The sequence below is a fragment of the Bacteroides sp. MSK.20.82 genome, from assembly GCF_019052485.1.
In the GTDB taxonomy this organism is placed as follows: Bacteria; Bacteroidota; Bacteroidia; order Bacteroidales; family Bacteroidaceae; genus Bacteroides; species Bacteroides thetaiotaomicron.
In genome coordinates this window covers 53579-284264 of the sequence record NZ_JAHQUN010000004.1, presented here as the reverse complement: position 1 = coordinate 284264, position 230686 = coordinate 53579, and the positions used below count along the sequence as shown (strand labels likewise).

212 protein-coding genes, 3 tRNA genes and 5 pseudogenes (2 of these 220 cut by a window edge) are annotated in these 230686 nt (G+C 39.8%); 97 read left to right on the top strand and 123 right to left on the bottom strand.

Annotation, left to right across the window (positions count from 1 at the left end):
* Positions 1–1106 carry the 5' portion of a DUF3987 domain-containing protein gene (locus KTR07_RS07015; protein WP_117859913.1) on the bottom strand. 1270 nt of this gene lie to the left of the window's left edge, so the window shows 1106 of its 2376 coding nt (coding positions 1–1106); it begins with the start codon at positions 1104–1106; the stop codon falls past the left edge of the window.
* A gap of 99 nt (positions 1107–1205) precedes the next feature.
* Entirely contained in the window at positions 1206–1571 is a 366-nt protein-coding gene (locus KTR07_RS07010; RefSeq protein WP_008761387.1) for a hypothetical protein, read from the bottom strand.
* Between the two features lie 667 nt (positions 1572–2238).
* Between KTR07_RS07010 and atpD the strand changes: the two genes are divergently transcribed.
* The 11 genes from atpD to KTR07_RS06955 all read left to right on the top strand — a co-directional run bounded on the left by atpD (position 2239) and on the right by KTR07_RS06955 (position 14479).
* Positions 2239–3756, top strand: coding sequence for a F0F1 ATP synthase subunit beta (gene atpD, locus KTR07_RS07005; RefSeq protein WP_008761388.1), 1518 nt, complete (start codon positions 2239–2241; stop codon positions 3754–3756).
* Positions 3757–3774: 18 nt separating this feature from the next.
* Positions 3775–4020: an ATP synthase F1 subunit epsilon gene (gene atpC, locus KTR07_RS07000; RefSeq protein WP_011107410.1), complete on the top strand. Its 246-nt coding sequence runs from the start codon at positions 3775–3777 to the stop codon at positions 4018–4020.
* Between the two features lie 42 nt (positions 4021–4062).
* The gene (locus KTR07_RS06995) at positions 4063–4497 is read left to right on the top strand and encodes a hypothetical protein (protein WP_008765589.1); all 435 of its coding nucleotides are present in this window, start codon (positions 4063–4065) and stop codon (positions 4495–4497) included.
* Positions 4481–5587, top strand: a complete 1107-nt coding sequence (gene atpB, locus KTR07_RS06990) for a F0F1 ATP synthase subunit A (protein WP_011107411.1) — start codon at positions 4481–4483, stop codon at positions 5585–5587. The genes KTR07_RS06995 and atpB overlap by 17 nt, the downstream gene beginning before the upstream one ends.
* Before the next feature lie 58 nt (positions 5588–5645).
* Complete coding sequence (atpE, locus tag KTR07_RS06985; RefSeq protein ID WP_004295758.1) at positions 5646–5903, top strand: ATP synthase F0 subunit C; 258 nt, start codon at positions 5646–5648, stop codon at positions 5901–5903.
* A 12-nt stretch (positions 5904–5915) separates the two neighbouring features.
* Positions 5916–6419: a F0F1 ATP synthase subunit B gene (atpF, locus tag KTR07_RS06980; protein ID WP_008761391.1), complete on the top strand. Its 504-nt coding sequence runs from the start codon at positions 5916–5918 to the stop codon at positions 6417–6419.
* Between the two features lie 5 nt (positions 6420–6424).
* The gene (locus KTR07_RS06975) at positions 6425–6985 is read left to right on the top strand and encodes a F0F1 ATP synthase subunit delta (RefSeq protein WP_008761392.1); all 561 of its coding nucleotides are present in this window, start codon (positions 6425–6427) and stop codon (positions 6983–6985) included.
* Positions 6985–8568 (top strand): F0F1 ATP synthase subunit alpha, encoded by a 1584-nt coding sequence (atpA, locus tag KTR07_RS06970; protein ID WP_008761393.1) that lies wholly within the window; start codon positions 6985–6987, stop codon positions 8566–8568. The genes KTR07_RS06975 and atpA overlap by 1 nt, the downstream gene beginning before the upstream one ends.
* An 89-nt stretch (positions 8569–8657) precedes the next feature.
* Positions 8658–9554: a F0F1 ATP synthase subunit gamma gene (locus KTR07_RS06965; protein ID WP_062695034.1), complete on the top strand. Its 897-nt coding sequence runs from the start codon at positions 8658–8660 to the stop codon at positions 9552–9554.
* 165 nt (positions 9555–9719) lie between these two features.
* Complete coding sequence (locus KTR07_RS06960) at positions 9720–11687, top strand: LruC domain-containing protein (RefSeq protein ID WP_062695036.1); 1968 nt, start codon at positions 9720–9722, stop codon at positions 11685–11687.
* A 233-nt stretch (positions 11688–11920) separates the two neighbouring features.
* Positions 11921–14479 (top strand): helix-turn-helix domain-containing protein, encoded by a 2559-nt coding sequence (locus tag KTR07_RS06955; protein ID WP_062695038.1) that lies wholly within the window; start codon positions 11921–11923, stop codon positions 14477–14479.
* A 98-nt stretch (positions 14480–14577) separates the two neighbouring features.
* Here KTR07_RS06955 and KTR07_RS06950 read toward each other — a convergent pair whose 3' ends face one another.
* From KTR07_RS06950 to KTR07_RS06940, 3 genes are all read right to left on the bottom strand, one after another.
* Complete coding sequence (locus KTR07_RS06950) at positions 14578–15198, bottom strand: lysine exporter LysO family protein (protein ID WP_008761396.1); 621 nt, start codon at positions 15196–15198, stop codon at positions 14578–14580.
* Positions 15195–15473, bottom strand: coding sequence for a LysO family transporter (locus KTR07_RS06945; protein WP_008765593.1), 279 nt, complete (start codon positions 15471–15473; stop codon positions 15195–15197). Before KTR07_RS06945 ends, KTR07_RS06950 begins: the two co-directional genes overlap by 4 nt.
* A gap of 529 nt (positions 15474–16002) precedes the next feature.
* Positions 16003–16911, bottom strand: a complete 909-nt coding sequence (locus KTR07_RS06940) for an NAD(P)-dependent oxidoreductase (protein WP_217315295.1) — start codon at positions 16909–16911, stop codon at positions 16003–16005.
* Between the two features lie 204 nt (positions 16912–17115).
* Between KTR07_RS06940 and KTR07_RS06935 the strand changes: the two are divergent.
* Positions 17116–17232 (top strand): annotated as a pseudogene (locus KTR07_RS06935) (RtcB family protein); the annotation flags it as partial.
* Between the two features lie 225 nt (positions 17233–17457).
* Here the strand turns inward: KTR07_RS06935 and KTR07_RS06930 are convergent.
* The 3 genes from KTR07_RS06930 to KTR07_RS06920 form a co-directional block, all read right to left on the bottom strand.
* Complete coding sequence (locus KTR07_RS06930) at positions 17458–18639, bottom strand: clostripain-related cysteine peptidase (protein ID WP_011107416.1); 1182 nt, start codon at positions 18637–18639, stop codon at positions 17458–17460.
* A gap of 349 nt (positions 18640–18988) precedes the next feature.
* On the bottom strand, positions 18989–19888 hold the full coding sequence (locus tag KTR07_RS06925; RefSeq protein WP_008761400.1) for an AraC family transcriptional regulator: 900 nt from the start codon (positions 19886–19888) through the stop codon (positions 18989–18991).
* A 34-nt stretch (positions 19889–19922) separates the two neighbouring features.
* Positions 19923–20825 (bottom strand): AraC family transcriptional regulator, encoded by a 903-nt coding sequence (locus tag KTR07_RS06920; protein WP_048695516.1) that lies wholly within the window; start codon positions 20823–20825, stop codon positions 19923–19925.
* A 248-nt stretch (positions 20826–21073) separates the two neighbouring features.
* On the opposite strand from KTR07_RS06920, the gene KTR07_RS06915 reads away from it, so the two are divergent.
* A complete protein-coding gene (locus KTR07_RS06915) occupies positions 21074–22090 on the top strand; it encodes an SDR family oxidoreductase (RefSeq protein WP_113748480.1) in 1017 nt (338 codons plus the stop codon).
* Positions 22091–22239: 149 nt separating this feature from the next.
* Here the strand turns inward: KTR07_RS06915 and KTR07_RS06910 are convergent, their stop codons facing one another.
* From KTR07_RS06910 to KTR07_RS06900, 3 genes are all read right to left on the bottom strand, one after another.
* On the bottom strand, positions 22240–22776 hold the full coding sequence (locus KTR07_RS06910; protein ID WP_008761403.1) for a hypothetical protein: 537 nt from the start codon (positions 22774–22776) through the stop codon (positions 22240–22242).
* A gap of 202 nt (positions 22777–22978) precedes the next feature.
* On the bottom strand, positions 22979–23674 hold the full coding sequence (locus tag KTR07_RS06905; protein WP_016267442.1) for a response regulator transcription factor: 696 nt from the start codon (positions 23672–23674) through the stop codon (positions 22979–22981).
* Between the two features lie 12 nt (positions 23675–23686).
* Complete coding sequence (locus KTR07_RS06900) at positions 23687–25201, bottom strand: sensor histidine kinase KdpD (protein WP_048695512.1); 1515 nt, start codon at positions 25199–25201, stop codon at positions 23687–23689.
* A 133-nt stretch (positions 25202–25334) separates the two neighbouring features.
* Here KTR07_RS06900 and KTR07_RS06895 point away from each other — a divergent pair, with 133 nt between their 5' ends.
* Positions 25335–27443 (top strand): outer membrane beta-barrel family protein, encoded by a 2109-nt coding sequence (locus tag KTR07_RS06895; protein WP_113748481.1) that lies wholly within the window; start codon positions 25335–25337, stop codon positions 27441–27443.
* Between the two features lie 6 nt (positions 27444–27449).
* On the opposite strand, the gene aspD is transcribed toward KTR07_RS06895, so the two are convergent.
* Positions 27450–29078 (bottom strand): aspartate 4-decarboxylase, encoded by a 1629-nt coding sequence (gene aspD / locus KTR07_RS06890; protein ID WP_008765606.1) that lies wholly within the window; start codon positions 29076–29078, stop codon positions 27450–27452.
* A gap of 60 nt (positions 29079–29138) precedes the next feature.
* Positions 29139–30833, bottom strand: coding sequence for an aspartate-alanine antiporter (aspT, locus tag KTR07_RS06885; protein ID WP_011107422.1), 1695 nt, complete (start codon positions 30831–30833; stop codon positions 29139–29141).
* Between the two features lie 206 nt (positions 30834–31039).
* On the opposite strand from aspT, the gene KTR07_RS06880 reads away from it, so the two are divergent.
* Entirely contained in the window at positions 31040–32707 is a 1668-nt protein-coding gene (locus tag KTR07_RS06880) for a formate--tetrahydrofolate ligase (protein ID WP_008761411.1), read from the top strand.
* Between the two features lie 386 nt (positions 32708–33093).
* On the opposite strand, the gene glyA is transcribed toward KTR07_RS06880, so the two are convergent.
* The 5 genes from glyA to pyrB all read right to left on the bottom strand — a co-directional run bounded on the left by glyA (position 33094) and on the right by pyrB (position 37349).
* Entirely contained in the window at positions 33094–34374 is a 1281-nt protein-coding gene (gene glyA / locus KTR07_RS06875; protein WP_008761412.1) for a serine hydroxymethyltransferase, read from the bottom strand.
* Between the two features lie 220 nt (positions 34375–34594).
* Complete coding sequence (locus tag KTR07_RS06870) at positions 34595–35332, bottom strand: porin family protein (protein WP_008761413.1); 738 nt, start codon at positions 35330–35332, stop codon at positions 34595–34597.
* Between the two features lie 16 nt (positions 35333–35348).
* Entirely contained in the window at positions 35349–35915 is a 567-nt protein-coding gene (locus KTR07_RS06865) for a flavin reductase family protein (RefSeq protein ID WP_032840898.1), read from the bottom strand.
* A gap of 34 nt (positions 35916–35949) precedes the next feature.
* Positions 35950–36411: an aspartate carbamoyltransferase regulatory subunit gene (pyrI, locus tag KTR07_RS06860; RefSeq protein ID WP_008761415.1), complete on the bottom strand. Its 462-nt coding sequence runs from the start codon at positions 36409–36411 to the stop codon at positions 35950–35952.
* Positions 36408–37349: an aspartate carbamoyltransferase gene (gene pyrB / locus KTR07_RS06855; protein ID WP_008761416.1), complete on the bottom strand. Its 942-nt coding sequence runs from the start codon at positions 37347–37349 to the stop codon at positions 36408–36410. Before pyrB ends, pyrI begins: the two co-directional genes overlap by 4 nt.
* A gap of 205 nt (positions 37350–37554) precedes the next feature.
* On the opposite strand from pyrB, the gene KTR07_RS06850 reads away from it, so the two are divergent.
* From KTR07_RS06850 to KTR07_RS06830, 5 genes are all read left to right on the top strand, one after another.
* Positions 37555–39894, top strand: coding sequence for a transglycosylase domain-containing protein (locus KTR07_RS06850; RefSeq protein ID WP_008765610.1), 2340 nt, complete (start codon positions 37555–37557; stop codon positions 39892–39894).
* Between the two features lie 10 nt (positions 39895–39904).
* The gene (locus KTR07_RS06845) at positions 39905–40285 is read left to right on the top strand and encodes a 2-amino-4-hydroxy-6-hydroxymethyldihydropteridine diphosphokinase (RefSeq protein WP_008761418.1); all 381 of its coding nucleotides are present in this window, start codon (positions 39905–39907) and stop codon (positions 40283–40285) included.
* On the top strand, positions 40282–41034 hold the full coding sequence (gene kdsB / locus KTR07_RS06840) for a 3-deoxy-manno-octulosonate cytidylyltransferase (protein WP_008761419.1): 753 nt from the start codon (positions 40282–40284) through the stop codon (positions 41032–41034). The genes KTR07_RS06845 and kdsB overlap by 4 nt, the downstream gene beginning before the upstream one ends.
* Before the next feature lie 3 nt (positions 41035–41037).
* Complete coding sequence (locus KTR07_RS06835) at positions 41038–42321, top strand: pitrilysin family protein (protein ID WP_008765611.1); 1284 nt, start codon at positions 41038–41040, stop codon at positions 42319–42321.
* 83 nt (positions 42322–42404) lie between these two features.
* Positions 42405–43574, top strand: a complete 1170-nt coding sequence (locus tag KTR07_RS06830; protein WP_008765612.1) for a phosphatidylinositol-4-phosphate 5-kinase — start codon at positions 42405–42407, stop codon at positions 43572–43574.
* Positions 43575–43662: 88 nt separating this feature from the next.
* Here the strand turns inward: KTR07_RS06830 and KTR07_RS06825 are convergent, their stop codons facing one another.
* A complete protein-coding gene (locus KTR07_RS06825) occupies positions 43663–44601 on the bottom strand; it encodes a ribose-phosphate pyrophosphokinase (RefSeq protein ID WP_008761422.1) in 939 nt (312 codons plus the stop codon).
* A gap of 306 nt (positions 44602–44907) precedes the next feature.
* Here KTR07_RS06825 and KTR07_RS06820 point away from each other — a divergent pair, with 306 nt between their 5' ends.
* From KTR07_RS06820 to KTR07_RS06775, 10 genes are all read left to right on the top strand, one after another.
* Positions 44908–49155 carry a DUF5113 domain-containing protein gene (locus KTR07_RS06820; RefSeq protein WP_055229713.1) on the top strand — a complete coding sequence of 1416 codons (4248 nt, stop codon included), beginning with the start codon at positions 44908–44910 and terminating at the stop codon, positions 49153–49155.
* A gap of 35 nt (positions 49156–49190) precedes the next feature.
* Positions 49191–49919, top strand: coding sequence for a DUF5932 domain-containing protein (locus KTR07_RS06815; protein WP_008761423.1), 729 nt, complete (start codon positions 49191–49193; stop codon positions 49917–49919).
* Positions 49909–51363 (top strand): AbgT family transporter, encoded by a 1455-nt coding sequence (locus tag KTR07_RS06810; RefSeq protein WP_008765615.1) that lies wholly within the window; start codon positions 49909–49911, stop codon positions 51361–51363. The genes KTR07_RS06815 and KTR07_RS06810 overlap by 11 nt, the downstream gene beginning before the upstream one ends.
* A 93-nt stretch (positions 51364–51456) precedes the next feature.
* On the top strand, positions 51457–52044 hold the full coding sequence (locus tag KTR07_RS06805; RefSeq protein WP_008761425.1) for an RNA polymerase sigma-70 factor: 588 nt from the start codon (positions 51457–51459) through the stop codon (positions 52042–52044).
* A 77-nt stretch (positions 52045–52121) separates the two neighbouring features.
* Positions 52122–53147: a FecR domain-containing protein gene (locus tag KTR07_RS06800; RefSeq protein ID WP_008761426.1), complete on the top strand. Its 1026-nt coding sequence runs from the start codon at positions 52122–52124 to the stop codon at positions 53145–53147.
* Between the two features lie 125 nt (positions 53148–53272).
* Entirely contained in the window at positions 53273–56659 is a 3387-nt protein-coding gene (locus tag KTR07_RS06795; protein ID WP_055229710.1) for a TonB-dependent receptor, read from the top strand.
* Between the two features lie 29 nt (positions 56660–56688).
* On the top strand, positions 56689–58494 hold the full coding sequence (locus tag KTR07_RS06790; protein ID WP_008765618.1) for a RagB/SusD family nutrient uptake outer membrane protein: 1806 nt from the start codon (positions 56689–56691) through the stop codon (positions 58492–58494).
* A gap of 73 nt (positions 58495–58567) precedes the next feature.
* Positions 58568–60016: a sulfatase gene (locus KTR07_RS06785; RefSeq protein ID WP_008765619.1), complete on the top strand. Its 1449-nt coding sequence runs from the start codon at positions 58568–58570 to the stop codon at positions 60014–60016.
* A 16-nt stretch (positions 60017–60032) separates the two neighbouring features.
* The gene (locus KTR07_RS06780; RefSeq protein WP_371317754.1) at positions 60033–62066 is read left to right on the top strand and encodes a glycoside hydrolase family 2 TIM barrel-domain containing protein; all 2034 of its coding nucleotides are present in this window, start codon (positions 60033–60035) and stop codon (positions 62064–62066) included.
* A 223-nt stretch (positions 62067–62289) separates the two neighbouring features.
* Complete coding sequence (locus tag KTR07_RS06775; protein WP_008765622.1) at positions 62290–62862, top strand: GNAT family N-acetyltransferase; 573 nt, start codon at positions 62290–62292, stop codon at positions 62860–62862.
* A gap of 131 nt (positions 62863–62993) precedes the next feature.
* Here the strand turns inward: KTR07_RS06775 and KTR07_RS06770 are convergent.
* Positions 62994–63209 (bottom strand): annotated as a pseudogene (locus tag KTR07_RS06770) (hypothetical protein); the annotation flags it as partial.
* Between the two features lie 48 nt (positions 63210–63257).
* Here KTR07_RS06770 and KTR07_RS28725 point away from each other — a divergent pair.
* Together KTR07_RS28725 and KTR07_RS28390 are read left to right on the top strand one after the other, a co-directional pair.
* Positions 63258–63356, top strand: a pseudogene (locus tag KTR07_RS28725) (AAA family ATPase); the annotation flags it as partial.
* A 64-nt stretch (positions 63357–63420) separates the two neighbouring features.
* Positions 63421–63633: pseudogene (locus KTR07_RS28390) on the top strand (AAA family ATPase); the annotation flags it as partial.
* A gap of 115 nt (positions 63634–63748) precedes the next feature.
* Here the strand turns inward: KTR07_RS28390 and KTR07_RS06760 are convergent.
* The gene (locus tag KTR07_RS06760; protein ID WP_217315300.1) at positions 63749–65434 is read right to left on the bottom strand and encodes a response regulator; all 1686 of its coding nucleotides are present in this window, start codon (positions 65432–65434) and stop codon (positions 63749–63751) included.
* Positions 65435–66403: 969 nt separating this feature from the next.
* On the opposite strand from KTR07_RS06760, the gene KTR07_RS06755 reads away from it, so the two are divergent.
* Positions 66404–68452 (top strand): DUF3352 domain-containing protein, encoded by a 2049-nt coding sequence (locus KTR07_RS06755; RefSeq protein WP_117981353.1) that lies wholly within the window; start codon positions 66404–66406, stop codon positions 68450–68452.
* 353 nt (positions 68453–68805) lie between these two features.
* A tRNA-Arg gene (locus tag KTR07_RS06750) sits at positions 68806–68879 on the top strand.
* Positions 68880–69323: 444 nt separating this feature from the next.
* On the opposite strand, the gene KTR07_RS06745 is transcribed toward KTR07_RS06750, so the two are convergent.
* The 7 genes from KTR07_RS06745 to KTR07_RS06715 form a co-directional block, all read right to left on the bottom strand.
* On the bottom strand, positions 69324–69614 hold the full coding sequence (locus KTR07_RS06745; RefSeq protein ID WP_217315292.1) for a DUF3853 family protein: 291 nt from the start codon (positions 69612–69614) through the stop codon (positions 69324–69326).
* A gap of 169 nt (positions 69615–69783) precedes the next feature.
* Positions 69784–70071, bottom strand: coding sequence for a hypothetical protein (locus KTR07_RS06740; RefSeq protein WP_217315290.1), 288 nt, complete (start codon positions 70069–70071; stop codon positions 69784–69786).
* 12 nt (positions 70072–70083) lie between these two features.
* A complete protein-coding gene (dcd, locus tag KTR07_RS06735; protein ID WP_217315289.1) occupies positions 70084–70695 on the bottom strand; it encodes a dCTP deaminase in 612 nt (203 codons plus the stop codon).
* A 4-nt stretch (positions 70696–70699) separates the two neighbouring features.
* Positions 70700–71848, bottom strand: coding sequence for a hypothetical protein (locus tag KTR07_RS06730; RefSeq protein ID WP_217315287.1), 1149 nt, complete (start codon positions 71846–71848; stop codon positions 70700–70702).
* Positions 71848–72135 carry a hypothetical protein gene (locus KTR07_RS06725; protein WP_217315285.1) on the bottom strand — a complete coding sequence of 96 codons (288 nt, stop codon included), beginning with the start codon at positions 72133–72135 and terminating at the stop codon, positions 71848–71850. Before KTR07_RS06725 ends, KTR07_RS06730 begins: the two co-directional genes overlap by 1 nt.
* Before the next feature lie 750 nt (positions 72136–72885).
* A complete protein-coding gene (locus KTR07_RS06720; protein WP_217315283.1) occupies positions 72886–73080 on the bottom strand; it encodes a 2-C-methyl-D-erythritol 4-phosphate cytidylyltransferase in 195 nt (64 codons plus the stop codon).
* A gap of 115 nt (positions 73081–73195) precedes the next feature.
* On the bottom strand, positions 73196–73588 hold the full coding sequence (locus KTR07_RS06715; protein ID WP_217315281.1) for a hypothetical protein: 393 nt from the start codon (positions 73586–73588) through the stop codon (positions 73196–73198).
* A 178-nt stretch (positions 73589–73766) separates the two neighbouring features.
* On the opposite strand from KTR07_RS06715, the gene KTR07_RS06710 reads away from it, so the two are divergent.
* From KTR07_RS06710 to KTR07_RS06695, 4 genes and pseudogenes are all read left to right on the top strand, one after another.
* Positions 73767–74063: a helix-turn-helix transcriptional regulator gene (locus KTR07_RS06710; protein ID WP_217315279.1), complete on the top strand. Its 297-nt coding sequence runs from the start codon at positions 73767–73769 to the stop codon at positions 74061–74063.
* A 316-nt stretch (positions 74064–74379) separates the two neighbouring features.
* Positions 74380–75321: a hypothetical protein gene (locus KTR07_RS06705; RefSeq protein WP_217315277.1), complete on the top strand. Its 942-nt coding sequence runs from the start codon at positions 74380–74382 to the stop codon at positions 75319–75321.
* Between the two features lie 2 nt (positions 75322–75323).
* Entirely contained in the window at positions 75324–75875 is a 552-nt protein-coding gene (gene fic, locus KTR07_RS06700) for a protein adenylyltransferase Fic (RefSeq protein ID WP_217315276.1), read from the top strand.
* Positions 75876–75912: 37 nt separating this feature from the next.
* Positions 75913–76011: pseudogene (locus KTR07_RS06695) on the top strand (ORF6N domain-containing protein); the annotation flags it as partial.
* Positions 76012–76292: 281 nt separating this feature from the next.
* Here the strand turns inward: KTR07_RS06695 and KTR07_RS06690 are convergent.
* The 14 genes from KTR07_RS06690 to KTR07_RS06625 form a co-directional block, all read right to left on the bottom strand.
* Positions 76293–76526: a hypothetical protein gene (locus KTR07_RS06690; RefSeq protein ID WP_217315275.1), complete on the bottom strand. Its 234-nt coding sequence runs from the start codon at positions 76524–76526 to the stop codon at positions 76293–76295.
* A 33-nt stretch (positions 76527–76559) separates the two neighbouring features.
* Positions 76560–79274 (bottom strand): hypothetical protein, encoded by a 2715-nt coding sequence (locus tag KTR07_RS06685; RefSeq protein ID WP_217315274.1) that lies wholly within the window; start codon positions 79272–79274, stop codon positions 76560–76562.
* Positions 79271–79612 (bottom strand): hypothetical protein, encoded by a 342-nt coding sequence (locus KTR07_RS06680; RefSeq protein WP_217315273.1) that lies wholly within the window; start codon positions 79610–79612, stop codon positions 79271–79273. The genes KTR07_RS06685 and KTR07_RS06680 overlap by 4 nt, the downstream gene beginning before the upstream one ends.
* A gap of 25 nt (positions 79613–79637) precedes the next feature.
* Positions 79638–79799 (bottom strand): hypothetical protein, encoded by a 162-nt coding sequence (locus KTR07_RS06675; protein ID WP_217315272.1) that lies wholly within the window; start codon positions 79797–79799, stop codon positions 79638–79640.
* Position 79800: 1 nt separating this feature from the next.
* Entirely contained in the window at positions 79801–81636 is a 1836-nt protein-coding gene (locus KTR07_RS06670; RefSeq protein ID WP_217315271.1) for a hypothetical protein, read from the bottom strand.
* 56 nt (positions 81637–81692) lie between these two features.
* A complete protein-coding gene (locus KTR07_RS06665) occupies positions 81693–82112 on the bottom strand; it encodes a hypothetical protein (protein WP_217315270.1) in 420 nt (139 codons plus the stop codon).
* 30 nt (positions 82113–82142) lie between these two features.
* Entirely contained in the window at positions 82143–82445 is a 303-nt protein-coding gene (locus tag KTR07_RS06660) for a hypothetical protein (RefSeq protein WP_217315269.1), read from the bottom strand.
* 76 nt (positions 82446–82521) lie between these two features.
* Positions 82522–82920, bottom strand: a complete 399-nt coding sequence (locus tag KTR07_RS06655) for a RusA family crossover junction endodeoxyribonuclease (RefSeq protein ID WP_217315267.1) — start codon at positions 82918–82920, stop codon at positions 82522–82524.
* Positions 82921–82922: 2 nt separating this feature from the next.
* Entirely contained in the window at positions 82923–83972 is a 1050-nt protein-coding gene (locus tag KTR07_RS06650) for a DUF6371 domain-containing protein (RefSeq protein WP_217315265.1), read from the bottom strand.
* 145 nt (positions 83973–84117) lie between these two features.
* Positions 84118–85158 (bottom strand): AAA family ATPase, encoded by a 1041-nt coding sequence (locus tag KTR07_RS06645; RefSeq protein ID WP_234168491.1) that lies wholly within the window; start codon positions 85156–85158, stop codon positions 84118–84120.
* Positions 85145–85450: an AbrB family transcriptional regulator gene (locus KTR07_RS06640; RefSeq protein ID WP_217315263.1), complete on the bottom strand. Its 306-nt coding sequence runs from the start codon at positions 85448–85450 to the stop codon at positions 85145–85147. The genes KTR07_RS06645 and KTR07_RS06640 overlap by 14 nt, the downstream gene beginning before the upstream one ends.
* 14 nt (positions 85451–85464) lie before the next feature.
* Positions 85465–85758, bottom strand: a complete 294-nt coding sequence (locus KTR07_RS06635) for a helix-turn-helix domain-containing protein (RefSeq protein WP_149944230.1) — start codon at positions 85756–85758, stop codon at positions 85465–85467.
* A 172-nt stretch (positions 85759–85930) separates the two neighbouring features.
* Positions 85931–86974: a hypothetical protein gene (locus KTR07_RS06630; RefSeq protein WP_217315261.1), complete on the bottom strand. Its 1044-nt coding sequence runs from the start codon at positions 86972–86974 to the stop codon at positions 85931–85933.
* Between the two features lie 43 nt (positions 86975–87017).
* Positions 87018–88385 carry an integrase gene (locus KTR07_RS06625; protein ID WP_217315259.1) on the bottom strand — a complete coding sequence of 456 codons (1368 nt, stop codon included), beginning with the start codon at positions 88383–88385 and terminating at the stop codon, positions 87018–87020.
* Between the two features lie 463 nt (positions 88386–88848).
* Between KTR07_RS06625 and KTR07_RS06620 the strand changes: the two genes are divergently transcribed.
* The 9 genes from KTR07_RS06620 (at position 88849) to KTR07_RS06580 (ending at position 99141) form a co-directional block, all read left to right on the top strand.
* Complete coding sequence (locus KTR07_RS06620; protein WP_008765628.1) at positions 88849–90534, top strand: tetratricopeptide repeat protein; 1686 nt, start codon at positions 88849–88851, stop codon at positions 90532–90534.
* Positions 90535–90583: 49 nt separating this feature from the next.
* A complete protein-coding gene (locus tag KTR07_RS06615) occupies positions 90584–91918 on the top strand; it encodes a hypothetical protein (RefSeq protein ID WP_008765629.1) in 1335 nt (444 codons plus the stop codon).
* Between the two features lie 11 nt (positions 91919–91929).
* On the top strand, positions 91930–93012 hold the full coding sequence (locus KTR07_RS06610) for a trypsin-like peptidase domain-containing protein (protein WP_117578608.1): 1083 nt from the start codon (positions 91930–91932) through the stop codon (positions 93010–93012).
* A 220-nt stretch (positions 93013–93232) separates the two neighbouring features.
* Positions 93233–93967: a tetratricopeptide repeat protein gene (locus KTR07_RS06605; RefSeq protein WP_008761468.1), complete on the top strand. Its 735-nt coding sequence runs from the start codon at positions 93233–93235 to the stop codon at positions 93965–93967.
* A gap of 119 nt (positions 93968–94086) precedes the next feature.
* Positions 94087–95079, top strand: coding sequence for an aminodeoxychorismate synthase component I (locus KTR07_RS06600; protein ID WP_008765632.1), 993 nt, complete (start codon positions 94087–94089; stop codon positions 95077–95079).
* Positions 95063–95659, top strand: coding sequence for an aminotransferase class IV family protein (locus tag KTR07_RS06595; RefSeq protein WP_118214396.1), 597 nt, complete (start codon positions 95063–95065; stop codon positions 95657–95659). The genes KTR07_RS06600 and KTR07_RS06595 overlap by 17 nt, the downstream gene beginning before the upstream one ends.
* 277 nt (positions 95660–95936) lie before the next feature.
* Positions 95937–96611: a DUF2461 domain-containing protein gene (locus KTR07_RS06590; RefSeq protein ID WP_172681571.1), complete on the top strand. Its 675-nt coding sequence runs from the start codon at positions 95937–95939 to the stop codon at positions 96609–96611.
* A gap of 52 nt (positions 96612–96663) precedes the next feature.
* A complete protein-coding gene (locus tag KTR07_RS06585; RefSeq protein WP_008761472.1) occupies positions 96664–97110 on the top strand; it encodes a YhcH/YjgK/YiaL family protein in 447 nt (148 codons plus the stop codon).
* An 18-nt stretch (positions 97111–97128) separates the two neighbouring features.
* Positions 97129–99141, top strand: coding sequence for an alpha amylase C-terminal domain-containing protein (locus KTR07_RS06580; RefSeq protein WP_008765635.1), 2013 nt, complete (start codon positions 97129–97131; stop codon positions 99139–99141).
* Between the two features lie 61 nt (positions 99142–99202).
* On the opposite strand, the gene KTR07_RS06575 is transcribed toward KTR07_RS06580, so the two are convergent.
* From KTR07_RS06575 to KTR07_RS06545, 7 genes are all read right to left on the bottom strand, one after another.
* Positions 99203–99679 (bottom strand): PepSY-like domain-containing protein, encoded by a 477-nt coding sequence (locus KTR07_RS06575; RefSeq protein ID WP_008761473.1) that lies wholly within the window; start codon positions 99677–99679, stop codon positions 99203–99205.
* Between the two features lie 195 nt (positions 99680–99874).
* Complete coding sequence (locus KTR07_RS06570; protein ID WP_008765636.1) at positions 99875–101572, bottom strand: alpha-amylase family protein; 1698 nt, start codon at positions 101570–101572, stop codon at positions 99875–99877.
* Between the two features lie 51 nt (positions 101573–101623).
* A complete protein-coding gene (locus KTR07_RS06565) occupies positions 101624–102430 on the bottom strand; it encodes a patatin-like phospholipase family protein (RefSeq protein ID WP_008761475.1) in 807 nt (268 codons plus the stop codon).
* Positions 102431–102558: 128 nt separating this feature from the next.
* Positions 102559–104124: a 4Fe-4S binding protein gene (locus KTR07_RS06560; protein WP_008765637.1), complete on the bottom strand. Its 1566-nt coding sequence runs from the start codon at positions 104122–104124 to the stop codon at positions 102559–102561.
* 6 nt (positions 104125–104130) lie between these two features.
* Positions 104131–105066 carry a DUF362 domain-containing protein gene (locus KTR07_RS06555; protein WP_008765638.1) on the bottom strand — a complete coding sequence of 312 codons (936 nt, stop codon included), beginning with the start codon at positions 105064–105066 and terminating at the stop codon, positions 104131–104133.
* Positions 105067–105080: 14 nt separating this feature from the next.
* Positions 105081–105590 (bottom strand): hypothetical protein, encoded by a 510-nt coding sequence (locus KTR07_RS06550; RefSeq protein ID WP_008761477.1) that lies wholly within the window; start codon positions 105588–105590, stop codon positions 105081–105083.
* A gap of 675 nt (positions 105591–106265) precedes the next feature.
* Positions 106266–107153: a polyphosphate kinase 2 family protein gene (locus KTR07_RS06545; RefSeq protein ID WP_008765640.1), complete on the bottom strand. Its 888-nt coding sequence runs from the start codon at positions 107151–107153 to the stop codon at positions 106266–106268.
* 272 nt (positions 107154–107425) lie between these two features.
* Between KTR07_RS06545 and KTR07_RS06540 the strand changes: the two genes are divergently transcribed.
* Positions 107426–107749, top strand: a complete 324-nt coding sequence (locus KTR07_RS06540; RefSeq protein WP_008765641.1) for a hypothetical protein — start codon at positions 107426–107428, stop codon at positions 107747–107749.
* Between the two features lie 125 nt (positions 107750–107874).
* Here KTR07_RS06540 and KTR07_RS06535 read toward each other — a convergent pair whose 3' ends face one another.
* Both KTR07_RS06535 and KTR07_RS06530 read right to left on the bottom strand, forming a co-directional pair.
* The gene (locus KTR07_RS06535) at positions 107875–108381 is read right to left on the bottom strand and encodes a GNAT family N-acetyltransferase (RefSeq protein ID WP_011107442.1); all 507 of its coding nucleotides are present in this window, start codon (positions 108379–108381) and stop codon (positions 107875–107877) included.
* A 4-nt stretch (positions 108382–108385) separates the two neighbouring features.
* Positions 108386–109108, bottom strand: a complete 723-nt coding sequence (locus KTR07_RS06530) for a DUF169 domain-containing protein (RefSeq protein WP_011107443.1) — start codon at positions 109106–109108, stop codon at positions 108386–108388.
* Positions 109109–109175: 67 nt separating this feature from the next.
* Here KTR07_RS06530 and KTR07_RS06525 point away from each other — a divergent pair, with 67 nt between their 5' ends.
* The 3 genes from KTR07_RS06525 to KTR07_RS06515 all read left to right on the top strand — a co-directional run bounded on the left by KTR07_RS06525 (position 109176) and on the right by KTR07_RS06515 (position 111784).
* On the top strand, positions 109176–109439 hold the full coding sequence (locus KTR07_RS06525; RefSeq protein WP_224200682.1) for a DUF6268 family outer membrane beta-barrel protein: 264 nt from the start codon (positions 109176–109178) through the stop codon (positions 109437–109439).
* A gap of 415 nt (positions 109440–109854) precedes the next feature.
* Positions 109855–110100 carry an RNA-binding protein gene (locus KTR07_RS06520; protein WP_008765643.1) on the top strand — a complete coding sequence of 82 codons (246 nt, stop codon included), beginning with the start codon at positions 109855–109857 and terminating at the stop codon, positions 110098–110100.
* Between the two features lie 181 nt (positions 110101–110281).
* Entirely contained in the window at positions 110282–111784 is a 1503-nt protein-coding gene (locus tag KTR07_RS06515) for a glutamine synthetase family protein (protein WP_008765644.1), read from the top strand.
* A gap of 78 nt (positions 111785–111862) precedes the next feature.
* Here the strand turns inward: KTR07_RS06515 and KTR07_RS06510 are convergent, their stop codons facing one another.
* Positions 111863–112036, bottom strand: a complete 174-nt coding sequence (locus tag KTR07_RS06510; RefSeq protein ID WP_008761485.1) for a hypothetical protein — start codon at positions 112034–112036, stop codon at positions 111863–111865.
* A gap of 138 nt (positions 112037–112174) precedes the next feature.
* Here KTR07_RS06510 and KTR07_RS06505 point away from each other — a divergent pair, with 138 nt between their 5' ends.
* A complete protein-coding gene (locus KTR07_RS06505) occupies positions 112175–112897 on the top strand; it encodes a DUF4396 domain-containing protein (protein ID WP_008765645.1) in 723 nt (240 codons plus the stop codon).
* 102 nt (positions 112898–112999) lie between these two features.
* On the opposite strand, the gene sucD is transcribed toward KTR07_RS06505, so the two are convergent.
* The 4 genes from sucD to thiD form a co-directional block, all read right to left on the bottom strand.
* Positions 113000–113860 carry a succinate--CoA ligase subunit alpha gene (gene sucD, locus KTR07_RS06500; protein ID WP_008765646.1) on the bottom strand — a complete coding sequence of 287 codons (861 nt, stop codon included), beginning with the start codon at positions 113858–113860 and terminating at the stop codon, positions 113000–113002.
* Between the two features lie 29 nt (positions 113861–113889).
* On the bottom strand, positions 113890–115020 hold the full coding sequence (gene sucC, locus KTR07_RS06495) for an ADP-forming succinate--CoA ligase subunit beta (protein WP_008765647.1): 1131 nt from the start codon (positions 115018–115020) through the stop codon (positions 113890–113892).
* A 199-nt stretch (positions 115021–115219) separates the two neighbouring features.
* Positions 115220–116107 (bottom strand): ACP S-malonyltransferase, encoded by an 888-nt coding sequence (fabD, locus tag KTR07_RS06490; protein WP_008765648.1) that lies wholly within the window; start codon positions 116105–116107, stop codon positions 115220–115222.
* 50 nt (positions 116108–116157) lie between these two features.
* Positions 116158–116994, bottom strand: coding sequence for a bifunctional hydroxymethylpyrimidine kinase/phosphomethylpyrimidine kinase (thiD, locus tag KTR07_RS06485; RefSeq protein ID WP_008765649.1), 837 nt, complete (start codon positions 116992–116994; stop codon positions 116158–116160).
* Positions 116995–117334: 340 nt separating this feature from the next.
* On the opposite strand from thiD, the gene KTR07_RS06480 reads away from it, so the two are divergent.
* From KTR07_RS06480 to xylE, 4 genes are all read left to right on the top strand, one after another.
* Positions 117335–118066: an NUDIX domain-containing protein gene (locus KTR07_RS06480; protein WP_011107446.1), complete on the top strand. Its 732-nt coding sequence runs from the start codon at positions 117335–117337 to the stop codon at positions 118064–118066.
* A 67-nt stretch (positions 118067–118133) separates the two neighbouring features.
* Positions 118134–119627 (top strand): xylulokinase, encoded by a 1494-nt coding sequence (locus KTR07_RS06475; protein WP_217315257.1) that lies wholly within the window; start codon positions 118134–118136, stop codon positions 119625–119627.
* 12 nt (positions 119628–119639) lie between these two features.
* Positions 119640–120956 carry a xylose isomerase gene (gene xylA, locus KTR07_RS06470; protein ID WP_011107447.1) on the top strand — a complete coding sequence of 439 codons (1317 nt, stop codon included), beginning with the start codon at positions 119640–119642 and terminating at the stop codon, positions 120954–120956.
* 102 nt (positions 120957–121058) lie between these two features.
* Entirely contained in the window at positions 121059–122513 is a 1455-nt protein-coding gene (xylE, locus tag KTR07_RS06465; RefSeq protein WP_055217964.1) for a D-xylose transporter XylE, read from the top strand.
* Positions 122514–122640: 127 nt separating this feature from the next.
* Here the strand turns inward: xylE and KTR07_RS06460 are convergent, their stop codons facing one another.
* Positions 122641–123261 carry an HU family DNA-binding protein gene (locus tag KTR07_RS06460; protein ID WP_217315255.1) on the bottom strand — a complete coding sequence of 207 codons (621 nt, stop codon included), beginning with the start codon at positions 123259–123261 and terminating at the stop codon, positions 122641–122643.
* Between the two features lie 339 nt (positions 123262–123600).
* Here KTR07_RS06460 and KTR07_RS06455 point away from each other — a divergent pair, with 339 nt between their 5' ends.
* From KTR07_RS06455 to KTR07_RS06415, 9 genes are all read left to right on the top strand, one after another.
* On the top strand, positions 123601–124935 hold the full coding sequence (locus KTR07_RS06455) for a DUF3874 domain-containing protein (protein WP_217315253.1): 1335 nt from the start codon (positions 123601–123603) through the stop codon (positions 124933–124935).
* A 146-nt stretch (positions 124936–125081) separates the two neighbouring features.
* Positions 125082–125408: a helix-turn-helix transcriptional regulator gene (locus KTR07_RS06450; RefSeq protein ID WP_016267521.1), complete on the top strand. Its 327-nt coding sequence runs from the start codon at positions 125082–125084 to the stop codon at positions 125406–125408.
* Between the two features lie 77 nt (positions 125409–125485).
* Complete coding sequence (locus KTR07_RS06445) at positions 125486–125719, top strand: thioredoxin family protein (RefSeq protein ID WP_217315251.1); 234 nt, start codon at positions 125486–125488, stop codon at positions 125717–125719.
* Between the two features lie 10 nt (positions 125720–125729).
* Positions 125730–126173 carry a nitrophenyl compound nitroreductase subunit ArsF family protein gene (locus KTR07_RS06440; protein ID WP_217315249.1) on the top strand — a complete coding sequence of 148 codons (444 nt, stop codon included), beginning with the start codon at positions 125730–125732 and terminating at the stop codon, positions 126171–126173.
* Position 126174: 1 nt separating this feature from the next.
* On the top strand, positions 126175–126882 hold the full coding sequence (locus tag KTR07_RS06435; protein ID WP_217315247.1) for an aromatic aminobenezylarsenical efflux permease ArsG family transporter: 708 nt from the start codon (positions 126175–126177) through the stop codon (positions 126880–126882).
* A 31-nt stretch (positions 126883–126913) separates the two neighbouring features.
* On the top strand, positions 126914–127240 hold the full coding sequence (gene arsD, locus KTR07_RS06430) for an arsenite efflux transporter metallochaperone ArsD (protein WP_117859926.1): 327 nt from the start codon (positions 126914–126916) through the stop codon (positions 127238–127240).
* Positions 127241–127269: 29 nt separating this feature from the next.
* Positions 127270–128982, top strand: a complete 1713-nt coding sequence (arsA, locus tag KTR07_RS06425; protein WP_117859927.1) for an arsenical pump-driving ATPase — start codon at positions 127270–127272, stop codon at positions 128980–128982.
* Positions 128967–130025 (top strand): ACR3 family arsenite efflux transporter, encoded by a 1059-nt coding sequence (gene arsB, locus KTR07_RS06420; RefSeq protein WP_011107455.1) that lies wholly within the window; start codon positions 128967–128969, stop codon positions 130023–130025. The genes arsA and arsB overlap by 16 nt, the downstream gene beginning before the upstream one ends.
* 142 nt (positions 130026–130167) lie before the next feature.
* Positions 130168–131706: a carbon-nitrogen hydrolase family protein gene (locus KTR07_RS06415; protein WP_011107456.1), complete on the top strand. Its 1539-nt coding sequence runs from the start codon at positions 130168–130170 to the stop codon at positions 131704–131706.
* A gap of 156 nt (positions 131707–131862) precedes the next feature.
* On the opposite strand, the gene KTR07_RS06410 is transcribed toward KTR07_RS06415, so the two are convergent.
* Positions 131863–132912 (bottom strand): DUF2776 domain-containing protein, encoded by a 1050-nt coding sequence (locus KTR07_RS06410; protein ID WP_061473536.1) that lies wholly within the window; start codon positions 132910–132912, stop codon positions 131863–131865.
* A gap of 204 nt (positions 132913–133116) precedes the next feature.
* On the opposite strand from KTR07_RS06410, the gene ileS reads away from it, so the two are divergent.
* The 5 genes from ileS to KTR07_RS06385 all read left to right on the top strand — a co-directional run bounded on the left by ileS (position 133117) and on the right by KTR07_RS06385 (position 139230).
* Positions 133117–136605 (top strand): isoleucine--tRNA ligase, encoded by a 3489-nt coding sequence (ileS, locus tag KTR07_RS06405; RefSeq protein WP_117981732.1) that lies wholly within the window; start codon positions 133117–133119, stop codon positions 136603–136605.
* Between the two features lie 36 nt (positions 136606–136641).
* A complete protein-coding gene (locus tag KTR07_RS06400; protein WP_005931903.1) occupies positions 136642–137022 on the top strand; it encodes a TraR/DksA C4-type zinc finger protein in 381 nt (126 codons plus the stop codon).
* A 97-nt stretch (positions 137023–137119) separates the two neighbouring features.
* Positions 137120–137776, top strand: coding sequence for a lipoprotein signal peptidase (locus tag KTR07_RS06395; protein WP_008761496.1), 657 nt, complete (start codon positions 137120–137122; stop codon positions 137774–137776).
* Entirely contained in the window at positions 137766–138848 is a 1083-nt protein-coding gene (locus tag KTR07_RS06390) for a DUF4296 domain-containing protein (protein WP_117981731.1), read from the top strand. The genes KTR07_RS06395 and KTR07_RS06390 overlap by 11 nt, the downstream gene beginning before the upstream one ends.
* A 4-nt stretch (positions 138849–138852) precedes the next feature.
* Positions 138853–139230 carry a hypothetical protein gene (locus KTR07_RS06385; RefSeq protein WP_008765669.1) on the top strand — a complete coding sequence of 126 codons (378 nt, stop codon included), beginning with the start codon at positions 138853–138855 and terminating at the stop codon, positions 139228–139230.
* Here the strand turns inward: KTR07_RS06385 and KTR07_RS06380 are convergent.
* Positions 139181–139939: an RNA methyltransferase gene (locus KTR07_RS06380; protein ID WP_070750599.1), complete on the bottom strand. Its 759-nt coding sequence runs from the start codon at positions 139937–139939 to the stop codon at positions 139181–139183. The two genes, KTR07_RS06385 and KTR07_RS06380, sit on opposite strands and share 50 nt — an antisense overlap.
* Before the next feature lie 191 nt (positions 139940–140130).
* Here KTR07_RS06380 and KTR07_RS06375 point away from each other — a divergent pair, with 191 nt between their 5' ends.
* The 3 genes from KTR07_RS06375 to KTR07_RS06365 all read left to right on the top strand — a co-directional run bounded on the left by KTR07_RS06375 (position 140131) and on the right by KTR07_RS06365 (position 144365).
* The gene (locus KTR07_RS06375) at positions 140131–140493 is read left to right on the top strand and encodes a BlaI/MecI/CopY family transcriptional regulator (protein ID WP_008761500.1); all 363 of its coding nucleotides are present in this window, start codon (positions 140131–140133) and stop codon (positions 140491–140493) included.
* 12 nt (positions 140494–140505) lie between these two features.
* Positions 140506–141828 (top strand): TonB family protein, encoded by a 1323-nt coding sequence (locus tag KTR07_RS06370; RefSeq protein ID WP_117981730.1) that lies wholly within the window; start codon positions 140506–140508, stop codon positions 141826–141828.
* 218 nt (positions 141829–142046) lie between these two features.
* A complete protein-coding gene (locus KTR07_RS06365; RefSeq protein WP_062695073.1) occupies positions 142047–144365 on the top strand; it encodes a BamA/TamA family outer membrane protein in 2319 nt (772 codons plus the stop codon).
* Positions 144366–144441: 76 nt separating this feature from the next.
* Here KTR07_RS06365 and KTR07_RS06360 read toward each other — a convergent pair whose 3' ends face one another.
* The 4 genes from KTR07_RS06360 to KTR07_RS06345 form a co-directional block, all read right to left on the bottom strand.
* Positions 144442–144993, bottom strand: a complete 552-nt coding sequence (locus KTR07_RS06360; protein ID WP_008765673.1) for a DUF3332 domain-containing protein — start codon at positions 144991–144993, stop codon at positions 144442–144444.
* A gap of 105 nt (positions 144994–145098) precedes the next feature.
* Positions 145099–145536, bottom strand: a complete 438-nt coding sequence (locus KTR07_RS06355) for a DoxX family protein (protein ID WP_062695074.1) — start codon at positions 145534–145536, stop codon at positions 145099–145101.
* Positions 145537–145703: 167 nt separating this feature from the next.
* Positions 145704–146138 carry a copper resistance protein NlpE gene (locus tag KTR07_RS06350; protein ID WP_062695935.1) on the bottom strand — a complete coding sequence of 145 codons (435 nt, stop codon included), beginning with the start codon at positions 146136–146138 and terminating at the stop codon, positions 145704–145706.
* Between the two features lie 173 nt (positions 146139–146311).
* Positions 146312–149038 carry a response regulator gene (locus tag KTR07_RS06345; protein WP_113748913.1) on the bottom strand — a complete coding sequence of 909 codons (2727 nt, stop codon included), beginning with the start codon at positions 149036–149038 and terminating at the stop codon, positions 146312–146314.
* Between the two features lie 301 nt (positions 149039–149339).
* On the opposite strand from KTR07_RS06345, the gene KTR07_RS06340 reads away from it, so the two are divergent.
* Positions 149340–149588: a hypothetical protein gene (locus tag KTR07_RS06340; protein WP_011107467.1), complete on the top strand. Its 249-nt coding sequence runs from the start codon at positions 149340–149342 to the stop codon at positions 149586–149588.
* A gap of 111 nt (positions 149589–149699) precedes the next feature.
* Here the strand turns inward: KTR07_RS06340 and KTR07_RS06335 are convergent, their stop codons facing one another.
* Entirely contained in the window at positions 149700–150119 is a 420-nt protein-coding gene (locus tag KTR07_RS06335; protein WP_008761508.1) for a BT0820 family HAD-type phosphatase, read from the bottom strand.
* Between the two features lie 105 nt (positions 150120–150224).
* On the opposite strand from KTR07_RS06335, the gene KTR07_RS06330 reads away from it, so the two are divergent.
* The 6 genes from KTR07_RS06330 to KTR07_RS28720 all read left to right on the top strand — a co-directional run bounded on the left by KTR07_RS06330 (position 150225) and on the right by KTR07_RS28720 (position 154351).
* Positions 150225–151613: a peptide MFS transporter gene (locus tag KTR07_RS06330; protein WP_011107468.1), complete on the top strand. Its 1389-nt coding sequence runs from the start codon at positions 150225–150227 to the stop codon at positions 151611–151613.
* Between the two features lie 83 nt (positions 151614–151696).
* Positions 151697–152500, top strand: a complete 804-nt coding sequence (locus KTR07_RS06325; protein WP_008761509.1) for an MBL fold metallo-hydrolase — start codon at positions 151697–151699, stop codon at positions 152498–152500.
* A gap of 89 nt (positions 152501–152589) precedes the next feature.
* A tRNA-Lys gene (locus tag KTR07_RS06320) sits at positions 152590–152662 on the top strand.
* Positions 152663–152693: 31 nt separating this feature from the next.
* Positions 152694–152766, top strand: a tRNA-Lys gene (locus KTR07_RS06315).
* A 278-nt stretch (positions 152767–153044) separates the two neighbouring features.
* The gene (locus KTR07_RS06310; RefSeq protein WP_109115689.1) at positions 153045–154184 is read left to right on the top strand and encodes a site-specific integrase; all 1140 of its coding nucleotides are present in this window, start codon (positions 153045–153047) and stop codon (positions 154182–154184) included.
* Positions 154181–154351 carry a helix-turn-helix domain-containing protein gene (locus KTR07_RS28720; protein ID WP_083790858.1) on the top strand — a complete coding sequence of 57 codons (171 nt, stop codon included), beginning with the start codon at positions 154181–154183 and terminating at the stop codon, positions 154349–154351. Before KTR07_RS06310 ends, KTR07_RS28720 begins: the two co-directional genes overlap by 4 nt.
* Positions 154352–154487: 136 nt before the next feature.
* Here the strand turns inward: KTR07_RS28720 and KTR07_RS06300 are convergent, their stop codons facing one another.
* The 16 genes from KTR07_RS06300 to KTR07_RS06225 all read right to left on the bottom strand — a co-directional run bounded on the left by KTR07_RS06300 (position 154488) and on the right by KTR07_RS06225 (position 166308).
* Positions 154488–155090 (bottom strand): GNAT family N-acetyltransferase, encoded by a 603-nt coding sequence (locus KTR07_RS06300; RefSeq protein ID WP_109115690.1) that lies wholly within the window; start codon positions 155088–155090, stop codon positions 154488–154490.
* Positions 155090–155257 carry a hypothetical protein gene (locus KTR07_RS06295; protein WP_171033286.1) on the bottom strand — a complete coding sequence of 56 codons (168 nt, stop codon included), beginning with the start codon at positions 155255–155257 and terminating at the stop codon, positions 155090–155092. The genes KTR07_RS06300 and KTR07_RS06295 overlap by 1 nt, the downstream gene beginning before the upstream one ends.
* Positions 155258–155438: 181 nt before the next feature.
* Entirely contained in the window at positions 155439–155648 is a 210-nt protein-coding gene (locus KTR07_RS06290; RefSeq protein WP_138335676.1) for a hypothetical protein, read from the bottom strand.
* 110 nt (positions 155649–155758) lie between these two features.
* A complete protein-coding gene (locus KTR07_RS06285; protein ID WP_008768543.1) occupies positions 155759–156775 on the bottom strand; it encodes a hypothetical protein in 1017 nt (338 codons plus the stop codon).
* A gap of 2 nt (positions 156776–156777) precedes the next feature.
* Complete coding sequence (locus KTR07_RS06280) at positions 156778–158355, bottom strand: phage terminase large subunit (protein WP_008647899.1); 1578 nt, start codon at positions 158353–158355, stop codon at positions 156778–156780.
* Between the two features lie 92 nt (positions 158356–158447).
* A complete protein-coding gene (locus KTR07_RS06275; protein ID WP_008768544.1) occupies positions 158448–158774 on the bottom strand; it encodes a hypothetical protein in 327 nt (108 codons plus the stop codon).
* Between the two features lie 49 nt (positions 158775–158823).
* Complete coding sequence (locus KTR07_RS06270) at positions 158824–159339, bottom strand: histidine kinase (RefSeq protein ID WP_109115693.1); 516 nt, start codon at positions 159337–159339, stop codon at positions 158824–158826.
* Positions 159336–159764, bottom strand: a complete 429-nt coding sequence (locus tag KTR07_RS06265; protein WP_109115694.1) for a DUF5675 family protein — start codon at positions 159762–159764, stop codon at positions 159336–159338. Before KTR07_RS06265 ends, KTR07_RS06270 begins: the two co-directional genes overlap by 4 nt.
* 4 nt (positions 159765–159768) lie before the next feature.
* Positions 159769–160449, bottom strand: coding sequence for a hypothetical protein (locus tag KTR07_RS06260; RefSeq protein ID WP_008768547.1), 681 nt, complete (start codon positions 160447–160449; stop codon positions 159769–159771).
* 1 nt (position 160450) lies between these two features.
* Positions 160451–160654 carry a hypothetical protein gene (locus KTR07_RS06255; RefSeq protein WP_109115695.1) on the bottom strand — a complete coding sequence of 68 codons (204 nt, stop codon included), beginning with the start codon at positions 160652–160654 and terminating at the stop codon, positions 160451–160453.
* A gap of 8 nt (positions 160655–160662) precedes the next feature.
* Complete coding sequence (locus tag KTR07_RS06250; protein ID WP_008647884.1) at positions 160663–161148, bottom strand: hypothetical protein; 486 nt, start codon at positions 161146–161148, stop codon at positions 160663–160665.
* A 72-nt stretch (positions 161149–161220) separates the two neighbouring features.
* A complete protein-coding gene (locus tag KTR07_RS06245; RefSeq protein ID WP_008647883.1) occupies positions 161221–161502 on the bottom strand; it encodes a hypothetical protein in 282 nt (93 codons plus the stop codon).
* Positions 161503–161505: 3 nt separating this feature from the next.
* Positions 161506–162279, bottom strand: a complete 774-nt coding sequence (locus KTR07_RS06240; protein ID WP_008647882.1) for a PolC-type DNA polymerase III — start codon at positions 162277–162279, stop codon at positions 161506–161508.
* 1 nt (position 162280) lies between these two features.
* On the bottom strand, positions 162281–162808 hold the full coding sequence (locus KTR07_RS06235; RefSeq protein ID WP_138335678.1) for an ATP-binding cassette domain-containing protein: 528 nt from the start codon (positions 162806–162808) through the stop codon (positions 162281–162283).
* Positions 162805–165000, bottom strand: a complete 2196-nt coding sequence (locus KTR07_RS06230) for a DNA polymerase III subunit alpha (RefSeq protein WP_118451566.1) — start codon at positions 164998–165000, stop codon at positions 162805–162807. Before KTR07_RS06230 ends, KTR07_RS06235 begins: the two co-directional genes overlap by 4 nt.
* 6 nt (positions 165001–165006) lie before the next feature.
* Positions 165007–166308, bottom strand: a complete 1302-nt coding sequence (locus KTR07_RS06225; RefSeq protein WP_138335680.1) for an ATP-dependent RecD-like DNA helicase — start codon at positions 166306–166308, stop codon at positions 165007–165009.
* A gap of 36 nt (positions 166309–166344) precedes the next feature.
* On the opposite strand from KTR07_RS06225, the gene KTR07_RS28620 reads away from it, so the two are divergent.
* Entirely contained in the window at positions 166345–166479 is a 135-nt protein-coding gene (locus tag KTR07_RS28620; RefSeq protein ID WP_256449899.1) for a hypothetical protein, read from the top strand.
* A 35-nt stretch (positions 166480–166514) separates the two neighbouring features.
* On the opposite strand, the gene KTR07_RS06220 is transcribed toward KTR07_RS28620, so the two are convergent.
* From KTR07_RS06220 to KTR07_RS06015, 42 genes are all read right to left on the bottom strand, one after another.
* Complete coding sequence (locus KTR07_RS06220; RefSeq protein WP_138335683.1) at positions 166515–168224, bottom strand: PHP domain-containing protein; 1710 nt, start codon at positions 168222–168224, stop codon at positions 166515–166517.
* 2 nt (positions 168225–168226) lie between these two features.
* The gene (locus tag KTR07_RS06215; RefSeq protein WP_032846293.1) at positions 168227–169264 is read right to left on the bottom strand and encodes a toprim domain-containing protein; all 1038 of its coding nucleotides are present in this window, start codon (positions 169262–169264) and stop codon (positions 168227–168229) included.
* 1 nt (position 169265) lies between these two features.
* Positions 169266–170621: a DnaB-like helicase C-terminal domain-containing protein gene (locus KTR07_RS06210; protein ID WP_109115697.1), complete on the bottom strand. Its 1356-nt coding sequence runs from the start codon at positions 170619–170621 to the stop codon at positions 169266–169268.
* The gene (locus KTR07_RS06205) at positions 170605–171210 is read right to left on the bottom strand and encodes a hypothetical protein (RefSeq protein WP_225684202.1); all 606 of its coding nucleotides are present in this window, start codon (positions 171208–171210) and stop codon (positions 170605–170607) included. Before KTR07_RS06205 ends, KTR07_RS06210 begins: the two co-directional genes overlap by 17 nt.
* Positions 171176–171820: an RNA polymerase sigma factor gene (locus tag KTR07_RS06200; protein ID WP_055268775.1), complete on the bottom strand. Its 645-nt coding sequence runs from the start codon at positions 171818–171820 to the stop codon at positions 171176–171178. The genes KTR07_RS06205 and KTR07_RS06200 overlap by 35 nt, the downstream gene beginning before the upstream one ends.
* A 240-nt stretch (positions 171821–172060) precedes the next feature.
* Positions 172061–172561, bottom strand: a complete 501-nt coding sequence (locus tag KTR07_RS06195; protein ID WP_136013760.1) for a crossover junction endodeoxyribonuclease RuvC — start codon at positions 172559–172561, stop codon at positions 172061–172063.
* Positions 172558–174876, bottom strand: a complete 2319-nt coding sequence (locus tag KTR07_RS06190) for a hypothetical protein (RefSeq protein WP_109115698.1) — start codon at positions 174874–174876, stop codon at positions 172558–172560. The genes KTR07_RS06195 and KTR07_RS06190 overlap by 4 nt, the downstream gene beginning before the upstream one ends.
* 1 nt (position 174877) lies before the next feature.
* Complete coding sequence (locus tag KTR07_RS06185) at positions 174878–175924, bottom strand: phosphoesterase (RefSeq protein ID WP_109115699.1); 1047 nt, start codon at positions 175922–175924, stop codon at positions 174878–174880.
* A gap of 72 nt (positions 175925–175996) precedes the next feature.
* Positions 175997–177361 carry a hypothetical protein gene (locus KTR07_RS06180; protein WP_109115700.1) on the bottom strand — a complete coding sequence of 455 codons (1365 nt, stop codon included), beginning with the start codon at positions 177359–177361 and terminating at the stop codon, positions 175997–175999.
* A 10-nt stretch (positions 177362–177371) separates the two neighbouring features.
* Positions 177372–177848 (bottom strand): hypothetical protein, encoded by a 477-nt coding sequence (locus KTR07_RS06175; RefSeq protein ID WP_008768557.1) that lies wholly within the window; start codon positions 177846–177848, stop codon positions 177372–177374.
* 120 nt (positions 177849–177968) lie between these two features.
* Entirely contained in the window at positions 177969–178451 is a 483-nt protein-coding gene (locus KTR07_RS06170; RefSeq protein WP_008768558.1) for a 4Fe-4S cluster-binding domain-containing protein, read from the bottom strand.
* Complete coding sequence (gene nrdD, locus KTR07_RS06165; RefSeq protein ID WP_109115701.1) at positions 178448–180649, bottom strand: anaerobic ribonucleoside-triphosphate reductase; 2202 nt, start codon at positions 180647–180649, stop codon at positions 178448–178450. Before nrdD ends, KTR07_RS06170 begins: the two co-directional genes overlap by 4 nt.
* A 2-nt stretch (positions 180650–180651) precedes the next feature.
* The gene (locus KTR07_RS06160) at positions 180652–181215 is read right to left on the bottom strand and encodes an FAD-dependent thymidylate synthase (RefSeq protein WP_008768560.1); all 564 of its coding nucleotides are present in this window, start codon (positions 181213–181215) and stop codon (positions 180652–180654) included.
* A gap of 8 nt (positions 181216–181223) precedes the next feature.
* Positions 181224–181580: a GIY-YIG nuclease family protein gene (locus tag KTR07_RS28715; RefSeq protein ID WP_008647857.1), complete on the bottom strand. Its 357-nt coding sequence runs from the start codon at positions 181578–181580 to the stop codon at positions 181224–181226.
* 127 nt (positions 181581–181707) lie between these two features.
* Complete coding sequence (locus KTR07_RS06150) at positions 181708–182073, bottom strand: hypothetical protein (protein WP_032555565.1); 366 nt, start codon at positions 182071–182073, stop codon at positions 181708–181710.
* 85 nt (positions 182074–182158) lie between these two features.
* On the bottom strand, positions 182159–183658 hold the full coding sequence (locus tag KTR07_RS06145) for a hypothetical protein (RefSeq protein ID WP_008768562.1): 1500 nt from the start codon (positions 183656–183658) through the stop codon (positions 182159–182161).
* Positions 183659–184195: a hypothetical protein gene (locus KTR07_RS06140; RefSeq protein WP_109115703.1), complete on the bottom strand. Its 537-nt coding sequence runs from the start codon at positions 184193–184195 to the stop codon at positions 183659–183661. It lies immediately after the preceding gene.
* On the bottom strand, positions 184192–185079 hold the full coding sequence (locus KTR07_RS06135) for a hypothetical protein (protein WP_109115704.1): 888 nt from the start codon (positions 185077–185079) through the stop codon (positions 184192–184194). Before KTR07_RS06135 ends, KTR07_RS06140 begins: the two co-directional genes overlap by 4 nt.
* Positions 185076–186014 (bottom strand): hypothetical protein, encoded by a 939-nt coding sequence (locus KTR07_RS06130; RefSeq protein ID WP_109115705.1) that lies wholly within the window; start codon positions 186012–186014, stop codon positions 185076–185078. The genes KTR07_RS06135 and KTR07_RS06130 overlap by 4 nt, the downstream gene beginning before the upstream one ends.
* Positions 186001–186681 carry a hypothetical protein gene (locus tag KTR07_RS06125; protein WP_109115706.1) on the bottom strand — a complete coding sequence of 227 codons (681 nt, stop codon included), beginning with the start codon at positions 186679–186681 and terminating at the stop codon, positions 186001–186003. Before KTR07_RS06125 ends, KTR07_RS06130 begins: the two co-directional genes overlap by 14 nt.
* A 21-nt stretch (positions 186682–186702) precedes the next feature.
* Entirely contained in the window at positions 186703–188532 is a 1830-nt protein-coding gene (locus KTR07_RS06120; protein ID WP_109115707.1) for a hypothetical protein, read from the bottom strand.
* Between the two features lie 62 nt (positions 188533–188594).
* Positions 188595–188948: a hypothetical protein gene (locus KTR07_RS06115; protein WP_008647841.1), complete on the bottom strand. Its 354-nt coding sequence runs from the start codon at positions 188946–188948 to the stop codon at positions 188595–188597.
* A complete protein-coding gene (locus KTR07_RS06110; RefSeq protein WP_032845142.1) occupies positions 188939–190360 on the bottom strand; it encodes a reverse transcriptase domain-containing protein in 1422 nt (473 codons plus the stop codon). The genes KTR07_RS06115 and KTR07_RS06110 overlap by 10 nt, the downstream gene beginning before the upstream one ends.
* A 12-nt stretch (positions 190361–190372) precedes the next feature.
* Positions 190373–190774: a hypothetical protein gene (locus KTR07_RS06105; RefSeq protein WP_008647838.1), complete on the bottom strand. Its 402-nt coding sequence runs from the start codon at positions 190772–190774 to the stop codon at positions 190373–190375.
* A 129-nt stretch (positions 190775–190903) separates the two neighbouring features.
* The gene (locus KTR07_RS06100) at positions 190904–196933 is read right to left on the bottom strand and encodes a DUF1566 domain-containing protein (protein ID WP_217315244.1); all 6030 of its coding nucleotides are present in this window, start codon (positions 196931–196933) and stop codon (positions 190904–190906) included.
* 206 nt (positions 196934–197139) lie between these two features.
* Positions 197140–197400: a hypothetical protein gene (locus KTR07_RS06095; RefSeq protein WP_032845139.1), complete on the bottom strand. Its 261-nt coding sequence runs from the start codon at positions 197398–197400 to the stop codon at positions 197140–197142.
* 2 nt (positions 197401–197402) lie between these two features.
* Positions 197403–199817, bottom strand: coding sequence for a hypothetical protein (locus tag KTR07_RS06090; protein ID WP_109115709.1), 2415 nt, complete (start codon positions 199815–199817; stop codon positions 197403–197405).
* Positions 199817–201496: a hypothetical protein gene (locus KTR07_RS06085; RefSeq protein WP_008768570.1), complete on the bottom strand. Its 1680-nt coding sequence runs from the start codon at positions 201494–201496 to the stop codon at positions 199817–199819. Before KTR07_RS06085 ends, KTR07_RS06090 begins: the two co-directional genes overlap by 1 nt.
* A complete protein-coding gene (locus tag KTR07_RS06080; protein ID WP_217315242.1) occupies positions 201496–202410 on the bottom strand; it encodes a hypothetical protein in 915 nt (304 codons plus the stop codon). The genes KTR07_RS06085 and KTR07_RS06080 overlap by 1 nt, the downstream gene beginning before the upstream one ends.
* Positions 202400–203875, bottom strand: a complete 1476-nt coding sequence (locus KTR07_RS06075; RefSeq protein ID WP_008768572.1) for a hypothetical protein — start codon at positions 203873–203875, stop codon at positions 202400–202402. The genes KTR07_RS06080 and KTR07_RS06075 overlap by 11 nt, the downstream gene beginning before the upstream one ends.
* 2 nt (positions 203876–203877) lie before the next feature.
* Entirely contained in the window at positions 203878–204918 is a 1041-nt protein-coding gene (locus KTR07_RS06070) for a DUF6046 domain-containing protein (protein ID WP_225472620.1), read from the bottom strand.
* A gap of 1 nt (position 204919) precedes the next feature.
* The gene (locus tag KTR07_RS06065; RefSeq protein ID WP_109115710.1) at positions 204920–208657 is read right to left on the bottom strand and encodes a phage tail tape measure protein; all 3738 of its coding nucleotides are present in this window, start codon (positions 208655–208657) and stop codon (positions 204920–204922) included.
* Between the two features lie 288 nt (positions 208658–208945).
* Positions 208946–209332, bottom strand: coding sequence for a hypothetical protein (locus tag KTR07_RS06060; RefSeq protein ID WP_008647827.1), 387 nt, complete (start codon positions 209330–209332; stop codon positions 208946–208948).
* Between the two features lie 289 nt (positions 209333–209621).
* Complete coding sequence (locus KTR07_RS06055) at positions 209622–210083, bottom strand: hypothetical protein (RefSeq protein WP_008647825.1); 462 nt, start codon at positions 210081–210083, stop codon at positions 209622–209624.
* 8 nt (positions 210084–210091) lie between these two features.
* Positions 210092–211405: a DUF2586 family protein gene (locus KTR07_RS06050; RefSeq protein ID WP_008647822.1), complete on the bottom strand. Its 1314-nt coding sequence runs from the start codon at positions 211403–211405 to the stop codon at positions 210092–210094.
* Positions 211406–211416: 11 nt separating this feature from the next.
* Complete coding sequence (locus KTR07_RS06045; RefSeq protein ID WP_008647821.1) at positions 211417–211770, bottom strand: hypothetical protein; 354 nt, start codon at positions 211768–211770, stop codon at positions 211417–211419.
* Between the two features lie 73 nt (positions 211771–211843).
* Positions 211844–212926, bottom strand: coding sequence for a hypothetical protein (locus tag KTR07_RS06040; RefSeq protein ID WP_070612599.1), 1083 nt, complete (start codon positions 212924–212926; stop codon positions 211844–211846).
* 20 nt (positions 212927–212946) lie between these two features.
* A complete protein-coding gene (locus KTR07_RS06035) occupies positions 212947–214218 on the bottom strand; it encodes an ATP-dependent Clp protease proteolytic subunit (RefSeq protein WP_109115711.1) in 1272 nt (423 codons plus the stop codon).
* Positions 214219–214270: 52 nt separating this feature from the next.
* Positions 214271–215044: a hypothetical protein gene (locus KTR07_RS06030; protein ID WP_070612595.1), complete on the bottom strand. Its 774-nt coding sequence runs from the start codon at positions 215042–215044 to the stop codon at positions 214271–214273.
* A complete protein-coding gene (locus tag KTR07_RS06025; protein WP_109115712.1) occupies positions 215041–215535 on the bottom strand; it encodes a hypothetical protein in 495 nt (164 codons plus the stop codon). The genes KTR07_RS06030 and KTR07_RS06025 overlap by 4 nt, the downstream gene beginning before the upstream one ends.
* Positions 215520–216233 (bottom strand): hypothetical protein, encoded by a 714-nt coding sequence (locus tag KTR07_RS06020; RefSeq protein ID WP_109115713.1) that lies wholly within the window; start codon positions 216231–216233, stop codon positions 215520–215522. Before KTR07_RS06020 ends, KTR07_RS06025 begins: the two co-directional genes overlap by 16 nt.
* Positions 216234–216379: 146 nt before the next feature.
* Positions 216380–217717 carry a DUF935 family protein gene (locus tag KTR07_RS06015; protein WP_217315240.1) on the bottom strand — a complete coding sequence of 446 codons (1338 nt, stop codon included), beginning with the start codon at positions 217715–217717 and terminating at the stop codon, positions 216380–216382.
* 222 nt (positions 217718–217939) lie between these two features.
* On the opposite strand from KTR07_RS06015, the gene KTR07_RS06010 reads away from it, so the two are divergent.
* From KTR07_RS06010 to KTR07_RS05960, 11 genes are all read left to right on the top strand, one after another.
* The gene (locus KTR07_RS06010; RefSeq protein WP_109115715.1) at positions 217940–218473 is read left to right on the top strand and encodes a DUF4494 family protein; all 534 of its coding nucleotides are present in this window, start codon (positions 217940–217942) and stop codon (positions 218471–218473) included.
* Entirely contained in the window at positions 218473–218937 is a 465-nt protein-coding gene (locus KTR07_RS06005; RefSeq protein WP_109115716.1) for a hypothetical protein, read from the top strand. The genes KTR07_RS06010 and KTR07_RS06005 overlap by 1 nt, the downstream gene beginning before the upstream one ends.
* Positions 218915–219262 carry a hypothetical protein gene (locus tag KTR07_RS06000; protein ID WP_008647806.1) on the top strand — a complete coding sequence of 116 codons (348 nt, stop codon included), beginning with the start codon at positions 218915–218917 and terminating at the stop codon, positions 219260–219262. The genes KTR07_RS06005 and KTR07_RS06000 overlap by 23 nt, the downstream gene beginning before the upstream one ends.
* Positions 219243–219686, top strand: a complete 444-nt coding sequence (gene dut / locus KTR07_RS05995) for a dUTP diphosphatase (protein ID WP_109115717.1) — start codon at positions 219243–219245, stop codon at positions 219684–219686. Before KTR07_RS06000 ends, dut begins: the two co-directional genes overlap by 20 nt.
* Positions 219687–219742: 56 nt before the next feature.
* Complete coding sequence (locus KTR07_RS05990) at positions 219743–221701, top strand: BRCT domain-containing protein (RefSeq protein WP_109115718.1); 1959 nt, start codon at positions 219743–219745, stop codon at positions 221699–221701.
* A 121-nt stretch (positions 221702–221822) separates the two neighbouring features.
* On the top strand, positions 221823–222410 hold the full coding sequence (locus KTR07_RS05985; RefSeq protein ID WP_008647802.1) for a tyrosine-type recombinase/integrase: 588 nt from the start codon (positions 221823–221825) through the stop codon (positions 222408–222410).
* Between the two features lie 240 nt (positions 222411–222650).
* On the top strand, positions 222651–223073 hold the full coding sequence (locus KTR07_RS05980) for a hypothetical protein (RefSeq protein ID WP_225720544.1): 423 nt from the start codon (positions 222651–222653) through the stop codon (positions 223071–223073).
* A complete protein-coding gene (locus tag KTR07_RS05975) occupies positions 223070–223402 on the top strand; it encodes a hypothetical protein (RefSeq protein WP_055268794.1) in 333 nt (110 codons plus the stop codon). Before KTR07_RS05980 ends, KTR07_RS05975 begins: the two co-directional genes overlap by 4 nt.
* Positions 223380–224114: a TIGR02757 family protein gene (locus KTR07_RS05970; protein ID WP_008768586.1), complete on the top strand. Its 735-nt coding sequence runs from the start codon at positions 223380–223382 to the stop codon at positions 224112–224114. The genes KTR07_RS05975 and KTR07_RS05970 overlap by 23 nt, the downstream gene beginning before the upstream one ends.
* Before the next feature lie 219 nt (positions 224115–224333).
* Entirely contained in the window at positions 224334–224522 is a 189-nt protein-coding gene (locus KTR07_RS05965; RefSeq protein WP_008768588.1) for a hypothetical protein, read from the top strand.
* A gap of 50 nt (positions 224523–224572) precedes the next feature.
* Positions 224573–226036, top strand: coding sequence for a hypothetical protein (locus KTR07_RS05960; RefSeq protein WP_227034623.1), 1464 nt, complete (start codon positions 224573–224575; stop codon positions 226034–226036).
* Between the two features lie 45 nt (positions 226037–226081).
* Here KTR07_RS05960 and KTR07_RS05955 read toward each other — a convergent pair whose 3' ends face one another.
* Positions 226082–226996 (bottom strand): hypothetical protein, encoded by a 915-nt coding sequence (locus KTR07_RS05955; RefSeq protein WP_008768590.1) that lies wholly within the window; start codon positions 226994–226996, stop codon positions 226082–226084.
* A 1756-nt stretch (positions 226997–228752) separates the two neighbouring features.
* On the opposite strand from KTR07_RS05955, the gene KTR07_RS05950 reads away from it, so the two are divergent.
* The 5 genes from KTR07_RS05950 to KTR07_RS05930 form a co-directional block, all read left to right on the top strand.
* Positions 228753–229445, top strand: coding sequence for a J domain-containing protein (locus tag KTR07_RS05950; protein WP_109115720.1), 693 nt, complete (start codon positions 228753–228755; stop codon positions 229443–229445).
* 333 nt (positions 229446–229778) lie between these two features.
* Positions 229779–230105, top strand: coding sequence for a hypothetical protein (locus KTR07_RS05945; RefSeq protein ID WP_225472617.1), 327 nt, complete (start codon positions 229779–229781; stop codon positions 230103–230105).
* A complete protein-coding gene (locus KTR07_RS05940; protein ID WP_055268798.1) occupies positions 230089–230343 on the top strand; it encodes a hypothetical protein in 255 nt (84 codons plus the stop codon). The genes KTR07_RS05945 and KTR07_RS05940 overlap by 17 nt, the downstream gene beginning before the upstream one ends.
* On the top strand, positions 230340–230615 hold the full coding sequence (locus KTR07_RS05935; protein WP_008768594.1) for a hypothetical protein: 276 nt from the start codon (positions 230340–230342) through the stop codon (positions 230613–230615). Before KTR07_RS05940 ends, KTR07_RS05935 begins: the two co-directional genes overlap by 4 nt.
* Before the next feature lie 13 nt (positions 230616–230628).
* On the top strand, positions 230629–230686 hold the 5' portion of the coding sequence (locus tag KTR07_RS05930) for a hypothetical protein (RefSeq protein WP_032555573.1). Its footprint extends 206 nt past the window's final position; the window shows 58 of its 264 coding nt (coding positions 1–58); its start codon is at positions 230629–230631; its stop codon lies off the right edge, out of view.

The window sequence follows — 230686 nt, the reverse complement described above, 5'->3', positions numbered from 1 at the left end:
CTTGCGATGGAGACGCACTCCTTGAAGATGGCGGGAATGAGATCGTAAATTTCGTCAGGAAAGGTCGGAGTCTGCTCTCTGAGCTCTTCTCCGATGATTTCATCCTCCTTTTCTGCCGGATTTTCGTTTTCTGAAAATCCTATAACGGACTTTTGGACTTTACTGGAATTTGAAGGAGGATTTTCAAAGCTTTCCGTCTCTGCCGCAGTCATTACATTCTGGTAAGCTGATTTTACAGTACGTGCGATTTCGGGCTCACGGAAGTTGTCTTCTTCCAAGGTGCGAACCAATTCGGTGGTCAGTTCGTTACGGTCGATGCCGCGTTTGCAGGCAGCGCAGCTGAGCCGGAAAACGGTTCCGTTCCGGTCGCCCGTTGCGGCAGGGTAGAGGGTGAGGTAGGACTGTACGAAGGGAGCGGCGGAAATCCGGTTACCCGGCATCGCAGGCGGATGTCCGTTGGAGAAAGAGGTGGGAGTGCAGGTGGTGCGGGGAGCGGAAGTGACGGGAGCGTAGGTGACGCGCGGAGTGAGTGCACCGTTCGGCAGAAAGTCGTTGACGGCCTTTGCGTCACCGTTGTAGTATGCGTCCGGGTCGTATGATCCGAAGCAGGGATGGGTGATATCCTTGCATTTCTCGTCGTTCTCTACGCCGAGAACGGTGGAAACGAGCTTTGCAGTCGCTTCATAAATGGCAGGATAATCGTTTACTCCATCGATATCTATACGAATGAACAACTTAACACCACGTCCGGAGATGCTGATAAACGCTCCCAGGACGTATTCGAGCAGGCAGGCACGTACGAAAATATCCTTTGTCTGTTCGTCCGTATGGTCGATGTCGATGCAGAGTGCGAGTGACAGGGAGGTAAGGTTGTTTTTTGCGTGTCCATTCTTGCATATGCCTGCGGGGATGACACATGCCATGCTGTCTTTGATGGTTTGCGCGTCGTGTTTGCGGTCTTTTGCCAGACAGCTGCGGTGGCCTTCCGTAGGCACTTTCCAATGTCCGTTGCGTACCATTGCGAAAAAATCTTCAAAAGTTATAGTCGTGGGAGTTTTACTCCAAGTGTTGATAAATAGTGACACTTGGTACATGTGCTTTCTCATTTGAAATATAATATATAAGTTGCCGGAAGCGGGTGGTGTAGTTATCACGGGCTTCCGGCTGCGAAGGTAGGAACTTCTCTTTTTTTACCAAATCGATTATTAGGACTGATTTCTGTTCCAATCGTCCCATTGGTCTTTCACCATCTCCTCCAGTTTTCCCAGACAGCTTTTATAGGCTATGGCATGCTTCGGAGAGCGTTCGTCGCGGATTTCGATGCAATGGAACAGCCCTTTCAGTACATCCGGACAGCGTGGCATCAGCGGTATCTGCTTGATGATCCGTTCTTCTTTGTTGCACTCTTTGATGTCTTTATCCTGTACGGATTTCCAAAGAAACTGTTGCTTGAAAATCTCTTTTGCAAGGATTTCAAGTAATTCATTTTGAGTGAATAAGATGGGGAATCCGGGTAGGTGACATTGAGATATATCATCTACTGTCAACGGATTGCCTGCTTTGTCTACCATTGTTACGTTTAACGTAAAGTTGCCGATTTTTTCGGCAAAAGCCAAAAGGTTTTTTTTACCATAATTTTTAGGATTAATAATGCAGCAAATTTCTTCTTTTTTTATCAGAAGAGTGTTTTTTGCTTCTTATTTTTTCTGCTGACATTTAACAAAGTGGCAAAATTAAGGAATTTATAATTTTCTTGCCGAAAACTTTTCCGCTTCAGGCAAATGGGGAGTGTTTAATAGGATGTACGTGCCCGGATATAAAACTAGTTGCATATGCTACTATTTTATCACTCGTTTAAGTGTTTGAATATTACCGTTGAATGGGAAAACTTGATATTAAGTCATAGTTTTAATGATATTTTATAACTAACAGGCTTATTTTACTATACAATCGTAATTGGAATGTTCCGATATTGGTCTGTTTGTAGTCTTTGTTGGCCTAACAAGTGTTATTGAACGACAAATAATGAAAAAGGAAGAACAACGATGCTAATTTGTTTCTACATTTGCGCGGTTGTTTATTTAACTATTTTGTTAAAAAGAAATCGGGCATGATTGAACAAAAGCTAAATTTAACTGTTTACTATAGTAGATTAAAGTAGATAAAACGCGAAACGTTCCTTGTCATGCTACTAAAATTCGATAGGTAAAGAAAGAATAATATAAATAAAGATTGCTTATGTCACAGATTATCGGACATATCTCACAGGTGATCGGCCCTGTGGTCGACGTGTACTTTGAAGGTACGGACGCAGAGTTAATGCTGCCAAGCATTCACGACGCACTGGAGATAAAGAGGCCAAACGGCAAAATACTGGTTGTAGAAGTTCAGCAACACATCGGCGAGAATACGGTTCGTACCGTGGCTATGGACAGCACTGACGGACTTCAGCGAGGCATGAAGGTGTATCCCACCGGAGGCCCGATCACAATGCCGATAGGCGAACAGATTAAAGGACGACTGATGAACGTAGTGGGCGACTCTATCGACGGTATGAAGAGTCTCGACCGTACAGGCGCATATTCCATCCACCGTGATCCCCCAAAGTTTGAAGATTTGACAACTGTGCAGGAGGTACTCTTCACGGGTATCAAAGTAATCGACCTGCTGGAGCCGTATGCCAAAGGTGGCAAGATCGGACTCTTTGGCGGTGCCGGTGTAGGAAAGACCGTACTTATTCAGGAACTGATCAATAATATTGCCAAGAAACATAACGGATTCTCCGTATTTGCCGGAGTCGGCGAGCGTACCCGTGAAGGTAACGACTTGCTGCGTGAAATGATCGAGTCGGGCGTTATCCGCTACGGCGAGGCTTTCAAGGAAAGTATGGAGAAGGGCGACTGGGACCTTTCGAAAGTAGACTATAATGAACTGGAAAAGTCGCAGGTATCCTTGATTTTCGGACAGATGAACGAGCCTCCGGGCGCACGTGCCTCTGTGGCATTGTCCGGACTGACGGTAGCGGAATCTTTCCGTGATGCCGGCAAGGAAGGTGAGAAACGCGATATCCTGTTTTTTATCGATAACATTTTCCGTTTCACGCAGGCGGGTTCGGAAGTCTCGGCTCTGCTGGGACGTATGCCTTCTGCCGTTGGTTATCAGCCGACACTTGCCACGGAAATGGGTGCGATGCAGGAACGTATCACTTCCACCCGGAAAGGTTCTATCACCTCCGTACAGGCAGTATATGTGCCTGCGGATGACTTGACGGACCCTGCTCCGGCAACAACCTTCAGCCATCTGGATGCAACGACCGTGCTCGACCGTAAGATTACGGAATTGGGTATCTATCCGGCTGTCGATCCACTGGCTTCTACGTCCCGTATCCTTGACCCGCACATCGTGGGACAGGAACATTATGACGTAGCACAGCGCGTGAAACAGATTTTGCAGCGCAACAAGGAATTGCAGGACATCATCTCCATCCTTGGTATGGAGGAACTTTCGGAAGAAGATAAACTGGTCGTGAACCGTGCGCGCCGTGTGCAGCGTTTCCTTTCGCAGCCGTTTGCCGTTGCCGAACAGTTTACAGGCGTTCCGGGCGTGATGGTAGGCATCGAGGATACAATCAAAGGGTTCAGAATGATTCTCGACGGTGAGGTAGACAACCTCCCCGAACAGGCTTTCCTGAACGTGGGCACGATTGAAGAAGCGATAGAGAAAGGCAAGAAATTGCTGGAACAAGCGAAAAAGTAATCGAAACAACATTCCATGATGAAAGAATTGCATTTAAGTATCGTATCGCCCGAAAAGAGCGTATTCGACGGAGAAGTGAAGATTGTCACACTGCCGGGAACGGTAGGATCGTTTTCTATCCTGCCGGGACACGCGCCGATCGTCTCGTCATTGAAAGCGGGAACGTTGGGTTATACCACGATGGACGGTGAGGAGCATACATTGGATATTCAGGGTGGTTTTGTTGAAATGAGTGACGGGACAGCTTCGGTGTGTGTCTCGTAAGGAAGACGAGATGGATAATATACAGCAGAAAAACACAACGACATGGTGAACATTAGTAAGACTAAACGGAATTTTATCGCACTGAATACGCTGTTTGCTATACTAAGCGGAGCAGCGGGAGCAGTGATTTTACACATAGCCTTGCCGGGGCATTATTTCGGAGGATATCCGTTTATACCGGTATATTTCTATATCTTCGGTTTGTTTAGTATTTATATGTTCGATGCGTGTCGGCGGCATGCTCCGCAGAAGTTGTCGCTGCTGTATCTGGCAATGAAGATGATAAAAATGATTCTCTCGCTGATTCTGCTGCTGATTTATTGTCTGGCAGTACGCGAAGAAGCCAAGGCTTTCTTGCTGACGTTTATCTCGTTCTATCTGTTGTATCTGATATATGAAACGTGGTTCTTCTTCTCCTTTGAAGTGAACCTGAAACGGAAAAAGAAAAATAAGAATAAAAATGAAACAGTTGCGTAACATAGTAGCTCCGATATTTCTGCTCTGCCTGATGTTGGTAGCCGGTCTGCCGGTCTTCGCGCAGACACAGGAAGATGTGACTCCGCAGGAGCAGAAAGAGAATACGGTCGATGTGAAGGAGATCGTGTTCGGGCATATCGGCGACTCATACGAATGGCATATTACGACGTGGGGTAAAACGCACATTACTATACCATTACCTATCATTGTTTATAGTTCTACTACAGGTTGGCATACGTTCCTTTCTTCCCGTCTCGCTGAGAATGGAGGCACTTATGAAGGGCTCTCCGTCGCCCCCGAAGGAAGTAAGTACGAAGGCAAACTGGTGGAGTATAATGCAGCCGGAGAGCAGGTTCGTCCGTGGGATATTTCCATTACGAAGGTGACATTCGCTTTGTTGTTCAACAGTGTGCTGCTGCTGGTTATCGTGCTGAGTGTGGCGCAATGGTACAGGAAGCGTCCGCAGGGAGCATTGGCACCGGGTGGTTTTATCGGATTCATGGAAATGTTTATCATGATGGTGAACGATGATATCATCAAGAGTTGTGTCGGACCCAACTACCGGAAGTTTGCACCGTATCTGCTGACTGCGTTTTTCTTCATTTTCATTAATAACATCATGGGGCTGATTCCGTTCTTCCCCGGTGGTGCGAATGTGACGGGAAACATTGCCATCACTATGGTGCTTGCAATCTGTACGTTCCTTGCAGTCAACATCTTTGGAACGAAACATTACTGGAAAGATATCTTTTGGCCGGATGTGCCCTGGTGGCTGAAAGTGCCTGTACCGATGATGCCTTTCATCGAGTTCTTCGGAATCTTTACGAAACCGTTTGCCTTGATGATCCGTCTTTTCGCCAATATGCTGGCGGGACACATGGCGATGCTGGTACTGACTTGCCTGATCTTTATCTCGGCAAGCATGGGACCTGCGCTCAACGGTACACTGACGGTAGCTTCCGTACTGTTCAACATTTTTATGAATGCGCTTGAACTGTTGGTAGCTTTCATCCAGGCATATGTATTCACCATGCTTTCGGCCGTATTTATCGGACTGGCGCAGGAAGGTGCAAAAGTAAAAGCAGAATAAACGCGAAGAGAGAGCAAATAAATAAACGAGAAAATAAACCATTTTAAAACTGAAAATTATGTTACTATCAGTATTGTTACAAGCCACTGCAGCAGCAGTAGGAGTAAGTAAATTAGGTGCAGCTATCGGTGCAGGTCTTGCAGTAATCGGAGCTGGTTTGGGTATTGGTAAGATTGGTGGTTCGGCTATGGAAGCTATTGCACGCCAGCCGGAAGCCTCGGGTGACATCCGTATGAATATGATTATCGCCGCCGCCTTGATCGAAGGTGTGGCTCTGTTGGCGGTAGTAGTATGTCTGCTGGTATTCTTCCTGTAATATTAAATAGATATGTCATTACTATTACCTGATAGTGGCCTGTTGTTCTGGATGTTTGTCGCATTCGGGGTTGTGTTCGTGATATTAGCGAAATACGGTTTCCCCATCATCATCAAGATGGTGGAAGGCCGTAAAACCTATATCGACCAGTCCTTGGAGGTGGCAAGAGAAGCCAACGCCCAGTTAGCTCATTTGAAGGAAGAGGGCGAGGCGCTTGTGGCTGCTGCCAACAAGGAACAAGGACGAATCTTGAAGGAGGCAATGGAAGAACGTGACAAGATTGTTCACGAGGCCCGTAAGCAAGCAGAGATAGCCGCACAGAAAGAACTGGATGCGGTGAAACAACAAATCCAGATAGAGAAGGATGAAGCGATCCGCGACATCCGTCGCCAGGTAGCTGTGCTTTCTGTCGATATCGCCGAGAAGGTGCTCCGCAAGAACCTTCAGGACAAAGAATCCCAGATGGGAATGATCGACCGTATGCTGGATGAAGTATTAACCCCTAATAAGAACTAAGGAAGATGGAAGTCGGAGTACTCTCAATGCGATATGCCAAAGCGATGATCGAATACGCTCAGGAGAAAGGTGTGGAGGATAGACTCTACAACGAATTCTTCACATTGTCTCACAGTTTTCGTGTCCAGCCGGGACTGCGCGAAGTGCTTGATAATCCTGTGGTGTCGGTAAAGGACAAGTTGGCGCTGATATGTACGGCTGCCGATGGTAACGGTGAATCCAGCAGAGAGTTTGTCCGTTTCATCACGCTGGTTCTGCGAAACAGGCGCGAAGGCTATTTGCAGTTCATCAGCCTGATGTATCTCGATCTTTACCGGAAACTGAAACACATCGGAGTAGGCAAACTGATTACGGCAGTCCCGGTGGACAAGGAGACAGAAAACCGGATCCGTTCCGCAGCAGCACATATTCTGCATGCCCAAATGGAACTGGATACTGTGATTGATCCCTCGATAGAGGGGGGCTTCATCTTCGATATCAATGATTATCGGCTCGATGCAAGCATTGCCACGCAGTTGAAACGAGTGAAACAACAGTTTATTGATAAGAATAGGAGAATTGTATAATGTCTGAAAATATAAGAGTAAGCGAAGTATCCGATATATTGCGCAAGCAGCTCGAAGGTATCAATACCAACGTGCAGCTCGACGAGATCGGTACGGTGCTCCAGGTAAGCGACGGAGTGGTACGTATCTACGGATTGCGGAACGCCGAAGCCAACGAATTGCTGGAGTTTGACAACGGCATCAAAGCCATTGTGATGAACCTCGAAGAGGACAACGTAGGTGCCGTTCTGCTGGGACCTACCGACAGAATCAAGGAAGGCTTTATAGTGAAACGTACCAAGCGTATCGCCTCAATCCGTGTAGGTGAAAGCATGCTGGGACGTGTCATCGACCCGCTGGGCGAACCGCTCGACGGAAAAGGGCTGATCGGCGGAGAACTGTATGAAATGCCGTTGGAACGCAAAGCGCCGGGAGTTATCTACCGCCAGCCGGTAAACCAACCGTTACAGACGGGCTTGAAAGCTGTAGACGCTATGATTCCTATCGGACGCGGACAGCGTGAGCTGATTATCGGCGACCGTCAGACAGGAAAAACTTCCATTGCGATTGATACGATTATCAATCAGCGCAATAACTTTCTGGCAGGTGACCCGGTGTACTGTATTTATGTAGCTATCGGTCAGAAAGGTTCTACCGTGGCTTCTATCGTAAATACGCTCCGTGAGTATGGAGCGATGGATTACACGATTGTCGTTGCCGCTACGGCAGGTGATCCGGCAGCGTTGCAGTATTATGCACCGTTTGCAGGAGCTGCCATCGGTGAATATTTCCGTGATACCGGCCGTCATGCGCTGGTGGTTTATGATGACCTTTCCAAGCAGGCAGTTGCTTATCGGGAAGTATCATTGATTCTTCGTCGTCCGTCCGGACGTGAGGCGTATCCGGGTGATATCTTTTACCTGCACTCACGTCTGTTGGAACGTGCGGCAAAGATCATCAAGGAAGAAGAAGTGGCACGCGAAATGAACGACCTTCCGGAGAGCCTGAAAGGTATCGTGAAAGGTGGTGGTTCACTCACGGCTTTGCCTATCATTGAGACGCAGGCAGGAGACGTTTCGGCATATATCCCGACGAACGTGATTTCTATTACCGACGGACAGATATTCCTCGAAACGGACTTGTTTAATCAAGGTGTCCGTCCGGCTATCAATGTCGGTATTTCTGTATCCCGTGTAGGTGGTAACGCTCAGATTAAGGCGATGAAGAAAGTGGCCGGAACCTTGAAGATGGACCAGGCACAGTATCGTGAACTGGAAGCCTTCTCCAAGTTTAGCAGTGATATGGACCCCATTACGGCGATGACTATCGACAAGGGACGTAAGAATGCACAATTGCTGATTCAGCCTCAGTATAGTCCGATGCCGGTAGAACAACAGATTGCTATTCTGTATTGCGGCACGCACGGTCTGCTCCACGATGTTCCCTTGGAAAACGTACAGGATTTTGAACGCAGTTTCATCGAATCTCTACAACTCAATCATCAGGAAGATGTGCTGGACGTTCTGAGAACCGGTGTGATAGACGATAACGTGACCAAGGCTATCGAAGAGACTGCCGCTATGGTTGCCAAACAATATTTATAAAATGAAGACGCTGTGTCAAAAGTCAATAGTAACTGAACTGGGACTGACTTTTGACACACACTCATTCTTAATTCTTAATTTAAATAGTTATGGCTTCACTGAAAGAAGTAAAAACCAGAATAAATTCGGTAAAGAGTACCCGAAAAATCACTTCAGCAATGAAGATGGTGGCTTCTGCCAAGTTACACAAGGCACAAGGAGCCATTGAAAATATGCTGCCTTATGAAAGGAAGCTCAACAAGATTCTGACCAACTTCCTGAGTGCCGACCTTCCTGTTGAATCTCCTTACATCAAGGCGAGGGAAGTGAAGCGTGTGGCAATCGTTGCCTTTTCTTCGAATACGTCGCTCTGTGGTGCTTTTAATGCAAATGTGATTAAGATGCTGCTGCAAACAGTCGGCGAGTTTCGTACACTGGGACAGGATAATATCCTGATATTCCCGGTAGGGAAGAAGGTGGATGAAGCAGTGAAACGCCTGGGATTCCAACCGCAGGAGACTTCACCGACGCTTTCCGACAAACCATCGTATCAGGAGGCTTCCGAACTGGCACATCGCCTGATGGAAATGTACGTATCCGGAGAAATAGACCGGGTAGAACTGATCTATCATCATTTTAAATCAATGGGCGTGCAGATTCTGCTTCGCGAAACTTATCTGCCTATTGACCTGACACGGGTCGTGGATGAGGAAGAGAAGCAAAAGGAAGAAGAAGTACAAGGAGGTGAAATAGCGAATGATTACATTATCGAACCTTCTGCAGAGGAACTGATCACCAATCTGATCCCAACGGTATTGAGCCAGAAGCTTTTTACGGCTGCCGTGGATTCGAACGCTTCGGAACATGCGGCACGCACATTGGCGATGCAGGTGGCTACGGACAATGCGAACGAATTGATCCAGGATTTGACGAAGCAATATAATAAGAGTCGCCAGCAGGCTATTACCAACGAATTATTGGATATCGTGGGTGGTTCTATGCAGTAAATAAAGATTGCACGATAACACTATTTTGTGAATCGGTATTCCGTTTTTAAGCTTTGTCCGGCTGGTAATTAAATAATCTATATATTTGAAAATTATTTGAGAGGTGAGATTGTTTTGATGGGAACAAAACAAGCCTTGATAACTAACAAAACAAATATATAGATTATGACACAAAAGCGATTATTCGGCATTTCTGGTGCTATTGCTACGGCAGCATTGATTGGTGGGCTGTTGGCTGGATGTATGGAAAAAGATCTGTACGATCCTAATTATGGAAAAGAACCTCTTCCGGACCCTAGCGAGTATTTCGGATTTGAAACACGTGGCGACGTGAAACTCTCAGTAAACTATGATGTCCCCGGACTTGTGGCTCTACTTGAAGTGTATGATGAAGACCCGATGGAAGTAGTGGACAATGTTCCGGTAAAGAAAGAAGGGGTTGAAGCTTTATTCAAAATTTTCACGGATGGAAATGGAAAATATGAAGGGAAAATGAATATTCCGACTTCTGTAGAGACTGTTTACTTGTATACATCAAGCTGGGGAGTGCCCCGATGCGTAAAACTAGATATCAAAGATGGGATGGCTAGTTTTGATATGAGTAAAAAGGATTCTTCTACTGCCAATACTAAAGCGGTAACGCGTTCTTATGACTTTTCGAAAGGTAACGTGCCGTATCTTATCAATTCCGGTGCTAATTTGTATTCATTGTGTAAGTGGGGAGAAGGAGGAAATCTCACCTATATTTATAATAGTCAAACAGGAAAGCCAGACCCTATTAATAATGGATATGTAACACCTCAAAAACAAGTGGGTAATGAATTGATTGGAAATCTTGTAGAACGTTTAAACTCTTTTTTCAAGCCATCCGGAGGTTCTGTTGACAACGCTTATTTGTATAAGGGATCTGAAATCACTAATATTAATGTAACACAAGAGGGAACTACGTTAGATTTGGTCTTTCTTGACAGGGACGCTTCATTTAATAATTCATTTGGATATTATTATTATAAAACAAGTGATGGAGTTAGTAACTCTAATATGAGGAAGTATATCGTATTTCCAAATGTTGCTTTTTCCGTATATAATGGAGCTTTATCTATTTTGAAGTGTGGAGATAAAGTACGTCTGCTCTTTTGGGGTGAGGATGGTAAACCAAGTGAGAAATTTCCGAAAGGATATACAGTAGGATGGTTTATATATGCAGATGGGTATCATCAAAATGAGAATGAAATTGACATTACAAAGCCATTAATAACTTCTAATGGGTATTCTAATGGTGGTTTCGTATCTGTAAAAGATGAAAAGAGTGGAAAAACCATTATTGGTGTGGAAGATGGAGCAAACAGAAGTTTTTGTGATCTACTATTTTATGTAGATGCTTCTCCGGAAAGTTCTATTGATAATCCGAACAGACCCAATATCCCGAGTGATGATAAACCAATAGAAAAGCCGGATGCACAGGAGAACTTAAAGGGGACTTTAGCCTTTGAAGATATTTGGCCTGACGGGGGAGATTATGACATGAACGACGTGGTCGTAGAATATAATCGTGCCATATATTTCAACACAGAAAACATGATAAATAAGATTGTGGATACATTTACGCCCACACACGACGGAGCGATGTATGATAATGCATTTGCTTATCAGATAGATGGAGGACAGTTTGGTAAAGTGACTTCAGATAAGGATATAAAAGTGGAGAGCGAAACGTCTTCTATTATTGTATTCCCAAGTGTAAAACAAGCTGTTAAGGGGAAAGTGGGTACATGTACGATAACCAGAACCTTTGAAAAGGCCACTTTTAATAAGGAGAATCTGAAGATATATAATCCGTACATTATAGTAAAATATGCGGCAGGGCAACAGAACCGGACGGAAGTACATCTGCCTAAATATTCACCGACATCTTATGCTGACAAATCGCTGATAGGTTCTAGTAAGGATGTCTATTACATTGATCGTGACGGAGCTTATCCGTTTGCCATCGATATTCCGATGTTGAATTTCATTCCGGTGACGGAGACGCATAACATTGATACGGAATATCCTTATTTCAAGAATTGGGCTGATTCTTGGGGATCAAAATCTACAGATTGGTACAAGAGATATCAGTCTTCCAAGAATTAAGAAACAAAAACAATTTCGATATATAACTGTGACACGACTTTGTGTTCTGATTTGATCCGGTCCCGGTGTACTTCAAGCGAGAAGAAACCGGGACCTTTTTTGTTTATTTGTATACAAATATTTCGGGAGTAAAGAAATGATGATGAAAATACCGGCTTGATTATTGCTTTTCCTTACATTCAATTTCGGTGGTTGGAATCTATTCAGTACCTTTACCGAAAATTAGAGGAAACATGGAAAATAATCCTGAACTACAACTAGCTTGGCAGTTCATTGAAAATACAGGCACGCATCTGTTTCTTACCGGAAAAGCCGGAACCGGAAAAACTACATTTCTAAAACGATTGAGAGAACATACCCCCAAGCGCATGGTCGTATTGGCTCCAACAGGAATCGCAGCTATCAACGCCGGAGGGGTGACGATTCATTCATTCTTTCAGTTGTCTTTTGCTCCGTTTGTGCCGGAAACGACTTTCAATTCTGCCAAGATGCACTACCGTTTCAGCAAAGAGAAACGGAATATTATCCGCAGCATGGATCTGCTTGTTATCGACGAAATCAGTATGGTACGTGCAGATTTGCTGGACGCTGTGGACGCGGCTTTACGTCGTTATCGTGACCGTGAAAAACCTTTCGGAGGTGTGCAGTTGCTGATGATCGGCGACTTGCAACAGTTGGCTCCTGTGGTAAAAGACAATGAATGGGAGCTACTGAAGAATCATTACGAGACTCCATATTTTTTTGCCAGCCGTGCACTGAAGGAAACGGTGTATATGACCATTGAACTAAAGAAAGTCTACCGTCAGAGTGATACTTTCTTTCTTTCTCTTCTGAACAAGATACGCGAAAATAAAGCAGATGATGAAGTGTTGAACGAATTGAATCGTCGTTATCAGCCCGGTTTTCGTCCACGGAAAGAAGAAGGGTATATCCGACTGACAACGCATAACTATCAGGCCCAGCAGGTGAACGACCGTGAACTGGCATCACTGTCCGGACGGGCTTATAGTTTTCGGGCGGAGATAGAGGGAAATTTTCCTGAGTACTCGTACCCTGCGGATGAAGTGCTTACAGTCAAAGAAGGAGCACAGATCATGTTCCTTAAGAATGACGTTTCATCAGAAAAACGTTACTATAACGGCATGATAGGCGAAGTGATGAGTGTTGACGAAAAAGGAATGTCCGTACGTGGAAAAGACAGTAGTGATGTCTTTCAGTTGTTGCCCGAAGAATGGGGGAATTATAAGTATGTGCTGAACGAAGAAACGAAGGAGATCACGGAAGAAATAGAAGGTGTGTTCCGGCAATATCCCATCCGTCTGGCGTGGGCTATCACGATTCATAAGAGTCAGGGTCTGACGTTTGAGCGGGCGATTATCGATGCTCGTAACTCTTTTGCTCATGGGCAGACGTATGTAGCATTGAGCCGTTGCAAGACTCTGGAAGGAATGGTGTTGGAGACTCCTTTGCGTAGGGAGGCGATAATCAGCGATAGCATTGTAGATAATTTCACAAAAGATGTGGAACAGAATAAACCGGGGAGCAAGCAGTTGAACGACATGCAAAAGGCTTATTTCTATGATCTGTTGAATGATTTATTTAATTTCTATTCGCTTGAGCAGGCTTATAAGCGGTTGCTCCGGATGATGGATGAAGAGTTTTATAAACTTTATCCAAAGTTGCTTGCCGAGTATAAAGAACTGGCTCCGCATCTCAAAGAGAAGGTGGTGGAAGTTTCCAATCGCTTTCGTAATCAATATACGCGTCTGATTAACGAGAATGAAAATTATGCCGGAAATGAGGAGCTACAGCAAAGGATTCATTCCGGTGCTGCTTATTTCTGTGAAGCATTGCTTCCTGTTCGGGTGCTGTTTGACAAGACCAGTATGCCTCTTGATAATAAAGAGTTGCGGAAACAACTGAATGAACGTTTGCAGGCATTGGATGATGCTTTATGGATTAAAGAGTCTTTGTTGGATGCGATGCGGACGGAGAAATTTACGGTAACGGATTATCTGAAACGGAAAGCGAAAGTGATGTTGAGTCTCGAAGGCGAAACTGCTTCTTCCGGTTCTTCCACCAAGGCTCCGAAGGAGAAAAAAGAACGGAAAGAACGCACTCGCAGCAATTCAGGAAAGGTGAAAATAGAAGTTCCGACGGATATTCTGCATCCGGAACTTTATCGTGCTCTGTCGGAATGGAGAACGGCAAAGACGCGCGAAGTGAATATGCCGGCTTATGTGATCATGCAGCAAAAGGCATTGATGGGTATTGTGAATCTGTTGCCGGATACACCAGTAGCTTTGGAAGCGATACCTTATTTCGGTGCGAAAGGAGTGGAGAAGTACGGACTTGAAATTTTGGGCATTGTGCGCAAATATATGAAGGAGAACAAACTGGAACGACCGGAGATCTTTACTTCTGTTTCGGGCGGAGAGGATGTACGTGAACAAAAGCTGGACGCGCAGCATCATGAGGATAAGAAGAAGCAGAAAGAGAAGAAGAAAGATTCAAAGCTGGTGAGTTATGAAATGTTCTGCCAAGGGATGACTATAGAGGAGATAGCCAAAACCCGTGATTTGGTGACAGGAACGATTGCTGCTCATCTGGAACATTATCTCCGCGAAGATAAAATAAAATTGGAACAGGTAGTGACAGCGGACAAGATTAAGAAGGTCCGGACTTATCTGGAAACCCATGAGTTTATGGGAGTGGTGGCTATTAAAGCTGCATTGGGAGATGAAGTTTCTTACGCTGATATTCGCTTTGTATTGGCGACGGCGGGGCATTAAAAAACTCATTTTAATAAAAAAATAATGTCCGAAAAGCTACTGACAGAATGATAGGTCAGATATGCTTTTCGGACATTATGGTATGATGGGGTACAGAGTTATAAGTTACAGAAGAAAGAAACGAATACAGGCACGCTGATATCGATCAGAATACCATGCAAAATAGCGATAGGAATCATTTCTTTTCCCGAATATCTGCTGATGGAAGGTAATAATACATCCATTGAGTTGACTCCTGCCGCTGAAATGGGAGCAAGTTTCCCGAAATACTTCTTGATAAGCGGTGTACCCAAAAGTGCCATCATTTCGCGAAAGATATTAGTCAGCAGGGCAATGGTACCCAGCTCTGTAGCCAACTGTATTCCGATGGTCGGTTCCTTGAACTGAGTGATCAGGATGGAAGACAGCGAATAATAGGCGAATCCGCTTCCTACTGCCATACAGTCGAATACACTCCATTGACTTAGCAAAATGCTTGCCAAGGCAGAAAACAACAATGTGCCGGTAATGGTACCCAATGGAATCAGCAGCATTTTCGGGTGCAAATGTGAGATGATCGCTTTCAGGTTCTTATTGGAACCGATGCTGATTCCTACTTGCAGCATCAACGCATATAGTATATACATGGAAACAGTATGTGTGTCGAACTGGAATTTATTAAAAACTCCCATGATACAGCCTACACAGAAAAATACGATAACGATGAGACTTCCTTTCATTGTTTACCTCCTTTCTTGAAAAATAGTTGTAACACAAGCCGGGCAGCCAACAAGCTCCCTAATACGCCGGATACGGCAAGAATGATCGCCTGCCATCCAAACTTACCGAGATTATTCACAATCAGGCTATTAGAGCCAATGGATACTCCAAGGATAAAGAGTAACAGGAATATTGTAAGAGAAATTGTCTTTTCAGTCTTTTGTAAGATACTCCAGTTACGTAATCCGTATCCGATACCGATTCCCAAAAACATGGTAGATATAATAGAGAACATATTGTAATATATTTTAGTTGGTTAGGTTAAACAATTCATAAATAGCATAGATAATCCCCAAAAAGACATACATCTTATTGACAATCAGATGGAAATACTGTCTGTGAGTAACGAAATAAGTCAACAGGCAGTTAGGGGTAAGAATGAGTAAGGGGAATTTAGATGAATCCGCTGAACCAATGTACATGCACGCAACATGACGTGCAGAAATTGGGAATTTCCGCATGAAATATAAGGGCGTTATGTAATTGTAATGTTTGATTCATCTTCTGGTTCTTTAATTCGGGTGCAAAGATAAGAACTTATTGCATATTTTCAAAATAAATATGCAATAATTAGAATGGGAAAGGTAGCTGAAACTAGGAATAGAATGTAGTAAAAACTTGGTTATGTAGACCTTAACCTTTATATATTATGTGTTTATATCATTTTTATTTAGTTGCCAGTTCGATGCCTGAGTCAAATTTCTATGTTGTGTAGAGCACATACTTTTATTTGTGCAAACAATCTGATTAATAGGATTTGTCGGTTAATGTTTCCACTCCATGAGGATGTCTTTCAGCTTTCGTGGCTGGTAACCAAGTATAGTCCGGGCTTTTGCTATACTCATCCCACTGAAACGGGGACGGGGAGTAGCTTCTTGCATTTCTTCTGTTGTGGCAGGGTGAACGAGCGAACGGTCCAGCTTCATGTAGTCTGCTACCTGAAAAGCAATTTCTGCGATGGTCAGGCATTCCTCGCCACAGATATGAAAAATTCCGTTTGCGGCATTTTCTACCAGGTGTTGTACTCCGGCTGATACGTCACCTACATAGGTGGGCGTGCGCCATTGATCTGATACGACACGGATTTCTTGTCCTGCATTCAAACGATTCATCACCAGTTGCACGATGTTTCCATGTTGTCCCGGCAATGCTTTTCCGTAGACAATCTCTACGCGGGCAATAGCATAGTTACTACAGATTTCAGTCACTTTCTCTTCTCCTTTCCATTTGGTGAAACCGTAATAGTTGACGGGAGCAGGGAGACTTTTTTCTGTATAAAGCTGTCCGGACTTCTCGTCTATCTTTCCGTCAAAGACGAAGTCTGTAGATAAATGAATGAACCGGCTTTTGTAACTTTCGCAAAGATGTGCCAATTGTTCTACTGCCGTAACATTTATTAGCCAGGCTTCTTCGTGATGCGTTTCGCAATAATCGGGGACGGATAAGGCGGAACAGTTGATGACTACATCGGGTTGTACGTCTTTAAAAAGTTGCTTTACGACTGCTTCATCCCGTATATCTGTGGTGATGAAATGATAGTTGCCTCCATTCTTCGGAAGGATATCCGGATGCAGGGAACATCCTGTTACCTTATATTGTGCCTTGCTCGACAGGTCATTCAGTATTTGGCGTCCGGTGAATCCATTGGCACCGATAATTATTATATTCTTCATGGGCTGTTTTATAGTCGTTCGTTTCAGTCATATGAGTTTTTCTCAGTCACATGAGTGAGTTTCGGTTCAGAAATGGCTTTTCTATATTTATTTTCACAAAAGTAGAAAATAATTTTAGTTACGCAAATAGATTTCGTAGTTCCCTTTTTCTTTTGCTCTTTTGCGAATTTAAGCATATCATTATCAGGTCCGATGCGCATGCCGGATGGATTGGATGAAGTACCGGGAGCTTACAAAGATATTGCGCAGGTAATTGCTAATGAGCGGGATTTAGTGAAACCTTTGGTGGAATTGGCGCCTATGGCGGTGATCAAAGGATAAAATTAGCTGACGAGATGAGGTATGGACATAAAAAAAGGAGCAACGCCTTGCTCCAACCTTTGTTAACCTTAAATCTAATACTATGAAAAACACATTGCAAAGATACGGACTTCTGCGAACTTTGCAAATTATCCAAGAATAATAGTATGTTTTATAACATTGATTAAGAATTTGAATTCTCAATTCTATTTTTATTAAGAGATTTCCTGATCTTATCTTTTGTTCTTAATGAGTAGCTGCATACCATGCTGTTTCTTCTTTTTTTGAGGCCAGCGAGTGCGTACTTGGATCGGAGATTGTAATACCGGAGAAGGTATTGATTTTCACTTCTCCTCTGCTCATCGAATAGAAATATTCTGTATTTCTTTTGAATGGCACCGTACGATTGAGCTGTTCGTTGAATCGTGCCACTAGAGTTTCATCAGGGCATAATTTTGAAACATAGTCACCATAGTCAAAGAAGATAACCGGATAATATCCGTCCAGTCTCTGTAAAGAACTGGTTAGTGAAGGATCAAAAGTATATCGATGATTAATTTCTTTCATAATAGTTGCCAGGTTATCAAGTTCTGAGCAATCAGTGACAGCGATTGTTCCGCAGGGTGTGCTATAAGTGGAATAAAAAGAGTAAAAACCGTCACAGATACCGGCATAATCTACTTTCCCAATTAGATACTGACCTATCTCGGCGTATGGCATACCATACGCCATCACTTCACTTGTAGATCCTATCAGATAATCAGTCACATCTTTGAGAGCGTAGGCTACTTCAATGCTTGACATATAGCAGTCGTCAAAGAGTATATATTCCATTTTAAGTCCGGCATTGGATATTCCTTTGGCAAGTGTGGTTATATCAGTCTGATATTGGGCATTTAATCCTCCGAAGTAGCGTGTCATTGGTACATTTTCGTATTCCCAGTGCATTTTGGTACGAAGACCGCTACGTGATTTAGAATTTGATACGGGTATCCATCCCATGCCATGACAGCCGATAACCATCGAATAGCGTTTGGTGGGAGAGTAGCGTTGCACATCATTTAGGATGGATGTGATACCTTCTGCTGTGGTATATGCAGGATCTGTATAGTTCTTTAGAGTTTTATGCACACTCTTGCCATTCTCATAAGCGAGTTCAAAAAGAGTGGCTTTCGTTGCTGTGGTACACATGAAAATGATTATCCGTTCATCCTTCAAGATATTCTTTTCAACTACACTTTCAAGGTCGCTGATGTTCTGATAGAAATTGGATGTGAGATTATCAGACCAGGGGAGATACATGAATACCGTTTGTTCTGTAGGTACCGGAACTGGCTCTTCCTTTTCGCACGAAGTCATGCCAAAAGAAAGGAATAGTACGATGATAACTGATTTAATCAAATGGTGATATTTCCGCTCTGTCTTCATTGTTTTGTCAGGATTAAAGTTACTTCTTGATATATAACGTAAAAAGAGCACTTTTTGATTTATATATTCAGAATATAATCTGAATGTATCCTTTTCAAGTGTTACTGCAAATCTACTGAAAAATAATGTAATTCTACTATATACGAAAGTCCAATAGCTCACGTATGGACATAAAAAAAGGAGCAACGCCTTGCTCCAACCTTTGTTAACCTTAAATCTAATACTATGAAAAACACATTGCAAAGATACGGACTTCTGTGAACTTTGCAAATTATCCAAGAAAAATAGTATGTTTTATAACATTGATTAAGAATTTGAATTCTTAATTCTATTTTTATTAAGAGAAAAGTCAGTTAGGCATCTTGAAATCATTCGGCAAACAACCGGTGATCTTCTTAAACAGGCGGCTGAAATATTGCGGATTCCGGAAACCGAGTTCCTGCGCTATCTGGCTGAGTGTTTTATCTGTATTTATCAACCACTCTTTAGCTATCTCGAAACGCTTGAACTGAAGATATTCTTTGTACGATTTCCCCGTTTCATATTCCAGCAAATCATTGAAATATGCGGGAGAAAGACGAAGTACTCTGACGCACTCCTCAATAGTGGGAAGATCGGAGGACTGACTTTGTATAGTATTGAAATGATCATCCAAAAGACGGTCAAACCGTTCGATAATCTTTTTGTTAGCCTCATTGCGTGTGATGAACTGGCGTTCGTAGAAGCGTTCGCAATAATCAAGCAGTAGTTCGATGTATTTGGAAATGATCTTCTGACTATAGCAGTCGATACAGCGTTGCAATTCTTCATTTATTTTATCCAGAAGTTCCAGTATGACCTGCTTTTCACGTAATGAAACATGCAGTGCTTCTTCGGGACGATAAGAGAAGAAAGTATAGTCACGAATGTTCGCTCCAAGCACAGTGCCGCAGATCAAGTCGGGATGAAACGCCAGTATCCATCCTTTGGAAGGACGTGTGTTGTCACTATCCTTCATACTGATTGACTCGCCGGGAGTCAGACAGAGAAGTGTCCCGTCCGAGAAGTCGTAGTACTGATGTCCGTATCTGTAGGCTTCACATTTGCATTCGCTCAACAGAATCGTGTAAAATCCGAATTTGAAATCCGTATGGGAGGATAAATCGGCTTTTGAAAGGTCGATGACACTGACCAGAGGGTGCAGCGTCTTACTCCCCATGCAGCAATTACATTGATGCACACTTCCTATCTTAAGTACTTTATCTCCCATGACGTAACTAATATCCTGATTAGTGGAGCTGTTTTTAGTTCTGTTGCTTATATTCGTTTGGCGTACATCCGACATTCTTTTTGAACAACCGGCTGAAATGCTGCGGATACTGGAACCCCAGTTCATACGCAATCTGGCTGACCGTCTGGCTGCCTTCTAATATCCGTTCCTTGGCAAGTTCTATGATCCGGTGCTGGATATATTCCTGTGCCGTTTTTCCTGTTTCTTTCTTGATCAGGTCTCCGAAGTAATTGGAAGAAAGGCAGACCTTGTCCGCAAAGTATTTTACAGAAGGAAGTCCTTCGGTAAGTGCAGTCTGATTCTGAAAATACTCGTCCAATAACTGTTCGAACTTCACGATGATATCTTTATTAGCCTGATTACGGGTGATGAATTGCCGTTCGTAGAAGCGCATGCAATAGTCGAGCAATAGTTCTATATTGCGGACAATGAGCTGCTTGCTGTGTTTGTCGATGGCATGTTCCAGTTCGATTTGTATTTTGTGGATACAGTCGGTCACGATTTCCCTTTCCTGTTCGGAGAGATGCAGTGCTTCATTCACTTCGTAAGAGAAGAAATTATAGTGTTTGATGTTCTGCCCTAAAGAAGTTCCCCGGATTAAATCGGGATGAAATAAAAGGCCGATAGATTTTGTACGAATTGGTGTCTGCTTGCGGTTATCTATCCCGATAACCTGTCCCGGAGCCATGCAGACAACGGTTCCTTCCTGATAGTCATAATACTTCCGTCCATATCTGAGATCGCCACATTTTGCGTCTTTCAGAAACAGAGAGTAGAATCCGATATTCATACGATAGTAGTCTACCGTCTTTGTCGCTTTCGAAAAGTCGATCACGTTTACCAGCGGGTGCAAGGTCTCTAGTCCGAACAGTTGGTCATACTGGTCAATGCTTTCAATTTTTGTTATTTCTTCCATACGGCTTACAGTTTTGATCTGTCACAAAGATAAAGCTTTTAAATGTATCTTTCTCATTCCGGATTTGCAAAACAGTAATTTGGGTATAAGATTCAGTAATTTGTATACAATGCCGGCGGGCAGTGGGATGCAAACTCACTTTTTCCAGCTAAATATCAGCGTGTCGGAAACAAAAAAACGGGATAATCACGGGATGTGAATAGTAGAATTAATATATTTGTTCCTGCGAATTTAAAAAGACTTGTTTTATGAAAGCATTATTCATTGGAGGAACCGGTACGATCAGTACCGATGTAGTAGAATTGGCTCAACAGAGAGGGTGGGAGATAACACTGCTTAACCGGGGCTCAAAAAAACTGCCGGAAGGTGTGGGCAGTATCATTGCCGACATTCACGATGAGGAAGCTGTGGCGAAAGCTATTGCAGATGAAAGTTATGATGTCGTAGCTCAGTTCATCGCTTACACGGCAGAAGATGTAGAACGTGATATCCGTCTGTTCCGTAATAAGACGAAACAATATATTTTTATCAGCAGTGCATCCGCCTACCAAAAACCGTTGGCTGATTACCGTATTACGGAAAGTACCCCTTTAGTGAATCCTTACTGGCAATATTCACGGCATAAGATTGCCGCCGAAGAAGTGTTGATGACAGCATACCGTACCACCGGTTTCCCGATTACGATTGTCCGTCCCAGCCATACGTATAATGGAACGAAACCTCCTGTAAGCCTGCATGGAAATAAGGGGAACTGGCAGATACTTAAACGTATCCTTGACGGGAAACCGGTTATTATCCCCGGTGACGGAAGTTCCTTGTGGACACTGACACATTCCAAAGATTTTGCCAAAGGATACGTAGGACTGATGGCGAACCCTCATGCCATCGGGAATGCCTTCCATATCACCACAGATGAGAGTATGACTTGGAATCAGATTTATCAAACCATTGCCGATGCGCTGGGGAGACCTTTGAACGCACTCCATGTGGCTTCCGATTTTCTTGCGAGACATGGCGGGAACTATGACTTTCGGGGCGAACTGTTGGGGGACAAAGCCGCAACGGTAGTCTTTGATAATTCGAAAATAAAACGCCTTGTGCCGGACTTTATCTGTACAACTTCGATGGCGGACGGTTTAAAGCAGTCAGTACAATACATGCTTTTGCACCCCGAAACACAGACTCCTGATCCGGAGTTCGATTCATGGTGCGACCGTGTAGCCGACGCGATGGCTGCGGCAGACAGAGCTTTTGAAGCAGAATAAACGTTAGTTGAGTAAATAACCATCTTGTTATTGATGATTGAAATATCCTATTAGCATATTCTGATTAGCTATTAGCTAATCGGATTATGCTAATAGCTAATCAGAATATGCTAATAGCCGAAACAAGTCGATCATAATGAGTAGCGTAGTTAATAAAGACCGTTCCGCCCCTGCTGAACCTCTATCCGGATACCGAAATTACCATTGGAGGACTTCAGTTCGAATGCTCCCCGGAAATTATTCTTCTCCCAAGGCATGGCACTACGGTTGGGCACTTTCCATCCGTCTTTGTCATAGTCTCCGTATGTATTGATTTTCCATCCGTTTTTCAGTTTGAAGGTACCCATCTGCATGAACTGCGGTGAAGACGACAATCCCCAGCCATACCCATATCCGAAACCGGAGAAAGGGGAAGAAAATGCGTCGGTGAATCCCTGCGTATAGGTCGCGTCTGTATTCAGACGGAATATCTGATTATAGTCTTTACTTACATCCGGTACATCGAGACTGAATTTCGGAAGTTTGGGAGGGGCCACATTCATTAATCCCATATCGAGCAGGAAGCCACCGAATTCCTTTATATTGCTCGACGGAGCACGACGAATACTATCGGAAGGAACTTCCGACTGTGCGGATGCAAAACCGACCGATAATATCAGCGAAAGAAATAGAATCAGTTTTCTCATCTTCGTAAAGGTTGATTGATGACAAAGATAGAGATTTTTAGTCTGACTGCCTGCTTCCGTTATGTTTTCTTAGAGAAAAATCCTTTAAAAAGGAGTGTGCCACTGTCTCGTCGGGATGGTGTCACTATCCCACTAAGATAGTGTAAGTATCCTGTGGGGATAGTGACACTATACCAGTAGGATAGTGACACTATTTTAGAGCTTAGTTTGCAATGAGTTTATAGCCGATTCCCCGCACATTGACGATACGTATTTGCTCATCCTGCGACAACTTATGCCGCAGTTTCGTGATGAACACATGCAGACTCCGGGAATTGAAGAAACTGTCATCTCCCCAAAGTTCCAGCAGAACGTCCTGCGTATTGACCACCTGATTCCGGTTCTCACAAAGCCGTTTCAGTATTTCCGACTCGCGGTGGGAGAGTTCCTGTCTCACTCCGGCATGCAGCAATGTCTGCGCGACCGGATCGAACAGATAACTTCCTATCTCAAAACGGCTGGATACCTTTGTCTCCGTGAAGCTGAACGCTTTTCCCATCAGCGCCTTGATACGTATGATCAGTTCCTGCATGCCGAAAGGCTTTTTCAGATAATCGTTTGCTCCGAGTTCGAATCCTTCTACTACATCGTTGATGGCCGAACGGGCAGTCAGAAACAGTACAGGTGTCTGCTTGTCCGTCTGCCGGATGCGGCGTACCATTTCGAAGCCGTCCATTTTGGGCATCATCACATCGGCCACCAGCACGTCCGGCCGAAGTTCAAAGAAAAGATGCAATCCTTCTTCGCCGTCGGAGGCGGTATGGATGGTAAAACCGTTTTCCTCGAGCGTATCTTTGATAATCATGGCGAGTGTCAGTTCGTCTTCCACCAACAATACTGTAATGTCGTTTTTGCTCATGGTTTTGATGTTTTAGATAGTAATGGTAAATGTACTTCCTTTGCCGGATTCACTTTTGACGGTGATGGTGCCTCCATGTTTTTCGACCATGCTTTTGACATAGAAAAGTCCTAAGCCGTATCCTTTCACGTTATGAAGATTTCCGGTCGGAACACGATAGAATTTGTCGAATATATGTTTCTGCTTATCCAGGGGAATACCTATTCCATGATCGGAGACGGTGATAGTCACTGTTTCCCCCGTTTGGCGGCACTGAATCATAATCTCTGCTTCTTGTTTCGAATATTTCACGGCATTGTCTATCAGGTTACTGATGATATTGCTGAAATGAGTGCGGTCGGCTACTATCGTCAGTGCTTCCGGTTCTGTTTCCAGTGTTATGTGTACGGGGATATCCGCTTTTAGCTGGTGCTGCTCTATTAAAGAAGTAATCAGTTCTTTCAGACAAATCTCTTCGGGGTGCAGTCTGAACGTCTTGCGGCTTTCCATGCTCATGGAAAGAATCTGTTCGACGAGTCCGCTCAAGCGCTGTAGCTGTTCTTGGCTGATGCGCAGATATTGGTCACGTTTGCTCTTTTCTTCCGCCTGGTTGAAATTCAGCAGTGCATCGTTGGCGGCATACGCCACGGCAATCGGGGTCTTTAACTCATGCGTGATGTTGTTCGTAAAGTTGCTCTTCATTTCTTCCAGCGTCTTTTGTTTCAGCAGTGTGCGGATGAGGAACCAGAAGGAAAATCCGAGGATGAGGAAGATGACAAATGAAGTGACCAGGATGCCGGTCATTTGTTTCCATACCAGTGAGGTGATGGGTTCCATTATCAGTTGGTAGCGTTGACTGTGATGCCTGTTGAATTCGTAATCGTAGCGGATGGCTTTCGGGCTGGGGATATAGGTGCTGTCTCCTGCGATGCCCAGTGTATCTATGAATGTCTGGGATGAATCCTGAGTGGCTCCGCTGTATATATATAAGGTGTGGTGAGGTACATCTATGTTGTGTGCTTTCAGTACATCGGTCAGTAGACTGTCATATTTTTGCAGGTTGATGTCGATGTAGGTGTCCACGCCGGAGTGCATACCCTGTTGGACGCTGAGTATGAGTTCTTTCATCGAGTCCTGTCTCTTTAATAATACATCGAGTCCGCTTTCGCTGGAGGCAACGGCGCTGGCATCCGGATCATTGTCATTGACGGCCAGGGTATCTACTGCTGTTTCCGTGCGTGTATGCAGGGTGTCTTTGTAGGTACTGTCTGTATAAGAGACAGTCTGGCTTGTCACCAGCGACTTGCCGTCTGCACCATATCCGGCGGAAACGGTGACCGAACCATGTTCCACATTATCCTTTTGCAGTTCGTTGACGCGAAGCACGATTTCATTAAAGTCGCTCGTACGCATGGCGTCTTTGATATTATTGTTCATTTCCTGCTTCATCGTGCGGTAAAGCCCTGTCAGCCAATATGTCTGGTAAACAAAGATGCCTGTCAGCGAGCAGATGACAAGGATAATGATATGTTTCAACGGTAGTTTCATACGGACAAAGATAGTATGAAACTGTTATTTTTCTTCTCTTTGATAAGACTAAATAACACTAGATAAGCCGGCGATAACGTAAAGTTTCGTTTTTTCTCCCGTATTTTGCAGCATACTCAAAAATAAATGCGATATGAAACGAACTTATTTACTGCTTTTGTTACTTTTCATGTATTGGATGTACGCTTCTGCACAGCAGGTACAGACAGCGCAGGAACCTGCCGACAGCGTAAAAAACGTAGCCTATATAGACAGCCTGTATCGGGAACTTCCCGAAGTCATGATCACCGGCGAACGTCCGGTAGTAAAAGCCGAACAGGGGAAACTGGTATACGACGTTCCGAGACTGGTCAGCAGCCTGCCGGTAGACAATGCCTATGATGCGGTAAAGAACCTGCCGGGAGTTGTCTCCATGAATGATGCCCTGACGTTGGGAGGGCAACCGGTCACTGTGGTTATCAACGGAAAAGTGACCACCCTCTCTGTAGAGCAATTAAGCACCCTGCTGAAATCAATGCCCGTCAGTCGGATTGAAAAGGCGGAAGTGATGTATTCCGCTCCGGCACGTTATCAAGTGCGCGGACCGATGATCAATCTGATACTGACTTCGGGCATGGGAAAAGAACCTTCTCTTCAGGGAGAACTATATACTGCCTACAGCCAATTACACTACGAATCTCTGGCAGAGCGTGCGAGCCTTCTATACTCCGGACGCAAATTTTCTGCTGATCTTCTCTACTCTTACTCTTACAGCCGCGAACGGAGGGAGACAGACAAGGAAGCGCTTCACACGCTCGCCGACGGTTCGGTGCATCCGATGAATATGTATGATATCACTACTTCCCGCCACAACAATCACCAGATACGCCTTGGGATGGACTATGCCTTTACCGACAAGCATTTGCTGAGCTTGGTTTATACCACTGCTTTCACCGATGTCAAACCTTACGCCACAGTCACCGGTGCGCAGAACTCGGTCACCGATTCGCACTCGGAAGGACAGCTTCATAATGCCAAACTCGACTATCAGACTCCTTTCGGACTGAAAGCCGGAGCGGAATTTACCTATTATCATGCTCCCGGCAGTCAGCTGCTTTACAGCACACTGGGAGAAGAAACACTGAACTTCCTGAGCAAAGATAACCAACGGATCAACCAATGGCGTTTCTATGCCGGACAAGAACATACTTTGGGCGCAGACTGGGGATTGAATTATGGTATTGCTTATACGACCGCATTGGACAATAGTTATCAAATGTATTTCGATCCCGAAACGGAAACTTTACTGCCGGACAACAACATGCAATCCCGTCGTCGCGAGCAGACGCTGAACTTTTATGCCGGACTCAGCAAGAGCTTCGGTGAGAAACTTTCAGCGGATGTCTCTCTGGCTGCCGAGCAATATCATACGGATATGTGGAACGAATGGAGCCTGTATCCGGTTGCCAACCTGACTTATTTGCCTGCTCCGGGACATATCCTGCAATTTTCATTGAGCAGCGACAAGGAATATCCGGAATACTGGAGTATGCAGAACTCCACTTCCTACATGGGCGCTTATTCCGAGATTCAGGGAAATCCCTTCCTCAAACCGGCAACCAACTACGAAGCTAACATTAGCTATATATTAAAAGGTAAATATGTGCTGACCGCCTATTACAGCCGCACGAAAAACAAGGAAATGCAGACGCTTTACCAGTCTCCGGAACGTCTGGTCGAGATCTATAAATGCTTTAACTTCGACTTCTCGGAACAGGCGGGCTTGGTAATGGTAGTTCCCTTTAAAGTGAAGAAATGGCTGGACTCCCGCATCACGGCAATCGGCTTCCGTTACCGTCAGAAAGACAGTGATTTCTGGGATATCCCGTTCGACCGCAAACTATATACGTTTGTATTGACCATGAACAATACCTTCACTCTCTCCACCAAACCTGATTTGAAGTTTACCCTAAGCGGATTTTATCAGAACAAAGCGATACAAGGCATTTTCGACCTTCCCCGTTCGGGAAATCTGGATGCGGCCCTGCGCTATACTTTCGCAAAGGGAAAAGCACAACTGACCTTGAAATGCGACGACATATTTAATACTTCCACCATTTCGACTAATGTCCGTTTCGGACAACAGAATGTGAAGAATCACTATATGAAGACTACCCGTGCCTTCGGTATTTCCTTCAACTACAAATTCGGAGGATACAAGGAGAAAAAGCGGGAAGAGGTGGATACTTCCCGCTTTAAATAATAAGTATTACCTATTTTCTGCATACTCATCCAGTACGCGCTTGATACTTTGTCCTATTTTTACGTAATCGGCTTCGTTCAGATTGGCGAGCGAAACACGGACACTCCATTTCGGTCCGGCAAATCCGCCGCCGTTCAGCAGGACGAGCGAAGTCTCGTTGGCAAGGCGGAAAACAACGTCCAGCGGATTGTAGGTCTTTTGCAGATAGTCTGCAAATTCGTCACCGTAGAATTTCTTCGCCCATACCAGCATATCGATTTCCGAATAATATCCGGCACGCAGCGGGTCTTCTATCAACGTGAAGCCGGTGCTGTCCCAGAGTGCATGCAGTCGACGGTGGATGATTTCCTGCATCTTTGCCTTGTACCGGTCTTCCTTGTCGAGAAGGGAGAAAGCGGCGAACAGGCTCATCTGCATTTGCTGAGGCAGCGAGAGTCCTGCGGTATGGTTCAGCGCAATCTGCCGGCTGTCGGCTACCATGCGGTCAATAAACTTCATCTTCTCGGGGTGTAAACTGAGGCTTGCATAACGCTTGTTTAAGATTGCTGTTTGCTCCTCCGACAGGCGGGCAATCATTTTGTCGTAGATGTTGTCTTCGTGTAGGGCTATCACTGCATTTCTCCATCCTGTGGCTCCGAAATACTTGGAGAAGGAATAGACGCAGAGTGTATTATGCGGCAACTCCGCCATCAACGAACGGAAGTGAGGTATGAATGTTCCGTACACATCGTCCGTAATGATCATCAGATTCGGATTGTCATTCTTTACGATGTTGACAATACGTGCGGCAGTCTCCGGACTCAGCGCATAACTGGGCGGATTGCTCGGATTGGTGATGAACAACGCTTTTATCTGCGGATTCTTCAGCTTATCGATATCTTCATCTTTATATTGCCAGGTATGCAGCCCGTCCGGTGTCATCTGATCGGCAGATATTTCGGTAACATCGAACTGATAGCGGCGTAATTCCGGAATCTCGATGTAGGGCGTGAAGACAGGAATCATCAAGGCGATGGAATCCCCTTGATTCAACAGGAAGTTTTCCTGCAATGAATCGAATACATAGCACATGGCAGCCGTTCCGCCTTCGGTAGCGAAAAGGTCGAATGTGCCTTTAGGGGGACGGCGGTCGCACATTTCCTGTGCCAGATAATCCTGTACGATCAGTTCGGTGAAGTGCAGGATACGGTCGGGGACAGGATACTGGTCACCGATGACCGATTCCGCCCATTCATGAACCAGTCTGTCCGGATCGGCTGCGTGCTCCATCAGCATATAATTATAGGTTTCTTTCAGTAACCTGGCTCCGGCTTCTTTCTCGTTCTCTTTGAGGAAAGCCTCGAAGCGGGCGGCTATTCCTTCCTGTTGTGGGATGCCTGCAATTCCTTCTTCCAGGGATTGGACACGGCGACATTCGCAAAGTCCGAATTTTCCTAACAGGAAGAATGCTTCACGCGGTTCGGTCGCAATCCAGTTCGGGTTGCCTCGTCCTGCGTTCAGCATGGTATGGGCCATTTTCTTGATACTCTCGTCAGCCATTTCGATGAGCTTGTTTTTAAGTTCGAAAGGACTGATCGTTTCCATCTTTTTGGCAAAGTTCTTGGTGATAGCTGTGCCAGTTGTTTTCTTTTCCATAATGGTTTTTATTATTTTGATACTTAATTTTGATTTCCTATACATTCACTATACTGACATTTACATGAGCAATACGATGGCTACTCCCCAGATAATCAGTAGTGTATTACCGACTGCATACGTCACGGTGTATCCTAACGCGGGAGTATCGCTTCCTAGTGCGTCCTGAATAGCTCCCAGTGCGGCGGTTGTGGTACGTGCTCCGGCTGTACATCCCAGTGTGAGGGCAGGGTGGAACTTGAACAGATATCTTCCCATCAGCAGTCCGCTGAGAAGAGGGATGGCGGTTGCCAGTGCACCGACGATAAACAGGCTGAATCCTACTTCCTTGAAACCGGTCACGAAACTAGGTCCGGCAGCGATGCCGACAACAGCGATAAACATATTCAATCCCACATTATTCAATACCCACAACGAAGGTTCGGGGATACCGCCAAAGGTCGGATGTTTGCTGCGCAGCCAGCCGAATACGAGTCCTGCGATCAAGGCACCTCCACTGGTGGACAGGCTGATCGGGATACCTCCCAGGTGAATGGCAAGTGCGCCGACCAGACCACCGAGCAGGATACCCAGTCCCACGAAGATCATATCTGTCTGGTTGGTGGGGCGATCGATATAGCCCATCTGTTTGGCGGCAGTTTCTACTTCGAGTTTTGTTCCGGTCAGTTCGAGAATATCACCGGAGTCGATCACTGTCTGAGCAAGTACCGGAACATTGATGCCTGCTCGCTTGATACTGCGGATACTGACTCCGTGCATGAATTTCAGCGCACGGATCGTGGAGACCTTTTCGCCTGCGAATGTGCGGTGGGTGACCATTACCGGAAGCGTCTCTGCCGGAAAGTCGAGCAGTTGGGCGTCGATCACTTCCGGACCGATCCAGTCTTCTTCGCCGATTGCATATTCACGGCGGCCGCTTAATACGACTTCATCGCCCGGTTGTAGAAGCATATCCGGGGTGACTTCTTCTATGACGCCCTTTTGCCGTACGCGTTCTACAAACAGCCGTTTATCGTTTTCCACCAGATAGTTCTCCAGTTCGCTGACCGTTTTTCCTTTGCCGAACCATTCGTTATCTATTTTATAAGCACGGAATACGACGGGGCGGAGGGCGGTGTAAAATCCGGGTTCATCTGCTTCGGAAGTTCCCATTTTGGCTTCCAGCTCTTTGCAGTCCGCTTTCACCTTCTCCAGTCCGCCCAGCATTTTGGGACCGAGTGAAGCCAGAATCCATGCGGAACCTGCCGTACCGAAAATATAAGTCACAGCGTATGCTACGGGGATGGCATTGATAAATGTCGCTTTCTGCGCATCGCTGATGCTTAATTGATTGATCGTGTCGCTTGCCACACCGATTACTGCGGAAATGGTCTGTGAGCCTGCCAGCAATCCGGCAGCCTCGCCTACATGGTAGCCCATGATTTTGGCAAGTATCCATGGGGCGATGAGGCTGACAATGCACATCAGGACGGCAAATCCTACTTGCGGCAATCCGTCTTTCTTCAATCCGCGAAAGAATTGCGGACCTACCTTATAGCCCACAGCGAATAAAAACAGGAGGAAAAAGACAGCTTTCATCGGGCCGTCTACACTAATGTTTAATTGTCCTACCAGTACTCCGACCAGTAGCACGCTGGTTACTGTTCCCAACGAAAATTTTCCTATTTTGAATCTGCCCAGCCAGAAGCCGGCGAATAAAGTGAGGAAAATGGCAAGTTCGGGATGATCCCTGAGTTGATTAATAATCCATTCCATATATGTTGTTCTTGTTTAGGTTATGTTCATAACAACAGTTCTTGTGCAAAAAGAGTTTAGTGGGTTAAGTACGTTATCGTCATAGTTTCTAAAAATATAAATTAATTGTGCGGAAGTTCCGGGCAAACGAGAGAGCGTCTTAAATTTCTCAGTTTCGCTTTTTTGTTATACTTTTGTCACTTCAAATAAAACTAATCATATTCTGTATGAAATCAGACATAGAAATAGCTCGCAGTGTCGAGTTGAAAAAGATCAAGCAAGTTGCCGAAAGCATCGGAATCCCTCGTGAAGAAGTCGAAAATTATGGTCGCTACATCGCGAAGATTCCCGAACAACTGATCGACGAGGAGAAAGTGAAGAAAAGTAACCTTGTCCTGGTAACTGCCATCACAGCGACAAAGGCGGGTATCGGCAAAACTACAGTATCTATCGGTCTCGCCCTGGGACTGAACAAAATCGGAAAGAAGGCGATTGTCGCTTTGCGCGAGCCGTCTCTCGGTCCTTGCTTCGGTATGAAGGGAGGAGCAGCGGGTGGGGGATATGCACAGGTGCTTCCGATGGAGAAGATCAACCTTCATTTTACGGGAGACTTTCATGCAATTACTTCCGCGCATAACATGATTTCTGCTTTGCTCGATAATTATCTTTATCAGAATCAGGCGAAAGGTTTCGGATTGAAAGAAATTCTCTGGCGTCGGGTGCTCGACGTGAACGACCGTTCGTTGCGCAGCATCGTAGTCGGACTCGGACCCAAGTCGAACGGCATCACGCAGGAGTCAGGCTTCGATATTACTCCGGCTTCGGAAATTATGGCCATTCTCTGCCTTTCCAAAGATGTGGAAGACTTGCGCCGCCGCATTGAAAACATTCTGCTTGGTTTTACATACGATGACCAGCCTTTTACGGTGAAAGATCTCGGAGTGGCGGGAGCTATCACGGTATTGCTGAAAGACGCCATCCATCCGAATCTGGTGCAGACGACCGAAGGTACCGCCGCTTTCGTACACGGCGGACCGTTTGCCAATATCGCTCATGGCTGTAACTCTATTCTTGCCACCAAACTGGCAATGTCATTCGGTGACTATGTGATCACGGAAGCCGGATTCGGCGCAGACCTCGGTGCTGAAAAGTTCTATAACATCAAATGCCGCAAAAGCGGACTCCAGCCCAAACTGACTGTGATTGTCGCTACGGCGCAAGGACTGAAGATGCACGGTGGTGTCAGTCTCGACCGCATCAAGGAACCGAACATGGAAGGACTGAAAGAAGGATTGCGCAATCTGGATAAACATATTCGTAATCTTCGCTCCTTCGGACAGACGGTAGTGGTTGCTTTCAATAAGTTTGCCACCGACACGGACGAGGAAATGGAAATGCTGCGCGAGCACTGCGAACAGTTGGGGGTAGGTTACGCCATCAATAATGCGTTCAGCGAAGGTGGTGATGGAGCGGTAGATATGGCCCGCCTCGTAGTTGATACGATAGAAAATAATCCGTCCGAACCTTTGCGTTATACGTATAAAGAAGAAGACAGCATACAGCAGAAGATTGAGAAAGTGGCTACCAACCTTTATGGAGCCAGCGTCATTACGTACAGCAGCATCGCCCGCAACCGCATCAAGCTGATTGAGAAAATGGGAATCACTCATTATCCGGTTTGTATTGCCAAGACACAATACTCTTTTTCTGCCGATCCGAAGATTTATGGCGCCGTGAATAATTTCGAGTTCCATATCAAGGATATAGTGATTAATAACGGTGCCGAAATGATTGTAGCGATTGCAGGAGAAATCCTTCGTATGCCGGGATTGCCCAAAGAACCGCAAGCGTTGCATATCGACATTGTAGATGGTGAAATTGAAGGACTGAGCTGATTTTTACTATTTCATTTAGTATATTTCTGTACTGTCAATCATCCAATATAAATCCCCGTCTTTCCACTTCTGATAGTTTGGGAAGACGGGGATGATTGTATATAGAGTCCAGTGTACCGGTATGTTGACCTTGTCTGATACACTGTACGATTGAAGTCGCTGCTTTCCGGAAGAGTATAGTGCGTATTTCAATTTCTCTTTTTGTAGTAAGAAAACATCTTTTCGAGCAGATAGTTTGTCTGATTCTGTTAATAAATAAAAAAGAAAAGCCTGTTTTCTTCACAGAAAGCAGGCTTATAAAATTCAAAAGAAATTCTTTATGAAATGTTGAACACAAATGCTGCTAATTCACATTACCGGCATTTGGTTACTCAAAGAAAGAAATCTTAATCAGCAAAAAGAGGATATTTCTTCATTGTCTCATTGACACGTGCACGTACTTGTGCGATCACCTCTTCATTTTCCACGTTAGACAGAACTGTTTCGATCATTTCGGCAATTTCGATCATCAGGTCTTCTTTTGCACCACGGGTTGTGATGGCAGGAGTACCCAGACGGATACCGGAAGTTTGGAAAGCAGAACGGCTGTCAAACGGAACCATGTTCTTATTCACGGTAATGTCAGCAGAAACTAATGCTTTTTCTGCTACCTTACCTGTCAGATCAGGGTATTTGCTACGCAGGTCAACCAGCATGGAGTGATTGTCCGTACCACCGGAAACGATTGTAAAACCACGGTCTATCAAGGCCTGTGCCAGTACGGCAGCATTCTTCTGAACCTGTTTTGCATATTCCTTGTATTCCGGTTGCAGGATTTCGCCGAAAGCTACGGCTTTGGCAGCGATTACGTGTTCCAACGGTCCGCCCTGTACACCTGGGAATACAGCTGAATCCAGTAATTGAGACATCATTTTGATTTCACCCTTCGGAGTTTTCTTTCCCCAAGGATTAGGGAAATCTTTTCCCATCATGATGACCCCACCACGAGGTCCGCGAAGTGTTTTATGTGTAGTCGAAGTGACGATGTGTGCATATTTAACCGGGTTCTCCAACAGTCCGGCAGCGATCAGACCCGCAGGGTGAGCCATGTCGATCATCAGGATAGCGCCTACTTTATCTGCGATTTCACGCATACGTTTGTAGTCCCATTCGCGGGAATAAGCAGAGCCGCCGCCGATAATCATTTTCGGCTTTTCGCGCAAAGCAACTTCTTCCATCTGGTCGTAGTCTACACGGCCGGTTTCCTGATTCAGATTGTATTCGCAAGGAGTGTAGATAATGCCGGAAGTGTTTACTAATGAACCGTGAGAAAGGTGTCCGCCGTGTGCGAGGTTTAATCCCATAAACTTGTCGCCTGGATTCAAAACAGCCAGAAATACGGCTGCATTGGCTTGTGCTCCTGAATGCGGTTGTACGTTTGCCCATTCGGCACCGAAGATTTCTTTCAGGCGGTCGATAGCGATTTGTTCGCTTTGGTCAACTACTTCACAACCTCCGTAGTAACGTTTGCCCGGATAACCTTCTGCGTACTTGTTAGTCAGGCAAGAACCCATTGCCTGCATTACCTGGTCACTTACAAAGTTTTCAGATGCAATCAGCTCGATACCTTTCAGCTGACGTTGGTGCTCTTTTTCGATGATGTCGAAAATTAAGTCGTCTCTTTTCATTCTTTTTATAAGTAATATTAAATTTTTAATTCGAGATACCTATTTTAAGCGCACAAAGTTAGTGAAAATAAATAAAGAACGAAGGAACTATAAGAAAAATGTTAGTAAATGGAGGAAATTAATAGATAATGGATAATTTATCGTACGGAATGAATAGGAGGTGTCTGTTTTTGCCGGTTGCCGACTATCAAAAGTTCATCAGCCGGCTGTCGGATGTTCTTTAAAGAATGAATCCGAACGAGAAACTTAATGCGCTGTCGCGGCGGCGGAAAATGATAGGGCTGACTCCCGTGCTGCCGTCTGAATTGATATTGTCATAAACGATGGATTTGGAGATATTTCCTATCCCCTGTTCGTAGCGGAAGTCGAAAAAGATGCGGGAGATATTGACGCCGACACCGATCACGACGCTGACATTGAGCGGATACAGCTTTTCATGAATCCCTTTCTGGTCGAAGTTTGTGAAAGTGATTTCGTTCTGCTTTCCCCATAGATACCGGAGTTTTGGACCGGCAAAGATAGACATTCCGTATGGTCCTTTTTTCACTACGTTATATCCGTAGAGAATAGGGAAGTCGATACTGTGAAGTACGGACTGTACCGAAGCATAATCGGGTTCGATGGCAGGGTGTTGCGAACCGAGTTTGTCAAAGGTGATCTCGCCTTTGCTGACATTATAGGATGCTTCCGGCTGAATGAAATGCTTCTTTATATTAAAGCGCATGAAGATCGCGCCAAAATAGCCGATCTTATAATTATTTTGTACTTCGTCGATCGTTACGTCTTTGATTTTCAATTCGGATACCATAAACATGGAAGAATTAAATCCGGCTTTGATACCAAAGTTGATTTTCTTTGTGTTGGGACGTTCCACTTTATCTGCGTTACGATCTTGGGCGAAAGCTGTGCAAGCTATCGCCATCCAACCGAAAAGAATTATGTTGCGCAGTATATTCATGGCAGTACTTTTTTCTTTATTTCTTCTTTTCTACACTCCAGCCGAATTTCCCTATTTTTTCTCCCAGGTCGTAATATCCTCCGTGCACATATACCAGCGGGTTCGCTTCCGCCAGTTCGAACTTGCCGGTTTCGGGATTCAGGTTCCGGTCGTCTGCACGGACGTTTACCACATCGGCGATAAACATATCATGCGAACCGAGCGAAACAATTTCCTTCACGCGACATTCGATGCAGAGGGGAGACTCTTCGATCAGCGGTGCGCTGACTACGGTGCAGCGTCCCGGAGTGAGTTTCATCTCTTCGAATTTACGATAATTCCGTCCCGAACGTACTCCGCACCAGTCGGTAGGGAACGCCATGTCTTTAGTTGTCAGATTGATGACGAACTCCATATTCTTCTTGATGATGTCGTAGGAGTGTCGTTCCGGTCGTACGGATATATAGCACATGGGCGGGTTTGTACAAATCGTACCCGTCCATGCTACTGTTATAATATTATATTCACTTTCATCTTTTCCGCAACTCACCAATATGGCAGGCAGCGGATAGATCATCGTTCCCGGTTTCCAGTCTTGTTTCAATTTAATAAAAAATTAAGAATGAGGAATGGAGAAACTAGAGGATGGTGATTTCCTCGCGTTTCTGTTCTTTCTCGCAATAATGGCACTTCACGATGCAATTATCCTTGTCAATCACATGAAATAACGTAGGCATAGGTTCATTGTTCGTGATACATTTCGGATTGGCGCATTTTACGATGCCGTGCAGCTCGTCCGGCATTCTGACTTCTTTCTTTTCAACGACTTCATAGTCGCGGATAATGTTCAGTTTTACGTAAGGTGCTACTACCGATATGCGGTTGATTTCTTCGTCGCAGAAAAACTTGTCGGCGATTTTGATAATGCCTTTTTTCCCTAGCTTTTTGCTGTCGAGGTTGAAGCCGATGGTGATGTTACACTTCATTTGCTCCACGCCCAGAAGTTGTACGACAGTAAAGAGTTTTTCTGATGGGATATGGTCAATCACTGTCCCGTTTTTCAGGGCAGCTACTTGCAATGCTTGTTTATTTTCGCTCATAATAAAATATCGTTTTTAACGTCCTCTAATGTGATACCTAACACGTCGCAAAGGATGGCTTCACGGGCATACAGACCGTTTTGCGCCTGTTGGAAATAATATGCTTTCGGGTTGTTGTCCACGTCGTAAGCAATCTCGTTGACACGGGGCAGCGGGTGCAGGATGCGGAGATTCGGACGGGTGTTTTCCAGCATCTTGTTGCGCAGGATATATACATTTTTCACTCGTTCGTATTCCATCAGGTCGGTGAAGCGTTCACGTTGCACACGGGTCATATACAGGATGTCGGCATCAGCGATAATTTCTTCGGTAAATTCGGTATGTTCAATGTATTTGATCTGATGCTCTTTGCAGTATAGCTTATATTCTTCCGGCATTTTCAGTTCATCGGGGGCGATGAAGTGGAATGTAGGATTGAAGTGGCGCATAGCCATCAGTAGTGAGTGGACGGTGCGGCCGTATTTCAAGTCTCCCACCAGAAAGATGTTCAGATTTTCCAGTGTTCCCTGAGTTTTGTAGATGGAGTAGAGGTCGAGCATCGTTTGTGACGGGTGCTGGTTGGCTCCGTCTCCTGCATTGACGATGGGCACAGGGGCTACTTCGCTGGCATATCGGGCAGCTCCTTCGAGATAGTGTCGCATGACGATGATATCCGCATAGCTGCTAACCATCATGATCGTGTCTTTGAGTGTTTCTCCTTTTGAGGAGCTGGTTGCTTTCGGATCAGTAAATCCGATGACGCGTGCGCCGAGGCGATTGGCTGCTGTTTCGAAACTCAGACGGGTACGGGTGGAAGGTTCAAAGAACAGGGTTGCTACTACCTTACCTTGCAATAACCGGCGGTTGGGGTTCATTTCAAACTGCTTCGCCATTTCGAGCATGTAGAGGATTTTTTCTTTAGAATGTTCGGCAATGGTTACTAAACTTCTGTTTTCCATTTTGTTATCTTTTATGTGGATAGAACTTGTTTTACCGGAGTGTAAAGGTACGAAGAAAATGTAAAATACAAACTTTTTTTCTCTTTTTATTCGTTTTTCGGTTGGTTTTAAAATATCAAATAAATCAAAAACTCGTTTGCTGTATGCTATATTTTATCTACCTTTGCGGCTTAATTATAAGCATCTTTTTTAAGCTAGAAGAAACATGATTCGAAAAATAATAAACGTTCTTTGGGTATTGTTGGCAGTTGCTTTAATAGCTATCGTAGTAGTTTTTGTGTCTATCTCTAAAGGCTGGATTGGCTATATGCCTCCTGTGGAAGAACTGGAAAACCCCAATTATAAATTTGCTACCGAGGTTTTCTCGGAAGACGGGAAAGTACTGGGTACATTCTCGATGGAAAAAAACAATCGTGTGTACAGCAGCTATGCCGATCTTTCTCCCAATATCATTCATGCGCTGATTGCGACGGAGGATGTTCGCTTTGCCGAACATTCCGGTATTGATGCGAAGGCACTTTTTCGTGCTATCGTCAAGCGTGGATTATTGTTGCAGAAAAGTGCGGGTGGAGGTAGTACGATCTCACAACAGCTGGCAAAACAGTTGTTTACGGAAAAGGTGGCAAGCAATACTATGCAGCGTCTGTTGCAGAAACCGATCGAATGGGTGATTGCCGTAAAACTGGAACGTTACTATACGAAAGAAGAGATTCTGACAATGTATCTTAATAAGTTCGACTTCCTGAATAATGCTGTAGGTATAAAGACAGCCGCATCTACTTATTTCGGCTGTGAACCCAAAGATTTGAAAATAGAGCAGGCAGCGATGCTGGTGGGAATGTGTCAGAATCCGTCCCGTTATAATCCGGTATCCAGAAATCCGAAAATCCGTGAGAATGCGCTGGGACGTCGTAATGTCGTACTGCGTCAGATGGAAAAAGCCGGCTACATCTCGGATGCGGAGTGTGATTCTCTGCAGGCACTTCCGCTGAAACTGGCATATACCCGTGTAGACCACAAAGAAGGTCTGGCAACCTATTTCCGCGAATATCTTCGTGGTGTGATGACCGCCAAGAAACCGGTTAAGAGCGAGTACCGCGGCTGGCAGATGCAGAAGTATTATGAAGATTCACTTTCATGGGAAACAAATCCGTTGTACGGCTGGTGCGCCAAAAATAAAAAGAAAGACGGATCGAATTATAATATCTATACGGATGGCCTGAAGATTTATACCACCATCAATTCGCATATGCAGCAATACGCTGAGGATGCTATCAAAGAACATTTAGGCGACTTCTTGCAACCTCTGTTCTTTAAAGAAAAACAAGGAAGTAAGAACGCTCCGTATGCAAGGGCATTGCCGCAGGCGCGGGTGGAAGAATTGCTGACCAGAGCCATGAAACAAACCGAACGTTATAATGTAATGAAGTCGGCGGGTGCTTCTGAACAGGAGATTCGCAAAGCATTCGATACTCCTCAGGAAATGTCTGTTTTCACTTGGGCAGGTGAGAAGGATACGATTATGACTCCGATGGACTCTATTCGCTATTACAAACACTTCCTGCGTACAGGATTCATGTCGATGGACCCGATGACCGGATATGTGAAGGCGTATGTTGGAGGACCGAATTATACATATTTCCAATATGACATGGCAATGGTGGGACGCCGTCAGGTAGGTTCTACTATCAAGCCGTATCTGTATACACTGGCGATGGAGAACGGATTTTCACCTTGTGATCAGGTGCGTCATGTAGAACAAACGCTGATTACCGAAACAGGAGAGGCATGGACTCCCCGAAACGCCAATAATAAACGTTATGGTGAAATGGTGACTCTGAAATGGGGACTGGCCAATTCGGATAACTGGATTTCGGCTTACCTGATGGGTAAACTGAATCCTTATAACCTTGTAAGGCTGATTCATAGTTTTGGTGTACGAAACAAGGCGATCGACCCTGTTGTTTCACTTTGTCTGGGTCCCTGCGAAATTTCTGTCGGTGAAATGGTAAGCGCATATACAGCTTTTGCCAATAAGGGGATTCGGGTAGCTCCGTTATTCGTCACCCGCATTGAAGATAGTGACGGCAATGTGCTTTCTACGTTTGCACCGCAGATGGAAGAAGTTATCAGTGTTTCGAGCGCATACAAGATGTTGGTAATGCTTCGTTCCGTTATCAATGAAGGAACAGGCGGACGTGTTCGCCGTTACGGAATTACGGCCGATATGGGCGGTAAAACAGGTACGACCAATGATAACTCGGATAGCTGGTTTATGGGCTTTACTCCATCATTGGTGTCCGGTTGCTGGGTAGGAGGTGATGAACGTGACATCCACTTTGGTACAATGACTTATGGACAAGGGGCTGCCGCCGCATTGCCTATCTGGGCAACTTATATGAAGAAAGTCTACGATGACCCGACTTTGGGATACAGCCAGACGGAAACGTTTAAACTGCCCGAAGGTTTTGACCCTTGTGCCGGTTCGGAAACACCGGACGGAGAAGTCTTCGAAGAAACGGGACTGGACGATTTGTTTAATTAAACCTCTCATCGTGCATAAATGTATCATTTGTATCGGAAGTAACTACAACCGGAAAGAGAATCTTCTTCTGGCTCGCAGGAGACTGGTGGATTTGTTTCCTACCATCCGCTTTACGTCTGAACAGGAGACACGCCCTTTGTTTTTCAGAAGTCCGGCATTGTTCTCCAATCAGGTGGCGATGTTCTTCTCGGAAGCGGAGGAGGAAAGAGTGCGCAAGGAGCTGAAAGCTATCGAGCAGTCCGCCGGGCGTCGTCCGGAGGATAAGAAGGAAGAAAAAGTCAGTCTGGATATTGATTTGCTCTCTTTCGATGACCGGGTGTTGAAGCCGGAAGACCTGAAAAGAGAGTATGTTGTGAAAGGATTAGAAGAATTAAAATACAATCAGATATGAAATTTCTGGGAATAATACCTGCCCGCTACGCATCCACCCGTTTCCCTGCGAAACCATTGGCTATGCTGGGGGGGAAGACGGTGATACAGCGTGTATACGAACAAGTAGCGGGCATCTTGGATGATGCTTATGTGGCTACCGATGACGAACGTATTGAAGCTGCCGTAAAAGCATTCGGAGGAAAAGTAGTCATGACTTCCATTGATCATAAAAGTGGTACCGACCGCTGCTATGAGGCGTGCACAAAGATCGGGGGCGACTTTGATGTGGTAGTCAATATACAGGGGGACGAACCTTTCATCCAGCCTTCCCAGCTGAATGCTGTAAAGGCTTGTTTCGAAGACCCTACCACGCAGATTGCTACGTTGGTGAAGCCTTTCACAGCCGATGAACCGTTTGCCGTACTGGAGAATGTCAACTCCCCGAAAGTGGTGCTCAACAAGAATTGGAACGCACTTTATTTCAGCCGTTCCATCATACCTTTTCAGCGCAATGCCGATAAGGAAGACTGGCTGAAGGGACATACCTATTACAAACATATCGGTCTGTACGCTTATCGCACGGAAGTATTGAAGGAGATCACCGCTCTACCGCAATCCTCTCTGGAGTTGGCAGAATCACTCGAACAGTTGCGCTGGCTGGAGAATGGATATAAAATAAAGGTAGGCATCAGTGACGTGGAAACGATCGGTATCGACACACCGCAGGATCTGAAACATGCAGAAGAATTTTTGAAGAACAGAAGCTGATTTATGGATCGTACGATACAACCTGAAATACAAGCCCTGAAAAATTTCCATATCCTTTCTCCCGTCCGGACTACTTTGCCGAACGGTGTCCCGTTGACGGTTGTCAATGCCGGTGAACAGGAGGTGGTCCGTATGGATATTCTTTTTGCCGGAGGGCGCTGGCAACAGTCGCAGAAGTTGCAGGCGCTGTTTACAAACCGGATGCTACGCGAAGGCACGCAGAAGTATACGGCGGCAACCATTGCAGAGAAACTGGATTATTATGGTTCATGGCTCGAACTGTCCAGTTCGTCGGAGTATGCTTATATCACTGTCTACTCGTTGAACAAGTATCTGGCAAAAACGCTGGAAGTCGTGGAATCCATGATTAAGGAACCTGTGTTTCCGGAGAAAGAACTGCATACCATCCTGGATACGAATATCCAGCAATATCTGGTCAATACTTCTAAAGTAGACTTCCTTGCACACCGTGGCCTGTTACAGGCGCTTTACGGGACACAGCATCCATGCGGGCAAATTGTAGTGGAGGAGGATTATCATGCCATTACACCGGAAGTACTCCGTGACTTCTACGGACGGCATTATCATTCGGGCAACTGTTCCATTTTCCTGTCGGGTAAGGTGACGGAAGATATCATCCGCCGGGTGACCGGTGCTTTCGGGACTCCTTTCGGACAATATCAGCTGAAAGCATCAAAACCGATATTTTCATTCGTTGCCGTTCCCGAAAAACGAATATTCATAGAGCGTGAAGACGCTTTGCAAAGTGCGGTGAAGATGGGATGTACCACCATTACCCGTCAGAATCCTGACTATCTGAAATTACGCGTACTGATGACGCTGTTCGGAGGATACTTTGGCAGCCGTCTGATGTCTAATATCCGTGAAGAGAAAGGATATACTTATGGGATTTCTGCCGGAATTATGTTCTATCCGGATAGCGGTTTGCAGGGAATCTCGACCGAAACGGATAATGAATACGTGGAACCGCTGATACAGGAAGTATATAATGAGATAGACAAACTACACCGGGAGCCTGTTCCTATGGAAGAACTGACGATGGTGCGCAACTATATGCTGGGCGAAATGTGCCGGAGCTACGAATCGCCTTTTTCGCTGGCGGATGCGTGGATTTTTATTGCTACTTCGGGGCTGGATGACCAGTATTTCTCCCGTTCTTTGCAGGCTGTAAATGAGGTGACACCTCAGGAAATACAGGAATTGGCACAGCGCTATTTGTGCAAAGAGACATTAAAAGAGGTCATTGCTGGTAAAAAGTTGTCATAATTTGCTTTCCGGTATGGCACTTTTTGGGAGAGAAGTTGTATCTTTGTCCAAACTGTAATTTTAATGAGTAACGAGTAAAACTAATGAGGAAATATCTATATACTACACTTTTTTTGACTCTTCTTGCACAGGGAGGAGTGATGGCACAAGATAACAATACCAGCAAAGGTGGGTTCTTCGGAAAGTTGAAAGACACATTCTCTACAGAAATAAAAATCGGAAATTATACTTTCAAAGATGGTAGCGTCTATACAGGAGAGATGAAAGGACGCAAACCGAACGGAAAAGGGAAAACGGTCTTTAAAAATGGGGATGTCTACGAAGGGGAATATATCAAAGGAAAACGTGAAGGCTACGGAATCTATTCTTTTCCGGATGGAGAGAAGTACGAAGGTCAGTGGTTCCAGGATCAGCAACACGGAAAAGGAATCTATTATTTTATGAATAATAACCGTTATGACGGAATGTGGTTCCAGGATTATCAGCATGGTGCCGGAACGATGTATTATCATAATGGCGACTTATACGTGGGCAACTGGGCGAACGACAAGCGTGAAGGCGAAGGTACTTATACGTGGGCGAATGGTGCTAAATACAGCGGTCACTGGAAGAATGACAAGAAGAACGGCAAAGGCACCATGAACTGGGACGACGGCTGCAAGTACGACGGTGACTGGAAAGATGATGTACGTCATGGAAAAGGCGTATTCGAATATACTAACGGAGATAAGTACGATGGTGACTGGGCAGATGACATCCAGCACGGAAAAGGTACTTATTTTTTCCATACGGGAGATCGCTACGAAGGTTCTTATCTTTTGGGAGAACGTACCGGAGAAGGCGTTTACTATCATGCCAATGGAGATAAATATGTAGGAAACTTCAAAGACGGTATGCAGGATGGAAAAGGTACCTTCACGTGGGCAAACGGTGCTGTGTATGAAGGTGACTGGAAAAACAATAAACGCGAAGGCAAAGGTATCTATAAATGGAGTAACGGGGATGTTTACGAAGGAGACTGGAAGAATAATCGTCCTCACGGTCAGGGCTCTCTGAAAACCGTTGCCGGTATGCAATATAAAGGTGGTTTCGTAGACGGACTGGAAGACGGACAAGGCGTTCAGATCGACAAAGACGGTAACCGCTTCGAAGGCTTCTTCAAACAAGGAAAGAAAGATGGCCCTTTTGTGGAAACAGATAAAGACGGAAAGGTGATCAAAAAAGGAACCTATAAAATGGGAAGACTTCTTTAAAAGAAAGAATTATAGATAAATAAGAAAGCCGGCTAAATTCAAGTTTAGCCGGCTTTCTTTATCTTATCCTTTACTCATCATTCTTCATTTAGATGATATATTGTGAACTGATGGACTCGTTATTCATTACCCGCTTGATTGTTTCTGCAAACATATCAGCGATGCTCAGTTGTTTCACTTTCGCGCATTTCTTAGCGTAAGGGATACTGTCTGTAAATACCATTTCAGTCAATCCGGATTCCTGCACACGGAAAGAAGCAGGGTCAGACATTACACAGTGGCTGGCAATAGCGCGTACGGATTTGGCTCCGGCTTCCATCATGATATTGGCAGCTTTGGTGATGGTGCCTGCTGTATCTACGATGTCATCGATCAATACTACGTTTTTGTCTTTCACATCACCGATGATTTGCATGGAAGCTACTTCATTGGCTTTTTCACGTGACTTGTTGCAGAGTACCAAAGGTACACCAAGGTATTTGGAGAAAGTGCTGGCGCGTTTTGAACCACCTACGTCCGGTGTAGCAATCACCAGGTCTTCCAGTTTCAATGACTGGATATAGGGGAGGAATACGGCTGATGCATACAGGTGATCTACGGGGATATTGAAGAATCCCTGAATCTGGTCTGCATGCAAATCCATGGTAATCAGTCGGTCGATACCTGCTACTGAAAGCAGGTCGGCTACCAATTTAGCTCCGATAGATACACGAGGTTTGTCTTTTCTGTCCTGACGTGCCCATCCGAAATAGGGGATAACAGCTACGACGCTCTTTGCAGATGCACGTTTGGCGGCGTCGATCATCAGGAGAAGTTCCATTAAGTTGTCTGAGTTAGGGAAAGTAGACTGCACAAGGAATACATGTGCGCCACGAATTGATTCTTCGTAAGAAACGGCAAACTCACCATCTGCAAAGTGGGTGATGTTCATGTTTCCCAGAGGACAATTGAGACTTGCGCAGATTTTCTCTGCAAGATATCTCGAGTTAGTTCCCGAGAATACCATAAAGGGTGCTTTTTCGCTCATTTTGTAATAGATGTTACCTATTTGTTAATTTGCCTGCAAAGGTAGGAATTTCTCTTATTATTTAGAAAGACTTATTGTAGAAAAAATAATTTTCTCTCCAACTTATCGGAAATATTTGTAGATTTGCAAGTAAGAACGAAGAACTGAGAATGAAGAATGAAGAATTATGGACGAAAAACAGAAAATGAAGAGCGAAGAATGAAAGATAGTTATCGCCTGTCTTTTTATTCTCCATTTTCCATTTTCCATTCTCCATTATATATAATAGGAGTATTGTTGCTTTCCTCCCTTTTTTCGTGTACCGACATGGTGCCCACAAAAGAAGTGAGGCTTATCGACTCGCTGAATGGAAAAGCGTATGCTTATCGTTACCGTAATCTGGACTCTTCCTACAAATACGCCTATAAAGCATATCGGCAAGTAAACCTGTATAAGTCGGGGAAAGCGGAAGCTTCCAATAATCTGGGGTTCTGTGCTTTCATGAATATGGATTTCGACCGTGCCGAGGCGTATCATAAAGAGGTATACAAACTGACTAAAAATGAGCTTGAGCTGTTGATTGCAGACATCGGACTGATGAAAATCTGCCAGCGGACAGCGCTCAACAAAGAATTTTATGATTACCGGAACAGTGCCCTCCGACGGATGAAGCGTATCCGTGAAGAGAGCGACCTCTTTGCCGACCGTCACGAAGCGCTTCGGCTGGATTACGCATTTACCGAATTTTTTCTCGTTTCCTCCATTTACTATTACTATCTCCAGCAACGGCAGGAAGCGATAACCTCTATCGATAATATTCAGGAAGACGAAGCGTTGAGCGATACCAATCAGCTTCTTTATTATCATTATCTCAAAGGATCGGCTTCTTTGGTCGCAGCGAATACTCCGGAAGAACGGAAACTCCGCGAGTTTGACGAACTTTATTTCACTTGGCGGACAGCCGTGAAGAGCAAGCATCCGTATTTTGAGGGGAATGGAATGCAGGGACTTGCCAATCTGATGGCATCCCCGTCTAATTTTGAGTTTTTCAAGACAAGGCGTACACATGCGTTGGATCAGTTTGATTTTCCGGTAGATTCTTTGTTCCCTTTGCGTTTGGCCCAACTGGCACTGGAGAAATTTCGCGAATATAATGACTTGTATCAGATTGCCGGAGCTTATGTATCTATCGGCAAATACCTGAATGCGCATGGACGTTATCAGGAAGCTTTGGATACATTATCAAAAGCATTGAACTGCGTAAACCATCATCACATGCTTTATTATCATAATGAAGTGGATACGCTTGATAAATTATATACGTTTGCCGAGGGAGATACTACTTATACCGGAGTTCCATGGATTGGACAGGAGAAGGTGAAGACCGTTCCCGAATGGATCTCACGGATAAGGGAGCAGTTAAGCGTTTCATATGCCGGGCTGGGGATGAAGGATGCTTCTGATTATAACCGGAATATCTATCTGGATATTTTGAACTTTACCCGTCAGGATAAGGAGTTGGAAAGCCGTTATTTGTCTTTGGAAGCAGGTTCGCGACAGATGACGGTCGTTCTTTTTCTGGTTATTGTCGGCTTGGTACTGGTGATTATCCTTTGGTGGTTCTTCAACAAACGTTCCAAAATCAGGAATCAGGTGGATGTGGAGCGTCTGCAACGGATTCTCTCTCTTTGTCGGGATATCACTTCTTCCATACCGATGAACGTACCTCTGATTCAGCAAGGCATTGACCAGTTGTTCGGGAAAGGACGTCTGACGCTGGAAATTCCGGAAGAAGGAAAAGCTGCACTGGTACCTTCTTCCCATCGACTGAACCGGGACGAGAAGGCATTGGTGCATGTAGTGGAACCTTATATCGTATGGGCTGCTGAAAATGAACAAATGGTGGCTACGTTGAGCGACGAGCGAAATCAGCTGGAGAAACAGCGGTATATCTACGAGCAGCATATTGCAGGAAACAAATGTCAGAATCTGATAAAGAAGGCTTGTATGGCCATCGTCAACGGGATTAATCCTTATATCGACCGGATTCTGAACGAAGTACATAAGTTGACGGAAAAAGGATATATTGATGACACCAAGATAAAGAAAGAGAAGTACCAGTACATTGATGAACTGGTGACTACCATCAACGAATATAATGATATTCTGGCACTTTGGATCAAGATGAAGCAAGGTACGCTTAGTCTGAACATCGAGACATTCAGTCTGAATGAATTGTTTGATTTGCTGGGAAAAGGACGGCGTGCTTTTGAAATGAAAAAGCAAAAGCTGGAAATCGAACCGACCACCCTGATGGTAAAGGCCGATCGTGCATTGACCTTGTTTATGATTAATACACTGGCTGAAAATGCCCGTAAGTATACGCCTGAGGGGGGAACGGTTAAAGTATATGCGCATGCTACCGATGCGTATGTGGAAATCTCCGTAGAAGATAATGGGAGAGGACTTTCAGCAGAAGATATCGCGCATATCATTGGTGAAAAGGTATATGATTCGCGTGCTATCGGCATGAAAGACGCGGCAGATCCGGAAGAACTGAAAGAGAATAAGGGAAGCGGTTTTGGCTTGATGAACTGCAAGGGAATCATAGAGAAATATAAGAAAACGAATGAACTGTTCCGAGTATGCGTATTCGATATAGAAAGCGAACCGGGAAAGGGAAGCCGTTTTTATTTCCGCTTGCCTTCAGGAGTACGTAAAGTGATTGGCGTGTTGCTCTGCCTGTTGCTTCCGTTGGGAATGGCTTCTTGTCTGCATGAACCCCTTCCGTCGATATTGCAGGATAGTGACTCCATTGCGATTACTACAGATTCTACTTATGAAGATCTGCTTGATGCAGCCTCTGATTATGCCAATGCCGCTTATTTTGCCAATGTGGATGAGAACTACGAAATAGCATTGCAGTATATAGATTCGGCAATGATGTCGCTGAATGAGCATTATAAGAAATATACGCGTACCCCGAAGCCGCATCGATACATGAAACTGGTGGGAAAAGGAACCCCTGCCGAACTGTTTTGGTGGAATGAACTTTTTGATTCAGACTATCATGTGATTTTGGATATCAGAAATGAAGCGGCGGTAGCATTCCTTGCTTTGAAACAAATTGATGCCTACAGTTATAATAATTCTGCTTTTACAGATTTATATAAGGTACAGGGAGAAGACCAGACTTTGGAAGGGTATTGCAGGCAGTTGGAACGATCCAACACGAATAAGACGGTTGGTATCATCCTCTGTTTCGTCTTGCTGATCGTTTCTCTGATCGGCTATTATCTCTTGTATATGAGGAAGATGTTGCAGAACCGTCTGAACCTGGAACAGGTGCTTGAGATAAATCAGAAAGTTTTTGCCGCCTCTTTGGTCAGACCTCAGACTCAGGAGAACGAGGAAGCGCTTCAGAGAGAGGAAAATACACTTAAAGAGATTCCGCAGCGCATCGTGAATGAGGCTTTTGGCTCAGTAAATGAGTTGCTGACAATCAGCCTGATGGGCATTGCAGTTTATAACGAAACCACGCATCGGCTGGAATATGCTTCCTGTCCCGGACAGGAAATGCCGGAAATGGTGCAGCAATGTTTTGAAACAGGGGAATATCTCTCAGAACAGAATTTGCAGGCGATTCCGTTGATGGTGGAAGCCGGAGGTGAGCATCAATGTGTAGGTGTGCTTTATCTGGAACGGAGGGAAGGAACGCAACAGGAAACGGATCATCTTCTTTTTGAGCTGGTAGCACGTTATGTATCGATTGTGGTGTTCAATGCAGTGGTAAAGCTTGCTACGCAATACCGGGATATCGAGTCGGCACACGAGGAAACACGCCGTGCTTCGTGGGAAGACAGTATGCTTCATGTGCAGAACATGGTGCTTGATAACTGCCTTTCGACGATTAAACATGAGACAATTTATTATCCAAACAAGATTAAACAGATTATTGGTCGGTTGAATACGCAGAACCTTCCGGAAAAGGATGAACGGGAAGCTGTGGAAACGATTACAGAACTGATAGAATATTATAAAGGGATCTTTACGATTCTGAGTTCATGCGCTGCTCGACAGCTGGAGGAGGTTACTTTCCGCCGGAATACGATTCCGGTACAGGAGCTTTTTGATGCTGCTGGAAAATACTTCAGGAAGGTCACGAAAAATCGGACGGAAAAGGTAGAACTAATCATAGAACCGATGGACGCCAAAGTGATCGGTGACGTGAATCAGTTGCGTTTCCTGTTTGAGAATCTGATTGATGAAGCATTGGCGGTTCGTGAAGAAGGAGTGATACGCTTGCAGGCTCGTAAGGATAACGAATATATCCGTTTCCTTTTTACGGATACCAGACGCGAGAAGAGTGTGACGGAGCTGAACCAGTTGTTCTATCCGAACCTGGCTCGTATGACTTCCGGCGAAAAAGGGGAGTTGAGGGGAACGGAATATCTGATATGCAAGCAGATTATTCGTGACCATGATGAATTTGCGGGGCGCAGAGGATGCCGTATCAATGCCGAACCGGCAGAAGGGGGGGGATTTACGGTTTACTTCACCATCCCGCGCAGATAAGAAAGAAGACACATAAAAGTTATTAGATAAATAAAATGGAAGAACAGAAGTTTAAAGTTATTATTGTAGAGGACGTAAAACTGGAATTGAAAGGCACAGAAGAAATTTTCCGTCATGAGATACCCAACGCAGAAGTGATCGGCACGGCAATGACAGAAAGCGAGTTCTGGCCGCTGATGGAGGCACAGCTTCCCGATCTGGTTTTGCTGGATTTGGGACTGGGAGGTTCTACGACGATTGGCGTTGATATCTGCCGGAATATTTTCAAACGTTACAAGGGGGTTCGTGTATTGATCTTTACGGGGGAAATACTGAATGAAAAACTGTGGGTGGATGTGCTGAATGCAGGAGCGGACGGCATTATTCTTAAAACAGGAGAATTACTGACCAAGACAGATGTACAAGCTGTGATGGACGGCAAGAAGCTGGTATTCAACTATCCGATTCTGGAGAAGATCGTAGACCGTTTCAAGAAGTCGGTAGCGAATGATGCCAAGCGTCAGGAAGCGGTAATCAACTATGATATTGATGAATATGACGAGCGTTTTCTTCGCCATCTGGCATTAGGCTACACCAAAGATATGATTGCCAATCTGAAAGGAATGCCATTCGGCGTGAAATCACTGGAGAAACGACAGAATGACCTGATCGGACGTCTCTTCCCGAATGGAGAACGGGTGGGAGTGAACGCGACCCGTCTGGCTGTCCGTGCATTGGAATTACGCATTATCGATCTGGATAATCTGGAAGCTGATGAAGAGTAAATGGCGTATGCCGCATCCCGCTACGATGTTTCTGCTGCTGACAATGGCGGTGGTCTTTCTTTCGTGGATATGTGATATCTACGGACTGAAAGTAACGCTGCCGCAATCAGGGGAGGATATTCGGGTGCAAAGCCTGCTGAGTCCTGAGGGAATCCGCTGGTGGTTGCGGAATGCTATCAAGAACTTTACCGGTTTTGCTCCGCTGGGCATGGTGATTATCGCCATGTTCGGACTGGGGGTGGCCCAACATTCCGGATTTATCGATGCGTGCATCCGTCTGGGAGTGGGAAACCGGAAAGAGAAAAGAAAAGTTATCCTGTGGGTGATTGTCCTCGGATTGCTGTCGAACGTCATTGGGGACGGCGGTTATATTATTCTGCTTCCCATTGCCGCCATGCTGTTTCAGTGGGTGGGACTTCATCCGATAGCGGGGATTGTGACGGCTTACGTTTCCGTGGCCTGCGGATATAGTGCCAATATCGTACTGAGTACGATGGACCCGCTCTTGGCGCATACCACTCAGGAAGCCGCGCTCACACTGATGGGATATCAGGGAAACACGGAGCCGCTGTGCAACTACTTCTTTATGAGCGCTTCGACAGTGGTGATTACAGGGATCGTTTATTGGGTGACTCAGAAATGGCTTCTCCCGAACTTAGGAAAATATGAGGGAAGTGTGAAAGTCGAAGCCTACCGCCCTTTGTCACGGAAAGAACGTCGTGCGTTGATGGTGGCTGTCACAGTGGCAGGGATATACGTTGCCCTTATTTTGTGGCTTACTTTCTCTTCCTATGGTATCCTGCGTGGCGTTAACGGAGGTTTGATGCACTCGCCCTTCATTGCCGGTATCCTGTTTCTGCTATCTTTGGGCGCAGGCTTTACGGGGATGGCTTATGGGTTCAGTTCCGGTCGTTATCGCAGCGATAATGATGTGATTGAAGGACTTACCCAGCCGATCAAACTGCTGGGTGTGTATTTCGTTATTGCTTTCTTTGCTGCCCAGATGTTTGCCTGTTTCGAGTATTCTCATCTGGACAAGTGTCTTGCGATTATGGGAGCGGACCTGCTTTCTTCTTTTGAGCCGGCTCCTTTGTCCGCACTCATCTTGTTTATCCTGTTTACGGCATTTATCAATCTGATTATGGTATCCGCCACTTCCAAATGGGCGTTTATGTCTTTCATCTTCATCCCGATGTTTGCGCAGATGGGGATTTCGCCGGACGTCACGCAGTGTGCTTTTCGTATCGGAGACAGTTCGACGAATGCCATTACTCCTTTCTTATTCTATATGCCGCTGGTGTTGACGTATATGCGGCAATATGACAAACAGATCACATACGGATCGTTGCTGAAATATACATGGAGGTACTCCTTGTGCATTCTGGCAGCATGGACATTGCTGTTTATCGTATGGTATCTGTTGAAGATACCGATGGGGTTATAATTCACGATTCAAAGTTCCGGTTTTAATAACCGGAATTTTGAGTTTCTGAATTAATCGCTATATTTGCACCCGTCCCTTAAAGAAAAAGAACGAATGAATTTACCAGAAGTCTCTGAAAAACTAATCGAACAACTGAATCACGGTAGCACCAAAGCATTTGATAAAATTTATCATACGTACTATTTATACCTGTGTGCGATAGCTGTTTACTATGTACATGACAAGAGAGTCGCCGGTGAAATAGTCAATGATGTCTTCGTCTCTTTCTGGCAGAATCGCCACCATATCACTTATCCTGCCCTTCCGTATCTTCGTCGGGCTATACAGAATGCAAGTATCAGTTATTTGCGGTCTTCCGCTTTTAATGAGCGCATAATGACCGAACAGATGGAGGAAATATGGGCTTTTCTAGAAAATCATATTCTTTCTTCCGACAATCCATTGCAGGCATTGGAAAGCAGTGAAATGAACGAGATCATTCTGCGGAAAGTAGAGGAACTCCCTGCCAAATGCCGTGCTGTTTTTAAGGCGAGCCTGTATGAAGGCAAATCGTACAGCGAAATTGCGGAAGAGCAGAATATTAATGTCGCCACCGTCAGGGTGCAGATGAAAATTGCGCTGACTAAATTGCGCGAATCCCTTGGTACTCCCTATATGATAGCTATTTTGATGTTTCTTTAAAAAAAATCGGTTTTCTTTTAAACGTTTCTTTTTTTATTGCGTATCTAGTTATATACACCATAGAAAAAGAACGGTTTATGATAGAATATTACGATAAAGAAGAACTGGAATTACAGATTAGTAATTATTTGTCGGGCAATAGTACCGATGAAGAAAAAGAAACGTTGCTTGCCTTTCTGGCTTCCAATGAAGCAGCTGCCCGGACTTTCCGGGAAATGTCTGCCGTATGGGCACTTTCTTCCGTACCGTCGTTTGCAGAAATAGAAAACTCCAATTTAGTGCGGATAAAGGAGAGAATGACTGCTCCTGCCTCTTCGAAGCCTGTCCGGAAACTGATACCTGTCTGGCTGAAAGTGGCTGCCGCCGTTATTCTGCTGATCGGCTGCAACTATTTCTGGTATACGTATACGGAAAATCTGACGGAAGTATATACCAACGCCGATTCTCCTTACGAAATCAAGGTTCCTGCCGGATCAAGAACGAATATCGTTCTTCCTGACGGGACGGAGGTTTCTCTGAATGCAGGTTCTGTATTGCGCTATCACCGTGGGTTTGGTATCCGCGAACGTAATGTGACGTTGGATGGCGAAGGATACTTTAAAGTTGCGAAAAATGCAGAGGTTCCCTTCTTCGTGAAGACGAACGATGTGCAGGTGCAGGTAGTCGGCACGGTATTCAATGTCCGTGCTTATGATGACGATAATTATGTGATGGTGTCTCTGCTGGAAGGCAGGGTGAATTTATCAGCGTCTGCTAATTCTGTGATGAAATTATTCCCGAATGAGCAGGCACTGTATAACAAGAACACCGGACGAATGGAAAAGCTGAAGACCAATGCAAGTAAAGCCTGCGATTGGCTGGATGGCGGGTTGACCTTCGAGAATGCTTCATTCGCTGATATTGCCCATCGTCTGGAACGTAAATTCCAGGTGAAGATCAGCATAGAAAGCGAACGTCTGAAGGCCGAACACTTCTCCGGTTCTTTCGACAGCAATCAGAATATTTATGATATATTACACGAAATCAACGTTGAGAAACAATACACGTGGAAAGTCAGTGGTGACACCATCTTTATTACCGATAAAAGAAAGGGGGTAAGATAAAAGGAAGGAGAAAGAAAATGGACACAGCCGATAGATATACCGGCAGTCCGCAGCTACGATAAATAACTATATGTTAACCTTTAATAGTGATAAAAATGAGATTGATAATAAGAAAAACATTATTGATGTTTCTGCTTTTGTCCCTAAGTAATGTCCTGACAGGTTTTCAACTTTCAGCGCAGGAACAAAACAAGAAGTTCAGTGTCAAAGCAGATAACGTTACTTTGAAAGAAGCCATTGAAGTAGTCAGGAAGCAAGGAAATTATTCTTTTCTGATTCGCAATAACGACATTGACCTGAATAAGAAAGTCTCTGTGAACGTGGACAAGGGTACAATTAATGACGTGATGGCCCAACTGCTGACCGGTACGGGGATCAGTTATGAAGTGAACGGAAACCGGGTGGTCATATTCCATGCCGCAGTGCCTGAAAAGGAACAGGGAAAAGCGTTTGTCCTGAAAGGCAAAGTGACCGATCCTTCGGGTGAAGGAGTGATTGGTGCCAATGTGAAAGTGCTGAATTCTACGGAAGGTACGATTACGGATATGGATGGAAACTTTTCTCTGTCGGTGACTCCGAATGCACGATTATCCGTGTCTTATATCGGATATGCTACGCAGGAAGTCGTTGTCAAAAATCAGACTCCTTTGCACATTGCTCTGAAAGAAGACAGCCGTCTGATTGACGAAGTGGTGGTAGTAGGCTACGGTGTACAGAAGAAAGCGAATCTGACTGGTGCGGTAAGCAGCGTGAAGATGGATGAAGTATTGGGAGACCGTCCGGTAGTGTCGGTCAGCGATGCCTTGAAAGGCGCGATGCCCGGTTTGCAGATTACGGGTAACTCCGGTAGACCAGGAGAGGAAATGAGTTTCAATATCCGTGGTGTCAACAGTCTGGATAAGAATGGCAAACCGTTGGTTCTGGTGGATAACGTAGAAATGGATATCAATATGCTCGATCCGAATGATATTGAATCAGTAACGGTCTTGAAAGATGCTGCTTCTTCGGCTATCTACGGGGCACGTGCCGCATTTGGCGTCATTCTGATTACGACAAAGAAAGGATCGGATTCAACCAGGCTTTCTATTAATTATTCTAACAATTTCTCATTTAGCAGACCTGCCAATATGCCTCGTAAGGCAACACCGCTTCAGACGGTGCAGGCTTATAAAGACATGGGAACCATCAACTATCAGAGTGGACAGAATGTGGATACGTGGCTGGATTTATTGAAAGAATACAATGCCAATCCTTCGGCTTATCCCGATGGGTATGCAATGGTGGACGGATTGCGCTATAGTCTGGCAGAAACCAATCTGTTTGATGATATGATGGAGACCGGTTTCCAGCAGACGCACAATCTTTCTGTAGGTGGCGGCACGAAAGATATATCTTATCGTTTCTCTTTCGGTATGGTCGATGAGAATGGAGTGCTGGCCTCGGACAAGGATGCGTATAAACGTTACAATGTGTCTTCTTATATCCGTTCGGACGTATTCTCATGGATTACTCCGGAACTGGATATCAAATACACGAACTCGAAATCAGAATTGCCGGAGACTTCGGGAGGATATGGAATCTGGGGAGCAGCCGTTGCCTTCCCGTCTTATTTCCCTACCGGAACAATGAATATCGACGGAGAAGAACTACCGATTAATACTCCCCGGAATCTGATTAATCTTGCTTATCCGACGACTATCCAGAAAAACAATATCCGTATCTTCGGAAAGGTGACGATTACTCCTTTGAAGAACGTCAAACTGGTGGGTGAATATACATACAACCATCTGAGTAATGAAAAGACCAAGTTTGAAAAGAAGTTCTATTATGCCCACGGAGGTAACTTTGTGAAAGAGACTTCGACGGCAAACTCTAAGTATGAAAACTCCAACGGCATTACCGATTATAATGCCCTGAACTTCTACGGAAACTACAATAACACATGGGGCAAGCATGAAGTCACCGTGATGGGAGGTTTCAATCAGGAGAGCAGTGACTATCGCTATGCGGAAATGTCGCGTATGAACATGATTAACGAAGACCTTCCTTCTATATCGCAGGCTACAGGAGATTATTTCGCTAAAGATAAATTCGAACGCTATACAGTAAGAGGATTATTCTATCGTATCAACTACTCCTTTGCCGGCAAATATCTGATTGAAACGAACGGACGCTATGACGGCTCTTCCAAATTTCCGAAAGACAGTCGCTTCGGTTTCTTTCCTTCTGTCTCTGCCGGATGGCGTGTGAGCGAAGAAGCGTTTATGAAACCGTTGACATCCGTATTGTCTAACTTAAAATTGCGTGCTTCGTGGGGTAATATCGGCAATCAGAGTATCACTCCATACGCTTATATTCCGGGTATGGATGCCGAGCAGGCTTACTGGACCGTTTCGGGTATCAAGGTAACTACCCTTAAACCTGCCGCATTGGTCAGTAACAGTTTTACCTGGGAGAAAGTGACGACTGTCGATGTCGGTTTTGATCTGGGTTTATTGAACAACAGGCTGAATCTTGTATTCGACTGGTATCGTCGTGATACGAAAGGTATGCTCGCTCCGGGAGCGGAATTACCGGCTGTGCTGGGTGCAAGTGCTCCTTTGCAGAATACTGCCGATCTTCGTTCCAAAGGATGGGAGATCACTGTAGACTGGAATGATCAGATCGGAAAAGTGAAATACAATCTGGGCTTCAACCTTTATGATGCTAAAACCAAGATTACCAAGTATAATAACGAGACAGGTCTCTTCGGCAAGGATAAGAACGATAAAGATACTTACCGTGTAGGTATGGAACTGGGTGAAATCTGGGGGTATGTTACAGACCGCCTGTATACTGTTGATGATTTCGATGCCGATGGCAAGCTGAAAGCAGGCATTCCAAAAGTGGAAGGCTATAATCCGAATCCGGGTGATATCCTGTATAAAGACCTGGATGACAACGATATTATCAACGGAGGCACAAGTACCACGAAAGATCCGGGCGACCGTAAGATCATCGGTAATAGTACCCGTCGTTATCAGTATGGCATCCACGGTGGTGCAAACTGGAAGGGGGTCTCTTTATCTTTCCTGTTGCAAGGAGTAGGCAAACGTGATTTGTGGATTATGAATGACTTGTTCTATCCTCACTATGATGCATGGACGACGGTATATGACACACAACTGAATTACTGGACGCCGGAGCGCACAGACAGCTATTTCCCCCGTCTGTATGAGAAAGCTGCCGGAAATACTGCTGCCAATACACGTATTCAGACCCGTTATCTGCAGGATGGTTCCTACCTGAGTATCCGGAACATCACCTTATCTTATAATTTCCCGTCCAAGTGGATGACTAAGATCGGTGTCAATAATCTGGCTGTCTTCTTTAGCGGTGAGAATCTTTATACATTCGATCATTTGCCGAAAGGACTCGATCCGGAACGTTCGGTAACGGATGACTTGGGACAACGTGGTTTTACCTATCCGTATATGCGGCAGTATTCGTTTGGTATCAACCTTTCATTCTGATTGTTTCACTATTTAAAAGAGTAATTATTATGAAGAAATATATACTGGGTACGGGCATTAGTCTCTGTTTGCTGATGTCGTCTTGTTTGAATGACTCTTTTCTGGAAGTTTATCCGAAAGGACAACAGACGGAAGCGACAGTCTTTACTACCTATGATAACTTTAAAACGTATGCATGGGGATTATATAATGTATTCTTCGGATATACGTATGATACGGGACAGACGGACGAAATATTCCGGGGAGATTTTGAGTCGGACAATATGATCAAGGGTTTGTCCGGATATGAAGGGCAGTGGGCATACCAGAAGGCGAAGGCGACAGATGAAGCCAAGGAATGGGATTACGACTATATCCGCCGGGTAAATCTGATGCTGGACAATATCGACGGTTCGCAGATGAATGATACGGAGAAGGAGCACTGGCGTAGTGTCGGCTATTTCTTCCGTTCATATAAATACTTTCAGATGCTTTCCCGCTTTGGAGATATCCCCTGGGTGGAGAATGCGTTGAAAGAAGACAGTCCGGAGCTGTACGGCAAACGGGATAACCGCGATCTGGTGGCTTCGAATATCCTGTCCAATTTGAAATATGCGGAGACACATATCGGTGCGGACGATGGCAAAAACACCATTGGTATATCTGTGGTGCAGGCACTTATTTCCCGTTTTGCCTTGTTCGAGGGTACTTGGCGGAAATATCATGGATTGTCTGATGCCGAGACTTACTTGAAAGAATGTGTACGTGCGTCGGAAGAAGTCTTGAAGGTTTATCCGAATGTACATCCACAGTATGATGAGCTTTTCAATTCGGAGTCTTTGGATGGGGTGACGGGCATTATCTTGTATAAAGCCTATGAAACCGGTCAGTTGATGCATGGCCTGACACGCATGGTGCGTACTGGTGAATCTTATATTGAGGCGACAAAGGATGCGGTAGACAGTTATCTGTGTACGGATGGTCGTCCGGTAAGTACTACCACCAGTCGGTATGGCGGTGATAAGGAGATTTATGGACAGTTCCGCGACCGTGATTACCGGTTGTATCTGACGATATGTCCTCCCTATATGGTAAAGAAAGAAAATGGTCCGAGCACGGCTGACTGGAAATATACGGATGATGCGCAGGACAGAGAGTTTATAGATCTTCTTGCTACGATCTCCGGTGAGACTTATCATCGTTTGCCGTCTTCCAACTTCAAAGGATTTACGGTGCAGGGACAGCCGCACTTCAAGAATCAGAATTGGGGACAGGGCTGGAATGCTTCTCAAATGGGATTCTGGGTATGGAAGTATTATAATACGCATACCGTAGCTACCAATGCCAACGGAGTGAATACAACGGATGCGCCTTTGTTCCGTGTAGGAGAGGTGATGGTGAATTATGCCGAAGCCATGTGCGAATTAGGTAAGTTTGATCAGACGGCTGCCGATAAATCCATTAATAAACTTCGTGCACGTGGACATGTAGCGAAAATGACGGTCGAAGACATTACAGATGATTTTGATACGGCCCGTGATCCTTCCGTTCCTGCTCTTCTGTGGGAGGTACGCAGGGAGAGACGTGTGGAACTGATGGGGGAAGGATTCCGTCTGGATGACCTCCGCAGATGGAAAAAAGGAGACTATGTCAATAAACGCCCGTTGGGAGTATATGTGACGGGAGCTTCGGCTAAAAATCTGAAAGTGACCGGCGGACCGAGTAATGACGAAGGGTATGTTTACTTCTTTGACGCTCCGCTCGGATGGCAGGAACATTATTACCTGTATCCGCTGCCTCTGAAGCAACTGGCATTGAATACGAATCTGGAACAGAATCCGGTATGGACTAAATAATTTTTTGAGTAAAAACAGAGGCAAGACCTGTAATATTTTGTATATTGCAGGTCTTGAAAATTTAAACTATAAAATGAAGAACGCTATTTCGGTAAAATATACCCTTCTTTGCGGGACAGCTTGCTGTATGGCCTCTGCTGTGCAGGCGCAGCGCAATGTCTCCGATGTTTCCAGAATGAATGTTCTTTTTCTGATGGCTGACGATATGCGTCCCGAACTGGGTTGTTACGGAGTGGAGGCGGTCAAGACTCCGAATATGGATCGTCTGGCATCGAGCGGAGTCTTGTTTCAGAACGCATATTGCAATGTTCCGGTGAGTGGCGCTTCCCGTGCCAGCCTCTTGACAGGCGTATATCCTCACTATCCCGATCGTTTTGTGAATTTCTCGGCTTATGCCAGCAAGGATTGTCCGGAGGCGATACCTCTTTCCGGATGGTTTACAAAGAATGGTTATCATACGGTTTCGGATGGCAAAGTTTTTCACCACATGAGCGATCATGCTGCATCGTGGAGCGAACCTCCCTACCGGAATCATCCGGATGGATACGATGTCTATTGGGCGGAATATAATAAATGGGAACTTTGGATGAACTCAGAATCAGGCAAGACGATCAATCCCAAGACTATGCGCGGACCGTTTTGCGAGTCAGCGGATGTTCCGGATACGGCATACGATGACGGAAAACTGGCGGAACGTGCCATTCGCGACCTGCGGCGTATGAAAGAAATGAACAAGCCGTTTTTCCTGGCTTGCGGATTTTGGAAACCTCATTTGCCGTTTAATGCCCCGAAGAAATATTGGGATTTGTATAAGCGGGAAGAGATACCTTTGGCTCCCAACCGTTTCAGACCGGAAGGCTTGCCGGAACAAGTCCGTAATTCGAGTGAGATATATGCTTATGCACGGGTGTCTGATACAAGTGATGCTGATTTTCAGCGGGAAGTGAAGCATGGATATTATGCTTGCCTGAGCTATGTGGATGCACAAATCGGAAAAGTGCTGGACGCTCTGGATGAGTTAGGCCTGGCGGAGAATACGATTGTGGTACTGTTGGGAGATCACGGCTGGAATCTGGGCGAACATGATTTTGTGGGTAAACATAATCTGATGGACCGTTCTACTCATGTGCCGTTGATTATCCGTGTGCCCGGAAGGAAAAAAGGAAAGACCCGGTCGATGGTTGAGTTTGTAGATTTGTATCCTACTTTGTGCGAGTTATGTCAGATACCACAACCAGCAGAACAGTTGGATGGACAGAGCTTTGCAAAAGTTTTCAGCAATCTGAAGGCTAAGACGAAGGATGAAGTCTATATTCAGTGGGAAGGGGGAGACAATGCGGTTGATCAACGTTTTAGTTATGCCGAATGGATGAAAGGGGACGTGAAGAAAGCAAGTATGCTGTTCGATCATCGGATAGATAAAGAAGAAAACAAAAATAGAGTCAATGAGAAAAAATATAAGAGTAAAGTTGAATCACTCTCTTCTTTTATCAAAGTGAAGAAATCATCATTAAAGAAATAATATGAGAACACCAATTATGTCATGCTGCCGCTTGATGGCAGCTGTTTTATTCCTGTTTTGCAGTATGCCGCTCTTTGCTCAGCGGCAGGATATTTTATTAAACGACAACTGGAAGTTCCGGTTCTCGCATCAGGTGCAGAAAGGGTCGGAAATAAGAGTAGATCTGCCCCATACCTGGAATGCGCAGGATGCTTTGTCCGGAAAGATCGACTATAAACGGGGAATCGGTAATTATGAAAAGAAGCTGTTTATTCGTCCCGAATGGCAAGGCAAGCGTCTTTTCCTTCGCTTCGAAGGCGTGAACAGTATAGCAGATGTATTTATCAATCGCCGTCATATCGGCGAACATCGTGGAGGATACGGAGCTTTTGTCTTTGAAATAACCGGAGAGGTGAATTATGGAAAAGAGAACTCTATATTAGTGCGGGTGAATAATGGAGAACAACTGGACGTGATGCCTTTGGTAGGTGACTTTAATTTTTATGGCGGTATTTACAGGGATGTGCATCTGCTGATCACTGATGAGGCTTGTATTTCTCCTTTGAATTATGCTTCTCCGGGAGTTCGTCTGATACAGGATAGTGTCAGTCATCAATATGCGAAAGTAAGGGCGGTCGTTGATTTGGCAAATGGCAATAATGCCGGTCAGGAAGTAGAACTGGGTGTCCGTTTGCTGGATGGTCAGAAAGTGGTGGCGCAACAGAAACAGACACTTACTCTTGCCGGGAATGCAGCTTTGCAGCAGGAACTTACATTTGAGATAAATAATCCTCATCTGTGGAATGGTCGTCAGGACCCGTTCCTTTATCAGGCGGAGGTATCCTTGTCGAGAGGAGGGCAGTTGGTAGATTGTGTGACGCAGCCTTTAGGACTTCGTTATTATCGGATTGATCCGGATAAGGGATTCTTTTTGAATGGCAAGCATCTGCCTCTTCACGGTGTTTGCCGGCATCAGGACAGGAGTGAGGTGGGTAATGCTTTACGTCCTCAGCATCATGAAGAAGATGTAGCCCTGATGCTGGAAATGGGAGTGAATGCGGTTCGGCTGGCACATTATCCGCAAGCTACCTATTTCTATGATCTGATGGATAAGAATGGGATTATTGTCTGGGCAGAAATACCTTTTATCGGTCCCGGAGGATATGATGATAAAGGATTTGTTAATCTGCCTTCTTTCCGTGCCAATGGGAAAGAACAGCTGAAGGAGCTGATCCGCCAACATTTTAATCATCCTTCCATCTGTGTATGGGGGCTGTTCAATGAACTGCTTGAATTCGGTGATAATCCGGTGGAATATATCAAGGAATTAAATGAGCTGGCGCATCAGGAAGATACTACCCGCCCTACCACTTCGGCAAGTAATCAAATGGGTGACTTGAATTTCATAACGGATGCCATTGCATGGAATCGGTACGACGGATGGTATGGAGGCACCCCGGCCGATTTAGGACGCTGGCTGGACGGTATGCATAGAGATCATCCGGAAATTCGTATTGCCATTAGTGAGTATGGTGCCGGTGCCAGCATTTATCATCAGCAGGATTCGTTGGTAAAATCCGTGCCAAACAGTTGGTGGCATCCGGAGAACTGGCAGACCTATTATCATATAGAGAACTGGAAAGCGATTTCTGCCCGTCCTTATATATGGGGTAGCTTTGTATGGAATATGTTTGATTTCGGTGCGGCTCACCGTACGGAAGGTGATCGTCCGGGAATTAATGATAAGGGGCTGGTTACCTTTGACCGGAAAGTACGTAAAGACGCGTTCTACTTTTATAAGGCTAACTGGAACAAGGAAGAACCTGTGCTTTATCTGGCCGGAAAACGTAACACCGTACGTTCCCGACGTCTGCAAACGATTACTGCATTCACTAATCAGCCCGGGGCGGAACTGTTTGTCAATGGAAAAAGCTATGGTAAGGCAATGCCGGATCAGTATGCTATTTTGGAATGGAAAAATGTGGAGTTGCAGCCGGGAGAGAATGAAATAAAAGTAGTTTCTATCAATAAAAAAGTAAAATTGATGGATAGTTTTCGCTGCAAACTATAGCATAATGCAATAGAAAGCATTACCTTTGCGGTCTATGTGTAAAGCTAAGAAGGAGTCCGTGAAGTAAATAACCTTTGGCAGTCTGTCAAGGTTATCCCTTAATTCATACTCTGGCATATTCTTGCCAGAGTTATTTTCATATTCTATATAATAAGTATAATCGCATGTCTATAAGACGGATAATAACTATCTGCAAGATATACATGCTCAAAAAAACAATGAAATGATAAATTCAATTAATATACAAATTAGAGAGACCAATACAGATGATTTCGACAGCATAATGACTGTTGAAAAACAAGCGTTTGGCTATGACAAAGAAGCACAGTTGGTAGCCGACCTGCTGGCTGACAAAACCGCAGAACCAATGGTTTCGTTGCTCGCTTTCTACAAAGGTGAGGCTGTCGGACACATTCTCTTCACCAGAGCCTATTTTGATGGTCAGGGAGCACTACAGATGATGCACATTCTTGCACCTTTAGCTGTCAAGCCGGAATATCAACGGCAGGGTATAGGCGGAATGCTGATACGGGCAGGCATAGAGAGGTTACAGGAAAAAGGTTCGTGCCTTGTGTTTGTATTGGGGCATAAAGAATATTATCCAGAATATGGTTTTATACCGGATGCAGCCAGGCTGGGTTATCCTGCTCCTTACCCGATACTGGAACAGTTCTCGGATTATTGGATGGTTCAGGCAATCAGTCCGAAGGGATTTGATGTGGATAAAGGAAAGATCAGGTGTTCGGATGAGTTGAACAAACCTGAACATTGGAGAGATGATGAATCGGACAGATAGTTCTCTGGTAGTAGTTTATTAAAATAGAGGAAATATATAAAGATTTAGGTAGCTTTATTAGTGCAGCCTAAATATAAGACTTATTTTTATGTGGGGCTGTCCAAAATCGGACAGCCCCTTTTTTAGATGTATTAGTATTTTCTATTATCTTTCATCGCCTTCCTCCACCTCTTAAAAGCCCTCATCAGGCTATCTTCCTTCACTGTACCTTCCATATTATAATGTTCCACAAAAAGCTCTATTGAGCGTTTGAACATGATTCCGTTTTTGAATTTATTCTCCAGCAGAAATTCATAGAGTTCCGCTCTCATTTCCACTTCGATTTCCTTTTCTATGGTTAATGCGGCGGATATAGGTGGATGAAGAGATATGCAATAAGCATTGATTGATGAACTATATTAAAATCGAAAGTTATATATGGAGATGAGAAAAAAGATCGTAGTCCGGAGGAACGATTCAGCTATATTATTCGTTGTGCCAATGAGCAGTCTGGTTGCGGAGTAGTGGTATTGGTGGATGAATACGATAAACCTCTGTTGCAGGCTTTGGGTAATTTTATTTATAGAATATCGGGTGGATGCCAACAATCCGCTTCCATTGATTTATCAGAGAGGTTAGCTGATTATCAAGGACTATGACAAAGAATTTCAACTTTATCGTTTGGCTTTCCCTAATGAAGAGGTTCGTTATGGTTTCCTTAATTTTTGGGTTCCTTATTACACACCGGTCAATGAAGATGAGAATTTCTATATAGGCAAATTCGTTCAGGAATAGCGTGTCGGAAAGGTACCTGAGCCCGATAAAAAGAAGTTTGGTTGATTGCGTCAACAATTCTTCTATCGGTCTCAGGTTGTTTTATTTAAAACTGCTTTTCAATATAAATACTTCAAACGTTTTTAATAGTATCAACTGGTGTCTTTCCGAAATACTTCTTATATTTTTCGCGGAAGTTATCCATATCTTTCATTCCGATTTTCTCTGGGACTTCGTTTACGCGATATTTTCCACTCTTTAACATTTCATGCGCTTTTTCCATTCGGATTTTGAGAATGAATTTGTTAAGTGCTTCGCCTGTTAATTGCGTCCACTTGTTGTAAAGACTTGTCCGGCTAATTCCAAGCTCTTTGGCAATGGAGTCTATGGTTAGTTTTTCATTATTCAGATTTTCCAGAATGATTTTAGTAACTTTACTTATCAAAGGGTGTTTACCATCCTGCAATATTTCTGACGCTTTTGTCTCCAAAAACTCTTCTCCAAATAATCGTTGTAAGAATGATTTTCGAAGAAAACGAGTGTTTTTGATAAGGATTGACATTTCAAGCTTTAAATCTGTTACACTAAAGGGCTGTTGCAAGAATGTATCGGCTAAAGAAGTCTTTCTTCTATTGTGCTGGTTAATATCTATATGCGAACTATAAAGTATGATAGGTATGATTGATGTTTCGCAAGATGTTTTCAATCTTGATGAGAGTTCGACACCATCCATGTTTTGAAGTTCTGTATCACAAATCACTAAATCAGGATATTCATTTTTTATGTAAGCCATCGCTTCGATGCCATCTCTAAAACTTTTAATAGTAAACTCTTCCGTTAAACAACTTGTCAGATAGGATCGGAAATCATCATTACTGTCGGCAAGTACGACTGTCGGCTTGTGAGAACTTCTTTTACAGGGAGCCTTTGAAAGCAAACGATCTATCTTTTCAATCTCAGTATGATTGGTGATACTCAATGCCGAATGATTTAATTGGTTTTTACAAGAGCATTTTACTGGAAACTTTAATGTGACAGTATGATATGTACTGTTTACTATGATTTTTCCATTACACAAATTCGTTAGTTTCTTATATAATATGCTTTTTGCAAAATCGCATTCAAATTCTGTTGTCTGTCTCATCAACCGATGTTTATTTTGATTATAAAGCTTTGTCAGTTTACCATCTCCTGAATCGGGTACACTTATTTCCCAATGTTCCTGACTGATAGAAATCAGTAATGTAATGTTTGTTTTTGGTTTGGAACAGTCGATTGCATTAGTTATGAATTTATCGATAATTGGTGAGACTTTGCTTTTGTCAAACCATACACTGGCATAGGTGAAGTTTGTATTGATGATTAGTTTTATGTGTTTATTCGTTGCATAGCCTTGTAGGGATTGAATTCTGCTTCTTACATAGCTTCCTAATTCATGTTCGGTAATGTCCATGGCTTCGGGATGATTATGCAAATATTTCAATCCGGACAATCTGTCCAGATTCTCATTTAAGCATTCTATATTCCGAATAGCTAGTAATAAATCATTCTTCATATTCTCGGGACAGGTGTCACTACAGATCGTTCGTAAAGGAACATGGACTAAGGTAATTGGATTTCGAATACTTTGGAAAGAATCTATAAAATACTGGTTCTCTTCTTTGAGGAAATTTCTTTCTTTTTGTATGGAAAGATAATGAAATAAATGCCAGTAGAGATAGAAACTTATTACAATCAACAATAAAACTAAGTATGATTGATTCTCAAATATTGTTACTATTAAGAAAGATGCAGCAATAGATATTGTCTTTAAATACATCATGTTGTTATATTTTAAATGACGTCACTCCTAAAGAGTTTGCTTTTTCTTTCTAATTCAAAAGACATAGTAGATTATATGCCAACTATGATTTCATAATTGTGCACATCTATAAACTCAAATAATATGATCTCAAATTTGTTTGTTTTTTGGGAGGTCAATATTGATCATGAGTTATGTTTATTGAAAATTCAATTTCTAAATGTCTTGAACTATCAATAAAAAAGCAAAGTCCCCCAAGTAACAATAATTATTTTCATTTATTTGTATTAGGCATAATAAACTAGCCTCAGGTGAATAATCAGGGGAGGAGGCGATCTTATATTATGTATGCTATCGGACCATGATGTCTCAATAGCTGTTTGTTTGTGCTCAATCATGAATTAATATCAAATAAAATACATTTGTTCCCTTCTGATAAAGCAGGAAATTGTATTTACGAAGTAAATGTAACTTGTAATAACATGAAAACAATCATTTTGTTTGCTTTATTTGGTAGATTGTTGTAAAATTATTTATTTTGTTTATTAATTAACTGAAAGTTGTATAATTGCCTTAGGTTAACACAAAGTATATTGTAAATGAAATTTTGGAATTTATAGATGTAAGATAGAATGATGAATTTGTGTTTTAAAATAAAAATATAAATATGTGATATAATAATGTACTTATATGTATTAAAAGGTGATGAATATACACTAATAGTATGCAAGTTGGTTATTTTAGTTTTCTACTTTTTTTTCTTGTCCCTTTTTTGTTTTAAGCAGATGTCTTTGTTTAAAAAACTTTATTCCAATTCATCTGCGCACGATTTTATCTTATCCTTTCATTCCCTAAGAAGATGGAGTAGTTGTGATCTGTGGCGGATATAGGTGGATGAGAAGATTTAAAGTATAAACCGACCTATGAATTTCATCTTCCATCTTTTTTTTAGTAATTTTGCCCAATCAACTCAATAACAAATAAATAATGGATGAATTAAACAATGGGGAACAAGGGCAATATGTCGAACCCGGGAAAAATGAGAAGAAAAATAATACACGAAAAATTGTAAAAAGAACTTTGATTACGGCAGGACTAGCTTTGGCTGTATACATGGTATACTCCATCGTTTATCTGTTTATTTCGCCCGACCGTAATATTCAGCAGATCTATCTGGTGCCAGAGGATGCAGCGTTTATCATTCAGTCATCTGCTCCGATAGAAGACTGGGAAAAGTTTAGTGGAAGCGAAACCTGGCAATGTCTGAGAAAAGCGAAATCATTTGAAGAAGTTGCGAAGAGCGTGGAAAAGCTTGACTCGGTTGTCAAAAGCAATAAAGTACTGTTATCACTGGTCGGTCAGCGGGATCTGCTTATCTCACTTCATAAGACCCGCGCTACCGATTGGGATTTTCTGCTTATAGTAGATATGCAGAAAGCTTCTAAAATGGATTTATTGAAGGATCAGGTCGAAACAGTGCTGGCAATGTCCGGCTTTACCGTCACTAATCGAATGCATAATGGAATTAACATTCTTGAAATGCGTGATCCGGATACCCGTGATGTCTTTTATACTGCTTTTGTGGATAATCACCTGGTAGGCTCTTATACTTCCGGCCTTGTTGAATCTGCCATCAACTCCCGTAATAAGCCTAAGATCGGACTTGACCAGTCTTTTATTGAAACGGAAAAATTAGTTTCCGGTAAAGGGCTTGTCAGGGTATTTATCAACTATGCCCGTATTCCTCAGTTTATGTCCATTTATCTGGGAGCGAGAAATGAATATGTCGATCTGTTCAGTAATTCTATGAATTTTGCGGGCCTTTACCTGAATATGGATAAGGACCGGATGGAAGTGAAAGGTTATACGTTGAAGAAAGATTCGGTGGATCCTTATATCACTGCCTTGCTGAATTCGGGAAAGCATAAAATGAAAGCTCACGAGATTTTGTCCGGGCGAACGGCTCTTTATACAAATATCGGCTTCGATAGTCCGGTAACTTTCGTGAAGGAACTAGAGAACGCTCTGTCTGTTCATGATAAACTGTTGTATGACTCTTATCAGAGTTCGCGGAAAAAGATAGAAAGCCTGTTTGGTATTTCTCTGGAAGAGAACTTCCTGAGCTGGATGTCCGGAGAGTTTGCCATAACGCAATCCGAACCGGGCTTATTAGGACATGATCCTGAAGTGATTCTGGCTATTCGGGCAAAAAGCATCAAAGACGCCCGTAAGAATATGGAGTTTATTGAAAAGAAGATCAAACGCCGGTCTCCGGTTAAGATAAAGTCTGTTAATTATAAGGACTTTGAAATCAATTATGTTGAAATGAAAGGTTTCTTCCGTCTGTTCTTCGGAAAGCTGTTTGATAAATTTGAGAAGCCATATTATACTTATGTGGATGATTATGTCGTTTTCAGCAATAAACCGGCTTCCTTGCTTTCCTTTGTAGAAGATTACGAACAGAAGAATTTACTGAAGAATAATGCAGGATTTAAGGATGCTTATTCGTATATGAAATCAAGTTCCACAATCTTCTTGTATACAGATATGCACAAGTTCTACTCACAATTGAAACCTATGATGAATCCCGCTACATGGAATGAAATACAATCGAATAAAGATATCTTGTATTCATTTCCTTACTGGACGATGCAGGTAATCGGAGATAACAACCAAGCTTCTCTGCAGTATGTGATGGATTACCGTCCGTACGAGCCGGAAGAGGTGGTGGCCGTTGTCAGCGATGAGGAAGATCAGGATATGGATGAAGAAGCTGTGACCGAAAAGGAGCAGATGAGTGAGTTAAAGCGTTTCTATATTGAGAAGTTTGAAGGAAATGTTCTGCGTGAGTTCTATCCGGAAGGAGCATTGAAAAGCGAAGCGGAAGTGAAAGGGGGAAAACGTCACGGACGTTACCGTGAATATCACGAAAATGGAAAGCTCAAGCTTCGTGGGAAATATTCAAATAATCAGCCTAAAGGCACATGGAAGTATTACACCGAAGAAGGTGAATTTGAACGGAAGGAGAAGTTTTAAATGAACTTCTCCTGATTGGATATATATCTTATTTAATATTTTCTTCTGTGCTGGGACAAGAAGTTATCTATAAAGCGGACGATATAAACGACAGCAACTCCGGCTATGACCAATACGATAATACGACTCAACATAGTTTTTGATTTTATATTTGACAGGCACAAAGATAAATAAGATATATGATATATGGGATATCGGGATAAGAAAAAATAATTCAACCCTAGAACAGGGTTCTGAATAGTACTTTTATAAATTGCTGATTTCTAGCTATAAAGAAAAATATGAATAAAAAAGTGTCGAAAAGTTTTTGAGTTCTCGCAAAAAGCACTACCTTTGCATCCGCAAATAAGGATGGTTCCGTAGCTCAGCTGGATAGAGCAACGCCCTTCTAAGGCGTGGGTCAAGCGTTCGAATCGCTTCGGAATCACAAAGCAAAACCGCAAAAGTTTTATAATCAACTATTTGCGGTTTTTATTTTATATCGTTTGCACAACATTTGCACAACTCAAATATTTATCATCCCTATACATCTGTTATTATACGTGTGTAATGACCGTGAAAAAATCTTCATGCTTATTTTATTTCCCTTTTTTATAGCATCGGAAAAATCGGAATTTTGAGAATTTATTTCATATGTGCGTAATGACTACGGAAAAATCTTTGTAGTGTGTTGTAGTTCCAAATAACGGTTATTTGGAGTTATAGATCATGAGGATTATCAAAACATATATTCCCCTTGCCGTAATCTTGCCATTTTTTCTTAAATTTACCCTTTGGATACTTTGCTGGTAAGCCCCCGATAAAGTACCCGTTGTCTTGTTACTTTCTTTGTTCAATCTTTGCTGATAAATGATTATATTCATTTTGAATGTCAACTATTCTCTGCTTTTTTCAGAAGTGTAAGAACTAAATTGGCATCAACTATTATTTTTCTCCCTGTTTGAATAATAGCTTTGTCAATCTTACCACTCATTTTAATTGATTGAGCTTTACTTAATGAACATTGGAGTAGATCCGCTAGCCCTTTATAGCCATATACATATTGGGGGCTTTCTACTTGTTTAACTTCTAATATAAGACTGACAATCAATATTTTTAAGTCTTCTACTGTTAAATCGATCAATCGGGTGTTGTCTGAAAATTTTCTTTCTATTCCAATCATAATATTATTTTTTAGGTTATGAATCAATATTTAGCAATTATTTTTCTTTTACATTGTCTAATTGAAATATGATAAATTTTGCAAAGAAATAAAATAAAGGTTGGTATATTCAAAGAGAGTAAAAATTTGTATAAGATAAATAATACTATCAAATAATCACAGTCTACTACTATTTAGATTTCATAGGTTCATTAATAGGCCTTTCATCTAAAATGCATACCGGGCAAATTCTAAGAGAATCGATTTTTTTATCAAGCGCCTCCATAATATCACTTTCTGTGAGTTTTCTTTTATGAGTGCCATGTGATGTATAAGTACAAAATTGATTACCAAATAGTCTAACTTCAACGGGTGTTGCTAAATGAGTGTGTTTATAATCACCGTTATTACCGAAATACGCAATAATAATTTTGCCATCAATCAATGCTTGGCAGGCATCTTTCTTGTTTAATATCATGAGATAACCTTATTATGTAGTAATATTGTTATTTTTGTCAGAGATTTTTTTAAGAATTTCTAAATCCTTATCGGTGTATAAATTAGATATTTGTGGCCTTACTTGACACAAGTATTTTCGTTTTCTATCGTTGTATTTTTCTGGTTGTGTAATAAAAGCCAATCTTGCTTGAAACATACAAGCACCAACAGTTAGGCGAATAGCGTTTTTACTTGTATTGGTTAACTCTAGTGATATGCATCCACAGTAGCCAGGTTCTAAAGATGAAGAGATATTTATGCCTAATCGTGCATATGAACTTCTCATACCGATTATTGCCATCATATTTTCAGGCAAACGGATATATTCTAGACTGGAAGCTAATACCGTTTGATTAGGATGCAGGATGAATGTATCTCCAAGTTGTCTCCGAGTTTCTTGAAAGAAATTATTAAGGTTTCCGATATGACCATTTTGGAATGAAGCATCAATATAAGGTTCTCTTCCTTGGATTGATACCAAAAAATCGCATCCTAATCTAAAATCAATAGACGTACTATTAATTTGTGATAGTTCTAGTAGTGGTCGTATAACTAATCTACCAATTTTTAGGTATTCTAATATTTTATTTTTTGATAAGTACATTAGACTATATTTTTTTAAAATTCTCCCAATCTCTTATTATTAAATAATTGTTTATTGATTTCTCAATTAAATTATTAATGATTTCATAAGTCTTATCAGGAAGAAGTTCTTCTTGCATTTTATTGCAAATTTTGATTTGTTCTGTATTATTCATCCATATGTCCCATCCCAATTTAAATAGAGAATGTATTTCTGATTCTTTTTGAATTTGAGTTGGAACTAAATTATAAAAATCTTCTTTCTGCAAATCTATATATCTTTTTTGTATTTGCAGTTTACCCATATATATATTTTTCGATTCTTCGATAATAGAATTTAGAACTGTATTGTAATTGTTAGACAAAAAATTATTAATCATTATTTCTCTTAATTCTAAGGAGGGATGTTCGTAATCATGTATGTTTTTTCTGTCTTCTGCAAGGTAGATTAAATAGTTTTCAATATGTTGTCCGACATATTGAGCGGCAAATATATCTGCAAAGTATTCTCTTATATGGAAATATATTTGTTCTATCTCTTTGTTATTCTTCGAATTAAAATCTGTGATAAAAGGAAATGATTGTTTTATTTCCGGTCGGGTAGTTATTTGTGTATGCCATTGATCATATAATCTGCTTACGATTGTTTCTGATATTTTATTTCTTTTATCAACGAAATGTCCCAACTCATGATACAAACATACGTTTGTTAAATAATCCCTATTTAGATATCGAGGCATTCTGATTTCTAATAATCTATATTGAAAGTCAATTCCAAACTTGTTTTTAATTGTATCATATATTATATTAAGACTATCACCAGAGATTAATATTGCATACGGACCGTCAGTTGTAACAATTATATATTTATCATAGTCTGACAGCCACTCTTTGGAGGCAATATTCAAACATTCTATCATTTCATATGGAATAATATTAACAGTGTTATTGTTGAGCAAATTTACACTTGAAATAAACCATTCCATAATATTCCTAGCCTCGTATTTTTCATCATCTGTCATTGAGGTAAAATCAAACTCTGATATTGCTTTGAATAAATCTTCCAGATTTTGATGAAATATTTGTTTTCTTGTATCAGAGTATTGGTTGTGCCTGGCTTTTGCCCAAGCCAATGACATTTGTGAACGGCTAAGATTGAGAAGTTGAATATTCATTATTGTTCAAAAACTGTTAAAATTTTTTTCAAGGAGGCTGTGTCTAAATGTTCTGAATCTATCTGATCTAATATATTTTCACCGTTTTTTTGTAAATAAACAGAGTAATCAAACATATCTCTATTTATGGTTCGTATATTATTAGAATCTTCTCTTAGCTTTTTAGCATCTGATACGATAATTTTTATATAAGTGTCTCTATACTTATCTCCTTGTGATATCGCAAGCCTTAGCAAAGTTTTAATAGCACTAAAATCAATATTATGTGTGATATAAGCTAAAAGCATATTTATTAAGTTTTGAAGTTAGTATTGGCAAAGATATAGATTCTTTTTTAGTAGAATAAATTATTTATATCATAATGATTATTTTTCATATAGATTTTACCTTTTAAAATACCTATTGGGTCTTAAAAGGCCTAATTTGCAATCTAGACTTTGCAAATAACTTAAATTATAACAATTATGTATATGCAGAAACAATTAAAAACTTCTATTTTGTCTAGGATGGTGAAGTCATTTTTAATACTTGTTTATTTTAATCTCCCGGCAACCGTATTGTTACCGGGGTGGCTTTGTTGATGGCGTCAACTTTCATGTATCATTTATTGATGTGAGTTGTAAACCATTTCATTTAGTACTGTACAATTGTCCTTACTTAGACCCGCATTAAAACTGGTACCAGATTCTACAGTTACCAGCCTGTCAATAACGCAAGTCTGGCAATACATTACGTTAACCGTTACTTTATCGTTGTTTTGTAGAATCTTTAGTAGTCTTTCGATAAACTGCTCTCCTTCTTCTATCCGTTCTTTGCTAGCGGGCTCTATTACCATTTCCATAGTTATATTTTATATTGATTGATTTCTGTTGTTATCGTTAAACACTTCATCCCAAATGCAAAAAGCAAGAAGGATGATACAAATAATTAGTGTAGCGTTCATAATTGATTAAACATCAAAGAACTGTTCTCCCTTTTTCCTGAATATCCTATAGCCAGTGTATAGGCATCCAAATACGATCAACATCTCCATCTCGTTATAATTTAATGGTTGTAACCTGTTGGTATATCGTTGAGGCTCTTATTATCTCTAATGGTGTGCCAGTTACTTCTATTGCTGTGTACTCTTCGTATTCGAATACATTATGCCTTATCCCTTCTGTCCCTAAAGACGTTGTAAAAGCCTCAACATGAATATTGTTATGAAACTTGTAAACCTTTGTTTCTGTCATAGTGTATATTTTATGATGGGGTAGCGTTTTACGATCCCATCCGGTTAATAATTCAGTGAAAGAGAAGCACCTATTTTCACAAACCAGTGCCTCAAATGATATATGCAGTAGAAAATTAGTCACCGCAATACGAACCACACCCGTAGCCCATTGAACGACTAATGCGATTTTGATACTCATTGTAAGAGATACCTTCTTTGCGTGCTGCTATTTCGCCTTTCATACGTTCCGCTTTGGCTTCCGCTTCTCTTCTGATCCGGTCGGCTTCGATTTGTGCACGAAGGAGAACCGAACTAATAGCGGCTTGCTCGTTTTCTTCACGTACCTTTGCTTCACGTGCTTTAGTCTCCGCTTCGATTGCCTGGCGTTCTTCGGCTACTCTAACCTCGAACTTTGCCATGCTCCAAGATTTGCGGAGTGCATTAGAGAATGTCGGGTACTTTGCACGAGCGTTAGTAAATAACTGGTGTGCTCTTCTCATTATCTTGCTTAAATCGTAACGTCTCATATTTTAATAATTATCGTTTAACTTTAATTTTATGATGCAAATATACGGTAAATGATAATTGCAACCAAATAAAAAGAGAATAAAATTATCATTAAACGCAAATTTAGCATACAATATTATCTTGAAATGATATTTTATTCTATATTTGCACTATGATAACAATTAACATTAAATGTATATGAAGCTAAGAATTAAAGAGGTTTGCCAAATGCGCAATACCACACAAAAGGAACTTGCAGAAAAATTGGGTGTTTCAGAGGTAACATTAAGCCGTGCATCAAATGGAAATACATCATTACCATTGCTTGAAAAAATTGCCGATGTGTTAGAGATTGATATAGCGGAACTATTTGCCTCATCTTCCGGTGGTATCATTGGAGTAATCCGCATTAGAGATACTAATTACAATATCAATAGTGTGGCAGACTTATCTAGGTTACTGGATAGAATAGAAAGCGGAGAAATTGTTTTGTAATATTAAAGCAGAATGAAGATAAATCTTTGGAAAGAGAGCGTACATCGTCAATTTTTAATTGATGATGTGTACCTATTTCAACATAGTTATTAATATTTATAGTTATAATAATATAGTTATTTATGTGGATGATATATTGGACGGTTCATTGGAAGATAGATAGGATGAACTTATTTAAGTGGATGATTTTTAACTTTTATTTATTATTGCATTTTTGAATAGATAAAGCTGTTCTTTATCTTTGCGATTATAAAACAGAAAGAGGACCCCACATCATCACGACGGAGAATCCTCTTGTTAATACTGATACAAAAATATGAATAAAAATCCGTTTATCCTAATCCCTTTACCTATATTGAGGGACTTGATTATAGAAAAGAATACTATCAACAGGATGTATTACATCGGAATATTCTATACTTCAAGAAAAATTGAGATTTCTGAATACAACGCTTTCAAAGATTTAGTTTATTGTATTTATAGAACGATAGAAGAACTCCCGGATTCCATACTCCAAGAATATAATAGAATGGATGAATTTCCATATGATGAGGATTATAATGGTTTCGGCAATGAGGAGTTTCTTCCTGAATTAGAGATTGAATATCTGAATGATTATAGTAAAGAGAATCCATCATTTTATGATCTGGTTTTAGAATGGTATAGAGTGCGCCAAACTTTTGCCATGCTGAATCTAAAAACAGATACTGTTAAATATACTCTTGATACAGTGAATAGATGTCGGAAGGTCTACAACTTTGAGGGATGCCCTTTTGTTTTATTGAATGCAACTGTAATGAGCAATATCTATAATGCAAGAGAGAATATGAACTCAGATGAGCGTGCTGTATGGGCTATGTACATGGGGATTTCATCAATAATTGGAGATAAGGACTTTGCACAGACAACATCAGATATGATTAAATGCAGAATGTTTGGTGCTAGGAATAAAGAGGAACTTGAACTGTTACTAAAAAATAGAGCATTGAAGAAAGTCTATGATAAATATACCACCAAACACCAATATAATAAACTCTTAAATATAATTCAAGATCGTAATATGATAACAGAAATTGATTTACATAGAAGGACTTATGTAAGTACCAAATTAAAGGATGTAGACGCTTTAGTTCAAGCTATATCCACAAAGGAAATAGAAACAAAGCGTAAAAAACAACGTGATGAAGCGAAGGCGAAAGCGAAGGCAAAATATTATTCTTTGCTTCAATCAGAGTCAATAACATTAAAAGTTGAATGAGTATGAATACAAATGAAATAGATAAGTTGAGCCTTGTAAAAGCTCATGCTTTGTTTGAGACTGGAGATATAGACCGTATCGAGGTGGGAACAATAAAAGGCCTATGCGATATACATCGTTATCTGTTCGACGGGTTGTATAAGTTTGCCGGACAGGTGCGCACATTGAATATAGCAAAGGGGAATTTTCGTTTTGCTAACTGCATGTATCTTGATGTGATGCTCCCGGTAATAGAAAAGATGCCGGAAACAACATTCGATGAGATCATAGCCAAATATGTTGAGATGAACATTGCTCATCCATTCATGGAAGGAAACGGTCGTACTATGCGTATTTGGCTTGATATGATTCTAAAGAAACGTCTTGGCATGGTGATTGATTGGCAGAACGTGGATAAAGTTCTCTATTTACAAGCAATGGAAAGAAGCCCTATTAATGATTTGGAACTACGGACATTGTTACATCAAGGTTTGACGGATCAAGTAGACGATAGGGAAGTTATATTCAAGGGTATTACGCAATCTTACTATTATGAGGGATACGAACCTGAATAACCAATTAAAAGAAGCTCAAAATAGAATAGTCATGAACCAGCTAGAGTTAATCAATCAGACGTTAGCCGAGCTTCAGGCACAGAAGATGGAGAATAAGCCACGTAATCCAATCGGGTTTATCAAGCCAAAGAAATAGCCTCATCTCCCCATAAAGCCCCTACTTAGCAATACACTTCGTAGGGGTTATCTATTTTTTGATTCCTGCTTTGATAGAGAGAAAATAAGTACCGTTATAGTTATCGTTGTTTTCTCGTAATGCCGGCAGAAAATAGTGACAAGTATAGTGGATCTTATTTTCTCATACACGTGTAATGACCCCAAAAAAATCTTTGTAGCAATTAAAAGCGAAAGCCGGAGAATATCCCTCCAGCTTTTTTACACGTGCGTAATGACTACGGAAAAATCTTCGAAAGCATATCAAATAATGTATTCTTCATTCAAGTGCTTTATAGCCTTTTTTATTGTTGAGGCGGATAATTTATACTTATTTGAAAGAAAAGTCCTGATTTCGGCTTCTTTTCGTCCTTCTGCAAGCATATCTCTATACTCATAGAACATATCAAGATACATTATATCATCTGCGCTCACTCCGTTTCTATTCATTGTAGCAAGTAGAAAGCGGCTTGATGCTAAAACCTCATATACTTTCATTTTTCTTTTTTATAGATTCGAAAAATCCGAATTTTATAAGCTGCCTAAGTTTTCAAGCACTTCAACCCGTTTTCCAACCGTATTTATCTCGGTAACGGAAACCACCGGATTAGGCATCATTTGAACGCCTTTAGCCACCGCCCTAGCAAGCATATCTTCTCCCATAGTTTGATTGCTTGATGCAGTGATGTTTATCGGCACTCCACCACCCATCTGGTTAAATGAGGATAGGATAGGAGCAAACAATTCTGTAGCTCTTGCTGTCATTACCGATTCTCCGTTACTTAATTGCGCCGGGATGCTATCACTCGTTCCGGTTCCCGGACCAGTGACTAGACCACCGGTTGCAAATTTGGCGGACTTGATCGACTTCATAGCGGTGCTCATGACAGCAGTAACAGCAGCGACAACCGTTCCGATAGCTGCAAGCATATCCACCCATGTTGCACTGGATCTAGTAGCTGTCTCAACCGCTTTTGCTATGGCTACCCCTTGCGCTATGGCAACTTCAGCAATCGCTAATAGTTTTGCGGCACGTGCCATTTCTTCATTAGTTTCTCCTGCTAATTCCAATAAAGAAGATATACCACCGATAAGACCACCAATCGCTTCCGCTTTCTGTGTTTCGATTTCTATCTCTTTATTTGCTAGTTCCTTTTCTGCATCAAGATAAGCATTTTTAAGCTCCAGCTTACGAAGATTGAAAGCTTCTATACTTTCCCCTTCCATTTGCTGAATCTTGTCTAATTCCTCCTTTCTCTGCTTTAACCTAATACGATAAACTTCCGCTTCATTATTGTACACTTTTGCAATCTCGGTTTCATAGCGAAGTTTCATTGCATCCTGTTGCTTTTTCAGTAAATCTGCATCATGTTGTTTTACCAAATCATCCATTTGTTTATTATACTTCGCACGTATAGCAAGCTTCATCTGTTCGGTAAGCTCGGTGTTTGACAGGTCTAAATCCCTTTGTGCAATTAGTTGCTGCATCTTTAATTGATATTCCTGTTCGCTTCCGGCTTTTACGGCATCAAGCTGAGTCTCAATTAACTTTTGTCGTCTTTCAATTTCAGCTTTATACTGTTCATTAGATAATTTGGCTAATTCCTTTTGCTGTTGTTGCTCTTTTAACTTTATTGTTTCTCGAATGCTATCTTTTGCTTTCGAAGTAAGATTCTTTTCATCAGTTAGTTTTTTCTTCAAATCTTCTATTTCTCTATCATAGCTAACCTTCAATTGTTCTCTCTGTCTTTCGGCATTATTTTGTATGAGTGCAATGAGGGTGTCTTGGGCTTTTCTATAAGCTTCTACCTCCTTTTTTCGTGCTTCTTTAGCGGCATTGGCACCTTCTTTACGAATAGCATTTAATTTATTTTGCTGTTCAGTTTGACGGGTGTATGAACTTTCTGATAGTTCTTGTAATGAATTGAACTGCTCCCTAAATTCTTTAAGATCGTCAATTGTACTTTCTGATAAACCCAATTTTCCTATTAATTCATCTGCAGTGATGCTCCCTTGTTTAATTTGTTCCATTAATTTACGAACTTCTTCATTCATTTCCTTGTACCCAAGAGTGTTCGCCAATCTTTTCTCTGCAATCTCTGTCTGCAGTTTTAAATCTTCCTGTTCCAACTCATATGCTTTTTGTGCAGCTTTCATTCTCTCGACTGTAGATAAAGTCGTATCATCAGAAACCTTTTTAAGTTTTTCTATTTCTGCACGATTGGCTGCTCTTTTCATAGAAAGCATAATTTCCTGTTTCTCAATTTGGCTTAAAACATCTTGTAATTCCCATGCCAATTTTGTTTCTCTCGCTATTTCATCCCCTATACCAGAGAATGCTTCTTTCGTGTCAGATAATGCCCCAGTAAAATCACCGGTGAACAATTTAACAATTGCTCCACCCAATTTAGCCAGGCGATCAATGATGACATTTACTGCTGCTCCTAAAGCGGCCATTGCTTTAGAGACAATTTCTACTCCTTTTTGTGTCTTAGTGAGATATGCAACCAATGATCCAAGTGCTACAACAATGGCGCCAATACCAGTAGATATGAGTGCTACCTTTAAAATCTTCATTGCTGTAGATAGAAGATTGGTAGAGACAGCAGCAGCCTTTTGGGTTCCAGAAAGTGTTTTGGCAGCAGATGCTCCTTCTAAATATCCATCTTTAATCTTCACAAATTCATTCTTTACATCAGATAAATATCCCTTCAAGCCAGAGAGGGCAGTTACTGAATTGTGAATTTCTTGTATGAAGGGAATATTTGCTTCTGCCGCTTTAGTAATTGCTTCAGTGTAATTTCCTACATTACGATAGAAACGCTGAGTTTCCTCTTCTGCGCCTTTCAATGAATCGGTAATCTCATTTATCCTGTTCTTTAAGTTCTGCCCCTTAGCCGCATTTCTTTCTGCTTCTGAAAGGCTATCGTATTCGGCTGTCAGATTGGATAACTGGGCACGAAGAGAAATCAAACTGCCTTCCTGTTCCTTCTCAATTTTTATATTGTTACGAACCTCTTTGGTCAGCGCTTGAACTACCTCCTTGGCTTCCATCATCTTTTTTTGTGTTTCTACAATTCTAGCATTGTATTCTTCTTGTGATATCTGCTTGTCTTTTAAGGCTTTTTTATATTCAGCCTCTTCTCGCCTTAAATTCTCTATAGCTATACGATATTGAGCAATATTTCGTATTGCATCATCATTTCTTACTGTAATCTTTAGTATCTGTTCATTCTCATTATTCATAATCTTTGTTCTTTTTCGGTTAATACTCCGTTACTTGCAAAAAATAAAGCCATAACAAGGGCTGGGAAAGTTTCGCTATCTCCTTTGATATTCAGATTGTCTAGGAGTAAAAGCATTTTTTTACGTATTTCGGAATCCGGCTCATGTTCGTTTATTAAATTCTCGATCATTGATAATGTTGATATAGTCTCCATCCGGTTATTCTGAATTAATTCTGTAACCCGTTTGCCTTCTGCTACCACTTTCTGAATAGTCGTTTTATACTCTTTGGCCATCTTGTCAAAAGCCAAAGCTAATTTCATGGCTTCTTTGTTGTTTAACAAATCTTTTTCTGTCATAATCATTTTATATTAAATCATTAAATTACAAATCTCCCAGATGCTCCAGAACTTCGTCTGGCATTTCCATATTTATAGCTTCCTCCATAGAAATGGAATGTCCCAAATATTCTTCTAAAAGCATTTTTCTAGTTTGATTGATTTGTTCGGTAATGTTCCGAACCTTTTCTACTGCATTCTCTGCCATATCACCATACTTTTAATAGTTTACATTCACATATGTCATTCTCTTTTGTTTTAATCTCAATAATAGCTAAATAACAGCCATATTGAGCTAAATAAACCGGTATATCCATCTCTAGGTCTCGCAACTCGATACTGTTGAGACGGATATACTCGGTCACTACCTTTGCATCATTGATTAGTCCTTTGTACGTCTGATAGTTATTTGCAATTAAGGTAGTCCATTCCAATCCTTTGAATATTCCTTTCGTACCGTCAAGTAACAGTATTCGGGAATTAGCCTTATTATATTCTAACTCTCCATCATCATTGTATGAATATAGGGGAATATAAGCAACTCCTCCTTTTGTGTCACAAGCGGAGAAGGGTAGGGTAATGGCATCACGTTCATAATCTATCGTGGCGTCATTGACCTGTATATTTCCATCGTAGTTTCCATTGACGGAATCGTCTTCTTTGTATCGGAATCTGTTATTTTGAGCAATATTGTTAAGAGTATATTCTAGGCTGCGTGGAGTTACGCTCTTGTAGGCCATAATCACACGATCCGTCCAGTCTACTGCCTTTGGCATATTATTTCTCAGGTTATCAAAAGGTATAAACTTGATTCCGTTTGCACCATCTGGTAAAGCAAACAGGCCGACCATTGAAGCAATAGCTTTGATAAAGTCTATTTGTTTGATGTCCGGAAGGTTGGGAACAACTGGATATTTTTCCCCGAATAATACTTCACCTCTATTTGAAATGGTTAGTGATAAATTGATATTTGCATAATCTCCTGCGACTAATATTTCAGGCTTGGAAGAAGGAAGAAAGCTTAAACATAGTATTTGCCCTTCATTTATCTCAAATTTATCAAGATTAACTTCGTATGTCAAATTTGTTTTTCCATTCACGATAGATATGCTTTTGGGCTGAAATGCTGCAATAATCTTATGCTCTTCATCTTCGAGGCGGACGCAAAGTAATGCCTTCTCTCTGTCATTCCCCGGAGTATCTGTAGATATAATTACAGTTCCTTTTAAAGTCACTTCCATGTCGTAGCTGACTTTATACCCTATTCCCGTAATATTTGTGCCTGTTATATTTGCAGACTCTCCATATTTACTTAATGTTGAATCTATATTCAATACAAGGTTCAGTCCTCTTTCACCGTTATAGCTATTGTCGTAATTGATAACATCCCCGGTGAACTTTATAGGATACTTGTCATATAATTCCTGAGAATCATTTCTCGTAAGGAGAGGAACGATCATTTTGTCTATGAAGGAAAGCTTATCGGCCGGGAAAGAAAATGTAACTCCACTTTCTTCTTGAATCTTATCTAATATCCACCTAACTGTAATTACCGGATGATACCAAACATTTGGATCACCGGAATTAAACCCATAGTCAATAAGAGGGAATTGTGCGGAATTGCTTCCTTTATTGTTCCACACTACCCAGTCTATACCCTCTACTGTTCCATGAGGAATATCAGTTAGTTTTTTATCGTCATTTACTATGCTGGCAAAGTTGGTAACATTTCCCCAGCTAAGAGCTATCTCTATTGATTCGCCTGTCTTAAGTAATACTACATTCGCATCTTTTATAATTTCAATGCCATTCCTTAATACCGATCCTTTATGTTTTAAATATGGATATCGGCTTGTTGAACTGGGAATGTGTGAGCATTCAATTAAAGCAAGATTCTTTGCTGTTTTCGGTAACTTGATTGTATAACTACTATTACTTACTATCTTGCTTATGTCCATAAGAAGATTGCTTTTATAGCTTAAGGTAATATCTGTTTTACCTAGGTCAGCTTTTACGCTATTTATGTATAATTCATCTTTTGTCATAAATAAATTCTGTTTATGCGGGTAGATCATCCGAGGCAGACCTACCCGGTATTAGTTTATACAATCTTTGTCAGTACGGAAATGAGTTTTTCCAGTTCTTCCCCTTCAATGGAAAAGCCGGGTTCCTCTCCGCTATCTTCCCTTACTTGTCTGGCCTCATCGCTTTCATCAATGGTGATAACTGCGAGATTGGCCGGTGTTTCGTCCGGGTTTATCCCTTGATGTATCGTGATTTTATCTACGAAGGATTCTGCTTTAAGATCAACTCCCGACTTAGGGAGTTCCTTATTCGCTAATTTAAGTAATTGAATGCCAAGTTTTCGAGCTTCTTCATAGTCAAGATGTACAGTATCTTCCTCTTCTATGATTTGACCGTTTACTGTTTTTGTGATAAGAACTTCGTTGTTATCGCCCCTTCTCACGTAAAGACATTTTTCACATTCTTTTCTTGCTCCAAAAAATACACTCTGTTTCATGATTTAAAATTTTGATTATTAGTAATTTATTTAATTAGAAAATATCCTTTTCATGTACTTAAATACTTTCTTCATAGCTCCTTTGCCGTCTCTGATGCACCATGCAGATACGCCAAACTGTGAATCTCTGGGATAATATTCATAGGAGTACCCGCTTTTTGTTTTCCCAAAATTGGATCGGAATACTTCAAAATATACTATTCCCTCCGGTGTGGTTCTTCGATAACAGTACATTCGGTTTTTTCTGTTTTTGAATACTAATTCGAAAGAATCACCGAACTTTTTAAACTCTGCCTTCAATGATGAAGGCTTGACCATTTCTAATCCTTTCATATTCTTTTCACGTTTGTAATATTTTCGATTTTCTCCGCAAAGATGAATATCTTATTATCCCACAAAAGAAAATGGCTTAAATCGCTTTATTTGGGCTGAATATATTTTTTTGCTCGTTTATCTCTTCCAGACTAAACTCTACTCTCGGATTCCGGTGGTCTATCCGTTTCTCCGCATGAATCTCAAAACATAGGCTGTCGTTTGTAATCGCCTCAACCATTTGCAAGCAATCAAGGATCGTTTTTAAGGCATTATCCAAGTCGAAGCGAATATTTTCATGCCAAACACGAATAAATAGCTTGAAACGACCGGAAATGCGCTTTCCTCGATATTTCTTGCATTGTAGGCAGAAAGATTTCTCATACTCCCTGATCCGGTCGTTTTTGATAATCCGTTTCTGGCCGTCTTTGCCCGGTACGGCTTGATAGTTATTCGCTTTCGCTATCACTTGCCCATATATTGTTTCTATTTCCATACTCAAACGTTATATGTTATTTGCCGGGAAGCTCCTATTTCTTTGGCATAAGCCATTATTTCACCAATATTCATACCTTTCTGCGTATGTCGTTCCCGAAGAAGAACGTCCGCCACGTCCCAGTTATCCAGTAGTCCTTCACATATCCGGCTAACTGTTACATCTATTCCGGAATTGCGTAATATTTCGGCTTTTTCTTCCCATTTTTCCAACATTCCACTATCCGGATATAAAACTACTCTTTTATCGGATAACGGCTTGAAAACGGCTGATTCCGTCCATTTGCATCCGTTACAGCCGCCTGTTGCTATCCATGTAATTTCGGGCATCAAAATAAAGCATATAAGGGCTGATTTCTCACTTTCAACAATTCCTATCCGGGATGAGGCTTTTATTAAATGGCAACCGAAGAATGTTTGCTGAAGATTAGCCTCATAGTTTTTGAGAAGTGTTTTCCCGGCAAACCAAATCTTATCCATCGGTCGAGTATCAGGAATATACTTTTGCGCCTTATCGCTCCACATCTCCGCCCGGTCTTGTTTCTTCATCCGTTTTCCCGTATTGGGATTATAGGCCATAACTTTTAGTTGGCATAATTTGCCTTTTTCGTTAATCTGTGGAAAGGTGGTAGATAATCCATTATTGTTTCTCCAGTGGCGAGACGTCTTGACATGATAGAGATCAAATACCCGGTTTGCCTCAACATCTCCGAACTCTTTAGACATAAACCGGAATAGATTGTTTCTGTCTCGGTGTGTGTCTGTTGCCAACAACGAAGAAGGCAGATAAGATACGGGAATTGCTTTGGGTGGTTCCGGCTGCTTCCATGTGGTAAACTCATTTCGTTTGTCGGCCGGGTGTGCCTTGAAATATTCCGAAGGTGTCAGATGATAGCCGCAACGCTCCCGGTTGCAACGGCCACATGATTCATCAATGGGAATATTTCTTTCATCAACATAGAGAGTAAATTCTTTCTTGTGTCCACACTGTGGGCAGGTGTGCCGGGTACTCATGCCGGCGTATTTTTGCAGGTGATATTTTGCTTCATTCATATATCAAAATTCATATAGTTTTCTTCTACCGTATTGCTTACCGTATTTTTACCGTAAAATCACCGTATACCGTATTAACCGTATTCACCCCCTTCTATAGAAGGGGTGATGAGTACGGTAGAAAAGTACGGTACGGTAACGGTTATTAAAATGGTAGCGTATCATTAACTTTTTCAATCTTTGGCAGGTAATAACAGCCCACCTGATTTTTGATAATATATCCATTCTCTACAGCTTTCTTTATATTCTTTTCGGAAGCGCTTTCTTTCACTCCAAGATGTAACATTAGTTTCTGCCTTAATTCCGAATAGGTTATAGTTGCCGGATATTGAGGCATGATACTTGATAAAATCTGTTGTAGCTTATCCGTTTTTGCTTCAATGGGTGTGTATTCAGCCTCAACGGGAAGCCCTTCCAAAACCATAAATGCAAAGTCCATCGGCCGCATATCTCTAGTTTTAGCCCATTTGCATAACGTTACATCCCCTTTAGCCTCTGCAAAAATCGCTGTTTCGCACTTCCGCAAAGCTTCCGATCCAAGATGTCCCCGGGCTTTTTCACTTCCTACATTGGCGTGAATGACTGTTAGAACGTGGCAATCATATTCCTTTGTAAATGCCATCAAATCATTAATTACAGATGTTGATTGCTCCGAACTGTTGGGATCGGCTATTAGATCACTAACTCCATCAAGAACGACAAAATCAGGATGATATAGATTCATGCACGCATAAAAGATTTTATGTCTTATTGGCGGCTGATACTCTCTCAACATGTGAATAATGATATTATCTGAATTGATGTTAGTTGGAAGCCCTGCAATGCGGTGTAGTCTCCGGCCAATCTTCGCCACGTGTCCCGGTGCTTGCTCCGTGTCAATCCAAAGTAGCTTTCCAGATCCGTTCGGGTTGTCTAATCCCATACAGCCGTTTTCATTCAGGAACGCTCCGGCAATACCAGAACATAGAAAACTCTTTCTTGCACCGGGTAAACCAATAACGAAAGAAAAATTTCCCCGGGTACATACAGGTAGGTTTCCTTTTGATACGAGCATTTGCGGATCGGGTATATTTTGTGATAAGTCCAGGCGGCTACATTGAATAGCATCCATTATATCGGGTGGAATCTCAATCACAGGCTTTTCAAATTCGCTAACAATCTGTTTTATTGCTTCACTCATTGCCATTAACCTCCCAATTAATAGACATTTGCCGTTTATCCGGCTCTAACCAGTATAATTTCCTATTATCGTCCAGACGAACGTCTTTAATGTTCCAGCCTTCATCATTACGGAGGGTAGAGATTACACGTCTGGCATCATTCGAATTTGTTTCAGCGTTGATTTCTTTTGCCGTTACTTTCCGGCCAGATAAGAAAATAGATCGTACCTGTTGAATTATTCGAGATGATTTACTATCTTTGCTCCTGTCGTGGAGGAGATTGGCGGTCGTGGAGGCTGCCTTTTTTTTTTCTTCCATAGCCAGCCCCTTTCTTATTTATTGAGAATTGCATCTATTTCAGACTTTTTATAGAATCTCCTTCCGCCAACTTCTGCCGGTATTAAATACCCAATTTTCGCCCATCTCCATAAAGTAGACCTATCTACATGAAATATACCTGCAACCTCGTCAGGTGTCAAATAGGATTCATTTTGCTTTGCTTCGATAGAAGATTCTAACTCTTCTTTAGTAGAACGAATCAGATGATTCGCAAATTGTATCAAATCATTTGCACCAACCGTTATAGATACATTGGCTCCGCTTTGAATAATTTCTTGAATACTCATAACTAATTACTTTTTAATTTGCCTTTCCCCGATAGGTAGCTACTGCTATCGGTTGTTTGACGTGAACAAAGTTATGAGTGGAAGAAGATGATGCAAAAAAAAGAGAGTGGTGTTTAGTGGTGCACCATTAAACACCACTAAACACCACTAAAAATGATTAAATATCGTGCTTTTATATATTCCAAAAGAAAGCCATTAAGGGATTTATCTCTTCATCTCTATCTTTTTTAGACATTTGATTATTGTATCCTGATTCAGCTCCAATACTAGGAAATTCCTTTATTATTTGGGTGTATGTAGGTTTAATTATAGCACCTGCTTTGATAGCAGCTTTTAATATTTTAGAGGCATGTGCCGCCTTCCCATCTCGAATTAGATCATGAAGTATCTTGAGGGTATTTTCCTTTCTCTTATTATCTCCTAATATCCATATATTCTTATTTGATGGCTGGCTTTTATTTATCGAGATATTAGCCTGATCGTTATTTGTTTTATCTAGTTGGGAAACTTCTTTTTGATCAACATTCGATTGATTTTTAAACCGATCATCCTTAAAATATTCATAGTTTCCAAAACACTTTTCATAATCACTGTCTATTTTAATAATGGGAGTTAAATCAATATCGAATAAAGCAAACTCTCTAAATACCCCAGAAATCAGGCAAAGTATATCCCTTTCTATGTAAGTGCTATCCCAACCAGCATTTTTTAATTCTCTTATATTTGCATAGCATAGATAAAGACGTGCATCTATATCCCGAGCTAGTAATCTAGCATATACAATTCTATCAACTGAAGGGATATTCAAAAGAGTTTTTTGTATGTATTCTGGCATCTCAACACTTGCATTATAAAATAGAGAAGATGCAATAACTTTTAATTCTTTCATTGCCTCTTTACATATTTTAGTTTCCAGGCTGCAACTACTATCAAATATAAATCTGGATAGAATAATCTTGCATCTATCCCCGATAGGATATTTATATCTATATAATAACGCATTAAGGCTTCTTTGTTTGCTTAAATATGTTTCAAAGCTATCCGCAGTTTTCATTTCAAGACTAAATTTTACTATCCATTTTATAACAATTATAGCATCATTATAAAACATCTTTGAGAACTTCCCGAAATATGAGTACGTAGGTGATTTGCTTAGTCTAAAACTCTCTTCTATAATTTCATCTACTCTATCGAAAAAAATATTCAGTTCTTTCATTCTCTAATTGTACATTATTTTAATATCTAAGTTTTATATCTATTCACACCGTATAGGCCTCACACCCAAAGGCCGCACACATTAGAATAAAACGCTCTTTTATCCCCATATTAGTGTATCGGTTTACCGCACTACTATTTTTCGCATGGAGTCCGGCAGCATATTTGTCAATTTGCACTTTATTCATCAAATCCACATGAGTTTTCCGAGCTAATTTGCTACTTGCTATTTCATAAATTGGCTTATACTCATTTGTACTCGATGATGGATTGAATATTGCTATTTTGCGGTCTATCCCATAATATTCCAGTAATTTCTTTATTTGATAATTATACCCTGTCTCTCCATTTCCATCCGGATAAAACGGCAATAATGCATTTTTTGAAAGTTCCCCTTTGTACTTCATTATGATATCATAAGCTATCCGAATTATAGGTGTTCTTATTTCGGTTCGTATAAGCCCATCCCTATGCGTTTTTTGAGGTAAATAATGAATGTAGGGTATTCCTTGTTCAATTCCGACATTATCAAAAGTAAAACGTCTAAAATCTCCGACACGACAACCAAAGCAACATTGTACAATAAATATATCTTTTACTCGCTGCAATGAATCCGGACAATCCTTTACTAAAATGGCATTAAATTCCGCTTTTGTAAGAAATACCGGCTCATCATATTGCTGCTTCATAATAGCCTCTTTTTCCTTTCCTATTTTCCGGAAGGGTGAAACCGGGATAATATCATTTCGTTCTAATTCAACCATAAAAGCCTGAATTAATAAAAGCTTTTCGGCTATTGTATTTTGGCTTCTTTCCTTTGAAGGTCTGTTTCTATTGTTCATATCAACATACAGACCGGGATATTTATCAGCCAAAGTATGTTCAATACGCAGGAACTCACGAAATTTGAGGATCATATCTTTATTAAATACTTCTACCGGTTCTCCATCAATATCATTAATAATGAAAAAACGGTTTAGTTCCCGTATTACTACATCATAGTGTTTCTTTCTGCCTGCACCTATAACGCCAGTATCTAACCAACCGTCTACGTAACGTTGGAACATTTCACATAATGATTCTTTTTGATCTGTGACATCATACTTTTCAGGATGGAGATGTTCATCTATTAACTTTTCAAGCTTATCGCTTGTCAAAGACTTATCTCCACCATATAGAGATAAAATTAACTTCTTCCTTTCACTTATAGACGCATTGAATAATGTTCTTTCCTCCAGTTTTATCAAGCTTTTGGCTTTATATTGCTCGTTCTTGGCATCCCAAAGTGTAGGAAGCACCATAAATTCGGACTTATGGAATAATTGTACATCTCTTCCATCAGACAGACGAAATCTAACATTGACTTCTTTGTCTTTTTTTCCTGTTCGGATGAATGCTTTTACGGTAGTCATATCATAATTATTGGTTGTGCAAATATACTAATATTGCACAACATCTCTGCAATATTGCACAACAAAATAAAATGATATACAACGTGTGTTTAAATAAGCATATTGATATTCAGTAGTTTTAAGTTGTATGATTAATTATGATATTTCAAAAATCGAATCGCTTCGGAATCACTGATGTAAACGTTGATTATTTAATAATAGTCAACGTTTTTCTTTTGTTTGGGGTACATCAATTTTATTGAATTCTGAGTGGTTTCATATTGCGATTATCCCCTATAAAACAGTAAATGTCCCCCTATGTCCCCCTTTGCTGTATACTATATTGATTTGATAAACAGGCAAATATTTGATTTAATTAAGAATATATTTATACCCCCTATTTTATAAAGCAACTCCCATTATTATTCCTACATTTGCATTCAGAGATTCGTCTCTTTAGTTGGGAAACATAAACCTTTTGTTCATGAAGCATTTACGACAAACTGTACTTTTTATATTGTTAGGATTCTTATTGACTGCTTGTCATCATACAGCCGACCGATTGTTATCTATCGAACAATTGATCAAGCTGAAACCGGACAGCGCTCTTTCTTTACTTCGCCAAATTCAGTATCCGGAGAAGCTGTCGGATTCAAATAGGGCTTTGTATGCATTGCTAATGACTCAGGTGATCAATCAGTCATCTGATGAGGAGCATAAAAGTGATTCACTTATATCTGTTGCAATTGATTATTATAAAGGAACCACGGACTCTGTTCATGCGGCACTGGCTTATTATAATGCCGGTCTGGTAGCAATGGATAATGAAGATTCGGAAGCTTCCCTGCATAATTTCCTAAAGACAATCGATTGGTTGGGAGAGAGTGATAACGATGAACTTCAGTTCATGGTCAGGTATAAAATGAGTCGTCTTTTCAACTTGCGACTGATTCCTGATGAGGAACTACGGTTGGGGAAGGCAGCGTTACCTTATGCCGAACGGACAGGCAACCCTTTGTATATCTGTGCACTGTTGCCGTATATCACTCACGGATTTATGCAGACAAATCAACTGGATAGCGCCTATAAATATTCTGTGCAAGCGATACAACTGGCTGAGAAAGAGAACTTGGTCCGGGCATTATCACATATTTATTCACAGCATGCCCATCTTTGCATGGCGATGAAGGACTATAAACAGGCGTTGATGTATCGCGATAAAGATTTGGCTATTCTATTTGAACTTTTCGGAGAGGAAAATGAATATATCTATGATCATTATATAAATAAGGCAAACACACTGACTGAACTGCATCAGTATGATTCTGCTTTCTACTACATTAATAAAGCGGTGGAAGATACAACAGATATACAATATACAACTCGAAAGTCTTTGGCTAAGGCTGAAATTTATGCTGCTACCGGGCAGATGGATTCGGCATATTATTATATGAACCGACATGCTGACTTGCGGGATAGGCTCATAGAGGAGAGAGATAAGGAAGGCTTACTGACTTTGCACCGGAATTATCACAATGATGAATTGAAAAAAGCTAATACCCGTCTCTGGCAACAGGCGGTAGAAAGGAAGCTGCAACTGTATGTTGTGACTATTGTTTGTTGCCTGGCGATTTTGTTAGGGGGGTGCATCTACTTCTTTTTATATAAAAGGAAACAACAGGAAGTATTGCGTCAGAAAGGACAGATTGCTCATCAGCAGGAGTTGTTGAAGTACCGTGAAATAGAAAAACTACAGGCAGAAAAAGACTTGTCGGAAGCTAAGGAAAGGGAAGCGCAGATTCGGGAGAAAGAGGCTTTACTAAAGGTTGAGTTCTTTAAGCGCCTGAATGAAACTTGTATTCCTGTGATTGAAAATCCGAAGACCCAGCAGAATATAATGCTCAAGAATGAGGACTGGAAAGTAATATTCAAGAATGCCAACAGTATCTTCCTGAATTTTACAGAACGTCTGAAGAATCAGTATCCTGCACTGAATGAGGAGGATTTGCGGTATTGCTGTATGGTGAAAATGCAGTTTTCGCAGACTGATATTGCTAAGATCATGCATCTGGAGAAAGATTCGGTGAAGAAAAGACTGAAAAGAATTCGTACCGAAAAGATGGGGATAGCGCAGGAAACGACATTGGAGGCTGTGCTTCGGGACTTTTAAATGATTAAGAATGAGAATGAAATAATTTGTTAAACCAAACATTAGAATTATGAAACAAACACTGAGTTTTCATAGTCCGATCATTGCTTCTACACAGAGCAAGGTGGATGTAGAAGCTTTTGAGAAGAGTACAGATGCTTTTGAAAAGGGAGAGCACTTACAGTCTTTTTATCTGTTGCTGGATTATATTGATCCGGAGTTACGCAGCAAATTTGGTAATGCGGAAGGAACGGAGTTTGCTGTGCCTCATGGTTCCATTATGGTCTATCTGAAGCTGGAGGGTGACCAACTGAATATTACAGCTCCGTTTTTGTTGCTGCCGGAAAAGGGAAGGATACCTTTGCTGCGGCAGGTGGCAGCTTTGAATCTGACAGAACTGACATTAGCATGTATCTCTTTGCAGAATGATAAGTTGTTCTTTGACTTTCATTGTCCGGTGGCTTTATGTAATCCTTACAAGATATACTATGTGCTTGAGGAAATTTGCCGGATAGGAGATAAATATGATGATGAATTTGTGACTAAGTTCAAGGCCGAGCGTATTTATGAACCCAAAATTACTCCATACGATGATGAAACGGTAGATAAGGTATACGAAGCTCTTCAGCAGACCTGCAAGGAATGTATGGACGCTGTAAAATACTTTGAGACAGAACGAAAGTATGGTTATGCCTGGAATATATTATCCAGTACGCTTCTTAAAATATGCTATTTTGTCTGTCCGCAGGGGCAACTGCTGAATGATCTTGATAAAGCGATTACAGATCACGGACGCGAGGATATGCCATTGCCGGAGATCGTATCCCGTACCAAATCTGTTGTCACACGCCTTCAGGAAATGACGAAGGAGCAACTGGCTGCCGATCTTTACTTTGTTGAAACTTTCATTTCGGACAGACGCCGTTCCGTACTGAAAAACATTCAGGATAACTTTGAAGATACATACGAGAAAGCTGGCTCGGCATTGGAATCAGGTGACTTCATCGTTTGCTGCTTGCTTATTATTAATAAGTTCTATGAATTGTACTATTATAATAATGTGCAGAATGATGTGAATGCGGTAGTTGCGAAAGCTATGAAGGCTACCTCTGCCATGTCATGGGAAGAAGCTGCTCCGATATTATATGAAGCGATGGACAATATCATGGAAGGAGAACTGGATGTAGATGATGACGAAGAAGGTGGTGACGAAGACGGAGAAATAATGGGCTTCGACATGTCACAACTACAACAGATGCAACAGGAAATGATGCAGCAGGCGATGCAGAATATCGATATGGAGCAAATACAGAAGATGCAGCAACTTGCTATGGAGAATATGCAAAAGATGATGGCCGGTATGTATGGCAACAATAACAATACGGAAGAGGACACTAACAAATAAAGAACAAGACTATGGAACAGAATATATACAATGCCATTTATAAAGTGAATCATGCCGGTGGCTGCGGCAGTTGTTTTTATCTGAAACAATATGATCTGTTTGTTACCAATTATCATGTAGTAGAGGGATTCCGTCAGGTAGCGATCCAGGATAATGATAAGAATTCGTTTCTGGCCAGGGTCGTTATGGTAAATTCCGTATTGGATATTGCTTTGCTGTCGGTGGAAGGGGATTTTTCTGCTCTTCCGGATATCCGGTTATCGGAGTTGAAAGAAGTCGCGATCGGACAGAAGATAAACGTGGCCGGCTATCCGTTTGGTATGCCGTTCACAGTGACTGAAGGTACGGTTTCTTCTCCCAGACAGCTGATTAACAACAGTTATTATATTCAGACAGATGCTGCGGTCAATCCGGGAAATAGCGGAGGTCCCATGTTCAATGAACGTGGTGAATTGATCGCCATTACCGCCAGTAAGATCACCGATGCGGATAATATGGGATTTGGTATCCCTGTGGATACACTGAAAAAGGTACTGGAGAATATAGAAAGTCTGGACCGCTCTGTTTTTAATGTGCAGTGTAATAGTTGCGATGAATTCATTTCCGAAGAAGATGAATATTGCCCTTGTTGCGGTGACAAGTTGCCGGAAGAAATCTTTAAAGAGAGGGGACTGACCGATCTGGCTGTATTCTGCGAAGAAGCCGTTGAAGCGATGGGAATCAATCCGGTATTGGCACGTGTGGGATACGAAGGCTGGAAATTCTATAAGGGAAGTTCGGAGATACGTATGTTTGTGTACGACCGTTCTTATTTGTTTGCCACCTCTCCGCTGAATATTCTGCCAAAAAAGAATCTGGAACCTGTGCTGACCTATTTACTTCAGACAGAGATTGCTCCTTATCGTTTCGGACTGGATGGAAATCAGATTTATCTTTCTTATCGTGTGCATATATCTGATATATTCTCCGATTATTCGGAAAATGTCAAGACGAATCTGACCCATCTGGCTTTCAAGGCAGATGATCTGGATAATTATCTGGTGGATACTTTTGGCTGTGAGTTTTCCGAATATGCTAATAAAAACGCTATCTGACCAATAACTAAACTATTTGAATATCACTCCTTTCGCTGAATCATTGAGGCGGAAGGAGTGTCTTTTTTCCTCCCTGTCGGACACTCGCAAATCTATTTTTACGAAGAATAACGAACGTTATATAGGTTTCAAAAAGCTCAAAAAAGGTAAAATGATGTTGCGATTCTCTGTTATTACTTATACTTTTGGACGATTAACAACTAAAAAACACAATAAAGTTATGAAGAAATTGATTTTTTTATTTGCATTTTGCCTTACTGTGACTAACATTTTCGCTCAAACTGACCCTAGCCAATTGAAAAAAGAAGGAAGCGACGCTTTTAATGCCAAGAACTATCCCGTAGCTTATGCTAAATTCAGCGAGTATCTGAAACAAACGAATAACCAGGATTCTGCAATCGCTTATTACTGTGGTATGGCTGCAGATGAAGTGAAAAAGTATGCAGAAGCTGTGACTTTCTTTGATATTGCTATTCAAAAGAAATTCAATATAGGTAATGCTTATGCCCGTAAAGCGCTGGCACTGGATGCTATGAAGAAGACTGACGAGTATGTTGCTACCTTGGAAGAAGGTCTGAAAGTAGACCCGGACAATAAAACAATGATTAAGAACTATGGTCTCCACTACCTGAAAGCAGGTATCGCTGCGCAGAAAGCCGGAAAAGCGGAAGAAGCAGAAGAATGCTTTAAGAAAGTGATTCCTTTGGATCATAAAACATATAAAACCAATGCTTTGTATAGCCTGGGCGTTTTATGCTATAACGACGGTGCGAATATCCTGAAAAAGGCTGCTCCTCTGGCAAACTCTGATGCAGATAAATATGCTGCAGAAAAGGAAAAGGCAGATGGCAGATTTAAAGAAGCTATAGGTTACTTGGAAGAAGCTACCAAAGTTTCTCCGGAAGATACAAAGTCTAAAACTATGCTTTCTCAAGTGCAGGCAGCTATGAAGTAAACTACCAATTCCAGATAGAAAGGGTTGCCGGGGAACATTTTGGCAACCCTTTTTTATTGCTTCTTTTTTTGAATGATCTACTTTTTGCGTACTTTTGCTTTTCCAAAAAGAAAGACTTTATGCAATTATATACAAGAGAAGAAACGATTCGGAAAATAAACCATTTAGGGCAATCCTGCCGGCCTTTTATTTTTATTATTAATTATTTGCAGGATGCATCTTATATTGAAGAAGTTGCCTCTGTTGACCCTTCTGAAGTAGTATATAACCTGAATGGGTTTACCAACCAATCTTCATCGAAGGATGTGCTTTCTTGTTTTGAAGAACCTGTCCACTGGAATTCTTATCCCGAATCTTTCGATAGTTACCGTCGGTCATTTGATATCGTTCAACGGAATATATTTGCCGGAAACAGCTTTCTGACCAATCTGACATGCCGCACGCCGATAGAGACGAACCTTAGTCTGAAAGATATTTTCTTCCGTTCAAAAGCAATGTATAAATTGTGGGTCAGGGATCAGTTCACAGTTTTCTCTCCCGAGATATTTGTCAGAATCCAACAGGGAAAAATCAGTTCTTATCCGATGAAAGGTACTCTTGACGCATCATTGCCTTCGGCTGTCCGGCAGCTGATGGATGATCCGAAAGAGGCTGCCGAACATGCTACTATCGTAGATTTGATCCGCAATGATTTAAGCATAGTGGCCGATCGGGTATCTGTGTCCCGATACAGGTATATTGATAAGTTGCAGACGAATCGCGGAACTATTCTTCAGACGAGTTCTGAAATACAGGGAACCTTGCCGGATAATTATCGGGAAAATCTGGGACACATTCTTTTCAAACTCTTGCCTGCCGGTTCTATCACCGGTGCTCCCAAGAAAAAGACGATGCAGATTATCAGTGAAGCCGAGACGTATGAGAGAGGATTCTATACGGGTGTGATGGGGTATTTCGACGGAAGTAGCCTTGATAGTGCCGTTATGATACGTTTTGTGGAGCAGGAAGGCGACAGAATGTATTTTAAGAGCGGAGGCGGAATAACCTGCCGTAGTGAAGTGGAAAGTGAATATCATGAAATGAAACAAAAAGTATATGTGCCAATTTATTGAAACGATTCGCATAGAAGACGGACAGGTTTATAATCTGTCGTATCACACAGCGCGCATGAACCGGACTCGTGCCGCCTTTTGGAAAGAAGCGGCTCCCATTGATTTGTCCGGCTTTATATCTCCTCCGTCTCTGTCCGGTATCTGGAAGTGCCGGATTGTGTACGGTAAGGAAATCAAAGAGGTCGGATACACTCCTTATCAAATGAGAATGGTTTCTTCCTTGCGTCCGGTTGCTTCGGACACTATTGATTATAGTTACAAGAGTACCAATCGGGAAGAATTGAATGATCTGTTTGCCCGGAGAGGGAAGGCAGACGATATTCTGATAGTGAAAGACGGATATCTGACTGATACCTCCATTGCCAACATAGCGCTGTATGACGGACATACATGGTATACTCCGGCTCATCCCTTGCTTCAGGGGACGAAGCGTGCGGAACTGTTGGATAATCGGTTCATAGTGGAGAAAGATATCCGGCAGGCGCAATTGGGCGATTACTCCCATATCATGTTGTTCAATGCGATGATAGACTGGAAACGGCTCATCATACCTGTCAATGAAAAATATTTTATTCTATAACTAAAATTAACGGAAATATATACAGAACCGTTGAACAAAGCCTCTTTTTAATCTGTTATATTTATGTGTTTTTCATAGTATTAGATAAAGATTAATTAAAAGAGATTGTACTTCACTTGTGAAAGCTTAGAGTACATCAGAAGCAGAAGAGTCTGTTTTTTTGATAAATGTGTTAGAGCATCGGTTTTACCAGGCCGATGCTTTTTTTATGTCCTTTTGTTGCGTTTTGTAGTTTATATGAAATAAAATTTGTACGTTTGTAGGGTAATAATAGAAAATGATGAAGATGAACATACCCGTTATCTTTCAGTTTTTAAAAGATCTTTCTGCGAATAATAATCGTGAGTGGTTCAATGAGCATCGGTCAGAATATGAAGTAGCCCGTGCCGAGTTTGATAACTTTCTGGCAACAGTAATCGCCCGCATTTCTTTGTTCGATGAAACAATCCGGGGAATCCAGCCCAAAGATTGTACCTATCGTATTTATCGGGATACCCGCTTCTCTGCGGATAAGACACCCTATAAGATACATTTTGGCGGTTATATCAATGCCAAAGGCAAGAAGTCCGATCATTGCGGATACTATGTGCATCTGCAGCCTGACGGAAGTATGCTTGCCGGAGGAAGCTTGTGTTTGCCTCCCAATGTACTGAAAGCTGTCCGCCAAGCCATTTATGACAATGTGGAAGAGTATATCTCCATTGTAGAAGACCCCGAATTCAAAAAATATTTTCCTGTAGTGGGAGAGGACTTCATGAAAACAGCTCCCAAGGGATTCCCGAAAGATTTTAAATATATTGATTATCTGAAGTGCAGACAGTTTGTCTGTTCTTATCTTGTTCCCGATGATTTTTTCACTCGGGCAGACACGATGGAGCAGATAGAGAAAGCATTCCGACAGTTCAAGAGATTTGCCGATTTCATCAATTACACAATTGATGATTTTGAATAAAATAATACCTAAAAATAATACCTAAAAATATAAACTTAAAAATTAAACTCATATGGTAGTAGATACTTTAGAAAATCTGGAAAAATACGCGTCTTTGAATCCTTTGTTTGCACAAGCTATTGAGTTCTTGAAATCTCATGACCTCCAAGCCATGGAAATAGGCAAGACTGAACTGAAAGGAAAAGATCTGCTAGTGAATATCGCACAGACAAAGCCTAAGACTAAGGAAGAGGCGAAATTGGAAACGCATAATGAATTTATTGATATTCAGATCCCATTGTCGGGAACAGAAGTGATGGGGTATACTGCTGCCAAAGATTGTGTGCCTGCCGACGCTCCTTATAATGTCGAAAAAGATATTACTTTCTTCGAAGGACTGGCAGAGACATATGTAGCTGTGAAACCGGGAATGTTTGCCATCTTCTTCCCGCAAGACGGACATGCTCCCGGCATTACTCCTGATGGAGTGAAGAAAGTGATCGTAAAAGTAAAAGCATAAACCTAATTCAATTCTGATATGAAAGAGACACTCAACATTATCAAAAACGATCCCTGGCTGGAACCTTTCGCAGATGCCATTACCGGTCGTCACCAGTATGCACTGAACAAGGAAGCCGAGTTGACCAATAAAGGAAAACAAACTCTTTCGGACTTTGCATCAGGCTATCTTTATTTTGGTCTGCACCGTACTCCCAAAGGATGGACGTTCCGCGAATGGGCACCGAATGCTACTCATATTTATATGGTAGGTACATTCAACAACTGGGAAGAGAAAGCTGCTTATAAGCTGAAAAAACTGAAAAACGGTAATTGGGAAATCAATCTTCCGGCAGATGCCATTCAGCACGGAGACTTATATAAGTTGAATGTGTATTGGGATGGCGGACAAGGTGAACGCATTCCTGCATGGGCTACACGTGTGGTGCAGGACGAGCAGACCAAGATATTCAGCGCACAAGTCTGGGCACCGGAAAAGCCATATAAATTCAAGAAAAAGACATTTAAGCCTACTACGAATCCTTTGTTGATCTATGAATGTCATATTGGAATGGCACAACAGGAGGAAAAAGTAGGCACATACAATGAATTCCGCGAAAAAACACTTCCACGCATAGCACAGGAAGGCTATAACTGTATTCAGATTATGGCCATTCAGGAGCATCCTTATTATGGTAGTTTTGGCTATCATGTATCCAGTTTCTTTGCTGCTTCCTCCCGCTTTGGTACGCCTGACGAACTGAAAGCGCTGATTGATGCTGCTCATGAGATGGGGATTGCCGTTATTATGGATATTGTCCATTCTCATGCGGTGAAAAACGAAGTGGAAGGTTTGGGCAACTTTGCCGGTGATCCGAACCAGTATTTCTATCCGGCTCCTCGTCGTGAGCATCCGGCATGGGATTCACTATGCTTTGATTATGGTAAAAATGAAGTGATCCATTTCTTATTGTCCAACTGTAAATACTGGCTGGAAGAATATAAGTTTGACGGATTCCGTTTTGACGGTGTGACCTCTATGTTGTATTATAGCCACGGGTTGGGAGAAGCATTCTGTAATTATGGAGATTACTTCAATGGTCATCAGGACGGCAATGCCATTTGCTACCTGACATTGGCGAATGAGTTGATTCATCAGGTCAATCCGAAGGCTATCTCTATTGCTGAAGAAGTTTCCGGTATGCCGGGACTTGCGGCCAAAGTAGAAGATGGCGGTTACGGATTTGATTACCGTATGGCTATGAACATCCCTGATTACTGGATCAAGACTATCAAGGAAAAGATTGACGAGGACTGGAAGCCTTCCAGTATGTTCTGGGAAGTAACCAACCGTCGACAGGATGAAAAGACGATCTCTTATGCGGAAAGTCATGATCAGGCATTGGTAGGAGACAAGACTATTATTTTCCGTCTGATTGATGCAGATATGTATTGGCATATGCAGAAAGGCGATGAGAATTATGTAGTCAATCGCGGAATCGCTTTACATAAGATGATCCGCTTGCTGACATCTTCGACGATCAATGGCGGTTATCTGAACTTTATGGGTAATGAGTTCGGGCATCCCGAATGGATCGATTTTCCGCGTGAAGGTAATGGATGGTCTTGTAAATATGCCCGTCGTCAGTGGGATCTGGTAGATAACAAGAATCTGGCTTATCACTATATGGGGGACTTTGATGCTGAGATGCTGAAAGTGATCAAGAGTGTGAAAGATTTCCAGGCGACTCCGGTTCAGGAGATCTGGCATAATGATGGTGATCAGGTATTGGCTTATGGACGTAAGGATCTGATATTTGTATTTAACTTCAATCCGAAACAGTCTTTTGTAGATTATGGTTTCCTCGTTAGTCCGGGAGCTTATGAAGTAATCTTGAATACGGATAATGTTGCATTTGGCGGAAATGGTCTTGCAGATGATTCAGTAGTTCATTTCACGATTGCCGATCCGTTGTATAAGAAGGAAAAGAAAGAGTGGCTGAAACTCTATATTCCTGCACGTACAGCTGTTGTTTTGAGAAAGAAGAAATAACTCAGGGAATAAAAAATAAGAAAGCCCTTGCCGAGCATTTAATGTTTGGCAAGGGCTTTTTTTATAAGAATGTTCCCGGACCGAGAATGTCGTACATATAACTGACATTGCGGGTTTTTAACAACATTCCTTGCGGGGAATAAAAGAGCTGGTATTTGATATCTACATTATCTTGTCCTACCTTAATGACGATGATTGCCTGCCATTTAGGAAACTCCACCATGGTTACATCATTTACTACCCAACTGGCATAAGGACCGGATACAAAGGCATTGTATACGGTAGGTGTCACCCGGTCGAGACTGACAAGGTCCGTCTGTGTCATTTGCCATTGAGCCTGCGTATTGAACCAGACGTTTTTAGTGAATCCATTCATGACAAAGTTAGCGCAATAATAGCCATCATCCTGCGACCATGCTATACCGTTGGCTTTGGGGTACATCTTTTTGAAGGCAGCCTGTATATTGCCGGGAGGTAAGATTGCGAAGGCAGATACAGACAATAATAATATGACTGCCAAAAAACTAATTTTCTTCATAAGGTTCTGGTTTAGGAAATTATTTATCTAACTAAACAGCCTTTGAGAATTTTTGTTTTCAGTTGGGGGGAATAAATCAGTAGTATCTCCATTGGGGCTGCCTAAAAAGTCAATAGTATCATCAATTCCCCTCCCTTCGGGAAGGAGGAGAGTTAAGATACTATTGATTTATCATTTGCCTTCAATCGGAGCAGATCAGAATGTAATCTTCAGAATCTTCCCATTATAGGCCCCAACGGAAACCTCAGTGGCTTTATAAGGCAATAAACAGATTTCCTCTTTGGCACCGGTCAATAAGTCTGTAGCCTGATATTTTTCCATTTGTGGTATCTGTAAGAAATCAAACGCGTGAGAAGGTACGTTGATTGCTACATCAACCAGTTGGCTATCGAAATTGACGATGATGAACAGCAATTCATTCTTATACTTTCGCATAAAAGTATATTGCTTATGTTCGTCGAAACGCCATCCGTTTTTATTGGCGTACATCAGGTCGAAGAATACTCCTTTGGCGATGGATGTCTCTTCATTACATAGCGTAAGTACTCTTTGGTAAATGCTGTACAGGCGTTTATGCTCTTCGGTCAGCATTTTGCCGTCAAACTTACCGCCATTGCGCCAGCGACGAATAGTATCCACGCTCCAGTAATCGAATATCGTAGTCCGTCCGTCTCTTCCGCTGAAACCTTCGCTGTCCATTCCCAGTTCTCCAAACTCCTGACCAAAATAAATCATCATAGGATTGGTGTTCATACAAGCAGAAACGATCAGAGCAGGGATTCCTTTACGTGGATCTCCTGCAAAGAAATCGGAAGCGATGCGCTGTTCGTCATGGTTTTCCAGGAAGTTCAGCATTTGTTTTTCTATTCCGTTCAGACTTTGCCAACAGTGGGTGATGGATGCCGCGGATTCGTAGCCGCAAGCTACATTGCGGAGTGTATCGTATAAACCGACCTTATCATATAGATAGTCAAATTTCCCACGGAAGAGGTAATTGCGGTATTCGTTGGGATTATAGACCTCGGCAATGAAAAGGATTTCCGGATGTGCTTCCTTTACTTGTGGAATAGCCCATTCCCAAAATTCTACAGGAACCATTTCCGCCATATCGCAGCGGAAACCGTCGATACCTTTTGAGGCCCAGAATAAAAGAATGTCCAGCATCTTTATCCAGGTATCCGGAGTCGGGGAGAAATGGCAAGTGCCGCCATTCAGATAATCTACTCCATAGTTCAGCTTGATGGTTTCGTACCAGTCGTTGATGTTCGGTGTAGCGTCAAAACGGTTGTTACCTGTCGCTTTGGCCGGATATTCATGGTAAGGCTCTGCTGCACCTTCTTTCATATCGAACTGGGCACGCAACTCGGATTGCGGTATATAGTAGAAATTGTTGTACGGGCTGAAAGCGTAGTTCGGGTCATCGTTTGCTCCCAGTTCGGTAGTGCCGTCCGGTTGTGCATCCGAGTGATACTGGCGTGCTACATGGTTGGGGACAAAATCTATAATAACTTTCAGTCCGGAACGGTGAGTGCGATGTACCAGATTCTCGAACTCCTTCATTCGTTCCGGCACATCGGTTGCCAAGTCCGGATCTACATCATAATAATCCTTGATGGCGTAGGGAGAGCCCGCTTTGCCTTTCACGATGGCGGGGTGGTCGGGACGTATGTTGAAGCGACGGTAATCCGTCTCCGTTGCATGCTCGATAATGCCTGTATACCAGATATGGGTAGCACCCAGTTTCCTGATTTCTCCAAGTGCCTTGAGGGTGAAGTCGGCCATTTTACCACATCCGTTGGCGGTAATGTCTCCATTATAGACACAATGGTTGTTATTGTTTCCGAACAGGCGTGTAAACACCTGATAGATAATCATTTTATTTTCGTTGTTCATATAGAGTAGATTTTATTTCATATTATAAATATTTTCGGGAAAAGTAAGGAGTTACTTCCATATTTTCCCTTTTTCCGCCAGTGTCTGGTCAAGTAAGTCATTGGCTATCTTATAACCTTGCTCGAAGATTTCTTCTGCTTTTTCCAGTTCGGTGTTGCTGTATCCATAGAGGTTGTATGGCTCGATCAGCAAGTCACATTTTTCTCTTTCGGGGAAAGTATTGGCACGGAACATAAAGTGGAAGGAGCGCATGGCAATGCTTACGATATTCATTTTATAGTCTTGCGCCATGATGGGACTTACGTTGACGGCTACCACCTTGTCGCATATTCTGCGAAGGGTGGAGACCGGAAGGTTCATCATTAATCCGCCATCTACGTAATTGGTTCCGTCGATATTGACCGGAGCAAACATGACAGGCATACAGCAGGAAGCAGCCACACGTTCGGCTATGGAGCCACGGTGGAAATGAACCATACGTCCGTGGTCCAGATCGGTAGCCGTGATGATTAAGGGGATTTGCAACTCTTCCAGATTCTTGGCCTTCAGATTGGTATGGAGAAAGTCAATAAATTCGCAGAGATCAAATAGTCCTTTCTTGGGGATGACTAACTTTGTCAGGTCCTGAAACTTATGGCCGGAGAAGTATTCAATCACTTGGTGAGGTTCATTTCCGTCGGCATAAAAAACTCCGGCAAGCGCACCGGCACTTACTCCGGAGATAATGTCCGGTTTGATATCATGCTCCAGCAGAGCCTGCATCACCCCCAAATGCGCAAATCCTTTAATAAATCCTCCGCTTAAAGCATAGCCTATCTGATATTTACGGCTATTCCAGTTATTTGTGAATACCTCCATGAGTTACTTTCTTTTTTTAGTTCGCCACGAATTTAGTGAATTTATTGAAAGTAGGAGGAATATAATGGATAGTTTTTTTGAATTGTATACAATCCTCTGAAAGCTATCCATATTTGGGGCTGATGCTGCTAGAATCCGAAATCGTCTATCTCAACTTTATGTTCTTCTGATTCTTTGAAAGGTTTCGCTTCTTTCTGCACAGGGTTTCCTTCGATATATACGGCACGGAACGGGCGGGCAGGGCAGACGTATTCGCAGCCGCCACATCCGACACAGATCTCTGTATTGACGTGGGGAAGAGTCAGTCCGTCTTTGTAGGGTACCATAGCAATGGCTTGCGTAGGACAATGCTCTGAACAGGCTCCGCAACTGGTTCCGTCAGTGAGGACAATGCAATTTTCTTCTATAAAGACGACATAGCCCATCTGAGTGAGATGTTTCTGTTCTACCGTCAACGGAGGGATGGCACCGTTGGGACAGACATCGCTGCATACGGTACAGTCGAAATTACAGAATCCTTTTTCGAAACTGACCGTTGGCTGCATCACACCTCCCAGACCGTATTCCATGAAAGCGGGTTTCAGTACATGCGACGGGCATTTGCTGACACAAAGATGGCATGATGTACAATGTTGCTGGAAACGCTTCTGGCTGACAGATCCCGGAGGAGTAATCGGATTTTCTTTTTTGTATGCCTTTTTGCCTTCCATCGTCGCAATGGATTCTTGCGCCTTTGTAAGAAGCGTGGGAGCTGCTCCGGCAGTAGCCAGTCCGGCAAGCAGAAAACGACGTTTGGAAGAATCTGCAGCAACGGAAGATGATTCTGTTGCCACCGGTTGTTTTTCTGTAGCGGAAGAACGTTGTTGTCCCTTTGAAGCAGGGGCGTAAACCAGCGCTTTCTGTTTGCAGGCACCGAGACAGTCGAAACAGTCTACACAGCGGCTATAGTCAATAGCGTGTTCTTTGCTGTGGATGCAGGCAGCTTTGCATTTGGTAGCGCAAAGTCCGCAACCATTACATTTTGCGGTATCGATACGGACTTTGAACAAAGAGTAACGGCTCAAAAATCCTAATACCGTACCTACCGGACAAATGGTATTACACCACGTGCGTCCATGTTTCCATGCTAATATAAGAATGGCGGCAAAGGTCAGTATCGCTATAAGAAGGGAAGAAAGGCTTAATACCGAGGTGTCTACCTGATAAAACGTGTAGTTGTCGAATCTGGAAAATACGGATTCCAGCAGGTTGTTTCCCAGCATATACACCGGTTTGAAGATATGTACTACAATGCGTCCGTATGCGCTATACGGGTCCAGCAATCCCAATACCACTGAGAAGCCGCATACGGAGGCAATTACAGTCACTCCGAGCACGGTCCATCTCAGCATATTCTTTGCAGGACTGTACCGATATCTTTTTTTCTTCTTTCCCACAGACTTTGAAATGCGTGCTATAACATCCTGCCATATTCCCATCGGACAGATGGTAGAGCAATAGATACGTCCGAACAACAGGGTTAACGCAATCAGCACAATCAGTATGCCTATGCTGAGAGATAGCACGGCAGGGACAAACTGTATATGTGCCAATCGATGAAAACTGTTCGGCAGAATATTAGCAAAATCGAGAAAATAAAAAGTAATCAGTGCAAAAAGGACGACTGATATTCCGATACGTATCTTTCTTAACATGGTGGTTTACATCTTAATTCGCTTGACATTCAGTTTGTCGATGTCCATCGTTCCTACTTTCAGTGCTTCTCCTTTGGCAAGGTGACCTACGGTGTCCAGCGGCATTTCGCGTATCTGATTGAAGAATTTGGCTGCGGCTGTATCTACGGCTACAATATCCGGTGAAATAAAGAGACCTTTTGCCAGCACCACGTCCGAAGCGGAACGACCTCGCGGTCCGTTGGTCTTCATGATACGGTAGGCGTCTACGACGTTAAGCACTGCTTTCTTTTCCAGTGTGCAGATGTCCGCAATGCATTGCTGCAAGTCATTCTGGTGGAAAAAGCCGCGGTCCCAGACGATACCCATATGGTTTTTCATGGAGATAGTCAGGTTGGCGCCTCCGTGATTCTTCAGGATAGGGACGTTAATCCATACATCACAATTCAGGATGGCTTCATGTATTTTCGCCTTCTTCATCTTTTGTCCCTTTGGCAGATCAACGGGTTTGTAGTAAGATTCCAGGTGGGCCGGCATAACTTTGGCTCCGGCTTCTTTCGCGGCCGCTTCGATACCGCTGTTTTTGTAGCACTTCTGCCAATCGTCGCAGGTATGGTCGAATACGGTGACCTCTTTGGCTCCGGCGGCAAAACATTGTTTGATGATTTCCGTGATCAGTTTCGGATTCGTGTTTCCTGCCAGTTCGGGTACTTTATCCCATCCGATATTGGGCTTTACCACTACTTTCTGTCCGGGTTTGATGAATTGCTTCATACCGCCCAGCTCGCTGATAGCACGACGGAACATGGCTTCCGGTTCACCGCCCATGACGGCCACCAGGTCCGGTTTGTCACCATTTGCTTTATTGATTGTCTGAGTCAGTATTTCCATCGCCTCTGAACGCTGTATAGTCATGGCGGCACCAGTAATAGCTACTGTCTTAAAAAAATCCCTTCTGTCCATCTTTCTTTTTTAGTTTAGAGTTTTGCAATTGCCTTTAGCAGGGCGTATCCGCCAAACCATTGAATGAGCATACCCGGAATGCCGATACGGAAGTCTTGTACTGCGATATAGAAATCTCCCTCGATCATCCATTCAAAAGCGGTTCCTATGAGTTGATAGGAGAGAATTACTCCAAGGACGGCTAACAAAGAAACGGTTTTCACGGTACGCGCAGCAAGGGCGGAAGCACCGGCAAGCAAGGTTGATTTTATCAGTATAATCGGGAGAACGGCTTCGGATGGCATGGCAAACAAGACATGATTGATGACAGGAGAAAGAACAGCTGTCAGCAATCCTACCCGAAAGCCGTATTTATAAGCGGCAATTAAGGTAAAAAAGTAAATTGGTAATAAAGTCGGTCCACCGTAAGGAACGAGGTGGCACAGTTGTGGAAGTGCGATGTTGCCTGCTACGAATAACAGGGCGAACAGGTAAGTTTTCACATTGCTGTAATTCAGCGAATAGAGTTTGGCGGATGTTTCCATTTTCATTGATGACTTTAATGTTTAGATTGATGATATCTTAAAGATTAGACTATTCTCGTTTGAAAAAGTTTAATCGGTCTCATAATTTCTTGGCCGGTCAAATCATGATTGGGCTTTGATGTTTACAAAAGTAGTACAAATTTTCAATGAAACGTATTATTTTATCGCTTTTTGTTTATTCATTGAAGTGCGTGAACCGGAACAGTGGATTTCTCCTTCCGGTGACAATGAAAAAAATGTATGATTTATGAATCATCGGTGTTTGTGTTTATAATAAACTTTGTGATAGTTTTAGTAAAACGGTATCTGAGTTTATTATAAACGATGTAATCCCGTTTATGGCTTTCTGTGCTGAAATTTGGCAACAAAAAAGGCTGCGATTTCCATTGGAAGTCGCAGCCTTCAGCTTGTATACTGATGACTCATATCTTATTTGTTATAGGGAAATAGATATGTCTTGTTGTAATATTGTACTTTCCTTACGGACTGATCAATCTTGACTGTATGTTACCGTTCATGTGATACATTACAGCAGGTATGTTGAAAGACAGACTTCTTTTCATTGGTTACGGTTTTATAGGTTTATTATTGTTCTGCTTACAAATATACAACATTAAAAGGGCTTTGTCAAGTCCTGACAGAAATAACCCGTTAAACTCTGAGAAAGTATCCTGTTTAGAAATTAATATCGGATACGTTTTTCTTGCATTCTTCAAGTCTTTCCAGCGCCTCCTTGGATAACTGTGGATAATGTAAGTCCAGTTTTTCCATGCGTTCACAGATAATTTGCCCGACGGCATATCGCATGAACCATTTGTTGTCTGCCGGAATCACATACCACGGGGCAATCTCTGTTGAAGTTTCTGTCAGTACATCCGAGTAGGCTTTCATGTAGTCGTCCCAGTATTGCCGTTCCTTGACGTCGGCAGAAGAGAATTTCCAGTTCTTTGATTCATCGTTCAGCCTCTCCATGAATCGTTTCTTTTGTTCGGCTTTTGAAACGTTCAGGAAGAATTTGATGATGACCGTCCCGTTTTCAGTCAGATAACGTTCGAAATCATTAATCTGCCGGTAGCGGCGTTTCCAAAATTCGTTGTCTATATCTTTCGCTTTTAGTATTCCGGGTAGCTTGTTGGATAACAGGATTTCGGGATGCACTTTGGCTATCAGTACATCTTCATATTGGGAACGGTTGAAGATTCCGATTCGTCCCCGTTCGGGGAGCGAACGATTAATTCTCCATAAGTAGTCATGATCCAGTTCTTCGGCAGAAGGTTGCTTAAAGGAGTACACCTGACACCCTTGCGGATTGATGCCGGACATTACATGCTTGATCGTTCCGTCTTTTCCGGCAGCATCCATTGCCTGAAAAATAACCAGAACCGAGTAGCGGTCTTGTGCATAAAGCATACTTTGCAGTTCTGACAGCTTTTCGATATTTTGGGCTAACTGTTCTTTGGCATCCTGTTTGGACATATCAGCAGTAAATGAGGGATTGAAATCGGATACATGATGTTCCTTCCCCGGTTTGGCTGTAAGCTCTTTTAAGACTTCTTTTTTCATTGTTGTATAATTAGGTTGTTATAGGTATATAACAGTTGAATAAAGAAATCAGTTCTTGCCAAATTAAGAGCGTTGAATAGTAATTCCCCAATTATGTATCAACAGATTCTACATAATTCCACACTAATTCCACAATTATATTTATATTGTCTGCTGTTTATATGTTTGATTATCAGTTATATATGGCGGAGTGAAACGTTTGGCATCTGCTTTGCTATATATTAAGTACAAGAAACAATAGTTCTATTATTCACACTTAAAAAATTACGATTATGAAAAAGGTATTAGTAGCAGTAGCATTGGTATTGGGATTAGGTAGTTCTGTAGCATTCGCACAGGAAGTAAGTAACACTCCGGCAGTGGAAACTCAGACACAAGCTCCACAGGATGAGTATACAAAGATTGAAGTGAAAGATTTGCCGGAAGCAGTGACACAGGCAATAACGAAAAGCTATGAAGATGCTACCATCAAGGAAGCGTATGTTGCCGAAAAAGAAACCGGTAAGGTTTATAAAGTAATTATCACTACAAAAGACGCCCAGGAAGTAACCGTACTTCTGAATGAAAAAGGAGAAGAAGTTAAAGAGATAAAGTAAAACTTCGAAAGTAATAACTCATAGAGAGGTTCCGGTTCGTGATGAATTGGGACCTCTCGTTCGATGTATTAGGTTCTGTATAAAGATAGTCGGCAGTAATATATACGGTAACAAAGCAAGGAGGCTTACGACTTATTTTTAAGTAATTCATAATAATGTGCATCAATGAACTGGCCATTTTTGAAGCAAGCCTTACGATGTATTCCTGCTTTCTGAAATCCTGCTTTCTCTAGCACACGCATGGATGCGGCATTGTGTTCATATACCGTAGCATATAGGCGTATTACATCTGTATGCTGAAAATAATGTTCTATAGCTCTTTCTAAAGCAGCTGTTGCAAGGCCCTTGTTCCAGTATGTTTCCGAAATCCAGTAACCGACTTCTGCATTGAAGCGTTCGACATCCGTCCCGCGGACGAATCCGATATTACCGATTGCCTCATGATTCGCCTCGATGCAATATTCATTCTGTTCCACTTGTTCCGAAGCGTATTTAATGAAGGCATCAGCATCTGTTTCTGTATATGGAAAAGGCAGCCCGTCACGACAGTTATCCCATATCTTCTTATTATTCAGATGCCTTGCTAAGGCTTTGGCATCAGATACTTTCCATGGACGAAGTATAAAATCCATATTCTTATTCTTTGTAGCTATTATGGTTTCTTTCCCGAATCTTTCCCCATGCGTGTGTGTCAAACAGGCAACTGCTGCGCATAGTCTCATACATCACCTTAAATCTCGACATCGGAATGGTATAACTCAGTATATCAGCCTCAAAATAAGGGCGTACAGATGGATCAAAGAAGCCGATGAATGTTCTGTATCCGCCTTTACGATTCTCCAGAATCGTCTGTGTGACCACAGAACTGCATCCCGACCCGAAAGTGGAAATCACTGTATCCTCCTTATTATTATCGAAGAAAGCCCAGGTGGTCAGTCCGGATAATATATCGGGATTGGCCAAAAAAAGGATTCCTTCCAAATGATCGAACGTTTCCACTTTATCTATACGGGCAAAATGCAGATATTCCTTTTCTGCCCTTGGTACTCCTAGTTGCTCAATAAAGCTTTTTACCATTTCCGGCGTCTGCTTATATCGTTCCTTTAGAGATACGAACGTCGGCACGTGCTCGGGCATATCGGTGAATCCGGTATAAAACTTACCACCGCCGCAACCAATTGTTTCCGCATTCAGACTGATGGTATTACCTCCCCTGACTTTACTCATGCTTTTAAAGAAGCATCCGTTCACTTTCCCGGTTTCATTTTCAAGAATGTCCGAGTACCAGAATACGATAGGCAATTCAGCATATTCGCCAAAAGCTTCCCGATAGTTTTCGATGAATTTTTTTATTTCCATAATTAGGTATTTTATCTACGTACAAAGTTAAAATAAAAAAGTAAGGAGCAAAGAATAAAGTCCGAAAATATACGTTTGGTATACGGAGCGATGGAGCACTGAGGGACGCTATCAGATCAAAGTTTCTATGATGGAACTATCGGCAGGAATGAATCTGAATAAATATCTGAAGCTAAGTCTGATAGCAGAGATGGGAGGATTATCGTGCAGCCGGATTGCTTATTACACAACACGTACACTGAAGGCCTTTTTCGAAGATATGTCCAGAGATACGGACCCTTATTTCAAACCGGCTGTATATGTTTCGATGGGAATGAAGTATAAGTTCTGAAAAAGTAGTAACTTTATCGCCATGTCAGTGAAACGAACATTATATTCAGCATTAAAAGTCATAGGGGTATTTCTGATCATATCCTTGATATTCAGGTGCCCGGTATCACCGGGATAGAGTTTGCGCAAAGCATTCAATATGGCTTCTGACTTTATTACAGACTCTCACTGGAACACCCATACGTTAAGTTTTGGTCTTATTTCATAAAAAAGGGTATTTTGCAAAAGAAAAAGGAGAGAACATAGTGCATTATTCCCGCGAAATGCCGTTATTTGCACTCACTAAACAATAAAAGGTTTATTTCGATTTGATTATTTCACATGAATCTTCTCATTTATTGAGCATATCCATCTCTGATTAAGAACTTCCAAAGAACTTTGTTATTGAAATTATTAATTTTTTATATTTGTATTTTATGAATTTGTACATTGGAAATCTTAACTATAACGTTAAGGAATCAGACTTGAGAAACGTAATGGAAGAGTATGGAGCAGTTGCTTCAGTTAAATTAATCACAGATCGTGAAACAAGAAGATCAAAAGGCTTTGCTTTTATTGAAATGCCGGATGATACAGAAGCAGCTAACGCTATCAAAGAATTGAATGGTGCTGAATATGTAGGCCGTCCGATGGTAGTTAAAGAGGCTTTGCCGAAGAACTAATTGACTGAATAACAATCAGTATATAAAAAGAAGGTGTGTTGGTGATCCCAACACACCTTCTTTCGTTTCTGCAGAATCCTGGCCGGACTATTTCTTAAAGTCCAAAGAATTTATCTCTCTTTTTATTGTCTGCGGTTATTTTTTTCTTACCTTTGGTTCACTAACAACAAACCGATAGAAGATGAATCAAGAACTTTTAATGAATCCTAACTGTCTGGTGGCTGCTTTGGAAAAGCCTGCCGCCGAGTTTACTAAGGCAGATATTATTTCTTTTATTCAGAAGAATAATATCCGTATGGTCAATTTCATGTATCCTGCTGCTGACGGGCGACTGAAAACATTGAATTTTGTAATTAATAATGCGGCTTATCTGGATGCGATCCTTACTTGTGGAGAGCGGGTGGACGGTTCCAGCCTGTTTCCTTTTATAGAGGCGGGGAGTAGCGACCTGTATGTAGTGCCTCGTTTCCGTACCGCTTTTGTCGATCCGTTTGCAGAAATACCGACACTTTCGATGCTTTGTTCTTTCTTCAATAAAGACGGTGAGCCATTGGAAAGTTCTCCGGAACATACTTTGCATAAAGCGTGTAAAGCATTTACTGATGTCACAGGTATGGAGTTTCAGGCGATGGGTGAGCTGGAATACTATGTTATTTCACCGGATACAGGAATGTTTCAGGCTACAGATCAACGCGGTTATCATGAATCTGCTCCGTATGCTAAGTTTAACGATTTCCGTACGCAGTGTATGTCATATATAGCTCAGACGGGTGGGCAGATAAAATATGGTCATTCCGAGGTTGGGAATTTTACATTGGATGGCATGATTTATGAACAGAACGAAATAGAGTTCCTGCCTGTTCATGCCGAAGATGCGGCAGATCAATTGATGATTGCCAAATGGGTGATTCGTAACTTGGGATACAGATATGGGTATAATGTGACATTCGCGCCTAAGATTACGGCTGGAAAAGCCGGGTCAGGTCTACATGTTCACATGCGTATTGTAAAGGACGGACAAAATCAGATGCTGAAAGACGGTGTATTGTCGGAAACAGCCCGTAAGGCAATCGCCGGAATGATGGAACTTGCTCCTTCTATTACAGCCTTCGGAAATACCAATCCTACTTCTTACTTCCGTTTGGTTCCTCATCAGGAAGCACCGACCAATGTTTGCTGGGGAGATCGCAACCGTTCTGTATTGGTGCGTGTACCGTTGGGCTGGGCTGCCAAGACCGATATGTGTACTTTGGCAAATCCATTGGAAAGCGAAAGTCATTTTGATACCAGCCAGAAACAAACGGTAGAAATGCGTTCTCCGGATGGTTCGGCAGATTTGTATCAGCTGCTTGCGGGACTGGCTGTTGCCTGCCGTCATGGTTTTGAGATAGAACAGGCATTGGACATTGCAAAGAGAACGTATGTAAATGTAAATATCCATCAGAAAGAGAATGAGGACAAGCTGAAAGCATTGGCTCAATTGCCGGATAGTTGTGCGGCATCTGCCGAATGTTTGCAAAAACAACGTGCTGTCTTCGAGCAATATAATGTATTTAGTCCGGCTATGATTGACGGTATTATACGCAAGCTCCGTAGTTATGAGGACAAAACATTACGTGCCGACATGGAAGGCAAACCGGAAGAAATGCTGGAACTGGTACATAAGTATTTCCACTGTGGATAAGCAATAAAAGCATTCTGCTTATAAAAATACTACAACTAAAAGAGGGTGCACTTCACAATGAAGTGCACCCTCTTTTAGTTAATCTTCATTATTATCTTCTTCATCATCTACCAGGTTATTGAGTTCAAGTTCCAAGTCTACCAAGTCTTGTTCCCATAACTTTATGATATCTTTCGGTGTATCTTTGGCTGCCTTCTTAATTCTTTCCTGAGCAACAGATACTTCATGCTCTAATTGACTACGTCTGCTCATACAATTCAATATTTAATTAATAAAATTATAAACAAACAGTAAGGAGAATAGTTCGATGGGATGAATTTAAAAATGGACGGGATGAACTATTTATAAATAAGGGCTGTTGTAGTCTAAAATCTTTTTAAATATACAATTATGCTCAATTTATTAGCCGTGTTTTTAGTCTGTTCAGGTATCGGAATTGCAGTTCACATAGCAATCGATCTGACACATCGTCCACAATCAATGAAGATAATGAATGCAGTATGGATATTGACTGCATTGTGGGGAAGTTACTTAGCTTTATGGGCTTATAATAAGTTCGGACAAGGTGCTCCCATGAAGATGGGAGGTGGTGAAATGAAAATGGATATGTCCGGTATGAAAGACATGAATATGGATATGTCGATGGGAGATATGTCCATGAAACATCCTCATTGGCAGTCTGTGGCTTTATCGGCTTTACATTGTGGAGCAGGCTGCACATTGGCTGATATAATAGGAGAGTGGTTCACTAATTATATCCCGGTAACCGTTGCAGGAAGTCAGCTTATAGGAAACTGGGTACTTGATTTTATATTGGCGTTAATCATCGGAGTTTATTTTCAATTCTATGCTATTCGGGAGATGGAGAGGATATCGGTGGGAAAGGTACTGTCCCGTGCTTTTAAAGCAGATTTCTTTTCTCTGTTGTCTTGGCAAATCGGAATGTATGGCTGGATGGCAATCGTTTATTTTGTTTTATTTGTCAATGAGCCTTTGCCTAAAGACACATGGATATTTTGGTTTATGATGCAGCTGGCTATGCTTTTTGGCTTTTTCTGTGCTTATCCGATGAATGCTTTATTAATAAAGTTAGGCGTGAAAAAGGGAATGTAAATTTCAGATATTACTTTATCATCGCGGGGATATATTGGTACATAAAATAGAACCACACGGAGAAACAAAAGCCCAAAGCTCTATTTCTCCGTGTGGTTCTGTTTATCTTTTCAGTAACTTAGGAATATCCGAAGGCTCTTGTGCAACTCGTATGCCGGCAGCTTCTAAAGCCTCTATTTTGTCTTTTGCCGAGCCGGAACCTCCCGAGATAATGGCTCCTGCGTGGCCCATCTGTTTTCCCGGAGGAGCAGACTGTCCGGCAATAAATGCTACTACAGGCTTATTTACATGACTGCGAATATATTCAGCAGCCTGTTCTTCCGCGTTTCCTCCGATTTCTCCGATTAACACAATTGCTTTCGTTTCAGGATCATTCTGGAACATTTCCAGTAGTTTAAGGAAATGCAGACCTACCACAGGATCTCCTCCGATGCCGATTGCAGTAGACTGTCCCATACCATTAGTCGTTAAGTGATATACTATTTCATAAGTGAGTGTTCCACTACGGCTGATGACACCGACATTTCCTTTCTGAAAGACTTGTCCCGGAAGGATTCCTACCATACTTTCTCCGGGAGAAATAAGTCCCGGACAGTTGGGGCCAACCAACATTGCCCCTCTTTGTTCGGCAAACCGATGTGCTTTGATGACATCCAGGGTCGGAATACCTTCTGCGATACAGACTATTAGCCGGATGCCTGCATCCGCAGCTTCCATAATGGTATCTGCTGCAAAACGGGCCGGCACAAAGATGATGGAAGTATTAGCCTGTGTCTGTTTTACAGCTTCATGCATCGTATTGAATACCGGAATACCGTCTACTTCCGTACCTCCCTTGCCCGGAGAAGTGCCGCCAACGACATTCGTTCCATATTCTTTCATCTTCTTGGCATGAAAAAGCCCGTCTCTACCGGTAATACCTTGTACAATCAAACGGGTGGATTTATCTATTAATATACTCATTGTTCCTTCATTTTTTATGTGATTTCATCTTAAGATTTGATAGCCATTAAAGCGGCTTCCTGCATAGTTGTAGCTATCTGAAAACGGCTATGGTTGCGTAAAAGATCACGTCCGAGATGCTCATTGGTTCCTGTGAGCCGGACAATGACAGGTATATCACTCTTAATCTGATCGAATGCCTGAATAAGACCGATGGCTACATCGTCACAACGGGTGATTCCTCCGAAAATGTTTATCAGGACGACCTTTACTTTCTCGTCCTGTAAGAGAAGTTTCATAGCTTCAACCACCTTGACAGGGTTCGAACTACCGCCAATATCAAGGAAGTTGGCAGGATTTCCCCCATGAAGTTTTATCATATCCATTGTTGCCATAGCAAGTCCGGCGCCATTTACCATACAGCCTATATTTCCATCCATGTGAACGTAGCTGAATCCTTTGTTTTTAGCATCCGCTTCTACTTTTTCTTCTTCTGTAGGATCAAACAAACTCAGTACATCCGGATGGCGGTAAAGAGCATTATCGTCAAAAACAATTTTGGCGTCAATAGCCATCAATATGCCTTTGGCGGTAAGAGCCAATGGATTTACTTCAACCAGCGATGCGTCATTCTCCATGAAAATTTTGTAGAGTGCTTGCAGAATAGCGGCCATTCTGCCGGCTTGTTCTATGTGAGGGAAGAGCGAGAATGCGAAACGGCGTGCCAGATAATCAGGCAGACCGATGAATGGGTCAATAGCATAGCGAATGATTTTTTCCGGTGATTGCCGGGCTACTTCTTCGATATCCATACCACCGGACGCACTCATCATAAGGATGACCGAGCGTGTGTTTCTGTCAATGGTGAAGCTGACATAGTATTCTGCGGCAATATCAACCGCCTCGCTGACCAGTATCTGATTGACAGGAAGCCCTTTAATACTCATACCCAGAATGTTTTTAGCTTCCTGATAGGTATCTTCTGTATTATCTACCAGTTTAACACCTCCGGCTTTTCCCCGTCCGCCGGTCAGCACTTGTGCTTTAATAACCACTCTGTCCGAGCCCATTCTCTTGTATGCGGCAACTGCGCCGGCAGCCGTTCGACATAGGGTATGCCTTTCAACAGGGATCCCATACTTGGAGAAAATTTCTTTTGCTTGATATTCATGTATTTTCATGGTCCGCGAATTTGAATAAATGATTCCTATAATGAAAACAAGTGAAAGATTCGGAATGTTTGCTCGTAGAGAAGACTAATGGTGTGTTTTACAGCATATTAATTGTCTCATGTTTGACTAATAAGCATAAAAAAAGCGTATCGGCAAACTAGTCGACACGCTCTATAGTTGAGAAAAGGTAAAGTATATCTACGAATGCTTATGCAATGCCGTGAGCGCTTACTGTACCATCTATTTTCTTGATCAATCCCTGCAATACTGCACCCGGTCCGCATTCTGTAAAATCAGTAGCACCATCGGCAACCATATTCTTAACAGACTGAGTCCAACGTACGGAAGCAGTCAGCTGGGCAACCAGATTCTTTTTGATTTCTGCGGGATCAGTATGAGGAAGTGCATCCACATTCTGATATACCGGACATTTGGGAGTATGGATTTCTGTTGCGTTGATAGCAGCTTCCAGCTCAACTTTAGCCGGGTCCATCAACGGAGAGTGGAAAGCACCACCTACTTTTAATGGGAGAGCACGTTTTGCACCGGCAGCTTTCATCAGTTCGCAGGCTTTTTCGATGCCTGGTACAGAACCGGAGATTACGATTTGTCCCGGGCAGTTATAGTTGGCAGGTACGCAAACTTCACCTTCTGCATTAACAGATGCACAGATTTCTTCTACCTTTTCATCCGGCAATGCAATGATAGCGGCCATCGTAGAAGGAGTTGCTTCGCAAGCTTTTTGCATAGCCATTGCACGAGCATAAACCAGTTTCAATCCGTCTTCAAAGCTCAGGGCACCGGCAGCCACCAATGCAGAGAACTCACCGAGTGAGTGTCCGGCTGTCATTTCCGGTTTGAAATCATCGCCCATACAAAGAGCAGAGATAACAGAGTGAAGGAATACGGCAGGTTGAGTAACCTTTGTCTGACGAAGGTCTTCGTCTGTACCATTGAACATGATATCTGTAATGCGATATCCGAGGATATCATTTGCTTTTTCAAACAATTCTTTTGCTAAAGCTGAGTTTTCATACAGGTCTTTACCCATTCCTACGAACTGAGCACCTTGACCGGGAAATACAAATGCTTTCATATCTTTATTATTTAATTGATTTTTAAATGCGGGTGCAAAGTTACAGATTTTTATGATACGACCGCACAAAATGTACACATTTGTGCAATGGAGTCGGGAAAATGCCACAGAGGTCCGTTGCCATGGCCTATATTCAAGTCCTTGCCTGCAATGATGGCATGAGTAATGTATTCTTTAGCGTGACGGATGGATTCTTTCATCGAATATCCTTTTGCCAGATAGCTTGCAATAGCGGAGGAGAGGGTACACCCGGTCCCATGCAGGTTTTTACTTTCTATCTTTTTCTCTTCATATATATAATAGGTGTGATCCGGAGAATATAAGAGGTCGCACATTTGATCGCCTTCCAGATGTCCGCCTTTGATCAGGATATGGATCTGATAACTGTCGGAGAGTTGTTTGGCAGCTTCCAGCATATCCTGTGTATTTTGGATGCTCTTGCCTGTCAGCACCTTTGCTTCATCGATATTGGGGGTGACTAATGTGACAAGCGGCAAAAGTTCTTTCTTAATCTCTTCGATGGCTTCATTTGTCATCAGCTTCCGGCCGCTGGTAGATACCATCACCGGGTCATAAATGATGTGCTCCGGTGAATATTTCCGTATACAGTCGGCAATGACATGAACGATCTGAATATCGTTAACCATGCCTATTTTTATAGCGACAGGCTGCAAGTCCTCCATCACCGCTTCGATTTGTCCGCAAACAATTTCGGGTGGTATTGCATGGACGGCGCGTACCCCTAGAGTGTTTTGCACAGTGACGGCGGTGATAGCAGATGCCGCATAGCCTCCTAATGCCGAGATTGTTTTGATATCTGCCTGAATGCCCGCTCCTCCCGAACAATCGGAACCGGCAATGGATAAAATGACGGGATGACGTTCCATTTTAGATTTTTTAATATTTATCCGGCAAAGATAGAATAAAAACGGCAAGATACAAAATGGGATATCGTTTGAAATACAATAAGTCCGTTGCCGGAGAAGACAAAGGGTGAATATGAAAAGTGCTGATAATAAAGAGTCATTCCGCTTTTTGTACTTTATACAATTACTCGTTGCCGGAACGGGTAAAATACATATTGTAATTCAGAAGATAACACTAAGTACTCATATTGTAGATTGTATGATATGTATATCTATGAAAAACAATGTTTTATAGCATGTCATTTGTTATTGTTCGAATCATAAAGCGCCTCTATATTTGCACCGTATTAAAGAAAAGGATATGCAAAGTATACAGAAAAAAGCACCCTTGGCAAACAATCACATATCAGTAGACTGTGTAGTGATTGGTTTTGACGGAGAACAACTCAAAGTGTTACTTGTAAAACGTGCGGGCGAAGATAATGGTGAAGTGTATCACGATATGAAACTTCCCGGTAGCCTTATCTATATGGATGAAGATTTGGATGAAGCAGCACAACGTGTACTGTATGAATTGACGGGGCTCAGAAATGTAAACCTGATGCAATTCAAGGCATTCGGCTCTAAAAACAGAACCAGTAATCCAAAGGATGTACGTTGGCTGGAACGGGCTATGCAGTCAAAAGTTGAACGTATCGTGACAATTGCTTATCTGTCGATGGTGAAAATAGATCGGGCACTGGACAAGAATCTGGATGATCATCAGGCCTGTTGGATTGCCTTGAAAGATGTGATGACGTTGGCTTTCGACCATAATCTGATTATTAAAGAGGCAATGACCTATATCCGTCAGTTTGTGGAGTTCAATCCTTCCATGCTGTTTGAGTTGCTTCCACGTAAATTTACCGCTGCTCAGTTGAGGACTCTTTTTGAGTTGGTATATGACAAGCCTGTGGATGTACGCAATTTCCATAAGAAAATAGCGATGATGGAATATGTAGTTCCTTTGGAAGAAAAACAGCAGGGGGTAGCTCATCGTGCAGCACGTTATTATAAATTTGATAAGAAGATATATAATAAGGTGAGACGGTAGTAGGTAATAAGTAATAAGTGAACAGGCTGTCTGTTTAAATATATAATTCAAAATTTTAAAAATCATCATGTTTCTATTAGGTTATGATATAGGTAGCTCGTCCGTTAAAGCGAGTCTGGTCAATGCTGAAACAGGTAAATGTGTATCGTCAGCGTTCTTCCCGAAAACAGAAGCGAAGATTATCGCAGTTAATCCCGGATGGGCAGAACAAGATCCTGAGAGTTGGTGGGAAAACCTGAAGTTGTCCACGCAAGCTATTATGGCGGAGTCAGGAGTGAGTGCTGCTGAGATTAAAGCTATCGGTATTTCCTATCAAATGCACGGACTGGTATGTGTAGATAAGAATCAGCAAGTATTGCGTCCTGCCATTATCTGGTGTGATTCTCGTGCGGTGCCTTTTGGGCAGCAAGCATTTGAAACAATCGGAGAGGAGAGATGCCTTTCTCATTTGCTGAACTCACCCGGTAACTTTACAGCGTCTAAACTGGCTTGGATCAAACAAAATGAACCGGCTGTCTATGAGCAGATATATAAGATAATGCTTCCGGGGGATTATATCGCCATGAAGTTAAGCGGAGATATCTGCACGACTGTTTCCGGTCTTTCGGAAGGAATGTTCTGGGACTTCAAAAATAATCGTGTAGCCGATTTCCTGATGGATTACTATGGCTTCGACTCTTCACTTATTGCGGATATCAAACCGACTTTTGCAGAACAAGGGCGTGTAAATGCAGTTGCTGCGAATGAACTGGGATTGAAGGAAGGAACACCGATTACTTATCGTGCCGGTGACCAGCCGAACAATGCGCTTTCTTTGAATGTGTTCAATCCGGGTGAAATCGCTTCTACGGCAGGAACATCGGGAGTTGTCTATGGTGTGAATGGTGAAGTGAATTATGATCCTCAATCCCGTGTCAACACCTTTGCGCACGTGAATCATACGATGGAACAGACACGTCTGGGAGTATTACTTTGCATCAACGGAACAGGGATTCTCAATTCATGGGTAAAAAGAAATATAGCTCCCGAAGGTATCTCGTACAATGAAATGAATGTGTTGGCTTCCAAGGCGCCGATCGGGAGCGCAGGTATCAGCATCCTGCCTTTTGGTAATGGTGCGGAACGTATGCTGAATAATAAGGAGATAGGTTGCAGCATTCGGGGGGTAGACTTCAATGCACATGGCAAACATCATATTATTCGTGCTGCACAGGAAGGAATTGTATTTTCTTTTAAATACGGTATCGACATTATGGAACAAATGGGAATTCCGGTCAAAAAGATTCATGCCGGCCATGCAAATATGTTCCTTAGCTCCATCTTCCGTGATACATTGGCAGGAGTGACCGGAGCCACTATCGAACTTTATGATACGGACGGTTCTGTAGGAGCAGCGAAGGGCGCGGGTATCGGTGCAGACATTTATAAAGATAATAATGAGGCATTTGCAACTCTTGATAAACTGGATGTTATCGAACCGAATATAGCTAAACGTCAGGAATACGCCGACGCATACGCCAGATGGAAATATAATATAAATAACGATATAATAACTTTTTAAATAACAAGAATTATGGCAACAAAAGAATTTTTTCCGGGAATTGAAAAGATTAAATTTGAAGGTAAAGATAGTAAGAACCCGATGGCATTCCGTTATTACGATGCAGAGAAGGTGATTAATGGTAAAAAGATGAAGGATTGGCTGAGATTCGCTATGGCATGGTGGCACACATTGTGTGCTGAAGGTGGTGATCAGTTCGGTGGCGGAACAAAGCAATTTCCATGGAATGGTAATGCAGATGCTATACAGGCAGCAAAAGATAAGATGGATGCAGGATTTGAATTCATGCAGAAGATGGGTATCGAATACTATTGCTTCCATGACGTAGACTTGGTTTCGGAAGGTGCCAGTGTAGAAGAATACGAAGCTAACCTGAAAGAAATCGTAGCTTATGCAAAACAGAAACAGGCAGAAACCGGTATCAAACTATTGTGGGGTACTGCTAATGTATTCGGTCACGCTCGCTATATGAACGGTGCAGCTACCAATCCTGACTTCGATGTAGTAGCTCGTGCTGCTGTTCAGATTAAAAATGCGATTGATGCAACGATTGAACTTGGCGGAGAGAATTATGTATTCTGGGGTGGTCGTGAAGGATATATGTCTCTTCTGAACACAGATCAGAAACGTGAAAAAGAACACCTTGCACAGATGTTGACGATTGCTCGTGACTATGCCCGTGCCCGTGGTTTCAAAGGTACTTTCCTGATCGAACCGAAACCGATGGAACCGACTAAACATCAATATGACGTAGATACGGAAACTGTAATCGGCTTCCTGAAAGCTCATGGTCTGGATAAGGATTTCAAAGTAAATATCGAGGTGAATCACGCAACTTTGGCAGGTCACACTTTCGAGCATGAATTGGCTGTAGCTGTAGACAATGGTATGTTGGGCTCAATTGACGCCAATCGTGGTGACTATCAGAATGGCTGGGATACAGACCAATTCCCGATCGACAATTATGAACTGACTCAGGCTATGATGCAGATTATCCGTAATGGTGGTCTCGGTACCGGTGGTACGAACTTTGATGCTAAAACCCGTCGTAATTCTACTGATCTGGAAGATATCTTTATCGCTCACATCGCAGGTATGGACGCTATGGCCCGTGCACTCGAAAGCGCAGCAGCTCTGCTCGACGAGTCTCCCTATAAGAAGATGCTGGCTGACCGTTATGCTTCATTCGATGGCGGCAAAGGTAAAGAATTTGAAGACGGCAAGCTGACTCTGGAGGATGTGGTTGCTTATGCAAAAACAAAAGGCGAACCGAAACAGACTAGCGGCAAGCAAGAACTTTATGAGGCAATTCTGAATATGTATTGCTAATTAATATTTAAAACAGGCGGTAAAGCAGCGGTAGGGCTGCTGCTTTATCGCCTGACTTTTTCTAATCCAACTACTACACTACTTTATCCACTTTTTAAAACTATGAATAATACAACGAACGAAGGAAGTAAACTCTACTTGTATTCGATTACTTCTGTTGCTATTTTGGGCGGTTTGCTCTTCGGTTATGATACGGCGGTTATATCCGGCGCGGAAAAAGGGCTCGAAGCCTTCTTCCTGTCCGCTTCCGATTTTCAGTATAATAAGGTAATGCATGGCATTACTTCTTCCAGCGCATTGATAGGCTGCGTGCTGGGTGGTGCTTTATCCGGTGTCTTTGCTTCCCGTTTGGGACGTCGTAACTCATTGCGGCTTGCTGCTGTATTATTTTTCCTCTCGGCTCTTGGCTCTTATTATCCGGAAGTTCTTTTCTTCGAATACGGAAAACCGAATATGGATTTGTTGATAGCATTCAATCTGTATCGTGTTCTGGGAGGTATCGGAGTAGGACTGGCTTCGGCGGTATGTCCGATGTATATTGCTGAGATTGCTCCTTCCAATATTCGTGGAACCCTTGTTTCGTGCAATCAGTTTGCCATAATCTTTGGTATGTTGGTTGTGTACTTTGTGAATTATCTGATTATGGGTGACCATCAGAATCCGATTATTCTGAAAGATGCTGCCGGTGTGCTGTCAGTAAGTGCTGAGTCGGATATGTGGACAGTTCAGGAAGGATGGCGTTATATGTTTGGTTCGGAAGCCTTCCCTGCCGCTTTCTTCGGCCTGTTGCTGTTCTTTGTTCCAAAGACTCCCCGTTATTTGGTTCTTGTACAGCAGGAAGAAAAGGCTTACACTATTCTGGAGAAAATCAACGGTAAGAATAAAGCTCAGGAAATTCTTAATGATATTAAGGCTACTGCTCAGGAAAAAACAGAGAAACTCTTTACTTATGGAGTAACAGTGATTGTGATCGGTATTCTACTGTCCGTATTCCAGCAGGCGATCGGTATTAATGCAGTACTTTACTATGCTCCGCGTATTTTCGAAAATGCAGGTGCCGAAGGTGGTGGTATGATGCAGACAGTGATTATGGGTATTGTAAACATTATCTTTACGCTGGTTGCTATCTTTACGGTAGACCGCTTTGGTCGTAAACCATTGCTGATTATCGGATCTATTGGTATGGCTGTAGGAGCATTTGCAGTGGCAATGTGTGATAGTATGGCAATCAAAGGTGTTCTTCCGGTACTTTCTATCATCGTATACGCTGCTTTCTTCATGATGTCATGGGGACCGATTTGCTGGGTCTTGATTTCAGAAATCTTCCCGAATACTATTCGTGGTAAAGCAGTTGCTATTGCAGTGGCTTTCCAATGGATATTCAACTACATCGTATCTTCTACTTTCCCGGCATTGTATGACTTCAGTCCGATGTTTGCATATAGCTTATACGGAATCATCTGTGTCGCTGCCGCTATCTTTGTCTGGCGTTGGGTACCCGAGACTAAAGGGAAGACGCTGGAAGATATGAGTAAGCTCTGGAAGAAAAATAAATAAATTAGGTTAGTGCTTTTTATCATGTCATTGTGACGTGAGATTATTAAGATTATGACATCATGCAAATTGTATGATGTCATAATCATATATATATGTAACAGTCAGTAATTCAGTAGGATATTTTGCATTATCTATTTTTGGATACTCCAAACCATCCCGACACAGGAAAATAAAAAGGAGAACGGATATAGCCCGGGTGAGTCAGCTTTCCTTCATCCACCCGCTTTTGTAATCTGCGGAGTGCAGTGGCTTTTCGAAGTCCACATAATGAACAAAGCTGCTGTGTGGTAATACAAGAGTTATCTTTGAAAAATTCAGCTAATCTCCCATCTATTTCTATATCGCTCAATTCCTGTGACCTGTGGGTCTCACTAACCTTTTCAAAAGTCGTAGCCTTTAATTCGCGAAGCAAATCTTTTTCCGGAGTAAAAACGATTCCACTGCAATGAATATTTTCGGCACGGATTTCTTTGGGAGAACGTACTTCGGGTGATTCCGCTTTGATACGGAATGAACCGATTCCCGGAATGTGAATACTATTCCCGTTGGATAATTCTTGTTTGAAAACATTGGCAAACTCTATAAAAGACCCTATTACGTCGCTTTGTCTTAAACTACTTCTGGACTCAATCGTTTCGGCTATATCTTCCAGTGTGATGGTGTCCCGTACAACCAGTCGGGCATGATATCTCGTTTTATTGGAATCTTTAGGTTGGGGAGTCAGGAAGAAATCATAAAGTGCATTCATTGCTTTAGTTGTTTTGTGCGTATCAATTAGCAGACTTACGCAGTCATTTTATTTATTTTGTGCCTTTCTATTGATTGGCTCACATTATGTGCAACAGCTAACTCACATATTGTGTAATAACTGTCGCTCATTATGTGCGATAGCTATCGCACGACTGGTGCTACGCCTAATATGATGCGTCAAAATTACTAATAATTCTAATCAAAAACAACACTTCAAAGGGTTATTTCTGTTAGATCATTTTTCAAAAAAGAATGAATCAGCTTATTTGCAAATCCGGTATTCGGTAGTCTATTTTTGTGTCTCAAACCTCACAATAATTTTAAAAAAACAGCAAGTATGAAAACAATAATTAGAGAAATGGTAGAGACTATAAAACAATTGTTTGCGCAGAAACAGCAAATGCAGGAGCCGGTAGTTGCCAATTACGAGGTATCCGAAATCGTGGAACAAAAGACACTGAAGAAGAAGGAGGAGTCTGAGAAGACAGGTGAAAAAACGGGTAAATCTAATAAATGGAGTCAATCGTTGACTTTGCAATTAAAAGAGTATTTGAATGACAATTTTGATTTCCGTTATAACAATTTGACAGGAGCTACGGAATATAGGGAGAAGAGTGGAAAGAACTGTTTCCGACCTATTGATGAACGCGAAATGAATGGAATGATTGTGGATGCCCGCCTGGAAGGAATACCTTGCTGGAGAGGGGATGTACCCACCATGGTTCTTTCAAACAAAGTGGAGTCTTATAATCCTTTCCATCTTTATGTAAAGGAATTGCCGGGTTGGGATGGAGTAGATCGTGTGACCCCTTTATTGCTACGTGTTTCAGATAATGAGATATGGCTAAGAGGAGGACGTTGCTGGTTACGGGCAATGCTTTCACAGTGGAGTGGGGAAGAACGTCTGCACGCCAATGTACTTACTCCTGTATTGATAAGCGGGAAGCAGGGATTGAGTAAAAGTACTTTTTGCCGATTGCTGATGCCCGACTCATTACGGCATTATTTTATTGATAATCTGAATCTGGCAGCAGGCAGTTCGCCGGAGAAGAAGCTCGTGAAAAACGGATTGATTAATTTAGACGAATTTGATAAGATTAAAGAGAGTCAACAGGCTACATTAAAGAATCTTCTTCAAATGGTGAATGTTCCCGTTTTTCGCGGCAAGCGACTGGGATGGGTGAATGAGTCCCGTCTTGCTTCTTTTATAGCCACAACAAATGTCTATCAGGTATTGATTGACTCCACAGGAAGTCGTCGTTTTCTGTGTGTGGAGGTGTTAAAACCTATTTCGGAAGAACCTTTGGAGCATAAGCAAATATATGCGCAGCTGAAAGAAGAGCTGAAATCCGGCGCACCGGATTATTTAAACAAAGAAGAAGAAAAGGCTCTGCAGAAACATAACAAGGCATATTATCGCCAATCCTTACTAGAAGATGTGTTTCATTGTTGTTTCCGCCATCCTTTGGAAACGGAAAAAGGTATCTGGCTGACAACAGCTGAAATATTTCAAGTGATGCGTAAGTTCAACTCTGCAGCTTTGAAAGAGGTCTCTGCACGTCAATTGGGCCTGAAACTTTCAGCCATGGGATATATGGCAAAGCATACGTCTTTCGGAAATCGATATTATGTGTTTAATCTTTCGGCCGAGAAAAAAGAAGTGTCATTGTAATGCGTTATTATACAGGTGGTTATTGTGAAAAATGATTTGCTGATATATACATTTTATGCTTACTCCTTGAAAAAATACCTAATTAATTTTGCGGATTAAAATATTGTTCGTAGTTTTGCGAACAATAAAAAGGAGGAGATATTGAAGTGAAAGAAAAGCAGTATACAGTAGAGCAGGAGCAGATAGCTCGTTTTGCTAAAGCTATGGGACACCCGGCACGAATGGCTATTCTTAGTTTCTTGGCTAAACAGGAAAGTTGTTTCTTCGGAGATATTCACGAAGAATTGCCTATTGCCAAAGCAACCGTTTCACAGCACTTGAAAGAGCTGAAAGATGCAGGATTAATTCAGGGAGAAATAGAAACGCCCAAGGTGCGATATTGTATTAATAAGGAAAATTGGGAACTTGCCCGCAAATTATTTGCTGCATTTTTGGGAGATTGTAAATGTACAGGAACATCGTGCTGTGGATAACAGCACTTTTTTTTAAGAATATTGTTCGTAGTTCTACGAATTACGATTAAGAGATAAACTTTAATATAGAATAAAAAATGGAAATCAAAGTATTGGGAACCGGGTGTGCAGGCTGTAGAGCATTGTATGAAACAACTAAACAAGCAATTTCTGAATTGGGGTGCGATGTCGTATTAATCAAAGAGGAAGATTTATTAAAAATCATGGAATATAATGTTTTAAGTCTTCCGGCTTTAGTCATTGACGGAAAAATCGTATCTGCTGGGAAAAGATTATCACTTGCAGAAGTAAAAGAATTGATAACCCAATAATACTATAGTTATGAAGAAATTCTTTTATTTACTATTCTCAACCATTATCTTAATATCCTGTAGTAATGGTGCAAAAGCAAAAACAGAGGCACAGAGTATGGAAGAAAAGCAGCCTGACCATATTGAGGTGCTTTATTTCCACGGAGCGCAGCGTTGTATCACCTGTCGGGCAATAGAAACTAATACAGTAGCCCTTTTGGATAGCCTTTATTCCAAAGAGCAGGCAGACGATAGGATTATCTATAAGGTTATAGATATTTCAAAAAAAGAAAACGGGCAAATTGCGGACAAGTACGAGGTTACTTGGTCGTCATTGTTTGTGAATGGCTGGAAAGATGGAAAAGAAAATGTAAACAACATGACGGAGTTCAGTTTTTCCAATGCAAGAAAATCACCGGACAAATTTAAAGAGGGAATTAAAAATAAAGTTGATGAATTGCTAAAACAGTTGTAGGATGGATTTTCTTCAATCACTATTAGACAATAGTTCTGTTCCTGTTATAACAGCCTTTATCTTAGGAATTTTAACGGCAATCAGTCCGTGCCCTTTGGCTACTAATATAACGGCAATAGGTTTTATTGGTAAGGATATAGAAAACCGTCACCGTATATTCATAAATGGGTTACTTTATACATTTGGCAGGATAGTGACTTATACAGTACTTGGGGTTATTCTTATTCCGGTTCTTCGTGAGGGGGCAAGTATGTATATGGTTCAAAAGGTGGTAAGTAAATACGGTGAGATGTTGATTGCTCCGGTATTAATTATCATAGGGATATTCATGCTCGATATTATAAAGCTAAATATACCCAAAATCAATATTAGCGGAGAGGGGCTAAAGAAGAATACAAAAGGTAGTTGGGGCGCTTTGTTATTGGGTATTTTGTTTGCTCTAGCCTTTTGCCCCACCAGTGGAGTTTTCTATTTCGGTATACTTATGCCTTTGGCGGCAGCAGAAACGGGCGGGTATTTTTTACCCGTAATATATGCTATCGCTACAGGGGTGCCTGTAATCCTTGTTGCTTGGATATTGGCGTATAGTGTAGCCGGATTAGGTCGGTTTTATAACAGCGTACAAATTTTTGAAAAATGGTTTCGCAAAATTGTTGCTATACTCTTTATAGTCATAGGAATCTATTATGCGGTCGTTTTTTATCTATGAACAATTTAAATTAATTTAAATAAAGGACAGTATGAAAAAGATAGAAATTTTTGATCCGGCAATGTGTTGCCCTACGGGTTTGTGTGGAACAAATATCAATCCTGAATTGATGAGGATTGCAGTTGTTGTCGAAACATTGAAAAGACAGGGTGTTATTGTTACCCGTCACAATTTACGGGATGAACCACAGGTGTATGTGAGTAATAAAACTGTAAATGAATATCTTCAAAAGAATGGTGCAGAAGCTTTACCTATTACTTTAGTAGATGGTGAAATTGCAGTTTCTAAAGTTTATCCTACCACTAAACAAATGAGTGAATGGACGGGAGTGAATTTAGATTTAATGCCCGCTAAATAAATGTATAACAGATTTATATTAAAAAAGAAATGAAAGCATTCAATTTATCCGATATAGAACTGACTAAATACCTGTTTTTTACAGGTAAAGGTGGAGTAGGAAAGACTTCTATTGCTTGTGCCACAGCAGTTGGTTTGGCTGATAAGGGAAAGAAAATACTTCTTATCAGTACAGATCCGGCTTCTAACTTACAAGATGTTTTCGATCAATCCTTAAACGGACACGGTACAGCTATTTCAGAAGTGCCGGGACTGACTGTTGTAAACCTTGATCCTGAGCAGGCAGCAGCAGAATACAGAGAAAGTGTTATTGCACCTTTCAGGGGAAAATTACCCGAAAGCGTTATTCAGAATATGGAAGAACAGCTTTCAGGTTCCTGCACAGTAGAAATCGCAGCTTTTAATGAGTTCTCGGACTTTATTACCGATGCTGATAAAGCAAAGGAGTATGACCATATTATTTTTGATACAGCACCTACCGGACATACATTGCGAATGTTGCAGCTTCCATCTGCGTGGAGTACATTTATTAGTGAAAGTACCCATGGTGCATCCTGTTTAGGGCAGTTATCAGGCTTGGAGGAACGGAAAGGAATTTATAAACAGGCGGTAGAAACCCTATCTGATACAAGCGCAACTCGGTTAGTACTGGTCAGTCGTCCTGAAATTTCTCCATTGAAAGAAGCTGCCCGCTCTTCATCTGAATTACAGCTATTGGGAATTAAAAATCAGTTGTTGGTGATAAATGGTATTTTACAGCAACTGAATGAAGCGGATGATGTGTCACGACAACTGCATAACAGGCAGCAAAAGGCATTACAGGGTATGCCTGCTGAACTATCTGAATATCCTATGTACAGCGTTCCTCTACGTTCTTATAATTTATCTGATATAGCTAATATACGCCGTATGTTATACAGCGACAGCCTTGCGGATGATATTTGTTATCAGCCTATAAGTGGTGCTAAAAGTATAGACGACTTGGTTAATGACCTCTATACTTCCGGTAAGCGGGTAGTGTTCACAATGGGAAAAGGCGGTGTAGGTAAAACTACCTTAGCAACAAAAATAGCTCTGAAATTAACAAAACTCGGTGCAAAGGTACATCTTACCACCACTGATCCGGCAAACCATCTGAACTATGATCTCGCTATAAAGTCGGGTATTACAGTCAGTCATATTGATGAAGCGGAAGTATTGGAAAACTACAAGAATGAAGTTCGTAGCAAAGCGGCAGAGACCATGACTGCCGAAGATATGGAATATATTGAAGAAGATTTACGTTCGCCATGCACACAAGAAATAGCAGTCTTCAAGGCATTTGCCGAAATTGTAGATAAAGCGGACAATGAAATTGTGGTGATTGATACTGCACCGACAGGTCATACATTGTTGCTTTTGGATGCTACCCAAAGCTACCATAAAGAAGTAGAACGTACCCAAGGAGCAGTTACGGGAGCGGTAGCCAATTTATTGCCCCGTTTGCGTAATCCAAAGGAAACGGAAGTCGTAATTGTTACCTTGCCTGAAGCGACACCTGTATTTGAAGCTGAACGCCTGCAAATGGATTTGCAACGCGCCGGAATTAATAACAAATGGTGGGTAGTAAATGCCTGCCTGTCAATGACAAATACGGAAAATTCATTTTTGCAGGCGAAAGCACAAAATGAAGTAAATTGGATTAAGAAAGTAGAACAATTGTCAAAGGGTAATGCTGCCTTGATTGGATGGAAAAATATATAGGAATTGGATTTTTTGAAAGATACCTGACTGTTTGGGTAACTTTGTGCATTGTTGCTGGTATTGCTATCGGACAATGGTTTCCGGCAATATCGCAAACATTGAGTAAATTAGAATACGCCAATGTGTCTATACCTGTGGCTATCCTGATTTGGTTAATGATTTACCCCATGATGCTGAAAGTAGATTTTCAGAGTATTAAAAACGTTGGTAAGCGTCCGAAAGGAATTATCATCACTTGTATTACAAATTGGCTTATAAAGCCTTTTACAATGTTTGGAATAGCTTATCTATTCTTCTACGTTGTTTTCAAGTCTCTAATATCTGCCGAATTGGCCGAAGAATATTTAGCAGGGGCAGTCTTATTGGGTGCTGCACCTTGTACGGCAATGGTATTTGTATGGAGTTATCTGACCAAAGGGGATGCTGCCTATACATTGGTGCAGGTTGCAGTGAATGATTTAATCATATTGGTTGCTTTCGCTCCTATTGTTGCTTTTTTATTGGGCGTAGGTGGCGTTACGATTCCGTGGGATACATTATTGCTTTCAGTTGTATTGTTTGTTGTCATTCCTCTTTCTGCCGGAATAATAACCCGCATACTGGTTATCCGGCGAAAAGGGATAGAATATTTTAATACTGTATTTATCCGTAAGTTTGATAATTATACGACTGGCGGGTTACTATTAACGCTTATCATTCTGTTTTCATTTCAAGGAGAAACCATATTGAACAATCCGTTGCACATCGTATTGATTGCCGTTCCGCTTGTGTTGCAAACAGTTCTGATATTCTTTGTAGCCTATGGTTGGGCGAAATGGTGGAAATTACCTCACAATATAGCTGCACCTGCCGGAATGATTGGTGCAAGCAATTTTTTTGAATTATCGGTGGCTGTGGCTATATCGCTTTTCGGTTTGCAATCCGGTGCTGCATTGGCTACAGTGGTAGGGGTGTTGGTTGAAGTTCCGGTTATGCTGATGTTAGTGAGAGTTGCAAATAATACATACAGGTGGTTTACAATAAAATCAAGTATGAGTAAATAGAATACTCTAGACGATACGTACAAGAAATCAAGATATTGAAAAGAAAACTTTGAATTAAGAATAATAAATATTCATTGGTTTAAAAACACTATTAAAGTATAAGCTGTACCTTTGCACTGTCTTTTTAAAAACATATATTGTTATGGAACAACATCCAATTAAAATTAATAAAGTACAGATACGTAATCTTCAAATTGAAGACTATGCACAGTTATCCCAATCGTTTACCCGTGTTTACTCTGACGGTAGCGATGTATTTTGGACTCATGCCCAGATAAAGAAATTAATAAGTATTTTTCCGGAAGGACAGATTGTGACAGTCGTCGATGATAAAATCGTAGGTTGTGCTCTTTCCATCATCCTTGATTACGATAAGGTAAAGAACGACCATACGTATGCACAAGTTACCGGTAAGGAAACATTCAATACTCATAATCCGGAAGGAAACATCCTGTATGGTATTGAGGTGTTTATTCATCCGGGATACCGTGGTTTGCGTCTGGCTCGTCGTATGTATGAATATCGCAAGGAACTTTGCGAAACATTGAATTTGAAAGCTATCATGTTCGGTGGCCGTATTCCGAATTATCATAAATATGCCGATAAGATGCGCCCGAAAGAATATATCGCACGGGTACGGCAGCGTGAAATTTATGATCCGGTTCTTACCTTCCAATTATCGAATGATTTCCATGTTCGCAAAGTAATGACCAATTATTTGCCGAATGATGAGGAATCCAAGCATTATGCCTGTTTGTTGCAGTGGGATAATATTTATTATCAGCCGCCTACGCAGGAATATATCAACCCAAAGACGACTGTCCGTGTGGGACTGGTACAGTGGCAGATGCGTAGTTACAAGACATTGGACGACCTCTTCGAACAAGTGGAGTTCTTTGTAGATGCCGTATCAGATTATAAAAGTGATTTTGTTCTTTTTCCGGAATATTTCAACGCTCCTTTGATGTCGAAGTTTAATGATAAAGGAGAATCGCAGGCTATTCGTGGATTGGCAAAGTATACCGATGAGATCAGAGACCGCTTTATAAATCTGGCTATCAGTTACAATATCAATATTATCACAGGAAGTATGCCGTATGTAAAGGAGGATGGTCTGTTATATAATGTAGGCTTCCTTTGCAGGCGTGACGGAACTTATGAGATGTATGAAAAAATGCACGTTACTCCGGATGAAATCAAGAGTTGGGGATTGAGCGGTGGTAAACTGCTGCAAACTTTCGATACAGATTGTGCGAAGGTCGGAGTCCTGATCTGTTATGATGTGGAATTTCCGGAACTTTCCCGTTTGATGGCGGATCAGGGAATGCAAATCTTATTTGTACCTTTCCTGACTGATACACAGAATGCTTACTCCCGTGTTCGTGTCTGTGCTCAGGCGCGTGCGATTGAAAATGAATGCTTTGTAGTCATAGCAGGTTGTGTAGGAAATCTTCCCCGTGTTCATAATATGGATATTCAATATGCACAGTCGGGAGTGTTCACTCCATGTGATTTTGCTTTTCCGACTGATGGAAAACGGGCGGAAGCCACTCCGAATACGGAAATGATTCTGGTTTCGGATGTCGATCTGGATTTATTGAATGCACTCCATACTTACGGTAGTGTGCGCAATCTGAAAGACCGTAGAAATGATGTTTACGAAGTCAGATTCAAGAAATAAGAGTAAAAGCGCCTATTGATTGTAAAAAGTATTTAGGCACGGATTCCACGGATTAACACGGTTCTAAAGACATTCATTTATAGCAAAAACCGTGAAATCCGTGTAATCCGTGCCTAAAAGAGAGTAAACATATACCTTTGAGACATGACTTTTTTATTATTTAGAAGATGTGCCGCTTTCCAATATACTGACGATAGAAAACAGTGTGAAACAGATCGCTCCAAGTCCTACTAAAACCCGTGCCGGAATAAAATAATCAGCGTTTACGGTAGCAAGCTCGAATACAAAGGCAGCCAGAAACAGGCATGCTAATGCTGTCAGTACCGGAATCATAGGGATTCGGTTAGCCAGTTTGAACTCCCGCCTCCATATCTTGGCGAGTAGAATCACTTTGCTGGAAATACTGTAACATACCAGGCCAAGACCAAGCATGATGTATCCGGTAGTACCGTTTGCACTTCCTGAATCGGCAAGGATGACGAATATGCCCCATACAAAAGAGATCGATCCCATTAATAAAACCAGTTTCGGCCATTTGTTACGTTCTCTTTCCGAATAGTCGTTCCGGACCTGACGGGCTATGGTTGCTACCAATGCAATCAGACTGGTACAAATACATGCGAGCCCTACCATCACATGACCTGCTACAAAATAAGCAGGATGAGAGTGACTGTTGCTTAACAGGATGAACGCCCATATCCATGCGATACAGGAAATGACGATTGCGAGAATGATCATTGCCCGTCTCTGGCCAATAGAAAACGCTCCCTCCGGCACTTCATTTCCGGTAGCTTTGGCATTGGCCGGAATCAAAGAAAATCGGGTGGAAGAGGTAGCGGCGGTAGCTACACAAGCTGTGATAAATCCTACACCGGTTATGACATGCCCTGCGACGAAGGCTGAAGTAGTGGTAGCGGCATTGAAAATGCAGATACCTCCGACAATCGTTATGATAGCTGCCAGATAGCCCACAACAGGTAAAACGTATTTTGTAGCTTCATTATAGGTATGTATGATTTGCCGGATTATAGTGGCTGCCGTACAGAACAGCGCAATGCATATCATACCTAGTGAAAATACAACAGGACCTGCCACCAGACGGTTTCCCGCGTCACCATAACCGTAAATGAATGCTCCGTATCCGAAGCAAAAGACCGCCATCGCCAAAGGGATTGCTCTGAATAAAATACTAATACCGTAATTCATAACTTAAGTGCTTTTTATTTTCCCACTAAAACAAGGAGATATCCGTTTTGTTTAACGCAACATCCATTTATAAACGATAACTTCACATGATTCCAATTAAAAGTCCTTGCTTTTTGCTCAACTAAACAAATGTTTTTGTAAATTTGCACCCTTAAAAATGGGGATACCCCTCAAATTGTAAATAGTAAAATCGTAGATATAGCTATGGGTAAGAGATTTACTGAATATTCGCAGTTTGACCTTTCACAGGTGAACAAAGACGTGTTGAAGAAGTGGGACGAAAACCAGGTTTTCGCCAAGAGTATGACAGAACGTGATGGCTGCCCTTCGTTTGTGTTTTTCGAAGGACCTCCCTCGGCTAATGGTATGCCGGGCATTCACCATGTAATGGCTCGTACCATTAAGGACATTTTCTGTCGTTACAAAACAATGAAAGGTTACCAGGTAAAGCGTAAAGCCGGATGGGATACGCACGGACTGCCTGTGGAACTAAGTGTAGAAAAAGCATTAGGTATCACAAAAGAGGATATTGGTAAAAAAATCTCTGTAGCAGATTATAACGCTGCTTGCCGTAAGGACGTGATGAAGTATACCAAGGAATGGGAAGACCTGACTCATCAGATGGGATATTGGGTGGATATGAAGCACCCTTATATCACGTATGACAATCGTTATATCGAAACATTGTGGTGGCTGCTGAAGCAACTGCATAAGAAAGGCTTGCTGTATAAAGGATACACAATCCAGCCGTATTCTCCGGCTGCCGGAACAGGATTGAGTTCGCATGAGCTGAACCAACCGGGTTGCTATCGTGACGTAAAGGATACGACAGCTGTTGCCCAGTTTAAGATGAAGAACCCGAAACCGGAAATGGCAGAGTGGGGGACTCCTTACTTCCTTGCCTGGACAACAACTCCCTGGACATTGCCTTCAAATACAGCGCTTTGTGTAGGACCAAAAATCGATTATGTTGCAGTACAGACATATAATGCTTATACAGGAGAACCTATCACGGTTGTTCTGGCGAAAGCTTTATTAAATACTCATTTCAATTCAAAAGCTGCTGATCTGAAACTGGAAGATTACAAGGCAGGAGATAAGCTTGTACCGTTCAAGGTAGTTGCCGAATACAAAGGTGCTGACCTTATTGGTATGGAATACGAGCAACTGATCCCTTGGGTGAAACCGGTTGAAGTATCTGAAGACGGAACATGGAAAGTTAGCGGTAAAGGCTTCCGTGTAATCCCTGGTGATTATGTAACGACGGAAGACGGTACGGGTATCGTGCACATCGCACCGACGTTTGGTGCGGATGATGCGAACGTGGCTCGTGCAGCAGGTATACCGTCGCTCTTCATGATTAACAAGAAGGGTGAAACCCGTCCGATGGTAGACCTTACCGGTAAGTTCTATATGCTGGACGAACTGGATGAAAACTTCGTGAAAGAATGTGTGGATGTAGACAAATACAAAGAATATCAGGGTGCATGGGTAAAGAATGCCTATAATCCCGTATTTATGGTAGACGGCAAGTATGACGAGAAAGCAGCTCAGGCTGCCGAATCTCTGGATGTCGCTCTCTGTATGATGATGAAAGCAAACAATCAGGCTTTCAAAATCGAAAAACATATACACAACTATCCTCATTGCTGGCGTACAGACAAACCGGTGCTTTATTATCCGTTGGATAGCTGGTTTATCCGTTCTACAGCCTGCAAGGAGCGTATGATGGAGCTGAACAAGACGATCAACTGGAAACCGGAATCTACCGGAACAGGACGTTTCGGCAAATGGCTGGAAAATCTGAATGACTGGAACTTAAGCCGTTCCCGTTATTGGGGTACTCCACTGCCTATCTGGCGTACGGAAGATGGAACGAGCGAAATATGTATCGAATCTGTAGAAGAACTATATAATGAAATCGAGAAATCGGTAGCTGCCGGATTTATGAAATCCAATCCGTACAAGGATAAAGGTTTTGTACCGGGCGAATACACCGAAGGAAATTATGATAAGATAGACCTTCATCGTCCGTATGTAGACGATATCATTCTGGTATCGGAAGACGGTCAGCCGATGAAGCGTGAATCAGACCTGATTGACGTTTGGTTTGATTCCGGTGCTATGCCTTATGCACAGATTCATTATCCGTTCGAGAACAAAAACATTCTGGATAACCGTGAAGTATATCCGGCAGACTTTATCGCGGAAGGTGTAGACCAGACACGTGGATGGTTCTTTACACTGCATGCTATCGCTACTATGGTATTTGATAGTGTGTCGTACAAAGCCGTGATCTCTAATGGACTGGTGCTCGACAAGAACGGTAATAAGATGTCCAAGCGTCTTAACAATGCTGTCGATCCGTTTACTACGATTGAGAAGTATGGTTCTGACCCGTTGCGTTGGTACATGATCACTAACTCATCTCCATGGGACAACCTGAAATTTGACATTGACGGAATCGAAGAAGTTCGCCGTAAGTTCTTCGGTACTTTATATAATACATATTCGTTCTTTGCGCTGTATGCCAATGTAGACGGATTCGAATATAAAGAAGCAGATGTTCCGATGGCAGAACGTCCGGAAATTGACCGTTGGATTTTGTCAGTATTGAACACCTTAATCAAGGAAGTAGATACTTGCTATAATGAATATGAACCGACTAAGGCAGGACGTTTGATCTCTGACTTTGTCAATGACAATCTGTCTAACTGGTATGTTCGTCTGAACCGTAAACGTTTCTGGGGCGGTGAATTTACTCAGGATAAACTGTCTGCTTATCAGACATTGTATACTTGCCTTGAAACAGTTGCGAAGTTGATGGCGCCTATTTCTCCGTTCTATTCCGATCGTCTGTATACGGATTTGATCACTGCTACAGGACGTGATAATGTGGTTTCTATTCATTTGGCTGAATTCCCGAAGTATCAGGAAGAAATGATAGACAAGGAACTGGAAGCCCGTATGCAAATGGCACAGGACGTAACTTCTATGGTATTGGCATTGCGTCGTAAAGTGAACATCAAAGTTCGCCAACCGCTTCAGTGTATCATGATTCCGGTAGTGGATGGAGAACAGAAAGCTCACATCGAAGCAGTGAAAGCATTGATCATGAATGAGGTGAATGTAAAAGATATCAAGTTTGTGGATGGTGACGCCGGCGTATTGGTAAAGAAGGTGAAATGTGACTTTAAGAAGTTAGGCCCGAAATTCGGCAAACAGATGAAGGCTGTGGCTGCTGCTGTAGCGGAAATGTCTCAGGAAGCGATAGCTGAACTCGAAAAGAACGGAAAGTACACATTGAATCTGGATGGAGCGGAAGCTGTGATCGAAGCTGCGGATGTCGAAATCTTCAGCGAAGACATTCCGGGATGGCTGGTTGCTAATGAAGGTAAACTGACTGTTGCTCTTGAAGTTACAGTTACCGAAGAACTGCGTCGTGAGGGTATAGCCCGCGAATTGGTGAATCGTATTCAAAATATACGTAAGTCCAGCGGTTTCGAGATTACGGACAAAATAAAGATCACAATCTCCAAAAATACGCAAACAGATGATGCGGTGAACGAATATAATACTTATATTTGTAACCAGGTTTTAGGAACATCCCTTGATTTGGCAGATGAAGTGAAAGACGGCACAGAACTTAATTTTGACGATTTCTCATTGTTTGTCAATGTGATAAAAGACTAATACTAATATTGATTAACCTTTTAAACTAGTAAAGTTATGGCAGAAAAGACTAGATATTCGGATGCGGAACTCGAGGAATTCCGTGCCATTATTATGGAGAAGTTGGAGTTGGCTCAACGTGATTACGATCAGTTGAAGATGAGCTTGATGGGATTGGATGGTAATGATACCGACGATACATCTCCTACTTATAAAGTGTTGGAAGAAGGAGCTAATACGCTTTCAAAGGAAGAAACGACTCGCCTGGCACAGCGCCAGCTGAAGTTTATCCAAGGATTGCAGGCAGCTTTGGTACGTATTGAGAATAAAACGTATGGCATTTGCCGTGAGACTGGAAAGTTGATTCCGGCAGAACGCTTGCGTGCTGTTCCTCATGCTACACTCAGCATCGAGGCTAAGAACAGTGGTAAAAAATAATAGATAGCTACAAGCTACGGATGACGAGCTACAAGTAGCTGCGCAATGTTTACGCACGGCAACTTGTAGCTCGTTATGTTTAATTTATGATGAACAAATGAAGAAACTATTCACGAAGGGTAGAATTGCCCTGCTTGTTATCTTTTCCGTACTGATTATTGACCAGATCATTAAAATCTGGATTAAGACTCACATGTATTGGCATGAAAGCATACGTGTGACGGACTGGTTTTATATCTATTTCACCGAAAACAACGGTATGGCTTTCGGTATGGAAATATTTGGAAAGTTGTTTCTGACCACTTTCCGTATTGTGGCAGTAGGGCTGATAGGCTACTATCTTTATAAGATTATAAAAAAAGGCTTCAAGACCGGATATATCGTCTGTGTGGCCCTCATCCTGACCGGAGCTTTGGGGAATATTATAGACAGTGTATTCTATGGCGTCTTTTTCAATGAAAGTACTCATTCACAGATTGCCAGCTTTATGCCCGAAGGCGGTGGATATTCTACCTGGTTCTATGGCAAAGTAGTGGATATGTTCTATTTCCCGATTATCGACACAAACTGGCCTACATGGATGCCTTTCGTAGGTGGAGAACATTTTATATTCTTCAGTCCGATCTTTAACTTTGCAGATGCTGCCATCAGTTGTGGTATCATTGCTTTGCTACTTTTCTATAGCAAGTACTTGAATGAATCTTACCATTCACTGGATAAAAATAAAAAGGAAAGCTTAGGTCATGAAGAGTAGGTTTCGGTTTCATCTGTGTTGTGTTTGCATGTTGGCGCTTGCGATAGCAGGCTGTAAAGTCAAAAGACCTGACGATGTAATCTCAGAATCGAAGATGGAGAATTTGCTGTATGATTATCATCTGGCAAAGTCTATGGGAGATAATCTGCCTTATAATGAGAATTATAAGAAGACTCTGTATCTCGATGCCGTTTTCAAAAAATACGGTACAACGGAAGCTGTATTCGATTCGTCTTTGGTGTGGTACACACGCAACACGGAGGTATTATCGAAAATTTATGAAAAGGTGAGCAAACGCCTGAAAGCCCAGCAGAATGAAATTAATCATCTGATAGCTTTGCGTGACAATAAACCGAAGATGTCGGAACCGGGTGATAGTATTGATGTCTGGCCCTGGAAACGTCTGATACGTCTGACGGGTGAGATGATGAATGACCAGTATGCCTTTGTATTACCTGCCGATACTAATTATAAAGATCGTGATACATTAGTTTGGGAAGTACGTTATCATTTCCTCGAACCGATGCTTGCCGATTCTTTGAGAGCTGTTACGATGGCCATGCAGGTTATTTATGAAAAGGATACATTAAATCGCCTGGAAACAATCACTGATCCGGGTGTGTACCAGTTACGTTTGTATGCAGATACATTGGGTGTGATGAAGGAAATAAAAGGTTTTATCTATTACCCGGGAGTACAGGGAGAGAAAGCCGGTGCATTACTGGCTGATCGTTTTTCTTTAACCCGTTATCATTGCTCAGACTCGCTTTCTGTAGCCGAACGTGATTCGATTAATCAACTGGAAGCTTTGAAGACAGATTCTTTAAAGAAGGTATCCGATCAAAAAGATAACAAGATTTCGAAAGACTCTTTGCAAAAAGTCGATGATCTGAAGGATAATCAACGTATATCACCGGAAGAAATGAATCGCCGTCGTACGGTGACTCCTGAAAAGAAGCCGGAACAGATTGAAGTAGAGCAACATATCCAGCAGGAGAAGATTGAGCAAAGAAGGGAACGGCAATTGAATCAGCGTAGAAATCAGCAAAGACGTCAGTCACCTTCCCGTTAATATTATGAAACGCTTTGCCGCTCATTATTTGCTTCTGCCTGATGTTGGCTTTATCAGACAACAAGTAGTAGAGATTGCTGATGAAGGCTATGCACGGGATATTTTTCCGTTGACGGAAGAAATTGAGTCTGTTGAATGGATGCCCGGACTGATCGCATTACTCCCCGATAATGAAATAAAAAACACTGAGATGTTTGAAAAAAACATCCCAGTGTTTCAATTTAATTTTCCTATAGTTTCGGATCAAACTTCCCAATGTTTTAAAGAGGCTCTTGCGGCGTCTGAAAAGAGGGGAGAAGTACTGTTTCCTTATTTATTTTATCCTTTTGATTTTACTTCCATGCAGCCTGTCGCCGGAACTCGGCACAGATTACTGCGGTAGCGATAGCTACGTTGAGAGATTCCGAGGTTTCTTTTCCTTGTGGATAATTGGGGATATAAAGTTTCCGATTGATGAGTGCTTCCACTTCTTTTCCTATTCCGTTACCTTCATTTCCCATTACGATCAGTCCGTTGGTGGATAATGGTTGTTCGTACATGTTTTCCCCATCCAGAAATGTTCCGAATACAGGAGCATCACCGAGTGAATGAATAAATTCGGGAAGAGAGGTATAATGAACCTTAACACGGGCGATTCCTCCCATAGTGGCTTGTATGGTCTTGGGATTGTATACGTCTACCGTGTTCTGAGAACAGATAATATGTTCGATACCAAACCAGTCCGCCAGCCGGATAATCGTACCCAGGTTCCCCGGGTCCTGAATATCATCCAGTGCCAGGCAAAGAGACTGGCGTGCGAACTCCGGACTTAACATATATTGCGGTTGCTCGAAAACAGCAAGTACTTGCTGTGGTGTTTTCAGCAGGCTGGCACGTGATAGTTCTTCTTGAGAGACTTCCGCAATTTCATTTGCTTGAATGTCGGGATGCGCTTGTAACCACGAAGAAGTTGCAGCCAGAAAACGGCAAGGGAAATGTCCTAGTAAATCGCCTGTTAATTTAGGACCTTCGGCTAGGAATACTTGTTCTTCTTTACGTGTTTTCTTTAGTTCCAGTGAATGGATATACTTTATTTTATTTTTGCTTAGCATTATTCTTTTACTTCTTTATTTACCGCAAAGCTATAAATATATTTTTAATAAATCGGCTGTTGAACAAGTTTTTTGAAAATAATTCTTTCTCATATTAACAATATTTGTATGAATAAAAATTGATTATCTACTTAAATTTAGTAGATTTGCTTAAAATTAGTAGTTTGATATTCAGTATAAAATATAACGATATGGAAAGATTGACACAACAAGAGGAAGAAGTGATGATTTACTTTTGGAAAATGGGACCGAGTTTTATCCGGGAGATTGTGAATGAAATGCCGGAACCAAAACCGCCATATACAAGTGTAGCCTCTGTAGTCCGTAATCTGGAGAAAAAGAAATTCTTGTCTCCTTTCAAGTTAGGGAATTCTATTCAGTATCATGTGCTGGTGAAAGAAAGCGACTATAAGCGTAGCTTTATGAATGGAGTAGTAAGTAACTATTTTACAGGTTCGTACAAAGAAATGGTTTCCTTTTTTGTCCGCGATCGTAAAATCAGCAAGAAAGAACTCGAGGATTTAATCAATATTATTGAGGATGAAGAATCATAAATCAAGATAGGCATGGAATCTTTTGCAATCTATTTGATTAAAGTAAATATAGCTTTGATTGTATTATATGCATTCTATAAGCTCTCTTTCAGCAAGGATACATTTTTCAGGCTGAGACGGATCATGTTGCTGCTGATATGTGTGACTTCGCTGATTTATCCATTGATTGATTTTTCAGGCTGGACGGACGAGTATGCAATAGGAGAAACGTTTACTACCGTTTACAATAAACTGTTACCGGAAGTGCTGGTTACTACGGCTTTACCCGTTGCTACAACAGAAGTTGAAGTGACAACCTGGCAGACCGGTATCTGGGTCTGGATTATTTATGGATTGGGAATAGGTATGTTGTTACTGCGTAATCTTTTGGAAGTTAGTAAAATACATCGCTCTTTAGCCTGCTCTCGGCGCTATTCTCTGAAAGGTGTACCTGTTTATCAGTTGGAAGATGTAGGGGAGCCCTGTTCCTTTTTTCATTGGATATTCATAAATCCGATGCAATATTCGGATAAGGAAATTGATGAGATATTGATACATGAACAAACTCATGTCCGTGAGTTGCATTCATTGGATATAATACTGGTTCAACTGGTTATATTATTATGTTGGTTTAATCCGTTCTCCTGGTTGATACGCAGTGAAATACGTATGAATCATGAGTATCTGGCGGACAAGCAAGTAGTGACGTCCGGCTATGACAAGAAATCGTATCAATATCATTTGTTGGGAATTAAACATACTTCATTGGCTGCAGCAAACTTCTATAACAACTTTAGTGTATTACCCTTAAAAAAACGAATTAAAATGCTAAACAGAAAAAGAACTCATAACATCATGGTAGGTAAGTATCTGATGTTTATACCAGTGGCCGCATTATTGCTGTTATTCAGTAATTGTGCTAATAAGAAAGCGGATAAAGTCCAGTCTGATACAGAAAAAGCAGATACTATAGTAGCTGCTGAGCCAGATAAGACAGCAGAGCCTCAGGTTGAGGTTGCAATCACTGAGACGAAAGGTGATTCTATTTATTCAGTAGTGGAAACGATGCCGGATTTCCCCGGAGGACAGAAAGAACTACTGAGTTTTTTGAGTCGCAATATCAAGTATCCGACGAAGGCGATAGAAAATAAAATTCAGGGTCGCGTTATTGTACAGTTTGTGGTTAACAAAGATGGTAGTATTTCTGGTGCGAAAGTAGTACGTAGCATTGATCCGGATTTGGATAAAGAAGCTCTTCGTGTCATAAATTCGATGCCCCAATGGAAACCGGGTATGAATAAGGGAGAAATTGTAAGTGTAAAATACACAATTCCTGTTATGTTCAGGCTCCAATAAAAGAATTAGAAATTTTCTTCATCACGATTTATAGAAAAGATCATCAGCATATACAGTCGACAGGATAGGTATTAGTCAGAATATCTGTGTGAATTTCTATAATTCGTGGTGAAAAGAACTTTTGTCGCATTAATTATTGTTTTGATAATTTCCCCGAACGAAAAATATGCTCTATCTTTGTCCCTATATATTTGCTTCCGCTTTTATAGAGATACTGTATGAGGAAAGGATTTCTTTACTTATTTACTTTTGCCGTTATCATTCTGTCGCTCGCTTCGTGCACTGCCACTAAGTATGTGCCGGATGGCTCTTATCTGCTGGATGAAGTCAAGATTCATACAGATCAGAAAAATGTCCGTCCTTCTTCCTTACGAATGTATGTGCGACAGAACCCTAATGCCAAATGGTTCAGTTTAATCAAAACACAGCTTTATGTTTACAACCTTTCAGGACGAGACTCTACTAAATGGGGAAATAAGTTCCTGAGAAGAATCGGGGATGCTCCTGTAATCTATAGTGAGACTGAAGCGCAGCGCTCGCAGGATGAAATTACGAAGGCAATGCGCAATATGGGCTATATGGCGGCCACAGTGAAGCGTTCGACTAAAATAAAGAAGAAAAAGATCAAGCTGTATTATGAGGTGACAGCCGGCGATCCTTATATTGTCAATTCATTAAAATATGATATTCGTGATCCTAAGATTGCTGATTTTCTGAAGCAGGATTCCGCCAAAAGTCTGCTGAAAGAAGGAATGATATTTGATGTGAACGTGCTGGATGCCGAGCGTCAGCGAATTACTGACAAGTTGCTTCGGAATGGTTATTATAAGTTCAATAAGGATTATGTCGGTTATACGGCAGATACGGTTCGGGGTACTTATCAGGTAGACTTGACCTTGCATTTGCACGCCTACAGAGCGCATGTGAGCGATTCGGTGAAAGCACACCAACAATATTGGATAAATAAGATTAACTTTATTACGGATTATGATGTCCTGCAATCTTCTGCGCTGAACAGTATGGATATCAATGATTCTCTTCATTTTAAAGGGTACCCTATTTATTATAAAGATAAACTCTATTTACGCCCGAAGATGCTTACTGATAATCTTCGCTTTGCTCCGGGGGATTTGTTCGATGAACAGGATGTGCAGCAGACTTATTCCAATTTCGGACGTCTGTCCGCCTTGAAATATACCAATATCCGTTTTCTTGAAAATCAGGTAGGGGATACGGCGAAGCTTGACTGCTATGTGATGTTGACCAAGAGTAAACACAAGTCGGTAGCTTTTGAATTGGAAGGAACCAATTCAGCCGGTGATTTGGGAGCAGCAGCTTCCGTCTCTTTTCAAAACAGGAATCTCTTTCGCGGTTCGGAGACTTTTATGATCAAGTTTCGTGGTGCTTATGAAGTGATTTCCGGACTTCAGGCAGGCTATTCTAACAATAATTATACGGAATACGGGGTGGAGACAAGTATCAACTTTCCTAATTTCCTGTTTCCTTTTCTCTCTTCGGACTATAAACGGAAGATTAGGGCCACTACAGAGTTCGGATTACAGTATAATTATCAGATGCGTCCCGAATTTCTACGTACCATGGCATCGGCTTCATGGAGCTATAAGTGGACTCAACGCCAGAAAATACAACATCGTATCGATTTGATTAATATCGGTTTCCTTTATTTGCCGAGAATTTCGGAGAGGTTTAAGGATGATTTTATTAACAAAGGGCAGAGCCATATTCTTCAGTATAATTATCAGGACCGTTTGATTATTAATATGGGATATAGCTATCATTACAATAGTATTGGTGGTGCCATCATTAATAATACAATTGCTTCCAATTCATATTCCATCCGTTTTAATTTCGAATCAGCGGGAAATATCATGTATGCTTTATCCAAAGCAACGAATATCCGTAAGAATAATGATGGGGAATATGCTATTCTGGGCATTCCATATGCACAATATGTGAAAGGAGAATTTGACTTTTCTAAGAATATAAGGATAGATCATCGTAACTCGTTTGCGTTTCATATAGGTATGGGCATTGCTGTTCCTTACGGGAATGCGAAGACTATCCCGTTTGAGAAACAATACTTTTCCGGTGGTGCCAACAGTGTTCGCGGGTGGACGGTACGTGACTTGGGGCCGGGCTCTTTTGTGAGGGATGAAAATACCAATTTACTGGATCAGTCCGGTGATATCAAGCTGGATGCCAGCATTGAATATCGAAGCAAATTATTCTGGAAGTTTCAGGGAGCCATCTTTGTGGACGCCGGTAATATATGGACCATTCGTGATTATGACAATCAGCCGGGAGGAGTCTTTAAATTCGATAAATTCTATAAGCAAATAGCGGTAGCGTACGGATTAGGGCTTCGTCTGGATCTGGATTTCTTCATTCTTCGTTTTGACGGAGGTATGAAGGCGCTTAATCCTGTTTATGAAAAGGGGAAAGATCGTTATCCGATTATCCATCCTAAGTTCAGTCGTGATTTTGCTTTCCATTTTGCGGTAGGATATCCTTTCTGATCAATCATTGCTAATAAAAAAGGAGATGAAACTGATTATACGGTTTCATCTCCTTTTTGTTTTATTGTATATGCTTTTAACGAGCGGCAAACATCAAGTTGCTCATAGTAGCCTGACGGGCAGCCATCATGCCTTGAGCATCCAATGTAACGTTCATTTTTTCACCGTTCGGCAAGAACAGGTCAGCAGTGCCGTCGTTGTTCATCTTTAACAGCTCAGAGCTTTCACCGTTTGCAACTACATTCCAGGTATTCGCTTCTTTGTTGTAAATCAAATCCATAGAAGCAGTTTCGCCTTCTTTGGTGATTGAATAACCATTTTCAAGCGTTTTAACCATATAGTTACCGTTCTCTCCTTTTACTTTCTTCACGTCGCCTACATTAGCCATCGGGTTGGAACCGCTCCAGAATTCGATAGAGTTGATTACTAAGGCATCAGCAAGGTATGCTACGCCATAAACCGGAACAATGTTGAAAGCTAAAAATACAAGCTCATTTACAAATTTGTTTCCGACTCCTTGATTCCAGGAACTTAAACGGTTGAATAAGCCAAATGATCCAACACAGGAACTGAATAATAAGCTACCACTAAGTACAACCGCTACTAATGTCAGTTTGCTTTTTTTCATGTTTACTTTACTTTTTGATTAATAAAATATTGATAAATTCTCTTTTTAATAGATGCAAATATAACATTTTTAAATTAATCAAGGTTATTATTTCTTGTTTTTATGTCATTTACGTTTGTTGTGCGCCAACTTGCTTCCAATGAAATAATCTATGGAAAATTTGCCGGGTCCGGCAATGTACATTAATACAAATACTACTAAGTAGATGAATGCCAATTCTTTTACTGCAAATACGTCATTAGCGTGAATGACAAAAAAGGCCACTACCATCGTAAAGATCATCGGAATCATTGCCAACCGGTATAGAAAACCAACGATAAAGCCCATCGAACATACCAACTCACCAAAGATGGCTAATCCGAGAGATATGGAACTGCCCAGACCGATCGGATCAGGAAAAGCCGTTGACAGCTCCTGAAAATTACTCCATTTCTGTATACCGTGGTTCATTAATAATATTCCGAAAATGATGCGGGCTGCCAATAGGAACAAAGATACTTTTGTTGTATTCGGCTTGGTGGGGAATAAAAAATTATAAATCATAAGTCGTTCTTTTTATAAGTTTGTTTTATATCTATATAAACATAAAAAATATTGAAATTGTTTTCGGAAAATGATAAAACATAGAAACAAAAAAAGATACCGGAAATAAAATGGCTGATCTGCCACTTTATTTCCGGTATCTTTCTGTAATGACAGGATTTCCTAACTTACTCTTTACTTAATATATAGTGTTCGGCAAGTGCTCCCGTTATTTCTTGTTTGTCATCGTTCAAAAGACGAACTTTGTTTTCTTCTACTTTATAATAAGATATTTCTCCTCCTTCTTCTTTTAGAGTCAATATGTTACCTTCGAGTGTATAAGTTCCCTTTTCATCAAATGAACTGTCCCGGTCGATGTATACAGAGTGAAGAGTAAACGTCTTGTCGGGGTTTAGTGTCAGCGTTGTTTCGATGCCCGGACAGTCGGCGGCGGGGAAGACGCCTTTGTAGGTTCCTTCATAGTCAAGCGATGTCTCGGCATTATGTATATCGACTACTTCGGTTGCTGTGCTGTCCGCACTTGTACTATTGTTTGTTTTCGCACTGTTTCCGCAAGCTGCCAGAAGAAAACAGTAACATACCAGAATGATAATTTTTCTCATGATCATTACTTTTAATAGTTTATCTAATTAAGTTTATAGCGCGTAAAGATATAAATAATAAGTTGAATCCGGGCAATAAAAAGCACCGGACAATTTAATTTATGAATTAATGAAACACTCTTTCTGTCGGTAAACTTAGACAAACCATGCGGTTATATATTTATATATAAACTTTACCATTTCTTCGAAAAAAGTTCAAGCAACTGGCTTTTCTTTATCGGTTTAGCCAGAAATTCATTGCATCCTGCGTCAAGGGCACTGACCCTATCGGAGTCAAAGGCGTTGGCCGTAAGTGCAATAATAGGTATCTTTTGATTGAACTCCCGAATTTTGCGGGTGGCTTCCAACCCTCCCATAACGGGCATTTTCATATCCATGAGAATAAGGTCGAATTCTTCTTCGCGTACTTTATTTACCGCTTCCACTCCGTTTTGTACGTGGGTGAGGTTATAATTGTTGAGAATATGTTGCACTAACGTATAGTTACTGTCATTATCTTCGGCTATCAGTATCTTCAATTCTTTCTTGTCTATTTCATTCAGCGAAGTTTGTTGCTTCGATGGTTGCGAAACGGTTGGGCTATCTTCTTCCTGAATGCTTATTTCACAAGGAATCCATGCCCAGAATGTTGATCCTACATCGGGAGTGGAAGTAAATCCGACTTCTCCTCCGGCTCCTTCAATGATAGCTCTTGAGATAGCCAGTCCGAGTCCGGTGCCCTGAGCAAATTCATTGAGTTTCTGAAACCGTCCAAACACTCGTTCCTGCAATTCTATCGGGATACCGACTCCGGAATCCTCCACATAAATCCGGATTCCTCCTCTTTCGATGCCGTATCCCATTTTTATATGTCCGGATTTGGTACATTTGATTGCGTTTGTAAGATAGTTCATCCATACTTGCTTGAGGCGGTTTCTGTCCAGGAAAATCCAACAGTCCGGACCTGAGTTGGCCATCTGGAACTCAACATCCGGATTGGTTATCTTTGGTTGAATCATCGTATATAATTCGCCGCAAACTTTGGCCAGGTTGAAGGTTTCCCTCTTGCGTTCAAGTATTCCTGATTCTATCTTGGAGAGGTCGAGAATATCATTAATCAACCGCAATAATAATTCATTATTGGATTGGATGATGCTCATGTATTCTTCTTTTTCTGCCGGGTCTTCAGAATAGACCATTAGTTCGGAGAAGCCTACAATCGCGTTCAGAGGAGTACGTATTTCGTGACTCATATTGGCAAGGAAGGCTGATTTCAGCCGGTCGGAAAGTTCGGCTTTGTCTTTCAGCTCCTTTAGTTGCTGTGCCATTTTCTCCCATTTCGTATTATTGACTTTTATACCGGTGTAGCGGATTACATTGCCTTTCTTATTTCTTTCCACCGGAATACCCGTAACAATAAGGGTTTGCCATTCTTTATCCCATTTTGTTTTGGAACGGAATTTAAAGTTTACTTCTTTAGTTGTTCTATTAATCATATAATTAATATTCTCACGAACCATATCTATATCTTCCGGATGAACGGCATGCAGATATTCTTCAAGAGTAATTACATTTTCAGAGTGGAAGTCATTGACCGGGTCATTAAATGCTCTGAACTGCTTGCTCTTTGCATCAAAGTCCCAGTAGGACATACCTACGGTTTTGAAGGTGAGCTGCATTTTGTAGTTTCTTTCTTCAAGTTCTTCATTCAGCTGATGAAGCTTGGAGATATTTTGCCTGAAACCGGTATATCGTACGTTGTTGCCATATTCGTCTTTCTCGAATGGAACGCCTATGATATTACAATATTGCCAGGATTCATCATACTTCGTTTGCATACGGCAAGTGAAGTTAATGGTGAGTTCCTTGCCTGATAGCATAGACTGTATGGCATCATAGGATGAAGAACGGTCTTCAGGATGAATAACATCCATGTATCGTTGGATGCTCACCAGTTTATCACTGGCATAATCATTGATCGGGTCATTATAGGCTTCGAACTCTTGAGTCCGTACATCGAAATCCCAATGAATGATATTGCTGACTTTCATGGCCAGTTCACGCTTGGCGATTAATTCCTGCGTCTTCTTTACCATTTGCATCCTTTCCGTTATATCCAGTTGGGTTCCTATAATCAGCAATTTCCCAAAATGTTCGAAAGATAACCGCATCATGCTTTCATAATAGCGGTATTGCTTTTCTTCTTCATTATAGAAACGTAAGGTGATGTTTCCTTGCAGAATTTCTTTGTTGGTCAGTTGTGATAAAAGTTGTATTAAAGGTTCATGATCTTGTGGATGCAGTATATTTAGAATCTGATCTAATGTCGTGTTTTTTTTAGCTATAGGATCTCCATGTAATGGATTGAATGTTTTTTTATACACGTCATATACCCAAGACGACATAGAGGCCGCTTCCATTGCCATTTCCAGATTCTTTTTGCTTTCATCCGTACGGAATTCAGCTTCTTTTATGGCAGTCACATCGTTGGAAAGCAATATATGCCCGATGATTTCTCCCTCCTTGCTTCGCAGGGGAACGACCTTTGCTTCATAAATGATCGTGTTCTTATTTTGGGTAGAGAAGTATGCGTTGTCTTTTATCCGGTCAAAGTCGTATTCGAATTCCAGAACAATATCTTCGCCTCTCTGAATGCGATTTTTGAGAGTTTCGTCCACATAAGGACTATTAAAAAGATTGACGATATTAACTACAGTCGTTTTATCAGTGACTCCATACATCTGCAATGCATGTTCATTGATACTGCGCAAGATACCATTTGTATCATAGATCTCAATACTCATTGGCAGACAAGCGTAGATACTTTCTGCAAATAGAAGTTGATCTTTTATTAAAGGGAATGTTTCTGGTGCTGAAGATGACATTACATTTTGGGTAGGTTCTGTTTCACTTGGGTTCATTTGTCCTTTGTTTTTGTCTATGTATGATGCTCTGATTTGTTTGCTATTGATTAATTTATACAACTTCTTGATTGCTGCAAGAAGCTATATGCTCACAAACATACAATAAAAATATGGAATAAAGAAATTAACACTAATAAAAGTGAATGACAACTTTGCTTTTGATTAATGCCAGGAAAGCATGAAAGGCATCTTTTCACTCTCGGGAAATCTATATTATATAAGGTGAAATACTAAAAGTGCTTGTCCGGGTCTGCATATTCTCGTTTTTATCTTTATCTTTGTAGGAAAATATAAAAATATGGCACAACATACTTATGATGAAGAATCGGTCCAGGAGCTGTTGGGCTGGGCGAAAAAGATGCTTGAAACAAAGAATTACCCGACAGAAAAGTATCAGGTTAATGCGTGTACTTCAATCATTGATGGTAAACTTTATCTGGAGTCTTTAATTTCGATGATTTCCAAAAACTGGGAAAATCCGACTTTTCATCCTACCATTGAGCAACTGTGGGAATATAGAGAAAAGTGGGAAGGTCAAAAGGAGTAATGTAAGTTTCAGATCTCCTCAGAAAATGCATAATGCACTCTGAAGCGATGTGCCCGGAGTGCATTATGCATTTTTATTAATGGATGTAAGTCTGATCTTTCGCGTCGGAGATTAAAACGGCAACCATTTTCTTTTTTTCTTCTGACTGGTATTTTCTTCTCTTTGCTGGCTGTATATATCGGCAAATGTCTTTTTCTCTTTTATCATTTCATAGATAATTCCCCAGTCGGGAATACCGCCGACATTCCGGTCGTCTATAAACAGATCGGCTTTCAGTTTTCGGGAAAAGCCCTGATGATCTCTTTCTTCTTCCGGATAGTCTTTATTGGCTGCATAAAACTCCAGTCCTCTGGCTCTGCACCATTCTATGGCTTCGTCTAGAAGTTCTCCCTCGCGTACACTCCACAAGATTAAACGGTGCTTTTCTTGTTGTAACAATTTCAGCGTTTCAACTGCAAATGGAATTTCTTCACCAATACGTGGATAACGATGCTCTACAATCGTTCCGTCAAAATCAACAGCTATAGTCATTATGATATATTTAGAATACGTAATTTAGGACAAAGATACGGACTGTAAGCTAAAAAAACGTATATTTGCGCTGAATTAACATTTTAATAAAAAAACAGAGATTACATGAACAATTCCCCTCAGCGTGCCGCCAAAGGTTTTACAAGAGCCTTTTGGGTGAGTAACACAGTCGAACTGTTTGAACGTATGGCATATTATGCTGTTTTTATCGTTCTCACTATTTATTTATCCAGTATTTTAGGTTTTAATGATTTCGAAGCAAGTATGATTTCCGGCCTTTTCTCCGGAGGATTATATCTGCTTCCTATATTTTCGGGTGCTTATGCAGATAAGATAGGTTTCCGGAAGTCGATGATTATTGCCTTTTCTTTATTATCTATCGGTTATTTGGGGCTGGGCGTATTCCCTACATTGCTCGAAGCGGCAGGGTTGGTGAGTTACGGTGCGACTACCCGGTTTAATGGTTTGCCGGACAGTTCTTCCCGGTGGATTATCGTTCCTATCCTGTTTATCCTTATGATAGGAGGTTCTTTTATCAAGTCTATTATTTCCGCATCTGTGGCTAAGGAGACAACGGAAGCGACCCGCGCCCGTGGTTATTCTATTTTTTATATGATGGTCAATGTCGGTGCTTTTACGGGTAAGACAATTATCGACCCTTTGAGAAATGTGATCGGCGAACAAGCTTATATTTACATTAACTATTTCTCCGGGGCGATGACGGTGATTGCCTTGCTGGCAGTGATCCTGCTATATAAATCGACTCATACGGCAGGTGAAGGAAAAAGTCTGCGTGAGATAGGGCAGGGCTTTATGCGGATTATGACTAACTGGCGTTTATTGATTCTCATTTTAATCGTAACAGGCTTCTGGATGGTACAACAGCAACTTTATGCCACTATGCCTAAGTACGTCATCCGTCTCGCAGGCGAAACGGCCAAACCGGGATGGATCGCGAACGTTAATCCTTTTGTGGTGGTATGTTGTGTCAGCTTTATCACTCGTTTGATGGCAAAGCGCAGTGCGATTACTTCGATGAATGTGGGTATGTTCCTAATTCCTGTTTCTGCATTGCTGATGGCTTGTGGAAACATATTGGGAAATGATATTATCTCAGGAATGAGCAATATTACTCTGATGATGGTGGCTGGTATTGTTGTACAGGCGCTTGCCGAATGTTTCATTTCGCCGCGGTATCTGGAGTATTTCTCTCTGCAGGCTCCTAAGGGAGAGGAAGGTATGTATTTAGGATTCAGTCATCTGCACTCATTCCTTTCTTCTATATTCGGTTTCGGGCTGGCTGGTATTCTGTTGACAAAATATTGTCCGGACCCTGCCTTGTTTGAAACTCGTGCGGCATGGGAGGCCGCCAGTGCGAATGCGCATTATATCTGGTATTATTTCGCTGCTATCGGGCTGATTGCCGCTATAGCTTTGCTATTATTCGCAAAAATCACCGAATCCATCGACAAAAAGAAGAAATCTTCTCGGTAATTATCTTCTTTTTTATGTATATTTGCCGTCACTTTGCTGTAAAAGTTGACGGCATTTTGCATTTTAATAAAGAAAGATAAAACATGAAAGTAAGATTTATAAGCCTGGCGAGTGGCAGCAGTGGGAACTGCTATTATCTGGGTACTGATACCTATGGAATACTGATAGATGCCGGTATCGGCATCCGTACCATCAAGAAAACACTGAAAGATTTCAATATTCTGATGGAAAGTATACGTGCCGTATTTGTAACGCACGATCATGCGGATCACATCAAGGCTGTAGGGCATTTGGGGGAAAAGATGAATATACCTGTTTACACCACGGCTCGTATTCATGAGGGGATTAATCGTAGTTATTGTATGACGGAAAAGCTCAGCACATCGGTTCGTTATCTTGAAAAGCAAGTGCCTATGATGCTCGAAGATTTCCGTATCGAATCTTTTGAAGTTCCTCATGACGGGACGGATAATGTAGGATATTGTATAGAAATAGACGGCAAAGTCTTTTCTTTCTTAACCGACTTAGGGGAAATCACTCCGACGGCGGCAGATTATATCAGCAAGGCAAACTATCTGATTCTGGAAGCGAACTATGACGAAGAAATGCTTAAAATGGGACCTTATCCCCAATATCTGAAGGAACGGATCATGAGCAGGACCGGACACATGAGCAATTCTGCTACTGCTGAATTCCTGGCAGAAAATATCACCGAGCACCTGCGTTATATCTGGTTGTGTCATCTGAGCAAAGACAATAATCATCCGGAGCTGGCATATAAAACGGTAGAATGGAAATTAAAGAACAAAGGTGTAATTGTAGGTAAAGATGTGCAACTACTTGCTTTAAAGCGAAATACGCCTTCTGAGCTTTATGTGTTCGAATAATAACGAAAAAAAGATAGTAAAAAAGCTGCATTATTGTTTGGTCAAATGAAATAAAAGACCTACTTTTGCAACCGCAAACGAGGAAATAAGCACTCTTAGCTCAGTTGGTAGAGCAACTGACTCTTAATCAGTGGGTCCAGGGTTCGAATCCCTGAGGGTGTACAAATCCAAAGTTGCAATATAAAAAAATGTTGCACTCTTAGCTCAGTTGGTAGAGCAACTGACTCTTAATCAGTGGGTCCAGGGTTCGAATCCCTGAGGGTGTACTAGGAAAAAGGAGGTTTTTACCTCCTTATTTTGTTGGTTTACAGCAGATTAATTGAATAGATGTTATATGAATTGACATCTAAAGGAGTATCAAAAGATAGTACTAATTACGTCAAACTATGACAAGGTATAGTAAATAGTGACATATTTGTGATACCAATGCGATACTAGGGGATGATACCGGTGTGATACCAATGTGATACCCGGTGTGATACCAGACGTAAATCTTCCCAATTTCTCCTTATCTACATTTATCAATCATACTTAAAGTAAAAGTATGAACAATGTATCTGTACGGCTCGTCTTTGATAGAAAGCACGTAGCCACCAAAAAACGTCAATCCTCCGTACAAATGGAGGTTACTTATCAGCGGAAACGCAAGTATGTCGGAACTGGCATAAAACTCTATTCCGACCAGTGGGGCAAAGACCTGAAAGTTAAAAATCACCCCCAGTCATTAGTGTTCAACCAAAAGTTGAATGATATGGTATCTGGGATATATGATTTTGTCTATCAGCTCTCTTCTCAAAACATTCCTTTCACCTTTGAAAGATTGGAACGGTATTTGAACAATTCGGAATCCGGAACCACAAATTCATTTCTGTCCTTTATGGAGAAACGGATATACGAACGGCAAGTTACTGATTCAACGAAGCAAAGGCAGAAGTGTGTACTAAAAGCACTGAAAGAATTTGGCAGGATTAAAGATTTTACTGATATTTGTGATGAAAATATCAGAGCATACGATGAATTCGCCAAAAAACGATGCAAATGCCAGTCTTCGGTATATAATTATCACAAGATACTGAAAGTGTTTGTAAGAGAAGCATACGCGGCTCATTTGATTTCAGAGAATCCATATCAGAATTTCAAATTAGATCGCGGCAAACGTGTAGCAAGGAAGTTCTTGACTAAAGAAGAACTGACTAAACTTGAAACTAAACAGATTGATGATATGTGCCTGAATCGTGTGAGAGATCTTTTCCTGTTTTGTTGTTATACTGGTTTGGCGTATGCGGATTTGGCAATTTTTAACTTCAAAGATGCTATAATGACAGACGGAATGTATAGAATACGAGATGAGAGAATAAAAACCGGAACTCCTTATAATATATCACTCATGGATAAAGTTATGAATATATTAAAGAAGTATGAGTTTAAGTTGCCTGTTATATCTAACCAGAAGTACAATTCATATTTAAAAATTCTGGGGGCGTTCTGTGAAATAAAAAAGAAGTTGACGAGTCACGTTGCCCGGCATACCTTTGCCACTACTATTGCATTAGCCAATGGTGTGAGGATTGAGGTTATCAGCAAAATGCTTGGACATACGAATATCCAGACTACGCAGCTATATGCGCATATATACCAGGCTGAAGTAGACAAAGAGTTTGAACGACTTAACAATATTGTATGAAGGTGAAACTTGTCACTGTAAGAGAAGCAGCTGATTTTCTTCGTATATCTTACAGAACGGCTCAACGATACTTGGCTGAAGGAAGAATACCGTACACCAAGCCAGCCGGTAGAGTATTGATAAAGGAGCAAGACTTGATGAACTTCGTCAATATGACGAATAGATAAAAATATATGCCTCGGTTACTTTGCACTGTGTGTCATTTATGACTTACCAAAATAGGTAAAAGCCCAGATTACTGTTTTGACACATGGTATTCACCCTAAGTGACCGGGGTATTTTTCTTTGTTAGAAGAAAACAAATTATGATTTTAGGATAATCAAATCAAAATACATTAAACGAGTACGTTTATACTCTGGTTCTAGGTCTAGTTTCATGTATTCTATTTCATCTGCAATATTTTCAAATATAAATTTGAATCCATTACGCTGATAAAAATCTATCACTTTTTGATGATTAGAGGCATCAACAATAATATAACGGCATCCAGTCTTATTTAATGGATCAATAAACCAACCTTTTATAAAAGACAAAATTTCATCACCAATATGTTTTCCGGCAAAGGAATCAAATACAGCTAATTGTCCAACTAATACAGCTGGATATTGAGAGTTGCGTTTAATATTGGGTATTGGGCGATTTATTTTGTTTTTTATATTTTTAGGTAAGGACGAAACGGGCAACATTGAATTGGATACGGTAAATGCTGCAACTAATTCTAAAGAAGTGTTAGCCTTGACGAAACCGTATGATTTACCAAGTAATTGATTGTTGTAATTTTCAAAATCATTTTTGAAGAAATTTTCAATATCCTTATCGTGAGTGCATGAAAAGTCAGAACAGTTCTCTATTAGAGGTCTGCTCCATTCAACAAATTCGCAATTATCTTCGATAAATGTACCCACTATTTGAATTTACGAAGGTTTGATTTTTCCAAAATTCTTTTGGTCATTTCTACTTCACGCGAAAAATCAACGGTCCCTCGTTTTTTCTCATTCTCACGGGCAATCTTTTCAAATTTTTCTGCGACTTTGCCGGTTAATGTTGGTATTGGTTTGATATAAATTGCCATAAATCAATTGTTTTACGAGACAAAGATACAACATTAGTTTTACTTTTTATTTCAGCACCATTAAAATCATCTTTATCAGCACTACTTTTAACACAAAGTTCAGTATCTACAGCATCATTAACAAGAATACGGTGAGCAACATCACTATTACCCACCGTATCATTTACTCTAAGAGTAGTACTTACAGCACTCCTAACAGAAGTCCTATGACTCCCCAGATTATATCATGCCAATCAGCTACTCCTTTCTTTATCCATTTATCTAAAACAACTTCTTTGGCGACAAGTATAATCAGAGTGATTAGTATGGCACTCCAAACAGGTATAAGGTATTTGAGTACATCATAAATCAAGATGCCAGCAATCAGATGCTGGGCACCGTCCATTCTCATGTGGTTAAAGCAGAATTCATCTATTTTCTGCCTAATTTTTTTTAGAAAATCCATGTAATTTTTGAGGTTAATTTTTAATTTTGAGATGATGCTATCATATTAAAACCATTTCATACATGCCAAGGGTTTTGATATGGGTCATAAGATGTTTGAAAGGTTGCCATCTGCCAGTCTGTAAGAGGCTCTTTCTTGTTATCAATTTTTCTCGGAATTTGAGGATTTAATTTTAGCCTGGAAGCGTCTTTTAGCCATTGCATAGAATGGTCGTAGTCATCTATTCGTACAGTACTGATATTGTTAGGAGAAATCAGTTTGTGCAACTCGTATAATGACAGTTGAACCATGTGACGTTTCAAGTTATAGTTTCTTGGGTCATGGTATCTGATATTCCTTTCCAGTTCCGGTACATCAGCATTGGGATTGATTATAGGGTAATAAATTTTTCCTTTATATTCTACATATTCGTGTTCTGACAACTCATAAGAATTGAGTGAAGGATCATATTCTCCAATCATCCCCCAGCAGTCAGACTCCATTGGATTGACCAGACAGTCATAATTATCCATTGTTAGCAAGGTGAAGAATTTGCCTTCATATTCTACAACTTCCCATTCATTGTATGGAACAGTGTCCCACTTGTATGTATCAACCATTTCCCAGGCATTAACTTCCGGAATACGAATATCGTTGAAGTCTATGCCATTGGCGATGTCACATATATATGTCCGTCCTAAGAACTTTGTCACATCTCCGGGACGATAGTTTTTCATCTGGCTGTATTGTTCTATTTTTTTCAGGTCAAGTATCTCTTCTGTTTCGTGCCAATAAGATATAGGACAAGGAGCTTTGTAGCCATTGATAGCTTGAATTACCTCGCATATTTTCCCGTCAAGGTAAAAATGACATCCTATAGGATAACTGATTCTTCGATCATATTCAAAGATGAATTTACCTCGATTTAGTTCGCGTTCAATTTCATAATTTTCAGTAAGGTAATCCATAATAGATGCTTCAGCGGCTTGTTCTGCCTGCACAAAACAAATATTTTTCCCACGGGTAAGCTGCGATAAAGCATCCTCCGTAATGATACCCAGATAATCATTTTTGTTTAAAAACCTTCTATACATAATTAATATTCAAAAGTGTTATAGACTGGTGCTGTATATGTTTCAATTGTTGTCTTTTGATTTTGGAACCGTCTCCATGAGTCACAGAGAAACAATACTAATACATAATCCAAGATGTCCGATAAGTGCCCATATTTTTCTTCTTTTCCACCGGTTTTGGGGTTTAATACTTTTTTCTTGGATTTGGTGCCGTCAGAGTTCTTCTGCTGATATATCATATCTTCAGTAAATTTACGACACCGTAGGTCTGCCATGAATTTCCAACCGTCAAACCCGTTTAATATAGCGTTGACAAACTCCAACCGGGTACTTTGTGGCGGCTGCTTCTGAAGCAATTTTATACGTGGCCTTAGTACATTGTTTTTCATATTGTCCACTATAATAGTATAGTTGTTGACACCTTCTTCTGTTTGCGTGCTACGTGCTAATCCTGCTGGGTCTCCTGTTATAATTATTCCGCCTATATGCTGATTCTGGAGGTGTTTGTCTCTTATTTTTTGAGATAATTTGGGGGTATTGTTTTCTTTGTTCTCTGGTTTACCTAAGTTTTCTTCCAGCAGATATATTTCTTTCTTTTCATAATTAATCTGCAACTCCATCTCACTCATATATGGAGCGACATTAAAGTCCCATCCTGATATGATTGGCTTCATCGGATCATAAACTTTTTCCCGTAACCGTTCAATAAGATGTTTTTCGCCATCAAAATTCCAATATGCAGCCATAAGGTTTGAATCAACAAAATCCCAGTTCCCATATAAAAGCCTTTCTCGTGTTGCTCGATCTGTAATTTTGTTTAATGCTGCAACATAGGTCTGTACAAACTGAATATCCGGATTATCAAAAACAGAGAATGGTACGTATGCTTCGCCTTCTTTGCATAATACAGGATTTCCTTCATCGTCTTGAACAAAACGCGAACGTACCCAATTAATACAAGGGTTGGTTGACATCATCATTCTGGCAGTCTTAAATGTTTCTGCTGTGCGCCAACGAAGACGAGAAAATAATACTTCAATAGCTCTTTCTGAAATTTCTGATACCTCATCTATGAATGCAATAGTATATTCTGAAGACCCGAAACGTTCAAAGTTAGGGTCTGAAGGTAAGTCAACCATTTCTTGCATGATGATGACTGAATCATTCCAAAATGTCAATATCCCATCAAGGTTGTTTATTTTGTAATTCACCCCTTCTTTTAGCCCCCATTCCTTACATACTTTCTTTATGGTATTCCAAGTAGAACCTTTCAAACTCTTTAAGGTTTTACGAGCTACAACGGCACGTATATCTGGAAATCTCATACAGCTACTAACAAGCCAGCAGCTTCCTAAATAAGATTTTCCACCTCCGGCTGCACCACCTCCTAAAATAAGTTGTGGTAAATTTTCAGAGCCGCATGATGTGCAATATGGTTTATATTGTGGATTTCCTTTAATATCATGTCCGACCATTTTTTGTGATATATGCCCTCCACAATGAGGGCAATAGTCGGGTTGAAGTAATTTCCATAATTCATATTGTTTGGGAGATGGCTTGAAATCAATTTTTATGTTTGGTGCTTTTAATCCTACAGCCATATTGTTAATTTAAAACAATAAATGGGAATCCGTACAGTAAGACAGATTCCCATTCGTATGGAAGATATGATTGTGAGTAAAGAAGTAAGAAATCAATTTTGTGCTTCGTTATAGATGCGTTCAACTACAGCCCACATTTCATCTGGCATTTGTTGTTCTGCAATAGCTTCACAAGACCTACGCATATAATCCAGTTCTTCTTTAGAAAATTCTACCACTAATGGGGTTTCTGCGTCTTTTTGAACGTTCCATTCAATTCGCTTTTCTTCCTTTTTTTCGACTATTTCATAGTCCTTTCTGTCTTGCTCTGAAATAGCAATTTTCCGGGCGATAGACTTTTTCAAATTAAAATCCATAAAATTTCCTCGTTCTGGAAAAATAGAAGGAATAAGCAATCTATCTTTAATATGTAAATCCATAACTTCTTAATGTTTTATCAAGAATAGTCTTTTGCTATAGAGGTGGTTGTTATAAATGATATGATTTTTTGATTTTAACAAGAAATATTGTTATTAGCATTGTAATTATTGCCGATAGATAAATTTTATCTTTATGTAAATCCCACCAACTTAATTCTATAGTCTTTCCTGATGATTTGCAAAGTTCATTAACCCTTTGGTATAGAGAGTCTAGCTTGGATGATATTTGTGAAATGGATATTGATAATGTTTCAGCTGATTCTGTATGCTCGGTATCTTGTTTGTTTATATTAGTTGTACTTTGCTTTATTGGATATTGTTTTCCAGTAGAGTCTGGCATCGACAGATACACTGTTTTATTTTCTAACTTTAAATTACTCAATTTGTCTGCTGTTACTTTAGATTGTTTATCAATATCTATGTGAAGAGAGTCCAGTGAATTACGAAGTTGTTGCAATTCACTGGAGTAATCTATCTGTTGTTGCTTCTCCATATTTTTAGAAGCAGCGCATGAACCAAGCAACAGAATACAAAGAATACAACTTATGATAGTAATTGGTTTCATACAATGCTGATAATAATGGGTTCCCCTCTTTTTTGCGCCTCTTCAATCTTTTTATTAAGGCAATCGGAAGTGTATCTTGATTCAGATAATCGGCCTACAGCTGAATTTTTCCCTACTAAAATGCAACCGGCACTGTCTGCGGCGGTGTTGCCACTATGTATGAGAATACCTTCAAAATGGGGAACATTTAATAATCTTGGAAGATTACGACCGAATTTGGGAGACCAGTTATAGATTATATTATAGGTACCATACGGAATTGCTGACTCTCCATAAACCTTTTTCTCTCCATTATCGAATATTCCATTTTTATTTTTATCAACTATCTTGTCTTCTAGGGTATTACAGAAGAATTCATTATTGATATATAGTCTGCCAATAGTATAAGTCTCTTTTGGCCATAGACGTTCTAATCTTAATTCCATAGTCTTAATCTTTTATTTGTGATAGTAATGTGGCTACTTTTATACCACTGCTTCTGATATGTTTTCCAACCAGTTGTTTGTCCATCTTTTTGCCATTACAAAACGATAATCCAATAATTCCGGCAGGCTTTTCCCCATCATACAATGTCAATAAGGCTATTTCGCTAATATCGTTAGCTTGAAATTTGTAATATAAGCGTTGGTCTATTTTTTGAATGTCGTCCAACCCACCATAAAAATATCCATCGTCCAATACTTTTGCCACAAGTTTGTATTTTGATAAGCTAAAATCCGCATAGTCTTCGTCAACGTTTGATATACTATCCCTAACTTCTTCAATTCGCATCGAACCGAAAAGGAATGGCAATCCTGTTGTCAGATTTTTACTTCCATTATGAAATTCTATTAACCATGCCCGGTCAGCATTAGTGGTAAATATCATTTTAGATAAAATATGGCGAATATTGGAATCCGCCGATAACCTTGTATTTACTAGATGGTCGTGTTGGGCAGTTGTTATTTCGGACATGCGATCCAAAAGATACTTTGGATTTAATGCGAAAAATATGATGTAACCGCTTAAAAACAACAGAAATAGTCCTTTTATAATGCTGAAAAAGCCATATCTCTTTTGTAGGTTAAGCAATTTTTGAAGCCATCCGATGCCTTTATCCAACTGTTCCATATTAATGTGAAGTAATTTGTACTGATTGGATTGGGATAAACCATTCTAGTTCATTTGCAAATGGTTCATTTAAGCGTACCCATACACCTTTTGTTTTTTGAGTTTGATTCTCTTTAATAATAACCCCGTCCCTTCCAATTAACTTTTTCAATTTCCATTCTTTCAATAAAGGGGAGGCAATGATTGTAATTTTTCGTCCTACCATTTGTTCTTTTATTCAACATTATTATCATTATTAGATTGAGGAACAATGACATTGAAAACAATACCAGAGTCACCGTTACCTTTCAATTCAACTTTACTTTCTTGTGCTACCTTTACTGGATACATTTCCATTAAAGCTTTTGATGCTTGCACAGCTACAGAACGTAATGGAGCTGGTGATAGCTCTGTGCCTCTTCGATCTGTATATTTTGCTGTAGAAGTTTCGTCTATAATATGCAATAGTTTTTCTGTTAGACGAGCTTTTAGATCGGCTGTTTCATAATTTGCGATAGCTCGCAACTGATTGATATACTCTTGTACATCATCCCGCGCCATTAATTGTTTTGCCTTTCTTAAAGAGGTATGACTGGAATCATAGAATATATCTTCGTAGCATTTGCGAGCATTTCCAGCATAAGGGTCACAGCCGAAAATGAACAGCTCACAAAAATCAATTTCTTGTTTATTCAACGATTCTGGTTTCTTTAGTTCCATTCTTTAATTGTATTAAAGCCCAGCCGATATGTTCAACTGGGCTTGGTTTACTAAGAATAGCTAGGAAAGGCTTTATGAGTTTGTTTTTTCAACATTACTTTCTAATAAATCTTGCATAACAACCCGTCTGAATAGGTCTTTGAGTCCATCTAGCATACTTTCTATATCTGCAATATTCTGTAACTTATCCCGATTAAAATTTATTTGTAAATCATATCCGGAAATTTCCATAATAGTTTCATGGGTATCTTCGGTTTGTACAGCCAGGATTCTTCGGTCTGAAAGAGTGTTGAACACTACTTCTGGCTCCAGTCCAATTGATTGCGCTTGTTGCTTTTCTTCTTCTGTTACCATATTTTATATTTTGAAATGAACACGTGATTTTTCTGTTTTGGTCATAACCATACTACCATCATCTATGCCGGAAGCATTACGCATCCTTTGGGAACATACCATAGCCACATTGGTCGTTGCTGTTACATCAGCATCTGCATCATGGGCATCATCTAGTTCGATACCAAATTTTTCTGCCATGATTTCCAATTTATAACTGCTCATGCCATCTAAATGAGATAAAGCCAATTGTCCTAAAACGATTGTGTCTATATATAAAGGCTGGAAGTGCCCATAGAAATCTGTTTCTCCTCTCATTAATTTGGCAAATTCTTTCATTTGTCCTCCATATTCCATTAACTGTTGCATGAATCCTATATCAAATCCAATGTTTTGGCCAATTAAGAAGGGTTTTATGTTGCGACCTTTTGATAATATGTTTTTGCGGATAAAATCAATAACCTCTGCCGCAACTTGCTTGATGTCCATACCAAGAGATTCTAACATATCCATTGTTATGGCGGAATAAGTCAGAGCTTTTTCTTCATATTTCATGGGCTGTTCATCGTCTTTATCAAATTTACTCTTCAATACTTTACGTTTAGCCACACCTTTATCCGGCTGTTTATTATATGGGGATATGTATTTTACATATCTGTCAATTGTTTCAAAAGTATCTATACGTACTGCATGGATTGCAATCTGGGTACATGCGCAATCTTGGCAGTCCAAACCGCCAGTCTCAAAGTCTAAGGTAAAAGCCACGATAATTGGCTTTTCGTTATTAGGAGTTGCCATATTATTTTAATAAACTTAGTGTGAGTTGTTTAACTTTTTGTTTAAATTCTTCGAGTGAATAATTATTATGAATAACATAATCATATTCATTTAAAGGTATCTCTATACGATTCAAATCGCGTTCACATCGCTGTTGGTCGATTCCACAATTTATTCGATCATCTATACTTCTGTTGATATATACAGAAAATATAATAAATGAGTTTGGAAATTTTTCTTTTAAATATTTCAGACCTTTTTCATCAATTACGTATGTACATATCTTCTGCTTTGCCTGTTGCAATGTAGCCCAATATTCATGTTCGCCGAATTGTGTATAAGCTATCATTTCAGACATTTGGGGCTTGTCTTCCGGAGTTACAAACCAATGTTCTTTTCCATTTGTTTCTTCTTCCCTCATGGGACGTGTTGTATATGATACTATTGTTGGAATGCCGTTTTCAGACATGATGTTTGCCATTGTTGTCTTACCGCTTCCAGATGGTCCGACAATAGTTATAATAACTGGTATATTTGCTTTTATTTTCATAATATGTCTATAATTGAAGATTTATATAACTGAAGATTGTTTCCACCTGTATAGTCACTGTATTTAACTTGGGCGGAACATATAAGCATTTTGTTCTTTGCACTGCTAAGAGAACCACCCTTACAAAGTGTTGCCCGGACATTCATCCATTCATCATTCCAGATGACCATTTCTACCAGGTCATTGTTTTGTTGAAGTAAAAGTTTGCAGAAAACTCGATTCTCACCTGTTTTCTTGTCTTTAAACTTTTTCTCCTCAATATCTACAATGTTAGCACAAATAGCAACGCGTTTTCCATCATAATCGGGGTCTTGTATGTTTTTTAAAAGTGCCCAAGATGCTTTTCCTTTTATTTGGGGCTTTGCTTCTGAATTGTCATAAATACGTTTATAGTCGATAGCTCCAATGCCACTAATTGCGATTTGCTGTTGACTCCAGAAATAATGTTTGTTTCTCAAATCTTCCGGTATATCTTTTTCGGATATTTCAAAACCTAAACATTTTGCGGCTTTTTCTAAAATGGCATATCGTTCTATGACTGATTGGGCATTTTCTACTTTGTCAAAACATCCGGATAATATTAAATGACGGACATGTCTTGCATTAACTGGGCATTTAGTAGCTTCATTCGGGTTGTCTGGATCATCCCAATATTTGTACAGCTTTAATTTATACCGGAATATTCGTTCTATAAAGTTTTCAATAGAACTAAATTCTCCGCGTACATTTCGTTCGTTTATAATCCATTCTGTAGCTTTAGCTCCCAACATTTTAATACGAGAAAGAGACCAAAAAATTTTATTGGTTTCATAGTCTGTAATAAAGGTTCCGCCACTTACATTTATATCTGGTGGAACTATTTTTGCTTCACTGCATAGTTCCATCTCACTCATTAATGTAGGAATTTCATCATCTTTAGCCCATTGAAGAGCTATGGTATAAAAAGCTGTAGGGTAATTGGCTTTAAGGTAGGCTCCGGCATAGGCGGTAACAGCGTAAGCGGTTGCATGACTTTTGTTAAAAAGATAACCACCAGCTACCTCAAACATGTGCCATATTGCTTCTGCATCTTCTTTTGGGCAACCATTTTCATTAGCTCCGGCCATAAACTTGTCTCGTAAGGCAAGAATCTTATCTACTTTTTTCTTGGATATAAGTTTTACCAATTTGACACCTTCACCTAAACTGAATTTTCCAACTTCGCGTGCAATCTGTGCTAGCTGTTCCTGGTAACACAGCACACCATAAGTATTCTTCATGGCATTGTATGTTCCCCATAGATATACAGGATCTGCATCTCCCAATTTGCAGTCTACATATTTATCTGTAGATCCGGAATCTAGTGTTGCTGGACGAAATAAGGCATTGGCTGCGATTAAATCTTCAATTTTATCTGGTTGCATACTTACCAAAAATTTAGTCATCCCTTTAGATGAAAACTGGAAGATATTTTGGGTGTATCCCTTTTGCAGTAGTTGATATACTTTAGGATCATCTAGTCCGCTTTGCACGATATTTTGAAAAGTAATATCGGTATGATATTTATCATTACATATATTGATGACAGCTTGTAGTTTTGACAATTCCTTAATACCAAGACAGTCATTTTTTAGTAATCCCTGTTCGTCTAATGAATAACCGTCAAATTCGGAAATCAACACACCGTCTATTTTCTTTATAGGAGTAAAGTCAAAGCATTCCAAATCTTTTCCATCTTTTGAATCTGGGGTCACTAGTAGGGCAGAGGCATGAACTGATGAAGAACGAGGTTGTCCCATCAAAGTACGAATATCTTCAATTACTTGTGGGTACTCCATTATGAAGCTATGTATTTTTTTATTGGTAGCAGCCATTGTAAACAGGTCTGTCCAGCTCATATTGTCATCTTCAAATATAGCTGTGATATAATTTACAATATTTACCGGTACTCGATGTACACGCGCTACATCTTTAAGAACTGCTTTCAACTTTAAAGTCGTAAAGGTTCCGGCAGAAAACACACGTTGTTTACCATCATGGTTATAACGGCGTTCAATATACTCTTTTACCTCTTGTCTACGGTCTGATTGGAAGTCTACATCCACATCTGGAAGGGAACCTCCAGGACCTTGCAAATAACCACTGTCCACAAAACAATCTATGGCTTTCACCTCTGTTGAAGATGTTTTATATTTAACTGATATGACTTTCATTTTTAATTAATCTAACCGTTTACCATAATAGTTACCTTCTGATTTGTATGCCCTTTCAAAATCAATTAGAGCATATTCAGGAATAATCATTTGTTTGGTGATAAAAGCATCTGAAACGATGCCTTCCAGCGTTCTACATCGGCTAAGGGCTACGTATAGTTGTCCAGGACAAAAAGTATGTGATACATGAATGATAATTTTATCGAATGTAAGTCCTTGGCTTTTATGAATGGTAATGGCCCATGCCAATGTTAATGGGAATTGAGTACATGAACCAATTTCTTCTTTTACAATCTCATTATCTTTTAAAGTATATTGCGTATTACTCCATGTATAACGTTCAAATTTGATAGTCCGGCCATTATCCATACGTACTGTAATTACGTTATCTTCTAATGCGGTCACAATTCCAAGCATACCATTATAATAACCCTTTAATGAGTCGTTAACCAATGACATAACTCTTGCCCCAACTCGAAGTTTTAAATGTAAATCACATGGTATAGATGATTCTGGGAACTTATCCTTGATAACTATATCATAGTTTCGTATCTCTTGTTCCCCTAATTTGTCGGCATTAATTCTCTCAACATCAGCTTTGTGTGTACAAATATGGATGTATTCGTTATCATAACTGCTACTGATTTTGCGGTCTTTCAATTCGCTTAATAAATCCAGTTCATCGGATGTTACCTGGTAATTACGAATATTGTTGAGTACATTAATAAATTCAGGTTCTGTTTGCCTGAATATTTTTGTTAGCTCTACAATGTGGAAACCTGTGCGTTTGAAAACTAAGGCGTTGAAAAAGAAAAAGCCATCATAAAAGTCAGACAATATTTCTCTTTCTTGTTTCTTTGTTACTGGAGGCAATTGAAAAAGATCGCCAAACATTACTACTTGTACACCGCCAAATGGTTCATCACTTTCGTAAACCCACCGTAGTTTGCGATCAATGGTGTCCAGAATATCTGGGCGTACCATGCTTATTTCATCAATAATCAGCAATTCCATTTTGAGCAATAGTTCTACCTTGTATTCTGAAAATTTGTTTTCCAGTCGGTCGTAAGGTGTAATAGGTCCAAAAGGAATGCCAAATAGACTATGCAATGTAACGCCCCCTGCATTAATGGCTGCTATGCCTGTTGGGGCAGCTACAATGCAATTCTTCCCGGATTTTTCAATTAGATATTTTAGAAATGTAGTCTTTCCAGAACCGGCTTTACCTGTTACGAATACATTATTCTCATCATCTTGAATGAGATTCATTATTTTTTGCATCTCTTCTGTCAAAATCATATCTTCCATACCTTTTTATTTTTCGATTTTTACATATAAATTGCAATGACAAACATCATGTTCTCTATACGAGCTGCACGGACATCGTTTGTCTTTGGAGTCATTGTGGCATGGACACTCGCCATTATTGGCTTCACATCTTTTGAGGATGGCATTAACTACCTTGTCATTGGGATTTAAATCCCATCCCACTTTTCTTAAAATTGGAATCATAATCAAATTTCGTTTAGAGTAAATAAAAGATCTCGATTATCAAATTGAATATCATCGTCAGTTTGCAGTTCATCTGCATATACTACAATAGGATCATCCATTCCGGCACGTTTCACAAGTAACTGTGCGTCTTTGTCTATTTTATAAGTTTTATGATTTTCTAATGTAACTTCGATATATTGATTGGAATCTACGTCATCTCCAATAATGGTCACATCTGAAGGGTATAGTCCTGCACGTTCTGGAAGAAGGAAGCGTTCAAATAACAAATCGTATTTTATTGGATCTATAAGTGTTATTCCCAATAGGTATAAAACTAGACACCCTCCAGCAGAACCACGTCCGCATCCCACTAATATTCCATTTTTGCGTGCCCAATTAACAGTATCATATTGTACGAGCATGTAATCTACATTATTGGTTGATTCTAATACGTAAATCTCATGATCCAATTGTTTGCGATATATGTCTTCTTTATCTTTTGGAACCAATTTATTAAACCCGTCTTCCAGCAAGTCCAAAAACATTTCATGCCGGTTGGCGTATTTTGATTTTTCATTGTCGGCCATGTCATATTGAGGCATAAAGTTGCGTTCAATCTCATATCTTGCTTCTGCTCCTTTAGCAATCTTGACAGTATTTTCACATGCCCAATTGAATATATCCTCTATGTCCCATTTGTGTTCATCAAACAAGCCAGACATAGTGTTCCAATGTTCATCCAGATCTTTAAAATATTGGTCATCACTTTGTTCATGCGCCGCTCCTTCAGCAATTTTGTTAAGGATGATTTTGTTTTTTGCATCATCTTTGTCCAAATAATAGCAGTCACAAATTAATACTGGAGGAAGATCGCCTGTATCATATATGTAGTCAAAGTAACATTTTGTAGCATCTAGTACTTTAATATCAATACGTTCAGCTTTGAATTCCGATAAATCTAATTGATAAAAGCAATCGTCAAAACTATCGAAAAAACGGTCAAGATTATTACCTATTTCTTTCAACCAAAATGACGCATATTTGCTAAATACAATTATATTACCGGCTCCATGTTTTAGAAGATCTTGTAAATCAATGATTTTATTTTCGGAATCTACATTTATACATTTTTGAATTCTAAGCAAATTTTGAAGTCCTTCTTGTGACTGACAGTATATTTTAGCATCTATCTTTTCGATACCATCAGTGAATGTAAGTGAATATCCAAACACCCATTGAATGCCAGCAGCTTCACACTCTTTTTGAAGAATAAGGGTTGCTGCCATTGTATTGTAATCACAAATACCTAATGTGGATTGTCCTAAGTATTTGGCTTTTTTTATCCAATCTGTTAGCGAAAAACTTCCATTGAGCAATTCAAAAGGGGTATGTATGCCTAAGTTTACAAATTCTTGGGCATGGTTTAATGGCTTCCTATTGCCTACATACTTTAAAATTTGAAATTCAAAGTCTTTTCTTGTGTCATAATAATACCAGTTGTCTCCAAATTGAAATACTATATAATTAATGTCTTCTTCTTGTAATGTTTGAATGTTTTCCATTGTATTGAACTTGATATTGTTGTCAGTATCAGTACGGAAGATGGACTTAATCATACTAGTATCTTCATAGTACATTTTACCAAAGCCCGTGATTTCAATAACATCTTCATCTATGATATTGAAACACATCTTATTATTATCTAGCCAATTTAATAAATCAGGATTCATATTTAAATTTTGTTTAATTTATATTCGGTTAAAGTTTTCAGTCTGAAAGCGAATGTGTCATATATCTCCCAAAAGTCCATGCTGTCGAAATCTTGGCTGGAATCTTCTATATCGGCAACATAGCAATCAAAATATTCATTTAGTTGATCACCTGTCTTTTTTATAGCTTCTGTAGCGTCTCCATCATATCCAATGACTATTGTATGAACCCCTTTTGCCTGTAACTTATAAATTTGTGTATCAGAGATTTTCTTCCCGAACGTAGCAACAACAGCCACAGATGGGTTATTGTACAGGTTTAATTTTCGCGTAAGTGCAATGACATCAAACACTCCTTCTACAAGAATTACGGTATCTGTTTCGTCTTCAATTATACTATCATAGTTGTATAATAATTTGACAAAATCGTTTTCAGTGCTATTCCTATAACGCATAATTTGGAATTTTCCATTATGACTTGCTTTACGGTTATATTCATCAATATCAGCTTTATCCCAAATATGCCGGGAAATATACCCAACAATATCTCCATTGTCTATAATCGGAAATATTACATAATCATCAAACTTAAAGTTCATGTTACGTGTAGTGCCAACAGGAAAGAAATCGTAATCTTCTTCAGTAAATCCACGTTTTCTTAAATACCGATTAAAATGAGTGCGCTTATAATATTCAGGCATTTCCACAACACACAGAGAGTCATCTATTTCCCTGTCATCGTTTTCCAGAAAAGAGAAATCATTAATTTTTTTATCTCCATCCAGATCAAAAGTATCTGTTATAATTAAGTCCTGACGGCCTATATCTGTTAGCAATTGTTCTAATGTCTGGGTTGAACGTCCACACGAAAAGCAGTGTGCCATAAAAAGCTTTTTCCTTTCGGTTGCTTTACCTATATATATACCGTATTTCCCTCCTTCATGCCCACAATAGGGGCACTGGGGGACAATCAAGTTCTTTCCGCTACCATCCGGTTTTGCATGTAGTTCAATAGAAAGTTCTTGGATTATATACTCTTTTTCTTCTTTACTCAATTCCATATTACGCAACTTTGCTGATATTTAATGTTCTTGCTCTGTCATAAAAACATTCGTTATCATAATCAGTAGCAATTTTAAATGGGTCTCCTTTTTTGAAAAATCGTGATTTTGCAACATTTAGGCGCATGACATTTTCGCGCATTTCATTGATGCTTTGATTAAGAGTAATAAGATGAGTCATTGGTCTGCTCAAACCTTTGGCTTCTGAACAATTATATTCAGTCAATACATTTTGTTCATCGTTAAGCCACTCTCTATTTTCTATAGTTGCCTGATAAGTCACAACCATCCAGACATTTTCGTCACCTGCCAAGTCCTTTAAATCATTAGCTACAGCAACTCGTTTGTGGCGTTCTCCATTTTCTGACCATCTACGTCCGCTGGAATCTGTTAGCAAATCCATAGAATCTATGATAACAACATCTGGAGATATGCCATAGATTTTTTTGTATTCAGCAATACCATTTTTTATATCAATGGTAGACACTTGATTAGCGAACTTTGGAAAGGATTTGACCTTTAGGGTGCCAGACATTGCTTTGATTTCTTGTATCATTCGTTCTAATTCCCGGTCTTTTAGTGTACCAGTACTATAACGATAAGAATTACAGGAAACTAGTGACGCGGCATAAGCATCCACAACTTCATCTTCAGAACCTTCTAACTGGAAATGAAGTACGTTTAATCCGTCTATTTGAGAGGCGCATTTTCCAATCCAACGTGCGGCATGACTTTTCCCAACACCAGTAGGGGCTAAGAGGCATGTTAATTGAGTACGTAAATCTCGTCCACCGTTCATTTCATCCAGACCATCAATATAAAATCTGGTGATTGGTTTAAATCTTGACTCTTGATTGTGTTTTTCTCTATTACGCCTAAAACGGGATTCAAAGGTTTCGACTACATCAACAAAAGAGTTTTGACGCAAGCTGAAATCATTTTGCCATTCTGCAAATGATTGGAGCAGCTTCATTGCTTTGTCACGATCCTGTTTTGCATAAAGTTCACCTATCTCTTTGTAAGTCTTTTGAAATTTTACTTGTCTTAGATAATTTTCAAACTGTTCCAATATAATTTCCGGCTCAACTCCTTCGGCGCAGTCTTTTATATCTTCTAACAGTGCTGAAACCTCTCTGTTGACAGAAACTATCTGGCTGATAATATTAAGGGTAGGGGATGATTTGTGTTCTGCGAAGTATTTGCACAGATACCCCTGCAATGCTTGAAAATCTCTACCAGGCAGGTACGATTTCTGCATATATTCACACACTAAGTTACATACATAGTCGTATGTAAAACAAGCGTAATATAATTCAAATAAGAAATCTTCTGTTAATACGTTATCTTCTTTCGCCATATTCTTCGAGTCTTATTCGGTATAACTCTGGATATTTTATCGCGGTTTCTTGCTTGCATTTCTCAACATTTGTGCATATTTGACATGCTGGAGAGAATGGACTCCACATCAATGTGGATGTAGAGCATATTAGAAACCCAATATCTGTGTTGATACTCCGTTTCTTAGTGCATTCTTCAGATGGCATATAAATATACTTAGACTGAGGATGCTCTTTTTTACAGATTAGTGAATTTAGATAGGCTCTGGTTAGATTGGCTTCAGATAACCATTGGTCTTCCAGATATTGCTTGGATTTGGAAGACATTGATAGATATTTTTGAAGAGCGGTAGTCCCAAATGTTTTTGGAGCTAATGTACGTTGATATTGGGCATTCCTGTTTTTATGAAGCTGGAATACACAATAGTCTACAAGTCGTGAAGTATTAAATTCTCCACCACAAATTTGAGTAAAGTTGACAATAAATTTGGATAGTTGGCGTTTGGCTTGCCCTCCCTCTGGGAATGAGAAGGAGGGGTCTACCAAACGCTTGGCTATTTCTGTATATACTGTCTTAATCTGTTTCGTCAGTCGTTCTTCTTTTTCCATCACGAGTCAATAGTTGTTGAAGTTGTTGACGCGCCAAGAATAATCGACTTTTGACAGTTTCGATATTGCGAGATTCTAAGGCACCATTCCGATATTCGATTTCGGCAATTTCTTTGAGTTTATATCCTGCCTGTTGATACAAAAGTGCGCTTCTGTATTGTGGTTTCAACTGTTTTAATGCAGCTAAAACATCATCGCTGTATAACTCTTGATAATTGTCAATACCCATTACGTTAGAGCTTACTTCGTCAAAATCTACAATAGATTCACTGGAAGAAAATGTTTCCACATCGTTATCATCACTCAACATGTCTTGATGCTTTTTTTTACGTTGATCCAAATCAAAAACACATCGTTTGGTTACAATATGGAGCCAGGTTTGTACAGAACGCTCTGGATTATATGTCTCGATATATTTATACATGTTGGTAAGCACTTCTATGTAATTGTCTTCTATGTCAGAAGGATTAAAAGTATAGCGCATACATAACTTGTATATCATTCGGTTGTACGGTGTTACGTATTTATCAAATAGGGCTTTTCGCCGTGCAGCTACTTCATCACTTATTATTATGGGTTCTGTGGTAACTGCTGAGTATGTCTCTTCCACGCCTCTTGAACATTGAGCACAAACAAGTGATCCGAGTTCATCAATTTGTGGACTTCACAATACTTCTTCCACTTATTATTACTAGAGATAAAATTACTTCTTACCTCGTTGTCTGTTGGCTGGGGTTGTTTACTAAGGAATTCGTAAAAATCTCCTAGCAAGCTTCCTAGCATCATTAAATGGGGCTGGCCTTCTCTTTGTTGCCTACGCCTTATGTTTCTTGCGTAACTCATTTTCTGTCTAAAGTTTGTATATTCTTACATAATATTTGAAGATGTGGGTTGCATCAGCCATGTTGTCATCGACTGGTGTAATATTCCATCGTTTGATGCAATATTCAATCATCTTCTTTTTGTCAGCTTTTCCGTCACCGGTTGCCCATTTTTTTACTGTGCTAACGTTTATGAATTTTGGTTCCGGGAGTCCAAGCTGGGCGCATATCAGATATAATATGCCTCTAAATTCGGATAGTTTTCGCGCTGCAATGAAATGCTTTGAAACGCATACATCTTCGGCGATAATCAATTTGATGTTGTATTTTTGGATAAATTCAACCAGTGTGTCATAAAACATTTTATGTTGCTCGATCGCATTTTTGCCTTTTCTTTGGGTAAAATTCCATGTTCCTGATTCATGGGTTGAGTAATATCCACAGTGCTCTGCTATATCTAATGCAAGCACATTATCACGTGTAATTTGATTTATTGACTCATTTTTAATGTTTTTTGATTCGTTAATCATTCTATGTATGAAACGCCATTAAGTTTATTGACTACAGTCTTGTATGGGTAGCCTTCAGCTATATTTCCATGACTGACTACCAAAGATGTAATCTGTAATTGATTGAGGGCATCAAAAATGTTGGAAAGCCCTTGTTCGTCAGTGGCTTCTAATATCTCATCAAGTATCAGGAGATCTAGTCCTTTATCGTCATCGCAATTTACATTGGTAAGTTTGTGCATTGCCAAAATATTAGCCAGATTAACTCTTGCTTTTTCACCTTCTGAAAATTTATCAAAAGAGCCACAATCTACACCATCGCGAATAAGAGAAATGGAAATCTTATCTCTGATTTTTCCGCTTTTTAAGACTGTAAAACCGGAAAATGCAATACGAATGTCACTACCAATGGCCTCCAGAAACTCGTTAGTTATGTGACTAAGAGCATCAATTTTAGTATTAGCCAGATGGGTTTTAAATTCAGTAAAGGTTGCTTCTTGCTCTTTATATGAATTTAATTTCCGTTCAATAGTTTCTTTTTCAGAAATGGCTAATACCAATTCTTTCTCATATTTTTTCTTGTTGGCTTTGAGAGATTCTATCATGTCAGTTTCGGAAGAGTTTTCGATGTCACGAATAGATTCTTCGTATGACTGAATAGCTCCATTAGCATTGTTAATATTCAACTCGGCCTGCTTTGCTTCGTATTCTTGCTTTCTAATAGCTTCATCTAATATTGCATAAGAATCATCAAATAAATTAGTACGCGCATCATCAATGGATTTCTGAAGGGTATTCATTTGATGCTGGAGGTTTTGCATTTTATTGGTTAAATAAGACGTATTACGTGATAATTCATCCAATGCCGTACAAGTCTCGGTAATCTTATTCGACCATTCTATTTTACTGCGATTCAATTCATCCTGTTCTTTACGAGCTTCGCGTCCTTTTGTTGTAATATCTGAAATGCGTTTTTCATTAGCCTCAATATTTTGGAGAATGTCTTGTGTCTCTCCATTTCGGTCTTGCAATCTTAGTTTAACCTCGTTTATATCTATATCATTAGCCAATGTGAATTCATGTTGACATTTAGGACAAACGATAATTCCGGCAAGTTGTTTTTGGAGGCTGGCTATATCTGCTTCCAACTTAGTCCTTTGTGATCTAAGATTACTATTCTCGGCATCCAACTTTTTAATAGAATCCAATAATTCATTTATTTGATTCTCAATTTTGGTGGATTTCTTTTTGAAGTTTTCTTGAAACTTCTCATGTTGTTTTAACAGCTTCTCATAAGAGGATTTGGCTGTTGCAATCTTTTTCTCATGCTGAATCAGCTGTTGTTGTACATTGGAATATTCTGTTGTAACAACCTCCAATTCTTTCTGATTTTTAATTGATATAGCTGCAAAATCCTTAGGTAATGGCAAAGCGCATGAAGTAAAACGTTCTGAAATAATTTCAAAACATGCACCGGTATCTTTTTTACTGTTTTCCAGTTTTTGCAATACTTCATCTGTTTTATCATATTGCTCCAGTAACTCGTCACTTTTATTTATGAGAACATTTTGCTCACGGATATAAGCTCTTTTCCCGGCAATAGCTTCATTCCAGTTTGCTATACGTTCAGCTTTCTTTTGTGAACGCTCTGTTGATTCTGTAATAGCTGTGTTGATTTGCTCTTGTAATGTTTCAACACGTCCGGTATGATTCGCTACATTCAATTCTGCTTGTTTTAATGATTCTTGAATCGGTATCATATCCTCTTGTAATGCAGCGATAGATTCATCCACCATTACACCATTACTGAAACGATTAATGATTTCTTTTTTCTCGCGATCAGAACTGGAGAGAAATGACGAATATTTGTGCTTAGAAAGAATGAAGTTTGAGAAAACATCATCTTTAGTCAGCCCCAGTGTTTCAAGTATAAATTTATTGTAATCTGCAACTCCGGCTTGTTCTATATGTTTTATGTTACAATCAGTTTCATCATCATATATAGAAACTTTGATTATCTGTGCTGTTTTACGGGAGATAACACGTTTAATAGATAAGTACTCTCCTGTAGTATTATTCTGGAGCAAAAGGGAAACGGTCGCTTCATCTTCTGCATCATTGATTATCTCATCCATTTTTATTCTACGAAGAGTTTCTCCGGTTATCCCAATGGCGATTGCTTCTAACATAGCAGATTTTCCGGAACCATTTGAACCTTGCGAATCATTATCCATATTGTTGCCAAAAATCAGCGTTGTATGTTTTTGCAACAATGTATAATCCAATTGCTTAAAGGCGCATAGGTTTTTTGCGTAAACTTGTCTTAATGTCCACATACTAACTGATTTTATCGAGGTATTGCAACCCCATTTCTATATTTATGATTCCTTTGTTAGCACAAAAACTAGTATATTCTTGTTTAATACCAGATTTGTCGAATTTTTTATCTAAAGAGTGGGCTGTTGTTTCTGTAATTTCTACGTCTTCAGTAACAATTTCCACTTTTGAAGATCCCGCTTCCAGAAGTTTTTGTTTATCAATATTTGGAGCTTCTTGGCTTGTACAACTGATTCTTGTTTTAATCTTGTATCTTCCATCCGCTTTCATATCATCCAGCTTATCAATTAGTTTTGAATTGATTTGACTAGCTTTTATGTCCAAAACTTTGTAGCGAATATTAACTTGGTTCTTTATGAATTCATGGCTACCATCATCATATATAATGGTATAGCCCTTTTCTTCATCTTCGCCAAAATTATGTTGCCTGGAAGAACCTATGTATTCAATGTTGGTACCTTTGATAATACAACGATTGTGATAATGTCCTACAAGAACTGTATCAAAATCACTGAAAATGTTCGTGGGCAGTTCTTTTTCATTAGGCGTGCTAAGTGCCCCGTTTATTCCTTCGTGAATATATAGGATATTATGTACAGACGCGTTCAATTCCGCCTTTACCATTTTTTTCAGCCGTTCTACGAAACTTCCGTTTTCTGGAAAATAGCTCATTATATATAGTTCTACATCGTTGCTAATATTAATAATCGAATAGTCATCAACAACATAGACATGGGGGTATTCACTAAACAAATGACTATACCCTAGAACTGATTCCTGGTCAACTTTACAATGATTTCCTTCGGCAACGGTAATGCTTATTCCGGCTTTAGTGGCTTTTATGATAGCTTGGCGAACAGCCATGAGTGTGCTAAGTGTTTGAGAAGAGCGTGATAACCACAAATCTCCACCAATTATCATATCTTCAATCCCATATTGATCGCATATATATAAAGCCTCGTCCCAGTTTTTTTGAAATTCTGGAATATTGTCTTTTGATACATGTATATCATTCAACAATAAGGCACTTGGTATTTTCTTGCTCATTGTGATTCAATTTAAATAGGGACATATTAATATTAGTTAGATATGCCCCTATAATGCTAATACAAAAATGAATTATCTTCTTCTACGTTCAGGACGTGCGGCTCTGCGTTCACGGACTGGGTTTGCAGCCGGTTCATTGGTGTCGTCATTATGTTCACCACGTCTACGAACAGTATGAGTAGGAGCGGGGGTTGGTTCTGGTTCCTCTTCCGGTTCTGGCTCTAAAGGCGTGTCTTCCGGTTTGGTGTCGTTTTGTGTATTGTCATCTTCGTTGTTGCTGCCATCTTTAGCAACTTCCAACGCGTCTTCAATGTCATTCAGCAAATCTTCATTTGTTTTTCCACGAGTGACACGGACATTTAGCTCATTGGCATCAATATATTCGCGAATTGCATCACGTAAGTCTTGCCCTTCTTCGCTCTTATCACCAATACCGCGTTCATTTAGTTTTTCCCAGAGGTTCCACAATGAATCCAATTCGTTGTCTGATGGTTCCTCATTATCACCGCTGTTACGTTCTTTTTTGTCAAAAGAGAAATGGGATTTATCATCAGGATGAAGCTCCATTTTAATCTTTTCAATAGCTTCTGTGATCTCTTTGCTGCTCATCACATCCATTTCCATTTTAGCATCGTATTGCTTCAAGAACTCAATGGTAGCCTCCATGTGGAAACGTGAGTAACGGTAAATAGCTGCCGGGATACGCTGTGTTTCCAACAACGAACTGACTTCCTCTTCAGATAGAGGTTCGGCACCGGAAATTGTATCAATGTTGAATGTGTAAGTGGTTTTCTTGTTTTCCTCTTTACGAGTAATTTCTACCGGGAAAGCATCTTCCAAAGAAGAGATAGGGCACAAACATTTAGGATTCTTTTCCAGAAGCTTCTTCCATATAGCCAGTTTGCGATCCTCCAAATCTTTGTATTGTGAATAAGACAGGATAAGTAAATGAATACCTTCTTCACGGTTGTCCAAATCTAAAATATACATGGCACGTTGAGAGTTCCATTTTAGACCACCATCAAAGCCTGAACCTTTAATCTTTTTCATCAATTTTTCATCACTGCCATACTTATTTTCAGCAACTTGAAGATAAGTGTCAATTAGGTCTACAGATAATCCGGCATAGCTGGAATGACAGATATTTACAAAGAACTGTTTGTCTTTTTTTCCTGTTGGACGTGGGTTGTCCAGTTTCAACACCTGTGTTTTGACCGGATATTCGTACCCCTTACGTTCTAATTTGTAAGAACCGTCTGGTTGCTCGGCTGGTGCCAAGGGAAGGATACGCACAGTATAAGTTCCTGCGGAATCCATACGGAAATGTTTGGTACGTTGAAATGATTGGCTCTCATCGGTACTTTTTTTTACCGCCTCTTCATAAGTTTCTTGATTCTCCGCAAAGAGGGCATACGGATTTTTAATCATCTCTTCCATAAAATGAAAATTATTTGTTTAATTTAGAGAGGGGAAGATTCCACTGTTCGGTATAAGCTCCAGCCCAAAGTTCTTTTGCTTCTGGCATTTTGGTTTTATCTTTCAACATAACCTTAATACCCCATTCAGTGTTTACATGATGAATGATTCTCTCAATAACTTCATTCATCTCACTTGCTTTTTCATTTTTGAGGTTAAAGTATTCATACTTTTCACCTCCGGGAAGATCACAGACATGAATCGGAGCATAAATTTCCTCAAAATATCTGTATAGGGCATCTACTGGCGGGTGTGTAGGCAATTGTTCTGAAATTGTCTTCAGTACTACACCAAATAGATACTTCAATTGTGGTAGAGATTTGTTTTTGGTATCGTCCATAATAAGAATGGTGTAATCACCATCTTTCAAATTTCCAATAGCCAATTCGATCTCTTGTTTTGCTGCCTTATTGTCTTGCACAATAAGACGTGCTTGACCATGCAACATACTATCATTTTTCAAAGAACACTGCAAAGATAATTGTATCAATTTAACTATCAAAATAAAACCAAAAATATTTTTTGAATAAAAATATATATTACTGTGTTACAGATGTATAATATATATTTAATTATTATATTGATTATTTGTAAAATAAGAAGTAATATCAAATAGGTTAATATCATTCTCCCTTTTAACAACTTGATATAATCTTTGGTTAGTGTTCGGATTATTAAGAGGTCCCTTGCTGGATATATACGGGCCTAATTTAATATAATGAAAGAAATCAAGTTTGATCTCTTCGGATAATTTATCTCGTCCAGAATACCAGCCAATTTTTAAATTAGGATAGTTATGATAAAGGTATTCGGCTAATTTATTTATATATGCCGGATTTGCATCACCGCCCATAAATAATATAGCTGTTATTCCTTTATTTTTGCGTATCAATTGTTGAAGTGCTTCTTTTGTTAATGATTCTCCTATATCCTGTGACAGATAAGAAGAGTGGCACCCGATGCAGGCGCATGGGCAACCACTTATATTTATTGCCAAAGTAATTTCATTAGGCAATTCTTGAAACACTATTTTTGTATCTACATATTTCATACCTGGGATTTACCATCACTATATATACGGTTTCTAGCCTCTTGTTGTCGATCACTTCCAAATGCTTTTGTTGGGCGTAAATATCCGATAACTCGTGTATATTTAGTAATATTATGGCTACCACAACAAGGGCAAGTATCAATGGGTCTTTTTATGATTTTGCCACAATCTTCACATTTACTGTTTGGTATATTAAAGGTAAAGTAATTGGTTCCATTGGCTATGGCAAAATCAATTAATTTCAGATACTGCTCTTTTGATAAATGATCTTCCAGATTAATGTGAGCTGCCGAGCCTCCATCAGTGTACTGATAGGTTTGGTGCCCATGTAATATAAATTTATCTAGTATAGAAGTGTCATCATGGGCATTATAAAAATATGAGTTATATAAATTCTCATCCTCTGGAACAACATATCCACCTTCTTTATCCCATTTATAATTCTTTCCTCCCAGTCCTTCTGCTGGCACAACTTCTGAATTAAACAAGAAAGGTCGTTTTCTGTCATGGATAGAATGCAGTTTATTTTGTTCTTTAATAGTGCCCAAAATGAGTTGAAGGAACTCAATATATTCCGGGTTATTACTTACCTTCATTCCCAAGAATCTAGCGGCTTCATTCAACCCATTGATGCCTATGGTGCTATATAATTTACTGATATGAATATAACCGCCATTTGAAGCGGCAAACATTCCCTTGTCTTCAAGGTCGTATAGCATTGTCTTGAAAGCAATATGATACTTATAGACTCTTTCCAAAATCCTAGTTACATAGTTCTTTAAATCATTTTCAATTACTGTTACACGTAAGGGATTACCTATAAGTTTCTTACCCTTAATTAAAGGTGTTCCATTTAATGTGTGGGTCAATGCCCAATCTTGAACGATTCTATTGATATTCAAAGTAATCACATTACAACTACCTGTCATAACACCGGTCAAGCCAGAAGTGGGGCTAAAGGTATTTTCTGCCAATTCATTTCTAAGCCTACAGCATGATGCAAGGCTGTCTGCACTATCGGAAATATAAGTAAAGAACGAGTGCCCTTCCGCATACATTTCGGCACAAAGTTGTTTGTAATTTAGGTCGATTATATCATCGCCATTATGAACCATCGCAAAAGTTTCTACCGGAAAGGTTAATACTTGCTTTAAACGTATTTGATTAAACCATTTCATAAACATACGTTGCAATGTATCAATAGCTATCCATTCAGGCTTACTTCCATCCGGATAACAAAATTCTCCAAAGAGCGATGTGAAATATGTATGGTCATAATAAGAAATATTTGTAAATGGGCTTTGATAGCTACGATTTCCGGCTGGTTGGTTAACGCCCCACACAAACTGTTTGAACGCTTTCAGGATATTATCACGTACTGTTCTTTTAATTAAGCAATGTGGCGAGGAAGCCTCGCAGTCAAGTTTTTCATACCATTTATCTCCAAACTCTTTAACTACATAGTAATTTAGTGCAATGAAATATTCACCTACGGCTACCGCTCCTTTACATTGGGAAGAAAGTAAGAATATCAAGTTGGTTATTTGCCCACTAAACGACTGTAAATCGTTAGGCTCTGAAGGGGTAACACCATCAATATTGCCTACGCCTTCTGTTAGTAATGGATACAAACTAACCGCCATACAATATTGTTTTAATACTGGCGTAGATGCTTCATCATGTGTATAAATAATATGATTATCAAGATCTGTTTCGTATTGCTTTGCTACTTCTGGAAAGAGAATGTTCAACTCATCTTTCATACGTTGGCGTTGGATTATCCGATTAGTAGTTTTATAGACTTCACCTTCCAAGTTAGCTACATTTTTCATAGTTACATTAGCATTCCCATCGGTTTCTGATGAAGAAGCTGCATTGTCTGTTGATTGACTATATTGATTCATATAATCAATACGTTCTTTGACAAAACGCGTACTTTTACGTTGTTCACGATATAGGATAAAAGTCTTGGCTATATCATAATATCCAAATTGCATTAATACGCGTTCTACGTAATCTTGGATGGTTTCTACAGATACGGGAACATTAGTGTAGGTAAGGCTAATTAATTTATCAACCGATTTTACAATTGCTGGGTCGTATTCAACTTGTTTGCTATCAAAGGCTTTTTTTATCGCATTTCCTATTTTTTCTAGGTCAAAATCTACAATTTGACCTGTTCTTTTTTGTACTTTCATAATTATTCAGTCTTTCTATATTTTTCAACAGCTTCATGGAATTGATGAGTATTGGCATATCCGCAACATTTTAGCTCTGGACAAAAACCGCGATAAACACATGTTGGCACACACTTACTAACAAGAACCGGATCTATCTTTTTTAGTTCTTGCAACATTGCTGTCCATGCTTCTCTAGTTTCTTTTGAAGCACAATTACATAAACGTACTCGTGAAATAGCCATTATTTCTTGTGCATTTGCAGTCATATCCATTTCATTTAATTCTCCTTGCAAATGTTCTCCTCTAGGAATTTGTGAACCGGTACGATCCGGTCGTTGAGTATGAACAAACTTTTCACATCCTATATGATGACGAACGAAATGCACTGTTACCCATTGAGGTATTTGTTCCCATGTCCATTCATATTCTACCAAACGAATGGGAGAATGTTCTGCTAATAACATTTTTGCTTTCCATGAGTCTGAAGGTTCTTTTTTTAATGCTGACTTTCCTACGGTTCTGCGTGCTGCATTTAAAGCACGGCTCCAAGAAGTAACCGCATTTAGTCTAGTTACTTTAATCATATTTTCCTCTATGTTAAACTTGAAATAATAGATTCTACAGTCCGTATTAGACTGGATTCATCACTTGTGAATTTAAACCATTCTGTATGTCCGTTTTTGTAGAAAGGATGAGAAACCTTTAACTTAGCAAAACTGTTGAGTATATAATACTCACAATAGCCACACTTCTCCCAAACTTTTATAATTTTAATTGTTCGTTGATCAGTGTGGCTATTATAATACAGCTTACTAATACGATTTTTTACATCCTCGCTTGTTGCTCCAATTTTATATAATCCAGTTGCTTCGCATTTTAATAGGTACAGTTTTTTAGGAGCTGGGGTAGGACATGGTAAAGGCTTGAAAAAGCGCGATACCTTGTGCATGAATTTACTGTGTTAAAAGTCAATATAAAAGATCGTGTGTATCAATTGTGATGCGAAATTACTAATTATTTTCTTATTTACAAGATTATAGATATAAAAAAGTATCTAAATTGATTTATATAAATTATCAAATTAGATACTTTTTAAATCTTATATGTATATAATATAATTCCTTATTTGCGTTTGTATGAATACTATATGGAGGTCTTAAACCATACTTTTTATAATCCATTAAGCATCTCCAGAACTTAGCCTTTTTGAAGAATATGTCATCTGAAGCATAACTTATTGCTTCAATCAGTTCCGGAGATGGTGCATGAATTTTTAGGAAGTCAGATACTTCCATTAATAGTTTATATTCTATAGGAACTTCATGTTTCATCAGAAATCCGATCCGTGTCTGGTCGAAGTTTTTCAGACTGTGCCCCTTTGGTCTTCCGGGCTTTTTTTTGCGGCGTTTTGGTTTCTTTCTGCTGTTCGGAAACGTTTTCATTAGGTTTATTTTTTTGAGACGATGTTGACCGAGAATTTAAAAGTTGACTCTCAATATCAACGCTAATATTAATAATCTTCATAATTTAAATAATATATGTCATTAAAAATCCGATGTATTCTGAACATCCATTATTACAATAATCAACTACACAATTACGTTGTCCGCCTTGTATTGTACAATGCCAATTTCCACGTCCTTTATTATGGGAATAACCTATTTTATATTTAGGAGGATCAATGGTGTTTGGTAATGTAAATATGGTACCACTGTGATGGGTATGTAATTCTCCTTGAATGGACACTACTTTTCCAACTTGACGGACATACAGTTTTGTTGTAATACCACAGTTCTGAACATTGATTGCAATCCATCCACTATCTTTGGGATATTCTATAGTTCTAGCTATAACATCAATTCCACCAACGAATAGTTTTCCTGTTACATATACGTCATTGTTGAGAACCAAGTTTCCAATGTTATTTTTGATATATAAATCTTTGTTAGAGATATTGGAATACCCCATATAACCGATTTGTTCTGAATTTTTGTCTTCCCAATTTAAACAGGTTATCAATTGATTGTCTGTCTTAGGAAGAGAGGCATTCTTTAAACTTAGGAGCGAAGAATCCGCATGGGATATTTTTACTGGTCCATAAAAAATACTAGCTTTAGATTTTCCTGTGATTTCTAGTATAACAGTATTTTTTCCATCGCCAATTTTGGTGTCCCGATAATAGGAATCTCCTTCATTGTACCCTAACATATTGATATTTATACTACCAGTATCAGCTGCAACGCCTGTATTATATATATGATTACTAGCTACAACAATATTTCCTGCCTTAATAGAATTTAAAGACATTGTGACTTTTAGCGTCATACCATTGGAGTCAAGCGAAGCCAATAAAGTATCTCCAATATAAAATTGAATAGCTCCGTCCTCTGTTATAGTTACTTTGTAAACAGGCTTTCCATTTAATTGGGATTGAATACTTAATGCTCCAGAGGCATTATAGGTGATGCTAGCTTTAGCTGTTCCTGATGTTAAATTAATCCCCTTTTGGGCTGTAAGGTCTTTATTTGCCGTTACTGTTCCATCAATAACAACATCCTTCTGTACAGTCTGAACTGAATTAGGGGAATCTATCATTAAAGCATATTTACCAAATAACGCTTCTTTAAGTCGAAGTGCTGTACCATCTGATGTAATACTGATAAATTGGGGTGGTGCTTCAGTTAGTACATCATTGGCTATTGGTACACTGGATGATACAGCACATCCGTATATATTCCGTCCATTTTTATCTCCGGAATCAGCATAAGACACACGTTCAACCGAGTTGTTCTCATACAAATACATAGGCCATTTAGAGACTCCAGATGTTCCTGCGCAATAACGTATTTTACCATTGATATAGACATATCCAGCACTAATACTTGTACCTGATACTTGACATCCGCTGATAATAAAGTTATCACACTCATCAAATATACTTGTAAAAGCTAATGCAAGATTCTGTAAATTCATAATATCATCAATGTAGGTGTAACGCCCACCTGTTTGTGAAGTAAACTCTTTCATTTAAGCGTATGTAACTTTAAATTTTTTTCCTGCAATACGATAACGATCTACATAATAAGTAATCATAGCTGTAAGTTCCTCTTGTGAGATTGTCTTGGTATTAATAGCAGGACAACTTACTACAAAACTTACATCACTTGTTGGCATCTTTTCATCTTTCCAACGCAATGGAGTGGTTGGGTGTCCGCTAACTTCGATTTCGCCTTCGTTATACAAAGGAAATTCGCATATATTTTTATTAGCATCTTCCCAATATATTGGTACTCCATTTATAGCACCATCTGAAATGACAATATGTTCAGAGGTGTCTAAAAAATACTTCCTAAATTTATGATTTAAAAAATATTCCATCATAATAACCTGGGAGGTCATTGCTGCTTCTATTCGTTTTTCGTCAGCCCATTCTTTCCATTTTATATTCAAAGAGTTTAACGGTTGTAAAATGGCTTGAAGAAATAATATCAGTTTTCGTCCTCCAAGATAATGAGGAACTAACTGATTTACTATACGGTCAGTATTAATACGATAACTTCTCATTCTGTTTCTAGTTTTATAACAATTGCCTCACGAAAGGTGGGAAGTTCACTTTCTGCATCTTGCTGTGTACTTTGTTTTGCATAACCGCTTGCTAAATAACACTTCCGCTCAATTTTGGTTAATGGTCCGAGTTCATTATTGTCATTGTATTGAGCGATAAATATTCCTTGTTCTACACTAGCTTCATGATCAATATGAACATCTGTAACATGCTCTACTTTTTGAATGGCATCTATAATTTTTTGTGAGTAGACAAGAGAATCAAATTTCATATTTACAATAAAATCAATAAGTGCTGTATCAATATTATCATAAAGTTCCTCTTTCGTAATGGCTCCATCATAATACACGGTGAGTCTGGGAACAAGCACATCGCCTCTGCGACTAACTACATTACACTTAACACCTGCAAATTTAATCTGATTAAGATATGCACGTGCTGCAATTAGTTCCTCATCAGACAATTGGGACAAAGAACGACCTTCTCCGGAAGCAACTTTTAATATCAAAATATTATCTTTGAACTCTTCATTATAATACTCTTGATAAGATACATGTGTAATCAATCTTTTTGTTGTATCTTCAGTTGCATAATGAAATGCTGTACCTTCATCATTGATAATTAGATCATCTCCATATTGCCATTTCAACATGGCATTTGCGTAATATGCTGAAGTCCCATTAATTCGTTGGGTAAAGGTTTTAGCAATATCTGTGGTAAAAACGTCTAACAATGTTTCAAATGAGTAAATTGCAGCAGCTGTTACCCATGTGAAAGCATTGATTATTGACATCTTTGAGTCATTTGTTAGCTCTGTAAGTTCCAGATATTTGTTTCTGGTCTCCACGGCTTCATTGTATATTTCTGTTAATGTACGGCTCATGCTATGTCTGAATTTTCATATTGATAAATCGTTCCATTTATATCAAAGCTCCATGAACCCGCTTCATTCCATGCAGTTTCATGGGTAATCACGTATATCGCTTCCATACCAGTTGTAATAACATAATTGCCATTACTATCTTTAAGCGGCTCCTTATATGTTCCAGAGGGTTGTGTATCTAATATAACTTTACAATTCCTCCGTTGATTATTATGCTTTGCAATATAGATTAAATAGTCATTGATAACTGTGTCTTCTGTATAATCAATATTTCTTAACTCTAAATTAGATAAACTCATATCCTGAATGGGAGCAAGGCTGGATAAACTCATGTCAGCCAGTTTCACCAAATATGTACCTTTACATAAAAATAGTCCTTGTAGAGAGAGATTGTTCTTCTCCGAAATTATCTCGTCTACCACCAAGGGCATAGTTGGCATGATTAAGCCATTAATAGAAGACAATTCCCAGGTTTTTAAATTGAAATCACCATACAATTTAATTGATCTTTCATCGGTATAATTATCGAAAAAATGCACATATTTCTGTAGAGTGGGAGATAGCGTTATAGTTTCCAGATCGCTATTATCTCCCCAATCAACAATAAGATTTCCGTCTCCGGCCATTTGTAATGCAATGGATGCTTCTTTGGGGGATATGTACACAACACATCGTAATGAGGCTGTTGTACTTTTGTGATATACATGTCGTTCCCCGTTTGCCGGTACAATATGTTCTGATTGTAATGTATTTACAATGCTGTCATATATAATAAATTCTTCATCCCAATATATTTCTTCATCTTCTTTTAATTGTGAGTGGAAGGATAAATCAGGATTGTTGATTAACAAATCGAATATACCTTCTATAGAACCATGTGTGCTTACTGCAACATCAAATATGTTCTGATTTCGTTTTACTTTATACACCTGCATCTGCTTCTGAAAAATCTAAGTCTAATTCCAGATCTCCTGAATAGGAATTAAAAGCGGCATTAATAATCTCCACTTTATCATCTTTGAATTCAGTTTGTAACTTTTCTGCTAATCCTGAATGACTAAGGTTGGCATGAAGATATTTAATTAAACCCACACCTGAAGTTGGATACCTATAGTTGTTGGACGGAACACATTGTAACAATAAGTTTCGGTTCTGAATATTTGCATTTATATTTACCATATCAGATATTGCATTGGACCATAAATATGCCACCCCTTTATTTATCTGTATAAGATAATAATCTTGACTAACCATTATTAATTGTGAAGCATACAAAATCTTATCTTGTAGGCCAAATAGCCTTGTATGCACTTCAAACCATTCAGAGTTATCAGTTGGGTTTATAACTATACGAATATTACCACCACCAAAGTCTCTACTAAAACGTATTTTTATTGGTTTATAGATTGGTGTATATGGTATCTTTATTTGCACACCAATCGTGTAAAGTTGCTTTATATCAAAGTTGGAAGGGAGTATTATTTGAGCGGTAAGTTGTAAATCAGTTTCTTCGATCCATTCAAACAAATATTCTTCTAAAGAGTTTTGATTTTTTAAAACTATATCACCCGTAATTGTATTTACATAAATATCTGTGCGCATTTACATCAATTTATTATTGACTTACTGTGGATTAAAATCATCATTTGTAAAGTCACAGAAATTTTGTATATACCAAAAAACAAAATCCCCCAGTGAAATACATCTTAAAATAATTTCTTTATTTGATACACGCACTTTTGAGATTTGTATTGGAGAACCTAGTACTGGAATATATCCTGGATAGAAAAATATACCATTTCCTTTTATTATTATATCAAAGTCACTTCTGGAAGCTCTTGTTGTCATAAATCCGGAATATATTCTAATTTCTGAACCATTATATTCTTTAATAGGGGTAGGAAGTTCTATAATTTGATCACCATATATATTTCCATATCTCGCTATAAAATATCTTCCTTGTGATAAATCCATAGGAGTTGGGGTTGAATCTGTGTTAATGTAAAATTCTTTATATGGTAATGATAATGAAGCTAATACATTTATATTACCAAATTCATCCCAAGTTAAATTTTTTGAAGCTAAATAACCAGAACCATCTTTTAATAATGCCCAGGCATCTCCATTTGATAATATTGCATCTGTGTTAATAAGAGACGTATCAATTTTTCCAGATATAATTTGAGAAGCATCAATTTTACCTTTAAAATTCATATTTCCGTCTTTATCCCATGTGATATTATCTCCTGCTAATGCTCCTGAACCATCTTTTTCTAAACGCCATTTAAATCCTCTAATACCATTAGAACTAATTGTTATGTCTCCAGATTTTGTTGTAAATCCAGAATTTGTTTGTATTCCACTAAAAATAGCTTTCTCATTAAAGTTCCAACCTGCAATAAAATTATCAGAACCTGCTGAAAACACTTTCTCGTTATTTTTATATCCTATCAGACCATAATTAGTGTTACTGATGCAATACATTGCAACACCGCCATATTCTTTTACCCAGTCTAATTGATTACCAATATCTTGGACAGAAGCAACATTAGCGATGGCTATGAATTTTTTTAATGAATTGATTCCTATAGTTCCATTGTAAATGCTATCGGCTCCTATGATCCACCCTGCAATACTACCACCAGATGTTTCTATTGTTCCTTTGAATGAGGCATTTCCCTCAACATCCATTGTAACATTACCATTGGCAAAAGAGGCTGAACCGTCTTTGTTTAATGACCAATGAATGATGCCTTCACTTTGAGCAGAAATGGTTCCTTCTGATTTTATGGATAATGTGCCATCTTCACATTGAATACCACCAGATGTAATATCCCAACCGCCTATTTTACCTCCGGTTTGGTCTATATGAAAAATTTCTTTGTTATCTTTATATCCATATATACCGGCTCCGTTATTTTCTGAAGGACCAATATATACCCCCGTTAATCCTGGAACATCTTCAAGACTGTCGTGACTACCAATTATTTTTTTTCCAACAAATATTTTGGGAGTAATCACATAAGAAGAGCCAATAGTTGTTTTATTGTTTTCCCAATCTTGAATCCAATCCAGCATGGTACTTTCGCGTACAATAGAAAATGTGAAACGCCCAGTTAACCCTGCACTTACTCCAGAAAGAACTGGAATTTCAATATATCCTTGTAATATATCAACTGGGAGTGATATAATGGATAATCGGTATCTATAGCTATCAACTTTTATTAGTTGACATTCTATATTATCGTTACTTTTTATAATAGTGCTGGAATCAATTTCTATTGGGGTTTTCTCATCTCCACAATATGCTGAAATAATAGTATAAGCATGTTCTAATTTAGGGTTAGAACCATCGAAATCTGCTTTAATCACACACGAGTTTGGGGTTAGCGACAACGAATAAGCATCGCTAATAGATACAAGTGTGATAGAAGATTTTGCTACTGTTCCCATAAATTACTTTTTCAAAAGAATAGCCTTTGAACAAAGTATTTGTTGATGCGAGAAGAGATAAACTATTTCTTAATCTCTTCTAATATTTCCTTGGCCATACGCTTTGCTTCCACTCTCCACATTTGCATGTCATTCCATTCTTTTTGATGCTCACTATCTTCATCTTCTAGGAGGTAATTATTAATAATGGCTTGCATTGCATCATCGGAGTAACGTCCATGAATAATAGCTGAAACCAATTGGCTATATGTGGGTGTTCCAACTGGAAGGGTTATCTCACACCATTTGTATTGTTCGTTTTCACCTTCTTTTACTATATGAACATCAAATGCAATTGTGTATTGACGCAACCCTAATTTTATATTGTGTCGTATGCGTTGAGGTTGCTCATTACCTTGATTATAAGTTATAAACATTGTACTGTGTTTTTTATTTTTACAACTTGAAATTTTCCTTGAATATAGCAAGCCTTCCAAAAATAATGTAGTTCTGAAAATGCTTTGCGCCTGATTCCGTATGACTGATAATGAATTAAGAAACCTAAATAAGAGTTTATAGACCTCACATTGGCATATATAGCTTCCTTGTCACAGTTTTTACATGCTTCTTCTAAATAACTTACAGCATTAATAAAGTTTCCAACAGTTCGATTCGATAAGTAAGCTCTACCCGGCTTAATTACTCCTCCTACCATTTTTATTCCTTTTTTAACTTCTTGAATATAGATTTTATTAGGGTGCATTTGAATATTTAAAATATATCGTAGTTGATTCCTAGAAGCTCTTTTGAAATAAATTGCATCTTCCTTAGTTTTGCACACAAAGCTAAAATCATCTACAAAACGTACATATTTGGCTCCTCTTTCTTCTGCTGCTTTAATAGCCCATTCATCAAAAAATGACATATAAAAATTGGCGAATAATTGACTGGTTAGGTTGCCTATTGGTTCACCTCTCATCCATTCAATGTAAAACAAGCTTTTGTTTTTAGGTAGTATTCTCCATAATTTTAAATTCCCTTGGCGTATGCAATCATCTTGTGGACGATGTCGTACAATTACTTCTGTAAGCCAAAGCACTAAATCTAAATCCTGTTCATATATAGTTCCTTTCCAATAGTTCCATTTTTCTTTGATAAATGGCAATAAGTACTTTAATAAGCATTCACAATCAATTGACATGAAAAATCCTTTAATATCAAATTGAGCATACCAAGCCTCATGGGAATAATTATCAGAGACTTCAATAGTATTTTTTGTCAACTGATCGATACATGCAAATGTTCCAAAACCCTTTCGACAGTTAAATGATACATTTCCGTGCTCAACAAAACGTGCCTCAAACAGTGGCTCTAAGCGTAGGCACAACCAATGTTGTACAATACGGTCACGGAAATTTGCAGCAAACACTTCCCGTAATTTAGGACGGGTAACTATAAAACAAGTACTTGTTGTTGGTCTATATGTTCGTTCATAAACTTCTCTCGCTAAATCTAATAGATCTTCATGCCAAATAAGTCTATACATAACACATTGTGAACTTGTCTTTTTTTTGGCACAGCAATCATCTAACGCATCAAACCATCCCTCAACATATTTATCGTTAAGTGCTGCAACCGCCCTCACCATGTTACTGTTGTACTTGTTGTTGTTGTTGAAGTTGCCATTACTAAAGTTCACGTTCCAGCTGTTGTTCTGACTGTTCTCACTGCTACTCCAGTACCGGCTTGCGGTTATTGCGTGTACTATCTTATTCTTAACTAGGTCTTTAACGCTTGGTAAAGGCCCAGTGACACGCCCATTTTTCAATAAAGATGTCCCTGTTATCATAGTCGTAACCGTTCAACAGGTCTGCTGCTCCAACACTTTGCTTCTCCAGCTTTTAATATGCTTTGAAATTTCCTTTAAAGATTCAGCAAAATGTGGCATTTGCTTGTTGCTAATTATGCGTGTATGAGGACTCCGATTTGACCACTCTTTTAAGGTGTCAATGCAAGTTTTCACTGTACGCATTTGCAAATAAAATGAATTAATAAGTTCAAGTTTGGAATCAGGGTCTTCTTCATTTAAAGCCAATCCTATCACTGTTAATCCATCAAGCAGAGTGTCTATGAGACGTTTGCTTAATTGACGAATTCCTACACTATTAGGAGTCCGTTCTACCATTTCTATACAGAGTAACATTAAATTTTCTGTTTCTCTGTAAATAGGTGCACTTCCTGCGTTACGAATTGTTCTTGCCATAATTAAAAGATTTTATTCACAATGTGTCTTATTACATATAGTTTATTTACGAATACTTTATTTTTTCTGTAGAGGTTTACAATTATGGCATATTTATTTTTGTGGAGCGTCAAAAGACGCTCCACTATACTAAAATGCTGCAACCGCCCTCACCATGTAACTGCCGAACTTGCTGCTGCTGCCGAAGCCGCCATTACTAAAGTACACGAACCAGCTGTAGCCCTGACTGTTCTCACTGCTACTCCAGTACCAAGAATTAGAAAAATCATTCAAAATACCGGCATCTATTGCTTTTTGAAAAATTGCACCTATTTTATCATCATCATAATTCACTCCTTGTCTAGCGTGCCAATACATACGCATAAGTTCACCAACAGATGGTAGGTACCAATTATGATATTTAAATTTATCTGCCAATTCTTCGCCTGCTTTTACTGTAGGTTGATAAGCATAGCATTTGCTGGCAGCAGGATAATAAAATTGTTGATATTTACTAAGATTTTCATTGTTAGCAATTATGTTATTTATATACTGGGTTAACATCGCTTGTTCAGTATATAAATCAGTTGCTTCAGGTATCGGCAAATTAACTCCAGAATCTTCTAAGATTTTATTTCTATGTTGAATAATTTTTAAAGTTTTTGCTAAACCGATAGGAACTTCGTCACCTTTTTTATAGGCACCTGATAAAATGGCTAAATCCGCAGCCAATTCCTCTTTTCCTGTATTAGTCGTACCTGGAGCAGCGATACCATCTCCAACAGCAGCTGTTTTAACATCTGAATTTACAAATCCGTCAATTGTATTTTCATCTACATAATTATCATACCTTATATAGTTAGGAGAGGTATGACCTTGGTCGTCATATTCTGTAGGTTGTAAGCCGGTCTGTGTAATGTTAGCAATTGAACTTATATCATATACACTATAATTAACATCATCTTGTAATTCAATAGGATAAATTGCATATTGTTTATTCCACTCTTCTGTTTGTCCTGTATTTTGAGGATAAAGCCCCCATACTATACCTGAATTTTCAAGATTTGATAATGCTACCATACGTCTATCATTGGCATCTGCTGGATTTATGTAAAAACAAATTCCAACTACGGTTTTTCCAGCAGTTGTAGGACCATAAGTTCCATCATAAAATACATAATCTCCGAGATGAGCACGTCTGGGGTATAAACCAATATCCCATGATGCTTCAAGCACTTCACCATTTGTTTTTGTTAGATAACATCTTAAAGTTGTATGTGGAGCCAATGTATCTTCATCTCCTAATTGAGATACATTGATAACGCAATAATCTTTTGACGTATTGACTATTTTTGCATACAAATTGGTATCCAATGACCAACGAATGCTAACCACATCATTCCCATTAGCGGTATTCGGCTTACAGTAAAAAGAGTGTTCACCTGTAGAATAAATGTATTGGCTTCCTTTGATTTCTATAGCTGCAATAGGAGTTGAGTAGTATGTAATATGAAGATTGTTGTTTTCATCGTCTACATTTCCCCAATGATACAACCAATCAATTTTATTGTTAAAATTAGGCCGGTTGGTAGTATTGTTTATTACTGCTATTTTTCCAGATACACTACTATCTGTAATAGAGGCCAAATAGTTAATCATATAAAGAGAAACCTCGGTCCAGTTTATACTTGCTAACTTTAAATAATTCAGCGGTGCATTGCCTGTAAAGCATAAATTAAATATGGTACGCGAATCTGCAATCCCTGCGCCAATTGATAAACTTTGCATTCGGTCAGCTCCTTCCAATGTGATGGTTTTCAAATTAGGCTGTTGATCTAAAGACAAAGATGTTAAAGTCCCAGGAAGATGAACCTCTTCTAAATATTCGGTAGCTGGAAGAACAACAGAAGACAACATTGTTCCTACTAAATTCAACATTCTAAGTTTAAGCAAAATAGATAAATCTAACCCACCTACTAAACTAGCGACACGTTTTAATACTAGTTCTTGCAACAAAGGGGCAGTAATAGTCATACTGGTAGGACGGAATTCAACAACATCTTTTCCATCCACATGAAAGGCTGTTAGGCGAGCACCGCTTAAATTAAATGTTTCCCCTAAACTTTTGTCTGTAAAGTCACCAATGGAACGCATATAATCAATACCATTTAAGAAAATATTAGTATTGCCATCTGAAGTTCCAACATTGACATCGTATGTTTCTCCGGCTTTAATACGTGGAGACAGTGCGTTACCAACCCCATAAGATAGTGTCGAACCTATGGCAAATGAGGGGTACATCCAAATATGTGGTACAATAGAAAATTTAAATTGTGGACGTGTACCATCTGTTTTTATTACAGACCGGAAGTTTAATGAGCCTGCTGATCCTTCACCGTCACGCCTTCCAAAGTCTCCAAAGGCTGCATAAGAAGATATGTAGGTAAGTCTGCGTGCAACCCATTGCATTTCTGCTTGTAATCCATCTCCTAAACTTTGTGTTATGGGATCTGTACCATTTGTGTATTTATTTTCCGGGTCTGAACTCACATAGGCGGTTCTGGCACGTTCATATACAAGACGGGCCACTTCATTGTAAGCAACGGCTGGGAAATAACGTTGTACGTAAAAATAATATTTTTCCATACAGCCCATTAAAGTTCCATCATCGCTTAATTTAAGCATTGCTTGTAATATAGAGCGCATATTGGTACGCAATTCATCTGGAAAGGCATTTTCCATTTGGTTAAATAGTGCATTTCCTTCGCTATTCCAATAAAAACCTCCATCATTGTTTTTATCATGTTCTTCTACATAGTAAGGTTTTTCTCTTTGCCCTACATTATTTACAGGAAATATTGTGTCCAAATCATCTTGATGCCAACCAATTAAATGAGTTTTTGGGTCAACATAAAAATATATATTCTTTCCTCTGTTATCACTGGCTGCAATTAACTTACAAAAATTCATAGCAAAATGAGTTTCTGTAAGATTAAAATATTTTCCTGCATCAGCCTTGAACAATGCTATTCTAGCCGTTTTGAACGATGAGTTAATTGCATCCCAATCTGTACCGCTGGCAATATTCCCGCATTGTTCGTTGATATTTACAGTCGAATATCTTCCATTTTCAATCTTTTCAGTGCCTGCACCCACCCAAGTAGAAGTTATGAAATCATATCTGAATAAATCGAACTGTGCATTGTTACGCCCTGCTTTGGTCAGCCAATAATGCTTGGAGGTATCAAGATTTTCTGCTGCATTTAAATCTTCAATGGTACCGTTGAAATAATCTATATTATCATAATGCTTAAAGACAAAGTTAAATCCACTTTTGATAGGGGCGATCTTATTGGTATCCCCAAAAACCAGACTCATTTGCTTTTCGCCGTTATACATCCAATCTTCTTCACCTTCTAAAGTGACATCTTCATCAATCCAAGGTACGCGGCACATCACCAAAGCACGGTCATTATCAGCTCCTTCCAGGCATACATAATCTGGAAATTTTGTTTTGTCGTATCCGAATGTCGGTTTGTCTCCCTTACCTGGTCCAAAAGTCATAAAAGATTTAAATTGTGGTTCGGAATTCTCATCTTCTTGTACAAAGAACAAAAACGGTTTTTGAAGTACAGCTACACGACAATTTTCAAAACCTTCTGTATTAGTAATGGAATTACCTCCACATACAGCTTTAAATAAATCATTAAATAGAGCTGTAGAACCTATTTTATGACTTTGTGCTGAACTTGCAAAATTTACTTTCCCTACCAATTTGAGTGCTCCGGGTACATCGTTGGTTAACTGATAACATTTACCACGATTTACTCCATTCTCATCAACCCAATATCCATCTTCATTGAAGCCCCATTGTCCATTCCACCAAAAATACAACATAGACGATGTTCCTTGTCCTTTCTCATTCATGTCATATAGCGTACCACTATTCTCTGGTTTTCCAGGAATATGGATAATTAAGGTACCATTAAATTTATCCTTTTTGGTATTTCCATAAGTGGCATATTTCCCTTTCCAAAGGATAACGTTGTATTTTTCATAAACAAGATCGTAGCTGATAGTATTACCATTAAGAATACTATTAGAATCGCGAAATGCTATTTTTTCTTCACTATTATCTAAGGATGCCATATAGTTTTGGCGCACATCATTAGCTGTGAGTGCTTTCTTATACACCTTAATACTGTAAATGTCAATGTCGGCTCCAGAACTACCAATACGGATGCCTTGTGATGTTTGCTTTCCGTCTACATATTGTACGAAAGTGTCGTCTGTTGCATAGTTGATTTCACGGTTAATAATTCCATTTAAGAAAATGCGGCAATAGTTTTGTCCGGTGCTAGATAAGTTATACAATAAATTAACCGCGATTTTAGTACGTACACCTTCATTGTAGCCGACATCTTGATTTTTACGGGTTACTTTAGATTGGGTCATGAAACAGGCATCAATAGGTTTCATTTCCCAACCTAGCGGATTATTATCTTTTGTGTAAGAACACATGCGTAATATCGGTTCATCTTCGTTGGTTACATTGCGAATAGCATAGTCTATTTCAAATGTAAGAGAACCTGTTTTTTGAGCTTGGATAAAGTCGGAGAACGTCTCATAATCAATTGCTATGTTTCTTCCACTAGGAACACGCAAACATTTGATCCCATTATCGTCTTCAACCCAACCATCACTAATAAAACCAAAATTTTCAAAGGTCGCGGGAACATTCTCGCCTGAAACTGTATTAATAATAGTATCTGGGTGGGTTTCTGTATTACTACGTAGTTTTGGATTGATAATTAAATCGGCACCATCAGTCGGGGCAAAATTTTGGGAGTTATCTACATTAAAACTAATACGATCACGCAAATATTTTTCTCCAGTGCTAAATAACATATAAGCACTGAAATTCGTTTCTTTACTTTCGATTTCTATCATATTGCCAAATGTGTAAACCACACCATTTTGGGCTTGCTGTTCAGTGTAAGACAGATAATTCTCAACCTCTTGAATGTCTGTTAATTTAAAAGTAACAGGTAATACATCTGAACCTGGGTTATATATTGCCCATTGGAAAAATTGAACGGATGTCCAGTTTACAAGAGACTCGACTATCTTGTTCAACATGATATATGGAGTTTTATTGTCAGGATCTGAAACTACCATAACCTGTGAAACAATGTGTTCACTTTCCACATCTGTGCCGTCTACAGATAACCAAGCCTCAATTTCATGTACTCCATGAGACATAACTTTAACAGAATCCCCTTCAGTGTCAGTTACGTCAAACTGGTTTGGAGTTTCTGTGTACTCAACTTTACCAACAGCATATTGAACAGAACGTACACCGCCTTCACCACTGATTTTTAAATTTAGTGTTTTGGCTACAGCACCGGTATATGTATATAACAAAGACATAGCAGCACCAGTAATAGGCTGCTGCCACTCATTTCGGAACGTAAGTTTCAATTCTGTTTTTGTAACACTTTGGAACACTACATAAGTTGTGGTGCTTTGTGTTTGGTCTCCGGTTACAATGATACGTAATTGACAGGTTCCGCTGTTAAGTAATCCACTAATATCTACATCTGTATAAGTATCACTGTCAGCTTCTACACTCTTAATTGCCATTGTGCCAATTGTACGCCATGAATCAGAAGCGGAAGAACGCCTTTGAATAGTCATCGTACCGTCTTCATAGGTATTTGCATATTTCCCAGTAACAGGATTGTATGTTTGGGAAGTAAAACGCATTTTTAGAACTACGCTACCATCAATGCTTACATAATTTGTTTGATTACTGGCCGTAGTTAATTCTACAATATTCATTACCCCCTGTTCGTCACTAATAGGGATAGTAACATCAAGCAATTTTAGTGCTTGATTCTCATCAGGGTCAGCAAGCCATTCATTGTATGTGTTTTTATTAGCAAATGCTCGAATATGATAAAACCCATCCGGATCTTTTGTCATAGGAGGAATATGACCAATCTTATTGTTTTCATGGTCTTGTAAATAGCTCTTTATAAACTTTTGCACAGCCTCCCCAGAGTAGGGGAGAAGATTCGTTTCATCAGGTGCTGCGGGGATGGTATTGTTTTTATTGCCACCCCAATCCTCTGTAAACTTGCCAACAGGAATTTCGTCAGTTCTGAATTTCTTAGCCATAATTAATTATTTTTTGTAAAGCGTAATTTAAAAAATTTGTTAGTTTTTCCAGCCTTCATCATTTTTCCAAGGAGATGAGTTAATCCAGAAACCAGATCCAAAGCAGGAGCGTATAGATTGCCAAACTAATTTTGCCCCTATGTAAACTGCGGTAACTATTTTGTTACCAACTCTTATTTGACTGACATCTTTGCCATTTATCTGTATCATTCTTCAAGTATGAAATAAACGGTATTTTCTTCTTTGGATTCGATTTGTTCAAAAGCCTCTTCATTTTCAATTACATCAAATGAAAGATTACCTACTTGTTTTTTGAAAGAAAAGGTGTCATTTGAGTTATTGTTTACGGCATTTATCAATTGATTAAATTCGTGAGCTGTTAAACGTCCACGGTTATTAGTTCCATTGTTTTCTTGCTTATTATTAAAATCAAGCAGGTTAGGGGATTGCTCTTGTTCTGCCGCCATACTTAAAATATTAAAGGGAATTCATACGGGAACATGTTACCGTTTAGAAGTTCACACATAAAACAGTCTTGTCCTGATATTCCATAATTTAATGTGATACTTGGTTTTGATCTATCAATTTCTTGTTGTACTATATTGCCTTCATTATCTCTTTGTTCTTTCCACCAATCAATCACTTCATTTTCCATATCAGGAAGATGATACCTAGTCCACTTGAATATGTAGTTTTTAGCTACATAATCCGGATCAACTAGTTTACCTTGATAATAGACGTTAGCGGTTAAAACAGTTTGACAACTATTGTTTTTATATGATACTCCTTGACTGGAAGTAATTTCAAGTGAATAGCCCACTATATATTGTTTCCGTATTGTGAATGTAGCGGAATACTCTTCATCACTAAATTTCACGATACAACGAACTGTTAGCGAGTTACCATTATCCCAATAAGGTTCAAAAGGCCATATTGTTAATGTCTTTCCATTTTCTCCTTCAAACGGTATATAATCATATCCTTGTAAATAATACCATTGTCGTTGACTGGAAGTAGACTGTAGGTTCTCTTCTTCCAGCGTTAAGGTAATGTCTGCCGGATTAGTAACAGGGTCGGCTCCTGTTAAGTCTCCTAAAAGAGTAAAGGTATCAGTTCCAACAATACGAATAGACTTACTGACTAATTCGTCTTTTACAGACTGGTCAAGGTTATCCCAAGTCATTGTCACATTTTTGCCAAATGTTACATCGCCATTTTTATTCCATTTAATATTTTTATTGGCAAAATGACCAGAACCATCTGTTTTGATTAATACAGAATTACTACGAGTACCAATACTGCCTTCTCCGTCAAAATTTAATTGAAGCAATGGGTTCTGGATGGTCCCACCAATGCCACCACGATTAAACCAAGCTCCATAATCCTCTGTGTAATTAAGTATAGTGTCAGTAGGTTGGTATTGTGTGACTAGTTCTCCTGCCTCTAATTGTGGTGAAGAAAAATAAAATATTGATTCTCCTGCATTATCAGAGGTATCAAAAGTTGGGACAATGGATAGAACCAATGCTTCTTCTGCCTGTTTCGGAGCTTGTAATTCAAATGTTACCTTTTTACGAGACCATATATTCGTGTTAGCAATAGGTATTTGAACGGTTCCTATTGCTTTATCATTTTGTAAAATAGATAATTGACATGCTTGCCCCGCATATATCCAAAAAGAGAATGTATATTTTTTCCCGATATGTTGCGCGAACCACTCTTCAGATTGGGCTATCATGCTTATGATTTTAGAGGCACTATATACATTGCCGATTCCAGTAGGGTTTTCTATTTGAGTGTCAATAGTAATTGCAGATGTAAAATTAACATCTAAAGAATTAACGAATACATTCCTATGAATTTTTCCGGCATAAAAAGTTGCAGCAAAACCATTCTCATCACCAGCAGTTAATGTTCCAGAAATATGAGCAGATTTTGAAGTAAAAAGTTTCTGTAAGTAACCTCCATATCCTTCTAATTGACCAAATACCGGATCTGTTATTCCATTCAATTTGCCAACACGTATTTTACTGGCATCGCCAAAGTTAGCAACACTAGACAGTAAGATGATATTGAAATCCGACACCCAAACTTCATCTGAAGGAGACATCTCACTTAAATCCAGTTTTACTGTTCGCAAATAACGTCCAGAATAATCGACAGTTATTGTGTGCAACTTATATTGCCAATCTGTTGTAATAGAAGTGGTTTCTTCTCCATCTGTTCTTGTTCCATCTTGGTATTCTAATGAAACTTTACAATTGACAGCTTTATTGGCTTTGATCTTATATGAAATAAGAACGCGGTTGGGGTTTTGAACATATTTGTAGAAATCTTGTTGTAGACCAATGAAACCGTAATATATAGCGTCATTTCTTTTAAAATGACAAATGCGATTATTGTCCGCTTCTGATAGTATGTAATCAGTGGTTACTGCTTCTGTTCCTCGTACTATATATTGTGATTCGGAATCTTCATAATCAGGAGTTGCAATATTTGAAGGCCAACATAAACTCTCATTGCGTCCAATACCGTCAATCACATCCATATATGGGGCATTATCGTCAGACCCAGTTAAATATATGGCTCCAGATCTATTTATATCAAACAGATTGGTAATTCTGGCAAAGTCTAAGATTTCTTCTGTTTTAGGCACATCGCCTTCTAACAGTGCTCCAATGAAATACTGTTTTTCGACAATATCATTTGTATTAGAATCTACAGTCTTATCTATTCCATAATCCAATACACACATTAACGAATAAATAAGATTCTTTCCATCAAAATATTGTCTTCTAACTATATCCCCAGTCCGTAATCCTTGTGTCTTTTTAGAATCGGACTGGAGAGAAATTTTATATTTCTTGTATTTATATACAGACATTATGATATTTCTTCTACTAAGTCTCCGGAACAGGCATCGCTGACCCACCAAGACCCGTTAGTCACTGATTGTTTCTGCACTTCCAATTCGTATATTCTCATTTTTTTACGAATTGTCAGATCATCAAATGTTGCACTGGTGTTGCCGGTCAATTTGTTTTGAATGATACCCCAGCCATTTCCGGCAAAACCACTGGAAAAAGTGACAGAACCTATGTCGTTGACAAAATAGGCATTACCATAGTGCTTAACTCCATTATCTAAAGCCAACCAATAGATTGAATCATCAAAGAATAGCTCGTTGGGGAGGAGGCGGGTTTTAGAATCTGCTATTCCAATTGATTTTTTTCCTTCAATCGGTTTGTCAAAAACAAAAAAATCAGCATCTGTAGAAAACATTAAGCTGGATGATTTTCGATTTAATGGGGCATATAAACTTAACGATTCTACATAGCCAAATGATGATTTTATTATTTCAGAGATTTGTACTGTATCGTCATCAGCTACTTTATTATATTTAAATGGAGCTTCAAAAAATACGCTATCACCATCACTGTAAAATCCTGGTCCATCTTCTGATTTTAATCTAATATAACGTCTGAATATTACACCAGAATCTTCAGACGATTTTTTATATGTTTCAATCAATATATTCCCTAGATTGTGTCCTGCCTTAAATGATTCTGGGAAATATGCAGAACCAAATTTTGAAATCATTTCATATTCACCATCATCATCATAAATACTGGTTTGCAGGTTGATTTGTTTGGTATTATCGTCTCCCAGATTTAATATTTTGTTAGACGCAGAAAATGAGATAACATTGTTATTCTTGACATGAATAATGTAATTATCATCAAATTTTATGCCTCCTGTTACAATATTTAAGTCCCCCGTTAATTGAGCTAACCGTTTGGCAGAAATAGACAATACACTTGTATTATCAAATCCCAGATCTACACCATGCAAGGCGGTAATGCCAGATTGGAATGTGCTTGTACCTTTTACAGACAAGTTTCCGGCAACCGTTCCATCTTTCATGGTCCAGCTTACATCTTCTTTATTTGAATTCCCAGAATGATAAAACTCGTTTCCTTGATAGCTAATGCCATCCTTGGATATTTCTAAATCTCCAAGTCTAATATATCCACTACAAATAACATCGCCGTTTAATGCGATTATATCATTATCATAACTTATAACATTACAACCGTTAATGTATAATCCATGTGTGGGGAGATGCAATTCACCGTTAATAGAAACTATATTTTTTCGCTCTTGTGGATTACTTTCGGACGTTTGGTAAACATCCAATATTTTTATTCCATTGTCTCCGGCTGTAAAACCATACAATGCCTTTAATAAACCGGCCATAGAGTCACCATTTATGGAAACAAACCCACCGGTGCCACTTCCGCCGCCTTCTTCACTGCTTAAACTACTTATAATAGTATTTGCTAATAGATATGCAGAGTTCTTTCTGGTTATATTTTCATATTCATGTATTTCAAGATTGATTTTTTCTTCATTCACGACATAACCATCCACATAATCCGAACCTGTAAAATCTGGAAGTGTTTCGTGTGAAGCTTGTTCCATCCCTGTTAAGAGTCGATTGTACATTGTTTCCAATGCACTACCTTTCTTAATTTGTGATATACCTTCATTTAACTTTGCCATTATTCTGCCACTTTTACGGTTTTTGATAAAAATCCTGATATAGATGCTTTATAGGAGTTAACTTTTGCTTGAAGGGATACAAACTTTGCCAAATTAGCTGGAGGTTGAGGTCCCATCATAGTTGGGGTCATCATTTGAGATAATGCTCCTAGCCAGTCAACCAATAAAGTTGCTAATTGATTTCCAAGTACTGCTGGTTCATTGGCACTACCGCTACCCAAATACACTCCATCTTCTTTGATTATAATTTCTTTTGCATTATATTTTGCCAAAATTTGTTGGGCATCAAGAAGTATTTGACTTTTATCATGTTGGGATAAAATATCATCAGCGGTTATTTTGAATATACTTTTATCACTTTCTCCTTCTCCTTTAGCAACTTCCGACAATATCGAAACAGGGGTATAAGTCGTGTGAGCATGAACACCTGTCTTTTCCAATTCATCTACATCTGGAGTATCCTCTGAATCTTCCCATTCTTTTGTTTCTGTTACTCCAATAATTACTTTGTTATGCGCGTCTACTTGTATTGTGTCTGCATGAGAGTATTGAATAACATATTCGCGTAATGTTTCAGGGTCTGTTGTTATTACGACATCCGAATAAAGATAGGGGATAACCACTAAACCATTTTCATTATTTTGAATGGCTGAAAGATATACGCCTTCATGTAAACCAACTGGAAGCCCGTCATCAATAGCCTGTTTGTCTGTAAGTGTATGAGTATATTCCTGTACATCAACAGTTCCGCACAGTTCTCCATCTGTATGTATTTTAACAACAAAACCAGATATTTTGGCTGTGTTTTTTATAACGTTATTTCGTGGGTTTACCAATTTATGAAATGCAATTTGTCGTATAGCATCATAAATAGCACTGTTTGCGCTTAAATCGCTTGTAATTTTATCTGCCATAGTTTTGTTCTTTTTCTGGTTTGGCAATACAGTAGGGGAGTTTTAAAGTCTGCCTAAAACCGTTAACACCAAATTTTGTGTTGATTTCTTCAATAAGATACCAACCTTGTTTTTCAGGTTCGCGTTTATCAAGTAAAACGACTTTCATTCCAGATTCCAAATGCCTCATGCCTAAATTAGTTCTGTGTAAATCTCCGAAGATAGTAATACTACCCTCAACGCCATTTCTATTATATCCTTCAAAAAATGCCTCGGCTTCTTTTATTAATTCGTCCTCGCTAATGCCAATTTTGGATGATACATAAGGGATAACGTTGTACGCACTTAGGTTTACTCTATCCTTAGTCTTTGATTTGGGGATAGCTCCAAGTTTTAGGGATTTCTTGCTAAGTTTTGTTTCATTCAGAATTTGGAATTTCTTATGTTCTGTATCATTTTGTCCGGTCCATTCTGGATTTAAACGAACTGTTACATTATACTTGATTTGTTTGTTACCCTCAAACTTGAATCCTTCAGCGGAGACCGCTAAATATCGGGGATCACAATTCATCAAAGTTAAATTGTCTTGGGCTACATGATAATCAAACTGTATTTGAGGAGTATCAGAACTTCCATCTGTATTTAAAATAGAGCTGGCAACATTTCCTGATAAATAAGTATGCCCTACCATAACATAAGGAGTTCCATCTGTATCTTTCCTAATAAAACTATATAGCCCGTATTTATTCCATTCTGTTAATACATCCGCAACTGTCAAATCTTCCGTTAACTGAATCTTGCCAATATTAATGTCCCTTTCTGCTGTTTTGGGATGCAATTTTAACCCTGTTCCTTTTAATAAATCGTATTTTCCTCCCTCTTTCAACAAATCGTTTACTGTAACAGTCATTGGGCCTAATTTAACGACATTTTTTCGTTTTAGCCCACTTGCCAGATTCTCACATTTGATTTCAATAGGTGTGCTTACACTGCATTTTACGATATAACCGTCAAAATCGGGAACGTTCTTGACAAATGCCTCTTTCTCCATTGCCTGAAGTCTCTCGGTCGCATTTTTGAAGACCTTTCCTCTATCTTTATAATAGCCTAAATATATCCGGATACGTTGTCCTACCTTAAAATCAGTCGGCTGGGCTGTAGAATATCCTTTTCGCTTTTCTACAACTGTACCGTCTATTAAACGCTCTGTATAAACAGTAGTTGCACCTTCTTTTTCTATGTTCTCGGAAGTTATAGTGCGTTTAATTACGGTTCCTCTTGGGAATCTGACGGAAGCTGAATTAATAAGCTTCTTATAAGTATCATTTATCTCAATGCTTTCACATTCCCGGATAACAAGGCATTTATTTTCATCTGGATCGTTAATCTCTATAACGTCACTATTAGCTTCCCATATTAGGATTTTACAGCACAATATATCAAGGCATTCTTTACCATCTATAATTATTGCTTCTGGAAGTTTCATACTTAAATGGTGTTAGAAGTTAATGATTCAATCATTTGAGCGGCTTGATTAGCAGCAGATGCTTTAACCTTATCAAGAAGAACTTTGGCCCAACCTTGTTTTTTCATTTGAGAGATTTCAAGGTTTGTTCCATTTATGGTATCTTGCACTACATTAACCGCGTCATCCGGTTCAACGGCAACACATGTAAAACTATATGGTTGAACATTCTTAAAGCCTTCATTTTGCCCCATATTGAAGTCTTTTATCAGAATTTGTGTCACATTGAACTGTTGAAACATGAGATTAAATACCTGGATAACTCCTTTATGTTGCATCAATGTTATAAATTTGGAAACTTCTGCATACGGATATACATCCGGATAATTGCTAACAATCTTTCCTGTTACAGTAAAATTTATATCGCCTCCTGAAATCAATTCTTTACGTGAATAATCTCTTCCTTGTACCTTGGTTAATACAAGATTGTTAGAACTTTGTGCTTGCACTATAGCACCTAAGTCTAAGAAAACAGGATCGCCTGGCACCTTTACTTCCGTAGCAGTGTTAAGTGATGAACTGGCAGCAGCTTCATTACTTAATCCTTTTATTTTATCCCAATAAGTATTGAATTGAACCGTTTGAACCTGGCCGCTTTCATTTTTAATCCAAAGAAGTAAACCTTCATTGGCAGGTTTGCCCTGATACTTTAATACAACCCCTTGTTTATTAAAGGTATCTTCATCTGCCTTCTGACCGTTCGTTATGATTTTCTGAAGCTCTTGACCTTGGTTCTTCTGATAGGCTGCGGTGGCATTCTTTCTGTCCAACTGGCGTATATATTTGGGATAAAGATCGTTGATGGTAGCAAAAGTCATTTGCATCATCGTTCTTTTGGCTGCATAAACAAATACATTACTATATCCTCTATTGGATATAAATTTCAATTGTCCATCTCTTTTTCTATAATTAGCTGCATAAAAGGCGGCATTCACACCGGTGTTTGCCAGCCCTTTACCAACATTAATCGTTAAATTAGAAAATGTAGAGCTTATAAAACTCATATTACATCATATTTGCATTAAAATCTTGAACTACATCTAACAAGGCGGTTGCTAATTCTTGTTTTACGTTTGCTATTGCCGCAACTTGTCTATCATCTGTCATATCAATTGTTTGATGCTCCACGTGCATTAGATTTTCTATTCGTACTATTAATTGCTTAGGAGCTGCATTATAATTATTATGACTCCTATATTGAGACTGGTCGGCTCCGTTATGAAGGCTGGAAGCTAAATCTTGCTCTTTGTTACCAGTCGTAGGGTCCCACTTAAATGTATCTTTAGCATTTTTAGGGGTATATATTTTCCCACTTTTATCTACCCACTGTGGAGTAGCGTATGGAGCTATTGTTTTAGCTATATATTGTGCCCCGTCAAAAATCGCTTTATCACCTTCTTTCTGTGGACCATAAAAACCGCCCGTAGGAAGAACATCTCCTTCAGAAAGAAGATTTTGAATCGGTATTCTATTTATGAACGGAGCGAACAAAGATTTATGTCCGGAATACAAATCGTTATACCAAGAAACTAACTTATCAAAGGTTTCAGTAATATAATCTATTGCTTCTTGTTGACTTTCTAGTTTATATTTCCCCGGATTGTTAACAATATCTTGTACATGCTTTGACCATCCTTCTGTTCCAAATAGCCCTTTAGTTGGATCAAACAACGGCCCAAATAACCCTTGTAATACTTTCTGGGTTCTTGTTGGATCTATTGTTTCTCCAGACTCAAAATCTTTAAGAATTGAAGCGTAATCATCCCATGCACTTATTGTTCCTTTCATAATTTGAGCTAGATGACGTATATATGCTTGTGAGCGATGTACATCACCTTCGGTCATCTTATCATGGAATGTTTCTGTGCTAATCCAGTCCCATCGAGAATCCCAACTACCCATCTTAGGTATAAATCTATCTGCTGCATTCTTTAGTATATTCGATAGATCTTCCGAACTACGAGCAGAAGTGGCATTGTGCAAAAGATATTTGCTCAAAGCCATATTCTCTTTAGAATTATGGTCTGCTAATTGGGCCAGCATCATTTGGACGGCCACTTGTTCGCTTATATCTCCGTTTTTTGCAAAAATATTAGTATTGGTTCCACTTAAAGTACGGCCATGTAACTCATACGCATAATAATTTTCACCGTTCAGACCTTTTTTGACAGTCTGTTTCATTCCCAGTGCGCCGGATAATGACTGGAAGGCTTTATCTACACCTGTCCATTGGTCTGCGGCTTCTAATCGTTTTAGTAATTCCGGGTCTCTACCTGCGGCTGTGTCAAAGAATTTGGTTTGGTCGTCTACACTTTGTTTGGGACCATTCTTTTCTATCCAGTAACGATGCCATAATTCAGCGGATTGAGCAATACGCTCGTTTTGGGTTAACAATTCATTATTGAAAATACGCATATTTCCAATCATTAAGGCATCTGGATCGGATAGATTCAACTTGTCAACATTCAAATTACGATAGCTTTGTGCCCATGCTTCATTAGCTTGGCGAGCAGCTTCTGTTATTTTATATGCATCATAAATTTTATAACCTATATAAGTGATAGCTCCTGCTGCCATTACCCCCCAACCAATTGGATTAGTTAAGAAAAAACGTGAAAACCCTTTTATTGCTCCCCATAATGTTGTATTGCCTATTTCCGTGAGGGTATTTATAGTCTTATTACTACTATTTGCTACAACATTACCGACTGTACTTCCTCCAACAAACCATTGTTTAATTTTACTTCCACCATGTAGTAAACCTCCACCTAACGCATTGAATATAGCCTGTCCTTTATTTAAATTATGGCGGCTTTTTTCTATATTATATATACGTACCATATAGGTAAGTGCGGTAAATAGCGGTTTTAAAAAGAATTTAGACAACCAATCTCCCATAAACAATCCACGAATCATTAATGTCGTACTCCATATACTTTGAACTACGCCTGCTGCAATTCCTAACGACATTTGGATTCTTATAAAATATTGAAGAACGGTCTTCCCCCAATTTGGTATCCAGTTCCAGACAGTCATAATGCCTTTAAACACACCAACAATAACATTTGCTATTTTCAAAAACATGTCCATTGCATTTCTCAATGCAGTTGCAAACTCTGTGGATTTCATTAACTCAATCATGCGTTGCAGGAAGTCTCGTATTACTCCTTGCATTTGTTCAAACCCTTGCATTCCAGTTTCTGTAAATGCCGAGGTCATCTGATACCAAAGACCCTGTATGGTGTTTTTCTTTTCGTCGGCAAGGTCGGATGCAAGCCCCATTGACTTTTTATTGAGTCCGGTTACTTCTTGCATTTTTGCTACATTATTTATTAATGCTAGTGCACCTGGAGCCGCTGTTACCCGAAACATCTTGTTGATTAGTGTTGAGAAATCACCAGCACTCATGGTTTGCTGTTTTTCATGTAAATCACTTAAAATGTCAGAGAGATTCCGAAGATTTCCGTTTTTATCTTTTGTGTTGATGCCTAATATGTCCCATGCTTCTTGACCTCTTTTAGTAGGGTTCATCATATTTAATAGCATCATACGTAACGTAGTACCTGCGTGAGAACCTTTGATACCGGCATCGCCTAATACACCAAAAGCTGCCGAAGCAGTTTCAAAATTTAACCCTGATTGATGGGCGACAGTACCGGCATATTTAAATGATTCAGCTAATTCTAACAATGTTGTATTCGTTTTTGTGAACGTCATCGTAAGAATGTCTGCTGTGTTATCCATCTGTTTTGCTGGGATTTCATAAGCGGTCATAATGTTGGTTACAACATCCGCTGTTTCTCCCAAGTCTGTATCACCTACTAGTGCAATATCTGATATAGGCCGGATAGCATGTTTTATTTGATCGACATCATATCCTGCCATAGCTAAGAACTTTCCAGCTGATGCAACTTGTGGGGCTGTATATTTAGTCTCAACACCGACTTGGCGCATGAGCTGGTTCATTTCATTAAACCGACCTTCAAACCCTACACCTTTATCGTGAGTCTGGAGGATATTTTTTGTCGTTTTGGCTATATTGTCATAGGTAGAAGCATCTCTAAATACAGAAGTTACCCCAGACATTAAAGAGCTAAGCCCATAGGCAATTCCCATACCCTTAATCATTTCGCCTGCAACATTTGTACCTGTGTTGGCGTATGTTGGACCTAATACTTGCCGAGTAGATGGATACAGATAAGTACTTCGTCCTGCTCCAGTCTGTCGTGTTGAAGTGGAAGTTGTATTTCTAGTTGTGCTACCAGATACCCCCTTAGATGCGCCAGCGGCACTGGCTGTAATGGTTATTTTACTATTCGACTTAATCTGTTCTATTTTCTGTATTAACTTATCAAGACTACTTATTGCTCTTTCTGTATTAGCCTTTGGCTCAATCGTTTTACCATTTATAGAACTAATAGCTTGATTCAATTTCTTTATATCCGAAGTTGAATATAAAGGTTTACCTAATGCAGTCTTTGCCTGTGATTTTATATTATTGAGTTTAGTTAAGATGCGATCTAAACTTGCTTCGGCTGCACTTGTATTGATTTGTATGTTTATAGGTTTGGTCTTAATAGAAGCCAATGCTGAATTAACCTTACCGATGCTTTTTGCAACAATATCAAATCGCTTTGTTAATGCTTCCATTTCAGCTGTGGCCTGCTGAAATTTACGTATAGACTCTAAAGCTGGATTAGAGTTAACGTTTATCTGATAATTAACAATATAATTTTCTGCCATCTTTTTGTATTTTGATTTTCTAAAGAATAGCGGTTTGGTACCCTGAAAGATTGAAAAAGCCCCTTATCCGACAGAGGATAAAGGGCTACGTAGAAAAAACGAGTAATAAGACACTTTACGCAAGCATTCCAAGTGCACTTGCTTGTTGAGTTATGAGCATTTTGCTGTGGAGCCATACGGCATCTTCAGAAAGCATTGCAAATTCTTCATCGTTTAACTCATCAAGGTTTACGCTGGGAAAATAATGACGGATAAATATCAGTCTATGACGAATAAGTTGATCGTCTTTTACTTCCCAGCTTTTGATAAATTTACGAGTTTTCCTTTGCGCAACTCGATAATTTGAGCCAGGTGTGGCATCAAGCCATAGATGAACAAGGAATCATCTTTAATCAGTTCTTTATCGCCATCGACAAAGCAATCTTTTGCCAATTCTCGCATGGCACCGGCCTGGTCCTTTTGGGAGAGGGACAAATATTTACTGAATGTCGGGAAAGGCGGCTGTTTAAAATAACCGATATAATATGGCTTTTCGCCTTCGTCTTCATCTCCTTCCACAAAAATCGGGAATACACGTTTTAGTTTGGGATCTGAATCTTTCAGCTCTTTTACTTTCTTTTCAATCTCGGTCTGAATATCTTCAGGCAAGAAAAGGTCTTCGTTTACATTTTCCATTATAATTATGATTATTGATGTTTATCCAAGAATAGAAGTTCTGGAAATCGTTGGTTTATTGGTCTTGCATTTAAAATGTTAAATATTGAATGATTGTATATTTTTATTGGTTAGACTTTTATTTTTCATTTTATGTTATTATTTTTGCATGAAAATAGTAGTACATGAGATTAATTTCGAGTGTACTCTATGTAGGGATGTAAAAGGGAAACTGTTGAAAAATGGTTTTCCCTTTTTATATAAGAAAAGGCGAGTTTTTACTCGCCTTTATTGCATGATATATCAGAAGTTATAGCCAAGAACTAGTTCCTTCTCCTGTGATAATGTCGAAAGGATTCAAATTGAATTCTTTTGTAATGTTTGTATCATCTTGTTTACTTTCCATTCCGTCTTCGTTAAAGAGGCATCCCTTTAGCGTTACAGTTTCAGCGGTCCAGTCTTCACCGGCATAAGCATTAGTAAATGAGATGATCAAGTCAAATTCTCCCAAATCCATTAAAGAACCAGCCAATGCTCGGAGTTGGGAAACGGTATTATAATCCATTGTAATGGAGGCTGTACAGGTTTTGTTGCCAAAACCACGATTGATAGCATTTCCTCCAATACCGTAGTTGTTTTCAACTTTACGAGTCTTGTTCCACTTGATTTCAGAAACTCCTTGCATAATAGTAGAATCTTCTGAAATATCCAATGCTGGTATGGAAATGCGGATCATAGACCAGCTGTATGCTACATTGTTAATTATTGCCATCTTGTTAATTATTTATTGGTTAATGCCAAGCCCTCGACTACTTCAATACGGGACGCTACACCCACCGGAACAAGTGAATATTTAATGATCAGTGTATCATTCTTTAATACATTTTGATTCTTATCAATTGTTACAGAAAAACCTGAAATTTCTTCATTATTCTGCATAGTTGTGAGGATGTCAGAGACAATGTTTTGAAACATCGTAATCTTGGCAGAAGATAGGTATCCAGTGCTGGGATCTACTTTCAACGGAGAGTTGACATAAGGCAATAATGCGTTACGTACAGCGCGTCTTGACTTATGAATTGTACGGTTTCTAGCAACTGTTCGGTAATCTCCGTTTGAACATGTTTGGTCTTTAGAGAAAAAAACTCCACTTTCCAAACCAGAATATTTGCACAAGAAGATATATCCCTTATCGTCCAGATCATCCAATTGGATTTTATTCAAAGATGAGTACTTTAATGTACTTGTCAACTTACTTTCGCTATTCAAAGTGACATCTCCGAATCCCATTTCAATATCTGGGAAATAACCAATCAAATTGAACTTATTTACCCATGCGAATGATTCTTGTACGCTTGCCGAAGCGATACATCCGAGTGCAGCTCCAATATTTCCTATAGGAGTGAGATTTTGATTAGCAAGTTGCATCGCTGATACATCAGCGTCTAGTCCCTGACCAAGTAATACACTGACAAACCGAGCATTAATAACACATGTTGGTATTTTGCCAAGTTCTACTTTCTTCACAGATTCTTCATCTGTTGCGATTACTGCGGAATTTGCACATAACAAAATTGATAAAGGAGCATTTTCATCAGCTAAAGACGCTGCTTTGGATTGCAGATCTGTAACTAGGTCAATGCTATATGTTTCTGCTTCCGGATCTGTTTGTTTCCACAACGATTGTTCAGTCCAAACACCGAGTTGGTTAATCATACCATGTGCTGCGCGTTGCATTTGTTCTATAGCATTCCAATCTACACCACAGTCTGCAAACATGATAAACAAACGTCCTGTGCTTCCTTGTATTCCAAAGAAATGATTGATATGATAATAAGGAATTCCAAACAGTAAATCCTTTTCAGTGTCACCGGAGTATGCGGTAATGCCAAGTTCTTTCAAATCATCCATAGAATTGATTTCAATAACATTACCTTGTAATTTGTCTTTTACGGCCAAACCAGCACCTTCTTCGAAGAATTTAGCTTGTTTGGAAATATCAAACAGCAAACCTGTGACTTTTTCAGTTGAGGTTGTAGAGCTTGTTCCAATGTTTCCATCGGTATCACTCATAAAAACGCCACCTAATGCCATATTTGTAAATTTTATTGTTTGTAATACGGATTTTGATAAAGAATAGCATCCTTCACCCAATTAGGTTGTGCATCTGCGGTGAATACACCACCTTTGGAATCAATATACAATGCCGGATAGCCAGGATATTTTTGTAACAGTTCTTTTACGAATTCTGGTATTTCATCTTTTTCTTTTGTTTTGTCTTTTTTTTCAGGTTTTTGAGAAGATTCTTTGATAGAGGAGGTATCTGGAGTTTCAACAGTGTCTTGCTCTTGTTTTTCAGATTCTTCATTTGAAATAACCGGTGTTTCTGAAGTAACTGTAGGATCTTGTGTTTTAACCTCTTCTGTAACCGGAGCTTCTGTATTCTTTTTTCTAGCCATAACTTAAATTTAAAAAGGGAATGGAGCACTTACTCCACTCCCTTGTGATATAATAGTCTATTACTTTTGATTTTTAGCCACCGCTTACAACTGTATTCTTGTATGCTGTCCATGCAACGATCTCTGCCGGACGAACAATGTTTACGTCCATTTTCATTCGCATCTGGAAGAAATACAATTCGCTGTTAGCTTGCAGTCGTTCAACTTTTACTACTTCTGCATCATTTGCATAGTCAACCCCCATCCATAGGTTAGATTCCATACCGGTAGTAAATTCTCCGAGTACGATAGTGTGCTCTGGGATGCCAACAATAGGTACAATACGCTTACCTTTGAAGCGATAGTCGTTGACTTTAGTATTGTCCGAGTATTTCACCGTCTTGTCGCTCAAATATTGGTCATATAAATCCCAAATATCCCAGCCACACACAAATACCAACCCTGCTTTCTTACGGATTTGTTTCGGGCATTTCTTCCACATAGCATTGAGTGCGGCTTCTACACTGGCACCTGTGCTTAATTCTGTAGTACCGGCAATAATAACTTGCCCGCCAGCTTTTTCCACATCTGTTGCATCTGTTGCGGTATTTGCCAGAATACGTTTGATTGCACCGTCAAAGTATTTCATTGGGCCACCGGCATTTTCACCTCCAATCGTTGTACAACCTTCAGGAGCGGTAATTTTTGCGGCTGCTGAACCACCTTTTGCGGAGCACCAAATAGACTCACCGATATACTCATTCTTTCGATCCATCAAAAGGCGCAGCATTTTAGCCTGTACTTTTGGGTCTAAGTCACGGAATACCAAATTACCTTCCGGTTGGGCGAATTTGTAATACTTTTCATAGTCACGAGGGTTAAATTCAAGGTACACCATGAATTCTTGTGGTTCCAGATAACGTTCTGTGAATGTGTATTGGTTCAGTCCACCAGTGGTTCCTGCTCCTGCACCATGAGTCGAGTTTGGAGTGGGAACGTTATCTTGAATTACTTTTCCCAATTGAATAGTGGGGATGGTGTATTTGAACTGGATTCCAGATTTGATATGAATCAAACCTTCTTTGTATGTATCATTTCCTTGCGCGGTATATGTCAGGAGGTCATTAAGGACCTCACCAGAATATGTGTTTTGCGCAAAATTTACTGAACTTGCCATGTTGTTTATGTTATTCTGTTTTAGTCGAGTGTTTTAAACTGGAAATCTGTTCCTACGACAGCTTCAACAGCCTTAGCCATTTTCTTTTCTGCCTCGGTCATCTGATTTTTTGCATTTTCAATGTTGGCAGGATCATTTGCAATTTCAGCAGAAATTTTATCACGTTTTGGAATGGAATTCAGCGTTGCCTGCACCATTTCAAAATCGTTTTGAGCCATTTCCACCCATTTAGGTTTTGCATCAGAATTGATTTTACCTTCAGCAATTGCATTGTCAACGAACTGTTCGATAGTCTCTTTACGTTTTGCCTCTTCAGCATCTTTGTAACTTTTCAATTCGTTCTTGACAGTTGTCAATTCGTTTTTAACATTGGTAAGTTGCGCATCCAATCCTTCTTTCTGAATTTTCAAAGCATTGTATGAAGCCTGAATTTCTGCTGCCTTGTTTTCCGCATTTTTCAATGCGTCAATTCGGGTAATAACAGCTGAAACTTCAGAGGTTTTCTCCAAACCAAGCTGGGCGCATACAGAACCAAATGCAAATTCTTGTTCTTTGTCCATTGTTTTTTGTGAATTTGAATTTTCTATTTGATTTTGATTAGGAATAGAACTGGAATCATCAAGTGGTTTAAAATCGCCCAGTTCTGTATTGATAGAAGCCATGATTTTTTGAAGGGCGTTCGCTTCCACTACTCCTTCAATTTGATCTTTTACTTTATTACAAACCTGTTTAGAGGTTTTTAAAACACATTCTGCTGATAATATACCGGCGTTTACGGCAGATTTTGCATCGAAGTAAGTTCCATCACAACCTTCTTTTCCATCCATGATTTCTCGAACCTTAGCTTTCGTCAGACCAAATCTTTTATGATATATGGTTTCAATCTGTTTCTGAAAAGCATTTACAATTTGTTCATTGTCTGGGTTGCATGACTTTTCGTCACGTATGAAGGGGTTGTGGATCATTAAAATAGAATAGTCACGCATGTAAGAACGAGTTCCTGCCGCCCACAGTACTGAAGCCATTGATGCTGCCAATCCTTCTACAATTGTTTCAACTTCAATGGGACATTGCTGTATAATGGAGAATGTTCCCATTCCGTACAGAACGCTTCCACCTTCACTATTAATGCTGATTACAATTTTCGAGGGTTTAACGTAATCTTGTATCCATAAAAATTCATCATTAAAATTACGTGTGCTCTCTTCATCAATTTTGCCATAGAAGCGCATATATACCGGTTTTGCTTCTTGCGCTTCTCCAACTACATATTTTAATTCATCTACTTTCATTTGAGCTTTTTCACAAGAATAGGTATCAGCTTCTTTAATGGTTGTAAGTTTGTTATTCGACTTGATCGGTTGGGGGATCAGTTGAAGGCATTTCTACAGAAGGTTCATACTTCGCTACATCTTCGATTTTAGGTTCTTTGTGATTACCATGTGCTTCTGAATCATGTTCTGGTGCATCAGAATGGTTCGTGAATGGTGGCATAACTAAATACCTGTCTACCCATTTGCGATACTGGAAAGAGGATGATGTTCTAAACCATATCTCGTAGTCAATCCAGTATGGCTGTAGCCCATGATCTAAAGATTCCGGCATATCAAAATAGGTAAGGTTGCAACGTTCATTTAATGCTTCTTCATAATCTTTCGCATCTTGAATTGCATCATTAATCTGTTGAAAAACGCGAAATCCATGTGTCTCAACAATATCGTCACTATTGTTTAAATCATTAAGTACAAATCTGATACGCATAGTGGCACGCCCTTCTCCAATTCTTTGTTGGGCAACTAAATAACGTACATTTACAAACCGAATAAATGCCGCAGGAAAAGGTATAGCATATTCTGTATTACCACGAGTACGAACAATACGTTCAAACTGTCCGTTATCTATTTTTACAGTTTGGAATAGTTTGGGCGAATTATTATCGTTAGGGTCTGTATGTAAGGACTCTAATACACGTTTTACTGCTAAATACACATCCTCTAAAGGGTTGTTGTCTACTTCCTCCAAAGTAGTATCGTCATCATCGGGAAGGGGAGAGGTGTCTTTTGCAAGTGTGTCTTTTAAACTATCCGGTAAATCTGTTTTATACTTATCTACTATCATTTTGGAAAGCCATCAAAAATACGAATACTGTAAGATGAAATTTTATCAGCTACGGTTGTAGAATATCCTATAAATTGCCTTTGCCTAATATAGGATGCTGGGGAACCAGGTTTGGCAATTTTCCCTCCTTCATTATGTATTGCTGCATAACAAAAGTTTCTTCCATATTGCCTATTACTAAATTTGAACATGTCTGGATCTGTGAATAATTTAACACCACGATTCTTATTAGAATGAAAGCGTTCCCATACTATTGAATGTTTTAATGCTCCTGTTTCTTCCAATATAGGGTGTGGCTTATGATCACGTCTGGATTGCCAAGAAAAAGTTCCGGCTGAATTGAACCGCCGGAGATAAAAAGAGTCTCTAAATATTTTTTTTGCGGCATTACCTACCAATGTTTCAAAATTGAATACATTAACTTCAAATTTATTAGGCAACCTCAACCATTGTTGAGCTAATTGTCTTGGAGTTATTACTTTTCCAGCCATTTGTCCTTAATTTTATTAGCAATGGTGAGCAGCCTCTTTTTATGCTTTTTAGGAATAATAAAGTATGAATGTGCATCACTAAATATTCGTCCACCCTTTGCTACACTTTCTTTAAATACTGGATTAACAAAATCGGGCATCTCAATAATTTGCCCCATCACCTGTGATAATTTGGATTGGTTGAGAACGTCAGCACTTTCTTCTACTAGAAAACAACGGCATCCATGTTCAATTGGGGGGATTAACCATGCTGGGAAAGATGCTTTGCGGTAGCTAGTCCCTTCTAATGCAAGATGCCAAGGGCGAACCCTATTATCTCCTTGTGTCATATATGTTAACACTGTATTATTGCTATACAAAATCCAACCAGCAGCAATTCCCATCGCATATTCAATATCTTCGTTTTCAATATTAGCGTATATGCTATTGTATCTGTGAAAAACATTTTCAGCTTCTGTCAGATCTACTTCATTGCCAATATTAAAATTGTCTGGAAGATTCTCCGACATCTGAAATTCTTCAGCTACTGCAAAATCAACAAGATTATCTAATGCAGCTACTAATATATTACGTTGCTCTTTTTCTAATTTGGTTAATCCATCATTGTGATTACGAAGTAATTCCAGTGCTTTTTCAAAGTCCATACCAAAACCTTTGATTGCATGATTCAATGCAAATTCCGCACGTAACGTCATCATTTCTTCTAATAAATCCCAACGATCCTCTATATTGCCATAGTCCTGTAAAAACTTCTGGAAAACAGCATAGATAGCAAGGTATTCAGCATTCTCTTCATCTTTGTTTGATTTAGATTCTGCAAGGACGGAAGGAGAAGTGCTATCTTTTATTCTCCTTCCATTAGAAAATTTTCAACGTTGCTTGAATTCTTTCGTTCACCACGCCTATGCCCATATCTTTTGTAATATTCTTCATCGGACATAATGCGTCTATCATTGGAACTTCCATTTATATTCCCGCTATTACTTGTCATTTCTGATATAGCGTTAAATTGTTTCCCTACGACAATACCAAATTCTTTTTCGATTTCATCTGCTGATACTTCATACTTATCTGTAATAAAAGAATATAAGCTAATCTTGTCTTTATTACTCATTTCTACACGGTTGGCATATTTGAATTCTAATCCCGGCTTGATATATCCCATAGATACTAATCTAGGAACGATCTCTTCATTCATTACATTTTCAATGAAACCGCGATACATCTCTATGCGCTCCCGAAAAATGTCTTGGTGAGCATTTGTTGATCCAACATAAGATTGGGTTGCTCCAGCCATAGATTCAGAGCCAACTATTAGATTAGAAACTTCTGTATTGGCAAAATTTATTAAACTAGTATATATGTGTTCGGAATTTGACATTGTAAATGTCTTAATGTCAATATCATCGTTCAATCCTGTAACTATTATTTTATTCTGAGCCGCATTTGCAATGTTTTGTGCTAATCGTTGTCGATCTTGAATGCTTTCTGATTCAGTCTTACCATGTATGATAGGCTGGCCATAAGTATGACTAAAATTAACATAATTAGCAAGAGTGAATTTTTTTGCAAGGATAGTTGGAGTAGTTGCAGAGAACAGCCCCAAATCACCATTATCAATAAGTATATAATTCTTGGAGTATTGCGATGAAGCAATATCCCATCCTGGATTCCACTGCCCTTGTCTTTGCACAACTCGTAATTGACTTGCCAATACATTTCTTCGCTCAACAATATTTACTTCAGCTAGCTTTCCTGTTAAAGGGTTAATATCAGGCATTATTTCTAATAAGGTGTAACCGTACCATTTGGCTTCAACAATACCTTTTATGATTTTAGTGAATTGAGAACCTTGTATCTTTTTGGTTTCTTCTACATCCTTAATATATTTTCCTCGTTCATTTTGTCTTGCCAACATGTATCGTTCGCCTATAATCTGTGATTCTACAGTTTCTAATACTGCACGTAAATGAGCATCCTGCTCTACACATGCTTCGTATAAATCTATCAGTGGACCACGATCATCTAAAACAACCCCGCGTGTTACTTGGGATTGAATGGATTTGTATCTACAATGACGGTCAATCTCCCTAACATATTCTTGAATAGTTTTTTTACTAGTTTTAAATATGCTTTCTAAAGGAGTGCCGTGAAATGTTGTTTCTGCACTAATTACATTCATATTAAGAGTTTTTGAAAGAATAGATAGCGAGTCTAAAGTTGGTTTCTATATATATGGTATGGTAGGAGTATATGTATTATAATTTGAAATTCGTAAATATCAGTATTATAGATATATAGCTATAAAATATGTGTTAAATATATGATTTTGTATTGTCAATATGATAAAATAAAATATCTTTGCGTCGATAATTTAATGTTTAACAAATAATACGTCATTAAAATGAGTAAAGATTTTAATTATTTTCGCATTAAGATGGCATACAAAGGCACAAATGATCTAGGTGCTATTGTTCCCATCAAATCAGAAGATCTGGTAATGGCTACATGCTATACCGAAGCAGAACAAATCGCTTATAAGTTGGCTGAAGGCAAAGATGAGTTTGGTGATGTGGATATAGAAATTGTTCGCACCAAAATTTCAGAAGTTGCTTATAACGATACATTTGCTACTGATACTGAACTAATTTGTGGATTAATATCCTATTTTTTTGAAGAAAGTGAAGATACAGAAGTTGGGTTGTATCAAGTATCTCTTGTTTATTATGATGTGGACGAAAAGACTGGTAAAACCAGAAGTTCCAACAGTACAATTTATGTACCGGCTTATTCTTCATCTGAAGCGATAGAAAATATTCGCACTTACTTAAAAAGGGCTGGGGAAACACGTGAATATACTATCCGAAATGTCAAATATGACAAAGCACAATCGGTCATGGTTACACCTGAAACTCATCAAAACAACATTAGGGTATAATGACTTCTCCTAAGGGAACCGGGAAAATTACAAATATCAAATGTACAGAAGTCTTACTCCCGGAATTTCCTAATCTCCTTTTTGGAACTCATTTTGATGGTAGCAGAATTTTTGATGCTACATATTATCTCCAATCTAAAGACCCCGACAATAAATTAAGCATAGAAGACTTCTTTCATAAGTTTGATTTCCAAATCAAGGCTATTGCAGAAACTTACAAGTTGCCTTTAGAGAAACTGGTATCAATCAACACGGAGGGGCATCAATTGATTGACGGATGTTTATGCTATCCGTTTTTATCTTATGTTGATCCGCAATTCTGCGCATATATCAATGAAATAATAGACGAAATGTTTGTTACTGGAGTTGTTGTGTCAGATACACATTTAATTTCGTTGGTAAAGAAAAGGCTTCCTCCAGAATTGCTCAAACAAATTTGGGATGGCAGAGAAGATTTTTCGTAAACCCAAAGCTGTCTTAATATTTAATCGCAGAAAAACATTGGCTCTTATGGCTGCTTCAGTAAATGAGGCAGCTAAAATCAGCGGTTTAAAGCCTGGAAATATTTCTAAGGCTTGTGTCGGTACATTGATTTCCAATGGTATGTATTATTTTAGATATATAGGCAGTGATGTTGAAATAGAATTATCAGATATAGGTTCATTGAAGTTAGAGGAATATGACAAATTATGTGGTATCGAACGTCAGACATATCCCACGATGGCGATGAACCGTAAAAAATGGAAATATAATAAAAACAATAGAACGTATGAAAGTAAAAGTTTATAGTACATCAAAACATCCGTTGCCTCAATACGCAACTAAGCAATCAGCAGGACTGGACCTAAGAGCAAATATTGATGCTCCAATTACTATTAATCCTAGAGAACGTGTATTGGTTCCAACAGGATTACATATACAACTTCCAGAAGGTTTTGAAGCAAGAATTCAGCCTAGAAGTGGACTGGCCCTTAAAAAAGGAATCACTTGTCTTAATTCTCCAGGATGCGTGGATGCCGACTATCGAGGTGATGTAGGTGTAATTCTTATTAATCATGGAACAGAGCCGTTTACTGTTAATGACGGGGAACGGATTGCCCAAATGATTATTTCTAAATATGAACAAGCAGAATGGGAGCCTGTTTCTTCAATCGAAGATTTAGAGACCACAGAACGCGGTGAACAAGGATTTGGGCATTCAGGAATAAAATAAGAAATATGGGGTACGTTTTATGTGCCCCATTATTTAATTTATAAATATTATAGGATATGGAGCTTAATTTTACAGTTGAAACAAAAGATGTGTTGCTTGATATGATTAAGCGACACAATAAAATGTATCGTATGGGTACGCCAGAAATTTCAGATGCGGAGTATGATGCAGAAATAGAACTATTAAAAACACTTGATCCAGACAATGAATGGTTCAAACATACCGAACCCGCTTTTGTACCTGAAACCCGAAAACGGGCTTTGCCAATCCCAATGAAATCTTTAAATAAAGTAAAGGATATATCAGAACTTAAAAAATGGTATATGTCTTTAGGCTTGAAAGGAAATGCAGGTGTAATATGTATGCCTAAGCTGGATGGTCTTTCTCTACTATATAATGAATTAACTGGTGAGGCATATTCTCGTGGAGGGATAGAAAATGAAGGGCAAGATTGTACTAGCCATTATCGAGCATCCATTCAATGTTATAACCCTGCCAGCAGTTTTCATTATACTTTTGGAGAATTTGTTATCAACAGAAGTGATTGGGAGCGGCATTTTCATGGGAAACGTTCTAAATTCACAGGAGATATTTTTAAATCACCGCGTAACACAGCTGCCGGTCTTTTAAATAGAGATGAGCCATGTGATTATCTTGAACACGCTTCTTTCTTCAGATATGGGGTGGATGAGAGTTCCCTACATGATTATAACAACTTCCATAGTCTGATAGAAACTATTTGTAATATCTATCAACAAGAGCATCTTTACCATTTTGCTTTTATAGATGAACTGAACGAAGAGCTACTGATGAATTTATTCAAAGAGTGGAGTAAGGTGTATCCAATTGACGGTATTGTGATTTATGTTGATGATTTGCGCTTATGGGAAGTTATTGGCAGACATCAAACATCTGGAAATCCATTATATGCCATTGCCTACAAACATCCAGATTTTACAGAATCTTTCGAGACAACAGTAAAGGATATTGTATGGAAAGTCAGTAAGTCGGGTGCCCTTAAACCTGTGGTTAATATTGAAATGGTTGATACTGGAGATTGCAACATGGAAAATCCTACTGGATATAATGCCGGCTGGATTAATGATCATGAAATAGCAAAGGGGGCTGAAATATTAGTTACTCGTTCTGGAGGGGTAATTCCTAAGATTCTATCAACTCTTACCCCAGCAACACAAGAAGAACAAGAGAAATTATGGGATGAAATGTCAGAGTGTCCTCATTGTAGTTCATCGACTATGTGGAATGAGAATCACATAGAACTGTGTTGCACTAATCCTAGTTGTCCAGGTGTTCAATTAGCTAAAATTATATTTTTCTATTTGACATGTGGGGCTGAAAATATGGGAGAAGAAACATTATCCAAAATATTCAATGCAGGCTTTACTTCTATACCGGCGATTCTTAACATTACTTTTAACGATCTGATAAAAATCGAAGGATTCGGAGACAGTATTTCAAATATAATATTGGAGAATAACAGAAAAATCATGCAAGGAGTTGATTTGGCGACTTTAATGCAAGCCAGCGATTGCTTTAAAGGAATAGGAAAAATAAAGGCCCAAAAAATATTGGATGAAATGGATGATGAGGATTTATGCTCGTTCTGTCAAGGGTGGTATATCAATCACGAACCGGATGTTCAAAGCGAAGACTTTAAGAATTGTCCTATAACTGTACAAAACTTATTGTTAGGGTATTTTCCATTTATGGCCTTTTTAGAGGAAACTAAAATACCTTACAAATTGTCCCCAAAGACCGTTGTGCTGGAAGGTAAATGTAAAGGTTTGTCCATCTGTGTATCAGGATTTCGAGATAGTAATCTTGAAGAAGTAATCACCAACGAAGGAGGAAAAATTGTTAGTGGGGTGTCTAAAAAAACAACACATTTGGTGGTGAAAGACAAGTCTGCCAACTCATCAAAAATATCCAAGGCCAAATTATTGGGGATACCAATTTTATCAATTGAAGAATTCTGTGATTTTTTTAATAATTAAATTATTGCATTACAATGTATTAGCGATTAATATTGATTTAAATTGATATTAATCGCTTCTAAATTTGTATAATTGGATGTAATATCATACTTTTGCATTAAGTAAATGAATTGATATAATTATGGCAAAGAAAAATCAGTTAACTAAAAGTGATTATCTTCCTATGGAAGAATATAAGAAGTTATTACGCCTTCTTCATAAGGATCGGCAATATTTATGGGAACTATATGCTCGACTGGCATTCTGCACTGCACTACGAGTATCAGATGTATTGTCTTTAGCATGGGCTGATATTCTCCATAAAGGTTCATTGACCAAAATTGAGAAGAAAACTGGAAAAGTACGAAAAATCCCATTTAATTTAAGTATTCAAACGAGAATAGAGGAACTTTATATATTGCTTAAACGCCCTAATCCGAATGAATTAATATTTAAAAGCAAATTTACAGGAGTATCTGTCTCTTCCCAATATCTTAATCGGATAATGAAAGAATGGAAAGCTAAATATAAATTGGATATAGAAAATTTTTCTACACACACTTTTAGAAAAACATTTGGACGATATGTTTATGATACAAGCGAAAACAAGTCAGAAGCACTGTTACTATTGAACAGGATATTCAATCACTCTAACATTGAAATAACTAAAATATACATCTGCATTAGAGAAGATGAAATAAATTCTATATTCGATTCTATCCGTCTCTAACTTCTTCGCTACATTTTACATTTTGATTTGCACGACATGTGCCCCTATCTTTACTCCATAATTGGATAAATAAAATTGACCATGTTTATACAACAAAAGAGGGGACTGTCTGTATCCCCACCTATCATCATTACTTGTGAATTATGTAATACGCTGGAGAACCTGGATGAATGTAATCCTCCGGGAGATATTTTGCGTATTATGAGTAAACGAAATGTCTGTTCTAAATGTGCTTTCTGGATGGATAAAATAGCTCATCCGGATATAGGTAATGAAGTTATTGGTTCTCATTATTATATTGTATATCCATTTGTAAAACGACCCAATAACGTTATTAAAGGTTCTGAAGGTAAAGAATTTTATATTCGGCGATTTGATGGAACACTAATCAAATCCAATAATATATGGCATCAAGGTGAAATCCCTGAACATTTTAGAAAGCAATTACCAGATACTGCCAATTTCCTATCATTGATAACTTATACCAAATTATCTAACGACCCTCATAAGTGTCAGGCTAAAGGATGTTGGGATCGCTATAATTGTCTTAGATATAATTTATCTTGCGAACGAGATGGACCTTTCAATAAGATTCCGGCCAATCATACTATTGGCGATGAAAACTGTCCTTCATTTATAAATATAAACGAATTAAAAATATGATATATGCAATTTTTATACTATGCTTAATATTGTTTGCCATTGCCATTTATGCACTTCGTAAACTATCTAAGCAATACAAAACTCTTCAAGAGATATATTATCTTCAGAAGCTAATGTTATCTCACTCTCAATTTACGAATGATGCCAATGAAATGATTTTATGGAAAATCAGATATGATATATGGTGCTGGAATGAAAACTTAGTAAAAGCGGAAAATTATGAAATGGCACAACAAGCCAAAGTAGCAACTAATATTATAGCTGATATGATAACTTTTTATCGTAACAATTTAAAAGCAGATAATAATGATACATACATTAAAAAATGAGATGGAACGAATGTGGAATCAGTTTGACCATAAAGCGTTTATCTCAAATGATCCTATTCAAATAGTACACCAAATACGGAATCTTTCTGGGAGAACTACAGCGGATATTGAGGTTTGTGCAATATTAACGGCTATGGTTTCATGGGGACAACGTAGTCATATAATATATTGTGCAGAGAAGTTGATGAACGTATGTGGATGGGAGCCAGGTAAATATATTAAATTGGGTGATTTTTATGATATTCCGGACGAATGTAGTATTTACCGTACTCTTACAGGAAAAATATTTAAAGAGGTGTGTCATCAATTAAGATGCTTCTACAGTAAACACGATTCTATTCAGGAATATTTAAAAAAACATCCCATTTCACTTGATGATTTATTACTCACGCTATGCAATTGGTGTGAACCGGCCCGTCTTGGAAGTCCATATCGTAACTCTGCTTGTAAACGTATTAATATGCTATTGCGTTGGATGGTTCGTAAAGATGAAATAGATTTAGGAGTATGGCAGACTGACTTAATCAAACCTAAAAAACTATACGCTGTTATGGATACCCATGTTGCGCAGCAAGCACAACGTATGGGGCTTATATCTTATCCTAAAGAGAGCTGGAAGGCTGTTATGGAACTCACTCATGTTTATCGCCAATGGGATGCAGAGGATCCATTAAAATATGACTTTATATTAATGACAAAAAACTTGAAATAAAATGATTGTTATTCTTTTAATTGTATTGTCGCTTGTCTCAATCGCGGCTATAACCATTGTGGTTGCACAGAATACAGCTTGTAAAGATTGTCCTTTTAAACGGACATGCGATGAATTGTTGAGCCAAAATCAACTTAACTTGTGCCAACAAAATAATATGCCAAGTCAAAACGAAGAGAAATAATAAATAGATGTATAACGAACTAATTTAATAAAAGTATGGATATAGAAAATAAAAACAGGGTTTCTGTAGAAGATATGAGAGCATGTTATGCTGAAAGATTTCCGTATGCACCCAATAATCAACGCATAGGACGATTTGCAAAACAAATAGGTTTCCGTCTTACCAAACAGATGGTTAAAGGGCAGATTATTAGTTTTTATATAAAAGATGATATAAGCAAATGAGTACGTTTTCCGACAAATTCGATAACCACTGGAAGTGCATTCCATACGCAATGGCAACGTTAACATCCAGTGATGGCTTTATGATTTTATTTCATCTGTTACGAAGAGGCTATACAGATGGGGATAAGACAACATGCGCCATATCCAACAAAGAACTAGCTGACGTCATGGGAACTTCTATTAGTTCAGTACGCCGGGCAATAGATACCTTGAAGCAACTTAATCTTATCAGCTGTTCTCAAAATAAAGGGGCACTTTGCACATTCTATGTAAATTGGAGCGAGATACGAGCAATACATAAAGTAAGTTCTCAAATATCAGATAAAGGATGGGTATATTTGCGAGGCTTGTGCTTAAATAGCGAGGTACGTCCAATTTCAGCGATTCCATTGACCATATTGAACGATGTAGTTCGTCAATATCCACACACTTCGCTCAATATGAACACACCCTCGCTCAATATGAACACACCCTCGCTCAATATGAACACACCCTCGCAAATAGACGAAGAAAAAGGTGAAGACATAGAAAAACTATCAGAAAATATAGTCAAAGAGCAATCTAACCTCGTTCAATATGAACAGGGGTCCGCTCAATATGAACGAGGGTGCGCTCAATATGAGCAGGGGTGTGTTCATATTGAACGAGGGTCCGCTCATATTGAACAACAGAATAAGATATATATAGATAATATAGAGAATAAAGAGAATCATAACGAACGAAGTGAGTTTAATAAAGAAACTGATATGAAGATTTTGGAATGGTTCAATTCTCGTGACTTATCTTTTCCAGATCTTTCTTCTTCTGATTTTGAAACTATCATTAACCTTCCAGATTTTGCCGATAATGATTTTGATATGGCAATAAGAGAAGTTTGGGGATACTTGCAATATGATGAAGACTCTCCAGGTAATTACATTCCAGCTGAATATTTCAAAGATATTCTTTACCGTGCTTGGAATGATTTAAAAACTATCAATCCGGATTTCTCTCTTTCGGAACAAGACATGAAGAATATTTTTGGATTCGATGTTGAGATGCAGAATGGAGAACCTGTATGTTATGTGACTCCCAGTAAAATTAAAAACATCAATCAATCTCCTTCATCTTCCAGAAAAATTAAACGGAAGGGAGTAGGGGACCGAACCTCCAGATTAATATTTCTTGAATCTATCCGACAAGTCGCTGAAAGAGATACGAACATGTTGACAGATGCCGAATATGCAATATGGCTTATGATTGAGTTCGTGAAAGAACGGGAGAGTAATCAGCAACCTCGTCCATCGGAAGTGACAAAAGCAGTTTATGAAGATTTGCTTAAACGTTTCTCAAACGAATCGAAGGTACCTGTGGAAGATTTGAGAACCCTCTGGAAAGAACTTCCTCAAAAAAATACAGTTAAACTTCATCCTCAACAGTTATCAGTCGATAAGATTATAAACTATAACGTGCAAGTAAATCAGGCAAGTGATGTGGAAGAGCTTTATAACAAAAAGATGGCAGAACAACCATGAAGTCTTTTGCCACCTTCCAGAATCCTTTTCCTTAGCCGGACTTGATTATCTTATTTCGGGTTCGGCTAAAAAGTTTCTTCTAATTTCTATTTCTTCAGACAGTATTCTAATCGCATCTTTCTCTCTTCGAAAATAATTGCCTGCCAGATAACGTTTATTGCTTGTTACAGTTCCTTTTTCCACATCTGAAGTAACTTGCATCTTATCTGTAATATACCAGTAGCGTTCTCCTGTAGCTACTTTCATGTTCAAAGGCTCAATTCGTTTTAGAAAATGATTCCATGTCTTACCAACCTTAGCTAATTCTACATCCAGAGCCTTTCTTTGATAATCCGCTGGCTTGAAAGTTGTGAACGAGAAATCATCTATTTTTCCCAAATACTCGTTCATGCTGTATTTAACCGGTTCCCCTTTGATAACATAGCAATACATAACGATGTCTCCAGAGGATTTATCTGCAAGTCTTACGACTCCATATCCTTCTTGACCAGTTTTATGATTATGGAAGCATACTAAATCACATGATTTGGGAATATATTTAGTGGAAATTACGAAAAATGGGTTGCCAAATTCCTGGCCATTTTCATCTAAAACTAAATAGAGGCGATTTAAAGCATTTTCTCCGGCTGGGGTTATAATGTCTACAGGAATTGTTATTTTGTCGAAATTAGGCGTGTTTCCGTCAATTCTAAGGCATATTAAAACAGTATTCACATTCCCTTCTTGTACCAAACCTATAGAATCGTTCCATTTTACTGCATCTCCAGCTCCAAATCCTTTGTCAAACCAGTTGGCAAATGTAGCGTAATCGAGAGCTTCAGGATCGTCTGAATAACTGGAAGGTACATGCAGCTTAATATTATATTCTGTTTTGCAATAAGAACTGATTCCTTTAAAGTCTATCTCAGACTTATATTTTCTTTTTCTTAGAAAATGCTCTACTTGTTTTTTAGTTTTCATATTTGGATAAAATAATCAATTGTTAGGCAAATGTAATATGATTTTTTGATAAACATCAATTTGGATATAAAAATTTAGCTTAATTACCATAAAACGAGACTGAAAAAATAGGTGGCTGGAAAAAATCAGAAAACTTATATATTGAATTTTTATATCATTGTCAATTTGAATATATTGGGAAATAATTATTTCTCTGTATTATAAAAATAAAGTTAATAAATTGATGCTGGGATAATTACAGAATCTCTACTTCCAGATTCGATATATTATAAAATTAATGTTAGAAATTGGAGATAATTTTATTGTATTGAATAACGTGGTCTGGAAGAGAATTGGCTTTTTGTACTATGATCGACTTTTGAAAAAACGAGATTGAAAAATCAGGTCGGATTATATATACGGTATTCGCTCCATAATTGACCGGCTCTGCCTTCTTTTTTTTATATTTTTTATTGCCATATTGCTGTAAATCAGTTAATTATATTGTTTCACTAATATACAAAAGTGAAACAAATGTGCTTTTGCTCTTTGTTTTGCCTATTCTTTTGTTTTTGATACTCTTTTGAAATAATTACAAATTTATCCTTTTGTGTATGTGATTTGTTCCCGTTCCTTTTTGCATCCAGGTAACAACATCTCGCGCGCGTATATGTGTGCACATGTGTGTACATGTGTCACGATTTGCCCTAATAAGTAACCACGCATACACGCGCACGTGTTGGAGTACTTATATTGTTGATTCTCAATTACTTATAGATTTACTTGTTTTATTTGTGTTTTTATGTATCTGAAAATCAGATGTTTATAAATTATTTTTAGTCTTAAAACGAAATTAATTGATTATTTATTTGTGTATATCAAAACATTGCCATATCTTTGCAACGTCAAGTTAAGATAACGGCTACTTGATAAAGTGTTTACTTTCCGTTTTGGTTTTATCTGTAAACCTACAAAAAGCGAAAACCGCAAACAGATACGAGATAATAAACGTAATTAATAACCGTAAAAACAAGAAGTAAGAAACGGACAAAAGAAAGTAGTACATAAAAGCAAAAGGAGTGCGAAAGCGAAAGCAAAAGCGCACGCCCAGACATAAAACGGGATGTTTTGTGAACGGGGAAAGAATACCCATAACTGTAATGGTCAGTTATTAAAGATTGTCATGCAAACCGTCGCTGGCACTATGGGGGAGCTATATACATAAGTCTGCTACAAAAGCGTGCCATAGGTGCGTAGCTCCATGCAGCAAAAGGGAAAAGTGTAAACTTTGTGCTATAGTTGTGCCCAGTTGCCGACTGCATACCGAAAAACGGATGTTTACACAAAGGTGTGAAAATCTGCCCCTAATGCGAACTGAGAAAGATATATGCCCTTGCGTATATATGTAATCACCAACGCAACGCAGCCCTAACAGTGAAGAAGTGTATGCCAAAAGTGTGCTTTAACGGTAACGATGGAAATTACCTACCACATAGGCGAAAGCGTATGTAAAAAACTGCAATTCAATCGGTTTGGTTGCAGTTGGTGAGCACTCATACACAAGGCGCACGGCTCCGTTGCGCTGTTAGTGACGGGCAAAAAGTTGTACATAGAGTGTGCTGGATAGGTGAATGTCCAGTATGCTCTGATTGGGCTTTAACGCAATCGAAAGCGTGTAAACGTTTTCGGTGGTGCGTTCCTATTTTGGTAGGTCGGGGTTCGATTCCCCGATTGCCTACAATGCGCTATTGCAGAAAATTCCTAAAAAACAGTAATCATGGGAACAATTAGTAGGTATAACAGTGTACAATTTGAGAACTTAAACGCAAATGAGTTGGTAGGCGTAACTTTGGTGTATAAGAGTGTAAACCGTGACGGAGAAACGCATTATTCAGGACTGAATTTTGCCGGTGATGAATACACGCCAAAGGATAAGACACAGGACGAGATTTTCCGCGTGTGGAAGAATGTGGTAGCTACGTTCTGGACTGTGAAAGCGGTGGAAGCTGGGTTGCGTGAAGATAATGGTGGTATTGCATCCAAATTGCGTAGCGGTACACCGGCTGAAATCATAGTGCGTACAAGTGATTGCAAAGTATCAAAGAAGTGGGATGTTGAGGGAAGTGTATGGAGCCGTATTGGTTTGGTGCCTACAAAGAAAGACCTGGATTGTGCAGCGCGTGATTTTAAGAAGAAAATTCATGCTGCTACAAAAGCGTCTTTCGATGCTCTGAAATTCCGTTTGAACTTTGAAGAAGTAGTCGCAAAAGCCGCTAACTATTATGAAATCTTGGGTGTGAAGCATGATGCTACGGAAGCGGAAATTAAAGCTGCATACAAACAAGCTGCTAAATCTGCTCATCCTGATGCCGGTGGTTCCAATGAAAAGATGCAAGAGGTAAATGCAGCATGGGAAGTTCTGGGAAATGCTCAAAAGCGTGCGGAATATGATGCGCGAATGGCTGCATAACTAAAGAACTGGTAAGTCATAACATATATAGCACGTCTGGAGGTGAATATAGGCGTGCTATTTTTATGGGTAAAACGAACGTGGAAGCGTAGCGTGCAAGAAGTGCGAGTCTTTGTTACCCACTTTAATTGTGGCATGTACTTTTGAGTGCGTGCTATTTTTGTGTCTGATTGTAAACCTTTAAAAAATAAAGCATGAAACGAGCAAGAATCCAAAGAACGAGCGTGAAAATCATTTCTACCTCTTGTGCAAATATGACATTCTATTTGCCTAAATCTCAAAATGTTACCGTGAAGCGAAAAACTGTGTATGATTTATTTAAAGCGTAAATCTATGAAGAAGTATGTTGTGGTATATAAGCGGAAAAAGTATATCAAAGTAGCTACTGCAATTGGTAGTAAATTCTATAGAATCTTGGTAGTTATATGCCTGTTGTTTTCCTGTATTGCGATAAATGCCAAAACTGTAAGGGTATTTACAGGAAACATACAGCGCGTGGAGAAGACTATGAGAATAGATGGAAACACTTACTTCCTAACATTGAAAGATGGTACCATGTACCAACTAGAGGATGAGAAGCAATATAGTATTGTATTGGGGAGTTGGAAATATTTCAAGTTTATAATGATTGATGTGAAAGATAATGGCAAAAAAGAATGATATAGCCAGTTTCTTCTACTATATGTGGAATTGCTGGGATGAGCATGAATGTGCTGTTGCTTTTGAAAAAGCCGAATGTGGATGGAGGCATTTATGGAATAAGTATCGTGAATATAATAGTCAAAATGGTCATTATGGAGCGGTAGAAGAATTTTTCGCCAATTTGGATGACAGGAATCAGAACTTACTTGTAGAGCGTGCACTGGAAATGTACAGCGGTAAAAAACGTATCAAATGAAAAAGATATTCAAAGTAATCGTGGGATGTGTTATTGTTATACTAACATTAAAAGCTTGCCGCTTGAATTATGTGTGCGATGTAGTCGATAGCATCCCAAAAGAAATCCGAGAGCGCATAATTACAGAGCATCCCGAATGTGCCAATATTGATTTGTTGGTGAAATTCTGGGAGACTAAAGGAGATTCCCTTGTTTCTGAAATTGCTAAGGAACAAATATATGACTGTGAACTTACCGAGTATTTGAAACTCCATCCTGAAGAGAACAATTAATATCAAGACAATAATGGAAACAAAAGTGTGTAAAGAATGTGGTCAGAGTTTGCCCAAATCAAATTTTTCTA

What these genes read in the sequence shown, in the direction of transcription:
- KTR07_RS06665 (WP_217315270.1), bottom strand. Translation starts at nt 82,112, where the DNA reads ATGAAACAGAGTGTATTTTTTGGAGCAAGAAAAGAATGTGAAAAATGT.
- KTR07_RS06255 (WP_109115695.1), bottom strand. Translation starts at nt 160,654, where the DNA reads ATGGTAGGACGAAAAATTACAATCATTGCCTCCCCTTTATTGAAAGAA.
- KTR07_RS06730 (WP_217315287.1), bottom strand. Translation starts at nt 71,848, where the DNA reads ATGAATATTCAACTTCTCAATCTTAGCCGTTCACAAATGTCATTGGCT.
- KTR07_RS06880 (WP_008761411.1), top strand. Translation starts at nt 31,040, where the DNA reads ATGAAATCAGACATAGAAATAGCTCGCAGTGTCGAGTTGAAAAAGATC.
- KTR07_RS06925 (WP_008761400.1), bottom strand. Translation starts at nt 19,888, where the DNA reads ATGGGAGATAAAGTACTTAAGATAGGAAGTGTGCATCAATGTAATTGC.
- KTR07_RS06670 (WP_217315271.1), bottom strand. Translation starts at nt 81,636, where the DNA reads ATGACAAAAGATGAATTATACATAAATAGCGTAAAAGCTGACCTAGGT.
- KTR07_RS06210 (WP_109115697.1), bottom strand. Translation starts at nt 170,621, where the DNA reads ATGGCGAAAGAAGATAACGTATTAACAGAAGATTTCTTATTTGAATTA.
- KTR07_RS28620 (WP_256449899.1), top strand. Translation starts at nt 166,345, where the DNA reads ATGACAAACATCATGTTCTCTATACGAGCTGCACGGACATCGTTTGTC.
- KTR07_RS06480 (WP_011107446.1), top strand. Translation starts at nt 117,335, where the DNA reads ATGCAAAGTATACAGAAAAAAGCACCCTTGGCAAACAATCACATATCA.
- atpA (WP_008761393.1), top strand. Translation starts at nt 6,985, where the DNA reads ATGTCTGAAAATATAAGAGTAAGCGAAGTATCCGATATATTGCGCAAG.
- KTR07_RS06715 (WP_217315281.1), bottom strand. Translation starts at nt 73,588, where the DNA reads ATGAGACGTTACGATTTAAGCAAGATAATGAGAAGAGCACACCAGTTA.
- KTR07_RS06475 (WP_217315257.1), top strand. Translation starts at nt 118,134, where the DNA reads ATGTTTCTATTAGGTTATGATATAGGTAGCTCGTCCGTTAAAGCGAGT.
- KTR07_RS06085 (WP_008768570.1), bottom strand. Translation starts at nt 201,496, where the DNA reads ATGGCAAAGTTAAATGAAGGTATATCACAAATTAAGAAAGGTAGTGCA.
- KTR07_RS06615 (WP_008765629.1), top strand. Translation starts at nt 90,584, where the DNA reads ATGAAACAAACACTGAGTTTTCATAGTCCGATCATTGCTTCTACACAG.
- KTR07_RS06140 (WP_109115703.1), bottom strand. Translation starts at nt 184,195, where the DNA reads ATGAGAAGTTATCGTATTAATACTGACCGTATAGTAAATCAGTTAGTT.
- KTR07_RS06955 (WP_062695038.1), top strand. Translation starts at nt 11,921, where the DNA reads ATGGAAAATAATCCTGAACTACAACTAGCTTGGCAGTTCATTGAAAAT.
- KTR07_RS06270 (WP_109115693.1), bottom strand. Translation starts at nt 159,339, where the DNA reads ATGAAACCAATTACTATCATAAGTTGTATTCTTTGTATTCTGTTGCTT.
- KTR07_RS06080 (WP_217315242.1), bottom strand. Translation starts at nt 202,410, where the DNA reads ATGGCAGATAAAATTACAAGCGATTTAAGCGCAAACAGTGCTATTTAT.
- KTR07_RS06600 (WP_008765632.1), top strand. Translation starts at nt 94,087, where the DNA reads ATGCAATTATATACAAGAGAAGAAACGATTCGGAAAATAAACCATTTA.
- KTR07_RS06960 (WP_062695036.1), top strand. Translation starts at nt 9,720, where the DNA reads ATGACACAAAAGCGATTATTCGGCATTTCTGGTGCTATTGCTACGGCA.
- KTR07_RS06180 (WP_109115700.1), bottom strand. Translation starts at nt 177,361, where the DNA reads ATGGAAGAGATGATTAAAAATCCGTATGCCCTCTTTGCGGAGAATCAA.
- KTR07_RS05980 (WP_225720544.1), top strand. Translation starts at nt 222,651, where the DNA reads ATGGATAAAATAGCTCATCCGGATATAGGTAATGAAGTTATTGGTTCT.
- KTR07_RS06930 (WP_011107416.1), bottom strand. Translation starts at nt 18,639, where the DNA reads ATGAAGACAGAGCGGAAATATCACCATTTGATTAAATCAGTTATCATC.
- KTR07_RS06565 (WP_008761475.1), bottom strand. Translation starts at nt 102,430, where the DNA reads ATGGAGGTATTCACAAATAACTGGAATAGCCGTAAATATCAGATAGGC.
- sucD (WP_008765646.1), bottom strand. Translation starts at nt 113,860, where the DNA reads ATGAGTATATTAATAGATAAATCCACCCGTTTGATTGTACAAGGTATT.
- KTR07_RS06800 (WP_008761426.1), top strand. Translation starts at nt 52,122, where the DNA reads ATGATAGAATATTACGATAAAGAAGAACTGGAATTACAGATTAGTAAT.
- KTR07_RS06105 (WP_008647838.1), bottom strand. Translation starts at nt 190,774, where the DNA reads ATGGCAAGAACAATTCGTAACGCAGGAAGTGCACCTATTTACAGAGAA.
- KTR07_RS06530 (WP_011107443.1), bottom strand. Translation starts at nt 109,108, where the DNA reads ATGGAAATAAAAAAATTCATCGAAAACTATCGGGAAGCTTTTGGCGAA.
- KTR07_RS06545 (WP_008765640.1), bottom strand. Translation starts at nt 107,153, where the DNA reads ATGAAAAAAGAAGTCTTAAAAGAGCTTACAGCCAAACCGGGGAAGGAA.
- KTR07_RS06325 (WP_008761509.1), top strand. Translation starts at nt 151,697, where the DNA reads ATGAAAGTAAGATTTATAAGCCTGGCGAGTGGCAGCAGTGGGAACTGC.
- KTR07_RS06030 (WP_070612595.1), bottom strand. Translation starts at nt 215,044, where the DNA reads ATGATAGTAGATAAGTATAAAACAGATTTACCGGATAGTTTAAAAGAC.
- KTR07_RS06070 (WP_225472620.1), bottom strand. Translation starts at nt 204,918, where the DNA reads ATGAGTTTTATAAGCTCTACATTTTCTAATTTAACGATTAATGTTGGT.
- KTR07_RS06775 (WP_008765622.1), top strand. Translation starts at nt 62,290, where the DNA reads ATGATAAATTCAATTAATATACAAATTAGAGAGACCAATACAGATGAT.
- KTR07_RS06915 (WP_113748480.1), top strand. Translation starts at nt 21,074, where the DNA reads ATGAAAGCATTATTCATTGGAGGAACCGGTACGATCAGTACCGATGTA.
- KTR07_RS06035 (WP_109115711.1), bottom strand. Translation starts at nt 214,218, where the DNA reads ATGAAAGTAGATGAATTAAAATATGTAGTTGGAGAAGCGCAAGAAGCA.
- KTR07_RS06330 (WP_011107468.1), top strand. Translation starts at nt 150,225, where the DNA reads ATGAACAATTCCCCTCAGCGTGCCGCCAAAGGTTTTACAAGAGCCTTT.
- KTR07_RS06515 (WP_008765644.1), top strand. Translation starts at nt 110,282, where the DNA reads ATGAATCAAGAACTTTTAATGAATCCTAACTGTCTGGTGGCTGCTTTG.
- KTR07_RS06090 (WP_109115709.1), bottom strand. Translation starts at nt 199,817, where the DNA reads ATGTCTGTATATAAATACAAGAAATATAAAATTTCTCTCCAGTCCGAT.
- KTR07_RS06150 (WP_032555565.1), bottom strand. Translation starts at nt 182,073, where the DNA reads ATGAAAACGTTTCCGAACAGCAGAAAGAAACCAAAACGCCGCAAAAAA.
- KTR07_RS06285 (WP_008768543.1), bottom strand. Translation starts at nt 156,775, where the DNA reads ATGTATAGAAGGTTTTTAAACAAAAATGATTATCTGGGTATCATTACG.
- KTR07_RS06815 (WP_008761423.1), top strand. Translation starts at nt 49,191, where the DNA reads ATGGAAGAACAGAAGTTTAAAGTTATTATTGTAGAGGACGTAAAACTG.
- KTR07_RS06895 (WP_113748481.1), top strand. Translation starts at nt 25,335, where the DNA reads ATGAAACGAACTTATTTACTGCTTTTGTTACTTTTCATGTATTGGATG.
- KTR07_RS06570 (WP_008765636.1), bottom strand. Translation starts at nt 101,572, where the DNA reads ATGAACAACGAAAATAAAATGATTATCTATCAGGTGTTTACACGCCTG.
- KTR07_RS06020 (WP_109115713.1), bottom strand. Translation starts at nt 216,233, where the DNA reads ATGATGACGTTACGTGCGGAATTTGCATTGAATCATGCAATCAAAGGT.
- KTR07_RS06025 (WP_109115712.1), bottom strand. Translation starts at nt 215,535, where the DNA reads ATGGCTGGAAAAGTAATAACTCCAAGACAATTAGCTCAACAATGGTTG.
- KTR07_RS06380 (WP_070750599.1), bottom strand. Translation starts at nt 139,939, where the DNA reads ATGCTAAGCAAAAATAAAATAAAGTATATCCATTCACTGGAACTAAAG.
- KTR07_RS06190 (WP_109115698.1), bottom strand. Translation starts at nt 174,876, where the DNA reads ATGTGGACATTAAGACAAGTTTACGCAAAAAACCTATGCGCCTTTAAG.
- KTR07_RS06920 (WP_048695516.1), bottom strand. Translation starts at nt 20,825, where the DNA reads ATGGAAGAAATAACAAAAATTGAAAGCATTGACCAGTATGACCAACTG.
- dcd (WP_217315289.1), bottom strand. Translation starts at nt 70,695, where the DNA reads ATGTACTTATCAAAAAATAAAATATTAGAATACCTAAAAATTGGTAGA.
- KTR07_RS06685 (WP_217315274.1), bottom strand. Translation starts at nt 79,274, where the DNA reads ATGAATAATGAGAATGAACAGATACTAAAGATTACAGTAAGAAATGAT.
- KTR07_RS06145 (WP_008768562.1), bottom strand. Translation starts at nt 183,658, where the DNA reads ATGAAAGAGTTTACTTCACAAACAGGTGGGCGTTACACCTACATTGAT.
- KTR07_RS06680 (WP_217315273.1), bottom strand. Translation starts at nt 79,612, where the DNA reads ATGACAGAAAAAGATTTGTTAAACAACAAAGAAGCCATGAAATTAGCT.
- KTR07_RS06335 (WP_008761508.1), bottom strand. Translation starts at nt 150,119, where the DNA reads ATGACTATAGCTGTTGATTTTGACGGAACGATTGTAGAGCATCGTTAT.
- KTR07_RS06690 (WP_217315275.1), bottom strand. Translation starts at nt 76,526, where the DNA reads ATGAAAGTATATGAGGTTTTAGCATCAAGCCGCTTTCTACTTGCTACA.
- KTR07_RS06835 (WP_008765611.1), top strand. Translation starts at nt 41,038, where the DNA reads ATGGATCGTACGATACAACCTGAAATACAAGCCCTGAAAAATTTCCAT.
- KTR07_RS06995 (WP_008765589.1), top strand. Translation starts at nt 4,063, where the DNA reads ATGGTGAACATTAGTAAGACTAAACGGAATTTTATCGCACTGAATACG.
- KTR07_RS06760 (WP_217315300.1), bottom strand. Translation starts at nt 65,434, where the DNA reads ATGTATTTAAAGACAATATCTATTGCTGCATCTTTCTTAATAGTAACA.
- KTR07_RS06660 (WP_217315269.1), bottom strand. Translation starts at nt 82,445, where the DNA reads ATGAAAGGATTAGAAATGGTCAAGCCTTCATCATTGAAGGCAGAGTTT.
- sucC (WP_008765647.1), bottom strand. Translation starts at nt 115,020, where the DNA reads ATGAAAATACATGAATATCAAGCAAAAGAAATTTTCTCCAAGTATGGG.
- KTR07_RS06355 (WP_062695074.1), bottom strand. Translation starts at nt 145,536, where the DNA reads ATGATTTATAATTTTTTATTCCCCACCAAGCCGAATACAACAAAAGTA.
- ileS (WP_117981732.1), top strand. Translation starts at nt 133,117, where the DNA reads ATGGGTAAGAGATTTACTGAATATTCGCAGTTTGACCTTTCACAGGTG.
- kdsB (WP_008761419.1), top strand. Translation starts at nt 40,282, where the DNA reads ATGAAATTTCTGGGAATAATACCTGCCCGCTACGCATCCACCCGTTTC.
- pyrB (WP_008761416.1), bottom strand. Translation starts at nt 37,349, where the DNA reads ATGGAAAACAGAAGTTTAGTAACCATTGCCGAACATTCTAAAGAAAAA.
- KTR07_RS06235 (WP_138335678.1), bottom strand. Translation starts at nt 162,808, where the DNA reads ATGAAAATAAAAGCAAATATACCAGTTATTATAACTATTGTCGGACCA.
- KTR07_RS06230 (WP_118451566.1), bottom strand. Translation starts at nt 165,000, where the DNA reads ATGAAAGTCATATCAGTTAAATATAAAACATCTTCAACAGAGGTGAAA.
- KTR07_RS06645 (WP_234168491.1), bottom strand. Translation starts at nt 85,158, where the DNA reads ATGGCAATGAGTGAAGCAATAAAACAGATTGTTAGCGAATTTGAAAAG.
- KTR07_RS06415 (WP_011107456.1), top strand. Translation starts at nt 130,168, where the DNA reads ATGGAACAACATCCAATTAAAATTAATAAAGTACAGATACGTAATCTT.
- KTR07_RS05965 (WP_008768588.1), top strand. Translation starts at nt 224,334, where the DNA reads ATGGATATAGAAAATAAAAACAGGGTTTCTGTAGAAGATATGAGAGCA.
- KTR07_RS06445 (WP_217315251.1), top strand. Translation starts at nt 125,486, where the DNA reads ATGGAAATCAAAGTATTGGGAACCGGGTGTGCAGGCTGTAGAGCATTG.
- KTR07_RS06385 (WP_008765669.1), top strand. Translation starts at nt 138,853, where the DNA reads ATGAAACGCTTTGCCGCTCATTATTTGCTTCTGCCTGATGTTGGCTTT.
- KTR07_RS06905 (WP_016267442.1), bottom strand. Translation starts at nt 23,674, where the DNA reads ATGAGCAAAAACGACATTACAGTATTGTTGGTGGAAGACGAACTGACA.
- KTR07_RS06225 (WP_138335680.1), bottom strand. Translation starts at nt 166,308, where the DNA reads ATGGAAGATATGATTTTGACAGAAGAGATGCAAAAAATAATGAATCTC.
- KTR07_RS06650 (WP_217315265.1), bottom strand. Translation starts at nt 83,972, where the DNA reads ATGAATGAAGCAAAATATCACCTGCAAAAATACGCCGGCATGAGTACC.
- KTR07_RS06130 (WP_109115705.1), bottom strand. Translation starts at nt 186,014, where the DNA reads ATGCAGGTGTATAAAGTAAAACGAAATCAGAACATATTTGATGTTGCA.
- KTR07_RS06940 (WP_217315295.1), bottom strand. Translation starts at nt 16,911, where the DNA reads ATGAAGAATATAATAATTATCGGTGCCAATGGATTCACCGGACGCCAA.
- KTR07_RS05955 (WP_008768590.1), bottom strand. Translation starts at nt 226,996, where the DNA reads ATGAAAACTAAAAAACAAGTAGAGCATTTTCTAAGAAAAAGAAAATAT.
- KTR07_RS06710 (WP_217315279.1), top strand. Translation starts at nt 73,767, where the DNA reads ATGAAGCTAAGAATTAAAGAGGTTTGCCAAATGCGCAATACCACACAA.
- KTR07_RS06805 (WP_008761425.1), top strand. Translation starts at nt 51,457, where the DNA reads ATGAATTTACCAGAAGTCTCTGAAAAACTAATCGAACAACTGAATCAC.
- KTR07_RS06435 (WP_217315247.1), top strand. Translation starts at nt 126,175, where the DNA reads ATGGATTTTCTTCAATCACTATTAGACAATAGTTCTGTTCCTGTTATA.
- KTR07_RS06345 (WP_113748913.1), bottom strand. Translation starts at nt 149,038, where the DNA reads ATGAACCCAAGTGAAACAGAACCTACCCAAAATGTAATGTCATCTTCA.
- KTR07_RS06505 (WP_008765645.1), top strand. Translation starts at nt 112,175, where the DNA reads ATGCTCAATTTATTAGCCGTGTTTTTAGTCTGTTCAGGTATCGGAATT.
- KTR07_RS06135 (WP_109115704.1), bottom strand. Translation starts at nt 185,079, where the DNA reads ATGAGCCGTACATTAACAGAAATATACAATGAAGCCGTGGAGACCAGA.
- arsA (WP_117859927.1), top strand. Translation starts at nt 127,270, where the DNA reads ATGAAAGCATTCAATTTATCCGATATAGAACTGACTAAATACCTGTTT.
- xylA (WP_011107447.1), top strand. Translation starts at nt 119,640, where the DNA reads ATGGCAACAAAAGAATTTTTTCCGGGAATTGAAAAGATTAAATTTGAA.
- KTR07_RS06395 (WP_008761496.1), top strand. Translation starts at nt 137,120, where the DNA reads ATGAAGAAACTATTCACGAAGGGTAGAATTGCCCTGCTTGTTATCTTT.
- KTR07_RS06060 (WP_008647827.1), bottom strand. Translation starts at nt 209,332, where the DNA reads ATGGAAAATGTAAACGAAGACCTTTTCTTGCCTGAAGATATTCAGACC.
- aspD (WP_008765606.1), bottom strand. Translation starts at nt 29,078, where the DNA reads ATGGAAAAGAAAACAACTGGCACAGCTATCACCAAGAACTTTGCCAAA.
- KTR07_RS06640 (WP_217315263.1), bottom strand. Translation starts at nt 85,450, where the DNA reads ATGGAAGAAAAAAAAAAGGCAGCCTCCACGACCGCCAATCTCCTCCAC.
- KTR07_RS05985 (WP_008647802.1), top strand. Translation starts at nt 221,823, where the DNA reads ATGGCAAAGAAAAATCAGTTAACTAAAAGTGATTATCTTCCTATGGAA.
- KTR07_RS06185 (WP_109115699.1), bottom strand. Translation starts at nt 175,924, where the DNA reads ATGAGCAAGAAAATACCAAGTGCCTTATTGTTGAATGATATACATGTA.
- KTR07_RS06575 (WP_008761473.1), bottom strand. Translation starts at nt 99,679, where the DNA reads ATGAAGAAAATTAGTTTTTTGGCAGTCATATTATTATTGTCTGTATCT.
- KTR07_RS06780 (WP_371317754.1), top strand. Translation starts at nt 60,033, where the DNA reads ATGTCATGCTGCCGCTTGATGGCAGCTGTTTTATTCCTGTTTTGCAGT.
- KTR07_RS06075 (WP_008768572.1), bottom strand. Translation starts at nt 203,875, where the DNA reads ATGAAACTTCCAGAAGCAATAATTATAGATGGTAAAGAATGCCTTGAT.
- pyrI (WP_008761415.1), bottom strand. Translation starts at nt 36,411, where the DNA reads ATGAGCGAAAATAAACAAGCATTGCAAGTAGCTGCCCTGAAAAACGGG.
- KTR07_RS06010 (WP_109115715.1), top strand. Translation starts at nt 217,940, where the DNA reads ATGAGTAAAGATTTTAATTATTTTCGCATTAAGATGGCATACAAAGGC.
- KTR07_RS06125 (WP_109115706.1), bottom strand. Translation starts at nt 186,681, where the DNA reads ATGCGCACAGATATTTATGTAAATACAATTACGGGTGATATAGTTTTA.
- KTR07_RS05970 (WP_008768586.1), top strand. Translation starts at nt 223,380, where the DNA reads ATGATACATACATTAAAAAATGAGATGGAACGAATGTGGAATCAGTTT.
- arsD (WP_117859926.1), top strand. Translation starts at nt 126,914, where the DNA reads ATGAAAAAGATAGAAATTTTTGATCCGGCAATGTGTTGCCCTACGGGT.
- KTR07_RS06045 (WP_008647821.1), bottom strand. Translation starts at nt 211,770, where the DNA reads ATGGCTAGAAAAAAGAATACAGAAGCTCCGGTTACAGAAGAGGTTAAA.
- nrdD (WP_109115701.1), bottom strand. Translation starts at nt 180,649, where the DNA reads ATGAAAGTACAAAAAAGAACAGGTCAAATTGTAGATTTTGACCTAGAA.
- KTR07_RS05935 (WP_008768594.1), top strand. Translation starts at nt 230,340, where the DNA reads ATGAAAAAGATATTCAAAGTAATCGTGGGATGTGTTATTGTTATACTA.
- atpB (WP_011107411.1), top strand. Translation starts at nt 4,481, where the DNA reads ATGAAACAGTTGCGTAACATAGTAGCTCCGATATTTCTGCTCTGCCTG.
- KTR07_RS06115 (WP_008647841.1), bottom strand. Translation starts at nt 188,948, where the DNA reads ATGTTTATAACTTATAATCAAGGTAATGAGCAACCTCAACGCATACGA.
- KTR07_RS06360 (WP_008765673.1), bottom strand. Translation starts at nt 144,993, where the DNA reads ATGAAAAAAAGCAAACTGACATTAGTAGCGGTTGTACTTAGTGGTAGC.
- KTR07_RS06205 (WP_225684202.1), bottom strand. Translation starts at nt 171,210, where the DNA reads ATGGAAAAAGAAGAACGACTGACGAAACAGATTAAGACAGTATATACA.
- KTR07_RS06065 (WP_109115710.1), bottom strand. Translation starts at nt 208,657, where the DNA reads ATGGCAGAAAATTATATTGTTAATTATCAGATAAACGTTAACTCTAAT.
- KTR07_RS06375 (WP_008761500.1), top strand. Translation starts at nt 140,131, where the DNA reads ATGGAAAGATTGACACAACAAGAGGAAGAAGTGATGATTTACTTTTGG.
- KTR07_RS06785 (WP_008765619.1), top strand. Translation starts at nt 58,568, where the DNA reads ATGAAGAACGCTATTTCGGTAAAATATACCCTTCTTTGCGGGACAGCT.
- KTR07_RS06095 (WP_032845139.1), bottom strand. Translation starts at nt 197,400, where the DNA reads ATGGCGGCAGAACAAGAGCAATCCCCTAACCTGCTTGATTTTAATAAT.
- KTR07_RS28715 (WP_008647857.1), bottom strand. Translation starts at nt 181,580, where the DNA reads ATGCACAAGGTATCGCGCTTTTTCAAGCCTTTACCATGTCCTACCCCA.
- KTR07_RS05960 (WP_227034623.1), top strand. Translation starts at nt 224,573, where the DNA reads ATGGCAACGTTAACATCCAGTGATGGCTTTATGATTTTATTTCATCTG.
- KTR07_RS06340 (WP_011107467.1), top strand. Translation starts at nt 149,340, where the DNA reads ATGGCACAACATACTTATGATGAAGAATCGGTCCAGGAGCTGTTGGGC.
- KTR07_RS06595 (WP_118214396.1), top strand. Translation starts at nt 95,063, where the DNA reads ATGTGCCAATTTATTGAAACGATTCGCATAGAAGACGGACAGGTTTAT.
- KTR07_RS06170 (WP_008768558.1), bottom strand. Translation starts at nt 178,451, where the DNA reads ATGAAATATGTAGATACAAAAATAGTGTTTCAAGAATTGCCTAATGAA.
- atpE (WP_004295758.1), top strand. Translation starts at nt 5,646, where the DNA reads ATGTTACTATCAGTATTGTTACAAGCCACTGCAGCAGCAGTAGGAGTA.
- KTR07_RS06215 (WP_032846293.1), bottom strand. Translation starts at nt 169,264, where the DNA reads ATGGAATTGAGTAAAGAAGAAAAAGAGTATATAATCCAAGAACTTTCT.
- KTR07_RS06275 (WP_008768544.1), bottom strand. Translation starts at nt 158,774, where the DNA reads ATGGATTTACATATTAAAGATAGATTGCTTATTCCTTCTATTTTTCCA.
- KTR07_RS06455 (WP_217315253.1), top strand. Translation starts at nt 123,601, where the DNA reads ATGAAAACAATAATTAGAGAAATGGTAGAGACTATAAAACAATTGTTT.
- KTR07_RS06040 (WP_070612599.1), bottom strand. Translation starts at nt 212,926, where the DNA reads ATGGCAAGTTCAGTAAATTTTGCGCAAAACACATATTCTGGTGAGGTC.
- KTR07_RS06580 (WP_008765635.1), top strand. Translation starts at nt 97,129, where the DNA reads ATGAAAGAGACACTCAACATTATCAAAAACGATCCCTGGCTGGAACCT.
- KTR07_RS06975 (WP_008761392.1), top strand. Translation starts at nt 6,425, where the DNA reads ATGGAAGTCGGAGTACTCTCAATGCGATATGCCAAAGCGATGATCGAA.
- atpD (WP_008761388.1), top strand. Translation starts at nt 2,239, where the DNA reads ATGTCACAGATTATCGGACATATCTCACAGGTGATCGGCCCTGTGGTC.
- KTR07_RS06755 (WP_117981353.1), top strand. Translation starts at nt 66,404, where the DNA reads ATGGATGAATTAAACAATGGGGAACAAGGGCAATATGTCGAACCCGGG.
- KTR07_RS06825 (WP_008761422.1), bottom strand. Translation starts at nt 44,601, where the DNA reads ATGAGCGAAAAAGCACCCTTTATGGTATTCTCGGGAACTAACTCGAGA.
- KTR07_RS06550 (WP_008761477.1), bottom strand. Translation starts at nt 105,590, where the DNA reads ATGGAAACATCCGCCAAACTCTATTCGCTGAATTACAGCAATGTGAAA.
- KTR07_RS06000 (WP_008647806.1), top strand. Translation starts at nt 218,915, where the DNA reads ATGGCAGAGAAGATTTTTCGTAAACCCAAAGCTGTCTTAATATTTAAT.
- fabD (WP_008765648.1), bottom strand. Translation starts at nt 116,107, where the DNA reads ATGAAAGCATTTGTATTTCCCGGTCAAGGTGCTCAGTTCGTAGGAATG.
- KTR07_RS06790 (WP_008765618.1), top strand. Translation starts at nt 56,689, where the DNA reads ATGAAGAAATATATACTGGGTACGGGCATTAGTCTCTGTTTGCTGATG.
- KTR07_RS06390 (WP_117981731.1), top strand. Translation starts at nt 137,766, where the DNA reads ATGAAGAGTAGGTTTCGGTTTCATCTGTGTTGTGTTTGCATGTTGGCG.
- KTR07_RS06540 (WP_008765641.1), top strand. Translation starts at nt 107,426, where the DNA reads ATGAAAAAGGTATTAGTAGCAGTAGCATTGGTATTGGGATTAGGTAGT.
- KTR07_RS06810 (WP_008765615.1), top strand. Translation starts at nt 49,909, where the DNA reads ATGAAGAGTAAATGGCGTATGCCGCATCCCGCTACGATGTTTCTGCTG.
- KTR07_RS06195 (WP_136013760.1), bottom strand. Translation starts at nt 172,561, where the DNA reads ATGATTAACGAATCAAAAAACATTAAAAATGAGTCAATAAATCAAATT.
- KTR07_RS06110 (WP_032845142.1), bottom strand. Translation starts at nt 190,360, where the DNA reads ATGATAACAGGGACATCTTTATTGAAAAATGGGCGTGTCACTGGGCCT.
- KTR07_RS06740 (WP_217315290.1), bottom strand. Translation starts at nt 70,071, where the DNA reads ATGATATTAAACAAGAAAGATGCCTGCCAAGCATTGATTGATGGCAAA.
- KTR07_RS06945 (WP_008765593.1), bottom strand. Translation starts at nt 15,473, where the DNA reads ATGTTCTCTATTATATCTACCATGTTTTTGGGAATCGGTATCGGATAC.
- KTR07_RS06745 (WP_217315292.1), bottom strand. Translation starts at nt 69,614, where the DNA reads ATGATTGGAATAGAAAGAAAATTTTCAGACAACACCCGATTGATCGAT.
- KTR07_RS06290 (WP_138335676.1), bottom strand. Translation starts at nt 155,648, where the DNA reads ATGAGAATGGACGGTGCCCAGCATCTGATTGCTGGCATCTTGATTTAT.
- KTR07_RS06795 (WP_055229710.1), top strand. Translation starts at nt 53,273, where the DNA reads ATGTTTCTGCTTTTGTCCCTAAGTAATGTCCTGACAGGTTTTCAACTT.
- KTR07_RS05950 (WP_109115720.1), top strand. Translation starts at nt 228,753, where the DNA reads ATGGGAACAATTAGTAGGTATAACAGTGTACAATTTGAGAACTTAAAC.
- KTR07_RS06590 (WP_172681571.1), top strand. Translation starts at nt 95,937, where the DNA reads ATGATGAAGATGAACATACCCGTTATCTTTCAGTTTTTAAAAGATCTT.
- KTR07_RS06605 (WP_008761468.1), top strand. Translation starts at nt 93,233, where the DNA reads ATGAAGAAATTGATTTTTTTATTTGCATTTTGCCTTACTGTGACTAAC.
- KTR07_RS06295 (WP_171033286.1), bottom strand. Translation starts at nt 155,257, where the DNA reads ATGGCAATTTATATCAAACCAATACCAACATTAACCGGCAAAGTCGCA.
- KTR07_RS06015 (WP_217315240.1), bottom strand. Translation starts at nt 217,717, where the DNA reads ATGAATGTAATTAGTGCAGAAACAACATTTCACGGCACTCCTTTAGAA.
- atpC (WP_011107410.1), top strand. Translation starts at nt 3,775, where the DNA reads ATGAAAGAATTGCATTTAAGTATCGTATCGCCCGAAAAGAGCGTATTC.
- KTR07_RS06850 (WP_008765610.1), top strand. Translation starts at nt 37,555, where the DNA reads ATGATTCGAAAAATAATAAACGTTCTTTGGGTATTGTTGGCAGTTGCT.
- KTR07_RS06220 (WP_138335683.1), bottom strand. Translation starts at nt 168,224, where the DNA reads ATGAATCCTGATTTATTAAATTGGCTAGATAATAATAAGATGTGTTTC.
- KTR07_RS06910 (WP_008761403.1), bottom strand. Translation starts at nt 22,776, where the DNA reads ATGAGAAAACTGATTCTATTTCTTTCGCTGATATTATCGGTCGGTTTT.
- KTR07_RS06310 (WP_109115689.1), top strand. Translation starts at nt 153,045, where the DNA reads ATGAACAATGTATCTGTACGGCTCGTCTTTGATAGAAAGCACGTAGCC.
- KTR07_RS06830 (WP_008765612.1), top strand. Translation starts at nt 42,405, where the DNA reads ATGAGGAAATATCTATATACTACACTTTTTTTGACTCTTCTTGCACAG.
- KTR07_RS06400 (WP_005931903.1), top strand. Translation starts at nt 136,642, where the DNA reads ATGGCAGAAAAGACTAGATATTCGGATGCGGAACTCGAGGAATTCCGT.
- KTR07_RS06120 (WP_109115707.1), bottom strand. Translation starts at nt 188,532, where the DNA reads ATGGGAACAGTAGCAAAATCTTCTATCACACTTGTATCTATTAGCGAT.
- KTR07_RS06175 (WP_008768557.1), bottom strand. Translation starts at nt 177,848, where the DNA reads ATGTTGCATGGTCAAGCACGTCTTATTGTGCAAGACAATAAGGCAGCA.
- KTR07_RS06100 (WP_217315244.1), bottom strand. Translation starts at nt 196,933, where the DNA reads ATGGCTAAGAAATTCAGAACTGACGAAATTCCTGTTGGCAAGTTTACA.
- KTR07_RS06005 (WP_109115716.1), top strand. Translation starts at nt 218,473, where the DNA reads ATGACTTCTCCTAAGGGAACCGGGAAAATTACAAATATCAAATGTACA.
- KTR07_RS06655 (WP_217315267.1), bottom strand. Translation starts at nt 82,920, where the DNA reads ATGGAAATAGAAACAATATATGGGCAAGTGATAGCGAAAGCGAATAAC.
- KTR07_RS06280 (WP_008647899.1), bottom strand. Translation starts at nt 158,355, where the DNA reads ATGGCTGTAGGATTAAAAGCACCAAACATAAAAATTGATTTCAAGCCA.
- KTR07_RS06705 (WP_217315277.1), top strand. Translation starts at nt 74,380, where the DNA reads ATGAATAAAAATCCGTTTATCCTAATCCCTTTACCTATATTGAGGGAC.
- KTR07_RS28720 (WP_083790858.1), top strand. Translation starts at nt 154,181, where the DNA reads ATGAAGGTGAAACTTGTCACTGTAAGAGAAGCAGCTGATTTTCTTCGT.
- KTR07_RS05940 (WP_055268798.1), top strand. Translation starts at nt 230,089, where the DNA reads ATGGCAAAAAAGAATGATATAGCCAGTTTCTTCTACTATATGTGGAAT.
- dut (WP_109115717.1), top strand. Translation starts at nt 219,243, where the DNA reads ATGAAAGTAAAAGTTTATAGTACATCAAAACATCCGTTGCCTCAATAC.
- KTR07_RS06245 (WP_008647883.1), bottom strand. Translation starts at nt 161,502, where the DNA reads ATGGTAACAGAAGAAGAAAAGCAACAAGCGCAATCAATTGGACTGGAG.
- KTR07_RS06620 (WP_008765628.1), top strand. Translation starts at nt 88,849, where the DNA reads ATGAAGCATTTACGACAAACTGTACTTTTTATATTGTTAGGATTCTTA.
- KTR07_RS06950 (WP_008761396.1), bottom strand. Translation starts at nt 15,198, where the DNA reads ATGAAAGGAAGTCTCATCGTTATCGTATTTTTCTGTGTAGGCTGTATC.
- KTR07_RS06260 (WP_008768547.1), bottom strand. Translation starts at nt 160,449, where the DNA reads ATGGAACAGTTGGATAAAGGCATCGGATGGCTTCAAAAATTGCTTAAC.
- KTR07_RS05975 (WP_055268794.1), top strand. Translation starts at nt 223,070, where the DNA reads ATGATATATGCAATTTTTATACTATGCTTAATATTGTTTGCCATTGCC.
- KTR07_RS06055 (WP_008647825.1), bottom strand. Translation starts at nt 210,083, where the DNA reads ATGGCAATAATTAACAATGTAGCATACAGCTGGTCTATGATCCGCATT.
- KTR07_RS06265 (WP_109115694.1), bottom strand. Translation starts at nt 159,764, where the DNA reads ATGGAATTAAGATTAGAACGTCTATGGCCAAAAGAGACTTATACTATT.
- KTR07_RS07010 (WP_008761387.1), bottom strand. Translation starts at nt 1,571, where the DNA reads ATGGTAGACAAAGCAGGCAATCCGTTGACAGTAGATGATATATCTCAA.
- KTR07_RS06820 (WP_055229713.1), top strand. Translation starts at nt 44,908, where the DNA reads ATGGTGCCCACAAAAGAAGTGAGGCTTATCGACTCGCTGAATGGAAAA.
- KTR07_RS06675 (WP_217315272.1), bottom strand. Translation starts at nt 79,799, where the DNA reads ATGGCAGAGAATGCAGTAGAAAAGGTTCGGAACATTACCGAACAAATC.
- atpF (WP_008761391.1), top strand. Translation starts at nt 5,916, where the DNA reads ATGTCATTACTATTACCTGATAGTGGCCTGTTGTTCTGGATGTTTGTC.
- KTR07_RS06350 (WP_062695935.1), bottom strand. Translation starts at nt 146,138, where the DNA reads ATGAGAAAAATTATCATTCTGGTATGTTACTGTTTTCTTCTGGCAGCT.
- KTR07_RS06410 (WP_061473536.1), bottom strand. Translation starts at nt 132,912, where the DNA reads ATGAATTACGGTATTAGTATTTTATTCAGAGCAATCCCTTTGGCGATG.
- glyA (WP_008761412.1), bottom strand. Translation starts at nt 34,374, where the DNA reads ATGAAAAGAGACGACTTAATTTTCGACATCATCGAAAAAGAGCACCAA.
- KTR07_RS06250 (WP_008647884.1), bottom strand. Translation starts at nt 161,148, where the DNA reads ATGGAACTAAAGAAACCAGAATCGTTGAATAAACAAGAAATTGATTTT.
- KTR07_RS06965 (WP_062695034.1), top strand. Translation starts at nt 8,658, where the DNA reads ATGGCTTCACTGAAAGAAGTAAAAACCAGAATAAATTCGGTAAAGAGT.
- KTR07_RS06585 (WP_008761472.1), top strand. Translation starts at nt 96,664, where the DNA reads ATGGTAGTAGATACTTTAGAAAATCTGGAAAAATACGCGTCTTTGAAT.
- KTR07_RS06900 (WP_048695512.1), bottom strand. Translation starts at nt 25,201, where the DNA reads ATGAAACTACCGTTGAAACATATCATTATCCTTGTCATCTGCTCGCTG.
- fic (WP_217315276.1), top strand. Translation starts at nt 75,324, where the DNA reads ATGAATACAAATGAAATAGATAAGTTGAGCCTTGTAAAAGCTCATGCT.
- KTR07_RS06725 (WP_217315285.1), bottom strand. Translation starts at nt 72,135, where the DNA reads ATGCTTTTAGCTTATATCACACATAATATTGATTTTAGTGCTATTAAA.
- KTR07_RS06720 (WP_217315283.1), bottom strand. Translation starts at nt 73,080, where the DNA reads ATGACAGAAACAAAGGTTTACAAGTTTCATAACAATATTCATGTTGAG.
- KTR07_RS06365 (WP_062695073.1), top strand. Translation starts at nt 142,047, where the DNA reads ATGAGGAAAGGATTTCTTTACTTATTTACTTTTGCCGTTATCATTCTG.
- KTR07_RS06160 (WP_008768560.1), bottom strand. Translation starts at nt 181,215, where the DNA reads ATGATTAAAGTAACTAGACTAAATGCGGTTACTTCTTGGAGCCGTGCT.
- KTR07_RS06610 (WP_117578608.1), top strand. Translation starts at nt 91,930, where the DNA reads ATGGAACAGAATATATACAATGCCATTTATAAAGTGAATCATGCCGGT.
- KTR07_RS06460 (WP_217315255.1), bottom strand. Translation starts at nt 123,261, where the DNA reads ATGAATGCACTTTATGATTTCTTCCTGACTCCCCAACCTAAAGATTCC.
- KTR07_RS05945 (WP_225472617.1), top strand. Translation starts at nt 229,779, where the DNA reads ATGAAGAAGTATGTTGTGGTATATAAGCGGAAAAAGTATATCAAAGTA.
- xylE (WP_055217964.1), top strand. Translation starts at nt 121,059, where the DNA reads ATGAATAATACAACGAACGAAGGAAGTAAACTCTACTTGTATTCGATT.
- KTR07_RS06520 (WP_008765643.1), top strand. Translation starts at nt 109,855, where the DNA reads ATGAATTTGTACATTGGAAATCTTAACTATAACGTTAAGGAATCAGAC.
- arsB (WP_011107455.1), top strand. Translation starts at nt 128,967, where the DNA reads ATGGAAAAATATATAGGAATTGGATTTTTTGAAAGATACCTGACTGTT.
- KTR07_RS06560 (WP_008765637.1), bottom strand. Translation starts at nt 104,124, where the DNA reads ATGTTAAGAAAGATACGTATCGGAATATCAGTCGTCCTTTTTGCACTG.
- KTR07_RS06240 (WP_008647882.1), bottom strand. Translation starts at nt 162,279, where the DNA reads ATGGCAACTCCTAATAACGAAAAGCCAATTATCGTGGCTTTTACCTTA.
- KTR07_RS06625 (WP_217315259.1), bottom strand. Translation starts at nt 88,385, where the DNA reads ATGACTACCGTAAAAGCATTCATCCGAACAGGAAAAAAAGACAAAGAA.
- KTR07_RS06510 (WP_008761485.1), bottom strand. Translation starts at nt 112,036, where the DNA reads ATGAGCAGACGTAGTCAATTAGAGCATGAAGTATCTGTTGCTCAGGAA.
- thiD (WP_008765649.1), bottom strand. Translation starts at nt 116,994, where the DNA reads ATGGAACGTCATCCCGTCATTTTATCCATTGCCGGTTCCGATTGTTCG.
- KTR07_RS06050 (WP_008647822.1), bottom strand. Translation starts at nt 211,405, where the DNA reads ATGGCATTAGGTGGCGTTTTTATGAGTGATACCGATGGAAACATTGGA.
- KTR07_RS06555 (WP_008765638.1), bottom strand. Translation starts at nt 105,066, where the DNA reads ATGGACAGAAGGGATTTTTTTAAGACAGTAGCTATTACTGGTGCCGCC.
- KTR07_RS06370 (WP_117981730.1), top strand. Translation starts at nt 140,506, where the DNA reads ATGGAATCTTTTGCAATCTATTTGATTAAAGTAAATATAGCTTTGATT.
- KTR07_RS06440 (WP_217315249.1), top strand. Translation starts at nt 125,730, where the DNA reads ATGAAGAAATTCTTTTATTTACTATTCTCAACCATTATCTTAATATCC.
- aspT (WP_011107422.1), bottom strand. Translation starts at nt 30,833, where the DNA reads ATGGAATGGATTATTAATCAACTCAGGGATCATCCCGAACTTGCCATT.
- KTR07_RS06635 (WP_149944230.1), bottom strand. Translation starts at nt 85,758, where the DNA reads ATGAGTATTCAAGAAATTATTCAAAGCGGAGCCAATGTATCTATAACG.
- KTR07_RS06535 (WP_011107442.1), bottom strand. Translation starts at nt 108,381, where the DNA reads ATGGATTTTATACTTCGTCCATGGAAAGTATCTGATGCCAAAGCCTTA.
- KTR07_RS06630 (WP_217315261.1), bottom strand. Translation starts at nt 86,974, where the DNA reads ATGAAAGAACTGAATATTTTTTTCGATAGAGTAGATGAAATTATAGAA.
- KTR07_RS05990 (WP_109115718.1), top strand. Translation starts at nt 219,743, where the DNA reads ATGGAGCTTAATTTTACAGTTGAAACAAAAGATGTGTTGCTTGATATG.
- KTR07_RS06870 (WP_008761413.1), bottom strand. Translation starts at nt 35,332, where the DNA reads ATGAATATACTGCGCAACATAATTCTTTTCGGTTGGATGGCGATAGCT.